The sequence below is a fragment of the Tateyamaria sp. GN1-10 genome (genome assembly GCF_055693845.1).
In genome coordinates this window covers 3,082,556-3,304,346 of record NZ_JBVFUR010000004.1, presented here as the reverse complement: position 1 = coordinate 3,304,346, position 221,791 = coordinate 3,082,556, and the positions used below count along the sequence as shown (strand labels likewise).

The following is a 221,791-nucleotide window of genomic DNA, read 5'->3' as shown; positions in this document are numbered from 1 at the left end:
GCGCTCAAGTTGCAGGGCAAGGGCGTGTCCGGTGTTGGGGATGAACGGAAACGGGTGTGCAGGGTCAATCGCCAGCGGGGACAGAACAGCAAAGACCCGGTTCAGAAACACCTCTGACAGGTATTCAGTGTCATCTTCGGTCAGGTCATCGCGCGTCAGAATTGAAATACCGCGCTCTTCCATCTCGGCCGTGAGGCCGGCCAGAACCTTGGTTTGATGCAGGATCAGCTGACGCGCGTTTTCGTTGATGAGAACCAACTGTTCAGCAGGCGTAAGACCATCGGCCGCGGGCGTCGTGCTGCCTGCGATGGCCAACTCGCGCAGGCCCGCGACACGCACGGTATAGAACTCATCAAGGTTGCCAGCGCTGATCGACACGAAACGCAGCCGCTCCAGAAGGGGGACGCGTGGGTTTTCAGCCTCTTCCAACACCCGCCAATTGAAGCCAAGCCAGCTGAGCTCACGGTTGAAGAAGCGGCCGGGGCCGGTTGTATCAAGGTCTGGCAGGGAAACCGGCTCGGGAAAATCCGAACCGAGGAAATCGGCGTTGGTCATGCGCGGGTTATGTCGACGGGGTGTAAAGGTTGGGTGACAGTATCCGCCGGATCACACCTGATTGTCCAGACACACGGCGGCGAGGTTTCGCGTAACCGGCTTTTTCTGCGCAAGGCTGGCTGCGTCCAGGTCAGCAACGATCCGGCGTGCGGCGGCAAAGCTGCGTTCCATATGCGTGACAAGATATGGGATCACGTCCGGTCGAGGTGTGAGCTGACGATCGGAAAAGAGCTTTGCCAGCACCGCACCGAGAAGGCTGTCATCCGGCGCATCAAGGGCTGCATGCCCCGCCGCGTCCACGCGGCTTTGCAGATCGGGCAGGGACAAACGCCACAGGTTGGGGGCGGTCACCCCGGTCATCAGCAGCGGATGGCCCGATGCCTGGAGTGCATTATGCAAATGAAACAGAGCAGTCTGCCGGTCGATGTCTTGTGCAATCTGATCGACATCTTCAACGGCGACAGGGCCGTCAAAGAGTGCATCAACGGTGGCATTGTCCAATGCTGCGGCTGCAACAATCTGCGCGCCACTATCCGCGGCCCACACATGGGTGAGATGCGTTTTGCCTGCCCCTTCGGGTCCCGTCAGGACAAGCTTGTTCAGCGGCCAGTTACGCCACGCATCGACCATGGACAACGCAATGGCATTGGACGGCGCAACCAGAAAATCGTCACGCCCCAGTGCGACACGCACCGGCAGGTCAAACCCAAGTTGTCGGGCCATTGGACTATTCCTCGGCCTTTGGTTCGGATGCACCGCTGACGCCGGTGTAAAGCCTGCTGTTTCGATATTGCTCAATCAGGAAGCGGACCAGCACGCCAAGGGCCGCGGCCATCGGGACAGCAACAAGCATGCCGACAAAGCCAAACAACGCTCCGAAAACGGACAGCGACAGGATCAGCCAGACGGGATGAAGGCCCACACTGTTGCCAACGAGTTTCGGGGTCAGAAAGTTACCCTCAGCGATCTGGCCGATCTGGAACACCCCGGCCACAGCCACGATCCACCACCATTCGCCCCAGAACTGGAACAGCGCCAGCCCAACGGCAAGGCAGCCACCAACGATGGCACCGACATAGGGAATGAAGGTCAGCAAGCCCGCAACGAACCCCACGACCAGACCAAACTGCAATCCGATCAGCATCAGCGCTATTGCATAATAGGCGCCAAGGATCAGACAGACGGTTCCCATCCCCCGGATAAACCCGGCAAGAGTCTTATCCACGTCACCAGCAAGGCGACGGATGACCGGCGCGTGGTCGCGCGGCAGCAATTCGTCCACGCGGGCAATCATCCGATCCCAATCCAGCAGCAGATACACCGCGACAACCGGAACGATGACAAACAGGACGATGACATTGATCAGACTGGCCGCGGACGTCAGCGCCGTTTCCAGCAATTGCCCACCTCGTTCCGAGATCGTCTGACCCAGTGAATTCAGGCTTTGCCGCACGGTCGAGGTTTCGTCCAACAGGCTCGGGAAACGTTCGGTCAGGAATGTACCAAGGTCTCGGGCCAGCTGGGGCACCGCATTGAACAGTTGGATGGCTTGTTCGATCAGTGTCGGGATCACCAGCAAGGCCAGAACCACAAAGATGATGATGGCGCTGATGGTAATGATGCCCGTCGCGATGGCGCGACTGAACCCGTGCGCTTCAAGCCAATCCGCCACCGGATCCAGAAAATACGCGATGGCCGCCCCCAGGAAGAACGGCAGCAGTTGGTCCCCAAGCGCATAAAGCAGAAAAAAGAAGATCGCCGCCGCGATCCCCCAATACTTGAATTGTTCGCGGACGGGCAGTGCCATAGTGTGTTCCGTTCCTTGAGTTGTGCTAACAGATGCGGGGTTTTGCGCGTTTCTTCAAGGGGGCGGTTGCGTGCTTTGATGCATGCGATGGAATGGCGCGACGCGTCAGGATTTTCCCAAACGGTCCAAGGGGCCGTTGCGGGTGTGCCGCCTTTGTCCTAATCAGGTCGAAATCTTGTGAGGGAGCGCGCATATGCGTTTGAGCCGTTATTTTCTGCCCGTGCTGAAGGAAAACCCCAGCGAGGCGCAGATCGTCAGCCACCGCCTGATGCTGCGCGCAGGGATGATCAAGCAATCAAGCGCAGGTATCTATTCCTGGCTGCCTCTGGGCTTCAAGGTGCTGCGCAAGCTGGAAAACATCGTGCACGAGGAACAAGTGCGCGCGGGTCACATCCCCATGCTGATGCCCACGCTGCAATCGGCGGATCTGTGGCGCGAAAGCGGACGGTATGATGACTACGGTCAGGAAATGCTGCGCATCAAGGACCGGCACGACCGCGACATGCTCTACGGTCCCACGAACGAAGAGCTGATCACAGACATCTTCCGCTCGCATATCGGCAGCTACAAAGACCTGCCGCTGACGCTCTACCACATCCAGTGGAAGTTCCGCGACGAGATCCGCCCGCGTTTCGGCGTGATGCGGGGGCGCGAGTTCTTTATGAAAGACGGCTACAACTTCGACCTGACGAAAGAGGATGCGCTGCACGCCTATAACCGTCACTTGGTCACATACCTGCGCACCTATGAACGCATGGGCCTGCAAGCCATACCCATGCGCGCAGACAGCGGCCCCATCGGCGGTGACAACACGCATGAGTTCCTTGTTCTGGCTGATACGGGCGAGAGTGAGGTCTTTTATGACAGCGCTGTCACTGACCTGACCTTTGGTGATCGAGAGATCGACTATGACAGCGTAGAACAGTGCCAATCGGTGCTGGAGGAGTTCACCTCGAAATACGCGCGCACGGACGAAACCCATGACGAAGCGCTGTTCAATGCAATCCCCGAAGACCGCCGACGCGTGGCACGGGGCATCGAGGTTGGGCAGATCTTCTACTTCGGCACAAAATATTCCGAGGCGATGAACGCGGTTGTTCAAGGCCCGGATGGCAAGCAGGTACCGGTGCACATGGGCAGCCATGGAATTGGTGTGAGCCGCTTGGTGGGCGCCATCATCGAAGCCAGCCATGATGACAACGGCATCATCTGGCCCGAAGGCGTGACGCCCTATCACTGCGGTATTGTGAACCTGAAACAGGGCGACGCCGAAGCTGACGCCGCCTGTGATGCGCTATATGCCAGCCTGACGGCACTGGGGCTCGAGCCGCTCTATGATGACCGGAATGAGCGGGCGGGCGGCAAGTTTGCCACCATGGACCTGATCGGTCTGCCGTGGCGGATCACTGTTGGGCCGCGTGGTCTCAAGAACGGCGTGGTCGAGTTGACCTCGCGGCGGACAGGCGAAAGCGAAGAGTTGCCGCCAGAAGAAGCCGTGAAGAAAGTGGCGGAGATTTACGCGGGGTTGTGATAACCTGATGCAAATGCAGGCTCTTTTCAGGTTGGTCTTATGTGCGGCGCTGCTGGCACTGCCCACGCTTGCCAGCAGCGATGACGCCACACCCGCTTCCGTTCACCGCAAACTTGAGTCCGCCTTTGCAGACTGGCTGACCGCGCAGGGTACGTCTGGCATGATGGCATCTGGCGTGGTCGGGGCGGACGGCACCTGGAACGTCGATCTGTACAACGACAATGCTGACGGGGTGATCCGTTCGGGCGACTTGGCAAGCGTATCCAAGTCCATAACTGCCATATGCGTTCTGCATCTGGTGGATGAGGGCCGTCTTGAATGGTCCGCTTCCTTGCGGGATTTCGTCAGTCCCGCGCCGGATGTGACGGTGGCAGAGTTGGTCACGCACACGTCGGGCCTGGCTCCTGATATTACCCAATTGGCCATGCTCGGGTGGCTTGGTCAGACCGCGGAGCAGAATGGCCATTTCAGCGCGCAAGTTTTGGATCTGGTGAATGCCCGGCCCACGCAGACCGGAACCCGTGGCGCATACGAATACAACAACGAGAACTACGCGCTGCTGGGGCTGGTGATCGAAGACGTCACGGGCATGTCCTATTTTGGCGCGTGTCGCGACCTGTTGGACTTGCCCGCAAGCATTCAACCCGGAGACCGGGCCGGCGTGTTCCAGCCTTGGGGCGGTCTGGCGTCGGACCCCAACGGATACCTGACATTCCTCCAGACGCATTTCGGACCGGGCAGCCGCGTTGCCAACGATCCCTTTGCCCTGCCACATGTCGCGCTGGGCGGCGGTGCCTATTACGGCATGGGCATGGTGTTCCGGCCCTTCCAGGATGGTCACAACTTCTGGCACTTTGGGGCTTTGTGCTTTCCCGGACGTCTCAACATCGGCAGCTTTGCCGTCATTTGGGAGGGTAAGGTCAGCGTGATCGCTCTTTACGACGCCTGTTTGGACGGGGACGCCATGGGGAGCTTGGACATGGCGCTCAGTGCCGCTGTCTATGGCAAGCGTCCATGATCCTGCGCGTGCTTGTACTGGCGGGCGGGGTAGTAGGCGGTACGCTCGCGTCGCAATTGCCCGAGTTTTCGCAGCAATACCGCCAACGTCTTGGCGGAGCAGTGGATGCACTGGCCCAAGTGGTGGCAGATTTCGATGCGTCTGCTCAAGCCGAGGGACTGACCCGAACGGCGGCGCTTGCACAGATGCATGGCACGGCGTTTCTGGATCGTCGGAGGGCGGACATGACACGCACATTTGGTCGCTATGACCAACTGCGCATGGACCTGATTGCGCTGAATGGCGCCGGTCCCCTCCTCCGCACGTATTACGTGGCTCGATCAAGAGATACCGAAGTGGCCGCGGCCGCCCTGTCCAGTTTCGAACCTGCGGTGCCCTTGACGGCGGCCGGGGGGATATTTGCCGCAACCGGCCTTCTCACCGGGCTCCTGACGGTTTGGGCGGCGCTCAAGCTCTTGCTGTGGCCCTTCGGACGGCGGCAACCTGCGCGCGGGACTTGACCTTGGGGGCGGACCCCGCCACATCTCGTCCCAACCCGAGCAGGAGCCGTAAATGGCCAAACCCACAGCCCCCTTTGCCCCATTCGAGTGGATGATCGCCTGGCGCTACCTGCGTGCCCGGCGCGCCGAAGGCGGGGTCAGCACCATGACCTGGATCAGCCTGATCGGCATCACGCTCGCCGTCTTTGCGCTTGTTGCGACCCTTGCGGTGCGCGCGGGCCTGCGCGCAGATTTCGTGGATGCGATGCTGGGTGGAAACGCCCATATCGAACTGCGCTATGTCGCTGTACAAGAAGACGGGCGTGCGCCGGATACAACGATCCCCAACTATAGTGACATCCTGCCAGGCATCGAGGCGCTGCAAGGTGTCGACGATGTGGCGCCGCTGGTCCGCGCGCAGGTCATGGGCAGCTTTCGGGGCAGCAATGCGCCGGCGGATGTCTATGGGATCAGCCGCGCTGACCTGCTCGAATACCCGCTTGTGGCAAATGCGGAAGGACAACAGGGCACGCTCGACCACTTTGACGAAGGGGTGGCCGTCGGGTCGCAGCTTGCCGCACAGCTGCGCATAGGCATCGGCGACCGTGTCAAACTGATCTCGCCTGACGGTGCGCGGACCGCGCTTGGCATCACGCCGCGCATTTCGGCGTATGAGGTTGTCTACATCTTTTCGACCGGGCAGCCCTTCATGGACCAGTCGCGTATGTACCTGCCGCTGGCCGAGGCACAGAGCTTTTTCAATCGGGAAGGTGTGGTGGACCAGATCGACCTGCGCCTTGCTGAGCCGGAAAACCTGACACCTGTAGTGGATGCCTTGCGTGAGGTGGCCGGTGACCGCGCCTACAGCTGGACCTGGCAGGACCGATTTGGCGGGATGCTGCGCGCGCTTGAACTGCAGAACAACGCGATCTTCATCGTGCTTGCCATCGTCGTGCTGATTGCCGCGCTCAACATCGTCTCGGGCCTGATCATGCTGGTCAAAAACAAGGGGCGCGACATCGGCATTCTGCGCACAATGGGGCTAAGCCAGGGATCAATCCTGCGTATCTTCTTTCTGTGTGGGGCATGGGTCGGCACGGTTGGCACGGTGCTGGGTATCGCGCTGGGGGCACTCTTTTCTGCCAACATCGAACATGTCTACCGCTTGGTGAACATGTTGACTGGCAATGGGGTCACAGATCTGGAAGGCCGGGGGTTCATCTTTCCCTCTGCGGTTCTATCGGCGGGTGATGTGCTGTCAGCAGCGGTGCTGAGCCTGACGCTGAGCTGGCTTGTGACCCTGTTCCCGGCGCGGCGTGCCGCCCGCATGAACCCGGTCGAGGCGTTGCGTTATGAGTGATCAAGTCCTGTCGCTGAACGGTATCACCAAGACCTACAGTGCTGGCCTTCCGGGTCAGGTCGATGTCTTGCGCGGTGTGGACCTTGATCTGAAGCGAGGCGAAGTGGTTGCCCTTGTCGCCCCCTCGGGGGCCGGGAAATCCACATTGCTGCACATCGCGGGCATGCTGGACACGCCTGATGCGGGCACCGTGACATTGAATGATCAAAATATGACCGGGCAATCGGATCGGCGCAGAACGCTCGCCCGCCGGGCAGAGGTTGGGTTCATCTACCAGTTCCACCACCTGCTGCCTGAATTCTCGGCCATTGAAAACATCACGTTGCCCCAATTGGCGGCAGGAACGTCCAGAACGGATGCAGAGGTGCGCGCGTTGTCGCTGTTGGACAAGGTTGGCATCGCGGACCGTGCCACGCACCGCCCGGCCGAGTTGTCCGGGGGCGAACAACAGCGCGTTGCGTTTTGCCGGGCGCTTGCCAATGGTCCGGCCCTGCTGCTGGCGGATGAACCCACAGGCAACCTTGATCCGGCCACATCGGATCAGGTCTTTGACGCGCTGATGACGCTGGTGCGGGACACGGGGCTGTCTGCCTTGATCGCAACGCACAATCTGGAATTGGCCTCACGTATGGACCGCACGGTTCGGCTGGACGCCGGGCACTTGGCTACGCCATGATACTCGTGTTTCTCTAAACAGCGACCAATTGCTTCTTTTCAAAACGGTTTCAGAAAGCCGGAATGAAAACCGTAGCTTGACGGCTGCGTTCGGGTTTGCTCTGTCTTGATCTCGCGGCAATGACCGTGGGGGAAAAAGAAAGATGCCGGGAGTTTCGACGGCGGAGATTGAGCGCACCGTGCAAGCGGCACTGGTGGCGCATGGCGCCGGAGCCTTTCCGGCGGCAGAGGTGGCGCGCGCTGTTGCACAAGCCGAAGCAGCCGGAAACCGGATCTGTGGCCTCTATTATTTGGAGAGCTATTGCCAGCAGCTGCGCACCGGGCGGGTCAAAGGTGACGTCGTGCCCGTGGTGGCCGCACCGCGCCCGGCCGCCATCTATGTCGACGCACTGATGGGATCTCGCCCAACCCGCTTTTGCATACGGGTTGGCCCCTGCGCTGGACGCAGCGCGCCAATTCGGCATTGCGAGCCTCGCCGTCGGCCACGCCCACACCTGCACTGCGCTGGGATATTTCACCGAACAGATCGCCCGCGCCGGATTTATCGGCTTGGGCATGACAAATGCCTCTCCCATCGTGGCACCGCCCGGGGGCAAGACGCGTATGATCGGCACCAACCCGATTGCCTTTTCTGTACCGGACGGACAGGGCGGCCTGGCCATGCAGTTCGATCAATCGACCACGACGGTCGCCCTGGGCAAGATCACCATGGCCAAGGCCACCGGTGAGGCCATACCCGAAGGATGGGCCGTTGATGCAGATGGCAATCCTACGACCGACCCGGAGGCTGCGCTGGCCGGGTCACTTGTGTCGACCGGCGGATACAAAGGTTGGGGGTTTGGGCTGATGGCTGAACTGCTGACCGCCGGTCTGACAGGCGGTGTGCTCAGCCGGGATGTGAAGCCTCTGAAAGCGCCCGAGGGACCACCGCATGATCTTGGGCAGTATTACATCCTGATCGACCCCAGCACATCGGGCGCCTTTATGGACCGCCTCGCGCAGTTCGAAGGGCTCCTCGCCGAAGACAGCGCTGGTCGTCTGCCCGGCCAGAACCGCGTTTTGGCTGATCCCGTCGACGTGGACCCGGTCGCATGGGCCCAAGCGCAAGAACTGGCTGGTCTCGCGGACTGAATCAGGCGAGCTGGGTCAACCAGACGCCCAGGGCCATAAGGGCGATGCCCCCCATGCGGGCCATGCCAAGGGACGTCGCCTGCGCGCCAAACAACCCGAAATGGTCAATCGCCGCGGCTGAGATCAATTGGCCCAGCAGCACGAAGAATACGGCGTTCCCAATGCCAAAATGTGGGGCGATGTAGGTAATGCTAAGCACGTAGAAGGCGATCAGAACACCCGCTAGAAAGAGGTGTTTTGGCGCCGTGGACAACTTGGACAGCCCCTGCGCGCCCGTCAGGACGAACACGACCGCTGCCGTCCCGAAGGCGATGACAAACAGAACCGTTGCGGCGGCCGCCGGACTGCCCAATCGCGTGCCAAGCGCAGCATTCAGCGCAGCCAAGACTGGGATGCCGATACCGGCCAGCAGCATGATCACGGCATATTGGGCCATTCCGGCACCTCCATCTTTCTGATTTGGATTACGCACAAATCCCGTTCACCTGCACGCCATCCCAAGGCAAGCGCACGTCATGTTGCCGTGATTGCGGCAGGGGGGAGACGGGCATCGCTTGTGAGATCAGGGCGTGCAGGCGCTGTGTCCGCCCGCCTTGAGGGTCCAGCGCCCGGCAGCATACGAATTCCTCGACAATGGACCCTTGCTGTTCAAATCCAAAGTCGAGGAACTTCCGCTCCGCCGACACGTCAAAGAGGTAGGGATCGTCACTGAACCGATGCTCGCGCGCGGCCTTGAGAGGGAGTATCCAGTGATCTCCCGGTTCTGCCACTGCCACACATGGGTCAACTCATGGGCCAACAGCATGGCTGCGATCAGGTTGATCTCTTGCGGATAGGCGGGGACGTAATCGTCCAGATACCAGTCCTTGTCGAACAGAACGTTCTGCCACAGGGCAACAGCCGCCGGTTTTGCGGTGATCGTGTCGCTGGTCGGGGGCGGCAGGATACGCTCACGGCAGGTGGTCCGGGGCCGGGCTTTGCGCTTGAACGTAACGGCGCGGGTCGGCGCCCCGTCAATCAGGCGCACCCGCTGATGGTTCAGCTGATCGCCATGGATGCTGTCTGCGAAAGCACGTTCGGCATCGGTCAGCGGACGGCCACAGGCGGCCAGCAGGCTCAGGATCAGAAACAGGCGCAGGATCATGCCCGCAGTAGGGGGCAGAACGGGGCCGGGATCAAGGCTTGAAACCGCGCGATACCTCGCGCCGCTGTCGCATCTCCGTGATCAGAGGTGATGGGGCAGGGGGTTTTTGTGTCAAACCTCCGCGCCCACCTCTTTCCTATCATCGCGGGGGCCTTCTCCGCGGATCGCACCGCAGGCCACCACTCACGTGTTCCCGGCCTGCCTGGAAAGGAGAGTAGTGATGGAAAAGGTTATCATTCCGACCGTGTTTGGCTTTGCTGCCATGATGAGCCTGTGGGTCATCGTCGGCGCCACGGTCTAAGACGTTCCTGCCCCCGGTGATCTGGACGTCCCGGGGGTGGATCAGCGCGGCGGAGGGCCCTTTTGGTTCCCCCTTTTAACAAGTTGGTCCTCCGCCGCCGTTACAACGCCCAGAAAGTGCCTTGCTTGGGTAAGCGCTCGTTAACCTGATCTGAGGCATATCGAGGACGAAGCGGATCGAGGTGTATCCCGCTTCGCGTATCGAGTGGTGGCGGAGGCGAAAGCCTCCGCTTTTTCCCAGCGCCCGCACAGCGGGCGCGTCGCCCGAGAGGGTCAGCGTCCATTCCACTTACAAGGGCGGACTCAAGCCGCAGGCGTCGGCCCATCCAAGCGCCTGCAAGGCAGGCGCGTAGACCGGCAGCGTATTGCGTAGCAATACGCGAGAGGGGCCGGGCCGCCCCCTGGCACGGCGATATGGTTGGTGGAGGCGCGTCGTTCAGATCGAAGATGTACGTGGCAGCCATAAAGCTCTGCTGCGGAGAGGTCGGATCACCGCACCGCGGTCCGTCGACGGGGGTACCTTTGCCTGCTAATGAAGTAGCTCTGTTGGAGTGTCGCGCTGCATCATTCAAAAAGAATGATCTGAACTACTCTAAGTGTGAGATCTGCACTGGGTATTAGAAGTAGCAGATAACCAATAGTTGCGAAAGTTAGGCAAAGAGCTAACTGGGGGCGTTTCTTCCTGGTTTCTCGAAAATAAGTCTCAGAAAGAATGGATAATAAAATACTTCTATGTCTTCGCTTGGCTAGTTCGTAATCAACTCTGGAATAATCAGGAAGATCTTCTATGCGAGTAGAGTTGTGCAGCAGATTCTGTCCGCTGTGCGACCATTGTGCCTCCCGCCAGAATAGCTCCCAGTCGTCATCATAATACTTCCCATCTTGGGTCCACGGGTCGAAACCGCTATGTCGAATTTCATTATGTAATTGCAGGAAGTGTCGAGAAGGTGCGTATGTGAAGAAGTAGTTCGTATACTCTTCTAGACTTTCTCCTAGCTTCATAGCATGTGGCCTAAGAAGGCGGTAACAAACATTAGCCATTGCCAAGAAAAGGAACGCGACAAATAGAAATCTGAGTCTCGCATCTGGATCAAGAAATACTGTAGTACGCAAGTCATTGGTCAGATTTTTGAATGTGAATTCTTCTGCAATGAAATCGTTGAAGATGAGTATGTACCCGAGAATAGGTACGAACGCAGAAGCTTTCGCCACGTGACCATTTAAATAGGTCGCATAATCATCCCATGTTAAATTGTACTTGAAGTGAGACCAGTTGGAACTGATCCTCTCAAACATCCAACTCCTCCACAAACCGCGCATTCTCCTGAATATACTGAAACCGCATCTCCGGCTTCTTGCCCATCAGGCGCTCCACGAGGTCTCCGGTCTCACCCGGTTCATCCTCGTCAATCGACACGCGGATCAGCTTGCGCGTCGCGGGGTTCATGGTGGTGTCTTTCAGGTCCTTCGCGTCCATCTCGCCCAGACCCTTGAAGCGGGACACGTCGATCTTGCCCTTGCCGCCCAGACCGCTCTCCATCAGCGTGGTCTTCTCGACCTCGTCCAGGCAATAGACCCGCTTGGCCCCTTGCGTCAGACGGAACAGAGGCGGGCAAGCCAGGTACAGGTGGCCCGCATCGATCATGGGCCGCATCTGGGTGTAGAAGAACGTCATCAGCAGCGCCGCGATATGCGCGCCATCGACATCCGCGTCGGTCATGATGATGACCTTGTCGTACCGCAGATCATCGATGTTGAACTTGGCCCCAAGGCTCACGCCAAGCGCCTGCGTCAGGTCCGAAATCTCGGCATTCGAGCCCAGCTTGGACGAGGCTGCGCCCAGCACGTTCAGGATCTTGCCGCGCAGGGGCAGCAGGGCTTGGGTCTTGCGGTCGCGTGCCATCTTGGCCGACCCGCCAGCCGAGTCGCCCTCGACAATGAATAATTCCGTGCCATCGCGTGTTGATGAAGAGCAGTCCACCAATTTGCCGGGAAGCCGAAGTTTCTTAGTGGCGGACTTGCGTTGTGTTTCTTTCTCGGCCCTCCTGCGCAGCCGTTCCTCGGCGCGCAGGACCAGAAAATCAAGGATGGCGCCGGCGGATTTCGTGTCGGCGGCCAGCCAGTTGTCAAAGTGGTCGCGAACCGAGTTTTCGACCATGCGTTGCGCCTCGACCGTGGCAAGGCGATCCTTGGTTTGTCCCACGAACTCAGGTTCGCGGATAAAGCAGGATACCAGTGCGCCAGCCCCCGTGATCAGGTCTTCGCGCGTGATGGTGCCGGCCTTCTTGTTGTTCACCAGCTCGCCATAGGCCTTGATCCCCTTCAGGATCGCGGCCCAGAACCCGGCTTCGTGTGTGCCGCCCTCGGGCGTGGGCACGGTGTTACAGTAGGATTGGATGAACCCATCGCGGCTGGGCGTCCAGTTGATCGCCCATTCGACCTTGCCCGGCACCTTGAACTTCTCAAAGGACACCGACCCGGCAAAAGGGGCGTCGGAATAGGTGGTGGCGCCGCCCAACGCTTCGGTCAAATAGTCGGACAACCCGCCGGGAAAGTGGAATGTCGCCTCTTGCGGCGTATCGCCATCGGCGATCGCCGACTTCCAGCGGATTTCCACGCCCGAGAACAGGTAGGCCTTGGACCGCGCCATCTTGAACAGGCGGGCGGGTTTCAGTTTCAGCGACCCAAAGATTTCCGGATCGGGATGAAAGGTAACGGACGTGCCGCGCCGATTGGGTGCCGCACCGATCTTTGCCAATGGCGCCTGTGGGACGCCACGGGAAAACTCCATGGCAAACAGCTCGCGATTGCGCGCCACTTCCACGCGCAAATGGTCGGACAGGGCGTTGACCACGGAGGACCCGACCCCATGCAGACCACCAGATGTTTCGTAACTGTCGCCCGAGAATTTGCCGCCCGCATTCAGCGTGCAAAAAATGATTTCCAACGCGCTTTTGGACGGGTCTTTGGGATGCGGATCGGTTGGAATGCCGCGGCCGTTGTCACGCACGGACACATGACCGTTCTCGTGCAACTCAACCTCGATCCACGTGGCGTGCCCGGCCACGGCCTCGTCCATCGAGTTGTCGATGATCTCGGCCACCATGTGGTGCAGTGCGCGGTCATCCTTGCCCCCGATATACATGCCCGGGCGCAGGCGCACGTGCTCCATATCCTCCAGCACCTGAATGGAGGAGGCATCGTAGTCAGAAGGCCCATTGGCCCCGGCAAGAAGATCGGACATGGCTGCTGCTCTTTGTTGGTTGCAGCGCACTATGCCAGAGCCGGTCAGACGGGGGAAGAGCGTATCAACTCGGCCAGTGTGCCCGTAGATGCCCCGACGTCTGCTGTTCGTCAATGACCTTGCGGTAGTGCTTCATACTGTGATCCGGGCCAAAGACTGAGCGGCGTGCGCGGGCCCTGTGGACGTGCCCCATATGGTGAAACGATCCAGGCAGATTGCACACGGCGTCATCGTCGCGGTTGATGCACAGGCACAGGTTGGAATGCTTGATGGCACCGGGGCTGCGGCGCGGGCGCGGGGCGGCGAACCCGATACCGGGCACGCCATAGGTACGCACAAGGATTTGCGTTGCAGCCGCCCCAAGCGAATGACCGATGATATATTTCGGGCGGTGGTTCTTCTTTTGCAGCCAATCAAAGATCGATTTAGCATGGGCCAGAAACCCCTGATGCCACACGGTGCCTGACGCACCCCGTTCCGTGTCATCATCCGCCAGCCGGTATCGCTTGCCGCCGATGTTCAGAACCCGCAGGTTGTACTTGAGGTAATCCATCACCGAATTCGATCCGGGGATCAGCAGGATGTCTCCCTTGAGGAAGATCGCCTGAACGTCATTTTCGTCCAGACTGTCCCGCCACGCGTTTGCCAATGAAGCATTGCTTCTGCCTTTGTAGGAGGCTTCGGCCATCTGAGCGGCCAGCTTGATATCGTAACTATGGCTCATGAAAATGTCTCCGTGCTTTGAAATGCGACAACTATGACGCGATCAAAGCCACTTGGGAAGACATCAGCCGAGCCAGTTGGAGACGATATCCGCGACAGAGTCGGGTTGTTGGTGCAACAGCCAATGGTCTGCACCGGAAACATGCGCGCGGGTCAGCGACGGTGCGAAGTCTTCCAGACCTTCCGTCGATATTGGCAACAGCGCCGTGTCGCCATCTGCCCAGACCAGCAGATGCGGACAATGTACCTTCAGCCGATCCAGGGGCAGGTCGGGCATTTCTACGGGCACGCCGGGGTCAGCCACGATCAGAGGCGAGGCGCGGTACCAGTTGATCATGCCGCGCAGCCCTGATTGCCGCCACACGGCCTTGTAGGCGTCCAACCTGTCACCGGCGAGCCAGCTCATGTCCATCTTGGCCGAGAACAGCTTGAGAAGCTTCCCGAAATCATCTGCGGCAAGCGTATCTTCGGACCCCTTGCTGCGCAGGAAGTTGATGTACTGGGATGCCTCGGATTGTGCTCCACCCGCCGCCATCTCGCGCTGAAAGGGGACCGGGTGCACACCGTTGGCAATGATCAGGTGCGACACCAAATCGGGTCGGAACATGGCCAGGCCATAGGCGACAGAGGCGCCCCAATCATGGCCCATGACAATCACGGGGCCGCGATCGGTGATAAGGTGCACCATGTCACCAACCAGTTTCGACGTCGCATATTCACCAACATCATCGGGCGCATAGCTCGCACCGTACCCGCGCTGATCGGGGGCTACACAGTAATAACGATCAGACAGACGTGTCGCGATCTCATCCCACGCGCCGCCATATTCGGGAAACCCATGCAGCATCAAAATCATCGGATGCGCCGGGTCCCCCCATGTCCTCACCGTGAACGTGTGCCCGCCAAGTTCGCGTGTGGTGACGTCCATCACTGACCCTTTGGCAGCGTTTCGAACCGCAGACCCTTGGCCGTGCGCGGCGCAAATCCCTGCCAATAGGTATGATCCTCGGTCGGGTTGCCCGCATCATCAAGGTCAACCAGCCCGTTGCGGGAATCGGGCACCAGCTCAAGATACTCGGCCTTGGCCGCATCACCCTTGAGGTGTAGATCGAAGAACACCGTGGCGAAGTGCTGGGCGATGTTATTCATTCGCGTCGTATCCCACACCGCATCGGCATAGTGCTCGAAGGGAAGGAAATCGAGACCCTCAACAGGCTCCCAGCTTTCTATGGGGGCCGGGATCGGGGCCGCGGCGTTGTGATTGGCATAGTCAAACGTAAGCAAGTGTCGATCCGCGCCCACCGCGCCGGTAAACAGCTCCCGCATGGCGTCATAGACGGAAACATCGTCATCCCCGCCTGCCATAAACATCGTGGGCACGCGCAGGCCAGCCGTCCCGCTTGTATCCCAGAACCCCGCGTTGTTGCCCCAAGGCCCAATGGCGATGATCGCTTTGACGCGGTCATCCATCAGGGCCTCGTGGCTGTCGGACATGGCCAGATGCGCCTCCAGCAGATCATTCGGCGCCCCCCAGCTGAACTCGGTCGAGGCTTGGGTGACACCCGCACCCCCAAAGATCAACGCACCATAGCCACCCATGGAATAGCCCACGACGCCTGTATGATCGGCATCAATGATGTCGCCCAACGGCCCCTGCAATTCAGCCATGTGATCCAGCACAAAGGCTTGGTCCAACGGGCGGTTGTACAGGGTCGATCCAAACGCGGCTTGGTCGGAATAGGTGCTGTCCGTGTGATCAATCGACACAGTGACATACCCCTTGGATGCAAGGTTTTCGCCCAAATGGCTCATTAGGAAACGGTTCCCGGGATACCCATGGCTGATGATCACCAAGGGAAAACGGGTGCCGCTTGCAGGTTGTGCATCTCGCGCGGCGCGACCGTTCAACGTGACCTCGGTTGCTCCGTCACGCAGGATGGCGGTGTATGTGCCGCCTTGCTCTGTCCCCTCCGCTGCCGGATACCAGACTTCCAGTGTCAGGGGGCGATCATAGGTGGGCATGGTCTTGCCCTTAACATTCACGACATCGATGCTGTCGGGAATTGTCACGTCAAGGGTTTGCACACCGATTGGGAAGGCACCGTACTGCGCCAATGCAGGTGCGTCCGGGCGAATTTGATCAATCGAGTTCGCCCAAGCGCCAGCCGTGGTCAGGGTTGCGGCCAGCGCCGGACCTATTGCGCGTGAGAGAGTCATGGGGGCATCCTTTGGATAGATTCAACCTATGGTAATGCTTTTCCTACTGTGACAGAGCCACCCTCAGGTGCAAGTGGTGATCTGTGTAACAACGCCTCCGAACCGGGCGGGCTGTCGCGCAATATGCAAATCGGGGTTGAGGCGGCGCACCGCCTTGCCTAAATCTGGGCAATGTCATTTCGTCGATCTCTTGCCGTTGCCGCGGCTTTGGTCTTGTCCGCCAATGCGGCGTCGACCCATCCGCACGTGTTCGTCGATACCAAGCTGAAGGTTGTGGTCAGTGCCGATGGCACTTTGGAAGGCGTCGAGGTGCATTGGACCTATGACGAGTTCTATTCCATGCTTTTGATGGCAGATCTGGGACTGGATCCAGATGGCGATGCCGAACTCACGGATGCCGAGCTGGCCCGATTGAATGGTTTCGACCTGCAATGGATCGAAGGGTTTGAAGGGGACAGCTACGCGACGCGCAACGGAACCTCCGTGGCGCTTGGAAAGCCGTCCGGACGGGGCGTCTCGGTCAGCGATGGGCGGATCACGTCCGCGCATTTTCGACCCGCCCGTGGTCCGGCCGAGGGGGTCATCCTCAAGGCATATGATCCGACATTCTACACGGCGTATCACTTGATCGGCCCGGTCGCCATGGATGGCCCGTGTACCGCAACAATCCAGCCCGCTGACCTTGATGCGGCGTATACGCTGGTGGAAGAGCTGTTGTACGCCACGCCAACGGCTCAGGCCGAAGAGTCTTATCCGGAAGTCGGTGAGTCCTTTGCTGACAAGGTCACGCTGTCATGCGCGGGCTAAGGATCGGGGTTCTTCTGGCCTGTGCCGCAGCGCTTCTCTGGCTCTTTGGCTTTGGCGGCATGGCAGATATCGGTCAATGGGCCGCCGCCCAGCAGCGTGAAACGCAAACGGCGCTTGCGGGTGGTCTGCGCGCCGTCCGGGCAGGGGAGCCGGGCGCATGGTTTGCCCTGATGGGCGTTTGCGCAGCCTACGGTTTCTTTCATGCGGCCGGGCCGGGACATGGCAAGCTGGTAATCGGGGGCTACGGCGCCGCCGAGCAGGTGACCGCGTGGCGCTTGTCATGGCTGGCGGTGGCATCTTCCCTGGCGCAGGCGCTGATGGCGGTGCTGCTGGTGGCGCTCGGGGCATGGGTTCTGGGATGGGGCCGCAGCGAATTGACGGACGCGGCCGAAAAAGTGCTGGCCCCCGCCAGTTACATGGCGATTGCGCTCGTCGGGCTCTGGCTGATGGTGCGCGGCATGCGCCGTGCGCGCAGCGTCGTTTTGCATTCCATTGACGAGAATGGGCATTGCAGCAGTTGCGGTCACGCACATGGACCCAGCGTCGATCAGGCGGCTTCGGTGTCTTCATGGCGGGATGCGATTGCCATCATCGGCTCTATCGCCATACGGCCCTGCACCGGGGCCGTGTTCCTGTTGATCCTCTGCTTTGGTTTCGGCATCCCGTGGGCAGGGGTCGCGGGGGCTTTGGTCATGGGGTTGGGGACGGCCAGCGTCACGGTCCTTGTGGCACTTGTCGCGGTCAGCGCACGGGAATCGGCGTTTTCGGGCTGGTCGGGTGCAGGCAGCATCCGCGCCATGGGTGTGATCGAGATCATGGCCGGCGCATTGATCGCACTCGTTGCGACAACGCTCGTTTGGCCGTTGCTCTAAGGGGGAAGGGCGGCATCCCGTCACCCGTGTGACGCTGGGGCTTTTCTTGCACAAAAAGCAGGCGTAAGGGTGGGACATGTCCACCCAAAAGATGTCATATGGCGCGCATGCGCGTGCAATCCTTGCCCTTGGCCTGCCGCTGATCGGTGGGCACCTCGGACAGATTGCAATCGGCGTGACCGATACCGTCATGTTGGGCTGGTACGGGGTCGAGGAACTCGCGGCCCAGGGCGTTGCAGGCAGCCTGTTTTTTGTTTTGTTCCTCATGGGCTCAGGCTTTGCCTGGGCCGTGATGCCCATGGTCGCATCGTTCCATGCCGAGCGGGACGAAACCAACCTGCGCCGTGCCACGCGCATGGGGCTGTGGTTGAGCTTGGGCTTTGCGGTGCTGGCCTTGCCGGTCATGGTCATGGCCGAAAGCGTGTTGCTGGCGCTGGGACAAACCGAACAGGTGGCGGCCCTCGGGGCCGAATACCTGAGCATCGCGGGCTGGGGGATCATTCCGGCCCTGCTCGTCATGACGTTCAAAAGCTATCTGGCCGCGCTCGAACGGACCCAGATTGTCCTTTGGATCACCCTGGCGGCTGCGCTGACCAACGCGTTGGCAAATTATGCGTTCATCTTCGGAAACTGGGGTGCGCCGGCATGGGGGATCGCAGGCGCGGCGGTGGCATCGCTGGTGACGCAATTCGTCATGGTGATCGGTGTTATCGGCTATGCGCTGATCGTGCTTCCCGAACACCAACTGCTCAAACGGCTCTGGCGTCCAGATTGGGAGATGTTGGGCAAAGTGTTTCGCCTTGGGCTGCCCATCGGTCTCACCAACCTCAGCGAGGTCGGGCTGTTTGCGGCCTCTGCGTTCATGATGGGGTGGCTCGGAACCATTCCGCTCGCCGCGCACAACATCGCGCTGCAATTGGCGTCCATCACCTTCATGGTGCATCTCGGGCTCAGCAATGTTGCAACGATCCGGGCAGGCAACGCCTATGGCCGGGGTGATCTGGACCACATGCTGCGCGGCGCCCGCACCGTCATCGTGATGAGCCTTGGAATGGCCGTTGCCACGATCGTCCTGTTCATCGCGCTGCCTGAACCTCTGATCTCACTGTTCATGGACCGTGATGAACCCGCGCGGAACCAGATTCTCGAAATCGGAGTGCTGCTGCTGGCACTCGCCGCACTGTTCCAGCTGGTGGACGGCGCGCAGGTGATCGCGCTGGGCCTGTTGCGCGGAGTGCAGGATACAACGGTGCCCATGGTCCTTGCCGGGGTGTCTTATTGGCTGGTTGGAATGCCCGCCTCTTACATTCTTGGGTTCGTACTGGATTGGGGTGGTCCGGGCATCTGGCTGGGCCTTGTGCTTGGGCTGGCCTGCGCCGGCGTGGCGCTCATGCTGCGGTTCTGGACGGTGTCCGTGCCGCGACTGGGACGCATTACCGGACAGAGATCTGTCTCGGCCCAATGAAAAAGGACAGGGCAGTGAACAAGCCCCGTTCCTCTCTCAATTCCACTGTGTCTAAAGAATGAAATCCGCCGCTTCGACCGCATTGACCCAGACCAATTCGATCATCTCGTCGACTGCGCCATCACCATCACTGTCGATCTGCACAAAATCGCCGTCAAACAGCACCTCGGCCCGTGTGCCCGAGAACGTGTTACCCTCAACGAATGTCAGACCCCCAAAGGCGGTCAGGTCGATCTTGTCGATGATGGAGGTAAAGCCCCTGATCTCGTCCATCGTGCCATCTGTCGTGCCGCTGTCGCCCGGGTTGAAGACAAATACATCGCGTGCCTCGATGTCTTCGTAGTCAAGGATCAGGTCAGCCCCGGCGCCTCCCGCGACGCGATCTGCTCCATCGCCGCCAGATACGGTGTCGTTGCCTGTGCCACCCGACAAAACATCGATCCCATCACCGCCGTGCATGTCATCGTTGCCGCCGGATCCGATCAACCGGTCGTTCCCGTCGTTGCCGCGGATGCTGTCATCGCCGCCCTGACCGTAAATTGTGTCGTCACCTTCTCCGCCGTGCAGCGTGTCCTGCCCGGCTTCTCCCCTCAGCAGGTCATTGCCTTCATCGCCGCTGATAGAGTCATTGCCACCATTGCCGTTGATGTCGTCGTCGCCTTCGCCTCCGCGCAAGGTGTCGAAACCGCCTGCACCCCGCAACGCGTCATTTCCATCACCGCCAGTGACACTATCGTTCCCCGCGCCAGCCAGAACAGTGTCGTTGCCGCTGCCACCATGGGCATTGTCCGCGCCGCGGCCAGCGAACAGCACATCGTTGCCTTCATCGCCCCATAGGGTGTCGTTGCCGCCATCCGCACGCAGACTGTCATTGCCTATGTCGCCAGACAGCACGTCATTGCCTATGCCGGCCCAGATCGTGTCGTCACCTTCGTTGCCATACAAGCGATCATTACCCGCACCGCCGTTGACGAAATCATCGCCTTCACCGCCGCCAAGCCTGTCTTCGCCGTTTTGACCAAGCAGGGTGTCGTTGCCACCTTCACCCCACATCTCATCAAATCCGACCTGACCATTAAGATAGTCGTCGCCGTCACCACCGGCCGAGGTGTCGTTGCCACCGCCGCCAAACACCGTGTCATCGCCAGCCCCTGCCCAAATCTGGTCGTTTCCAGCGCCCGCGGTAAAAATTTCATGTGCCGCATCTGCCAAGGCAAAGCTGTAGTCGCCGGATCGCAGGGTTTCGGCGGCGTCCGTGCCGTACACCCGGCTTTCGCCGTTGACGAAATAATTTATCCACCCCGCAACATCGGTGACGCGCTCGTTCTCATTGCCGTCTTCATTTTCGAACCGGCCATCAACGATGTCGAAACCGAGGTGGTAGATCGCGTCAGCCACTGTATCGATGAAGTCGCGCCCCCGGAACTCCAAGGCACCGCCATCACCTTGAACAAGGTGAAACCCGGTTTCCTCGTTGCCCTCGTCGTCGCCGTGTCCCTCAATGAACGCCGCATAAAGGGCAGCGTTGTTCTGAATGTATGCGGACAGGATGTACAAATCTTCAGGTGTCAAAATGCCGTCGGTATTGACGCCGGTGGCGGTCATCGCCGTTTCGAACACTTCGTTCATTTGACGCGCGGCGTCCGCGCCGCCTTGGATGTCCTCGGGATAAATGTTTGCGATCAGGCCCGGTTCTGCCTCAACAAGCTCTGCAATGGTCTCCAGACCGTTGGGTGTGATCGGCGCGATGGGTGGCTGGGGCATTTGCATGTCTCCTGGCTGATTGATCGATCCAGCCAGTGCCGCCAAGCCGTTCCATTGCCTAGCATCACCTACACCGCCGCATATCGTCGGCGGAAAGTGATCAAATTTGTCTTAAGAAATTACATAATTTCAGTGCCTATCCGCCGAGCGGATGCGACGGACCGTATCAGCCTTTCGTCCCTTTCATCAGGCGGTCTGCCTTCTTGCGCACCAGTACGGATCTCAGATCGTGCATCGCCAGCAGCAGGGCGTCAGTCACGTCTTCTAACTGATCCTCTGTCGCGCGGCTTTGCGCCCAGTGGGTGGTCAGGTTCAGGTAGTCAATCGCGCGGTGAATGTCGTCAATGTCGCGATGGGCCAGCACCTGGGCCCGGTTTTTCATCCATGCCTCGATCCGCGCCAGGTCGTCGGGCGACAGGGTGCGATCGCCATGGGGCTTGATCTCGCCATTGCGGATGTTGACCACCGCGATCTGGTCCATCTCGATCCGGCGTTGCCGGTTCTCGGTATCCACCCGAAACACCGCCGCTCCGTTCTCGCGTACACGGAAGTAATAGTCAGGAAGCTCCGCGCCCATATGCCAACCCTCGTTATCTCAGCCCCGCACAGAAGGTCTGGATGCGGGTGCAGGCCTCTTTCAGGGCCTCGTCCGACGTAGCGTAGCTGACGCGGAAGTTTGGCGATAGCCCAAAGGCGGCACCAAACACGACCGCAACGCCGGTCTCTTCCAGCAGCGCTGTGCAAAATGCCTCGTCATCGACAATCTTTGTGCCTGCGGCTGATGTCTTGCCGATGCAGCCCGCGATGGACGGATAGACATAGAACGCCCCGTCCGGGACCGGACAGGCGATGCCTTCTGCGGCGTTCAGCATCTCGACCACCAGATCACGGCGGCGCTTGAATACATCGTTGTTGGGCGCAATGAACTCTTGCGTGCCGTTCAAGGCCTCGACTGCGGCGTATTGGCTGACCGAACAGGGGTTCGACGTGGATTGCGACTGCACCTTGCGCATCGCCTTGATCAGCTCTTCGGGTCCCGCGGCATAACCGATGCGCCAGCCGGTCATGGCATAGGCTTTGCTGACCCCGTTGACGGTCAGAGTGCGGTCATAGAGGCGCGGTTCGATCTGGGCTGGGGTCGTGAACTCGAAGTCATCATAAACAAGGTGTTCGTACATGTCGTCCGTCATCACCCAGACATGGGGGTGACGCATCAGCACGTCGGTGATCTCTTTCAACTCCTCGCGGGTATAGCCCGCACCGGTCGGGTTAGAGGGCGAGTTGAAAATCAGCCACTTTGTCTTGTCGGTGATGGCGGATTCCAGCTGATCGGCGGTCAGCTTGAACCCGGTCTGAAGCGATGCCTCGGCGATGACCGGCGTGCCACCTGCCAACAGAACCATGTCCGGGTAGCTGACCCAGTAAGGGGCAGGGATCACCACCTCATCGCCCTCGTTCAGCGTCGCCATCAGCGCGTTATACAGGATCTGTTTGCCACCCGTACCGACGGTCACTTGTGCCGGGCTATAGTCCAAACCATTGTCGCGCTTGAATTTTTCGACAATCGCCTGCTTCAGCTCTGGAATGCCGTCAACCGGAGTATACTTCGTCTTGCCAAGCGCGATGGCCACCACGGCCGCATCCTTGATGTTCTGCGGCGTGTCAAAATCCGGCTCACCAGCACCAAGGCCGATGATATCCTTGCCCTGCGCTTTCAGCGCAGCCACCTGGCCTGTCAGGGCGACAGTCGGGGACGGTTTAACGCGGTCGAGTGTCGCGGAAAGGAATGTCATGTTGGCCTCGGGGCGTTAGGACGTTATCGAGACCCTCATAGGCGGCGTAACCCGCGCGATCAAGCGCCAGCGCCGAGAAGGAGAGCAATCCCATGGACGATCAGCAGGACTGGTACAGCGCCGAAGCGGCAACATTCGGTGACCGAGTGGCCGGCGCACGCGAGCAGGCCGGCATGACCCAAAAGCAGCTTGCCAAGCGTCTTGGCGTGCGGCTGGCGACACTGCGTGCTTGGGAAGACGATCTGAGTGAGCCGCGCGCCAACCGTCTGTCGATGATGGCGGGCTTGCTGAATGTTTCGATGATGTGGTTGATCAATGGCGAAGGCGAGGGGCTCGACGCGCCCGTGGTCGAAGAGCCGCTGACCGCCGATATGCGTGATCTGCTGACCGAAGTGCGCGACATGCGTTCGGACATGCTGGCGCGCGCCGAACAACTGGGTCGGCTTGAGAAAAAGCTGCGCGTCGCGATGCAGACCCCAACCGATGTCTGACGAGCCGCGTGAACATCGCTTGAAGCGGCTGCACATGCGATCGATGCGCCGCGGGATCAAGGAAATGGACCTGATCCTGTCAACCTATGCCGGGCGCCATCTGGCGGATATGACGGATGCCGAACTGGACGTGTATGACACCTTGCTGAACGAGAACGATCAGGATCTGTATCGGTGGGTGACCGGGCAAGAGGCTGCGCCAACACATCTCGCTGATCTGGTCGGTGCGGTGTCACGCACGTTTCAGCCCTAAAAATAAGGGCCCCGGCGCATTTAACTGAATATTTCCGAATCAACCGCATCTTCTGGCCAGAGCAGATGATGTCGGAGAAAAACGGATGAGCATTCAGGACCCTATCGGCCAGGTCCCAGGCATGGCCGACAAAACGGCTTCCAACGCAGGCTTCATGGTGGGTTACCTTGAGGCGCTATCGCTGGTCGAACGGCTGCACCGTTTGCTGCTTGATGTGATCAAGGACGAATTCGAACGGGTCGGTGTGCTCGAAATCAACGCGGTCCAGGCGCTGCTGCTGTTCAATATCGGCGACAACGAGGTGACGGCAGGCGAATTGAAAAGCCGCGGTTATTACCAGGGCTCGAATGTCAGCTACAACCTCAAGAAGCTGGTCGAAATGGGCTACATGCACCACCAGCGGTGCGAAATTGACCGCCGGTCTGTCCGGGTGCGCCTGACGGAAAAGGGGCGCAAGATCCGGGACGTGGTGAACGAACTGTTCCTGCGCCATGCAGATGGCCTGCAATCCAAGGGCGTGCTTGGCCCCGAAGGGATTATTGACATCACCGCGTCGCTCAAGCGCATGGAACGGTATTGGACAGACCAGATCCGCTATATCTATTGATCGTCTTGGCCCGGAATACCGGGCCCTGACGGTAGGGACGCTGCCCCAAGGATTAGCGTTTCCAGTTCCCGTTCCAGCTTGCGGGCCATGGCGGCGGGGTAATCCTCGAAACCCAGCGCGGTTTCAACGAAGCTGTCCGATCCAACAATCACATTGTTCTGGAAATAGGTGGAAAGCGCTGAGATTTCGCCTTGCTGCACATCTCCCATGCCCGGCGCGTCCACCCCGATCACCAGGGCATTGATGGTAATGCCGGTATCTTCCAACTCAGGCTTCACATCCACGGGGCGGATACCAAGGTTCGACTTGCCATCCCCCGACAAGTCCAACGTACGCTTCCAGCAGTCCGGACGTTGCGCCAGATGCGCCGCGCCCTCGCGCATGGCCAGACCAAGCGCCGTGCCGGGGCTGGCCTGTCGCCGCTCGGTCGCCCGCAACTGACCGATCACAGCATTCAGAACTGCCGTATTGTCAATCGCTGTCCAGGGCAGGATCACTTCCGGGTCTTCCGGCCCACTCCATTCATAAACCAGCAGATGCACAGGCGCGGACGGCACCTGCAACAGGGCCTGGCGCACCTTGCCGCTGTCCAGAGCAGCCGCCAACCCATCCATCTGCAAACGATACTCCAGGGCATCGACCGATCCCGACACATCCAGCCCCAACGCCAGTGCCTGACGACAGGCCGTCTCGGCCCCGGCACTTGTTGCGGCCATGCACGCGGCCCAGATAAGTGCCGCGCGGATCATCCGTCGCTGCGGTGCAGGTCAAGCGCACCGATCACGGGCGGCGTCAGCTCGCGCTCAAGTTTCCGGCGCATCGCACGCTCGTAGTCCTCAAACCCCTGCGCCACCTCCAGAAAGGCACCGGGGCCACGCAACACCTCACGCTTGTAGAACTCGATCAACATGGTCTCCGATGTAAATTCGGCTGCATTCACAACCAAACCATTCACCGTCACTTCGTCAAAGGCAAACTCGCGATAGGCAAGTTGGGGGCCAAAGCCTTCGTTGTTCTGCCCGTCTCCGGCCATATCAATGGTGCGGTACAGGCAGGACGGCGCACGCCCCAGCATTTCGGCCCCGAAACCAAGAGCATAGCCCATCGCCGTAGGGAACTCGTTGTGGGACCGCTTGCTCGCGGCGACGGTTTCGGCAGCGCTCAGCAGCGCCGAGGGACTGTCGATCAGGGTCCAGTCCAGCACAACCTCCTGATTGTACCGCCCCGACCATTCGTACACGGCCAGTGCCACGGGCGCATCAACGGCAAAGAAAGCTGCGCGCACCTCGGGGGCCGTCAGGGCAGCCACCAGGCCGCCCCGCTGCAACTGGTCCTCGGTCGCGTCGACGGATGATGACACATCAAGGGCCAACAGCAAGGCCAACCGACACGCCGCCGCGGGGGATGCGGCGACGCAGATGGCCAAAACGGCCGAAATTCTTACCAATGGCCTGTGTTTTCCATGCTGGCCCATGGCTCGGCCGGGGGTAGCGGATCGCCGGCCTGCAACAGCTCGACCGACACGTTGTCAGGCGACCGGACAAAGGCCATGTGCCCGTCACGCGGCGGACGGTTGATGGTCACACCATTGTCCATCAGGTGTTGGCACGTCTCGTAGATATTATCGACGCGGTAGGCGAGGTGTCCGAAATGACGACTGTCATCGGGCAAGCCTTCATCGCCATCCCAGTTGTAGGTCAACTCGACAGGGCATTCCGGCTGCTCGGGCGGGGCCATGAAAATCAACGAAAACCGACCGCCCTCGCTGTCATGGCGCCGCGTCTCCTCAAGGCCCAACAGTTTGTAAAATGCCATCGAGGCGTCCAGGTCTTTCACCCGGACCATTGTATGCAGATAGGTCAGTGCCATGTGGGCGGTCTCCGTCAGGGGATTGATGTCGTCCTAACCTAACACACGGCCCCAAAGGGGCCAGCACCTCTCAGAACTTTGATTGGATACCCAGAGTGATGGTGGTTTCGTCGATCTCAAACCGGTTCACATTGGACGACCTGCGGCCCGTGCGAAGGCGGATCGTGGGTGCGAAACCCGCGAAATCATAATCGGCAAAGAACAGGGATACGTCACCATACAGGCTTTCGTCTTGGCGCCCACCGTCCACAGTGCGAACAAGACGGTAGTCCTCGTAATCCGTGTAACCAAATGTCAGGCCAGTCGAAATCTGGATCGGTCCCAGTTGTTTGCCAAATGTATAGTTCGCACGCAGGCTGGCTGTCTGGTAATCGGCATTTACAAAGTCACCCGTAACGTCTTGCACGGTCAAGCCAACGCTGACCTTGTCGCCTCTTTTCAGTTTGTGGCTCACAGTCGCACCCAAAGTCACCACGTCAGTGTCGCGAATTGTTCCACGTGTGGAAAAGCGTCTTTCGGCACCGGTGCGGAGCGTCAGATTGCTTGAAGGCGACAATTTGATTCCGCGGCTGAGGTTCAACTTCAAGAAATCATATGACCGATCACCCCCGAACCAACTGGCCCCCAACGCGCCACCAAGGCGCAAGGAATTCCCCGGCGCGCCAAGCGCAAGCGCGTGATCGATCCCGGCTTCGACATAAGTCGATGCGAAATCACTGTTTTCCACATTCGGAGCAATGTCCTCGGCACTTTTCGACAGATCGACCCGTCGCGTGTACAGGCGTCCCATTACCGACGTCTGGCTTTTTTTGCTCTGCGCGATGCGGTACCGCAGCTGAACATCCAGGGTGCCGACAGTCCCGGGCAAGGCGCGCGAACTGCCATTGAATACGCCCAATGTCGGTACGTCGTTGATCACTTCAAGCACATTATCGGTGCCGTTATTCACATTGTCGGATGGGGCAACCGACAGATTGATGTTGAACCGCAGCGGATTGGCCCTGCGCACCTTGGCGTAGTCCCGCGATAGCACCTCATCCTGTTGGGGGCTCTCGGAATGCGTCGCGGCCAGCCGTAGCCAGACCTGCGATGCCGTCGGGCGTTCCTGTTGGAAGGCAATGCTTGCCGCTGTTCGGGCCGCGCCGAACTTTTGTGCGGGCGTTTCGCTATGTCTGTAGGATAGGCGAGCTGCTGAACGAGCCTCTTTGGGATCGTTCAGGAGCGAATGGGCCGCCGCCAAGACGCCATGGGCATAAGCGTCTTCAGGATCGGCGCGCACCAGCACCGTCGCGACATCCCGCGCAAGATCAAAGCGCCCGGCATAAAGCGCCTGGCGCGCCAGAATGCGGGCCTGCTCAACCGTGAATGTCTGGCTGTCGTCTGCCTTGGTGTCCGGCGCACCTGCTGACGCCCAAAGCGTCAGCAGAGCGGCCAAAAGCGCGCGCTTCATAGGCTTTATGGTTGCAGCGCGTTGACACAGATCGGGTCGGTGTTCCCTTCGACACAAAGGTCAAGAACAAAAACGCCGTGCTCGATTTCCCCGTCGAAACTGTCAGTGAAGTCTGTGACCCGCGTCCCGCCTGCTACAAATTCCCCGGACGGTCCTCCGATCACACCCGCAAAGTCTCCGATGTCTGATGAGCTATCAATCGGGAAGTCGGGGTCGGATTCATCCTGTTCAATATTACCGCTGAACGCACCGTCGCCGGTCAGGGTGCCGTCCACCAACACAATGTCGGGCAGATCGAAGTCGCCAACGGCAGTACGGGCAAGCCGGTCATAGACCTCGCCTTCAACCGACATATCATTCAGGTCAACGTTGATGAACATCAGTCCACGAACGTATGCGGTTTGGCTCGGTGTGTTCACATCCGGATCTACACCGGTCGTCGGCAGCAGGTCTGTGACCGGACCCGCAGTATTCAGTCCGGCGGCGTAGTTGCCGTAATATGTCACATCAAAGCGGCTTTCCGGTGTCGTTGGCGGTGCATATGAGCCGGTGCGCTCAAAAAATGTACCGCCGAAGAATGTATTGAACTGAGGACCTGTCATAACAACGCCGGCTTGTACGCCATTTCTGCTGGCGACAAATGCGGTGGCGTGACGCCCGACCCCGTCATTCTGGCCCGTAAAGGTCTCGTATCCGTCTACAAAGCTCGTAGAGATATGTCTGTATTCGTTCGCGATTGGAACACCGTCCTGGGACAGACCAGTGACGGTCAACGTGTTGGTGGCTGCATTGAAACTGATGGCCTCCAGATCACCCGCAATGGCCTCAGGAACGGCAAGGGGGTCCGTGGGATCCGTTGGCGTCGTGGGAGTTCCGCCATTATCTGTCTCATCCTCGGTTTCCCGAGGGCCATTGCCACATGCCGCCACCAGAGCGGTCAGTGCGCACACTGCTACTATCCGTTTCATGCCTGAAAACCTTTGCGGTCTATGTCCTGCCTCTTTTGTGGCAAGAAAGCGCCGTAACCCCCCAGAAGTCAACGGTTTCGTAATCGTACTGATTCGCACCGCCCGTGAACCGTTGCCAAAAAACGACCCCGATCTAGCGGTTCTCATCAGCCAATCCACAATATAAGGTGTAGGCCTGATAGATTCTGTGGATAAAGGACGCGCCCCATGCCGCTCAGCCCCGAACAGCTTGCCGAAATCGAAGAGCTGCGCAGCCACACGCAGCCCACGCTCCGTGCCACCGTCCCGGGGATGGAGGCGCATCTCTACAAAGCCCAGCCTGTGCTCGACCACGGCTTTGTCCGCGTCATCGACTACATGGGCGACGACAGCGCCATCTGCCAGGCCGCACGCGTCAGCTATGGCAAGGGCACCAAATCCGTCCAGAACGACGAAGGGCTGATCCGCTACCTCATGCGCCACTGGCACTCGACGCCCTTCGAGATGTGCGAGATCAAGCTGCACGTCAAACTGCCCGTCTTCGTCGCCCGCCAGTGGATCCGTCACCGCACCGCCAACGTGAACGAATACTCGGCCCGCTACTCGATCCTCGACCGCGAATTCTACATCCCCGAACCTGACGCGCTTGCCGCCCAATCGGTGGTCAACAACCAGGGCAGGGGCGAAGCGCTCACCGGTGAAGAGGCCCAACGCGTCCTCAACTACCTGCGCGACGACGCCATGCGGTCCTATGACCATTACGAAGAGATGATCTCCCAAGACGGCCAACAGGGCCTCGCGCGCGAGCTTGCCCGCATGAACCTGCCCGCCAACATCTACACCCAATGGTACTGGAAAGTGGACCTGCACAACCTTTTCCACTTCCTGCGGCTGCGCGCGGACGCCCACGCCCAATACGAAATCCGGGTCTATGCCGATGCAATCTGCGAGATGGTCAAGGATTGGGTGCCTGCGGCGTATAAGGCGTTTGAGGATTACCGGATGGGTGGGGCGACACTAAGCGCTACAGCTCTTGCGTGTATTCAGAGAATGCTGAAAGGTGAAGAGGTCACGCAGGAGAATTCAGGAATGAGTAAAGGCGAATGGAGAGAGTTTATTGGCATTCTGGAGTGAGCGAACTCCCAAAGCTTATTACAAAGTATCACAAAGCCGAAGACCAAGGATATGTGAGCGCTGGCTCAATTAAATTGGGAAATACCAACGAGTATAGACGCGCGGAAATAGATGGTAGTCTCGACGCCCGCGGGGATGCATATGAAGGCATCCGTGCTTTGACTTCAACGCCTCCAATTTTGTCCGACACTTCGGCAAATCCAAGTATTAATCTCCCAAAAGATTACAACGTCGGAGATAGAACAAGACGTTTTTTGGAAGAGTCGAAAGCTAGAGCAGAGTATTTTGGTAGCCTTCCGCCGAACTGGTATGTTGGCGACTCTGTGTCGGCACTAAGTATGAATGCTTGGGTTTTTTGCGCTTCTATTGGGACACACAATCCATCACACCACGCGAAAGTAATGTATGGAGATAAAGAAACTGGCTATTCTGGAAACCCGGATCTACAGCGCTATTGGACAATGGAGACCGAAGTATTCATTAACATTCTAGATGATGCGCTCCGCAAACATGAGAAATACAAAAGAGTCGATAAAGATGCGCCAATCATTTACGTCTCAGACGTCACGTATGACTGGAGTTTCCAGCCTGAAAGGCGTGCAATGGATATTTTGGATCCACCTAGTTCACTGAGTGATTCGGATATAGTAAAGCTCCTATGCACCAAAAGGCCCACCTTTTCAGTGGAACGTGAAATTCGTTTCATTGCACGCACGGACGAGAGGCCGTCGATTTCGTCCCGAGATGGACCTCTTCTCGTAAAGGACGAACGTTTTGCTGCCTATATAGCGAACTTTGGTATATTGACGAAGTGGTCGAATAACCCGAATTAGAAGGTTGTGCAGATTTGCCCGGCACGGAATCAAGGCCAAAGGCCGCCGTGCCAGCGCCGGACCGCCCCCGGGCTGGCGCTACATCACCACCAGCGCACCGCCCCACCAGACTCACTCACACCACAACCATAAACCGCGCCGCATCACCGTCGCAGCGCCAACCCGCGGCCCGGCGCTGACCCGGCTCCGCGCCAAAACCCAACGTCGCATGGCGGGATGAAATCCCGCCATACCGGGGCGTATCAACCAACCGTAGGGCGGGATTTCATCCCGCCGCGCCCTCATCTCAAACCCACCCAAAACCCAATAAACCTGCGCCCCGTTAACCCTGCATCCGACCGCATCCGCGCGCCTTCCACAAAAATGTGCAGTTTCGCCGCCAAAACATGCACTTTCCGGAAAACGCGTAATTTCCCCCGGAAATCCGACGCATCAAAATACGCAGTTTCTCAATGAAAGTATGCAATTTTCCCCAATTCCTCCCTGATCCCCGCCGTGCATCGCACCCCATCTCTATGGGTAAACACAAGGCACGCCGCGTTCATCGCGTGGTGAGGTTTGACGCCGCTTTTCACCAAACTTGACGAAATACTTATCCACAGAGCGTCATGAAACTGTTACTTTAGGTCCATGATCAGAGCAGCAGCACTTCTCACTCTTCTGGCCAGCCCCGCCGCGGCCACACCCACACCCATTGCCGAGATCCTTTGCGCCCCCACCAAGCAGATGCAGCAAAAGCTGGAACAACAGTTCCGCTCGGCCCGCACGGCCTCTGGCATGCGCAGCCCGGATCAGATGATGGAAGTGTGGACGGATGCGCGTGGCGATTGGGCCATGGTGGTGCGCTATGCCAGCGGCACCTCATGCATCGTCGCGATGGGAGAGCATTGGGAAGAAACGGAAAATCCGACCTAGGGCGCCGCGCGGTCCCGCAACTGCGCCACCAGCGCACCGTTCTGATCTTCCCACATTTTCCAGACCCGATACCCTTCGATCTGAGCCCACGGCCCAGTCAGATCGCCTGCGAAATGGGTCTTCACCGCGTGGTAATGCCCCATGCAGCGCGCCCATTCGGTCGGGGACGGGAACTGCGTTTCCGCCGACACTTCGCACGCGTAGTAGAGGGACAGCAGGCGCATCAACTCGGTCATCGGAATACCCGTGGGTTGTAGTGACTGTTTCCAGCCTAGCCACAAACCGGCAAATTCCGAGTAAATCATGCGTGCGGTGGTGTGATCAGCCAAAAAAACTGGACTTGTGATCAGCCAAACGGCATCGTTTGCATAGATTTCGTGGTGTGTTGAAGGAATGAGGGAAGATATGCCATTCACCAAAGTGATGACAGCCGCTGCGGCCTTTGTGCTTCTCGGGGCAGGGGCGGCCCTGGCGCAGGACCAAGCCGGCCCCAAGGTTTACGCCTTTCACAGCCAGCACAATTACTGCCCGGCAGGTCTGCAACCTGTGACAATCGATGGCACCATCTGCTGTGGCCGTCCAAACCAGGACATCAGCTACCAACAGGCACTGGCCCACGCAGCAGCCAAGAAACGGCATCGCGTCCGTCAAAGCAGCTGCCCGGTTGGCACCAAGGGCTGCACGTTCAACTGATCACCGCGTACATCAATGCAAGCGGCGCAGGATAGGCTCGTGCGCCGCTTTGTCGCCTGTGTCAGGGGGTCAGAGCAGTTTCAGCTCGCCAGCCATCTGGCGCCCATCCCTGCCTTCCAGCAGTTCGAAACTGACTTTTTGGTTGTCGGCCAGCCCGGTAAGCCCGGACCGTTCGACGGCTGAAATATGTACAAAAACGTCTTTGCCGCCCTCATCCGGAGCAATAAATCCGTAGCCTTTCGTGGTGTTGAACCACTTCACGGTGCCAGTTGGCATGTTCCCGTGCCTCCTTTACCTTGCAGTCTCCCCCAAACGCGGAACATCGTGCCAGGGGCCGTCATCGCGCCAGCAATATCCAGACGCTGCCGCCACTTAATGAGATTGCACTTATGGCGCGAAATTCAAGGTTGAGGGGTGTAATCCGCGCGGGTTGCCGCTTAATTCAACGCAAAGGGCAGAGGTGGATATGGAAATATACGGATTGAAAACATGCGACACCTGTCGCAAGGCGATCAAGGCGCTGTCAGAGGCGCGTTTTGTGGACGTGCGGGCCGATGGCGTGCCCGCAGATGTGATGGCTGCGGCTCTTGCCAAGTTTGGCGACAAGCTGGTGAATACGCGATCCACCACATGGCGCGGCCTGTCGGACGCTGAGCGTCAGGGAACGCCGCAAGACTTGCTTGGAGCACACCCCACATTGATGAAACGGCCGTTGGTCGCTGATGGCGACACTCTGCACCTTGGATGGACCAAAGATGTGCAGGCGGCGCTCGGCGTGGCCTAGGCTTCGGCAAGCGCAGGTTTCGGGGCAAGGGCGCGGTCAAAGGACAGCGGCCCGGCCCCCTTGACCACCAGCACCAGCAGCAGGAACACCCACAATGAACGCTGGTCCATGATCAGGCTGTTTGATGGCGCATCGAACCAAGCCCCCAAAACCAGCCCGTCGCCCCATTTGTCATGGCCATTCAGGTCGGTCAGCGATTGCACCACGATGAAGCCAATCATCCCAAGCGACGCGAGGCGCGTCAGCAAACCCGCGATGATCAGCAAGGGCAATACGAATTCTGCAACCGTGCCTGCCGTGACCACAGCCCAATGATACAGGCTCAGTTGGGTCACGTCGTAGCCCACATTCTCCATTACCTTGGGAAAGATCTGTGCATAGGCGCCCAGCGAAGGCTGGAAGATGCCAAAGATCCCGTCGCCCAGCTTTGTCATCCCGGAGACCCAGAAATACACAGCAAGCACTGCGGCAAACAGGAAACGGGCCAACGTCGGCAGCAACCAGTCAGCGCGTTCAAGCGGGCCAAAGATCGCAGTATGTAGACGGGAAAGGGCGGTCATTGGGTCATTCCTTTGGGGTGATCATGTCAGTAAGGGCGTTGTGCTGGATCAGAAGGGTCAGCAACGGGCCAAGGTCGAATTCGGGGTCCATTTCCGTGGCCGCATCTACGGCCTCTTCCAATGTGGTATTTGCACGGATGGCACTCAGCCATGCGAATTGCGCGTCCGAGATAGCATGGCGTTCCGGGTCGAATTCCGTGCGGGTCACCAATACAGACTGGGCAATCCCGCGCGGCTTCTGCGCGCCGTCTTCCATGTTGTACCGCCAGATATCCAGGATCGGCCAGCGGGATGACAATATCTGCACGGCAGGGGTCAGCCGAAGGCGGGTGCGCATCAAGACATCGGGGTCGACTGCCCCCAGTCGGGCCGCGTCCAGCGGTATACTGTCCGCCGCGTGATAGGATTGGCGCACCGCCAACTCCAGTCGTGCGACATCCGAAAGATAGCCGATATGTGCCAGCGGCTCGAACTTATCGAGAAACGCAGGCAACACATCTCCATAGTGCATCATCAGCGGGGACGCAGGCGGATGTGCACGCGCAAACAGACGGGCCAGCTGGTCAAAATTCTGATCGCCCAACAGCTTCACCAGAACCGGAAAACCAGTGCGCATTGCGTCGATCAGGGCGACTGTCACGTTGTTGCGATACACCGAAAAGCGGCGGGTCGTGGGGCGCCCATCTCCGTCAGTCAGGCCGTCCGGTACTGGACTGTCCGGATCAAGGATGGCCGCGCGAAAGTCGGATTGCGAGGCTGCCATGGCGCTACCCGGCGTTGATCGTGGCCAGCGCGGCCGCGGCGCGATCAGCTTCGGTGCGCAGGATGGGCCATTCTGGCACGTCATTGTCCCATTCGACCAGAACGGGGGCAGGGCCCGTGCCTGCCAGCGCATGATTCAGCAGGGCCCAAACAGGCTCTGCGGCCTCGCGCCCATGACTGTCGATCAACAGTGGCGCGCCATGATCATCCTCGTCTTCGTCATGGCCGCCAATATGGATTTCGCCGGCAGCTGACAGGGGATAGGCATCCAGATATGACTGCGGCGTGTAGCCAAGGTTGGTGGCTGAGATGAACACGTTGTTCACATCCAGCAGCAGGCCACAGCCTGTGCGGCGCACCAGTTCAGCAAGGAAATCCGTCTCGGACCACGTGCTTTCGGCAAAGGCAAGATAGCTCGACGGATTCTCAAGCAGCATCCGACGACCCAGTGTCTCTTGCACCTCGTCGATGTGATCCGCAACGCGGGTCAGGGTCGCGTCGGTATAGGGCAGGGGCAGCAGGTCATCCAGAAACTCGGCACCATGGGTGGACCACGCCAGATGCTCGGAAAAGCTGGCGGGTTCCAGCCAGCCGACAAGATGTTTCAAACGGGCAAGGTGATCCGGATCAAGGCGGCCTTCGCCACCGATCGACAGACCCACGCCATGCACAGAGATAGCAAAGTCATCACGTAGTGCGCGCAATTGAGCATGTGGGCGTCCACCGTCGCCCATGTAGTTTTCTGCGTGCACTTCGAGCCACTTGACGGGGCCGGGGGCGGTGCGCAGTTCGGTGAAATGCTGGGCTTTGTAGCCAACGCCGGGGGCGGATGGCAGGCGAGGCGGTGTCAATGTCGCATCCAGCATGTCTGAGCCTCCAGAACGTCGTTGGAAACAGATGCGCCGGACCTGTTTAGGTCCGGCGAAGGCGTGTGACGTCGCCTTATGCGGGCAGGTCGCGGTCGAGTTCTTCCAGCGAACCTTGACGCGGTGTGCCGTCGGCCAGTGCGGGCAGCTCGATCTCGGCACATGTGCCTGCGTCAACAAGTGTCCAGGCGTTGCCCTGGTAATCTACAGTCGACGTGCCGGCGCAGGTGGTTCCAGCGCCTGCGGCACAGTCATTTTCGCCAGCCAGCGAAATGCCATAGCATTTCTCTTTGCCTGCAGCGGATGCAGTGGTTGTGGAATGTGCGGTCATTGCGGCAGCAACTGCGCCAACAATCGCAACGGATTTCATCGTCTTCGACATCTTCAACGTCCCTTTCGGATATCGGTTACAGTACGGTCGTGAGCCTTACATAGGTCGGCTTGGATGGAAGTTACCACTCACGAGCCGGTGTGTCACAGAGCCGTTATCACTTGTTAGAAAAAGGGCCGAAATCCACGCAGATTTCGGCCCAATTGTTGCAATGCGGTGTGCAGATGTTGCAGGCGCAGGTGTCAGCGCATGTCCGGTGGCGTGGCATCGACGCCAAGTTGCGCCGCAACCTCTGCCAAAGGATGCACACTTGTCCGCTTTTCACCCAAGCGTCTGACGGACACGGTCTTTTCCTCGACCTCGCGGGCACCGACAGCAAGAATGACCGGCACCTTGCCGACAGAGTGTTCGCGGACCTTGTAGTTGATCTTTTCGTTGCGAATATCGGCTTCGGCCCGCACGCCCGCCGCGCGCAAGGTCTCGACAACCTCTGCCACATAGTCATCCGCCTCGGACGTGATCGACGCAACGACGACTTGGCGCGGGGCCAGCCAGAACGGCAACTTGCCCGCATGTTCTTCGATCATGATGCCCACGAACCGTTCGAAGGATCCAAGGCAGGCGCGGTGCAGCATGTAGGGGCGCTGCTTGCTGCCATCGGCGGCGATATAGGTGGCCCCCAGTCGCTCGGGCAAGTTCGGGTCGACCTGGAACGTGCCGCACTGCCAGACCCTGCCGATGGCGTCGGTCAGATAGAAGTCGAGCTTGGGGCCATAAAAGGCACCGTCGCCCGGCTCCAGCGTGAACTCGCGACCGGTCGCCTTGATCGCACCTTCAAGCGCGCCTTCAACGTGATCCCAGCTTTCATCGCTGCCCACACGCTTTTCGGGGCGCGTGGCGAATTTGATCTCGAACTTCTCAAAGCCCAGATCGGCATAAACATCGGCGAGGTAATTGATGAACTTGGCGCATTCATCTTCGATCTGATCTTCGGTGCAGAAGATGTGGCCATCGTCCTGCGTGAAACCGCGCACGCGCATGATGCCATGCAGCGCACCCGAAGGTTCATAGCGTGAACATGATCCGAATTCGGCCAGCCGCAGCGGCAGGTCGCGATAGGATTTCAGGCCCTGATTGAACACCTGCACATGGCAGGGGCAGTTCATCGGCTTGAGCGCGTTGACCGCCTTTTCCTTGGCATGTTCCTCTTCGACCTCGACGATAAACATGTGCTCTTGGTACTTGTCCCAGTGCCCCGAAGCTTCCCAGAGCTTGCGGTCAACGACCTGAGGCGTGTTGATCTCATTATAGCCGCCAGCGCGCTGTTTCCGGCGCATGTAGTCCTGTAACTCGGTATAGATCGTCCAGCCGTTTGGGTGCCAGAAAACCTGGCCGGGTGCCTCTTCCTGCATGTGGAACAGGTTCATCTCGCGACCCAGCTTGCGGTGATCGCGCTTGGCGGCCTCTTCCAGCATGTTCAGATGCGCGCGCAGCTTCTCCTTACCGGTAAAGGCCACGCCATAGATGCGCTGCAACATAGCACGGTCGGAATCCCCGCGCCAATAGGCACCAGCGATGGACATCAACTTGAACGCGTCGCCCGGCACCTGCCCGGTGTGCTGCAAGTGCGGCCCGCGACACAGGTCCTGCCAGTCGCCATGCCAGTACATGCGCAGCGGTTCATCACCCGGAATGCTCTCGATCAGCTCGACCTTGTAGGGCTCGCCCCGGTCCTCGTAATACTTGATCGCCACATCGCGATCCCACACCTCGGTGGTGACGGGATCGCGCTTGTTGATGATCTCCTTCATCTTCTTCTCGATGAGGCCTAGATCATCCGGGGTAAACGGCTCTTCCCGGTCAAAGTCGTAGTACCAGCCATTCTCGATCACTGGCCCGATGGTGACCTTGGTGTCGGGCCAGATTTCCTGCACGGCACGCGCCATGATGTGGGCCAGATCGTGGCGGACCAGCTCATTGGCCTGCACCTCATCTTGCATGGTGTGGATGGCGACCTGTGCATCTGCATCGATGGGCCACTGCAAGTCCCAGTGCTGACCATCGACGGTCGCGCTAATGGCTTTCTTGGACAGGCTCTTGGAAATGCTCTCGGCCACGGCGGCAGGGGTTACGCCCGCGTCATAGGCGCGTGCATTGCCGTCGGGAAAAGTAAGGGAAATCTTGTGCTGATCTTTGGCCATATCGGCTTCCTCGTCAGTTTGGCGCCCACGGAACGCCCGGTTGCTAGGTTATGTTATAAGGCGATGTGACAGGGTGGGCCGATGTCGTCAAGGTTCATGGCATAAGGGCCGCCACATTTTGAGGCGCCATTAGTCCGGCATACAAAGGCATGCCGAAAAAGCGACAAAAAACTGTCGATTTGCGACTGTTTGCACTGGACGCGCCCGCGCAGATCCTTAATTACAAGGGTGTTCACTATCGGAAACTTCTGATCGCGAGAGGAACGCGCAGTGCCCAAGTACAACAAGACGTTTGAGTTGTCCGTTGAAGACCTGGACCTGATCGAGGATGCGCTGCGCGCGTCCAAAAACGCTGCCATCAATGACGACCTTGCCGAAAAGGCCGCCAATGACAATGTCCGCCAGATCCACGATCTGCTGGGGCGGCTACACAATCAAAAGACATTCTACCGCCCCGCCAAAGGACCTTATGTCGGCGGCTGATCCAGCCGCAGGCTGAAACGTGGGCCTGTGCCACTGCGGCGCAGGAACCCCTCGCGTTCATAGAAGCGGCCGGCCTTGCGATTGTCGGGATGCGTGCCCACGGTCATGAAACTGCAATCTTGCTCTCGCGCTTCTGCCTGACAGGCACGCACAAGCGCCGCGCCTACACCGTTGCCCCGTGCATCTCGGCAAACAAACAGGTGGTGCATGTCCATGCCGCGCACGCCGAATTGCAGCTGCGCCATGGGCAAAAGAGCGGCATAACCCAACAACTGCGATCCGCCATCAGCCACCAGAACTGTGGCCCACGGATGCGATCCCAGCGCGTCGCGGGCCAAGCGTTCCGCGTCAATATCCGGCACATCGTCGTGGCACGTGGCCAAGCCGTTGATCATGGTCACGACCTCCGGCACGTCGTCCTCGGTCATCTTTCGTATGGTGATGGGCATCTCTGCCTCCTTCTTGTCAAACGCGCCGCGTTCGGGAAGGCAGGGGAAAAGCCGCTCGAACGCGGCTTTGGGTGGTCTAAGCAGGCACACCAAAAGCACGCAGGGAATGCGTGCCATAGTAATAGTGATGTGCAATGCGGTTGGTCATGGATGCACTGAAACCGGCAAATCCGCGCCCGTCAAGGGCGCGGACCGGCATTAAGCGGCAAAAAATGCCCAGGCCATCAAAAGACAACACACCCAACCGCCGGTAAAGATCAGCGGTCTGGCTGGGAAACGGGCGGTGCCTGTGATGTATCCCACCGCATGAGCGACGCGCAGCAGTAGGAACGCAACGCTTGTCCACGCGGTCAGGGCGGTGAAGCCGTCAACCCGATCTATCAACAGCACCAGAATGGCAAAGGGCACCGATTGCTCCAGCAGGTTCAAATGCGCCCGGTACGCACGGCGGACCCAGGGGCGGTGTACATTCGGATCCGGTGGGATGATGAAGCCATCGGGCGCATCTGCCGGGATTGACCCTTCGGGCGCTGTATTGACCCCGATGATGTACGGAATCCACAGGGACGCTGCCATCACGGCCAGCACGCCCAGGATGATAAGCTCGGTTGCCATCTCCTACGCCTCCGCCGTGTCCATGGGGCCGATATGGGCATCCTCGCCTGTCTCAAGCCAGGTTTTCAGGCCCGCCGCCCAGCGCACCCATCCATCCGCGACACCCTCGCCGGGCACGGCAGGTATACCCAGATCATAGTGCTCAATGGTCAGACGGATGAACTCCCCTTCGTTCCGCAGCAGATAGATGACGCGGCTGGCGGGAATGTCGGCGGTGGGGTCCCAATGCGGCTCGAATGTCCATTCCTGGCGGCTTTTCGGGTCGGATGACAGCAGCCGGTTGGTCAGCATGGGTGAACCATCGGGAAGGTGCATGGTGATGGCATCACCGTTGCGCGTCGCCTTGCTGCAGATAAAGTGGTAATGCGGGATCGCATCTTCATCCAGCAGCACATCCCACAAACGGTCTTGCGTGGTCTTGATGTACGTCTCCATCACAAAATCGGGTTTCGACATCTCGGGGTCTCCTTCGTCTTCAAGCTGGTGTTTGAGGTCGAGTACCGCTCGGGCCGCAGGTTTGACCCGATAGGGGTCGATCCAGCGGTCAATCGCTTCCTGCAGGGGCAGGGCGTTGAGGTAGTGGTGCTTGAAGCGCCCCACCTTTTTCGTGGTGATCAGCCCGGCCTCTTCCAGAACACCCAGATGCTTCATGACACCGAACCGGGTCATGTCGAGCAGCCCCTGCAAATCCTGCAGGGTCTGACCGTCTCGATCCCTCAGGCTGTCCAACAGCGTGCGGCGCGCGGGGTCTGACAAGGCTTTGAACAGATCATCCATATAACATCTATATGTGATCCTTTAGTCACGTGACAAGGTGGTCACGTATAAAAATCCCCCAGCGTCAGGATGGACAGATGCGGCGTGCTTGCAGATGATCCGCCAAACGAAGGGGAGGGGACATGAGCGGACCAGACTATCTCGACACGCCACAAGGGCGGCGGCTCGCCTATCATCAGAGCGAAGGAACGGGGCCATGGGTCGTGTTCCTTGGTGGTCTGAAATCCGACATGGAAGGGACCAAGGCCATCCACCTCGAAGCCTGGTGCCGTGCCCAGGGCCGGGCGTTCCTGCGGTTCGACTATTCCGGTCACGGGATCAGCTCCGGCACCTTCGAAGAGGGGTGTATTGGCGACTGGGCCGAAGACACTGCCTACGCCCTGCACACCCTGACCGACGGCAAGCTGATCGTCGTAGGCAGTTCCATGGGCGGCTGGCAATCGTTACTTTTTGCCCGCACGCACCCGGATCGGGTGGCGGGGCTGGTGACTATCGCTGCAGCCCCCGATTTCACCGAAGACGGATACTGGGCCACTTTCACCGATGCGCAAAAGGCAACGCTGGAAGCCGAGGGCCAGATCGCCATGCCCTCGGACTACATGGAACCTTACATCATCACCAAACGCCTGATCGAAGACGGGCGAAACCAACTGGTCCTACGCGACCCGCTGCCATTGCCGTTCCCCGTGCGCTGCCTCCAGGGCACCGCCGACACCGCCGTCTCCACCGAAACCGCTGTCCGCCTTCTGAACCATGCCGACAGCCCCGACATGCGGCTGAACCTGGTCAAAGGCGCCGATCACCGCTTCTCCGACGGTCCCTGCCTCGGCCTGATCGAAGACGCCATCACCGACATACTGGAGAGCGCATGAAAACCTTCGGCAAGGCGCTCGGCCGCATCCTCCTCATCCTCGTCCTGCTGATCGCGGGTCTTTGGCTCTTAGGCCCCTACGAAAAAGCTCCATTGACCCCCACGATAAGTGACATCAACCCTGACCTCGGCGCACATTTTGCAAGTGTCGAAAGCCAGTTTGACGACATCACCCCCGGCACCGAAAAGCGGATCGTCTGGGCCGGTGACGCGGGGGCCAAAACCGACTGGTCCATTCTCTATATCCACGGTTTCTCTGCCACGTCCGAAGAAATCCGCCCCGTCCCTGACCGCATCGCCGACGCGCTGGGCGCAAACCTGATCTACACCCGGCTTCAAGGCCACGGACGCAGCAGCGACGCCCTTGCCGAAGGCACGGTCCAAGGTTGGGTCAACGACCTTGCCGAAGGGCTGGCCGCCGCCCGGCAAGCTGGGACCAAGGTGCTGATCCTGTCCACCTCCACCGGCGGCACACTTGTCACCGCCACGGCCCAAGACACAGACCTGATGGAAAACGTCGCGGGCATCATCCTCGTCTCGCCCAATTACGGTCTCAACAATCCGCTCGCCAAACTGCTCAGCTGGCCCGCCGCCCGCCACTGGCTGCCCCCGCTGGCAGGCGACCGGCGCAGCTTTACACCGCGCAACGAAGAACATGGGCTATACTGGACAACCGAATATCTAAGCGTCGCCGTCATGCCGATGGCAGCCCTGATCGACGCGGTCGCCGACATGGATCACAGCACCCAAACGATCCCGGCGCTGTTCTGGTACTCGGAAGCCGACGAAGTCGTCCGCCCGGACTTGACGGCGCAAGTCGCGCAAGGGTGGGGTGCACCCACCCAGACGGTCAACCCGACCATGGGTGCGCAGGACGATCCGCAGAGCCATGTGATCGCGGGCGATATCATGTCCTCTGGCCAGAACATGGCAACGGTTCAGGGTATGCTCGACTGGATTGCCACATTGGAGAACTAAGATGGACCAACGCGTCTCGCTCATTACGCTCGGTGCCCGCGACATGGAAAAACTGGCGGCGTTCTACGAGGCGCTGGGCTGGCGGCGGGTCGACAGCCCCGATGGGGTCATCGCCTTCGACCTGATTGGGCAAACGCTCGGGCTATACCCGCTTCAGGCCCTCGCGGACGATATTGGTGTGCCGGTCGATGACCTTGGTCATGGCGCTGCAACGTTCGCACACAATGTCCCGGACAAGGCTGATGTCGCCCCACTGCTGGCGCGCGCGGAGGAGGCTGGGGCCAAGATCCTCAAATCGGCTCAGGACGTGTTCTGGGGCGGTTACCACGGCTACTTCGCAGACCCCGAAGGGCACGTCTGGGAAATCGCCCACAACCCATTCTCCCCGCTTGGACCGAATGGCGAATTCCAATGGAACGGGGCCGCCTAATGCGCCGCCCTGCCAGCATGTGGAGCCTTGAAAACCTTGGTCGCGTGCGGCTTTCGAAACACTTCTACATGCGCGATTTCCTCTATTCAGAGATCGGTAACTATCACCAAATTCAGAACCTGCCCCGCGACCCGGACCTTGCCATCGCCAACGGCAAACAGCTCAGCACCGAATTGCTTGACCCGCTGGAAGAGACCTTTGGCCGTCTCGCCATCCGCTCCGGCTACCGCTCGCCGGAACTCAATCAGTATGGCAATGAAAACAGGCTGAACTGCGCCCGCAATGACAACCCGATCGAATGCCACATCTGGGATTGGGGGAAAGGTGACAAGGCCATTGCAGGCACGTCTCTGGCGATCCCTTGGTTCACGGATCAATATGATCAGGGGCGCGACTGGCGCGATCTGGCGTGGTGGATCCATGACCATTTGCCCTATTCAGGCATGTGGTTCTTTCCCAAGCTGTGCGCCTTCAACCTCGATTGGCGCCCAAACCCACACCGCATGATCGGCAGCTACATCGCGCCCAAGGGGCTGCTCTTGCGACGCGGGAACGACCCTGCCGAGCCGCTGAAGCAAAGACAGCGCCGGTATGCCGATTTCCCACCGTTCCGCGGAATCGCCTACCCATGATGCAGTGGGTGCGCTGCCAAACCTGTCAATTGGTATACTTTACCCCCACATCTGGTTTGTGAGTTGACGCAGCCCAGCAAAATAAGGGATTTTGCTCCCCAATACACCTGGGGGAACAGGCAATGAAACGATTCTTGGGGGCGGCGGCGCTGGCATTCGCAGCGTCGGCCACAACGGTTGCGGCACAGGCATGCGGTGGGATCTACACGGTGGAACGGGGCGACAGCCTGTCCGTGATCGCCGACCAGCAATACAAAAACGCGACCAAGTGGACAGAGGTGCACCGCAACAACCTGTCCGTCATCGGCGAGAACCGCAATGCCCTACTGGTCGGGATGGAGCTGCGGCTAGGCTGTATCGATGGTTTGCCGGTCGGACTGCCCGGCGCGACGACAACCACTGCTCCCGTCATACAGACGGCGACGACAGCCCCCACACGGCGCAAACTCGAACAGTCGATCAATATCGTAACGGCAGGTGACTTTGCCCCTTTCACCGACCAAGCCCTTGAAAACGAAGGGCTCATTACGGATGTCGTCCACACGGCGATGCGCAACTCGCAATCGAATGACAACTACCGTGTGCATTGGGTCAACGACTGGTCATCGCACCTCGATCCGCTGATGACCAACGCCATGATGGACATGGCTTTTCCCTGGTACACACCCGATTGCGCAGGCTCCCCGGACAATTACCGCTGTACGAATTTCCACTTCTCGGACCCGATGTTCGAGATGCTGATCCTGCTCTTTGTGGACAAAACCCGGCCCATCCCCTTTGCGCAGGACAGCGATATCGAGGGGCGCACACTTTGCCGTCCGGCAGGGTATTTCACCCATGATCTCGACCGCGCTGACCGGCGTTGGATCACCGATGGCAAAATCACTTTGAAGCAGCCTCAGACCGTGAAGGGATGCTTTGATATGCTGGTCGCAGGTGAGGTGGACGCCGTTGCGATGAACGAATTCACGGGCCGCGCCGCGATCAAGGATCTGGGCCTAAAGGATCAGGTCGAAGTGGTGCAGGGCCGCCCGGTGTCTATCGAAGGGTTGCACGTCCTTGTCCATAAGGATCACCCCAATGCAGACGCGCTCTTGTCGACCATCAACGGTGGGCTGGATGCGATCAAGCTTTCCGGCGAATACCAGCAGGTGATCGACCGGCATATGTCAAAGATCTGGGCTGATTTCTGATGTTGCGTCGTCTCGTTCTCTCGACGGCTGCGTGCCTCGGGTTTGGCTCGGCGGCCATGGCATGCCAGCCTTCTCTGGTCGTGGCGCCGGGTGATACGCTGTTTTCGATTGCCGAAGAGCAGCTTGGCGATCTGTCACGCTGGTCGCTGATCTTCTACAACAACCCGGACATTCAGGGTGGCAGCCTGCTGGATCTGCCCGCAGGCACGGTACTGACGATCCCGTGCCCCGAAGTTGCCGCACAACACCAGGCTCCAACGCCGACCGTTCAGGCGGACCCAAAACCCCTGCAACAAGAGGCCGAGGCTGAGATCAAGCTGGTCACCGCCTCGAACTATGCCCCTTTCACCGATCTGGATTGGCCGGGGCAGGGGATGTTGACCGAACTGGTCAACGCCGCGTTCGAGGCGACGCCGAACCCGCTGACTTATTCCATCGAATGGGAAAATGACTGGTCCAAGCATCTCTTTCCCATGCTCGACAGCAAGGAGTTTGACATGGGGTTCCCGTGGTTCAAACCGGACTGCGCGGGCAATCCGGCAAACGAACGCTGCGCCAATTTCCATTTCTCCGAACCGCTTGTCGATCTGGTCATCCTGCTGTTTGCTCGAGCCGAGGACCGGTTCACGTTTGCGCAGGACGCGGATTTGCACGGGAAAACCCTGTGTCGGCCTGCCGGGTATTTTACCCATGATCTGGATCGCGCCGACCGCCGTTGGCTGAGCGATGGGTTGGTCACGCTGGCGCAACCCGCCACACCTGACGATTGCTTCAAGATGCTTGTGTCTGGTGACGTGGACGCCGTGGCCTTGAATGAATTTCTTGGCGTGCAAAAGATGTTCGAGATGGAACTGACGGACAAGGTGGCACCTTTGTCCCGGCCCGTGTCGATCGAGGGGTTGCATGTGTTGATTTCCAAGAAGCACTGGCGGGGAACAGCGCATCTGTATCGTTTCAACGCGGGGCTCGCGAAACTCAAGCAAAGCGACCGCTACAACGAGATTGTCAGCCGGCACCTTGGTCTCTTTTGGGACCAGATCAAGAGTTGACGGACCGGCAGGGCTTGCCGCCGCCCGCGTGGCAGGTCATGGTAAACAAAACGTTAATCAGCAGGCAGCAGATGGCGCGAATGGCAGGGCAGGGGCATGGCTGAGCCCCTTGTTTTTCTTCCCGGAATGATGTGCGACGCGCGGCTCTTTGGGCCGCAGATTGCTGAATTGTCCTCCGAATTTTCGGTGATGGTCTCGCCCGTAACCCGCGGGGAACGGATCGAGGAGATCGCAAGCGGCCTGCTCGACGAATTGCCCCAACGTTTCGCACTGGCGGGGCTGTCGATGGGTGGGATCGTCGCAATGGAAATCCTGCGCCGCGCTCCGGACCGCGTCACCCGACTGGCGCTGATGGACACCAACCCGCTGGCTGAAACACCTCAGGTTGCCGCCGCGCGCGAGCCGCAGATCGTGAAGGTCCGGACGGGGCGGATGCACGAGGTGATGCGGGACGAGATGAAGCCCAACTACCTCGCGCCTGGTCCCTACCGGAACGAGATCCTCGACCTCGTGATGGACATGGCATCCGCTCTTGGACCGGAAGTGTTCGTCCGCCAGTCCCGCGCTTTGCAACGTCGCCGGGACCAGCAGGGGACACTGCGCAAGTGCAAGGTTCCGACCCTCGTTCTGTGTGGTGCGCATGATGAATTGTGCCCGGTCAAACGGCATACGTTCATGGCGGAACTGATCCCGGGAGCCGAGCTGAAAGTGTTGGACGACGCGGGGCATTTGCCGACGCTGGAGATGCCAGCGGAGACGACACAAGCGTTGCGAGACTGGTTGAAACAGCCGCTGATTTTGCGTTGAGAATGGGTTTGTCCCCGCGGGGACACCCTGTTCGGTCCAGTGACGAATTCTCAATGACTTCGGGATTGTCCGGGAGAAAGAAAAGGTTGGCCCTGCGCACGGTGTGATATGTGCATGTTAACCGGTGGCGAGGCAGACTGACCCTCGAAGGGGGGCGGCATTGTGACGGCTGGAATTGAGTCTGTCGCAAAGACCCCATATTGGACTGTTAAGTTGGTACGCCCAGACGCGGGTTTTGTGCAATCCGGCTGAGTGTCTCTCCGAGCCCATCTGAATCATTGTGGATTTGCATTGCGTGTCGTCGCAGCACAAACGACTGCTGCAGGTGCGGGTGATCGCACGCTCAATGCCCGGGCGTGGAAGCGAAGCCTCTTCTACTCAAATCCGCCGAAGAGGCATCGCGTTGTGTATCAAGACCCTTGCCAAACGTCGTGGTCTGGTATCCGCGTGCGCCAAGACTTCAAGGCGCACGCGTCAAATTTGTTCGCTCACCCAACCAGAATGTCATCCGGATTGGTGTTGATACCAATAATCAGCGGGTCGTGATCGGACGACGCAAACAGGCTGTCCTCAAAGAAGTTCGCGTTGTTGAAGGCTGAGTTGTAGTTCAACAGGTCTGGTTCGTCGGCGTTGATGTGCCACTCGGCTGCGCCCGTGATCAATCCGGCCATGTCATCCGAGGCGATGGCATGATCAAGAGAACCTCGCTGACCGTCAAAGACAAAACTGTATGCTTCGTCTTGGCCGATGAACTGATCAATCAGGTCCACCAGACCGGGATCATCGGCAAGCGATTGCACCGGATCTTCCTGCGCATAGGCGTTGAGATCGCCCATGATGATGAAGTTGGACACGCCACCGCCCATGTAGTCATTTTCGATCCAGGTCTGGACCTCGGCCGCGGCGTCGGCGCGAACCTGGTTCCAGAACGCCTGACCGTCCCCCTGGTCGTAATTGGGGTCGTTGATCAGCGCATCGATATCGGCCTGCGTGATGTCCGTGCCGCCGCCGTCCAGATAGTCTTGGGCAGCTTCGACCAGATCGTCCAACCCGCTTGGGCCTTTCGATTTGAAGTGGTTTGAAACGATTGTGAACGTCTCGCCAGTTTCATTGTCTTCGAACGTGGCCGCAACCGCAGGACGGTTCCGTTGGAAATCACCAACTTGAGCATCCGACGGCACCACAGCGTTCAAGACCTCTGCCAAGGCAAAGGTTGTCGCGGCCGAGCTTTCGTCAAACGCGAGGAATTCGGAATGCACAACCGACACAGCGTTGGCGTCATAGACGATGCCGGTTGTAATCGCATCGGTCCCGATAAAGCCTGCGTCAGTTGTTGGATCGACAAAGGCGTAGTTGGCGCCTGATCCGGTGTCCGTCGCTTCCACGTTCAGCGCATCGACCAGGGTCGCGATGGCCGAGTCCGCTCCGAAACCGCCGTTCTCGATCTCTTGCAGGGCGAAAACCTCTGCCCCGGTTCCTGTGATCGCGTCGACCAGTTTGTCGGTCTGCCGTTCAAGATCGGCCTCGGTTGAGGCCCCGCGCGGGTCCAGACCATTCGGGCCAGAACCGCCTTCGCCACGCAAGGTGGAGAAGTAGTTCAGCACGTTGACCGATGCGACCTGGATGTTTCCGCCAACGTCCGGTGCTGTTTCTTCGCGCGCTCCGGAATTGGTGCTTTCGTCGATATCCAGCGTCCCTTCGACCAGCATGCGGTATTCGCCAAAGCCAAAACTCATGACGCCGGTGGTCGGCCCGTCAAGCTCTGCGCCAAGGCGCAAAGTCGGTCCATCCTCAATAAAGGTATCGCCTGCATCAAGGAAACCATTGCCATTGTCGCCAGCTGTCGTGTTGGCAATGTACTGGAACTCGTCCGGGTTCTGCTCTGACACACCGTCGTCGATCAGCAGCCGGTTGTTTGCATTCTCTTCGGCCAGGGCCGCAACGTCTGCCCCTTCGGTTTGCGCATCGAAAATCTGGGTTGGTTGGGTCTGTATGCCCGCCGAGACGGTGATTTCGCCAAAGCGGTCAAGGTTGAAGTTCTCGATCACCGTGATGTTTTCGCCTTCGACACCGCTGTCGAGTGTAAAGCGCATGCCTTCGATGGCCTCAAAGTTCTGCGCGGCACCACTCAGCAAGACGGTGGCTGCGGTTGGAAGCGCATTGCCCGATGACACGACTTGCACCCGATCCTGGGACAGTTGTGTCTGGCCAAAGAATTCGTCGACCACGCCACGTGTCACGACCAGATCGCCAACGGCCGGTTCGTTCTCTCCCCCGGTGAAAACGAAGATCCCCTCAGAGGTCAGGGCGTTGCCGTCGTCATCGGCGTCCTCTTCCTGCAGGAAGTACCCGTTCTCGGTCACGTAGGTGACGATCGCTTCAACCGTCACGACCTGATCCACCAATTCGCTTTCAGCGCCTTCACCCTGAATGTCGGAAATCAGCACCCGGTCGTCATCGTCCAACACTTCGACCGACGCCGTTGGGGTCACGATGTCACCGCCCACTGGGTTGGTGAGGGTCACGGTGAAGGTTTCATCGTCTTCGATAACGGTGTCGCCCGTCACTTCAAATGTGACCGTGGCGCAGGTTTGGCCTTCCGCAAACTCCACGGTGCCGGTCGGGAGCGCCCCGCCAAAATCCTCTGCATCGACATCGCCGCCGATGGTGAACTCAACGCTTCCTGCCTCGGACACGTCGCCGTCGCGCGTGATCTCAAAGCTGACTTCGGTCACGCCGTCGTCGCCTTCAAACACATCGCCGCTCAGCGCCTCAACGGCATAGGTGGGGGCTTCGGGTTCTCCTGTTCCGCCGGTGCCTTCGATCACAAGGTTTTGGAAGGCAAATGCCTCGGACCCGCCGTCGGTTTCGGCGGTGAATGTCAGGTTCAGGGTGGACCCGGTGCCTCCGATTGATCCGGTCAGGGTTTGCAACACGTTAGACAGAACCTCGCCCGACCCGGCAAGGGTCAGAGGGTCGCTGAGCGTTTCGACGCTTCCGCTCGCGAGGGTATAGTCGAGAGACGCGGCTTCGTCGGCCACGAAGTCGAACAAGGACATCTCGGTGCCGCCGTCGATGTTGTAGGTGAAGCTGAAGCTGTCAGAGCTTTCGAAATCGCCCATGGCGCCCGCGTCAATCGACAGCAACAGATCACTGAAGCCGGAAATGTCAAAGGCCCATGTGGCGGACACCGGGCCGGATGTGTCGCTGTTGACCGTATCTGTCGCGCCAAAGAACGGGTCGGTGTTGGTGCTGCTGTCGATGATGCCAAGGCTGTCGGCCGGGAAGCTTCCGGCACTGTCATCAACAAGGCTGAACGGTATGGATCCGCTTGTGCCCAATTGGAAGATCCCGAACCCGTCGCCAGCGCTGGAAAAGTCTGGCGCGTTGTTTGTGAAGGAAATCAGGTTCACATCCGCGCCGCCCGTCAGGGTCGATGCGACGATCTGGGGCCCGGCGGGTGTTGCCGCTTCGACCACGAGGTTCTGGATGGCAAACGCTTCTGATCCGCCATCCGTGTTGGCCGTCAGGGTGACGTTGAGAACGGACCCTGTGCCGGCCAGATCGGCGCTGAGCGTTTGCAGGGCATTGGACAACACCTCGCCCGTTCCGGCCACTGTCAGCGGGTCATCCAGTGTTTCGACGCTGCCGTTCGCCAACGTGTAGTCCTGCGAGGCATCCTCATCCGCGACGAATTCGAACAGCACAATGTCTGCGCCGCCGTCGATGTTGTAGGTGATGACAAAGCTGTCGGTGCTTTCGAAGTCGCCCATGGCGCCCGCGTCGACGCTGAGGCTGAGATCGCTTTCGCCTGCGATGTCGAAGGACCACGTGGCTGTGACATCGCCATCATTGTCGCTGTTTTGCGTATCGGTGGCCCCGAAAAACACATCGGTGTTGGTGCTGCTGTCTATGATGCCGAGGCTGTCGCCCGGGAAGCTTCCGGCGCTGTCATCAACGAGGCTGAACGGTACAGAGCCAGCACCTGCCTCAAAGAAGCCGAACCCGTCCCCGGGGCTAGAGAAGGTCGGCGCGGAGTTGACGAAATCGAGCAGGCCCAGCGATGCGCTGCCGACCATGTCGAATGCAATCGTGCTGGTTCCGCTGCCGCCCGTTTGAGGGGCGGGGATGACTTGCACTGCGACGCTGCGGGTGGTGGTTTCGGTGCCATCCGAAACTGACAGCTCAAGGTCGTAGATGTTGTCCCCGCCGGCATCGAGCGGGTTGTCCACCTCCGGCGGTGCGACAAAGCTGATGGCACCGGTCTCCGCATCGATTGTGAACAACTCGGCATCATCGCCTGATAGGGAAAAGCTCAGCGTGTCGCCGTCAGGATCGTCCGCATTTATGACGGCCTGGAACGTGCTGTTGCCTTCGATCAAGCAGATCTGGTCGACAGTCAGCAGGTTTGGCGCTTCGCCTTCACCTTCGATTGTGACGGTGACTGTCGCCGTTACTGTGCTGCCGTTGCCATCAGTGACCATGTAGGTGAATGTGTCGGTTGCGGTTTCTCCGGCACCGAGGCTGTCAAACACTGAACCCGGATCATACGTCACCTCGCCGTCAACGAGACTGACCGTGGCGCCCAAGGCGCTGGTTTCCGAAACGGCCGTGATTTCAAGCGCATCGCTGTCCGCGTCCGTATCATTGGCCAGCAAAGCGGCCGTCGTTATGGTCAGGACGCCACTTTCGCTGACGGTTGCAGTGTCATCACCCGCGATGACCGGATCGTTTTCGCCGGTGATTGTAACTGTGACGGTGGCAGTGTCTGTGCCGCCATTTCCATCATCGACGACATAGGTGAACGTGTCCGTAGCGGTTTCACCCGCGCCCAAATAGTCAAAGACTGTACCCGGTTCATAGCTGATTTCGCCGTTGTTGAGCGTGACTTGCGCACCGGTTGCACTGACGGCCGAAACGGAGGTGATCTCGATCATATCCCCGTCGAACTCGCGATCGTTGTCCAAGAGCGCATTGGCCGTGATGGTCAATGTCGTGTTTTCTGAAGTCGCAACTTCGTCGTCGCCTGCAAGAACGGCGTTGTTCTCACCGTTCAGGAAAAGGGTATAGTCGTCTGCCGCAAAATAGAGGGCCTCGACACTGTAAAGCGTGTCGCGGCCCGCATCCTCAACACTCGGGTCGATGGAGGTCACGGTGGTTGGGCCCCACCAGCTTCGTACGTTGATGGAGTAGTCGTCGATCGATCCGGCATACTGTGCCGTATCAAACCTAAAGCCACCAAAGATCCGATCGTTTCCGGCGCCGCCGTTTATGACATCATTTCCGAAACCGGCAAAAATCCGGTCGTTTCCAGCGCCCGACGTGATGGTATCGTTTCCGCCAAATGCGAAGATGTAGTCTCGTCCATCCGTGCCCGTCAGGGTATCATCGCTCCAGGATCCGAATTCAAAATTACGATAGTGGCGGCTCATATCGATTCCCCTTTAGGAAGACGCTTGGATGTTGTGTTCTCATCAAACTGTGAAAGTTTTTGAACAATAGAGTGACAGTATCGGAGGCCGATTTTTTCTCCAACTGGTTGTATTCAAGACGCCGCAGTATCGGCCAAATTCTGCGTGCCTTTTGTGCAGAACCTGAATGGCCTGGACGTGCACTGCGTCCAGCACACGTCTTATGCTCAATAATCCGGCGGTTGCGCCACGCAGGGCGGGTGCAGGAGGGACGAGAGAGCTTGTTCTCAGGCTTTGCGTGCCGCAAGCTGGAACACCGCGAGCCCGGAAAACCGGGTTCATACCATTGGCACCTGACTATGGAACGGCTGTAGATGATCACCTTTGAAGGCGCGCAGGTCTATCTGCCGGATGGTATCGCTGAAACCAGCGTAACAGTCACCGAGGGCCAGATCGCCGAGATCGGCGGCCCCGCGCAAGGCGTGGTGATTGATGCGCGCGGTCTGATCCTTGCGCCTGCCCTGATCGATGTGCATGGCGATGCGTTCGAGCGGCAGTTGATGCCGCGCCCGGGCGTGTATTTTCCGACCGACACGGCGGTGATTGATACGGACCGGCAGCTTGCTACGAACGGCATCGCAACAGCCTACCACGCAATCACCCTTGGGTGGGAACCCGGGCTGCGCGATGTGCATCGTGGACGCGATTTGATGCAGGCCATGCGCGATCTGGCCCCCCGGCTGACGGTGGAAAACCGGGTGCAGTTGCGCTGGGAAACCTTTGCGTTCGAGGCGCTGGACGTGATCGAATGGGCACTTGCAGGGCCGCTGTTACCATCGATCGCCTTCAACGATCACACATCCATGGTGATGCGCGGCTACGATGTCCCGATCCAGGAACGTGCGTTCGAGTTGTCCCCCGATTTCTCTGTTGCCGCGTTGGATGATGACCGCATGAAAAAGCGGACCGTCGCAAAGGCCCGTCGTGCAGGGTTGGGCGAGGACGACTACATCGCGCTTCTGGGCGAGGTTTGGACCCGGCGCAGCGCGGTTCCTGATATGATCGCCAAAGTGGCCGAGATGAGCCGTGCGGTGGGCGCACCGATGCTGAGCCATGATGACACGCGCGACGAAACCCGCGCCTATTTCCGGGCCATTGGTGCCGATGTGGCCGAATTCCCGATGGTTTTGGAAGCCGCAGAAGCCGCGCGCGCAGGCGGCGACCCGATCATCTTTGGCGCACCCAACGCGGCGCGGGGCGGCAGCCATATCGGTTCTCTCAGTGCGGGCGACATGGTCGAGGCGGGTCTGTGTGATGCACTGGCCTCGGATTACTTTTACCCTGCCATGCTGGCCGCCATTGCAAAGCTTGATGAAGAGCGCCGTGCGGATCGCCACGCGCTTTGGTCGTTGATCTCAACCGGTCCGGCACGAGCGATGAAGTTGAACGACCGCGGCGAGATCGCAATCGGCAAGCGTGCCGACCTTGTTCTGGTCGACTGGCCGGAAGTGTCTGTTCCGGCCGTGCAGGGGACATGGGTGGCCGGCCGCTGCGCCTATCGTGGTGTGCCTTTTGCGTCGAGCAGTCCGGCGTGACCCGTTGACCCGTAACACAGCTTAACGTCAGTGGATGTTTGGCCGCCCCCTTACTCTTCGACAGCAGAAGAGTTTGACGGGCAGTTTGGCGCCTGCTTACCACAATGTGGTTCAGTGATTGAATTGTGGTTTTAGGCTGTCATCCGACAAGGGGAGCCGCCGCGGAGGCGACAAGCAGAACCTCAAATTCATGTCTGCGATGCACCAATCATGGTCACGCATGAGGGGTTTCTAGAAAGAGTTAACCCCGGTTCGGATAAAGTCCGGCACGTTCCTTATCCGACACCACGTGGATGTTCCGGACGGGCGTTCCGTCTGCATTGAAAAACGGTGTCTGTTTCCATAAGCCCGTGATCCGCCGCGATAGCGCACGTTTGGCGAAACCGAACATGAATTTCAGACCGCCTTCATGCCCGCGTTTGCCGTTTGGTTTGCGGACAAATGCCCGGGCCACGACTGGCCCAAGTGCGCTGTCATCCTCAAGCCGGTCTGTGCGGAACGAGGCAAAGGGCATCTTGGGGGTGCGCATCGTTTTGAACAGGATGGCGCCGCAGCAGCGGGCTTGCCACTGCAGGAGCCCCTTGTCAGAGAGGGAGAAGACGGCGAGCTGGTCTTTGCCCGCGTCGAACCGCACACGGTCCGGCACGGTTTGATACAGTTGTACACCGCCCGGTGCCGGGTCGGGCTGACCGGCATAAAGTTCGGTCGCACGGCAATCGTGGCAATAGCACTCGACGCGGGTGCCGTTTGTGGGGGACACGCCCAGAAGAGTGCCCCGCAATGTCCCGCAGTCACAGGCGAAGGGAAGATCCGCGCCTGCCATTGCCTACGCAGCCTTGTTCTTGTTCGCTGCTTTTTTTGGAGGTGTCTTGGGGGAGTTCGCGTCGATGAACTCAAGCACAAGAGGGCGGATATTGTTGCGCCAGCTTTTGCCCGCGAAGATGCCGTAGTGCCCCGCGCCGGGTTCCACATGGCTCGCCTTCTTCTCGTCCGGCAGGCCGGTGCAAAGGTCGAGCGCGGCAACGCATTGGCCGGGGGCCGAGATGTCGTCATTCGCGCCTTCAACGGTTTTGACCGCGACAGTTGTGATCTTGCCGATGTCGATCTGCTTGCCGTTTACGGAAAAGATGTTCTTGGCAATCTCGCAGCGTTTGAAGATGCGGTTGACGGTGGACAGATAGAACTCGGCCGTCATGTCCATCACGGCGAGGTATTCGTCGTAGAAGCGATTGTGCTTGTCGTGGTCGCTTGTTTCGCCCCGCGCGGCGCGCCCGATTTGGTCTGTAAAGGCTTTGGAGTGTTTTTCGGCGTTCATCGACATGAACGAGGCCAGCTGCAGAAGGCCCGGATAGACGAGGCGGCCGACGCCCGGGTATTTGAAGCCCACGCGCTGGATCATCGTTTCCTCAAGCTGGCCCATGGTGACGCGGCGGCCAAAGTCGGTCACTTCGGTCGGCGTGGCATCGGGATCAATTGGACCGCCGATCAGGGTGAGGGACCGGGGCTGGGCCTTTGGGTCTTCCTCGGCCAGGTAGGCGGTGGCGGCGAGCGTCAGCGGTGCGGGCTGGCAGACGGCGATCACGTGCGTATCGGGGCCAAGTTCGCGCATGAAGTCGACAAGGTAGAGGGTGTAATCCTCGACATCGAACTTGCCAGCGCTCACGGGGATGTCACGGGCATTGTGCCAGTCGGTGATATACACCTCGCAATTGACCAGCAGCGATTTGACGGTCGAGCGCAGCAGCGTGGCGTAGTGGCCTGACATGGGTGCCACGAGCAGGATTTTCCGCGGCTGGGTCTCGCGACCGGACACGTTGAAGTGGATCAGATCGCCAAAGGGCTTTTCAACCACCTTGTCGATACTCACAAGGTGATCGCGGCCATCTTCGCATGTGAAGGTGCGAATGCCCCAGTCGGGTTTGGCGACCATTCGTTCAAAAGTGCGTTCCGTCACCTCACCCCAGGCAGACATCATTTGCAGCGCCGGGTTGGGCAGGGCGGCAAAGGCGGGGTAGGCACCAATTGCACGGGCCGTGGCGCCCAGCCACTGGTTCGTGTTCCGCATGGTTTCCATGAAGTCGTAGCTGATCATGTAGCGCATGGCGCTTTCCTTCACTTTGGGGCGGGTACGCACGATCCCGCGTCGGACGGTTTGTCGCTTTGCCCCCTGAAACATGCGACCATAAATAAGCGGCGACTGCCGCGTGCAAACATTGCTGCACGTGCGAACACTACGGGGAAGACCTTAACATGACAACCAACGACACAACCGGTGGTGCTGTCTCGGGGGAAAACCTCGATAAATTGAATAGTAATCTCCGTAAGGTTGAGGAGTTGACGCAACGACTCACCCAGGTTTTGACGCACCGCAGCACGCATAATGCTGCACTCGACGGGCCGAATCAGGAGCTGTTCACAAAGGCGGCCACCGCGTACTGGCACGAAGCCTTCCGCGATCCGGCCAAGGTGCTGGAGCACCAGTTGCAGTTCTGGTCGAAATCCGTGACCCATTTTGTCGAGGCGCAGCAGGCGCTGGCATCGGGCAAGTTGCAAGCCCCGGTCGATCCCGGCCCCAAGGATCGCCGCTTTGCCAATCCGCTGTGGGACACGCATCCCTACTTCAACTACGTCAAGCAGCAATACCTGATCAACGCAGACGCCGTTACCCAAGCGGTCGAGGGCGTGTCGGACCTTGATCCGAAGGAGAAGCAGCGCCTCGCCTATTTCTCGCGTCAGATCGTTGACATGATGGCGCCCACGAATTTTCTGGCGACCAACCCGGATGCGCTGGAAAAGGCAGTGGCCACCGAGGGTCAAAGCCTGATTGACGGGCTTGAGAACCTGATTTCTGATCTGGAGGCCAATAACGGCGAACTGATCGTGAAATTGGCCGACGACAAGGCGTTCGAGCTGGGCGGCAACATCGCCACCACGCCGGGCAAGGTCATCTATCGCAACCGGATGATGGAGCTGATCCAGTACACGCCCACCACCGAGAAGGTGCACAAGACACCGGTGGTGCTGTTCCCGCCATGGATCAACAAGTTCTACATCCTGGACCTCAAACAGCAGAATTCGCTGGTGAAGTGGATTGTCGAACAGGGGCACACGCTGTTTGTCGTGTCCTGGGTGAACCCCGACGCGACCTATGCCGGGGTCGGGATGGAAGACTACATCGAGGACGGATATCTGGCCGCGATCCGCGAGGCCAAGGCCATCACCGGCCAGAAGCAGGTCAATGCCATTGGCTATTGCATCGCTGGCACCACGCTGTCCCTAACCCTCAGCCTGCTGAAACAGCGCAAGGACAAGTCGATCAAGTCCGCCACGTTCTTTACTGCGCTGACTGATTTCGGTGATCAGGGAGAGTTCACGCCGTTCCTGACCGATGACTTCATTGACGGGATCGAAGCGGAGACAAAGGACAAGGGTATTTTGCCCTCGGTCATCATGGCGCGAACATTCACTTTCCTACGGTCCACCGACCTCGTCTATACGCCCGCGATCAAGAGCTACATGATGGGCCAAACGCCACCTGCATTTGATCTGCTGTATTGGAACGGGGACGGGGCGAACCTGCCTGCCAAGATGGCGATGCAGTATCTGCGTGGCTTGTGTCAGCGCAATGAGCTGGCAGAGGGTGGGTTCGACCTGATGGGGCATCATCTTGAGTTGGGCGACATAGACGTGCCGCTTTGTGCCATCGCATGCGAGACCGATCACATCGCACCCTGGAAAGACAGCTATCGCGGCGTGCAGCAGATGGGGTCCAAGGACAAGACGTTCATAATGACCCAATCGGGTCACATCGCGGGGATCGTGAACCCGCCCAGCAAGAACAAGTACGGGCACTACACCAATGAAGATATGAGCCTGGATCACGAGGCGTGGTTGAAGGCTGCGGATTTCCATGAAGGGTCTTGGTGGCCGCGCTGGGGCGCCTGGCTGAAAAAGCGGGGCGGGGCGATGGTGAATGCACGTAAACCGGGTGATTCTGCCCATCCCGTGCTGGAAGATGCCCCCGGGTCCTATGTGGCAGTTAAGGCAAGGTCCTGATTTCCCACGTCCTTTCCGCAACGGAAAGCTATTTTTGCTGCAGTGCAGCAAAAGACTTGATTTGCTGCACTGCAGCATGTATGTCTTGTGCAGACGCAGAAACGTGGGGATGGGCCCGCAGCGCTCACAAGGATTGAAGACAATGGCCAAGCAAGCACAAGACATGACCGCAATGTTCAAAGACATGATGGGTGCATTCCCCGTCGACACAGCGGCAATGGAAGACGCGCTCAAGACAGCAACGTCGCTGAACGAAAAACTGAGCCACGTCGCTATCGACGCGGCTGAAAAGTCCACCGAAATCTCCTCGAAGTGGACCAAAGAAACTCTGGCGAAACTGGGCGACATGTCCAAAGCCAAAGCAGAGCCTGCCGACTACGCCAAAGCGATGACCGACTTCGCGTCGTCCTACGCTGAAGTGACAGCCGAGCACATGGCCGCTTTCGCTGAGGTTGCCAAGAAAGTCCAAATGGACACGGTTGAACTGATGATGGCCGCAGGCAAAGACATCAGCGAAGACGCGCAAGCCGTAGTGAAAAAAGCGACCGGTGACATGACCGCCGCTGCCAAGAAAGCTGCTGCGAAGTAATCGCACACGATATATCGCGCCAACTTTCCTCCCTGAAAGGCGCGGTGACTATGGCGGGCCCCAAGTGGCCCGCCTTTTTCTTTTGTGGTTAGGCGAGGTGTTTGGCCAGCCAATCATAGACCCGGCGCACGCGCGGGATGCGCCGCAGGTCCGGGTGGGCCGTGAGCCAGAGCGGCATGCTGCCCACATCCATATCCTTTGATACTCGAACCACGCGTGGATCCGCGTCGCCCACGCGCCGTTGACCAAACCCAATGCCGTATCCTGCCACCACCATGTGCCAGCACAGGACCTGGTCATCGCTGCGGAAGGCAAAGAAGTCGCGGCCTACCTTAAACCCGCGCTGGGCAAAGCCGTCGATGATCAGCGGGCTGCGGTCATAGCCGATGATGCTGTGGTGCATCAGGTCGTTCAACGTTTCTGGCGCGCCATGCTTTTCGACGTAGCTGGGCGCGGCATATGCGCCAAGCGGCAGGTCCGCGATGTGTTTGGCGATCATGTCCGGTTGCGTTGGGCGGTACATGCGCAATGCGATATCCGCCTCGCGTCGCAACAGGTTTTCGGTTGTATCGGACGCAATCACTTCGATCTTGATCCCCGGATAGGTGGCGTGCAACTCGCAAAGGATCGGGGGCAGGATGAAGTTGGCGACAACATGGCTGGCCGTCAGTCGAACTGTGCCTGCAATCTCTTTTCCATGTCCATCGCGGTCCGTCCCAAAGCGGGCGGCGGCGTCGGCCATTGTGGTGGCATGCGCCAGCAGGTCTGTCCCCTCATCGGTCAGGACCATTCCGCCGCTTGAGCGATCGAAAAGGCGGGTGCCCAAGGTCGCTTCGAGCTGGGCGATGTGGCGGCTGAGCGTGGGTTGGCTGCTGTTCTGCGCCCTTGCTGCGGCGGAGAGTGAGCCATGTTCAGCGACCGCGGCGAAGGATTGGATCTGCGACCAGTCTGGTTGGGTCATCTATTCATTTATGGATGGTTTGTTTTGAATTGACGTGGATCATATTCGAATTTCGTTCCTCTAGATAGGGTTCAGTTCAGAGATCGAGAGGACGAACACATGGCATCAGTCATTATTTTGGGTGCAAAGGGTCGGTTCGGGCGCGCGGCTGCGCAGGCCTTTGCAGAGGCGGGGTGGGCTGTGACACGGGCTGGTCGCGGCCTCAGCGGCGCGGATTGTGTTGAGGTGGACGCGACGGACGCACAGGCATTGCAGGAGGTCTGCGTGGGGCAGGATGTGATCGTGAACGCGGTGAACCCACCCTATGATCAATGGTCGCGGACCATTCCCAAGCTGACCGATGCGGTGATTGCGGCGGCCCGCGCTGTTGGGGCAACCGTGATGATCCCGGGCAACATTTACAACTACGGACGTCTCTTGCCGCCTGTGCTGCGGGAGGACACGCCGTGGATCGCAAATACGCGAAAGGGCGGGATCTCGCATTCGTATGGAGCAGACCTATCGCGACAGCGGGGTCCGGACCATCGTGCTGCGCGGCGGCGATTTCATTGATACCCAGCAGTCGGGGAATTGGTTCGAAAGCTACATCGCGCCCAAGGCGTCGCAGGGCAAGCTGACCTATCCCGGCCCGCGGGACTGCGTACATGCCTGGGCGTTTTTGCCGGACATGGCGCGGGCCATGGTGGGCCTTGCGGAGAAACGGGATCAGTTCAGCCCGTTCGAGGAGTTTTCCTTTGACGGATATGCCCTGACCGGAGATGAACTGATCTCCCATGTGGAACGGATTGTTGGCAAGCCAATGCGTGTGTCGCGACTGCCGTGGATCGGGGTCTGGCTGATGGGGCTGTGGTCGCCGTTGATGCGTGAGGTGTTCGAAATGAAATACCTGTGGCGCAGACCACATGCGATTGACGGGGCCAAGCTGCGTGCAGCATTGCCGGAGTTCCAGGCGACCCCGGTTGAGAAGGCCCTTGCAGTGTATCTGACTGAAAATACAGATCCGTATGTTTAGGGGCTTTTCACCGCCTGAATTGCCGCACGTGCACACACCCTTTCTTTTTTGTGATGTCGCGCCTAAGCTGCGTTGCAGCACGCGGCACCGGGGAGATCACGCACGTGACAGACAAACCAGCACCATTGTTGATCAAGCGCTATGCCAGTCGGCGGCTCTACAACACCGAAACAAGCGACTACGTGACGCTTGAGGATATCTCGGGTTTCATCCGCGACGGGCGCGAGGTGCAGATTGTGGACCTCAAGACCGGGGACGACCTGACCCGCCAATACTTGCTGCAGATCATCGCCGAACATGAGAGCCGGGGCGAGAGCGTTCTGCCAGTGGATGTGCTGAACGATTTGGTGCGCAGCTACATGGGCGGTGGGGCGTCCGTGGTGCCGCAATTCCTTCAAGCCTCGTTCGAAATGTTGCGCGATGGGCAAAGCAAGGTGATGGAAAACATGAATGCCATGAACCCCATGGCCAAGATGCCTGGCTTCGATTTGATGCAGGCGCAGCAGGAGGCATTCATGAAGGCCATGACAGGTGGGTTGGGCACTGGCTGGGGCGCGTCCGGACCTGCACCTGAAGCCGAGGACAAGGATGGTGGCGAAGACCTTGACGCCATCAAGAAACAACTGGCCGAGTTGCAGGACAAACTGTCGAAGCTGTCCTGACACCCGAAGGCACTGATCGCCTCGAAGCGTCAGTGCCTTCTACGGCTCACTCAGGTGAGCGGTTGGGCGTTTTCAGCATGTCCCGCGCCGAAACAGTGCACTTTACGCTGGCGTCAGCCCCAAGCCGGACAGGGCGCGAATATGCGTGATGATATCCTCCACCCCCTTGCCATGGCGTAGGGCGGCAAAGACGAAAGGCCGCGTGCCCCGCATCCGCTTTGCGTCCCGTTCCATAACCTCAAGCGAGGCCCCCACATGGGGTGCAAGATCCGTCTTGTTGATGATCAACAGGTCGGATTTGGTGATCGCAGGCCCGCCTTTGCGTGGGATTTCCTCGCCCGCTGCAGTGTCGATGACATAGAGCGTGATGTCGGCCAGCTCTGGCGAGAAGGTGGCCGAGAGGTTGTCGCCGCCGCTTTCGATCAGGATCGCTTCGACGTCCGGGTGCCGGTCCCGCATCTCCGCCACGGCAGCAAGGTTGATCGATGCATCCTCGCGGATGGCCGTGTGCGGACAGCCTCCGGTCTCAACGCCGATGATCCGGTCTTGTGGCAGGATTTGGCGACGCATCAGTTCCTCGGCATCTTCCTGTGTGTAGATGTCGTTGGTGATCACACCAATGGAATGCTGGTCCTTGAGGGCGGCGGCAAGGGCGGCGGTTAGCGTTGTCTTGCCCGCGCCCACGGGACCGCCGATGCCGATGCGAAGGGGGCCGTTGAGTTGTGTCATGTGCGAAAGATCCGAGGCTGGAGGGTTTCGTGGCGCATGGCCGTGATGTCGGCGGCGAAGCTGGTGGAGGTCAATGCGTCAAGCGGTGTCACCTGCGCGTCTTTTGCGGTGGCAGCGATGGTGGGGGCAAGGGCTGCCAGCACCCGCTGGCCGTCAGTTTGGCCGAGGGGCAGGGCGCGTTGGGTGACCGAAACGAGGTTCGACACGAAGGCGTGCAGATAAAGCGGCAGGGCATCGGCCAGCGGAATGTCCATGGCGTGGGCGGCAGTGCCGACGGCAACGGGATAAGTGAGGCCCGTGATCTTGATCCCCCAGACGGTGCGGGCGGTGTCACAGAAAGCCGCGCCCTGCAGGTCGGTTTCCTTGAGCCGTTCTGCACTGGCGGCAAAAGCGCGGGCCGTTGCATCGACATGTGCCGGTGTGTCCGCGTCATAAGCTGCGGACAGCAGGATCGCATCCACACGGCCAGAGCCATGGGCGAGCAGCGCCTCCAGCCAGTCTTGCAGCGTTTCGGCGTCCGTGACCGTCTCATCCGCGATGACCTGTTCCAACCCATGCGAATAAGCAAACGCGCCCACTGGGAAGGCGGGCGACAGCCATTGCATGAGTGTCAGCGCGTGGCTCATGTGTGGCTGTGTGAATGATCGTGCCCGTGGGTGCGCCCGTGGCCATAGGCACCGCCCTCGGGGGTGAACGGTTCCACCACTTCGCGTGTGGTTGCCCCGATTTTGGCCAACATGTCGGCCATGACGTGATCGCGCTGGATCAGCAGGCGATCCGCTTCGATCTGGCAAGGGGTGTGGCGATTGCCGATGTGCCACGCGATACGGTGCAGGTTTTCGCCGGTGACTTCCAGAAGGGGCTCAGGGGCGGCCTCGATCATGATCTCGGATTTGTCCGTGGCGATGAGCGCACCGCCATGGTCGAGCGATGTGGTCTGGGGCAGGTCAACCAAGAGCTGAGCACCGGAGGCAAGTGTCAGGACTTTGCGCCGCAGAAAGCGGTCTTCGTAGGTGAGCGACACGTGGTCGCTCACCTGACCGTGAGTGTGACTGTGGTAGTGTTGGGCTGTCAGCATGGGGTGACCCCCGCGCTTACGACCAATCCCCGTTGATCATGATCTGATGCGCCGCATCGCGTCGCTTTATTCCGCGGGCTTTCAGTTCCGCATCCGTCAGGGCGTAGACCGCCTGTGTTTGCGCCAGCGCGCCATGCGGTAGGCTGATGGAACTGATGAAGGCAGCGAGCCGCTGAAAGAGGGTCATGGGACACCTGTTTTGTTTCTCCTTCTGGCATGTAGGCGATGTTTTGCTGCGCGGTCAGATGTGCGCACGCATAGCCGCATTTCTTGAGGCGCATGATTTCAGATTTCTTCAGCGTGGCGAGGGTAGCCCCCGGCCGCGGGTAGCGGAGTAGCCCCCGCCCATGGGGGCGGTCGGGGGCTGCCCGGCTTGAGGCCGGGCGTGACGGATAAGGGCTGGTTCGCCTCAAAACAAGAAATACCGCTGCGCCATCGGCAAAACCTCTGCCGGTTGACAGGTTAGCAATTCGCCATCCGCCCGCACCTCGTAAGTCTCAGGATGCACCTCGACATGCGGTGTTGCATCGTTCAGCTTGAGGTCCTTCTTACCGATGTTCCGGGTGTTCTGAACCGCAACCGTGTCCTTCGCCAAACCCAGCGAAGCGCCAATCCCTTCGGCTTGCGCGGCGGCGGACACGAACGTAACGGCGGAGCGTTCGACCGACCGGCCATAGGCCCCGAACATGGGACGGGTATAGACCGGCTGCGGCGTCGGGATGGATGCGTTCGGATCCCCCATCTGGGCGCATGCGATGGTGCCGCCCAGCAGCACCATCTCGGGCTTCACCCCGAAGAACGCGGTGTTCCACAGGCACAAGTCCGCGCGTTTGCCGACTTCGATCGACCCGATCTCGTGGCTGATCCCGTGCGCAATCGCCGGGTTGATCGTGTATTTGGCGATGTAGCGGCGCACGCGCATATTGTCATTGTCGCCGGTTTCTTCGGGCAGCGCGCCGCGCTGCTTCTTCATCTTGTCCGCCGTCTGCCACGTTCGGATCAGCACCTCGCCCACGCGGCCCATGGCTTGACTGTCGGATGCGATGATCGAGAACGCGCCCATGTCGTGCAGAATGTCTTCGGCGGCGATGGTCTCACGCCGGATGCGGCTCTCGGCAAAGGCCACATCCTCGGGGATGGATTTGTCGAGGTGGTGGCAGACCATGAGCATGTCGAGGTGTTCCTCGAGCGTGTTCACTGTGAAGGGGCGCGTTGGGTTGGTGGAGGAGGGGAGGACGTGTTCCTCCCCGCAGATTTTGATAATGTCCGGCGCGTGCCCGCCACCTGCGCCCTCGGTGTGGAAGGCGTGGATGGTGCGGCCTTTCATGGCGGCGACGGTGTTTTCGACAAAGCCGCTTTCGTTCAATGTATCGGTATGGATCATCACCTGTACGTCCATGTCGTCTGCGACTGACAGGCAGCAGTCGATGGCGCCAGGGGTGGTGCCCCAATCCTCGTGTAGTTTCATCGCACAGGCGCCTGCCTTGACCTGTTCTTCCAAGGCGGCGGGGAGGGAGGCGTTGCCTTTGCCCGCAAATGCGAGGTTCATGGGGAAGGCATCAGCGGCCTGCAACATACGGCCCAGATGCCAAGGGCCCGGTGTGACCGTGGTCGCGAGTGTCCCGTGCGCAGGCCCGGTGCCGCCCCCCAGCATGGTGGTGAGGCCGGAGTGCAAGGCGTCTTCGATCTGCTGCGGGCAAATGAAGTGGATGTGGCTGTCAAAGCCCCCGGCCGTCAGGATCTTGCCCTCGCCCGCGATGGCTTCGGTTCCCGGCCCGATAATGATGTTGACGCCCGGCTGCGTGTCGGGATTGCCCGCCTTGCCCACGGCAGCGATGCGCCCGTCCTTCAAGCCCACATCCGCCTTGTAGATGCCCGTCCAATCCACAATCAGCGCGTTGGTGATGACGGTATCGACAGCGCCGTCCGCCCGTGTGACTTGAGACTGCCCCATCCCGTCACGGATGACCTTGCCACCGCCGAACTTGACCTCTTCGCCATAGAGCATGGCGTTGTCACCGCTGCCGCCGGTGGAGGCTTGACCTGCTGCCTCGGCGGTCAGGTCACGCTCAACCTCAATGATCAGGTCCGTGTCGGCAAGCCGCACCTTGTCGCCCGTGGTGGGGCCGAACATGGCGGCGTAGTCGCGGCGGGAGATGGATGTGGGCATGTGTCAACCTTTTGCTGCGTTCAGAAATGCCCGTGCATTGCAGATCCATAAGTATCTGAAAGTCATTGGCTTTCTCGGATTTTGGTAGGGAAAGTGCCGTGCATTGCTCGCCAATACTCGCACCTGTTCAATGACATCATCGCCAATTGAAAAAAGGAAAGCACCCTATGTCGAGCATTGAATTTTGGTTGCAGGCCATCGCCTACACGATTTTCTTTACCGTCATCATCGCAAAATACCGTGGTTGGTTTTGAGGTTTGCACCCGGGCCGCGCAGCGGACCGGATCACGCCCGACCCGCCCCACAGGGCGGGCGTGATACGCCCACCCTCGAGCCGGGCGTGATCCTCTGTTCGGTGCGTGACAGATCATGCCTCAAATACCTCATCCACCGGCACCTGCATCGCTGTCACCAGCCCGTTGGTCTGCATCGCTATGCCGATAACGCTCATCAACTCTCCATGCTGCGCCAGCGTCATCCCCTTGGCATTGGCCGCCGCGGTATGGGAGTGGATGCAGTATTCACGCCCGTTCGCCACGGACACGGCGATATAGAGCATCTCCTTGACCAGCGGATCGAGTTCCCCCGGACCCATCACCTCTTTCAACCGCGCCCAAGTGGACGCCAGCAGCGCCGGATCATTCGCCAACGCCCGCCAGAAGTTATTGATGTAATCCGTGCCACGCATCGCGCGGATGTCGTCAAAGACGGCCAGCACCTCGGTGCTGGCCTCCTCGTCCGATATGAGCGGTACCGTCGCCATCAGATCATTGCAAAGATGCGGGCCGGACCGCCGGTGCCGCCGATATGGTTTGGCGCGCCAACAACAAGCGTCGCCCCGGCAGCGGGCACATTGTCCAGACCGGCCAGGTTCTCGATCCCATAGCGGCCTGATGGCAACCACGCGTAGTGGGTGGCGAAATCAGGAGACGGTCCATGGTCGAGCGATAGTGTATCCACAGCCATGGCCACGGCAGTGGTTTCCTCGAGCAGCATTTGCGTTGCCTCGATATGGAAACCGGGGAAGTGTTTGACGTCATCGGCGTCATTACCGACATAGGCTGCCGCATCGCCGGACTTCGCTGCCCAGCCGGAATGCATGGCGATGCACGCCTTGTCGGGAATGTCGCCATTGGCCGCGATCCATGCCTTCAGATCATCGGGTGTCACTTGGGCATCGGCATCCTCTGCCGCTTTGGCCGCGATATCCACGACACAGAGTGGGATGACCAGATCGCTCACCGGTATCTCGTCCACCGATGTGCCATCTGCGGAAAAGTGCAGCGGCGCGTCGATATGGGTCGCCGTGTGCTCGTTAATGGCCAGGTTCATTAGGTTGAATCCGTGTTCCGCAAAGTTGAATTGCTGCTCCATCGAGATGCCGGGTACGCCGAAGAAGGTGGGAAAGTCCGGGCTTAGCTTGTGGGACATATCGACCACACCGCCATGGCCCGCAGCCATGGCCGCGGGTGCCGCCGTCATGCCCACTGTCGCTGCCGCGCCCATCGCCGCGCTGGTCTTGAAAAAGTCCCGGCGCGAGAGCATCCGCTCTTTCACCGCGTTCATCACACATACATCACACATCGTCTTTTCCTCCCTAAGGGTTTGCCCTGCTCAAAGGTCGCCCATCACCTGCTGGTTAAACCCGTATACCTTGCGCGCACCGCCGATCGGGATCAACTGTACGTCACGGGCCTGTCCCGGCTCGAACCGCACTGCGGTGCCCGCCGCGATATCCAGGCGCATACCGCGTGCGGCCTCGCGGTCAAACTCCAGCGCGCTGTTGGCCTCGCCAAAATGGTAGTGGCTGCCGACCTGCACGGGACGGTCGCCTGTGTTCGCCACATGCAGCGTGATGGCCTGTGCACCGGTGTTCAGTTCGATATTCCCGTCTGCCGTGATGATTTCGCCGGGGATCATTTGCGCCTCCATGCCGCTAATGCCGCCCCGACGATCAGCGCGAGGCCCATGGCAACGATCCAGGGCTCCGATCCATGCGGGTGCGCGTGAGCGCCTGAGTGCGCCAAGGCCGGGGTGGCCATGGGCAGCAGGGCGGCGAGGGGGACAAGCGGAGTCTTCATGGATTTTCCTTCGGGGATTGTCAGCGGATGGGATTATGGACGGTGACCAGCTTGGTGCCATCGGGAAAGGTGGCTTCGACCTGCACGTCGTGGATCATCTCGGGCACGCCGTCCATGCACTGGTCGCGGGTGATGACCTGTGCACCGGCCTCCATCATGTCGGCGACCGAGCGCCCGTCGCGTGCACCTTCCACTACCGCATCGGTGATCAACGCGATGGCCTCCGGGTGGTTCAGCTTGACGCCGCGCGCCAACCGCTTGCGCGCGACCTCGGCGGCCATGGCGACCAGCAGTTTGTCCTTTTCGCGGGGGTGAGTTGCATGGGCTAAAGTCTCCAGCAGATGGGCAGGTGACCACCGGTGAGGTGGTCCATAATGGGCAGAAGCGTCTTGCGCAGGTGGTAGCCCGAGGGGGCGAGCGTGCGCAGAACAAGGGTGTCATCCGTCAGCAGGCTGGCCCCACCGGTGTCGGGCAAAAGGGCACGGATGGGGGCCAGATGTGCTTCGGCGTCTGGTGCGATGTAGGTCAGGCTGACCATGGCCGTGGCCCTGCCGCCGATGGCGGCTCGCGACATCTGCGCCGTCATATCGCCCGACAGCGTCCACGCATCCAGCACCAAAGGCGCACCGTCGCGGGTAATGGATACACGGTCCGCAAAATGGCCATGCACCGTGTCTTCGCCCATGGCGATGCGGCCGACGCACATCGGCTCAACGATCAAGGCACGGGCGGTTGGGGCAAGATTGCAGGACAGCCGCCGGGTCATGGCGCAGCCGTCAAAGATCAGCGTTTCCTGCGGCAACCACCAAAGCGTTGCGTCGTCTTCGGCGGTAAGGCGGGTCTCGACCCGCCCGACCTCGCCCGGTTGCGCGCGGTAGGCGCGTTCGCAGGCCTGCGTGGTCATCGTAAGATGCGTGCCGGCCCCGGCAGTGGCTGCGTAATCAAACCTGTCCCCGCCCGTCACACCACCGGAGGTGTTCAACAGCACCGCCGTCAAACCGCGGGTGGCGCGCGGAAAGACCACCTTGGCCGCGCCTTTCTGATACAGTCCGTCAATGACCGTTTGCCCTCCCACCGGCTTGGTCGATAGGCGCACTGACCCGATGGCGCGTGGTTGCGCGCAGGTTGTGGCAGCAGTCAGGGGCAGGTGGGCAGTCATTCGGTTTCGTGGTCGTTCATACCCTTCGATATGACCACTGCGAAACGTGTTCGGCCAGCCTCTGACCCCGGCCTGCGTTCTATTCCTGTGCGGATCGCCTATTTTTCAGGCAGTTTTCGCAGCAGATAGGTATCCATGATCCAGCCATGGGCCGCGCGGGCCGTGGCGCGGCGCTCCACAATGCGGTCCGAGGCATCGGCCAATCGCCCATGATCAAGGATCTGTTCCGGCATGCCCAGGTAGGCCCCCCACCAGATGTCGTATGCGTCGCCATCAAGAGTCTTGAAGGTGCAATCGCCATCCAGCATCACCACCAGCGTTTCGCATCCGTCAGGCCAGCCGTGGTCGCGCAGACGCCGCCCGGTCGAGATCGTGACAGGCGCGTTCAGGGTATTAAGCGGAATGGCATGAGCCGCTGTCAGGGCCTGTATCGATGTGATCCCGGCCACCACACGGACCTCCGGCAATGGGTCCAATCGAGCCGCGATGCGCAGGGTGCTGTCATAAAGCGACGGGTCACCCCAGACCAGCAGCGCGACCTTCCGGGCGGCGGGATATTGCGCCATAGTGGCGGTCCAAAGCGCTGCAATCTCATCATGCCAAGCGTCGACGCGGGCGATGTAGGGTAGGCTGTCATCCCGAACAGGCATGTCAAAGAGGGCGATAGGCGCGTCATCGCGCAGATCGGCAATGATCTGTGTCCGCAGATCGGCCAGATCGGATTTGCCGTCCCCCTTGTGCGGAATTAAAAACAGATCGGCCTCGGCCATCACGCGCCGGGCCTCTCCCGTCAGGTGATCGGGATTTCCGGTGCCGATGCCAATCAAGAAAAGCTGGGTCATGGTGTAAAAAGGGCCGCGCGGTGGCGGCCCCTTCCTTATTCCTATGTTGCGGGATCAAGCCGCGTCATGCAGTCGGTTGGTGAAGATGCCACTGCCTTGCGTGCCGCGCAGCGCCTTGGCGCCCGCCAGAACGGCCAGATCGGCGATGGGCTCGATCAGGATGACCAGCAGATAGGCACCACCGAAGGCCAGTACAGATTGGATGTTCTCGGCACCGACGCCTTGGCCGTAGATCGCCCAGAACGCGACCCAGGCCACAACACCACCTTGGTACACGGCGGACATCTTCAGCACTTGGGCATAGTCGAGATCCACATAGGCCGTTGCGTTCGGTACAATGCGCTTGGCCAGCGCGTGTACAGCGAACAGCGGGAACAGCAGGGTGGTCATGTTGACAAAGAACATGGGCATGTCGGACGGGGCAAAGAACGTGCCCTGCATCAGCAGGCCGAACACGAGGCCGAAGGCAGCGGCGGCAGGGCCGAGCAGCAGGAACAGGGTTGTGCCAAGGATGAAATGCACCTCAGAGACGCCAACAGCGAAATGCGGCAGCACTTCGAAGAACACGAACGTGCCCACGGTCGCCATCACGGCGCGCAAAATGAAGGACGGCACGCTGTGCTGTTTCAGGTCCTCGGCGGCCAGTTTGAAGGAATAGCCCGCGGCAGCTGCGGCAGTGCCGTAGGCCAGTGCCATTTTCGCGCCATCCACGACGCCCGGTTCGATATGCATCTCTCTGTCTCCTCGCCACCAACCCCGGCGGCATTATGGCCGGTGACCCGGCAAGTTTCATTTGTCGATGGCAGGTCTCCTGACTGCCGGGTCGCTGCGGGGCCGGACCTTCCCAACCCCATCTTGGGGCCAGTGGTTCATGCCGGGCCGCTCGCCGGTCACAGTTGCGGGGGCAGTCCGGGATTTTCACCCGGTTCCCTTTTCAGACCCCTTTCGGGGCCACCATCGTCAATCCACGTTTACAATGATTCCCCAGCGGGACAAGTCCGGATGCGGCATTTGACGACGCGGAAAGGGCGCGCTCAGCTTTCCGCAAGCGCGCCGTACAAGATCAGGGCAGGGGCATCACTAACACCCCGGCCCAGTTCCTCGGCCAGTTCCGAAACCGTTGTGCGGTGCAGCTTCTGCGCGTCGGTGGACACACCCTCGGCCAGAAGCGCGGGTGTATCAGCGGGCAGCCCAGCCTGCATCAACATCTCCGCAAAATTGGGAAAGGTGCGCTGACCCATGAACACAACCGTTGTGGCCTGCGCGTCGGCAAGGGCCGCCATGTTCAGGTCCTCGGGCAAGGCGCCGCGCACATCGTGGCCGGTGACAAATTGAACTCTACGCGCTGTCAGCCGCCGGGTCAGCGGAATGCCTGCTGCCGCCGCAGCCGCACAGGCTGACGGCACACCGGGAATGATCTCGAATGGGATGCCTGCGGCCTTCAGAGCCTCTGTTTCTTCTTCCAACCGCCCGAACGTGCCGCCATCGCCGGATTTCAGCCGGACGATGCGCTGACCCTCGGTTGCGTAGTCAACGAGCAACTGGCTGACATGGTGCTGCTTGGGCGATGGGCGTCCGGCCCGTTTGCCCACACCCACAAGGTCTGCACCGCTGCGCGCATGGCCGAGGATGGGACCCGCACTCAGGTCATCGAACAGCACAGCATCCGCGCGCTTCAGCCGATCCACGGCCTTGAGCGTCAAAAGCTCGGGGTCGCCGGGACCGGATCCCACAAAGCTGACAAACCCGGTCATGCCGTTTCCCCGGTGATCAGGTGAAAGAACGTGCCGGTGACATGGCCACGCCGCGACCCGGTCTCAGGCACCGGGTTGCCGTCCGCGTCAGATACCTGGGCCAAGGGCTCATCGGGTTCGTCAAGGATTGTTGTATAGTGAAACTCGTGCCCGCGCAGCGCTGCACCGGCGGCAAAGCCAGGCATGGGCGCGTCCAGCACCGCGCGGCGGTAGCCCAAGTGGAACTTCCGCTTTTCAAAGCTGGTTTCAAGGCCAAACAGACCTGCCATCTCGTGCCGCGTGCCGTCCTTGTCGGTCAGACCGGCACCCAGAACCATATAACCACCACACTCACCGTGAACCGGCTTGGTCTTGGCGTGCTTGCGCAATCCTGAAAGGAACGTGTGTGCTGTCGCCAGTGTGCCACCATGCAATTCGGGGTAGCCGCCGGGCAGCCAGACCAGATCGGCGTCTGGCTCGGGCGCTTCATCGGCCAGCGGAGAAAAGGGCAGGACTTCGGCCCCCGCCGCCCGCCATCCTTCCAGCAGATGCGGGTAGGTAAAGGAAAACGCGGCATCGCGAGCCAATGCTATCCGTTGCGCGGGTGGTGTCGGCAGCGGATGCGTATCAAGGGCCGGACCGGCTTGCGCCACGGCCCTGATCGCATCAAGGTCCACGTTTTCGCGCAGGAAGTCGGCGTATCCCGCGATCGCTGCTTCAAGATCGGGATGCTCAACCGCTTGAATAAGTCCAAGGTGGCGCTCGGGCAGCTTCAGATCGCCGCGCCGGGGCAGACAGCCCAAAACCTTTACTCCTGCGCGTTCCATACCCAACCGGGTCAGCCGTTCGTGCCGGGGACTGGCGACCCGGTTCAGGATCACACCGGCAAAAGGCAGGTCTGGGTTGTAGCTTTTGAACCCCAGCGCTGTGGCCGCTGCCGATTGGGCCTGTCCGCCCACGTCGATGACCAGAATAACGGGCCAGCCCATGGCGAGTGCGGTTTCGGCGCTCGACCCAAAGCCCGACTGGCCGCGCGTGGCGACACCGTCGAACAGGCCCATGGACCCTTCGGCCACGCAGATATCGGCCCCCTGTGATTGCGCCGCGACGCCGCCCAGCAGGTTGCCGTCCATCGCCCATGTATCGAAGTTGAACGAGGCACGCCCGGCGGCTGCAAGGTGAAAGGCCGGGTCTATATAGTCTGGCCCGCTCTTGTAGGGCTGCACGACCAATCCGTCATCGCGCAACGCGCGCAGCAGGCCCAGCATCACCGTCGTCTTGCCCGTGCCTGACGCGGGGGCTGAGATCATAAGGCCATTAGTCATCGCCATGACTCCAGCTGGCCCATGGACTGTCCGCGCTTTGCGGGCGGTAGCGGCGGTCGTAGTCCGTTGAATACAAACAACTTTCGTCGAACCCCTCGGCCCCGATGGCCTGTCCGACAAGGATCAGGGCCGTGCGGCTGATGCCGTCGTTCATGGCGTCTTTCAAGGTGGACAGCGTGGCATGGATGATCTGCTCGTCTGGCCAGCTTGCCCGGTAGACCACCGCCACAGGGCAATCCGCTCCATACGCCGGTGTCAGGTCTGTGATGACTTGATCCAAATTCCCGATGCTCAGATGGATCGCCAGCGTCGCGCCGGTCGCCGCGAAGTTCGCCAGCGTTTCACCTTCGGGCATGGATGTGGCGCGGCCCGGTGTGCGGGTCAGCACAACGGATTGAGCGACGCCGGGCAGGGTCAGTTCCGCGCCCAACGCTGCCGCCGCCGCAGAGAACGAGGGCACGCCGGGCGTCACTGTGAATGGAATGCCCGCTGCCTTGATCCGCCGCAATTGTTCACCCATAGCGGACCATACGGACAAGTCTCCTGAGTGCAGCCGCGCGATGTCATGACCTGCTGCATGAGCAGCTTCGATTTCGACCATGATGGCATCAAGGTCCATGGAGGCCGTGTTTACGATTTTTGCGCCCTCGGGGCAGTGATCGAGGATGGCTTCGGGCACCAGCGACCCTGCGTAAAGGCAGACAGGACAGGACCCGATCAGGTCGCGTCCCCGCAGGGTCAGGAGGTCGGGGGCACCAGGGCCTGCGCCAACGAAATGTACGGTCATGTGTCTGGTCCTTGGGCTATGGCGCAGGTGGCCATGCGATCTTGGGATATTGTGCGGGTGCTGATCAACCGCGCGCCGGGGCCTGCGGCGGCAAGAGCCGTGGCCTCGGCCACGCTCGGTGTGCCTTTTTCGGTGCTGCTGCGGACCGATTGGGTGTGCGTTGTCTGGCCTGCGGCCTGGTCTTGGGTGACTGCGACGACAGTCAGGTTCATAGATTTCGCAAATGCGGTCAGGCTGTCCGCCTTTTCTGCCAGAGTCGCCAGCGCATCGGGGGCATCCGCATGTTGTGCCAACGCATCGGCAAAGCTGTCTGTGGTCGCCTGCGTACTGAACCCGAACCCTGCAACAATCATCGCTCGAGGCTCCATTGCACAACCGGATAGGCCGATGCCCAGCCCCGTTTCGGGCCCAAAGGTGCGGCGTGGCCGAGCGCAATGCGCATCAGGTCGCCGCCGTGGATGGCCTGCGCCGCGCTCAGCAGAGCCTCGCCCTCGAGTGTCACGGCGTTGACGACTATGCGGGCTGGGTTGGCAACGGCGGCATCGAGCACGGGTTTGGACAGCCCCCCACCAATGAAGATTGCATGTGCTTCCTTCAGACCCGCGAGGGCGTCGGGTGCGGCGCCCTCAATCACTGTCAGCCGGTGATCAAGACCAAGGTCCAGTGCGTTCTGTGCAATCCGCGCGGCGCGATCGGCGCGTGGTTCTACCGTGTTGGCCGTGGTCGAGGGATGGGCCAACAACCACTCCAGCGCGATCGAACCTGAGCCACCGCCGATGTCCCAAAGATGCTCGCCGGGTTTCGGGGCCAATGTGGACAGGGTGATGGCGCGCACTGGACGCTTGGTGATTTGCCCGTCGCTTTGGAACGTGTCGTCGGCCTGGCCTGATGCGGAGGTCAGGGCAGGGCCATCGCCCGCCACTTCGACAGCAGCGCAGAGCGGGTGTTCGAATGTGCCGGTGATCGTGTCGGCGCGTTGTTGCGTAAGGCGGTCCTGTGGCCCGCCCAAATGCTCCATCACATGCAGAATACTGTCGCCAAAGCCTTGAGTGTCCAGGTAGTTGCCAAGCGCTGGCACGGCATCCCCATCGCGCAGCGTCACGATCAGGCGTACGCCCCGGGCGAGATGCGGTCGCATCCGGGCCATCGGCGCGGCATGCAGGCCGAGACACGCGGTGTTCTCCAACGGCCAGCCGAGCCGTGCAGCAGCGAGGGAAAAGCAGGAGGGGCCGGGCCGGGCGGTCCATTCGTCGGGGCCGAAGCTGCGCGCGATCACGGAGCCTGCGCCGAACCAGAACGGATCGCCCGAGGCCAGCACTGCAACCCTCTGTCCCCGCAGGGAGGCGAGGATGGCGATGCCGTCAGCAAAGGGGACGGGCCATGGGATGAGATCTGTCCCCGCGGGGACACTTGTGCTTAAGGGGTTGTTAACCACGAGATCCAGATGGCGTTGCGGCCCCATGATGACCTCAGCCGCCGCCAGAGCGGCTTGACTTGCGGCGCTGAGACCGGCAACCCCGTCCTCGCCTATGCCGATGATGGTCAACCAAGGGTCAGACATGCGCGCCAACCTCCTGATCCTTGCCGGTACGACCGAAGCCACCGCCTTTGCCAACGCTGCCGCAAAAGCGGGGCTGGCCGGTATGGTCAGCTTTGCGGGCCGTGTCGAGAGGCCCAAGCGCCAACCTTTGCCCCAGCGTATCGGCGGATTTGGCGGGGTCGACGGATTGGTTGCGCACATGCGCGACGAACAGATTACCCATCTGATTGACGCAACCCACCCCTTTGCCGCGCAGATGAGCCGAAATGCGGTGGCGGCCTGTGCCGAGGCGCGCGTGCCGCTGATTGCGCTGACCCGCAAACCGTGGGCGGCGCAGGCCGGGGATCGCTGGACCCATGTGCCCGATATTGCCGAGGCCGTCGCCGCCCTGGACCAACCCGCCGTCCGCATCATGTTGGCCGTCGGTCGGATGCATCTGGCGGAGTTCGCGCCGAACCCGCAGCATTTCTATCTTCTGCGTCTGGTCGATCCACCCAAAGACCTGCCGCCCTTTCCCGATCACCATGTGCTGGTGTCGCGCGGGCCGTTTACCGAAACTGACGACCTTGCGCTGATGCATGAGCATCGCATTGATCTGGTTGTGTCCAAGAATGCTGGTGGTTCCGGTGCCTATGCCAAGATCGCCGCCGCCCGCGCCTTGGGCCTGCCGGTGATCATGATCGACCGACCGGCCGTGCCGGACAGGCAAGAGGCGCATTCTGTGGCGCAAGTGATGGATTGGTTGCGTCATTCGGGCGTCGACCTTGGGGTGTAGACAAGTGGTGCGCCGTCGCGGGGGATGATCCGGGTGCGGGACGAGCCAATGATGACCATCGTGCGCATGTCCGCCATGTCGGGCGTGGTTTGAGACAGGGGCACAATTCTTATTTCTTCATCGGACCGCGTCACGTTGCGGGCGAAGATCACCGGACGGTCATCGCCACATGCTTCTTTTAACACGTCGAGCGTGCGCACGAACCCTTCGGGCCGGGATTTGGACCGGGGATTGTAGAAGGCCATGGCAAAGTCGCCTTCGGCTGCGAGGCGCAGGCGCTTTTCGATCAAGCTCCAGGGTTTGAGGTTGTCGGACAGGTTGATCGCGCAGAAGTCGTGGCCCAGCGGCGCGCCGCAGCGGGCGGAGGCCGCGAGCATGGCAGTGATGCCAGGGAGTACCGAGATGTCGAGATTGCGCCAGTCCGCTGGACCGTCCTCGACCGCCTCAAAAACGGCGGCGGCCATGGCGAAAACGCCGGGGTCACCTGAAGAGACGACAACGACGTTCTTGCCTTCGCTTGCCATTTCCAAAGCATGGCGAGACCGGTCAATTTCGACGCGGTTGTCGGAGGCGTGCAGGGTTAGACCGGGTCGCTCCGCGATGCGGGCCACGTAAGGGATGTAACCGACGATGTCGGTAGCTTGAGCCAGCACATCCGTGACTTCGGGCGTGATCAGGGCGTCATCCCCCGGCCCAAGGCCCGCAATGCGCACCCAGCCGGTCATGGGCGGCGGCCCTGTCCGTGCACAACGATGATCGAGAAGTAAGGGGTTACTTTCCCCTCGGCCTCGCACAGTTTTTGAACGTTTTGCTTGGGCATGGCGGCGTATTCGATCAGATAGGCGTCCTCAAATTTGCCTGCGCGGCGCAGGGCGCTGCGCACCTTGTCGATATTGCGCCCGATCTTCATCACCACCAGTGCATCGGCCTGTTCCATGCCAGATACAAGAGTGTCTTCGTCCAGCGTACCCATCAGCACCGTCAGGATGTCGTCGCCCCACGTGATCGGCGCACCGGTGGCTGTCCAAGCGCCGGACATGCCGGTGATGGCGGGCACGACCTGCACTGGCACATGTGGTTCGAGCCGCGTGTAGAGGTGCATGAAGGAGCCGTAGAAGAACGGGTCGCCCTCGCACAGCACAACCACATCCTCGCCTTGTTCGGCGAGTTGGCGCAGGTGGGCGGTACAGTCTGCGTAGAATGCGCTGAGGATTTCGTTGTAGCGTGGGTCGTTCAGCGGGATTTCGGTGGTGACCGGGTATTCCATGGGGAACTCGACGGCATGGTTGGCGAGCATGCCGTTGACAATGGTGCGTGCCTGACCCGGACGGCCTGCCTTGCGGAAGAATGCCACGTGTTGGGCGTTTCGCACCAGCCGGTCCGCGCGGACGCTGAGCAGGTCCTGCGCGCCGGGGCCAAGGCCCACGCCGTGCACGGTTCCGGGGGCGGCGGCCATTATTCTTTTCGACTCGCGATGGCGTTGACCGCGGCGACGGTGATCGCGCTGCCACCCAGTCGCCCCTGCACGATACAGCAGGGGACGGGTTGGTCGGCCCAGAGCGCGTCCTTGCTTTCGACCGCACCGACGAAGCCAACCGGGCAGCCGATGATCGCGGCGGGGCGGGGGCAGTCGGGGTCCTCGAGCATGTTCAGAAGGTGAAAGAGCGCCGTGGGGGCGTTACCGATGGCGACGACCGCGCCGTCAAGGTGGGGGCGCCAAAGCTCGAGGGCGGCGGCGGAACGGGTGTTGCTCATTTCTGCGGCCAGTTCGCGGACGCCATCATTGTGCAGTGTGCAGATCACCTTGTTGTCAGCGGGCAGGCGCGGGCGTGTGATCCCTTCGCTCACCATGCGCGCGTCACAAAGGATCGGTGCGCCGTTTTCCAATGCCGCGCGGGCGGCAGGGACGAAACCGGGCGAAAAGCGGCAGTGCTGTTCGAGGCCAACCATGCCGGCGGCGTGGATCATGCGGACGGCGACCTGTTCCTCGTCCTTGTCGAAGTGGGCGAGGTCGGCCTCGGCCCGGATCGTGGCGAAGCTTTGCAGGTAAATGGCCGCGCCATTGGTTTCATATTCGTAGGGCATATTAGCTCGCCGTGGTCAGGAGGTCGTTTGGCGTGAGGCCGCGTTGGCGGGGGGCATCCCACGGATGGCCGTTCTCTACAAGGTCGAACGCGCCGTCGCGACCTACGAGCGTGGTGGTGGCGGGGCGCGGGTGGGCGCAGCCTTTTGAGCAGCCCGAGATGTGGAGTGTTCCGCTGTGATGCGGCGCGAGTTGTTGGGCAAGGGCACGTGTGTCGACGGTCGCGGCATTGCAGGCGGGCGCGCCGGGGCAGGCGTGGATGCGCAGGAGCGGATCGGTGTGGCTGGTGACAAATCCGTGCGTATCGCAGGGCTGTGCGTCTTCCAACAAGAAGGTACGCCAGGGGGTGACGCGAAGGGCGGTCGCTTGGCTGTCCTGGATTAGTCTGGTCATGGCACGCGCATCGATGCTGCCAAAAGGCGCGCCGTAGACAAATCCGCCGGTTACCGCGCCGGGGGTGATGGAACCCGTGGCGGGCGATGGTTTAGTATCCTGCCACGTGTCTGGAAACGTTCTGGTTTTCAGATGCTTGGACATCCGGCCCGCGGCGACGCCGTCGGATGCGACGAACCATTTCGCCAGTTTGATCAGCGCTGTTGGGGCGTTCTGTTCCGAGACGCGCTTGCCTTTGTGTGCACCGTCAGCGCGCAGGATGAGATCGCCTGTGTCCGCCCGTTCAAACCGGAAATCGGCGGACGTGTCGGACAGAACGGGGCCCGTTCCCGCATCGATGGCAACGCCCATCTTGGGAGGTAAGTAGGGCAGGTCGGGCAGGGCATTGAGCAAGGCCGCGTGCAAACGCGTGGTAAGGTCGCCCGTTTGCCACATGGGCGTGACGACGATGTTGCGCCGGGATCTCGTCTTCGGCCGTGGCATCGAGCAGGTTGAGGTGTTGGAGGGCTGTCAGGACGTTGCCGTGCTGGTCTTCCGCAATGCCGCGCATCTGCAAGTTGGCGCGGCTGGTGAGGTCGATGATGCCGTTTCCATGGCTTAGCGACAGGGCGCAGAGGCCGAGGATCTGCTCGCGGGTAAGGCGTGCCAAACGAGGGCGGATACGCATGATCAGCCCGTCACCTGACATCATCGGGCGCCATGCGCCGGGGCACCAGCCTTTGACTGTCATTGTGCCGCCTCGAGCGAAGCGCGGATCGAGTTGCGGCGGGTGTGCCAGAGGCCTGCGGCGTCGAGTGCTGCGAACTGGTCCTGCATCGCCTGGTACGCGCCGGGGTTGGCGTCTTGCAGGAAGGCTGCCACCTCGGGGTCACCGAGAGTGGCGTCATGGTATGCGTCGAAGAGGTGGGGGCCGACGACCCCCGCGAGATGGGCAAAGGCGGCCATGTGGTCGAGCGTGGCGGCGATCTCGGCTCCGCCGCGGAAGCCGTGACGCATCATGCCGCGCAGCCACTGGGCCTGCGTCGCGCGGGCCTGAACGACGCGGGCGATTTCCTCGGGCAGGGTACGCGCGCGCGGGCGGTAGGGTTGCGTCGTGTCGAGGTGATAAAGGGCGGCGTTGCCTCCGGTCACCGCTTGGGCAGCAGCGAACCCGGCTTCATGCGCGGCGTAGTCCGAGGCCAGCAGGACATCTGTCTCTGGCAAGTCTTGCAGGTGGACAAAGCTGTCGGCTGCGGCGACGCGTGCGCGGATGCCATCTTCATCCTTCGTTGCCGTTGCGCCGTCAAGGGCATAGGCGCTGGCTGCGAGCCACGCTTGCCCTGCGGCAACCCGGGCGTCCTCGGTGAACGTCTCTATGTCTCCGCCCATACCAAGGCCAAAGCTGCCGGGAGCGGGGCCGTAGACGCGGGCATCCGGCATCGTGCCGGCGTAGGGGTTCCAGTCGGGAGCCTCGTCGCGTTGGCTGAGCGCGCGGACGGCTTGGGCAAAGAGGGCCGAGAGCGTGGGGAATACGTCGCGGAAGAGGCCGGAGACGCGCAGGGTGACGTCGATCCGGGGACGGTCAAGGTCGGTAATGGGCAGCACTTCTATGCCGGAGACGCGCTCGGAACCCTGGTCCCAGACCGGTTTCACGCCCAGAAGGTGCAGGGCCATCGCGAATTCCTCACCCGCCGTGCGCATCGTTGCGGAGCCCCAAAGGTCGACGATCAGGCCACGGGGCCAGTCGCCTTCTTCCTGCAAGTGGCGGCGGACCAATTCCTCGGCCAGTTTGACGCCTTGGGCATAGGCGGCGCGGGTTGGGACCGAACGGGGATCGGTGGTGTAGAGATTGCGGCCCGTGGGCAGCACGTCGCTCCGCCCACGATGGGGGAGCCGGAGGGGCCACCGGCGATGCGCTTGCCATTGAGCGCGTCGATCAAGGCGCTGCGCTCGGTGTCAGCCCCTTGACCCCAGATGTGCAGCCCTTCACCGAACTGGCTTTCCTTGATATCGCAGACGAAGCGGTCGATGCGGGTGATCGCCTCTGCCGAACAGCTGGCGCGGTCGAGGCCAAGGTCATTTTCGACCCCGATGGCCTGCGCCTCGGCCCGGATGTCGTCTTGCAGACGGTCGCGGCGCTTGGGGTCGAGGCCATCGGCGTTGGAAAATTCATCGAGCAGGGTTTCGAGCCGGATGAACCTGTCGGGTGTGGCGCTGTCCTTCATCGGGGGGGCAGGTGGCCAAGTGTGACAGCCCCGATGCGGCGTTTGGCTTGGGCGGCTTCGCCCGGGTCGTTCACGATGAAGGGGTAAATGACCGGCAGGGTGCCGGTCAGCGCCTCGGGCCAGCATTTATCCGACAACGCAACGGACTTGCCCGGCAACCATTCGAGCGTGCCGTGCGCGCCGATGTGGATCAGGGCTTGGGTTTGGCTTTGGAGCCAGAGGTAGAAAGCGACATAGGCGTGGCGGGGAACGCGGCTGAGGTCGTGGTAGTCGTCGTCCCGCGCGTTGGGTGTGCCGCGTTCTGGTTGCAGGGCGACCAGGACGTTGCCCCGGCGGGTGGCCGGGAAGTGGAAGTGGCCCTTGTCGGCGTCATTGTCGGCGCAGCCCCATGCAGCATACAGGTCGTCTCGTAGCGATTGGGGTAGAGTTGACAGCGCTGCTTTGTAGTCGGTGAGCGGCCAAGTGATCGTCTCGGTTTCGAGTGCGCTTGTGACGGGTGTCAGGTCGGTATTGTGGCCCGTGTTTTGCAAGTCGGCAAGGATCGCATCGGTCGAGGCGAGCGCATCCAGACCCACGGCATGAGCCATGTTCCAGTCCTTGCCCGGGTAAGTGCTGAGCACAAGCGCGAGGGCGCGTTCCTTCGCCGGGGTCGTGGCAAGGTCTGTCCACGCTTTCACCCGGTCCGCAACCATCTCTATGCGTTTGGTGTCGGCCTTGTGCGCATAGCGGGCGAATTGCAGGTCGTCGTCGCGCGGCTGCGGTTCTTTGAACGACGCAACACCGGCAAACAGGCGGCCATCCACCTCGGGCAGAACCACGTGCATGGCGAGGTCGGTGGGGGAAAGGCCGCGCTCTGCCTCGTCCCAGGCCTCTCGGGTGGACGTGGCGAGTGCGATCTGGAAGACCGGGACATCGCCCGCATCAAGGGGTGACGCGCCGTTTGCGCCGATGCCGGAGAAGGCGGTGGCGTTGACAATGGCGGTGGGTTTCAGATGTGCGATCTGGCGGGCCATCCAAGCTGCCGCGTCCGGGGTTTTGAGCGAAGGCGCGAAGAGGCCGAGCACGCTGAAGCCACGGGCGCGCAGGGCTTGGAACGTCGCCTTGATCGGTGACAGGTCCGCAGCGGACAGATAGGCGCGATAGAAGGTCACGATGATCAGGGGGCGGGTATCAGCGCCATGCACCAGCGGACAGGCCACGCCATCCTCGGGTGTCCATGCACCGACGGTTGGCAGCGCCTTGGAGCCTTTGACAGGACCCGCGTATAGACCGGAGGCCAACGCCATTTGTGCAAGTGCTGCTTGCGCCGCGACTGCGCCGCCAGTGTCACAGAGATGCGCGAGGCGTCGGAGAGTGGATACGGGCAGGGTCGAGATTTCATCCAGCCGCGTATCGGGCCGCCCATCGGCGGGCAGGACAGCCAGCGCGATGCCCTTGGCGCGACACAGTGCTTCGACCTGTTGCAACCCGTAGGACCAATAGGGCACACCCCCGATCAGGCGGATCAGGATGCCCTTGGCCCCTTCAAGTGTCTGTTCGACATAGGTGTCGACGGACAGAGGGTGCTTGAGGCCCACCAAATTGGCGAGCCGTACCGTGGGCAGCTTGCCGTCCGCCCGGTGCCATGCCGCCGCGAAGGCGCCAAGGTCGCTGTCCGAGAACGACAGCACCACCAGATCCGCAGGCGTCTGCCCCAGATCGGTGGGTGTCTCGGTCTCTTCGAGCCCGTGGCTTTCGCGGAAGACGACATGCATGGCTGGGGCCTTGGGGCGGTTTCGTTACTCGGCGGCTTCGGTGACTTGGACCAGGGCGGCGCGAATGGCTGCTTCGTTCACGTCGTCATGTTCGGCAATCACGACCAAACGGCCCTGCCGCGCCTCGTCCGGCCCCCACGGGCGGTCGAACTGGTGGCGGACACGGGCACCGACGGCCTGGACAAGCAGACGCATGGGCTTGCCAGCGACGGCGGCGTAGCCTTTGACGCGGAGGATGTTCTGCGTCTTGGCCATCGCTTCGATGCGGGCAACCAGTTCCGCGGGGTCGCTGACTTCGGGGATGTCGATGATGACGCTTTCAAAGTCGTCATGTTCGTGGTCGTCATGCCCATCGTGGTGAGACGGGCGCGCGTCCATGTCGTCTTCGGCGGCGGCTTCCAGCCCGAGGATCACGCGGGGGTCAACCGCGCCTTCGGCCACTTCGACAACGGGCAGGGGGCGGGGGCTTCGGCCTCGATCACCGCCTTGGCCTTGGCGATGCCTTCGGGTCCTGCAAGGTCGGGTTTGGTCAGCAGGATGATGTCGGAGCAGCTGATCTGATCCTCGAACACCTCGGACAGGGGTGTTTCGTGATCAAGGCTGTCATCAGCTTCGCGCTGGGCGTCGACGGCCGCCACATCCGGGGCGAAGCGGCCCGCAGCCACGGCTTCGGCATCGGCCAAAGCGATCACACCGTCCACGGTGATGCGGCTGCGAATATCGGGCCAGTCAAACGCCTTGAGCAGCGGTTTGGGCAAAGCGAGGCCGGAGGTTTCGATTAGGATGTGTTCGGGCTGCGGGTCGAGGGCCATCAGTGCCTCGATTGTCGGGATGAAGTCATCGGCCACGGTGCAGCAGATGCAGCCGTTGGCCAGCTCCATGATGTTCTCGGCCGGGCAGTCGGGAATGGCGCAGCTTTTGAGGATCTCGCCGTCCACGCCCACATCGCCGAACTCGTTGACGATCACGGCAAGTCGCTTGCCTTGCGGGTTTTGCATCAGGTGACGCACAAGGGTCGTCTTGCCGGAGCCGAGAAAGCCGGTGATGACGGTGACGGGGACTTTGTTCAGGTTGGGGTTTCGGTGCGGTGTAGACATATTCAGAACTCCTGCGGGGGATGCGGGCGATGCAGTTTTTGCGGAAGTGTTCGGGGCGCTCGCGCCACGGCACGATGCCATCGGAGGTGGCGGCATATTTGCCGATGCCTTCAACCACCATGTCGGCGTCGCGGTCTTCCATCAGGTTGCCGTAGACATAGGTCCAGCGCTGCGCGCCACCACGCACGGCGACCGAGCAGCCGGAGGAGCAGTTGGACAGGCATTCAACGGCCTTCAGGGTCACGCCTTCGGGCATGGTGCGATTGGCAAGCTCGGCATGTAGCGCTTCGCCAGGGCGGGTGCCGTCCTTGGGCACTTCCAACTCGCGGCGGCATTTCACGCAGACCAAGAGTTCCACGGGGGGCAAATCGGCCATGTTCTTTCCCTGTCAGGGGACAGCATGGCAGATGGCGGGCGGCGAGGGGGCCGTTGGTTCCCGACACCCGGCACACCCCGTCCGGTTTCGTCACGTCTGCTGGCAGGTCTCCCGGCTTGCGGATATCAAGGTCTCCCTTGTCGGCTACCCTGCCTTCCCGGCGCTTGGCCAGTGGCGTGGGGCAACCTCTCCGGTCACGGTCGCGGGGGCGGCTGCGTTTGCGAGATTTTTCTGCGAAAATCTTGCGCGGCATTCCCTTTTCACCCGGAGCGGACCCCGAGCACCAACTCGACCGTAGTGCGCGGGCCGCGAAACAGAGTCAAGCGGGAACGCGATGGTGCACCATGGGGCGTCGCGTTACGGTTGGCCAAATTCGAGGTTTCGGAGTTTGTCATGGCGGATCGCTTTATTGTTTGGGATTTCGACGGTGTTCTGAACGGCAACATCGTGGATGGTCGTTTTGTCTGGGCAGACGCGCTCTCTGACGATTGGGGCGTTCCGGTGGAAAGCTTGCAAGAGCATCTGTTCCGACCCGAGCATATTCGGCCATCATCCGCGGTGAGCGGGACCTGCGCGATGCCGTATCTGGGTGGATCGCCCAGTTAGAGCAAGAGATCGATGTAGATGCCTTTCTGGCGTATTGGTTTACCAAAGATGCACGTCTCGACCCGGCAGTCTTGAAACACTTGGACCATTCATCATTCCGCCACGTGATTGGCACGAACAACGAAGCGCGCCGGGCGGCGTATATCGAAACAGAGATGGGATTTGCGAAACGGGTCGAGCGGGTCTTTGCGTCTGGCCGCATGGGGTGTGCGAAGCCCGAGGACGCCTATTTCGCGCTGATCGAGGATTGGACCGGCGTATCTGCTTCGGCACATGTGCTGGTGGATGATTCAAAAAGGAACGTCGAGGCTGCAAAGGCGCGGGGCTGGCAGGCCTACCATTTCGTCGATGACACGCGCGATGGTCTTGCGCCGTTTCTGGACCGCGTGGGGTGATTGCAATAAACGCCTCTGGCAGCGCCGCGCAAATAGTGGCACCACTTGCCCGACAGATACCGGAGGACGCCATGGACGACATCACCGAACGCCACAACGCCAAGATGAAAAAGATCAAGGCGACCCGCGACAAGATGATGGAGACCAAGACCGAGGAAAAGGGCCTGATCATGGTCCACACCGGGCCGGGCAAGGGCAAATCCTCGTCTGGCTTCGGGATGATCATGCGCTGTATTTCACACTGCATGCCGTGTGCGGTGGTTCAATTCATCAAGGGCAATTGGGATACGGGGGAAAAGACGTTCCTGCGGGATCGGTTCGCGGATGAGTGCCGCTTCTTTGTTTCTGGCGAGGGGTTCACTTGGGAAACCCAGGACCGCGAGCGGGACATCGCGGCGGCTGAGAACGGCTGGAAGATTGCCAAGGAGCAGATCCTGGACCCCGAAGTCCAGTTTGTTCTGTTGGACGAGATCAATATCGCGTTGCGCTACGACTATCTGGACATCGACGAGGTTGTGGACTTCCTGATGACAGAAAAGCCCGAGATGACGCATGTGGTGCTGACAGGCCGGAACGCGAAGCCCGAACTGATAGAGGCTGCGGACCTCGTGACCGAGATGACGTTGGTGAAGCACCCATTCAAAGATCTGGGCGTGAAGGCGCAGAAGGGCGTGGAGTTTTAATGTGATCGTTGGCCATTTGGCCGCTGGCTATCTCGCTGCGCGGGCATTTGCTGCCTTGGGTGCGACCACCGTTTTTTCGGGGGTTATCGTTGGTAGCGTGATTCCGGACGTGGATATCCTGTGGTTTTTCCTCGTCGATGGTCAGCAGACACATCACCACGACTATCTGACACATAGACCATTGGTCTGGGCGGTTGTGCTTCTGATCGGTGTCACTATCCGGCGAAGCGTTGTTGTAGGCCTTGGATTGGGTGCGCTGCTACATCTTGCTCTTGATAGCATCGCTGGCAAAGTCGCATGGGCTTGGCCAGTTTTGGATGAAGCCACGCCGCTTGTCATTGTGCCTGCCACCCAAGCGCATTGGGTGTTGTCATTCCTACTGCATTGGACCTTTGCGGTCGAAATCGCACTCTGCATTGCTGCGCTGCTGCTCTTCGCAAGTGCGCGCCGAACATGAAGAGATGGCTGAAACCCTCAGCCGCTTGTCAGCAATCGCAGGCTTTGTAGATCAATTGCCCAAGCTGCTGCTGGCACAGCGATTGCCAGCCCCATCAGGATCATTGTTTTGCGCGCCCGCGCCTTGGCCGCGCGCTTGCGGCGTTCGGGTGTGTTTGTGAAATCCAACATGATCTTTCCGTTTCGTTTGTGTGGTGTCATGTAAGTGATCGTCGCATCAGCTTGCGCGACGAATCTGGCATTTCTGCGATGTCAGGATGGAGGTATCATGGCGAAAGCCCTCATGTTTCAAGGCACGGGCTCGAATGTCGGCAAGTCGATGCTGGTGTCGGGTATGTGCCGCGCGGCAAAGCGCCGAGGCCTGTCCGTCGCCCCTTTCAAGCCGCAAAACATGTCGAACAATGCCGCCGTGACGACCAACGGGGGCGAGATTGGCCGCGCCCAGGCGCTGCAGGCCATGGCTTGCGGGTTGGAACCGCATACCGACATGAACCCGGTGCTTCTGAAGCCTGAGACGGATGTGGGCAGCCAGGTCGTGGTGCAGGGCAAGCGCGTGACCACCGTACAGGCCCGCGAATACGCGGCGTTGAAGCCGCAGCTTATGGAGCATGTTCTAGACAGCTTTGGTCGGTTGAAGCAGGAACACGATCTAGTGCTCGTCGAAGGGGCAGGCAGCCCGGCCGAGGTGAACCTGCGCCGGGGCGACATCGCCAATATGGGCTTTGCCCGCGCCGCCGACTGCCCGGTGATCCTGGCCGGTGACATCGACCGTGGCGGGGTGATTGCGCAGGTTGTGGGAACGCAGTCTGTGATTGATCCGGAAGACGCCGCACTGATCCAGGGCTTTCTGATCAATCGCTTTCGTGGTGATCCGCGCCTGTTTGACGATGGTTACGCCCTGATTGAAAAACACACAGGGTGGCGTGGCTTTGGCGTGGTGCCTTGGTTTTCGGATGCCTGGAAACTGCCAGCAGAGGATGCGCTGGATATCGCGACACCGCGCCGCCCGGATGGCTTGCACATCGTGTGCCTCAAGCTGTCCCGTATCGCGAATTTCGATGATCTTGACCCGTTGGCACAGGAGCCGGGGGTGCGGTTGACCATGCTGCATGCGGGCCAACCGTTGCCTGCGGACACGGATGTGGTGATCATCCCGGGCAGCAAATCGACGCGGGGCGATCTACAATTTCTGCGGGACCAGGGCTGGGACGAGGATATCCGTGCCCACGCGCGGCGCGGTGGGGCTGTCTTAGGGATCTGTGGCGGGTTCCAGATGCTGGGTCGCGTGGTAGATGACCCCGAAGGCATTGAAGGGCCGGCCGGCGCCACGGATGGGATCGGATTGCTGGATGTCCAGACCATGATGACCGATGACAAGCGTTTGACCACCATCGAGGCGGTCCATGTGCCAACAGGGCAAGCTTTTAAAGGATACGAAATTCACATCGGACGCAGCGAAGGACCTGACCGCGCGCGTCCCTTTGCGCAGGTTGCTGGTCAGAACGAAGGTGCGATCAGTGCGGATGGACGGATTGCGGGCAGCTATCTGCACGGTATGTTTCGCGACGATGGCTTTCGGCGGGCTTGGCTTGCGAGGTTCGGACTGAACCACGGCAACGCATCCTACGCTGATACCGTGGAGGTCACGCTCGATGCATTGGCGGACCATCTCGAAACCCATCTCGACATCGACGCGCTTTTGGCTTGCGCACGATAGGGCGGGGGCACAGAGTTCGCACATGCCTCATATCGTGATCGACTATTCCGCCAATCTTGATGATCAACTGGACATGCACGGCCTTTGCCTTGCGCTAAAGGATGCAGCGGCGGCGACAGGTGTGTTTCCCGCGGCGGGCATTCGGGTGCGCGCACATGCTGCACAACACAGCGTCGTCGCAGATGGTGATCCAAATCACAGTTTCATCGACATTGTGATCCGGTTGGCTGCAGGGCGGACCGAGGACCAGAAAACGCTGGCAACGGATGCGGTCTTTGAGGCGGCAAAGGCCTTCACCGCAGATTACATGGCGCATCAGCCTTTCATGCTGTCACTTGAACTTCGAGAGATCGACCAAAACCACAGCCGCAAAACCAGCTCGATCCGCAACTACTTGCCGCCGGACATGCACTAGAAGTTTCTTCTGACTGAAAATACCACGTGGGAGCCCGCAGGGCGGGGCGGAGCCCCCTAAAATATGTCGTCGCGCAGCGCCTGCGGGATCACTTGAAGGCAAATTCAGGCAATTGATCAAAGGCGACCTTCAGCGCTTGCCCCCATCCATTCGAAACCGTCTGGAAATAGGGGTCATCCGCTTTGATCCGCTCGGCATGGGTGATAGACAGGCTGTCGCGATCATAGGTTAAGTAATCAAGTGGCAGGCCCACTGACAGGTTCGACTTGATGGTAGAGTCAAAGCTGACCATGAGCAGCTTTACCGCATCCTCAAAACGCATGGCCGGATCATGGGCACGGACGATGATGGGTTTGCCGTACTTCGCTTCGCCAATCTGGAAAAACGGCGTGTCATCCGAAGCTTCGATGAAGTTCCCTTCGGGATAGACAAGGAAGAGGCGGGGCGGCGATCCCTTGATTTGCCCACCGATGATCATGGTTGCGCCAAACGCGCCATCGGCTTCCATGCCCGTTGTTGCGTTGGATTGGATCACCTCTTTCAGCGTCCGCCCAACCTCTCTCGCGACTTGAAACATAGACGGCGCTTCAAGGATCGACGGGCTGCGATCTTCCGGGGCCTTTGAACGCTCATCCAGAAGCGAGATGACGGATTGTGTGGTCGCAAGGTTTCCGGCTGTCATGATCACGATGACGCGCTCACCTGGCACTTCCCAAGTGTGCATCTTCTTCACGGTCGAGATGTTGTCGACGCCCGCATTGGTGCGTGTGTCGGACATAAAGATCAGTCCGGCATCCAACCGCATCCCTACGCAATAGGTCATATCTTGTGTGTCCCCGCCCCGAGTCGCGGCAAATCTGCGCTATTGCTGCTGTACCTGCAAGGTCACAGACATATCTTCCCTAGCGTTACCATAACGTAAACCGGAGATCGGGGCGGCCCCGCGATAGTCGAGGCCTGTGGCAACTCGTACGTAACGCGCGTCGGGCGAGATACCGTTGGAAATGTCGAACCCCACCCAGCCCAAGCCTTCGACATGGGCTTCTGCCCAGGCATGGCTGGCGTCCTGATCAACCCGATCATCCATCATCAGGTATCCCGACACATAGCGGGCAGGAAACCCGAGCACGCGGGCCGCTGTGATGAACACATGGGCGTGGTCTTGGCATACACCATGACCTGCCTCCATCACGGCCTCTGCCGTGAGGTCAGAGGCCGTCTGATCAGTTGAGTAAGGCACCTGTTCAAGAACATGGGCGGACAGGGCGTGCAGCCGATCCAGATCGCTGCAGTTTGCGGGCGCGCTGTCTGCCAACGCCTGCACGTGCTCACCCGGTTTGGTCAGCACCGTACTGCGCCGGAACAGCCACAAGGGAACATATCCGCCTTGCGGTCCTACAATACCCGCCTTGTCTTCGACGTCGACAATGCCGGCACAAGTGATCTCAATCTCGGTCTGGCCCGACGCGAAGCTGACCAGATCAACTGCATTTGCGTGCTCGTCTTCGAACGACACCTCTACCTGCCCCCCGGTCACATCGATACGCCATTCTTCGACCAATTGACCAAGGCGGGACTTGGGACGCAGGCGGACCTGCTGCAGCCCGTATGGAACAGGCGCGTCGTAGGTGTAGTGGGTTTTGTGAAGAACGTTCAGGCGCATGGGGTCATTCAATAAATCGGTAGTCAATTTCGATCTGGCGACCCAGGGCCGCGCTGTCCCGCAGGAAATCCGAGATGAATTCGTGCAGACCATAGTCAAAGATGGCGTTCATGTCGTGCGCCTTGAATTTCGAACAAAGCGCGTCGGCGAGGGATTGGCAGGTGTGCCGGGTCGCGTATTCCTGCTCGAGGTAGCCGAGGTTGTCGCCGATCTTGCCATAGCAAAAGGCGAGGCTGCGCGGCAGACGACCGTCAAGGATCAGGAACTTTGCGATCGCTTTGGGGTCTACCTCTCCGTCGTGCAGGGTTTGGTAGGCCCGTGTCGTTGATGTGGCGCGTAGGATCGTGTCCCACTGCACGTTGTCGGATGGGCTGCCCACCAGCCGGACCGAGGGCAGCAAGATATAGTATTTCTGATCAAGGATGCGCGCCGTGTTGTCAGCCCGTTCGAAAAAGGTGCCGATCCGGGCAAAGTTGTAGATGTGGTTGCGCACCATCGTGCCGTGCAGCGCCCCGCGCACAAAAGCGCTGCGTTGACGGATCACTTGCAGCACCCGCGGCAGATCGCGGTCTTGGACTTGCTGAGCCAACAGTCGCTTCAGCACCATGTAACACTCGTTCACCGCCTCCCACACTTCGCGGGTGAGCGCCGTGCGCACAACCCGGGCATTCATGCGCGCGGCTTCGATCCCCGCCATGATCGAGCCGGGGTTGTTCGGGTCGCGCAGCAGGAAGTCGATCACCTTTGGGCCATCGGGCGCGCCGTGTATCTCGGAATATGCTGCGCTCAGGCCGGTTGAGGACAGGATTGACGTCCATTCGCTTTCTGCAGCGCTCGATCGCGTCAGCGAAATGCGCAGCCCCGCGTCGATCATACGTGCGGTGTTCTCGGCCCGTTCGAGATAGCGGAACATCCAGAAGAGCCCGCCTGCGGTCTTGCCCAGCATCGCGCTACTCCTCCAGCACCCAGGTGTCCTTGGTCCCGCCACCCTGCGACGAGTTCACGACCAGCGACCCTTCGGTCAGGGCCACACGTGTCAGCCCACCGGGCGTGATGTCGATCCGGTCAGGCGAGACAAGGACAAAGGGGCGCAAATCCACGTGGCGCGGCGCAAGGCCCGCATCAGTCAGGATCGGCACTGTGGAGAGGGCCAAAGTCGGTTGGGCGATGTAGTTACCGGGCGTGGCTTCCAGCTTGGCGCGGAAGTCCTCGATCTCTTTCTTCGATGCTGCAGGGCCGACAAGCATCCCGTAACCGCCCGAGCCGTGCACTTCTTTCACCACCAGATCGGCAAGGTTGTCGAGCACGTATTTCAGGGCCTGCGGTTCCGAACAGCGATGCGTCGGCACGTTTTGCAGGATTGCCTTTTCGCCGGTGTAGAATTCGACGATGTCCGGCATGTAGCTGTAGATCGCCTTGTCGTCCGCGATCCCCGTGCCGGGTGCGTTGGCAATCGTGATCCCACCGGCGCGATAGACGTCCATGATGCCGGGTACACCCAAAACGCTGTCCGGGTTGAAGTTCATCGGATCGAGATATTCATCATCCACCCTGCGATAAAGTACATCGATAGGTTTGTAGCCCCGTGTGGTCCGCATCGCCACACGCCCGTCCACGACGCGCAAATCATGCCCTTCAACCAGTTCGGCGCTCATTTGATCGGCAAGGAACGCGTGCTCGTAATAGGCCGAGTTGTGGATGCCCGGTGTCAGGACGGCAATGGTCGGGCGACCATTGCAGGCATCCGGTGCGCAGGCTGAAAGCGATTTGCGCAATGATCGTGGGTACTGGCCGACAGATTGCACTTTGATCTTGCTGAACAGCTCCGGGAACATGTGCAGCATCGTCTCGCGGTTTTCGAGCATGTAGCTTACACCCGAAGGGGTGCGCGCGTTGTCTTCCAAAACAAAGAACTCGTCATCCCCGGTGCGCACCAGATCGGTGCCGACGATATGGGTATAGATGTCGCCGGGGGGCGAGACGCCGATCATCTCAGGCAGGAAAGCATCGTTGCGCGCGATCATTTCGGCAGGCAGGCGGCCTGCGCGCAAGATCTCTTGTCGGTGGTAGATGTCGTGCAGAAAGGCGTTGAGCGCGCGCACGCGTTGTTCGATGCCCTTGGCCACCTTGGCCCATTCGCGGGCGGCGATGATGCGCGGCACCAGATCGAAAGGGATCAACCGTTCGGTGGCGTCTGGATCGCCGTAGACGTTGAAGGTCACGCCGATCAATCGGAACAGCGCTTCGGCTTCCTCTGACTTGGAGAGTAGGCGGGCGGTGTCTTCGTCCGCGAACCATTTGGAGTAATCGGCATAGGGGGCACGTGCGGCTGTGCCGTGGCCAAACATCTCGTCGAAATACGCGGGTCTTCCGGACATGACCTTTAGCCTGCATATTCCACGCAATGTCGCAACAAAAACGACGCAATTGGTGGGTTTCATGTGAAATCCTGTCGAATAATCAGGCGTTTGCCGTATCAAGAGTGCTGCTTGCGCCAGAATGGGCCACACTGAGCACACAGTTTCCGTGCGCGGGCGCACTGGACGTTTCGCCGGGTTTCAGGGACGATGTTACGAAGCATCCAGAACGAGGCGCCCCATGTCCGACCCCTGCATTATCTGTGTCGCTATCACGGGCTCGGTCCCCCAAAAATCGGACAACCCGGCGGTGCCGATCACAGTGCCGGAACAGGTTGAAAGCACCCATGCCGCGTTCGAGGCGGGGGCGAGCATCTGTCACGCGCATGTGCGGAATGACGATGGCTCCACAACATCCGATCCCGACAAGTTCGCGCTTTTGAAAGAGGGCGTGGAAAAGCACTGTCCCGGTATGATCGTACAGTTGTCGACCGGAGGGCGGTCTGGTGCGGGACAGGCGCGTGGCGGAATGCTGCCGCTGCGCCCGGACATGGCATCGCTGTCGGTGGGCTCGAACAACTTTCCGACGCGGGTTTACGAGAACCCGCCAGATCTTGTTGATTGGTTGGCGACCGAAATGATCACCTATGATGTAAAGCCCGAGATCGAGGCGTTTGATTTGAGCCATATTCTCAAGGCGGCGGAGATGCATGCCAAGGGTCAGATCAAGGATACGCCTTATGTCCAGTTCGTGATGGGGGTTAAGAATGCGATGCCTGCAGATCGGCATGTCTTTGATTTCTATGTGCAAACCGTTCAGCGCCTGTTTCCAGACGCGCCATGGTGCGCGGCGGGGATCGGGGCGAACCAGATCGTGCTGAATGAATGGGCCGTTGCCGCGGGTGGACATGCGCGCACCGGACTTGAGGACAATGTGCGTCTCGACAAGCAGACCCTCGCGCCCTCGAATGCGGCGTTGGTCGACCGGTTGGTTGATGTTTGCGCCAAGCATGACCGCCCCGTCGCGACCCCAGCACAGGCCCGCGACATCCTTGGATTGCGTGCAGCGTGATCAATTGCCCTAGCGTCACTTCCATGACCCGGTGGACACGGTCCGGTTGATCCGCCACCCTACCTGAAATCAGGAGGAGATCATCATGGATATGTCATTCACGCTACGCCCCGAGAACCGTGACCTCCTGGACAGGGTGGCCGCCATGATCCGGGATGAGATCATGCCGCTCGAAGAGGAATACGCCGCCGAAGTCGCCAAGGGCGACCGGTGGCAATACACCGACCGGCAGACTGACATCCTGGAAGGGTTGAAAGCCAAGGCCAAGGCCGCAGGGCTTTGGAATTTTTGGCTGACCGACAGCGACAAGGGGTTTGGGCTTTCGACCGTGGAGTACGCTCATTTCGCCGAGGAGATGGGCAAGACACCGCTCGGCGCCGAGGTGTTCAACTGCTCGGCCCCCGACACAGGCAACATGGAGGTGTTCGAGCGCTACGGAACCGACAAGATGAAGTCCGACTGGCTGGCGCCCTTGCTTGAAGGGAAAATCCGGTCCGCCTATCTGATGACGGAACCCGACGTGGCGTCGTCCGATGCCACCAACATCTCGATGTCCTGTGTGCGGGATGGTGAGGACTATGTTCTGAATGGTGAGAAGTACTGGGCTTCCGGTGCCGGAGACCCACGCTGCAAGGTTTATATCGTCATGGTGAAAACAGGCGGTGACGACCTGCCCAAGCACAAGCGCCAATCCATGATCGTTGTCCCCGCGGGGACAGAAGGGATCAAGGTGCTGCGCCCCATGATGGTTTACGGCCATGACGATGCACCGCACGGGCATATGCATATCAGGTTCACGAATGTGCGCGTGCCTGCCGAAAACATCCTTCTCGGTGAAGGGCGGGGGTTCGAGATTGCACAAGGCCGCCTTGGGCCGGGTCGCATCCACCACTGCATGCGTGCCATCGGTCAGGCCGAAGGAGCACTTGAGCTGATGTGCAAACGGTCGCTGTCCAAGGAGGCGTTCGGCAAGCCGCTGGCCCAGCTGGGTGCCAACTACGACATCATTGCCGAGTGCCGGATGGAGATCGAAATGGCCCGGCTTCTGTGCCTCAAGGCCGCGTGGATGATGGATCAGGGCGATGCACGCGCCGCTGCCCCTTGGATCAGCCAGATCAAGGTGGTCGCTCCGCGTGTCTCGCTCAAGGTTATTGACGAAGCGGTGCAGATGCACGGCGGGCAGGGGATCAGTCAGGACACACCGCTGGCCATTGCATGGACGCACCAACGCACGTTGCGTCTGGCTGATGGGCCGGATGCTGTGCACCGCCGTCAGGTGGCCCGGGCCGAGCTGAAGAAATACACGCAACAGGCGATGTGATTGCCAGAGCCATGCCGCGGCCTGCATGAACGGGCCGAATTGCGCAAAATGACTTGCCACAAGGCCGACTCTTGGCCCTATTGAAGACATGAAAGATCATGTCCCGCATACAGAGCCGTTGCGCCCACCTGAAACGGTGATGCGCCTTGCGCGCATGGGACAAATGATGCCCACAAGGCTCAGCTTTTTGCGCGTGCTAGTCCGGCGGTTGTGCACAGAACGCGCTGCTGTTCGGCGCATTCATTGGAATGTGTCGGATGAAGGCCATGGTCAGGCCGCCTATGCCGTTGATTTGGGTGGTAGCACCTATTCGTTGGTCGCAATCTCGAACGACCTGCCTACAGACCAACGCAGTGATCGGGTGATCGCAACGGCATGGGATGCCGCCTTTGTCCTCTTTGACGGGATCGCTTCATCGGATGACATCGCGCGCATTGCCATACAGGCCCCAAAGCAAGAGGCGGGACGTTTTAGCCCGCGTGACCTTGTACTCAGCCGGGCCAACAAATCTGTCCGCATGTGGGACGCAACGGTTGCAGCCCTGCGGGCAGGGGAACAACCCGACCCCCAGATGATTTGTGACATCGGCTACCTAATGCGCACGACGGCGGTTTATGGCAATGGCAAGTTCGGCATTGCAGATCGCACGTTGATTGCGGATCGCCCCGGGCTTGAGGGCCCATTTGCCGCCGAAATGCTGACCGTCTACCTGATCCGGCACTTCACGCTTGATCTGGTGCAGCATGTGGGCGGCGGAGCGCTTGATCCGAACCTTGCGCGGCACATCGGTATCGGCAATGCGACCGGGCTGGGCATGGCACCTTTCCTGGTGAACCACCCGGTCCTGCTGCACAATTGGATGCAAGCGCGTGAAACGGCTCTGGCCCGCGTGTTGGCGCGCGAGACGATGACTGATGTGCAGGCCACGCGGCTGAGAATGCTCGCGATGCGGGCGCAGCACCATCTGGTGGATTGGATTGTCCCGGCCGAGGATCACAATGGCATTCTGCGGCAGCTGGAAGAGGATTGGGCATTGTTTGCCCATCATTTTGATGCGGTGCCTGCAGAGCGATCCTTTGCCGCGCTTTGGAACGCAGCGGCAGGTGAAAGTGACACGCTACAAGAACTTCTAGCCGCGCTATTGATCGAAGTCTGCCCGGAAGATGTGGATGACCTGGCGCAAGATATGGGGGATCGGTTCGGGCCTCTGATCGTGCCTTTTGCGGATACTGAAGCACTCAAGTCTGCCATCGAAGCCAAATGGGGCTGGGCGCTTGCCCATGACTATGAGGACGCCGACCAATGCCGGCGGTTTTGGTACGTGAGCGAGGCCAAGCTGGAACCGCGACTGGGCGACCGTTTTGCCGAACCCGGAGCCGAGTTGGAAACACCTTTGGACATCGCGCGCCGTGTTGCACAGCTTTATGCCGATCTTCCAACTGCCGCGCTGCCGGTGTCGGAATTCACGGCACAACATCCTGATCACGCCCATGCCATCAATCGGGTCGCCCTTCTAAACCGCTACTCTTACGCAGAAATCCACGATAATCTGATTGCTGCGACCTGTCGCCCCATTGATATGCTGCGTTGCAAGCTCAGTTTCTTTGGTGCGACAAAGTTCGACCCAAAGTCCGACCTGTGGACCCGCATCACGCTGGCACAGGGCGCACCCCTTGGGGATGAACTACGTCCCGAGATGGATGATTGGTGGCTTCCGGCGATGGAGCAATGAACATGTCATGGACCGAAGTACAGACGCTGGGGGTCAAAGCCGCCAGCGGAGCAGGGGTGCCGCCCGCCCAGGCGCTGGCTTTTGGCGCAATGCTGGCCCGCCATATCGCTGATGAAGGTCCGCAGGGCGCTGTCGCTGCGGCTTTGTCCAAGCCCGAGAAAATCGTTGCCTTGGCACACAGGGTTGAAACGATCGTCGAAGCGGCGTCAGTGACGGCCAGACCCGTCGATGCAATGGAAGAGGATGCCGGAACCCGCGCCATGCTGGTCAGCTGGCTGGCTGCTTTGCCCTGCAAGGCTGAACTGGATATCGCGGGGCCAAAGGTGCGGATCAGTCTTTCGCTGTCCGAACCCAGTGCACGGACGCGCCCGGAACGGCTTCACCTCGATCCATCTCTTTCGAAGCAGTTGGATGTTCTGGCCGCCAAGACGTATGTGCCTGACAGTGATGCGTCGCGATCTGGCGGTGCGGGTGCCGGGCTGATGGAACTGGACTAGGCAAACGGATCGTCCGGGTAGCCGACTCCGGCAAGATACAGTCCATCCGGCGGGCAGACCGGTCCACACGCGGCGCGGTCACATGCCTCAAGTGCATCCTTGACGTCATCGGGACGCCACGCTCCGGCCCCCACACGCTCCAACGTGCCAACAAAGCTGCGCACCTGGTTGTGGAGAAAGGATCGCGCCCGCACATCGAAATGAACCTCGGGCCCATGCGCGCCGTCCACTTTGGTGACATCCAAGCGATCCAGCGTTTTCAGCGGGCTGTCTGCCTGACAAATGGACGAGCGGAAGGTGGTAAAGTCATGCCGCCCGACCAGGTGGTCCGCTCCGGCCTGCATGGCATCTGCGTCCAAACGGTTGTTGACACGCCAGACCAGTCCCCGCAGATGCGTTGCAGGCGCGCGGCGCATCAGGATGCGGAACACGTAGCGGCGTTCAACGGCAGAAAAGCGTGCGTGCCAATCATTCGCCACGAGGGCGCAGGCGACAATCGCAACCGGGTGCGGTTTCAAATGGTGGTTCAGCGCTTCGGACAGGCGAAACGGATCCCAGTCCCTTTCCATGTCGCAATGTGCGACCTGCGCCAGCCCATGGACGCCCGCATCGGTACGCCCGGCAGCGGCAATGGTGTGATCCCGGGGTTCCAGCCGAGCCAGCGCGCTTTCAATCGCGCCCTGCACAGACGGTTGATCCGCCTGTCGCTGCCACCCGGCAAAAGGACCACCATGATATTCGACTTTGAGGGCATAGCGCGGCATGAAAGCCCACCTAACTCCAAACACAGTCTCCCGCAACGGCGCGCATCTGGTCCTGCCTTCCCTGTTTCCAAAAAATCCCCGCCGGAGGCTCCCGCACTCACACCCCTGGCGACACTGAACTGGTGCGGGACCATGCAACACCTTACATAGGCTCCAAGACATGAAGGGGGCCGCACGTGGTTCTGACGACAATTGCCGATGGCGTGCTAGATGTAGCCCAGGGCATTTACGATACCGGGGCGGACCTGTTTGGTGACACGACCATCCGGCTGGGGGTGACCGGGCTAGCACGCTCAGGCAAGACGGTATTCATCACGTCGCTCGTTGCGAACCTGTTGGATCAGGGGCGGATGCCGCACTTGCTGGCCGCCAGCGAAGGACGGATCGCCGCCGCCTATCTGCAACCGCAACCCGACGACACGGTGCCGCGCTTCGATTACGAGGCGCACATGGGCGCGCTGACCGGCAATCCGCCCAGCTGGCCCGATAGTACGCGTGCTGTCAGCGAGTTGCGGGTGTCGCTGAGGGTTAAGCCAAACGGTTTGCTGGCGGGGTTGCAGGGCCCCCGGACCGTGCATCTCGATATCATCGACTACCCGGGCGAATGGTTGCTGGATCTTGGGCTTCTGGATCAAAGCTATGACGAATGGTCCGCGTCCGTGTTGTCTCGCCTTGAAAAACGCGACAGCGCCGCCGACTTTCGCGCGGTTCTTGCCCCTGTGGATGGCGGGGGCAAACTGGACGAGGTGCAGGCCAAAACACTTGCCGCCGCCTTCACAGAATACCTGCACGCGGCCCGCGCCGCAGGGTACTACGATTGCACGCCCGGTCGCTTCTTGCTGCCTGGCGATCTGGCCGGGTCTCCGGTCCTGACCTTTGCGCCGCTGCCGCCCGGGGATGCGCCCCGGCGGTCCTTGCGGCGTGAAATGGCGCGGCGCTTTGAGGCGTACAAGTCGCAGGTGGTGCGCCCATTCTTCCGTGATCACTTTGCCCGCATCGACCGCCAAGTCGTGCTGGTGGATGCGCTTGGTGCCATCCACAATGGACCAGCTGCTGTCGAAGACATGCGGGCCGCCATGTCCGAAATCCTGGCTGCCTTCCGCCCCGGCAGAAATGCGTTCCTGAGCCAACTGTTCCGGGGCAAACGGGTGGAGAAAATCCTGTTTGCCGCGACCAAGGCCGATCATTTGCATCACAGCCAACACGCCCGCCTGACGGCCATCATGGAGGCGTTAACGCGCGACGCCCGCGACCGTGCGCGCTTTGCCGGGGCAGACACGCAGGCATTGGCACTTGCTGCGCTGCGTGCCACGACGGAAGAGACCGTGCAACATGATGGCAGCCCTCTCGACGTTGTGCGGGGTACCTTGCTCGAAAACGGAAAACAGGCAGCCTTCTACCCCGGTGCGTTGCCGGATGACCCGGCGCATATCCTTTCGCCGGCAGCGAATGGGGCGCAGGATTGGCTGGATGGTGATTACAAGGTGATGCGGTTTGCCCCGGCGCCTCTGACTTTGCGCCCGGGCGATGGCCCGCCGCACATCCGGCTCGACCGCGCCGCACAGTTCCTGTTCGGGGACAGGCTGTGAGTGTGTTGCTCAGGGCGGCCCAGCCAACGGATGCAGGCGCGGTGGGTGCGATCCTGTCGGGCTTCATTGATGGGACAGATTGGATGCCGCGCATTCATACGCGGGCCGAGGACCTTTCTTTTGCTGGGCACATGATCGAACAGGGTTGGGTCACAGTGGCTGAAGGCGGTGGGCAAGTCCGCGCCTTTTCGGCGCGCAACGGGGCCGATGTGCATGCGCTTTATGTTGATGTGAGTGCACAGGGGCAGGGCATTGGTGCTGATCTACTGGCGCGGATGCAAGCCGACGCGGATTATCTGACGCTCTGGACCTTTCAGGCCAACAGGGGCGCGCAACGGTTTTACCTGCGGCACGGCTTTGCCGAGACGGAACGCACCGACGGCGCACGCAACGACGAAGGTTTGCCCGACATTCGCTACGACTGGTACAAAAGGAATACGTGATGGCCAAAGGTCCGGTACTGATCGAGATCGATGAGGAGCCTGTTCCGAAAGTGGCAGAGGCGCCACCTGTGCCCGACCCCATCCCCGTCGCCACTCCGCGGGGCGAGGCGATGCAACTGGCCGCCCGTGTCGTAGCGCGCAAACCTTCGCGGCTTGGTCGTTTGTTCTGGGGGTTGGCGGGCGCAGTGCTGACGGCGGTTCTGAGCGCCGCTGCTTGGGAGTTCGTGACCGGTTGGATTGCTCGCGCGCCAGTTGTGGGTTGGGCCTTTACCGGGCTGTTGGGGGCCTTTGTCCTAACCCTACTTATCATCTGCTTGCGGGAACTGGCGGCACTTCGGCGGCTTGCACGGCTGGACGGTTTGCGCCACGCGGCCGCGCAGGCAACCGAACAGAACGATCTTGCCGCCGCCCGCGTGGTGGTCGACCGGCTTGATGGGCTGTATCGCGCGCGGCCGGATACGGAATGGGGACGCGCGCGTCTGGCCGAGTTGCGTGGCGACCAGATGGATGCGACCGGCTTGCTCAAATTGGCCGAAGACACGCTTGTGGCCCCGTTGGACAAGGCTGCTGAGCGGGAAGTTGAAGCTGCTGCACGTCAGGTTGCCACGGTTACAGCCCTAGTTCCGTTGGCACTCGCCGACGTGATCGCGGCGCTGACCGCCAACCTGCGCATGATCCGGCGCATAGCCGAGATTTACGGCGGGCGCGGGGGGGTGTTGGGCAGCTGGCGCCTGACCCGTGCCGTGATGGCGCATCTGGTTGCAACGGGGGCCGTTGCTGTGGGCGATGATATGCTGGAACCCGTTTTAGGTGGTTCAATTTTAGGCAAATTGTCCCGCCGATTTGGCGAAGGCCTGGTAAACGGCGCTTTGACAGCCCGTGTCGGGGTGGCCGCCATGGAAGTGTGCCGGCCACTGACCTATCTCCCTGGTGACAGGCCCAAGGCACGCCGCCTCGTGAAACAGGCGCTTGGTGGTCTATTTCAGAGCCAAAGAGACAAAGGAACCGACTGACAATGGAAACTTTTGCCCCCGACCTTGCCACAATGGTGCGCACACCACTGACCGATGAGCATGTGGATGCGCTGCGCCGTGTTGGAACCGTGATGGAGGTCAAGGCGGGCGAATACTTCCAACGGGCAGGGGAGCGTATCGACACTTTCCACTATCTTTTGTCTGGAGAAACGGAGGCGGTAAATTCGTCCAGTGGCAAACGCTACGGGACTGCCACGCTTGGTCCCGGTCAGTTCTTTGGCGAACTGGCGTTTCTGAACGGCGGTCATGCCTTCATGGGCGCGCGCGCGGTGCAGGACACGCAGTTGCTCTGTGTTCCGCGCGACGAGATGCTGAAACTCATGTCGGACGTTCCCGAGATGTCGGACATCGTGATTACTGTCTTTGCCGCGCGGCGCCGCCGCATGCTGGACATGTCCGAAGGCGGGCTGACCTTGATCGGTGGCGAGGTGAACCGCGATGTGCGACGCATTGCCAGCTTCGCCTCGCGCAATCGCATTCCGTTTGTTGAGGTCGAGATTGACAGCACCGAGGGTAACGATCTTGCCAACACATGCAGTATCGATCGCGCCCATCCGGCGGTGGTTTTTGCCAAGCATCAGGTGATTGATCCGCCCACACCCCGTGGGGTCGCCGCGACACTGGGCCTTGATATGTCGCTGCGCAAGGAAGACGTCTATGACCTGGCCATCGTGGGCGGTGGGCCCGCGGGTGTTGCGGCCGGGGTCTATGCCGGGGCCGAAGGGCTGTGTGCGGTGGTGCTGGAGGACCTTGCCATTGGCGGTCAGGCAGGCACGTCGTCGCGGATCGAGAACTACATGGGCTTTCCCACCGGCATCTCGGGCGGTGACCTTGTGGGCCGGGGCGAGGTGCAGGCGATGAAGTTCGGCACACGCTTTGCCGTGCCCGTCCGTGCGACCGAACTGATGCAGTGCGAAAAGCATCTGTTCCACATCAAGTTGGACAATGACGACTGGGTGTCGGCCAAGTCGCTCGTTGTGGCGACGGGTGTGCAATACCGCCGTCTGCCGCTTGAGCGGCTTGAAGAGATGGAAGGCAATGGCGTCTACTACGCAGCAACGGATGTGGAAGCGCGTTATTGCAAGGGTTCAGAGGTTGCGGTGATCGGAGGCGGCAACTCGGCTGGACAGGCGGCCATGTTTCTGGCGCGGACCGCGAAACATGTGCACGTGCTGGTGCGTGGCGAAACCCTGTCATCCTCAATGTCGGACTACTTGTTACAACGTTTGGAAAGCCACCCGAGGATCACCATCCACCTGTGCACGGAGGTCAAGGAGTTGCATGGAGATGATCGGCTGGATGCCATCACCATCCATGACCGGCGCGGTGGTCAAAGCTGGCAATTGAACACCAAGGCGCTGTTTATCATGGTCGGGGCCGCGCCCAACACCAATTGGCTGTCTGATCTGGTCGAATTGGACGACAGAGGTTTTGTCAAAACCGGACCGGATGTGGGCGCTGTCACCGGTTATGAAACTTCGCGCCCTGGCATTTTCGCGGTCGGCGATGTGCGTGCAGGCTCTGTCAAGCGGGTGGCGAGTGCCGTGGGTGAAGGATCTGTGGTGATGTCTGCTGTTTGGGCCCATATTACGGACGACTGACGCAACAGCATTCCATGGTGATGCAAGGCCGACCTGCAAAGGTCTGGAAAACCTTGCCTTTTGTGTCGGACGACTGTGGTCTATCCTCATGCCAAAATGGGTGTGAGGGATGGATATGGAAGGGATGCTTGTCCTCGGAGGGTTGATAATCCTCGCGATTCCAATTGCGGTTATCTATCTCTTGGTCGCCGTCAGCGGCCTGCGCAGCCGGATCGTTGATCTTGAGAGTGCGCTGGCAGGTCGGTCACCCGAAGCTCCAATCCCGGCCAGAGCGGGCACGGCACAGACCGGGCCATCGCCTTGGGAGACACCCGAGAAGGGCGCTGACCAGTCCGACGCGGACACCGCCGAGACCACTGAGCCCGAACCGAAATCAGCCGAACCAGCCGCCGCGCGGGTTGTCGCAGAACGGAAGGCCCAGATGGCCTCTAAACCTGTGGAACCTGCAGGGCCGACGCCTCTGCAACTGTTCGGATCGTGGCTGATCGCCAACTGGTTTTATGCCGTATCTGCGGTTTCGCTGGCGTTGGCGGGGCTGTTTCTGGTGCAATACGGGATTGAAAACGACCTGTTCCCGCCAACCGCCCGCGTGCTTGCGGCCCTTGCGTTCGGCGGGGCGTTGATCGCCGGGGGCGAGGTGATCCGCCGACGGTTCGGGGACAGCCCGGATGTTGCCACGGCCTATATTCCATCAGTGTTCTCCGGGGCGGGGCTTGTGTCCCTGTTCGGCGGCATTGCCGCCGCGCGGTTGCTTTATGAACTGATCGGGGTCGAGGTTGCATTTGCGGGTATGGCCGCGGTTGGGCTTCTGGGTGTTGGACTGGGCTGGCTTAACGGTCCGCTTTTGGCGGCTGTCGGGGTTATAGGTGCGTTCACAGCCCCACTTCTGGTGGGCAGCACGGTGCCTGCGAGCCCCTGGCTGTACGTTTACTTTGGTGTCGTTGCCGCCGTCGGGCTTGGGATTGATACGATCCGACGCTGGGCTTGGGTGTCGGTGCTGAGTGTCGGCCTTGGCTTTGCAATGGGTTGGCTGACCGTTTTGAGCGGTGACGAGTCCATGGTGCTGGGTTTTCAGGCCTATGTCGCGATCCTCGCCGTGTTGGCGATCCTGGTCCCGGCGCGGTCGTTCCGGCCCGATCACGGCGGCACCCTTGTCTCAGCATTCCTTTTGGATCCGAAAGGTGACCGCCCAGAGTTCCCAACATTGCTTGCACTTGCAGCCGTGCTTGTCACATCCGGCTCTTTGGGTTGGAGCGCGAGCGCGGGGGCCGAACCATTCTGGATGGCTGCCGTCATCCTCGTGATCTTTGCGATCGCGATTGTCTACTGGACGTTGTCTGCACCTGCGCTGCAGGAGTTGGTGTTGCTTCCGGTTGCTGCGGTCATTGCCGTGATCGCGATTGAAGGGGTCGAACTGGGGCCAGTCATCACCGCGTTCCTGACCACCTACGACACAAATCCAGAGGCTGACTTCCCGCTCGCCGTCTCGCTCCTGTGGGGTGTTGGAATGGTGCTGAGTGCGGTTGCAGCGCAAAGAGCCATGCGCCCGGGCCTGTCCCTCGCCTGGGGGATGGGAGGTGCGTTGGTCGCGCCGGTTCTTGCGGTTGTACTGGAACTGACATGGAGGCCCGCCGAGACAATTGGGGCATATGCCTGGGCCCTTCATGCCATTGTTATGGCGGCCATGATGGTCAGCTTTGCCTTGCGCTTTGCCCGTGCTGACGCACCGGATCGCACACGGACCTCCATGTTTGTGTTGTCCGCGCTGGCTTCGATCACCTTCGCTATTGTCTTGATCCTGTCGCTGGCCGCGCTGACCGTTGCGCTGGCAGTGACTGTGCTGGTCGCTGCTTGGCTGGATCGGCAGTTCAAATTGCCACTCATGCAAGTGTTCATCGCCATTGGCGTTGCGGCGGTCGGTGCGCGCTTGGTCGGCGATCCGGGGCTGTTCTGGGCACTGGACGCCCCGCTTTGGGAAATGGTGTTGGCCTATGCCGGGTCACTGGCTGCCTTTATCGCGGCCATGGTGTTGTTGCGCGGGATGGTCCGAAAAACCGCAACCCTCATCTTGGACACGGCGGCGTGGTCGACGGCGGGGATGTTGGTGTCATTGCTACTCATCCGCTTCCTTGATGATGTGCTGCCCGGCCACAACACCGACTCCCATTGGGCGTTGGGTCTGTTTGCCGTGATCTGGTTGGGCCTGATGCTGGTGCAGCTTTTGCGCATCGAAGGGTTGGGCGGCGTGTTGGCCTTGGTTCGCGGTGGGTTGGTGCTTGTGTTTGGCGTGATCGGTTTTGGCGCATTGGCGCTTGGTTTGACCGTCTTTTCACCACTTTTGGATGGGTGGGGCGACGACGTGGCGGGACCACCCTTATTGAACACGTTGATCCCGGCCTATCTGCTTCCCGCGCTTCTTCTTGCCTTTGGCGCGTGGCGCTTGCGGCATCGGGTGTTGCGCTGGGGGCTGGGAACTGTGGCGGTCGGCGTCGCCGTGTATTGGGCCTTTGCGACCGTGCGCCACCTTTGGCAAGGCGCACAGGGTATGGATTTGGATCAGGGCTTTTTGCAGCCGGAACTTTATAGCTACACGGTTGCGATCTTGCTGACGGGCGCCGTGCTGTTCTACCAATCGCTTGCCCGCAATGCGACGGCCTTGCGTCGCGCAGGTTTGACCGTGATTGGTCTGGCGGTGGCCAAGGTGTTCCTGATCGACATTTCCGGTTTGGAGGGGCTGACCCGCGTGTTGTCCCTTGTGGTTCTCGGCCTGTCGCTGTCCGGGCTCGCGTGGCTCAATCGTTGGGCACAGGGCAAATCCGAACCTGCGGATTAGCGCAGCGGATCACCCTTTGAGAACGCAGGCAGCAACGTGCCGCAAACCAGGTGGGACAGGATGCGCGGTACTGGCGGGATCATCGACACCGGCAACAACAGCCGGTCACGCAAAACCGGCAACCACCGGCTGTCGGATTGGTATTGCGGGGTGAAGGCCCAACTCATCGCCTGGTAGACCCGGACGTGCCAGCGCCTTGCCTTGGCGTAGACGGGCAGGGCGGCCTCTGGTCCGTGCGCCCCAAGGGCTTGTGCCAGTGCATAGGCATCCAGCAACGCCATGTTGGCACCCTGGCCCAGTTGCGGGCTGGCGCGATGCGCGGAATCCCCTATATGCAACACGCCACGCCCATAAGGCACCCTGAGTGTGCCATGCGCGTACCGCGCCATGGTCAATTGATGGGGATCAGTGATCTGATCGGCAAAGGCAGCAAAAGCTGGCCAAAGCCTGGACGCCTGTTCTTTCCACGCATCCAGACCCGCGGCACGCCATGCGGCGTATCCATCGCTCGGTAAGGACCAGAAGATGGCAGCCATCGGTCCGGTCGCATCGGGTGGCGTGCCAATGGGCAGCACACCAACCATGTTGCTGGCCTTGCGATAGGTTTGGCGCAACTGATCCATCGGCAGATCGGTACCATCCGCCCATGGCACGTTTGCCCACAATGCGCCGTAGGGCAGCTGGGTCGAACGTATCGGCGTCAGGGGCGAACGTGCACCAAGCGCATCGATGATCAGGTCGAAGCCCTCTGCCTTTTCCCCGCCCTCAAGCTCCAGACATCCGCCGTCTGCACCCGTTACCTTGGCGTTCAGGTGCATCGTGGTGCCTTCGGTAACGGCTCCGTCCCACAGGGCGGAAAACAGGGCGTTGCGATGCAGGGCAAGCCCGAAATTGTCGCCCTTCTGCCGGTCATACCAGACATCCAGCACACGCCGTCCATTGTCTGCCTCATGGCCGAGCATCCGGGTCAAACGGTTGCCGTTCGCCACGACCCGGTCGAGCAATCCGCACGCTCCCAGAACCGCTTGCCCGACAGGTTGAATGACCAACCCGGATCCCACAGGCTCGGGTGCAATAAACTGGTCGAACACAGTCACCTCGGCGCCGCGCTGACGCAGCAGGATTGCTGTAGCCAGGCCACCGATGCCTGCCCCTGCAATTGCGATCTTCATGTCCCGTTCCGTTTTGACGCGCGTTTGCGTCACCCTAGGCATTTGGGGTTAACAGGAAATGAGGCATCTTGGCCCACTGGACGCTTCCCTAGACCGCGCTTATAAGGCCGCCATGATGCGGAAGATCATCATTCAGCGAATTATATCCCCGGCGCTCTGACCAATCATTGAGACGCCGGGTAAAGGTGCTTGAGACCACTCGCACCGCACCACCGACATTTGCCAGACATACGACCGACAAAGGACGCCACCCATGTGCGCCGACACCCCTGAATACAAACACACCCTGAACCTGCCCAAGACCGACTTTCCGATGCGCGCGGGTCTGCCCAAGCGCGAGCCCGGATGGTTGGAGCGGTGGGCGCGGATCGGGGTCTATGACCGTCTGCGGGAGAAGGAGGGACGGGAACCGTTCACCCTGCACGATGGCCCGCCCTATGCGAACGGGCACCTGCATATTGGCCACGCCCTGAACAAGACGATCAAGGATATGATCGTGCGGTCCCATCAGATGATGGGCCGCGACGCGCGCTACATCCCCGGCTGGGACTGCCACGGTCTGCCCATCGAATGGAAGATCGAGGAACAATACCGCAAGAAGGGCCGCGACAAGGACGAGGTGCCGATAAACGAATTCCGCGCCGAATGTCGCGATTTTGCGGCTGGATGGGTCGACATCCAGCGCGAGGAATTCAAGCGGCTGGGGATCACCGGCAACTGGGACGAACCCTATCTGACCATGGACTTCCATGCTGAACGGGTGATTGCCGAGGAGTTCATGAAGTTTCTGATGAACGGCACGCTCTATCAGGGCTCCAAACCCGTGATGTGGTCGCCTGTGGAACAGACCGCGCTGGCTGAGGCAGAGGTCGAGTACCACGACAAGGACAGCTTCACGATCTGGGTGAAGTTCAAGGTGGTCGCGGCAAAGGACCTGCCCGCGGTCACACTGGAAGACACCAAAGGGCATGTCGCGCCGTTGGGCGATCTGGAAGGTGCTCAAGTGGTGATCTGGACCACGACGCCCTGGACCATGCCGTCCAACAAGGCGGTCGTTTATGGCCCCGACATCTCTTATGGCTTGTACGAAGTCACCGGACGCCCCGAGGAATGCTGGGCCAATATCGGTGACCGCTACATCCTTGCCGACAATCTTGCAGCTGACGTGCTGGGACGCGCGCGGCTTGATGAGAGCATGTATCGTCGCCTGCGCGATGTCACGGCTGACGAGATGAGCCAAGTGCGCCTGACCCACCCATTAAAGGGCGCCGAGGATGCAAATGGCGAATGGGACGACATCCGCGACTTCCGCGCCGCCGACTTCGTCACCGATACCGAAGGCACCGGATTTGTACATTGCGCGCCGTCCCACGGGATGGATGAGTACGAACTCTATCGTGAACTGGGCATGCTCGAACAGGTCATCACCTACAACGTGAACCCCGATGGGCGGTTCCGGGACGACCTGCCGTTCTTTGGCGGCAAGGCGATCCTGAAACCCAACGGGAAAGAGGGTAACGCCAACGCCGCCGTCATCGACAAGCTGGCCGAAGTAGGTGGGCTGCTGGCGCGTGGGAAGATCAAGCACAGCTATCCGCATTCCTGGCGTTCGAAAGCGCCGGTGATCTACCGCAACACGCCGCAATGGTTTGCCGCCATCGACAAGCCTGTGGGCGACGGACAGGACACGCATGGGACCACGATCCGTGAACGCGCGCTGACCGAAATCGACAACGTTAACTGGACGCCACAATCGGGCCGCAACCGCCTGCATTCCATGATGGAGGCGCGCCCGGATTGGGTGCTGTCGCGTCAACGCGCTTGGGGTGTGCCGCTCACCTGCTTCACCAAGAAGGGAGCGCTGCCGACGGATGAAGACTTCCTGCTGCGCAATCCGCAAGTCAACCGCCGCATCACGTCGGCATTCGAAGCGGAAGGTGCCGACGCCTGGTACGACGAAGACGCCAAGCAGCGTTTCCTCGAAGGTGTCGTGAACCCCGACGACTACGAGCAGGTGACAGATATCCTTGATGTGTGGTTTGACTCAGGGTCCACCCATGCCTTTGTCCTGCGTGATCGCAAGGACGGCACCGAGGACGGTGTGGCCGATGTCTACATGGAAGGCACCGACCAGCACCGAGGCTGGTTCCATTCGTCCCTGCTGCAATCGGTTGGCACGACGGGCCACGCGCCTTACCGCAACGTGGTGACGCACGGCATGACGCTGGACGAGAAGGGCTTCAAAATGTCGAAGTCCATCGGCAACACCATCGTGCCTGACGAAGTGGTCAAGCAATACGGCGCCGACATCCTGCGGCTTTGGGTGGCGCAGACCGATTACACCGCCGACCAGCGGATCGGGCCGGAGATCCTGAAAGGGGTCGCCGACAGCTACCGCCGCCTGCGCAATACGATGCGGTTTATGCTGGGCTCGCTGTCGGACTTCACCGAGGCGGATCGCACTGATCCTGACGACATGCCGGAACTGGAACGCTGGGTGCTGCACCGTTTGGCGGAGCTGGATGCGACAGTGCGCGAAGGCTACGCGGCTTTCGACTTCCAGCGCGTGTTCTCATCCGTGTTCACCTTCGCGACCGTGGATCTGTCGGCCTACTACTTCGATATCCGCAAGGATGCCTTGTATTGCGACGGTGATACGCCGGAAAGGCGTGCGGCGCGCACGGTGCTTGATCTGCTCTATCATCGGCTGACAACATGGCTGGCCCCAATCCTCGTGTTCACGATGGAGGAGGTCTGGCTGGAGCGTTATCCGGGTGATGATAGCTCGGTCCACCTGACCGATATCCCGGAAACGCCGACTGCATGGCGCGACGATGCGCTGGCCGTGAAATGGACGGGCGTGCGCAGCGCGCGGCGTGTGGTGACGGCGGCTCTGGAAATCCAGCGCACGGACAAAGTCATCGGCGCATCGCTCGAAGCTGCCCCGGTTGTCTATGTCGAGGATGCGAATCTCGCGGCGTCTCTGACCGCGTTGCCCTTTGCAGATATCTGCATCACGTCGCAGATCAACGTGACAACGGATCCCGCGCCGTCAGACGCATTCCGTTTGCCCGAAGTGCCCGGCGTGGCGGTGGTCTTTGCCAAGGCAGACGGCGCGAAATGCGCCCGTTGCTGGAAAGTGCTGCCCGACGTGGGCACGCATGGGCACGAAGGTGTCTGTGGGCGGTGCGAGGACGCTCTGGGATAGGCGAAAAGCGCTTTGCCTTGTGCGCGATGGATCTTCGCAGATCCACGTTGGACACCGACGACCTTTTGCGGACACAGGGAAAGGCCCCTGTGTCCGTACGACCTTGCGAAAGTCCTCGCAGATTTTGGCGGCTCGTGATGCTTGAGGTCCTATCCACCTGCCGACAGGCAAAATAAAGCGCCGTCTGGGTCACGTATTAGACATCGACACTCCCCCATGCTTTCGAAGATTGATTTCGAAAGCTGGCTGGCATCCAACGCCTTGGCCGCTCGCAGCGCATTGGCCGTGTTGACCACGTTGATGCAAGGCACCCACGATGCCTGCACATCCGTCTGGGACAGTCCCGGCAGATGATGTGCAACAGATTTGCCTGACAGGCTAGAGATCACCGCGCCGCCCCTTTGCGGGTCGTGCGGTTGGCTCACTGACCAGCCAAAAACTTCCGAATAGAACTGCGTTGGGAACTCGGACGTGCCAGATAGATAGATTTCGTTGCCGAACTGTCGTGCAGGTATCGGAAACGCATGTTGAGACTGTGAGATCCCGACCACGGCACCCAACGGATCACGCACAAGCGCATTTCGTCCAACACCGGGAACGTCAAACGGGGCGCGGATAACTTCGCCGCCAAGCGGTTCCACGTACTTGCTGGCAGAATCCACATTCGGAACCTCTGCATAGGCAATCCAGCCGTCTGACATTCCTTCGGGGGTTTCGATAAAGCCTGCCCCGACTTCGTCTGCCAACATCGCCAAAACGAAGTCCACCTGACCGCCACCCCATGCAAAATCGGTGGCATGTTCGACGGCAAAGGACCACCCGGCGACACGTTCATAAAAAGTCATTGAACGTTGTCGGTCTGCCGAAAAGAGATCGTGCCAGACAATCTGACCAGACTTGTCTTGTGGCATCCGACTACCTCCTCTTGCTTATCTGCTTCGTGATCTCGCGCACCATCTTTCCGAATGCCTTGTCCTTGGCGCGGCGCTCGGACAGGGTGGCCGAATTGAATGCGTCTTCGGCCACGAGTTTGCGCCACCGTCCAAGCCGCGCGGCGTCGATCTCATTGTTTTCTATCGCTTGCAGCACAGCGCATCCGGGTTCCGTTTCGTGTTTGCAATCGTTGAATCGGCATTGCGTGGACAGATTGTTGATGTCCGAGAACACGTCCTGAATACCCGACGCGGCGTCGGTCAGTTGCAGCTCTCGCATGCCCGGGGTGTCCAGAACCAGACATCCATCTTGCGTCGCAAAAAGTTGCCGCCGTGTCGTCGTGTGCCGCCCCTTCGCATCATCTTCCCGAATGGATTGCGTTTCGATCGTTTCGGTTCCCAAAAGCGCATTGGTCAAGGTCGATTTGCCAACACCGGATGATCCCAGAAACGCGACAGTCGCCCCCGGTTTGCACCAGTCCGCCAGCTTGGATCGCGGCGCGTCGCCTCTTGCGTCCAGCGCGACAACTGCCACGTCAGGGGAAATCGAGCGCGCTGCGTCGATGTAGTGTTGATGATCGGGTGTGAGATCGGATTTTGTGAGGAGGATGACTGGCGTGATCTGTGCCTCAAAGGCAAGCGCGATGTATCGTTCAAGCCGCGCGACATTGAAATCCTGATTGCAGGACGTGACAACAAAGGCCGTATCGACATTGGCCGCGATCAACTGTTCGCGCCGATCCGTGCCGGGCGCCCGCCGCTTGATCAGGCTCTTGCGTCGCAAGACCCGACTGGACTTTGGATGATCACGGTCAAACATCAACCAGTCGCCGACGGTGATGCCTTCGGTGGGTGGTATGATGTCATCAAGGCCGTCCCCGACAACATTCAACGCATTTCGATGGACTTCGACGACCCGAACAGGGGGGCTTTGCGTCAATTCGTCAACATCTGTTTGTTGGGCGAAAAAGGGTCGCCAGCCAAGCAAGGCGAGGGGGGACTGAGGCCGTTTTTCGGCTTTCAGGTCGGACGATGGGGGAAAAAACTGTGAATAGTCACGTGTCATTGTGAAGGAGTTCCATGTCTCGATCATGCCGGGGCATGATTTTAAGCGGTAAGGGAAAAATGCGGGCAAACATCAACATCGGTCCGCCAGAGGTTGGCGAAACAAGATGGTCGCTGATTTTGCATTGGGAGGACTGCTGCCTCCCCGCCTTACCGGGACATAAACTCTCCACTTCGATGCCATAAATCTACGGGTTCGCAACGAGTTTTTCAACCGTCTGGATCGGCAATGAAGGGTGTTCGCGGCGACAGGCACATTGATTTGCACATCTGCAACTACGCTGTGATGGGATGAAGCATCTCTCGGGATCGCAGATTGGATTTTCCACATACCAACTCGCGAAGCCGACTGTTCCAAGAAGCTGTGCAACTCCATCGGACGGCCTTTTTGCAGCCCGATTCCGTCGTCAGCTTCCCATGTTTGGCTGCAGTGTTATTTTATTGGAAATACTTTCAATGTGTTACGTCTAAATCTTCGACATGCAAAAAACGCAAACCACATATGACTTTTCACCGCTTGAACGGTGTTTTTTTCGCGCCTAAATGAGCAGCACAACGCTGACAAGATCAGCACAATCTATCGAAAAAAGGACTGCTGCAATGGCTGCTTTCGACACCACCCGCCCCGCATATGGCGCTGCACCTGTTGCAGGCCAATTCTCCGGCTTGTTTTCCAAATTGGTTGCCCAAGTGGCCGCCTGGAACCATGCCCGCTTGACCCGCAACGCCCTGAACGCCCTGACTGACCGTGAGCTTGAAGACATCGGTCTGGTCCGTGGCGACATCGATGACGTGGCAAACCGCCACTAAGACGTTCCAATCCTCCCCTTTGGACGCGCTCTGACAAGAGCGAAAGCCGCGGGCCTGAGAGCAGGCACCGCGGCTTTTCTTTTGGAGGGACTGTCAGTTCAGTCTACGAAGGGTTCAAGAAAGCCTGCGGCAAACTGTGTCACCGGGTCTATCTGCATCAAATGAGAGCTGAACTGTTCCAGATGACCGCCCTGCTGCAGCTTTGCAACGCGCTCGTTGTAAGTGATGTCGCCCAAAGAGGCGAGCATCAGTCCCTTGAACACGAAGAACCCTATCACAAGCGCGAGCAGCCCTCTGATCGGAAAGCCGCGACCCAGACGGCGCTTGGGCTTGAGGACAATCAGCCCATCGCCCCGCAGTGTTGTCGTATACCCATTTCCCAAGGCCGCGTGTTTGCGGCCAAGTGTGGTCAAGCGCTCTTCAAAGTTTTGGCGAGTTTCAACCATGGCAGCCTCGTACATCGAAATGGCCCCCACCGATTTCGGCGTAGAAGGTGCGCCTCAATTGTGGCGAAATCTAGGCAAATGCGTCAAAAGCCGCTAAAAATTCTGACAAATCATGGCTTTTTATGCAGGGTGAGGGTCGTCCACTCTCCAATCTCTTCCCTGTGCGCCAGACTGTTTCCGTGATCGATATAGTGCGCAGCAACCTCGTCAGCCTGTTCGTTGAGGATTCCGGACAGAATCGCATATCCACCTGTGGCGAGGCGGGCTCTCAACTCTGGTGCCAATGCGATCAGCGGCCCTTTGAGGATATTGGCAAAGACCAGATCAAATGGGCCGGAAAGGTCCGCGTGATCAAAGCCTGCCGCTTCGGCCAGTTTGACCTTGGCTTCCATACCGTTGGCTTTCAGGTTGGCCCGCGCCACGTCGACGGCCTGTGCATCAATATCGCTGGCAATGATGTCCGCATCCCAGATCGCTGCAGCACCCATGGCGAGCACAGCGGTGCCACAGCCGATGTCGGCCGCGCGTTCTGCCCGAAATCCGCCATCTGCCAACCGATCCAGCGCTTTCAGGCAGCCCAACGTTGTGCCGTGGTGTCCGGTGCCAAAGGCCATCGCCGCTTCGATCAACAGGGCGTGCTTGCCCGGCGGCACCTGGTCGGCATCATGTGAGCCATAGACGAAGAAGCGACCAGCCTCGACTGGCGCCAACTCGCGCTTCACATGGGCCACCCAATCGGTTTCCGGCAGTTCCGAAACTGTGAACGGCTTTGCGCCAAGGGCGGTGGTGAGCAGTAAAAGGGCGGTGTCATCCGGCTGGTCCGTGAAATAGGCGCCCACTTCCCACAGTCCGCTGCCATCTTCGACCTCGAACACACCGATGCCGGTTGGTTCCGGTGCCATGTTCTCAAGGGCCGCGCCAAGCGCGTCCGCCTGTGCCTTGCCTTCAAGCGTTGTGAGGGCGGTCCATGTGGTCATGTCAGTCTCCGTCTGTTGCCGGAGCCTTAGCGCCCACCATGGCAGGCGGCAAGTGGCGCGCTACTCTGCAGGGGCGGGCAGTTTGGCACCCAGTCGGGTTTCATGGCCAGGCACCGGGTGGCGCGGAATGAGCAGGGCAAGGCACAACGATGTTGCGGCCATACCTGCAGCCAACATAAACACCGCCCCGGGCGACAATAGCCACAAAAGGCCCAATGGTACCGGCAGGCCCACGGCAGCGATATGGTTGATCGTAAAGGCCACGGCGGCCGTTGGCGCGATGTCTGCCGGGTCCGCGATCTTCTGGAAATAGGTTTTGAGCGCCAGCGCCAATCCGAAAAAGATGTGGTCCAGAACATAGAGGGCGGCAGCGATCATCAACCCCCACCCCATGAAGTAGACACCGCCGTAAGCCAGAAATACGCACACAAGGCCGGTATACTCAAACACCAGCGCCTTTTGCTCGCCAAAGCGTGCCACGATGCGCCCCAGAACCGGTGCAACCAGGATGTTGACCATCAGGTTGATAAGGTAGAGCGCTGTCAGCTCATGCACCTGGAAGCCGAATTTCTCGACCATCATGAAACCTGCAAAGACCATGAAGATCTGCCGCCGTGCGCCCGACATGAATTGTAGGGCGTAGTACAGCCAGTATCGCTTGCGCAACACGAAGGTTTTCAGTTGCGGAGTAGGGGCTTCGAACTGGGGATAGGCCAGCATGGCAAAGACTGCGATGGCCGCCGTGATCCCGCCACCAACCATGTAGACAACGTTGTAGGTCAGCCCAAGAGGCTCCCACAGGACCATGATGACGAAGTAAACGAGGAACGTGGCCGTTGATCCGGCAGCGAGCAGCCAGCCTAACATCTGCGGGGCGCGATCCTTGGGCAGCCACTGCAATTGCAGCGACTGGTTCACCGTTTCGTAGTAATGGAAGCCAATCGAACTGATGAAGGTCAGCGCCAGAATACCACCCATTTGCGGGAACTGCGCCGTCAGGGCGGTGGCAACGCCCAGCATCACGAGTGACATCAGCCCAAGTACCTGTTCGCGCATGAACATGATGACGACGATGACGCCGACGGCCAAAAAGCCCGGAATCTCCCGGATCGCATGCAACAGACCGATATCGGCCCCGTCAAAGTTGGCTGCATCCACAACAAAGTTGTTCAGCAGCGCCAGCCAGACAGAGAACCCGATGGGCATGGCAAAAGCCATTAGGAACAAAAGCGCAATGGGCCGACGCCAAGCGGGCAGACTGCTTGCGTCGTCAAGGGTAATGTGCTGGGCCATAACCTGCCATTACGCCTTTTGCACGGCCTTGGCGAGGGCACGGTATGTGCGCGGGAGCACATGTGTTTTTCATCCCCGCATCACAGGATATGTCGTAGGCATGGGGAAACGTAACTATCTGATCGAAGGTGTCTCGGGCAGCGGCAAAACGTCTGTGTGCCACGAACTGCGCAGGCGCGGATATCATGCGCTTGACGGCGACAGAGAGTTAATCCCTGACGAAACACGCTCACAACAGCCGTCGTTGGCCGAAGCCGGTCCCGAGGGCAGTGTCGAGCGCGCGGCATGGATGCATGGCCAGCATGTATGGGATGTGGACAAGGTCAGGTCTCAAGCGGCATCCAAAGGTTCTGAAATGTCATTTTTCTGCGGTGGTTCCCGGAACTACGCCGATGTCATCCATTTGTTTGATGCTGTCTTTGTGCTGGACGTGGATCAAGAAACCTTGCAACGACGGCTTGCGCTACGTGATCGCGACGCGTTCGGCGGGCGGGCGGAGGAGCAAGAGTACATCCTGACACTGCACAAAACGAAACAGGACATCCCCGCGTTTGGTACCGTCATCGATGGCACAGCGGCGCTTGATGAGGTGGTGGATCAAATCCTTGAGCATTGCTTGTAAGCAATCCGCGCGGAAAGGTCCGGTGGGTTTTTTGCGCGCGCAACAGTGATCAGAACGGACTTGGCCGCAGCAACCCCAAGGTCTGCCTCATGCGCTGCATGATGTCCCAGTCGAGCACCCTTACGATGTTGAATTCTGCGATCTGTTGGGACACAGTTGGATCAGGCCTTGCTCGGGCCTCCACCCTCCATCTGGGAAGCATTTGTCATGTAGAGCGAAGTCATTTGAACCTGTCTCGTTCGAGCGCGTGCATAAGGAGGGATTGCGGAAGCAGCTCGAAAGAGGAGGACTAAAGATGCACATTTCCGCTCCTGTCTATCATTTGAAGCGACAGGCCAAACTGTTGGCCCGCCAGACTGGTACGCCGTTGCACAAAGCGCTGGACCAGATCGCAACTTCCGAAGGCTTCCAAAGCTGGGGGCATCTGACTTCATCCTTGCCAAAAGCGCGCGCCGCCGAAATCGTCTTGCCCCAGCTCCACGCAGGCGACCTCATGCTCCTGGGTGCGCGGCCCGGACACGGCAAAACGCTTCTTGGCCTGGAATTGGCATCAATGGCAGCAACTCTGGGCCGGAAGGGGTTTTTCTTTACCCTCGATTACCACGAGCCAGCCGTTGCAGATCGGTTTGCAGATTTAGGCATTGACCAGGCATCTGCGCAGAAGACCGTTGACGTTGATACGTCGGATGAAATATCGGGCGGCTATGTCGTCAGCCGGCTTGAGCGCTGCCACACACCTGTTGTGGCCGTAATTGACTACCTTCAACTCCTTGATCAAAGGCGCACCAATCCAAACCTGCAGGACCAGATCGCTTCACTGCGGGCTTATGTGAAGGCCACCGGTGCGATTTGCGTGGTGATTTCGCAAATCGACCGATCGTTTGACCTGAGCGGCAAACCTATGCCGGACGCATCAGATGTACGTCTGCCCAACCCGCTTGATCTGTCGGCCTTCGACAAAGTCTGCTTCCTGCACAATGGTAAGATTCAGGTTGATCGGGCGGCGTAGTCAAACCGCAAGGGGCGGTGCGGGCATTCAGCGAATACCCGTGCCGTAAAATGTCGCGCTAAACCCCGCTGTTGCGAACCGTCGATCCGGGGATCAGGCGAAAGCCAATATCGGTGCAGCTCGGTACGGGTTCGTCCGTCAGGCGCCCCATCATCATCTCGGCCGCTTTCTGGCCGAGCTTCAGATGTGACACGTGGCAAGAGGTGAGGCGCCGGTTCATCACCGATGCAATCGGCAGGTCACCCCATCCGGCAATACCAATGTCATCCGGCACCGATAGCCCCTTGGCCGCGCAATACTGCAAACCGCCAAATGCCATCGCGTCGTTCTGATAAAAGATGCACTCGATATCGCGGGCCGCGGCCAGCAACTGCTCTGTCCCGTAAAAGCCCGGGTAGTAGGTGGCTGTATCATGCAGACAAAGCTGCTTTACCACTGCTCCGCCGGCACCCTCGACCGCCTTGCAGAAGCCATTCAGTCGCTCAGTTGCCGCGTTCGCGGTGTCATGCGACGTCCCCACATAGCCAATGTTCTGATAGCCAAGCGATGTCAGGTAGCGCCCCATATCAAAACCGCTGTCGAAGTGGTTGATGCCCACGCTCATGTCGAGGGGGCTGGAGTTCAAATCCCAAATCTCGACCACAGGAATACCCGCGTTCCGCAACATGTCCGTCGCGCGGGGCGAGTGGTAGCGACCGGTCAGAATGAGGCCCGCCGGTTGCCACGACAAAACTGTCCTGATCCAGTTTTCTTCCTCTTGCTGGGTGTGCTGCGTGAGCCCCAGAACGGATTGGTATCCAAAGGTACCCAACTTGCGGTCGATCCCTTCGAGGACCTGGGCAAAAACCTCGTTTCCCAAATCCGGGATCGACACGCCGATAAAGGTCGAGTTCTGATCGCCCGCAAACACGGTTGCCAAACGATTCGGTAGGTAGCCAAGGACGTCGACCTGCTCCATCACCTTGACACGCGTTTTTTCCGAATACCCACCTTCACCACGCAAAACCCGGCTGGCAGTCATCTTCGACACACCTGCGGCCTGTGCGACCTCAGATAGGCTTACTTTGTTGTTCTTACTGCTCTTTTCCACGTTTCGCGCCATCTTACGTTACGGGTAACTTAAGCCTTGACAGAGCGTGTGCTCTGACCTGATGCTAGCGGAATGTTACGGGTAACTCAACGGGGAGGTTGGGGCCCGGCACCCCGGAGGAGACGCCATGCCAGACCTGCAGACAGGTTTGTTTTTCGACAGCATCGACAAGCATTTTGGCGGCACCTATGCGCTCAAGGATGTTTCGTTGACCGTGGGTCGGGGCGAAATCGTGGCCCTTCTGGGAGAAAACGGTGCAGGCAAGTCGACTCTGATCAAAGTGCTTGGTGGCATCCATACGGCAGACGCTGGTCGCGTGTTGATTGATGGTGAGCCGTACCAGCACAAACCAGCAGGGTTTGGCGAGCGGCAGAAGGTGGCCTTCATCCACCAGGATCTTGGCCTGATCGAATGGATGACGGTGGCTGAAAACATCGGCCTCGCTCTGGGCTTCTCTCGCAAGAATGGGCTGATCCGTTGGAAAGACGTCGAACACTTTGCCGTGGAAGCGCTCCGCAAGGTGGATGCCGAATTTGATCCGACCGCGCGGGTTGAAGACCTGACACGGACCGAGAAATCGCTGGTGGCGATTGCCCGCGCGCTGGCCGTGGACAGCGAGTTTCTGGTTTTGGACGAACCCACCGCATCGCTGCCCGCGGATGAGGTGGAACGGCTGTTCGCGGCCATCCGGCCCCTGCGGGAAAAGGGCGTCGGGATGATCTATGTGTCCCACCGCTTGGACGAGATTTTCCAGATTGCAGACCGCGTGGCAGTGTTGCGCGACGGTGCGATGGTGGGCGTGCGCAGCATCGACCACACCACGCCCGAAGAGCTGGTGCAGAAAATTGTAGGCCGCAAGACCCGTGAAACAGTCAAGGCGACGGATGCTATTGGTGAAGCGGTGCTGTCCCTGCGCAACTTCGAAGTGGCGGGGATGCAAAAACTGGATTTCGATCTGCAAAAGAACGAGGTACTGGGCCTTGTGGGCCTGCGTGGTGCAGGGCACGAGGCCATCTCGCGTGCCCTCTTTGGACTTGTGCCCTTTGATGGAGAGGTGACGCTGGGTGGGGTGCAACCCGACCTGTCGAACCCGCAGAAAGCGCTGCATTCCGGCGTCGGGCTGGTCGCCAAGGACCGGACCGAAGAGTCCGTCGCCATGAGCCTTTCGATCCGGGAAAACACCTTTCTCAACCCCGATGGGATTGGCCGCAAACTGCTCAACATGCTGTCCCCGAGGGTCGAGGCCGAACAGGCCGCCATCATCGGGGCCGAGTTGGGCCTGTCACCGAATGATCCGACCCTCGCGATCGAGGCGCTGTCTGGCGGCAACCAACAGAAGGTCGTCATTGGCCGCTGGCTTGCCACCAAGCGCAAACTTCTGATCTGCGAGGATCCGACGGCGGGTGTGGATGTGGGGGCCAAATCCGAGATCTATGCACTTCTTAACCGGGCGCTTGGTGACGGGGTCGCGATCCTGATCATGTCCACCGATTTTGAAGAGATCGCCTCAATTTGCCACCGGGCCATCGTGTTTAGCCAAGGGGCGATTGTCGATGAACTCAGCGGCACACGGCTGACAACTGAAAATCTGATCCAGTCGGCTTCGGCCGGGAATATCAAGACAGAAGGGGGCGGTGCGAATGCAGTCGCTTGAATCCAGCGCACTCGAGCCGACCAAGGCCGAACTCAAAGGACTGCCCATGGGCAAGCGTCTGATGCGGTTCCTGCCGGTCTACGGTCTGGTCATTCTGACAGTGTTCCTGATTGGCCTGTTCTCGGTCCTGTTGCCCAATACGTTCCCGACGATGCTGAACCTGCGCTCCATCATCTCGGACAAAGCAATCATCGCGCTTTTGTCGCTTGGGGCGATGATCCCCATGGCAGCGGGGCGGATCGACCTGACCGTGGGCTACGGTATCGTTCTGTGGCACATCCTTGCCATCAGCCTGCAAACCATGCTGGGCCTTCCGTGGCCCATAGCCGTTGCGATTGTGCTTCTGCTGGGGGCATTGACCGGGTTCCTGAATGGGCTGCTGGTTGAGGTCGCCAAGATTGACAGTTTCATCGCGACGCTGGGCACCGGTACAGTGCTTTATGCGCTGGCGCTGTGGCACACGGGCGGTCGGCAGATGGTGGGGCTGTTGCCCGACGGGTTCTATGCCCTGAACACCACCTTCGTCTTTGGCCTGCCCATCACCGCATACTACCTGGTCGTGATCACGGTCGTGATGTGGATCGTCCTCGAATACACGCCTGTGGGTCGGTACCTTTATGCCATTGGTGCGAACCAGCGGGCAGCACAGCTGAACGGCATTCCCACGCGGAAATACGTGATTGGCGCCTTTGTCGCGTCCGGCTCCATGACCGCTCTGGCCGGTGTGCTACTGGCCGCGAAACTGCGGATCGGACAGGCGTCGGTGGGGCTCGAGTTCCTGCTGCCCGCGCTCGTTGGGGCCTTCCTGGGCTCAACCACGATCAAACCCGGACGGGTCAATGTCTGGGGCACCGTTGTGGGTGTCGTCATTCTGGCCGTGGGTATTTCAGGCATTCAACAATTCGGCGGCTCCTTCTGGGTCGAGCCGCTTTTTAACGGAGTTACCCTGCTGGTTGCCATCGGCATCGCAGGATACGCACAGCGCAAAAAAGGTGCAGACAAGCGCTGAGCACAAAATTGCAAAGGGAGGAAACTATGCAAAAACGTACATTCATGGCCGGGTTGATGGCCACGACAATGATGACTGCCGTGCCGGTACTGGCAGCAGATTGGGATGGCCCAACCACCGGACCCGCAGCGGCGGACGGCAAATCCATCGTTGTCGTTGCAGGTGATTTGAAAAACGGCGGTATCCTGGGCGTGACCACAGGTGTTGAAGAGGCAGCAGCGAAAATCGGTTGGGAAGTTCGCGTGCTGGACGGCGCCGGTTCTATTCAGGGTCGTACAGCCGCGATTGGTCAAGCGCTGGCGCTGAAGGCCGACGGCATCATCATCAACGGCTTTGACGCCGTGGAACAGCAGGCCGCCTTGGAAGGCGTGGTGGCCGCAGACGTACCTATGGTCGCGTGGCACTCGGGCCCAAAAATTGGTTGCGACGCGCCTGGTGGTATCTTTGCCAACGTGTCGACCGACGCTATGACAGTGTCCGAAGTGGCCGCCGAATGGGCCATCCAAGACGGCGGCGAGGATATCGGTGTCGTGATCTTCACCGACTCCACCTACCAGATCGCCATCGACAAGGCGGACCGGTTGAAGGAAACGGTCGAGGCTGCGGGCGGCAAGGTCCTGGAATATGTGGACACTCCTATTGCCGATACATCCACCCGCATGGGCCCGCTGACCACATCGCTGCTGCAAAAATACGGTGACAGCTGGACACACGCACTGGCCATCAATGACCTGTATTTTGACTTCATGGGACCATCGCTGGCCGCTGCGGGCCTTGCGCCTGATGCAGGCCCGCAAGCCGGTTCTGCTGGCGACGGATCAGAGGCTGCGTTCCAGCGTATCCGGTCCAACGGCTATCAAGCCATCACCGTGGCCGAGCCTCTGAACCTGCAAGGCTGGCAACTGGTGGACGAGCTGAACCGCGCCATCCAGGGCGAGGCGTGCTCGGGCTATGTCACGTCACCTGCGCTTGTGACGCCTGAAGGTTTGGCCAAGTTGGGCGACAGCAACCAGTTCGACCCCGACATCCCCTACCGGGACGCTTACGCCACGATCTGGGGCAAATAGTTCTCCCCCGCGGGGTCGGACGGCAAGGTCTGGCCCCGCACCTTAATCCGAATATTTTGGGCGCGTGCGCAGCCCGATCTATCCGAGCCACCGGAGGAAAGAGATATGGCTGATACGCCACTCGTGCAGATGCGCGGAATAACCAAACGGTTCGGCGGCGTGACCGCGCTGCAGAATGTCGACCTGAGCGCCTATGCGGGCGAAGTGCTGGCGATCGTCGGCGACAACGGCGCCGGGAAGTCGACCCTGATAAAGGTGCTGACAGGCGTCTACCAGCCGACCGAGGGCGACATCTATATCGACGGCGAAAAAGTCGAGTTCTCCAACCACGCAGACGCAGCTAGGGCAGGGATCGACGCCGTCTATCAAACGCTGGCCCTGGCCGACCACCTTGATCCCGCCGCCAACATGTTCCTGGGCAATGAACTGACCAAGAAAGTGTTCGGCATCACCGTGCTCGACAACAAGAAGATGCGGTCAGAAACCGAACGGGTCCTGATGGAGCGTCTGGGCGTGCGCCTGAAATCACTGGATGCACCGACCGACAGTCTGTCAGGCGGTCAACGCCAGGCCGTGGCCATTGCACGCGCAGTCTATCACGAGGGGCTGCGGGTTCTGGTCATGGACGAACCCACTGCCGCCTTGGGTCCGCAGGAAACCGCGCGGACCCTGAAATTGATCAAGGCACTGAAAGCCCAAGGCTTGGCGGTGATCCTGATCAGCCACTCGCTTGATGATGTGTTCGAGGTTGCGGACCGTGTTCACGTGCAGCGCCGCGGCCAATGCGTGGGCGTGGCACTCACCGCTGAAAGCTCGACCCAGGAAGTGTTGGGCATGATCGTTGGTGCCAAGGAGGACGCCGCATGAACACCGCAGTTGACACAGACTACAAGCCACCGCTGAGCGAACGGCTTGAGCCGTACATGGCGGTCATCGCGCCGATGGCAATGATTGCCGCCATCTTTCTGTTCATGGCCGTAGCGTCGCCCGATCGGTTCTATCGGATCAGCAATCTTGAGCTGATCCTACAGGACGCGGCCCTCTATATGCCGATGGCGATGGCGATGACCTTTGTCATCACCCAACGCGGCATTGACCTTTCCGTTGGGTCGGTGGCCGTGCTTTCGGCCATCATCATGGCGTTTCTGGTCAAGCAATATGGGTTTTCGATCTACGTCGGTATTCCTATTGCGCTGACCATCGGGGCCCTTCTGGGCCTGATCAACGGTCTGGTGATCACGCGCTTTAACGTGCCTGATTTGATCGGCACACTGGCAATGGACCTTGTCTACAAAGGTCTTGCGCTGCTGTTGGCCAAAGGTCTGGTTCTGGCACGTTTCCCCGACATCCTGACGGAAATGGGTCGTGGTCAGACGCCGTTCTTCATCCCCACACCGGCGGTGATCGGCATTCTGACCATGGTGGCGGGTTACTACATCCTGCAGCGCACGCATTTTGGCCGCTACACGGTCGCCATCGGCTCCAGCCCGGAATCGGCGGAACTGACAGGCATCGGCGTGAAGCGTCACAAGGTCTATGCCTATGTGTTGTGCGGAGCCTGCGCCGCGCTTGCGGGTCTGATGCTGACCGGCAAACAGAACGCCATTCAGGCGACGATGGCACCGTTCTTCAATCTGCACGTCATCGCGGCGGTGGTTGTGGGGGGCACATCCCTGTTCGGTGGCCGCGCGTCCATCATCGGATCGTTCTCAGGCGTGCTGCTGCTTGCCATGATGCTGAACGCTTTGGTGACGCTGCGCATCGAGTTTTTCTGGCAGCCGGTGGCGTCGGGCTTTGTGATCATCAGCTCGGTCGCGCTCTATGCCTGGATCCAGAAGAAGGACCGTGATGGGGCAGGCGGCTGGTTCGCCGATCTCAAAACATCGGAAGGTCAGAAATTGGTGCGCTTTTCTGCGCTACTGATCGGCGCCCTGATAGCTCTTTTAGCTATCGGAGGCGTCTTTGCCGGGGATATCGCACCAAGCGGATAAACCGGCCAATGCGGGGTGGCCAGGCCGAGGGTGCAGCCCCGACCTGGCCGATTTGGCCCCGCTCTCATTGCAAAGGGAGGAACCAAGATGAGATTTTTAGCAACCACAGCCCTCGTGGCAACAGCGATGGCCGGAATGGCACTGGCCGACGGCCATGCAACCCTGCCGCTGAAGGAACTGCCGGATATCGCAGACCGTGACCACTGGGTGCCTGACGAGGTGAACGCCGAAGGCAAGCTGGAAGCCATGCAAGCCGTCGTTGGCGGCGAAGCGGTGAAGTTCAGCGGAACGCAGGACGCACCCATTCAGATCGCGCTGATCTACCCTTCGTCCGACACTTCGGACTTCTGGGCGCGCAACTATCTGGCGATGACCAAGCGTCTCGACCAACTGGGCATTCAGTACGAAACAACCGAGTTTGCGTCACGCCAGATCGAACACTCGCTGCAAACGACCTATGCCAACCAGGTGGTGCTGGACAAAGACATCTATGACTATGTCGTCTTTGGCCCGTCGGAACTGGCCATTCAGGGCGACAACATCGCGAAGCTGGCGGCGGAAAAAGACGACCTGACAACATATGTCTGGGCGTTCCACACACCGCTGAAAGAGCTTGAGCATCAGCCAGCGGCCTGGTTCGACTTCTCGTCCGCTGCCGGTGCCCTGACCATGTGCGACTACATGATCGGGCGCTTGGGCGAAGGCGTGACCATGGCGATGAACCGCGGCATCCCCGGAATCACCGACAACCAGCGTTCAGGTGATTTCAAAGCCTGCGTCGAAGAAAAGGCGGGCTGGACCACGGTGTATGAACATTATGGCGAGTATCAGCGCGAAGGTGGTTTTGCCGGCACATCGCTGATCCTGCAGTCGTATCCGGAAGCCACGATCATCCACAACGCGAACACCGCGATGGCGATGGGCTCGGTTGAGGCGCAGGTTTCAGTTGGCAAAGAGAAGGAGATCTTCTCGACCGGTTGGGGCGGCACGGGCCTTGAGCTGGACGCCATTCGCCGTGGCGAGCTGGATGCGACACCGATGCGCATGGGTGACGACGTGGGTGCTGCTACAGCCGAAGCCATCAAGGCTGATCTTGAGGATCGCGCGGATGAGCTGCCCTTCGTCTTCCTGGGCCGGATCACCGTGGCCCATGATCAGATGAGCGCGGAAGAGATCGACGCGCTGGAACAGGAAGCGTTCCGCTTCTCCGGCGTTGGCGCGCTCAAGCGATAACAAGTCTCTGCGCCATCCCTTCTCGGGGTGGCGCGCACGTCTCACGTTGACGGCGTGTGGCCCATAGGGCGCATCTCCGCCTACCTACCTACCTACTCGCAACATACCAGGGTCAGTGCCCTCTAACGCGAGGTTTCCGCAAGCTTCGGATTGCGAGACGTCCCTGACTGCACCACATTACACACATGAAACAGGCGGACGTGCATACCCAATTCGGGGACCTGACAGTAACCGAGGATCAGGGCGCCATCATTCGCGTCTCATGGGGCGTGTCCGGCTGCGCCGACCGGTCCGAGGCGCTGGATGCCGCGGTCGCGCAACTGCAAGCCTATGATGCCGGTGAGTTGGAGACATTCGATCTGCCAATCGCCGTGCGCGGCTCGCAACTGCAGCGGGATGTCTGCGCCGAGATGTCCAAGATCCCCTTTGGCCAAACCATCACTTATGGCGACATTGCCAAGACGCTTGGAGTGCCGGCACAGGCAATCGGTCAGGCCTGCGGCGGCAATCCCATCCCCATCATCATTCCCTGCCACCGCGTCATGGGCGCAAAAGGGCTGACCGGGTTTTCCGGGGCAGGCGGGGTTGAAACCAAGGTGGCCTTTCTGCGCCACGAGGGCGGTTTCCTTATCTAGCGTTGCGGGATCAGCTGCTGCGCCATCCCGGCAAAAACCAGATACAGTGACGTGATCACCAACCCCCAATGCGCCCAGCTTTCTGGGTGGAAGTCGACCCAGGCCGCCCAACCGGCAAAGAAGGTCCACGCCAGCGCCATTGGCAAGCTTAACCAACGCCAGCGTTCGGTGCGCACCGGGTGGATGAACTTGATCGGCAGGAACATTCCGACAGCCAGCACGCTCACCAGCGCCAGCGAGACCCAGAAATTCGGCTCAAGGGCAAAGATGACCAGCACAACCATGTTCCAGCACCCCGGAAAGCCCGAGAACGAATTGTCCTTTGTTTTCATGCGGGTGTCGGCAAAATACATGGCCGAAGCAAAGGTGATCAGAATGATGGCCACCCAGCCGGTCCAGCCTGCCATCAGGCCGGATGCAAACAGCGCAAAGGCCGGGATGAAAACGTAAGTCAAATAGTCGATGATCAGATCAAGCAAAACGCCGTCAAACTCGGGCGCATTGGTTTTGACGTTGTATTTTCGGGCAAGGGGGCCGTCGATACCATCCACAAAAAAGGCCACGACAAGCCACAGGAACATTAGGTCCCATTTCGCCTCGACGGCAGCCAGCATGGCCAGCATTGCGAACACGGCGCCGGTGGCCGTCAGAAGGTGAACGCTCAACGCGCGCATTTGCAGTGTCATTTGCCTGTCATGCTGCATGATGCGCAGGGTTGCAAATGCAAAACCGCGCCGAAGGGGTCGGCGCGGTCAGGTGCAAGGCCAAAAAATAGCCCGTGTGCCGGCTACTGGCCCAGGCGCACTTCTTCGAGCGGGTAACCCAGATAGTCCTGCGCTTCCCAGCCTGCGTGACAGTCATGGCAAAAGCTCTGCTTGACCTTCATCACCTTGCCGTTGGGTTGCAGCCCGGCATAAAGCCATCCGGCGGTGTCGGGCGCTTCATCTGTACCCACCTTGGTCATGATGAACAGCGGGCCAGGGCGCGCGGCTTTCTTCTTGATCGAAACAGTGATCGACTCCTTGGCCAGGATCGACCCCACCGGCATTTCAAAGCCTTCTTCCTCGAACTTCAGATATTGTTCGGCGGCCACGTCATTGGCAAATGTGTTCAGCAGGCGGTTGCCATGCGGTCCAGCCACGGCCGGACGCGATGCCGTTGCCGCCCAACTGCGATAATTGGTGCCTATCTCGTCACCTTCCTTGGCATAGCCGGTTGCCATCTTCGCCTGAAGGCAGTCGTAAAGCACGCCGATCTGATCCTCTGTCAGGTCAAAAGCGTCCTCGACGGTAATGGCTGTACATTCTTCTGCGCTGGCTGCCCCAGCAGTGATCGCAAAAACGGCTGCGTATGTTAGCTTGCGTAGCATGTTCCGCGTCCCCTCCGTGTTGGTTTTGTATGCCACGGCATGCTGACGGAAGGACGGCCCCGCGCATAGCCTAGGCGCGATCACCTTTTATGCACATTACCGTGAGGGTGGGGCGCCTACGCCTTCGGATGGGCCTTGGCGTAGACTTCCATCAGCCGAACCGTATCGACCGCCGTGTATGCTTGCGTGGTCGAGAGCGACGCGTGGCCCAGCAGTTCCTGAATCGCGCGCAGATCGCCGCCCGCATTCAACAGATGCGTGGCAAAGCTGTGGCGCATGGCGTGAGGTGTCGCACTGGCTGGCAGACCCAATTGCATGCGGGCATTGGCCATCACCTTCTGAATGGCGCGCGGGGCCAAGGCCCCCCGCGCACAGCGCGAAAAAGTGGTCCGTCAGCGGGCAGGTCATAAGGACAGGCGGACATGTACGCCTCAACAGCGTCACGGGCCGCATCAATCACCGGCACAATCCGTTCCTTGCCGCCTTTACCCACAATGCGCAGGACTTGGGGCAGGGGCGCTTGACCTGCCATCAGGGACAAGGCCTCGGATATGCGCAATCCGCAGCCCCAAAGCAGGGTCAGAACAGCGGTATCTCGTATTCCGATCCACGGCTTGTCCGATTGCAGGGGGGTGATGTCCAACAACTCGCGCGCCGCCGACTCGTCCAGCGGGCGCGGTAGCTTTTGGTAAATTTCGGGGCTCGCGTACTCAGCACCGCAGTGGGTTCAAAGCCTTCCCGCGCAGCCAACCACTTGTAGAACGCTTTGACTGCCGACAGCTTGCGCGCCAGCGACCGCGCGCCGACTCCGCCCGCGCGTGTGCGGGCCATCCATGCACGCATGTCGCGTGTGTCAATACGCGCCAAGGCCCCAAGGCCCTGTGTCTGTCCCGAATGCTCGGTCATGAAAGCAAGGAATTCGGTGATGTCATTGCCATAGGCCGTGACGGTGTTCTCAGCCGCCCCCTTGATCGCACGTTGATGCGCCAGAAAACCTTCCAGCGCGTCGCGGGCGGCGGGGGAAATCAGGCTCATCCCAACCAGCGCCGCATGGCTCGCTCGAACACGCCGGTAAAAAAGGCCAGAAGGTCAGTGCCTTGCTGGGGGCCAAACATGTGGGGGTCCTCGGCGCCCATCACCAGAAGGCCGGGCAGGCGGCCATCGCCAAAGTCAAGTTTCAGACACGCCTCGGACCGGATCCAGGTTGCGTCATCGCCGTAGATCTCTGGGTCAGCATCCTGCACTTGGCGCAGGGTGACTTGGCGCACATTGCCGCCGCGTCCGTCGGTCAAGTAGTCGTCGATGAAACCGGGTTCCGCCACGCTCAGGACTTCGCCCAGTCGTTGGACGGCCGGATCACTGTCGTTCTGCACGGATTCGAGCACCAGTTTGACGGCATCCACCCGCAGGATTTCAGCCACTTCCCCACCCAGATCGCGCAGGAAGGGTTCGAATTCCATCGGATCCAACATCCGCAGAATGGCGCGGTGAATCTGGTTGGTCCCGGCCAGGTTTTCATAGGCGGCAGCAATGACCGAACGGTGCGTATCCTCAAGACGGTCCAATCGCGCCTCAAGCCGTTCCATCGCCAGTCCACGCAGATCGACAATGTTGCCACCCATCGCACGTTCGTTCGCGGCGATCAGGGCATGCATCAAATCCTTGTCGTCCAGAATGACGTCCGGACGCGTAATGATCGCCTCTCGCAGGGCGTCGTCAATCTTGGGCTGGCTGCTCATACCGTACCTGTTCTTTTTCTTGGCCGCTTCCATAACACAGCGGATTCGCGAAATCTGCCCTGAACTTGGAATAATTGTTCAGAAGGCAGCGTTATGTTGCCAAGTGACGCTACGACTGGGGAAGGGGCACGATTTTCTCCCCGTGAACGGGAATTTTTGTCCGTCCATATCCGCCCCATGGAACACACACGCGAAGCCACCACTCACGGATCCGGACCCGGGATTTTTCCCTTGGAACCGGATGCGCTTCGGGTGATGCTGAGACGGGCCAGAGAGATCTGAGTTAAAGGATCTTCTGACCCGTCTTGGCCCAATCCTTCATGAAGGCATCAAGGCCAGCATTTGTCAGTGGGTGGTTTGCCAACTTCTTGATCACATCCGGGGGCGACGTGATGACGTCGGCACCGATCTTGGCACAGTCCTGAATGTGGTTCACCGACCGGATCGATGCCGCAAGGATTTCCGTTTCGAACCCGTAGTTGTCGTAGATTGTGCGAATGTCTTCGATCAGCTCAAGACCGTCGATGTGGATGTCGTCCAGCCGTCCGATGAAAGGAGAGATGAAGCTGGCACCGGCCTTTGCCGCCAGCAGCGCCTGGTTGGCCGAGAAGCAGAGCGTGACATTGACCATCTTGCCTTCGCCCGACAGTACTTTGCAGGCCTTCAGCCCGTCCCATGTCAGCGGCAGCTTGACGGTGATGTTTTCAGCGATCTCGGCCAATTTGCGCCCCTCAGCGATCATCGCGTCGGCTTCCAGCGCGACCACTTCCGCGCTCACCGGCCCGTCAACCAGATCACAGATTTCCTTGGTCACTTCCAGAATGTCGCGCCCTGATTTCAGGATCAGCGAAGGGTTCGTGGTGACACCGTCGACCATTCCAAGGTCGTTGAGTTCTGCGATGGCATCAATCTCGGCAGTATCTACGAAGAATTTCATGTGCGGTCCCCTTGATGGCTTGGCGTTTGCTTGTGATGGCTTTACCTCATGGCGGGTGAAGACTGAACCCCTCATATGTTGGCGCTAACATGACGCCCTCGTTTTTTGACGAAGGCATGCTGGTGGCCGTGATGACCACGCAACCGCTGGACCGGGCGCTGGATTACAAGGCGCCCGAAGGGGGTTGCCATCTGGGCGCCTTTGTCGAGGTGCCACTTGGCCCCCGCAAAGTGCTCGGCGTGGTGTGGGGAGCCGGCAAGGGCGACTATGACTACAACAAGGTGCGGTCAGTCCTGCGGGTGCTGGACGCCGCCCCCATGCGGGACGAGATGCGCGCCTTCCTGGAAAAGGCCGCAGCGTACACGCTCACACCCATGCCCGCCATGCTGCGGCTCGCCACCCGCGCACCGGGGCTGGGCGATCCACCGTCGATGCGCAAGGTCTACCGCCGCGGTCCATCCGAACCCGATCGGATGACGGATGCTCGCCGCCGCGCGCTAGAATTCCTTAGCGAATACGGTGATTTGTCATTCACACTTAAAGAGCTCGCAGAGCTGTCGGGCGTCACATCCTCCGTCATCAAGGGGCTGGTGAAGCAAGGCGCTGTCGCCGAGGAAGACAGCCCCCGTGATCTGCCATTCCCGCCCATGGACCCCGCCCGACCGGGCAAAGAGTTGACGGAGGATCAAGCAAGGGCAGCAGGGCATATCGCCAAGGCCGTGCAATCCGGTGCTTACGGAACAACGCTCCTGCGAGGTGTCACCGGATCGGGCAAGACCGAGGTTTACCTCGAAGCTGTCGCCGCCTGCCTGAGCGCAGGACGGCAAGCGCTTGTCCTCCTGCCGGAAATCGCCCTGACTGCCGAATTCCTCAAACGGGTCGAGGAACGGTTCGGTGCGCGCCCCGCCGAATGGCACTCGGGTGCGACCATGACCGAAAGGCGGCGTATCTGGCGCATGGTGGGCCAGGGCAATGCGCAACTGGTGATCGGCGCGCGTTCAGCCCTGTTCCTGCCCTATCAGAACCTCGGCTTGATCGTCGTGGATGAGGAACACGATACCTCCTACAAGCAGGAAGACGGGGTACTCTACAACGCGCGCGACATGGCCGTGCTGCGGGCCTCGCTGCTCGGGGCGCAGGTGGTGCTGGCCTCTGCCACGCCGTCGCTCGAAAGCTGGGCGAACGCTGAAAGCGGCAAGTACACGCGGCTGGACCTCGAAGCGCGCTTTGGGCCTGCGGTCATGCCCACGATGCAAACCATCGATATGCGTGCTGAAAAACTACCCTCGAACCGCTGGGTCTCCGAAGAACTGAAACGCGCGGTCGAGGCGCGGCTGGCGGCAGGCGAACAGGCCATGTTGTTCCTGAACCGGCGCGGCTATGCCCCCATCACCCTGTGCAGGGCCTGCGGGCACCAGGTCGGATGCGATCAATGCGATGCGCGCATGGTCGAACACCGGTTTCTCAAGCGTCTGATGTGCCACCAATGTGGCGAGACGAAACCGATGCCAACCATCTGCCCCTCCTGCGAGGCCGAAGATCGGATGGCGCCCGTAGGCCCGGGTGTCGAAAGACTGGGTGAGGAAGCAGTCGAACTGTTCCCGGATGCCCGCGTGGCGGTGCTGAGTTCAGACATGTACGGCTCGGCCCGTGCGCTCAAGGCCGAGATCGAAGGGATCGCCGAAGGCGCTGCTGATGTGATCATCGGCACGCAACTGGTGGCAAAGGGGCACAATTTCCCAAACCTGACTCTGGTAGGCGTCATTGATTCAGACCTTGGCCTGCAAGGGTCAGACCTACGTGCCGCGGAACGGACATTCCAACTGATGCGGCAAGTGGCTGGCCGGGCGGGCCGTGCAGAAAAGCCGGGCACGGCACTGTTGCAGACCTATCAACCGGAACACCCGGTGATCCGCGCCATTCTGGCGGGGGACGAGGAAGGGTTCTGGCGGGCTGAGGCCGCGCAACGCGAGGCGGCAGGCGTGCCGCCTTATGGCCGGATGGCGGGGATCATCCTCAGCGGTCCGGACGTCGCACAAGTGTTCGACGCCGCCAACGCACTGGCGCGGAACACCAGCGCATTGACCCGGGTGGGCGCGCAGGTCTTGGCCCTGCGCCTGCGCCCATTGCCCGCGTTCGCGGACGGCACCGGGTGCGGCTGCTGGTCAAAGCGGGCAAGGGTGTCGCGCTGCAAGGGGCGATTGCGCAATGGGTGGGGCAGCTGCGGCTCAGGGGTGACTTGCGGCTAGCCGTCGATATCGACCCGCAAAGCTTCTACTGACGGACACGGCGCACGGCACGTGCGCCTTACCTCTTGGCGGATGTTCGCGTTTCGTGCTACTGACCGTAAAAAGCCAAAACAAATCGGGCGAGGGCAGCACATCATGCGAATCTTGGGGATCGACCCTGGCTTGCGCCATATGGGGTGGGGGATCATCGATTGCGACGGTCCGCGCTTGCGCCACGTTGCCAACGGCATCTGCCATTCGACGGGCGATGACCTGTCCTTCCGCCTGCTCAGTCTGTTTGACCAACTCAGCGCCGTGATCGCCGACCACGCCCCGCAGGCGGCAGCCGTCGAACAGACCTTTGTGAACAAGGATGGCGCAGGCACCCTGAAGCTGGGACAGGCGCGGGGCATCGCCATGCTGGCCCCGGCGCGTGCAGGGTTGTCGGTGGGCGAATACGCCCCGAACGCGGTCAAGAAAACGGTTGTGGGCGTGGGCCATGCTGACAAGCGGCAGGTGGCGCACATGGTCCGCGTGCAACTGCCCGGCGTCGATATCGTCGGACCGGATGCAGCCGATGCGCTTGCCATTGCCATCTGTCACGCCCATCACGGTGCGGGGCAGGGGCTAGCCGCTGCCGTCGCGAGGGCGCGTGCATGATCGGGAAACTCTCGGGTCGGATTGACTACAAAGCTGGTGATCACATCCTGATCGACGTGCGCGGCGTGGGCTACATCGTCTATTGCTCGGACCGGACGCTGGCGGCGCTGCCACCGGTAGGTCAGGCCTGTGCGCTGTTCACTGACCTCGTGGTGCGCGAGGACTTGATGCAGCTTTTTGGCTTCCCGACGCTTGCGGAAAAGGAATGGCACCGCCTGCTCATGTCCGTGCAAGGGGTAGGGGCCAAAGCTTCACTCGCCATCCTCGGCACGCTTGGAACAGACGGCACCAGCCGCGCCATTGCCTTGGGCGACTGGAACGCGGTGAAAGCGGCCAAGGGCATCGGTCCCAAGATCGCGCAACGGATTGTATTGGATCTCAAGGACAAGGCTCCGTCGGTCATGGCTATGGGCGGCACGGTGGCCGAAGCAACCGGCGATGCCGTTGCCGAAGCTGCCGCCGAGGTGATTGAACCCACGCCAGCTTCTGCTCCGCCGTCCTCTGCACAGGCGGATGCGCTTTCGGCTCTGGGCAATCTCGGCTACGGCCCGTCCGATGCGGCCGCCGCCGTCGCCCAAGCTGCCGGAGAGGACCTGGGCGCGGACACGCCCGCCCTGATCCGTGCGGCGTTGAAACTTCTGGCACCGAAAGGGTAGGGGTGGGCGGACGACACGTCCGCCTTACGAAGGAAGATGATGACCGACGCCTCTGATCCCACCCTGCGCGGAGCGCCGATGCCTGACGATGATGCGGGCGGTTTCGACCGTGCGCTGCGTCCACAGCTTCTTGAGGATTTCGTGGGGCAGGCCGAGGCCCGCGCCAACCTGCGTGTCTTTATCCAGTCCGCCAAGCAGCGGGGCGAGGCGATGGATCACACGCTGTTTCACGGCCCGCCCGGTCTGGGCAAGACGACGTTGGCGCAGATCATGGCGCGCGAGTTGGGCGTCAACTTTCGGATGACCTCCGGCCCGGTGCTGGCCAGAGCCGGTGATCTGGCTGCCATCCTGACCAATCTCGAAACGCGTGATGTGTTGTTTATTGACGAGATTCATCGTCTGAACCCGGCGGTCGAAGAGGTCCTCTATCCCGCGATGGAGGATTTCGAGCTAGACCTCGTGATCGGTGAAGGCCCGGCCGCCCGGACGGTTCGGATCGAGTTGCAGCCCTTTACCTTGGTGGGGGCCACCACCCGCATGGGTCTGCTGACGACGCCCTTGCGGGACAGGTTCGGCATTCCGACTCGGTTGCAGTTCTACACCGAAGACGAATTGTTCACGATTGTTGAACGCAACGCCCGCACCCTCGGTGCCCCTGCCGATGAAGGCGGCGCCCGCGAGATCGCCCGCCGGGCGCGTGGCACCCCTCGGATCGCGGGACGCTTGTTGCGACGGGTGGTGGATTTTGCCGTGGTGGATGGCGATGGCCGCGTCACGCGGGAGCTGGCGGATTCCGCTCTGACACGGTTGGGTGTGGATCATCTCGGGCTGGACGGTGCAGACCGTCGGTATCTGAAACTTATGGCGGACCACTATGGCGGCGGACCGGTCGGCGTCGAGACTTTGAGTGCGGCGCTGAGCGAGAGCCGTGATGCATTGGAAGAGGTCATCGAACCCTACCTTCTCCAGCAGGGTCTGATCCAACGGACCCCGCGGGGACGGATGCTGGCGCAGCGGGCGTGGCGGCATCTGGGGCTTGAGGCGCCGAAATCATCGGGCGACCTGTTCGACTAGGATATGCATATGAAAGCAGATGATATTGAAGCGCTGTTCAGGCGGGAAAGCGGTGATTATGCCTTTGCCCGTTGGGGTCGTCCGATTGCACCTGTGGTGTTTGGGGTGCAGGACGAAACCCTTGGCACGATCAAGGGCGCGGTTGAGGCGGTGTGCCAGTTGGCGGGTCACGAGACGGCTGAGACGGATCCCGAACTGGGGTCGAACTTCATGTGGTTCTTCTTTTCCGACTGGGCCGAGTTGCCCGAGGTTCCGGGGTTGGACAGGCTTGTACCCGATCTTGAGCCGTTGGTGACGCGGCTGCAAAAGGCCGACGCGAACCAATACCGGATCTTCCGGTTTGATAAGGCGGGTGCGATCAAAGCCTGCTTTGTGTTCCTGCGGATGGACCAGCATCTTAGCAAGGTCCCCGCGGAGACGCTGGCTCTGAGCCAGGTGGTGCAGTCGATGCTGCTGTGGTCCGATCTGGCCTTCCGTGACCGGTCGCCGTTGGCTGTTGCGGGAGAGGCGACGGTGCTGCGGCCCGACGTCGCGGTGTTGATCCGCGCGGCCTATGATCCGGTGATGCCCGTTGCGGCCGATGACGCGTCCCATGCATTGCGGTTGAGTGCGCGTGTGACAACCGCAAGCTGATTTGTCCCCGCGGGGACAGCTTGTTCGGTCCATCCACAAGATTTCAATCGGTCTGTGATCCTCGTGCCCTTTTAAGGGCTTGCGACAACGCACTGTAACACAAGCAGAAATTAACCATGCGCAACCCATGCTGGCGCCGAGGACGGGCGGCGCGATCTAGCCGCCCAAAGACCGCAGCAACTCAACCGATGGATCCCCCGTGGCGGGCAGGCCGCGGCTGGTCTGGTAGGCGCTGATCGCCGCACGGGACTTTGGCCCCAGAACACCATCTGCGCCGTCCGTGTCAAACCCTTGCGCTGTCAGGCGGCGCTGCAGATCGACGCGGTCATCCTTGGTCAATCCGTATCGGTCGGGCGGGAAACTGCCACGCAAGCGGCCGCCGCCAGCGATGCGGTCGGCCAGATGGCCCACACCAATCGCGTAGTTGTCGGAGTTGTTATACGTCTTGATGACCCGGAAATTGCGCGTGACGGCAAAGCGTGGCCCGCCGGGTTGGGGCTGGATCACGGTGCCTGCGGCGTCACCCGTTACTTCGCGTCCCCAGCTTTGGCCCGATTGCCAGCCGTTGCGTGACAAATATGCGGCGGTCGAAGCCAGGCTGTCTGAGGGATCATCTGACCAGATATCGCGCCGTCCGTCGCCGGTGAAATCCACGGCAAATGCCTGATAGGATGTCGGGATGAATTGCGTGTGTCCCATGGCCCCGGCCCAGGAGCCGGTCATGTTGGCCGGGCTCACGTCGCCTGATTGCAGGATGCGCAGCGCCTCGATCAATTGCTTTTCAAAGAAGGCCCCGCGCCGTCCGTCAAACGCAAGGGTGGAGGTGGCCGAGATCACCGGCACATCGCCGCGCCGTTCGCCATAAAAACTCTCCAACCCCCAGATCGCGGTCACGATATTGGCGGGTACGCCATAGCGCGCCTCGACCGCGTTCAGAGTGCTGCGGTGGCGGGCATAGGCAGCGCGACCCTTGGACACGCGTTCGTCCGAGGCTGCGATGGACAGGTAATCTTCGAGCGTGCGGGTAAATTCGGTCTGGTTGCGGTCGCGTCGCACAACGCCCGGCAAATAGCCGGTGCCACGGAACGCGGCGTTGAGCGTGGACTGTGAAATGCCTGCGCTCGCGGCCCTGCCGCGGAAGCTGGCGACCCATGCGTCGTAGGCGGCGTTGGGGGTGGGGCGCAGGTCTGCTGGCAGGCCCGTGCTGCTGCTGCCGATGCGTGTTGCCGTGGTGGTCGTGGCGCAGGCGGAGAGGGTCACGGCGCCAAGACCGAGAAGGGCAGTTCTGCGGGTGAGATGCATGCGTTGCCTGTTTTTTTATTGACTGCTGAGTGGAGGGTAGCCTGTGGAAGAGGTTGTGCAAAGGCCACGTGCGCTTGTCGGCGGTTTCGTGGCGTTTTTCTGGGGGTGGTGCGTGCGTTCCTGTGGCGGCTTTCGCGTTCTAGCTGCTCGTCATACCTGCGATCATTGCGCCAAGCGCAACAAGGTGGACAAGCATCAGCGCTTTGTCGTTCCACAATGCTCCGACCGCGAACCAGCCAATGACACCAACGAGAAACAGATAGAGATTCCACGGCGTCCAACCGAACCCGGTGGCGGTGTAGCCCATGATCTGAACCGCAGATGCCCCCCATTTGACGGCAAACACAAGCCGATCCCGGGACGAGCCGATGACAACGGCTTCAGACGGCACGGGTCAGCCCGCCGTCGATGCGCAGGTTTTGCCCTGTCATGTAGCTGCCGTTCTCAGAGGCAAGCCACGAGATCAAAGAGGAAACTTCAGCCGCATACCCGTAGCGACCCATGGGGATACGCGCCTTGCGATCTTCCGTTTCGGGCAAGCTGTCGATGAAGCCCGGAAGGACATTGTTCATGCGGATATTGTCTGGGGCGTACTTGTCGGAATAGAGCTTCGTAAATGCCGCCAGTCCGGCCCGGAACACTCCTGATGTGGGAAAAAGCGGATCGGGTTCGAACGCCGCAAATGTCGAGATGTTGATGATCGCGCCGCCACCTTGTGCCTGCATCACTGGCGTGACGAGCCTGGTCGGTCGGATCGCATTCATCAGATAGACTTCCATCCCGTGATGCCAGTCCTCGTCGCTGATTTCCAGGACCGGGCCTTTCGGACCGTGACCAGCAGAGTTGACCAACACATCGACGCGTCCCCAACGGTCCATAGCACCCTCGACCAACGCGGTGAGCGCATCGCTATCGAGATTGGAGCCTGTGACACCAAAACCACCAAGTTCGATACCAAGCGCTTCCCCCTTGCCGGAAGAAGAAAGGATGCCGACCATGAAGCCGTCTGCCGCGAGTTTGCGTGCGGCATCCGCGCCCATGCCGCTTCCGCCTGCCGTGACCAGCGCTACTTTTACTACAGACATCTCGTGCTCCTCTGTTTCGCCTTGCGATATCTAATTCGGCTGAAAAGGGAGATCGAATTAGATTTGATATTTCATAGCAGTAGAAATACTATTGCCACATGTCTGAACTTCCCCCGCTGAACGGTTTGCGCGCCTTTGATGCTGCCGGACGCCGGCTCAGCTTTCGTGCAGCTGCTGACGAGCTTGGCGTTACGCAAGGCGCTGTGGCTCAGCACGTCCGTCATCTTGAAGCGCATCTTGGCGCCACCTTGTTTGACAGGGTGCCAAAGGGTTTGGCTTTCACGACAATCGGTCGCGTCTATCACGCCCGCATTGCAGCCGTCTTTGCAGAACTCCGCGCCGCAACGGCTGACCTGAAGCCGGAGCCGGATAAAGTTTTGATCAGTGTCACGCCAACCTTTGCAGCCAAGTGGTTGATCCCAAATCTGCCACGCTTCACCGAAGCCCATCCGAATATCGACTTGCGGATCATGGCGACCGAGAAAGTCTCCAGTTTCCACAGTGATGGGATAGACTTGGCCATTCGCCAAGGGTCGCCACCATTTGGTGCTGCGCTGCAGGTTACCAGGCTGTTCAAACAGGAATTGGTTGCAGTTGCCGCGCCTCAGCTTGCGGGCGACGGACAGGAGCCGCTTGATCCCGATATCCTCTCAAGACAACCGAAGATACATGATACCCATGATCTTTGGCCGAGGTATCTTGCCAGTATGGGTCTTCACGATGCGGCGTCCCGAGGTCTTCGACTAAGCCAAACGTCGCTTGCGGTTGATGCTGCCATCGCTGGGCAAGGCGTGGCCTTGGTGAGCCGTTTTCTGGTGGCGCATGACCTTGAGGCGAGTCGTTTGGTCGAAGTCGGAGAGGCGTGGACCGCCGGAGGAAACGACTTTTACCTCCTCATGCAGCGCACGGCCAAACACAACGGGGCTGTGTTGGACGTCGTGAAGTGGTTTACATCGCATTCGGACGAGGGGAAATGGCAGCCATTGGGTCCTGAGAGCGGACATTCAACTGATTGATGCAAAATGTATTTTTTTCTTTCAGGGTATCATCCCAAGTCGTCGATTATCGGACAGTCTGGTCGGTGATCACGTTGGCATGACGCGACCAGATACGTGGGTCTGTCCTGCAGTGGCTGTAATTCCCGTTGCTACTCTTCGATCTCTTCAAGTTGCTTGGATGCTGCGGAAATGTTCAATCGGGGCGATGCTTGACATTCCAGTTACTGGAAGGATTGGGTTCCCACAACATGGGATCAAGACCAGGCCGCAGATAGTCCTCGATGGGGAACGCATTGGTGGTTTCGATGATCTGAGTGCGGATGTGGGCAAGCCGCCCAAAGCGAAAGATGCCACAATTCATAAACCTGTGGCGCTTTTCTCTGTCGCTGCATTGATGATGGTCGGCATGGCACTCTGGATGCTCTCAAAACTGTGATCTGATACCGTTTGACCCTCCACTGACTGGAAGGTGTAGCCATGGGAAGACGAGCAAGAAGCAAGAAAAATAATGAAGACAACCCTCTCAATCACAGCAGCCATCGCCGTCGGTTTCGTGGGATACGTGCTTTGGCCTGGCACCGACCAACCCACACCATCGCAAGAAGCCGAAGTTGCTGTCGCTGACAAGGCGTTGGCGGACATCGTTCTTCCAGACACTCTCTCTGTGAATGCGCAGATCGGCAAACGTGGCTTCGAAGCGAATTGTGCGACCTGTCATGGCACCAATGCAGTTGGTCAGGATGGAGTCGCGCCTCCATTGATTCACATCATCTATGAACCGAGCCACCACGGCGATGAGAGCTTTCAACGGGCCGTCACCATGGGTGTTAGAGGGCATCATTGGCCCTTCGGAAGCATGCCTCCGATCGAAGGTCTCAACCGTGGAGACGTTACGATGATCACGGCGTATATTCGTGAAGTACAACGGGCCAACGGCATCAACTGATGGCTCTGAAAGGAACAAGAATGAAGAAGACCCTCCTGACCAGTATCACATTGATCTGGGCAACTGCAGCGGCTGCGCATTCACCATTGGAATCTACAGTCCCCGTGAATGAGGCCGTTGTTGAAGAAGTCCCAAGTGAGATCGTCCTGGACTTCAAAGGCAACGTTCGTCTCACCCGTGTAACGCTGACCCACGCAGCGCATGAAGCTGACCTCGACCTGGATGGCTTCAACGGGTTCGTTTCGGACTACACAATCCCGATGCAATCCATGGGTGCGGGAACCTATCAGATCGAATGGCGTGGCCTTGGTGACGATGGTCACACCATGAATGGGACCTTCAGCTTTACGGTAGAGGAATAGTGCCGGGCATCTGGGGTTTGGCCACGATGGCCACGAAGTTGCTGCTGTACCTTGGGGTGCTGACATCCGCAGGGACAGTCTTTGCGGTTGTCATGTTCAAAGTTTCGGGCGTCAGGACCTTTGCCAGCATCTTTGCTGCTGTTGGTCTGGTCGCTGCGGTGCTTGGGCTTTTGCTAGGCGGAGCCGCGCTGACGGGTGATGCCAGTGGCATGACCGATCCAGAGATGTTGGGATTGCTTTGGGCGACCCCTGTAGGAACGGCCCTGGCCTATCGCTTCGTTGGTTTGGCACTCGTGATCGTCGGACTTCCGCTTGGTCGTCCCGGGCTTTGGGCATCGGCGCTGGGTGGTCTACTCGCACTTTGGTCATTCGCCATTGTTGGGCATATTCCCGACCGCGAACTGATTTGGCTGGATGCCCTGCTGCTGATCCATCTGATCGCCATGGCAATGTGGGTTGGCATCCTGACACCGTTGAGGCGGCTGGCAAATGTCGGGGCTGCACCGGAGACCGCTGACCTCGGCCAACGCTTTGGCCGTCTGGCTGTATTCTTTGTTCCCCTGCTCATTCTGATGGGGCTGGTGATGAGCTATATCCTCGTTGGATCAATCAATGCGCTTCTCGGCACGGGATATGGGCAGGCCCTGATCGTGAAGGTGTTGCTGGTGGGGGTTCTGCTCAGCCTCGCAGCCCTAAACAAGGTGCGCTTTGTTCCCAAGCTGATGGCGGGTGAAGCCCAGGCCTCTGAACATCTATCCCGCTCCATCTCTTTTGAGTGGATTGCGGTCGTTGCTATCCTGCTGACGACCGCCATTCTGACATCTGTACTGACGTTGCCATCGTGAGGATTGCCATGAACCGCCGCCAATTTCTTGCCAGTTCCGCCGCTATTGGGTTGCTGCCGCGTCAAGCCATTGCGCGATCGTCGATGTATCGCCTGCGGGCCGAAGAGGTCACAAGTCAGGTCCTGCCAGCCGGCGACGGAACAACACGCATGTTGGGCTTCAACGGCTCAATGCCGGGTCCGGAACTTCGTGTGCGACGTGGCGAACGGGTGACCATCGATGTCGAAAATGGCCTGGAGGAAGGCACCGCTGTTCATTGGCACGGCATACGGCTTGAAAACAGCATGGACGGGGTGCCGGTCCTCACCCAGAACATCATTGATCCAGGCGATACCAAAACCTACAGCTTCGTGCCGCCTGATGCTGGCACGTTCTGGTATCACTCTCACTACATCTCTCACGAACAAGTCGCCCGGGGGATGATGGGGCCGCTGATCGTTGAAGACGATGAACCAGTCGATGTGGATCATGACATCACGGCCATACTCTCCGACTGGTTGATGGAGCGGGACGGTGCTCTGATCGAGGAATATGCAGACGGCCATAGCGTCGCCCATGCGGGGCTTCTGGGCACATTTGCCCGGGCGTTCTTCTCGCCCAGCGACGTCAGGGTTGGCGATCGGATCAGACTTCGCCTCATCAATGCAGCAACGAACCGGATCTTTCCACTTGCGGTGACCGGGGCCACGGGTCGCATCGTTGCCTTGGACGGTATGGCCCTACGTGAACCACGCGCGTTCGATCAAATCATGATGGCGCCCGCGCAGCGGGTCGATCTTGTTCTCGATGTGTCAGGTTCGGTGAAGCTGGACATGATGAGCAGGCAAGGCCCCTATGAGCTTGGCACTATTGAAGCCGAAGGAATGAATGCGGCCCGTCAACCTGCACCCATCGCTGCTTTGCCTTCACATGCCATTCCTGCGGCCGCTGATCCCAGCAAGCATCTGACGTTGCGTATGATGGGCGGTGCGATGGGTGGGCGTCACGGCGGTGACAACATCTGGGCTTTCAACGATGTTTCTGATCTCCAATCTGCGCCTTTTGGGGCATTCAAACGAGGCGAGACGGCAAAGATCACATTGGTGAACGACACGTCCTTCCCGCACGGCATCCATCTACATGGTCACCATTTCTATGAGTTGGGTGAAGACGGCAGCTCAGGAGATCTCAGAGACACTACGCTGGTATTTCCCAACCAGAGCCGCGACACCCTTTGTACCTTCGACAACCCGGGCAAGTGGATGCTGCACTGTCACATGCTCAGTCACGCAGTCGGGGGCATGCGAACATGGGTGGAGGTCGTATGAGACGGCTGGCGGCAATTTTTTTGGTGTTGGGAACTCCGGGATTTGCCGATCATGAGTTGTTGGACCGCGATATCATCGCGGGTCAAACGCTCTACCAAGCGCAATGCGCCGCGTGCCATGGAGCGAACCTTGAAGGGCAGCCAAATTGGCGATCACCGAATGATGATGGCGTATTGCCGGCCCCGCCTCATGACGAGACAGGGCATACCTGGCACCACGACAATCAGCTTCTGTTTGAATACACAAAGCTTGGCGGTCGAGGTGCTCTGGCAACCCGGGGCGTCACCGATTTCAACAGCGGTATGCCCGCCTTTGAAGGTGTCATTTCTGACGACGAGATTTGGGACATTTTGGCTTACATCAGATCAACATGGCCTGAGCGGGTGCAAGAGATGCATGCCAACCGTAACCCGCCGCACTAGCTTGGCGGCTCGCTGAGTTTACAAGTACGTGACAGCTCCCTTTTGATGCAGTGGTTGGCGAGCTATGGATCATCACACCCTTCCAAAAGCGCATATCGGCCCAGGCCAACCCCGCGTCACTTCGATGACGGGCTGGTCGCGTGTACGGGATGTCAGGGGTGCGCGTTTCCCAGGCTCTGGTCATGCCGCGACTTGCACCACCATTTCCACCTCGATCTGAAGATCTGGACCTGCCAAGGCGGCCACGCCGATGCCGGTCAGGCTTGGTTGTGCGCCATCGAGGAACCGCAGGATGCCACCCATGGCGATGTCTTGGGTATCGTCCCGCAGATCGGTTAAATAGATGCGCATCTGGACGATGCCGTCGGTCGATGCCTGAAGGGCTTCGAGCGCTCCTTTCAGGTTCTCGACGACGATAGCGGTCTGTTCGGCCAAAGACGCCGGTGGGGGTGTTCCGTCAGGTCGCCAGGCCACCTGACCTGACACGAAGGCCAGCGCGCTAGGACGCACAATCGAGATTTGCGAGTACCCGACCTTCCCGGAGTCCGGCAGGGCTGGTGGGTTCATACGATCAATTGAAGCGGACATATCTGCCTCCTTTGCCGATTGTCATGGCAAAAGACTTAGACATTGCGAGTGGCGAATTATGTTCGTCTCAGTCCCGATCAAAATGCTACAATTTAACATGATCGGATCGAAGGTGAATGACATCCTCCTCTTTCTTTCGGTGGTTGAGACCGGAAGCTTCGTTGGAGCGGGCAAGATGTTTGGGCTATCGCGCTCGACTGCCGGGAAGGCCATAGCACGTCTTGAAGAAGGATATGGCGCCCGGCTTTTGAACAGGAATACACGCGCGCTGGATCTCACCGAGGAGGGAAAGCGCCTCTATGAACATGGGCAGGCCATTCGTGGGGCGATCGAGGCCGCTGACAGCAGTATCGCCAGTGACAGTGGGGTTCCGCGCGGTGTTTTGCGCATTACGGCGCCTGACGCTTTGGGACGCAGACTGTTGCTGCCGACGGTGCGCCGGTATCTGGAAACCTGGCCCGAGACACAGATCGAGATGGCGCTGTCGGATCGGGTCGACAACATCATCGAGAAGGGCTTTGATCTTGCGATCCGGATCGGTGTGAGCGCGCCCGACCAGGGGTTCATTGCGCGGACACTCATGCGGGATGAAGCGATCTTATGTGCGGCCCCGGACTATTTTGATGGGCGTGACCGTCCCTTGAACATCGAACAGCTCACGCGTCACGATCTGCTTCAGTTTGCCAGCCGCGGCGAGCGGCAGGGCTGGCATCTGCAAGAGGAAGACGGCACCTGCGTCCGCGCCCAGGGTCAGGTCCGCCTGCGACTCGACAGTGCCGAAGCCCTGCGTGCAACGGCTTTGGATGGTCTCGGTATCGCCTTGCTACCACGGCTTCTGGTTGGGTCCGACATTGCAGAGGGCCGTCTTGAGCGGGTTCTGCCTCGGCTCAGCCATGGCCAGATTCCAATCCTCGCACTCTATCCCCACAAGCGTCTGCTGGAGCCACGTGTCCGTCGTTTCATCGACATGCTTGGTGAGGATCTCAAGGCGCTTCGTTCAGGCAAAGCACGCTAACGCATCTGATAGTCCTTGCGATGCAGAATTTGGGAGTAGTTCTGGGCTCTAGGGAGCGCAGGTTACGAAAATGCCTGAACTGCGGCTTTGAGCCCATTTCATCGAATGATGCCGAAGGATCGAAGGACCAGTATGCAGAGGTTTCGAGCAAAACTGCGCGCTCGTCAGCGTGCCACTTCAAAACACAAATATGAGGCGATTAAAGCTAATTGAATAGCAGTACTTGGCCTTCTTTCACAGTAAGCGATCGTCTCGCCACCGGCCCATAGCTTCCGTCGAATGCACTCAGTTCCGGGAAAACCTCCAGCAGCTCAGCCCTTGGTTTTTCGTCCAGCACGCCAAGACCAAAAGACCCCGGGTGAAAGCTCTCTGTCCATGCGCCTTCCGAATTAACAATCTCATGTTGATCGAATAGTATGTGGTAGTAGTGGACAGCACCTGGGTCGCATACTTCAGCAGCACCTGGGTCACCAACAAGGCTTTTGGCAGGAGCCAGCACCTCTGAGCTCCCATACATCAGTTCTGCATTGGGGCCGCTCAACAGAATTCTATGCTGTGGTGAAACGAGAAGGTCATTCTCAGGATTGTTTGGGCCAAGTGCCCCGGCACGGACACGGACTGGTGCAAGATGTGGGTTCTCCAAGATATCGAAGCGCGTAAATGATTTGCAGCCTATCCATCTGACCTTTTGGTACCCGTTGTCTCGCGTGACAATCAGGTCTCCGACCTTGATGTTCTCAACAGAAACTTGCCCGCTCTGCGTAAGGATTTGAGTTCCATGCGCGAAACACACGACGTCAAAGGCAATGTCGCTTATGCCAACTTGACCCGTCCGGGACGTCCCCGGAGCCCTGAGGAAAGACACTTCCAAGCGAACGATCGGTTGATCGATTGTAACGGTAACCGAGTCTGGCGCACCGGTTGTGTTGTACCCTCCGCTTGACGCACCGGTTGCACGAACCGTGTTTGCATCATCCAGCACATGATACGCCTCCAGATCAGAAAACGTTATCGGAACGGAATTCCCGTCTTCGTCAAACGCAAGCACTTGAACAGTGTCCTGAAATTGAGTGCCGACGGCATCGACGTCAAAGATTTCGAAGCTCATGTTCTCAACGGGCGCATCGAATGAAAAAGTTGAAGTGCGTGGATCAGTCGTAAAACTACTCGCGGCTGAAATGTGGCCCCCAGCACCTCGGTTGAAAATCCAATCGCCTCGCCCAATCGGATTATCGGAATCGATATCGACAGTTACCGAATCTGTGCCATCCGTTATGACAACATCGTCTGCCGAAGGCGCCCTGATGGTCGCCCAATCCAAAACCAATGGCATTACAAACGCCCCCACGTTGAAAAAACAATGGACATGGTTAACATGATTCGTGCATCGGTTGTGGAAACAATTTGACGCATTTGTAGCTGGTTGGGAAACAATGGGGATCAACAATATGGCCGCCTACTTGATGCCACGGGAGACACGCGAAGCTCTCTCGGAGTCTCTAAAACGTGTGAAAGAGAAAACGACTGTCGTTGAGTCTTTGGCATCGGATTTGGTGTTTGCCGTGATCTTTACCAGTGAGGAAAAGACGGAGTTTGGCAATAGCGCGGATGCGCCGTTGGCTTTATCCACCCAAGACGCGGCAGTATTCGAGAGTGTCATTCCTGAGTTCTCAGGTAGAACGAGGAACTATGTGCGGGTTACCTCAAAAAGAGCGCGTCGTGCGTTTGATGCTTTTTTTGATACCAATGCGGACGGGTCAGATTCCTGATGGGCTAGGGTCATTGCAATCGATCGACAACTTATGCGTTGGTGTTATCGGACAATTCCAAACACTCACGATCATCGTTCCATGAAATCGCGGTATCGACTGGTGCTAAAAAAGCAAACCTTCTGCGAACTCAGGCAAAGGACGGCTTTGTCCGCATCTAGTATGTTCTTTTGGTATTCGGCTTTGCGAACGCAGCGAATGTCTCGTGTGACGGGCCGTATCGCAGCAATCTGACGTAATGTTCAAGGTCGTCTTAGAGCCGAAGAACGACATCGTTGGAGACAGCCGGCGGCGGGTATCCTGCTATGCAGCCAAGGTCGGCGCTGAACCCGACCTGTGAATTCGAGTTTTCCGCTGCGTGCGCACGCATCATTGCGATCGCCGCTATCCGGCGCTGCGTATTCCCAGGCAGACGCCGCAATATTTTCAATAGCAATACCGCAGGTCGACAGTGAAGTGGATACGTAACCCCGGCCGAAGCCAGTCCATGCGAAACAGGGCTGGCTTATCGGACCATTGATGAAATTTTCTTCCATCGAGTGCCTGGTTAGCAGAGTTGCGTTTTGCGTCAGCTGCCCGGTTTACCGCGCTCTGCTGGACCAATTGGGGTAAGGTCACCGCCCACATATTGACGCGCACTGAGTTGCGTCATCTGCTTTTCGGACTAGGACGTTCCTGCCTTTGCCAAATCGATAAATGCCCGCAATCGACGCGTCATATGTCGCTTGCTTTGGTAGTTGATCGAATAGCGAGGCATCGGTGCGAGATGAGACTTGAGCACCTCGATCAAGTCATGGTTCGCTATATAAGGCGCAGCAATTTCGCGGTAAACATAAGCCAACCCCAATCCTTGTGAGGCATAGTGCAAAAGTGAGCGCATATCGTTTGCGACAAGCCTTGGCTTTGGCTGAACAACGTATGATCCATCCGGTCCCTTGAAGCCCCATGGAGCCAACCGATCACCTTGTCCAAAGGCGTAACAGATGGTGTCGTGTTCCATCACATCGCTCGGATGCATCGGGGTCCCGCGTTGCTCCAAATAGCTGCGGGCGGCCAAAATTGTCATGTTCAATTCTGGTCCAACTGGAACCGCGTGCGTATCCGGGGCCATCATGGTTTGGGATCGGATCGCCGCATCAATGCCGGATGTCAGCAGGTCCACCTTTTTGTCATCGTAGATGATCTCTGTCTGAACGGTCGGATAGGCCGCTGCAAAACGGGCAATCAGATCGTCGAGGAAAAACGGCCCCGCACTATAGGGGGCCGAAATCCGCAATGTCCCACTCACCTTGTCCTTTTCTTCGTCCAAGGCGTTGATCGCCCCTTCAAGATCGGTAACGGCTGGCAGGCTGCGTTCATAGAACTGTTCGCCGATTGGCGTCAGCGCGACCGCGCGCGTGGATCGTTCGAACAACCGGACACCTAGCCGGTCTTCAAAACGCTGAATAGCCTCGCTAACGGACGCGGGGGCTTGGTTCAGATGTTCTGCGGCGGCGCGGAAACCACCACGACGAGCAACTTCGACAAATACGCGGATATCTCCGAAGCTGTTCCGACTCATTGTTTGTTTTTCCGATCACTATGTCAGGAAAGGGGCGGGTTATCCTTACGCTACCAGTCCCCTAACTTCATGGCAAGCCACAGAAACAAGGAGCTTGCCATGACAGTCATCACTGAGATTTTCGTTTTGAAGATGAAGGACAGCGCGCATGTTGATGCGGTCCGCGAGGCTGCGCGCAAGGATTTTGTGGCATTGGACGGTGTCACGTCTTGGGAAACGCTGGTGTCCGTCGACCCGAACAAACCGACGCTTTACACCGACATCTTCACGTTCCCGGATCATGAAACCGCCAAACGCGTGACCCCTCAATTCGCGGAGCGGTCCGCAACCCAAGCCTTTCTGGCCGAAATTGACGAAATCATCGTCGGCCAGTTTTTCAAAGCTCACAACCCTCAGACAACGGAGTAGACCCATGAGCGTACGTACAGAAATCGAAGCCGTCATCAACACCTGGAACGGCGGCCTGGACGGCGGCGACATCGAGCAGATGGTCAGCACTGTGCACCCCGACACCGTGACCGTGAATGAACGCCAACCCGTCACTGTCGGTGCACAAGCCATCCGTGACAAATACAACCCCCGCATCGCGGCGGCGGAAATCACATCCGGTTTCGACATCGAAACCCTGACCGAATTTGGCGACACCGTTGTCGTCGTGGGCCGCTTCTATGGCACCATGAAGATGCGCGACACCGGCGATGTGCGCAGCCCCGAAGGCCGTCTGGCTCTGGTTTACCAGCGGGATGAAAACGGTGCGTGGAAGATGATCCTCGACATGGACAACAACGGTCCCCAATGAACCGCGCTGGCCGCGCCAGACAAGGCGCGGCCGCCTCTCTCCCCAGTCGGAATTTCACAGGAGTTCGAGATGTCTGCGCTTGAGATCGTCACCAAGGAAATCGTTGATTTGCATGATTTCTTCACCCGGTGGTTCAACGGTACCGTGGACCGTGCACAGCTTGCACCCAAGTTCCTGTCGCATCTGGATGACAACGTCATCTTCATCCCGCCAGAAGGACACATCCTGACAGGTGAGATGCTCAAGGGCGGGTTCGACAGCGGCTATGGCTCGAACACCGATTTCCGCATCCAGATCCGCGATGTCACCATCCGGCAGGAAATCGGGGATCTGATCATGGCGACCTATACCGAATGGCAGGTCGGCGCCACGCAGTCGGCCCACAAGAATGCCCGCGTCACCAGCGTTTTGATGAAAATGACCAGCCCCGTCACGTGGCTGCACATTCAGGAAACCTGGTTGCCCGATGACGTGCGCGACGCCGGTTCCTTCGACTTTTAATCCAAACCAACCAGAGGCTTACCCATGTCCCAATACATTGCAAAACGTCCCCGCGACATCGCGGATTGCGTCAGCGCCTATCTCCAGGAAGGCGATCTTGACGGTATCACCACCATGTTTCACCCCGACTGCCAGATCTTCTTTCCGTCTGATCAACCACCACTCACGGGGCTGAGCGGTGCACGCAAAGCGTTTGAGGAGTTCATTGAGCTCAAGCCGGCCATCAAAAGCGATGTGTTCTGCGAGGTGATCAACGGCGATGTCGCCCTGCTGCGCGCCAATTGGAGTGTTGTTGCGCCAGATGGCTCGCTCATGGCCGAAGGGCAGTCCACAGAAGTGGCCAAAAAGCTTGAAAACGGCGGCTGGGGCTACCTGATCGATTGCCCGAACGGCCCACCCGCTTTGTCCTGATCACCACACGACCGGAGGATTGCCATGACCGTCAAACATTTCCACGAAGGTGAGCTGCGCCTGCAAAACCAGGTTGGCATGCGCGAAAAGATCGATGTGCTGACCAAGCACCTGATGTGGGATCACATGCCGGATCAACACCGCGAATTTTTTGAAGGGCTGGAATATATCTTTCTGGGCACGGTGGATCAGGCGGGCCTGCCCCACGCCACGATCTTGACTGGACCCCAAGGGTTTGCATCCTCCCCTGACCCCAAGACGTTGACCATCAGGACAGACGACCGCGCTGGATTGCCTGCCTTTGATGGGCTTGCCATCGGCCAGCCGGTCGGCGTCTTGGGGCTGGATTTGTCGAACCGGCGGCGCAACCGGATGCACGGGCGCGTGTCAGCGATAGATGATGGGCAGATCAGCATCACGGCTGTTCAGAGCTATGGCAATTGCCCGAAATACATCAGTCTGCGGGATATCTCTGTCCGTAACGTGGCCCCTGCGCCGGCCACTGTGACGCCGCAGCCTCTGTTGGAAGCCGCCGATATCGACTTGATCGGCAAGTCGGACACCTTTTTTATCGCATCCTATGTGCAGGACGGCTCTGGCGCGCCCTATGAGGGGGTCGATGTCAATCATCGTGGTGGGCAGCCGGGCTTTGTGTCGGTGGACAGTGCCACCCAGATCACGATCCCTGACTACCGCGGCAACGATCTCTACAACACCTTTGGCAACCTGCTGCTGAACCCGGATGCGGCCCTGTTGTTCATCGATTTTGAAACGGGCGACCAGCTACACATGCACGGCACGGCTGCGCTGATCGAAGATTCTGACGCAGCCGCAGCCCATCCCGGTGCCTTGCGTCTGTTGCAGGTCACAATCACGAGTGTGACCCGCCGTAAGGCCGCCACTGGGCTGAGGTGGCAATTCATCGAAACATCGCCCGTCAGTCCCGACCTGAGCCAGCACTAGGAGCCGAGCAATGCCTCTCAAAATCCTCGCTTACGGCGCGAACGGCGCCCAGATGTCCGCAGGCACCCAAGCGCTGGTCGACGCAGGCCATGCGGTCCGCGCATTCACACGCTCCCCCAAGGGGGCAGAGCGTTGGCAAGCCGCAGGGGTTGATGCGTTCACGGGCGACATGGCCGATCTGGATGCGCTGCGCCGCGCCAGCGAAGGGCAGGACGCTCTGTTTTTGCACGTACCCCTGATCACCGACCCAAATGATGACCGCAAGGCCCATGGCCTGAATGCGCTGCGGGCCGCGAAGGACGCAGGGATCACGCGGGTTGTCTGGAATACCGGCGGGCCGATCATGGACCCGTCCTCGACCACCGATCCCGGGGCTGTGCTGTGGCGCACATTGCAAGAGGATGGGTTTTCCTTCCTCGGGCTGGTGCCGATCACCTATATGGAAAACCTGCTGGGGCCCTGGACCATGGAAGGGCTGAGGCAGGGCAAGCTGGTCTATCCGACCCCGGCACTTTTCGAGATGCAATGGGGTGCTGCCGCTGACTTTGGCCGCGTCGCGGATAAAGCATTGCAAGGCGACCTGCCCAACGAGGTTTTGCGCCTTGGCGGGCCCGCCGCGTTGGACGGCGACGATCTGGCCCACATCATGGGCGAGGTGCTGGGGCGGGACCTGACCTATGACGTCATGACGCCCGCTGCGTTCGAGGCACAACTTTCGATTATGGCCGGAGCGCGTGTCGCTGGCATGATCGCGGGCATGTATGGCGGCGTGCAGGCCCACCCGGATCAGTTCCAACCCGGTTTTCTGACCGACCCCTCGGAGATCGAGGCCCGGTTCGATCTCAAACTGACATCCTTTGCCGACTGGGTGTCAGATCATCGCCTTCACTTCACCCAACAAGGATAGTTTCATGAAGCTCTATACTCACCCTCTGTCCGGTCACGCCCACCGGGCTACTGCGATGCTTTCACTGCTGAATGTCGCGCACGACGTCGTCATCATGGACCTGCAAAGCGGCGCCCATAAGCAACCCGACTACCTGAAAATCAGCCCGCTGGGTCAGGTGCCCGCGCTGGTCGATGGCGATGTCATCTTGCGCGACTCCACATCGATCCTGACCTATCTTGCCATGAAATACGACGCGGACCGCACATGGCTACCGACTGATCCGGTCACAGCTGCCCTGATCCAGGAGTGGCTGGCCACAAGCGTTAAGGAAGTGTTCGAAGGGCCCTGTGGCGCCCGGATCTCGAAATTCTTTGGTGTGCCAATCGACTATGACGGCGCCGTTCAGAAGACAAATAGCCTGATGAAAACCATGTTCGAGCCGCGCCTGGCCCAGCATGACTGGCTGGTAGGAGACGCGCCGACCATCGCGGATATGGCGAACTATGGCTACATTGCTGCTGTCGAGGAAGCGGGTGTTTCATTGGCGGATTACCCCAATGTCAAAGCATGGCTGGCACGTCTGGAAGCCTTGGAAGGTTTCCCGAAAATCCAGTCCGTTGCCGAAATCATGGGAACAGCCGCCTAAGGCTGTTCCAAAGCGGAGCAGATTCTCGTGAGCAAGATCAAGATCATCTATGGGCACGACACCCTGTGTGGTTGGTGCTTTGGCTTTACGCCAACGTTGGATGCCTTTGCTGCGGCACACCCGGATGTTGATATCGACGTTGTTCCTGGTGGGTTGGTCAAAGGGGAACGTGTGGGCAGCTATGCCGACATGGCCGATTACATCGCCCAAGCCGAGGTTGATATGACCCGGGTCACGGGACGCGCCATCGGGCAACCGTTCCGGGATATGTTGCACTGTGAGGATGCTCCGCTGAGCATTTCGGCGCCCCCAGCCATGCCATCCTTCAAATGAAAGCGTTGGCGCCCGATCGGACGCTGGAATTTGCACATGCCATTCAGGATGTGCATTTCCTAGAGGGCAGGGACCTCAATGTCGCAGAAACCTATGACCAGATTTGCGCAACACACGGGTTTCCCAGGCTGGATACCGACACAATCGTCGGCGCCACCGAAGACACATCTCTGGTCGCGGAGAGTTACGCGCTATCCGCGTCGCTTGGCATTCAATCCTATCCGACAATTCTCGTCCTAACGAATGAGGGGAAGCTATTGGGTCAAATCGACTCCGTGTACGATCTCAAGACCTTTGAGGCAGAATTCAAACAGATCGTGATGTCCAAGACGGTAGATCATATTCGTGCGCTCATGACCTAGATCGAAGTCCAGACATGTGGGCTGGAGTGACTGCGGACCATTCGGGCCCAGCCCGTTACTTCAGACAGCATGTGGCACCGCCAAGATATCTGGCAGGGCCACGTCCCGCGAACCGACTGATGTTGTGATGTCGAGGCGTAGCGCAATTTAGAAAAGCTAAGCTGATAAGGTGGTGACCAAATACTACCAAAATACAAAATAATGAAATTCGAATTATCCCGATAGTTTCTAAAAGCAATAAGAATATCTTCTTTGGCATGACAGAACCGCTCGTTCTCATCACTGCCAACCCCATTGCGTTGGGTACGGAAAACGAGCCAGCCAAAGGAGAATATTATGAAACATACACTCACAGCAGCGGGCCTCGCGCTTGCAAGCTTGATGACGTCGTCCGCTTCCGCCGACGACGTGCAGGTCGGCTACGAGACGGTGGACGGCGTCAAGATCTTCTACCGTGAAGCGGGAAACCCGGAAAACCCTGCGATTGTCCTCTTGCACGGCTTTCCAAGCTCTTCACACCAGTACCGTCATCTGTTGGACGAACTGTCTGATGACTACTACCTGATTGCGCCCGACTATCCCGGTTTCGGCGCGAGCGATTTTCCGTCACCTGACAGCTACACCTACACGTTCGACAACATTGCCGAAACAGTAGACACATTCCTGGAGCAAAAGGGTGTCGACACCTTTTCGATGTATCTTCAGGACTACGGTGCTCCGGTCGGTTTTCGCATCGCGACCGTCCATCCCGAACGGATCGAGACTCTGATCATTCAGAACGGGAACGCCTATGAAGAGGGTGTGAACCCGGAGACATGGGCGCCTGTGACCTACCTTTGGGAAAACGGGCGCGATGCGGAATACGAGCAAACGCTGATCCCGAACATTTTCAGTGTTGAAGGGTTGCGCTGGCAGTATACCCACGGCACTCGCAATCCCGATGGAATCCTGCCGGACAACTGGTTGCTGGATCACCAGGCCATGAGTCGGCCCGGAATGCATGACGTCCAGCTTGGACTGATTTACGACTACCGTAACAACGTCACCAAATATCCTGAATGGCAGGCATACATGCGCGAACACCAGCCGTCTGCGCTGATCGTCTGGGCCAAGAATGACGCGTATTTCCCGGTTGCCGGTGCCGAGGGCTATCAGCGCGACCTTGTCGATGTGGACTACAATATCCTTGATACAGGGCACTTCGCGCTCGAAGAGGATGGTGATGTCATTGCCCTGCGCATTCGGAACTTCTTGTCGAAGCGCTTGTCACAGGCAGACCGGAACTGAACTATGATCTCATAGGATTTCCAGGCGCAGGCGCTTTGGGTGCCTGCGTCTCATACGATGGAGAGCACGATGCCCGACGCACATGTAACGATCAAAGAATTGAACAGATATCCGGTCAAAGGTCTGTCGGCGGAGCGACTGCAAACCGTCACGCTAAGTGCGGGTGAAGGGTTCCCTGGTGATCGCCTGTTTGGGTTTGCTCGGTTCAATTCAGGTTTTGATCCCACAGATCCCAAACCCCTGCCCAAAGATCGCTTTGTCGTTCTGCTAAAGGTCGCGGGACTTGCGGGATTGAAGACCGCCTTCGACGATGAGAACGAAATACTGGATGTTTCCGACGGACAATCACCTAAGACGTTCGACATGAGAGATCCGGTACAGGCGGAGGCCGCTGCCCGTTTTTTGCACGATCACTTGGCTTTGCCCGACACAGAACCGCCCACATTCGTATCATCCGCCCCGCATCGATTTACGGATGTATCCGTTGTCTCTCCGCAGATGATGAACGCGATCTCTGTCTTGAACCTCAACTCTTTGCGCGACATGGAAAAACGGATCAGCACGGAGCTGCACCCGGACCGCTTCCGGGCAAATGTTGTGATTGATGGATTGCCACCCTATGCGGAACTGGACGCTGTCGACAGAACATTGGCGTTTGGAGATGTGACGTTTCGTATCCTGTCCAGAACAAAGCGCTGCGCGGCGACCGAGGTGAATCCGAAGACAGCGGAACGCGACGTGAAGGTTCCTTATCTGCTCCGCAAAGAGCTCGGCCATATGGATATGGGTGTCTATGTCGAAGTTGCTGCCGGTGGGGTGTTGAACATTGGGAAGACGGGAACCTTATTGTGAGGGTGGTTCACCACGCACGATAGTCAGTTCAGTACTGAGGTCGCCCGCAAGCGATCTTTCGCGAGTTCGATGAAAGTGCGGATCTTGGCAGGCGCCCGACGCCCTTCGACATGCACAAGGTGGATCGGGAGGGGCGCGGGTTCGAATTCTTCCAGCACGGTTTGTAATGTGCCGTCCTGCAGATCCGGGCCGACCTGGTAGGACAGGACACGACATATCCCCCAGCTACGTTTGGTCACCGATATGGCTGTGGCGACACTGCTGACTGTCAGGCGCGGACTGATCCGAACGCCATCCTGCATGTCTTGGCCAAAGCGCCATTCATTCGTCGGGCTGACAGGCGAGGCTGCAACGATCTGATGCTTTTGCAGATCTGCTGGCGTTTGAGGGATGCCGTTCGCTTCAAAATAGCCTGGTGTTCCGCAGACGACCCGCCGCACCTGGCCAACACGCACGGCTGCAAGTCCGGACGAGGGCAACTCGCCGATCCTCACGGCCAAATCAAACCCTTCTTCGACCATGTTCACAATCCTGTCGACCATGAGAACATCCGCGCTGACCCCCGGATGGGTGTCTAGAAATTCAGTAAGGATCGGTGCGACGTAGATGCGACCAAACTCGTTGGAACAAGTGATCCGGAGCTTGCCCACCGGATTCGTGGCGGCCCCTTTTGCTGCATCGTCTGCGGCCTGCATCTGGTCAAGGATATGCCGCGCATCTTCAAGATAGGCTTGTCCAACCTCTGTCAGCCGGACCCGGCGTGTCGTGCGGGTAAAGAGCCGCGCGCCGAGCCGGGCTTCCAATGAGTTAATGCCACGAGTCGCCGATGGGGCGCTGAGCCCGACACGCCGTGCACCCTCCGCAAAGCTTTCTGCCTCCGCGACAGCAATGAAGACCTCAAGACTTTGGATGCGATCCATGGGGCAAGGCTCCTACAGATATATGTCATTTTGCGAAATAATGAGTTTCACATTTAACGCATTAATTCGACAGTTGGCATGTTTTATCAAGAGTGTAAGCGCAGCTCAGCGCTATGAGCATTTGAGATAGAGAGATCATCCCATGACGCAGGAACCACCCCGCCATCCGCTTCCACCGTTCAGCAAAACGACGGCAATCGAAAAGGTTCGACTGGCCGAAGACGGTTGGAACGGACGTAATCCATCGAAGGTCGCTTTGGCCTACACACCTGACAGTAAATGGCGAAACCGGGCGGAATTTCCGCAAGGTCGCGTTGAGATCGAAGAGTTCCTGACCCGCAAGTGGAACAAGGAACTCGACTACCGCCTGATCAAAGAGCTGTGGGCTTATACCGACAACCGCATCGCTGTGCGCTACGCCTACGAATATCACGACGACAGCGGCAACTGGTTTCGTGCCTATGGCAACGAGAATTGGGAGTTTGACGAGGACGGCTACATGGCCAGTCGTCACGCCTCGATCAACGAAAAGCCTATCACCGAAGAAGAGCGAAAGTTTCGCTGGCCGCTTGGCCGTCGCCCCGATGATCACCCGGGTCTGAGCGACCTTGGCCTTTAGTCTTGAAGAAGAACTGGAAAGAAAATGACCCCCATCAAACTCTATCGCAATCCGAAATCCGGTCATTGCCATCGCGTCGAACTGATGCTGGCGCTTCTGGACCTGCCCTATGAAACCATCGATCTGGACATGGCTAACGGCGCCCACAAGGCTCCGGAATATCTCAAGATCAGCCCGTTCGGGCTGGTCCCTGCCATCGATGACGGTGGTTACACGATGGCCGACTCCAATGCGATCCTGGTCTACCTCGTGCAGACCTACGCAAAGGAGTCAAAGTGGATGCCGCAGGGTCCGAAACAAGCGGCCGAGGTGCAGCGTTGGCTTACGGTAGCTGCGGACAATATCTATTCCGGACCTTGCGCGGCCCGTCTGGTCAAGGTCTTTGGCGTAGATCTGGATCACTCCGCAGCCGTGACGAAAGCGCACGACCTGTTCAAAATGATGGAGGCCCATCTGGACGGTCGAAATTGGCTGGTGACGGAGACAATCACCATCGCGGATGTGGCAGGCTATAGCTATATCGCGCATGCCCCTGAAGGGGGCGTTGACCTGGCGCCTTATCCGAACGTGCGTGCCTGGCTGGCACGGGTTGAGGCGGAGCCGAAGTTCGTCAGCATGGCGACATCGCCCATTCCCGAACTGGCGTAACCGCCGCTGGCTGGCGTGTCCTACGCCAGCTGCCATCCTTCACGAGAAAGGTCTGTGTCATGGTTGAAATCATCTCTGAAAATCCATTTCACGCAGGTGAGATAGAGGCCCAATCGAGGGCCGGGGTAGAGGACGTCGCCCAATGGGCAGGCGGATTTATCCGTGACCACCTGCCCGAGCAACATCGTGCGTTCCATACGTCACTGCCCTTTCTGGTCATGGCAGGGGCGGATACCGAAGGTCGGACCTGGGTTACACTGGTTGACGGTGAGGATGGGTTCATCCAATCGCCCGATGCAAAGTCACTGACCCTGGCGACCGATGTGGACGACGGCGATCCGCTGGCAGCAGCGCTTGAGGCGGGAACGGATATCGGTGTGATCGGGATTGAGCTTGCGACGCGTCGCCGGAACCGGTTCAGCGGGCGTGCCCGAAAATCGGAGAGTGGTTACAAGATCGACATCAGTCAGACCTTTGGCAATTGCCCTCAGTACATCCATGAACGGGCCTGGACCCGTGTCGAGCGCGGCGCGCCCGAACTTGCGATTGCAGGCACGACACTGACCCCTTCGCAGATCGCCTTGGTTCAAAGCGCGGATACGATGTTCATTGGATCTGGTCATCAAAGTGGCGACGACGTCCCTTCGCGCGGCTATGACGCCTCGCACCGTGGCGGTGCGCCGGGTTTCGTGCGTGTCTCTGACTCGGGTCATCTGCATATCCCTGACTACGCGGGAAACAACTTCTTCAATACGATCGGCAATCTGTTGATCGATCCGCGGATCGGCCTTGTCTTCGTCGATTTCGAAACCGGGACTCTCTTGCACGTCACGGGGCGCGCGACCGTTGATTGGGAACCTCAAAATTCACATGACTTCGACGCGTGGCGCATGATCAATGTCGAGATTGATGCAGTCGTCGAGCGCCCTGGAGCCGTTGCGTTGAGGTGGACGAAGCAGGATCATCTGCTCCACCGCCTGAGGGTCAAGAAGCGTGTGGCGGAATCAAATGACATCACGTCGTTCTATTTGAGCTCTGCCGACGGCCAACGCCTGCCTCCGTTTGAGGCCGGACAGCATCTGCCTATCGAAGTTCAAATCCCCGGTCAGGTCGGCGTTTCGAAACGCAGCTATTCGCTGTCCGGTGAGCCCGGCGCGGGCGACGGGTATCGCCTGAGTATCAAGCGCGAGGACAAGGGGCTCGTATCCCGTTTCTTCCACGACCAGATCCGTGAGGGCAGTTTCATCCAGGCCTCACAACCTGCTGGTGACTTTGTCATTCCGTGCGGCAAATGTCCCTTGGTTCTTGTCAGCGCCGGTGTTGGTGTGACGCCGATGATTGCGATGCTGCACGCCGCCAAAGCGGCAAACGGGTCGCGCCCTGTCTGGTTTGTCCATGGGTCCCGGAATGGCAAAGAACATGCCCTGCGCGAGGATGTCGATGCGCTTCTCGCGGACTACCCGGCGGCGCAACAACAGGTGTTCTACAGCCGACCAGAGGATGGAGACAGCTTTGACAAGCGGGGCCGTATCACCGGTCGTTCGCTGCTGGAATTGGGAGTTGGATCTGACGCGCACTACATGCTGTGCGGTCCAGCGCGCTTCCTGTCCGAGATCAAACGCGATTTGGAGGCCGGCGGCGTGCCAGCTTCAAACATTCACTTCGAAACGTTTGGACCATCAGTCTGAGCCGAGTTTCCGAAAGGGCTGACAATATTTTCTACTGAACTACTTTGCGTTCTTTGCCAGATCGATGAACGCCCGGAGCCTCATCGGCATATTACGTTTCGTAAGGTAGTTGATCGTGTGTCTTGGGCGGGGAGGTACCATGCCTTTCAGAACCTCAACGAGCTGTCCTGTTTCAATCAAAGGCCTGGCGGGGAATGTGTAAGTGTAGGCAAGTCCGATGCCTGACTTGGCGTAATCTATGAGCGTGTTGATGTTGTTCACAACAACCCGTCGTTTCGGCGCAACCGAGTAAGTTTCTCCTTCGTTACCGAAAACCCATGGTGCCGGATTTCGTGCGCTCCCGATCGCAAAGTAAAGCCCGTCATGCTCCAGCAATTCATCAGGGACGTGCGGCGTGCCACGTGTGTTGAGATATTCAGGGGCTCCAACCACGGTCATGTCGAGGTCAGGTCCGATTGGAACGGCATGAGTGTCAAGTTCCAGCATATGCTCAAAGCGGATGACTGCATCGATCCCGGATGTGACAAGATCCACTTTCCGATCATCATATGTGAGTTCAACACTCGCATCGGGATAGAGGGCACAGTATTCGCACACCAGCTTGTCGAGGAAAAACGGCCCACTGCTCTTGGGCGCATTGAGGCGCAGGACACCTCCAACCGTTCCTTTCGCATCATCAAGTGAACGAAGGGCGCTTTCCAGATCGTTGATCGCTGGCAAACTGTCCTCAAACAGTTGCTGACCCAAGGTGGTTAGGGAGATTTTCCGAGTGGTACGATCGAACAGGCGGACACCAAGGCGATCTTCAAGGCGCTGCACCGCCTCGCTTACCGAACCGGCACCGAGGTTAAGTCGGTCAGCGGCCGCACGAAAGCCATTCGCTTGAGCGACCTCCACAAAGATCGAGATGTCGCTCATTTCGTTCCGCTTCATTGATCTAAAATCCGATCATTATGTTTCGATATGTTCCATATACCCATTCAATAGGGGCTTTTATCCTTGGGCTCAATACACAGATCCAACGAGGAGACAGACCATGAAATCCATCGCTTCACACAGTAAGACCGTCACCATGCACCAGACGCTGCCCATCGCAGGGTGGGGCATGACGGGCGCTGCACTCGCCTTTACCATGATGATCACCGCCGGGTCTGCACATGCGGGTCCGACAAGCTATGGCTATGAGAACGTGGAGGGCATCAAGATCTTCTATCGTGAGGCAGGCGATCCTTCGAAACCCAGCATCGTCATGTTGCATGGCTTCCCAAGTTCGTCTCACCAATACCGGGATCTGATCACGGACCTCAGTGACGACTATCATGTCATCGCACCTGATTATCCGGGCTTTGGTTCAAGCGACTTCCCGACGCCCGACACTTTTACCTACACCTTCGACAATCTTGCGGACGTCATGGATACGTTCATTGAGCAACGTGGCATCGAAGAATACTCAATTGTCATGCACGACTATGGCGCGCCTGTTGGGTTCCGGATTGCCTTAGAACACCCCGAGAGAGTTTCCGCTCTGCTGGTTCAAAACGGCAATGCCTACATCGAGGGCGTAAGCCAGGCTGCAACAGAACCTTTGCAGGCGCTGTGGGAAAACCGGACCGACGAGGCTGACGCAATGGTCGCGGCCAACCTGTTCACGGTCGAGGCGCTACAGTGGCAATACACCCACGGCACGCGTGACCCCGAGAGCATCCTCCCCGACAATTGGCTGATGGATTACGAGCGTGTTCAGCGCCCCGGGCAGTATAAGGTCCAGTTGGACTTGCTGACGAACTACACCTCCAACATCGAGGCCTATCCGGCATGGCAAGCGTATCTCAGGGAACACCAACCGCCAGTTCTGGTGACCTGGGGCAAAAATGATCCGTTCTTCACGCCTCCCGGTGCCGAAGGGTACGCACGTGATGTGAAAGACATCGAGATACACATGCTGGACACCGGACATTTTCCATTGGAAGAAGATGGACCTTTCATCGCCGAGACAACCATCGAATTTCTGAAAGCACGCGGCATCGAATAGCTTTTCTCGACCGTGCGCACTGCCTGGTGTTATGATCTGATGCAGCCAAATCTCGATTTGGCTGCATATCTCGTTGTGTTCGGAGCGTGCTGCGAGGTTAGAGGCAAAGCGTCTGCAATCTCTGGAGCCTCACAGATTCAAATGGCGATCTGAGCCGCTCATTCCCGCAGCATCAAAGATCCCACAAATCATCTCCACATGCCTCATTGACCCAATGACCGCGTTCGAGCGTCTCGATCTGGTCTTTGAGAAAGGCAATCTCCTTGCGCTGCGCTATGACGATTTCTTCCAAAGCTTGGACTTGCACCGCCCGCGGCGTATTTTCAGTCTTCAGGTCAGACATGTCTAGTACTCCCTTATATGAGAAACCCTCGGTTTGGGTATGTGGACAATGTATCGAAGGTCCGGCTTGCGAAGCAGGATGACCGACCCTTGGCCGCCATCCGCGCAGACCGATACGACGGTATGAGAACCCAGGGCTTCTGCCATCATCGAGGCAGCGCAAACCTGCACGGAAGAGAATCCGGGAACACGTGGATCAAGCCCGGCTTCGAGCCATGCTTCCCGTGCGATATTTGACACAGACGCGCTTGGATCACTTGGCCCCAAGCGACGAAGTCGGGTGTCGCGCGCCGCGCCATGGCCTGCAAAACGGGGATCAACAGCGCGGGGGAGTTTTGGGTTGCGAATTCTGCACCCGCTTTGACGAACGGTGTACGGACCCCCAGGGCAATGTGACGTTTCATGGCGGTCTACAATCGAGCTTGGGCCGAGTGGAATGTGTACGCGGTCAATTTGATCTGGCCGCGTACACTTTTTCCCAGGCGCAAGTGCGTGCGCGTCAGGCTGCCCGAGACGCTTTCACGTGCGGGAAGTCGACTTCGACGTCGAAAACCTCGAACATGTAGTTGGTCAGGACGTTGATCGCGACATGGGAGACAATCTCGACGAGTTGGCCATCGGAATATCCGGCCGCGCGAACGGCATCGACGTCGCGTGCGTCAACCTGACCTCGGTTTTGCGCGACCTTCAGCGCGAAACGCACAGCCACGTCGGCTTTCGCATCGTTGGATGAACCTTTCCGGTTTGCTGCAAGCTCGTCTTCATCCAATTTGACAAGGTTCTTGCCCAGATATGTGTGTGCGCTGTTGCAGTAGTCACAGCCATTGTGGTTCGCGATTGCGAGGGCGATGCGCTCACGCGTCGCTGCGTCAAGTTCACCCTTACCAAGAGCGCCGTTAAGGCCAAGGTATCCCTCCAGCGCAGCGGGACTGTTGGAAATCAGGCGAAATCCATTCGGTGCAGAGCCGAGCATTTGCTTGACACCGTTCAGCAACTCCTGGCTGCCTGCGGGAGCATCTTCGATGGTTGCGGGCGTGGGTATGCGTGACATTGGAACTTCCTTTCTTAGTGTTATTTGCGCAGATCGCGCGGTTCGAGTTCGAGATAATGAAGCTTGACAGCAAAATAATATGCGGCTCGTGAACTGCTTTATTTCGCCATGTGGCTACTATTTCCGGAGTTTTGGCTGCATTCTGACTGGCTCGCTTGCGAGAGATCGCGAATTCAGAACTTGGGGGAGGCACATCCGCTGGGAGCGTGACGGGGCAGGGGGAAGCCTGCGCCGTCAGTCTTCGCAGACTTTCGAAACGACTTGGAAGCGGCCGCCGGTCAGCCCCAACTTTTGATGTGATCCGCGACGCTGGTGAGTTTCACGTCAAAGGTGGCTTCCAGTGCCTTCGTATCGATGGCCATTGTGTCACCGCCGAGTTTCGCAATTGCTCCATAAAGATCGCCAAGGGCAAATGCAGCGCCTGGGCTCCCTAATGCGTCGCCAACACGCTGGCCAAACTCCTCCGGGGTCATGGGGGCGAATGTGACGTCGCGCGCCAGCCAGTTCCCCATCAGGCCTGCCAGCTCAGTACCGGTCAACGCATCGGGTGTGCCGATCTCGAACGATTGTCCGGCCAGATCAGGACGGGAAAGGGCCGCCACAGCCAAAGTCGCCTGGTCCTTTTGAGAGGTCCACTGCATCTTCATGTTGGGGCCGACGGGCGGATAATCCAATTTGCCTTCTGAGCGGAGGAGCGGCAGGAAGATCTCGGGCTGGAGGTTCTCCAGATACACTGCGGATTGAAGCACAATTGAAGGAATGCCGGAGTTCAATACCGCACCCATTCCTTGGGTTGTGGCATCGACAATGACCGAAGAGGGGAAGCGGTCGCCTGACGGTCCGCCGGTCACGAAGACCAGCAGGGGCAACCCAACCTTGTGCGCTGCGCCAAAAAACGCCGCGGCCCAATTTTGGCTATCGTCCGGACCGCTGGGCATTGGGAAATGCAGGAATGCCGCATCAACACCTTGAAGGGCTTCTGCAACAGCATTTTCATCAGCCAGATCTGCGGCAAGGGCGATGGCATCGGGGTGGGTGGCCTTGATCTTTTCTGCATCTCGCGCAATCGCACGGACGGTGTGGCCTTTGGCCAAAGCTTCGCGGACAACGGGGGCACCTTGAGCGCCGGTTGCACCGAAGATGGCGACGGTTTTGGTGGTTGAGGAAGTCATATCTTGCTCCTTTCGATTGTCGCTAGACGGTTTCTAGTTCTTTGGGGTTTGAGGGGACGGCCTTGGCCCGGCCGTAAAACGATTGATGGTCAACCTGTGTGAAGTCATCATCTGTTACTCTGAGGACTGTCGGGACGCCGTGTGAGCCAACCGCGCTCATCCATGCTTGCGCTTGGGCAGAAATCTTAGCGGCTTCGGCGGCGAGTTCTGGTGTACCGACACGCTCGGCCTGATCGGCTGGGACACCTTCTGCGATCAAGGCATCCACGATGGCCTGCCGATTGGACGAGGACATGCCTTCGCCAAAGTGCAGGTTTTCCAAGCGGCGCCTAAGGGCAAATTCTTTTTGCGGACCTTGGTCATGGATCAAGGCAGCTGCCTGTGCTGACAGCCCGGATTCCAGTATTTCTGTCTCTGAAAGAGCGATCTTTGATTTGAACGCTTCCGAAAACACCTGTCCGGTCAGTGCCTGGACATGAGGAATGGTTTGCAGGATCTGCGCGCCTTTTCCTTCGCTCATCTTGGGAGCAGACGCACCTTGAAAAAGATGACGGTGCAAGACTTCCACCTCAGCATCCGTCTCAATCAAGGCGTCGAAAACGGGGGATGCGCCGTAGCACCAGCCGCAGAATGTGTCGTAAATCACTATGAGTTTTTCGTCTGGCATCGGAGCCTCCTGTCTGGTTCTCACCACAGGTAACCCGCTGCTTTCGTCAACATAAGGCAAAGTGAATTGAAGCACTGTCAGTGAAAAGCTAACAGTTTGGTATGAGCCGTCGATATAACCTGAATCGCCTAAGTCACTTCGTAGCCACTGTAGATGCTGGCACAATCACCGGTGCCGCTGAGGCGCTTGGGATCAGCAAAGCTGTGGTCAGCAAACAGCTTCAGCGGCTCGAAGAGGATGTCGGAACACCACTGCTCTTGCGCAATACACGTCACCTTCAACCGACCGCGGCGGGGCGGCAGTTCTATGAGGATGCAAAATCAGCGCTGACACAGGCCAACAATGCCTTTGAACGTGTTCAAGACAGGGACAGGGTACCGAAGGGCACTTTACGCATTACGGCCCCAGTGGATTTTGGGGTCTCTTATGTTGCTCCGTTTCTGGCCAAATTCCAGGACACCTATCCCGAAGTCATGGTGGATCTGCATTTGTCAGATGGTCTTGTCGACATCATTGAAGACCGTTTTGATCTTGCCTTTCGAATTGGTTGGTTAACCGACTCTAGCAACTTGGCGCGCAAATTGCTGGACTTTGAAGTGATCGCCATCTGTTCGCCCACAACAGCCGCGCGTGCCAATATCCGCGAACCGGAGGACCTATCGGATCTTCCTTTCGTCCAGAGCAGCGTCATGTCCGGAAGAACAGAATGGGTGTTCGAGAAAGACACTCAATCCAAGGCTGTATCTCCGAACGTCATTTCCGAGATCAACATCACACTGGCAATGGTTGCCCATGTCATGAACGGGTATTGCTATACCGTGCTTCCGGACTTTTTGCTGAAAGGCGACTTGCGACAAGGGCGGTTGAAACGTCTGCTGTCGGATTGGTCTTTGATGAAAGGTGGCGTGTACACCGTGACACCGCCAAACCGCGTGCGCTCAAATGCGCTTAAGCGATTCTTGGAGTTGGCGCATCAGAACATCTCAGTATAGCGCGTTTAGATCGTTCGCATTTGGCTGACACTCATTACGTACAAGCTCTATTTAGCTGACAGCGGCCATCTCATATCTTTTTGATAACACTGGCACCGTCGTGTCAGGTTTCTGAAAAGAGGATGAGCCAATGGAACTGGCAGGTTGGGATCGCGAAACGTCACCCTTTCACTCGGGGGAGCAGGAGCTGCAGGATCGGCTGGGCATCAAGGTCAGCAATTCCTATTGGTATCAGAAACTGGACGGCCCTTGTCGGCACGGTGGGCATCTAACAAGATCACTGAATGGCGACGCATCGCGGGGGTCTTACCGGCGGAAGATGGTCGTGAAAAAACCCTAAGCGATACTCGCGGGACTGCCGCGACACGGTTGCTCAACGCGGGCCTGACGCTGGCTGAGATCGCAAACTACATGGGGTGGTACGTTCGCTATGCCGCTCAAGTTATTGAATACTATGCAACTGTCTCGCCGAGTGAGTCGATGGCCGTTTTGGCTAAGTTGCAAGCGGCAATGGGACGTAAGAGTTCTGTGAACTTGTAAACGCAACTGTAAACGCCCTGCAGCGGCACAACATAGGAGAAAGCTAAGTGCTTGAAAATAAATGGAGGCGAGTACCGGAATCGAACCGGTGTACACGGATTTGCAATCCGCTGCGTCACCACTCCGCCAACTCGCCGTCCATGGTGTGTGAGCGGCGATAGACCATTAAAACGGGCCGTGCAAGGCTGTCTGGCCACGATGCGCTGGAATTCTACGCCATTGGCCACCTGCTGCGTTGCCCACGCGCGCTGACTGTGGCACATGTAAGCAAAAGAACCTGAACGAATGAGTTTAGCTGTAATGCCCGACTTCTCGACCCGGCGCACCATGATGGTAGACACGCAAGTCCGTCCCTCTGATGTGACGAAGTTTCCGATCATTGACGCAATGCTGACTGTCCAGCGCGAGGACTTTGTTCCGGTCGCGCAGCGCGAGACCGCGTATATGGGCGAAAACCTTGATCTTGGGGAAGGGCGCGTTCTGCTTGAGCCGCGCACTTTGGCTAAGATATTGGATGCGCTGGATATTGCTCCTGACGAGCTGGTGCTGGATGTTGGATCCGCGCTTGGCTACTCGGCGGCGGTTATTGCGCATATGGCCCAAGCCGTTGTCGCGCTGGAAGACAACGAAGCCATGGCGACGGAGGCGCAAGATGCGCTGATGTCTGCGGGTATCGACAACGTCATCACGCATGTCGAGGCGTTAGAAGTCGGCGCAGCAGAACACGGTCCCTACGACGTAATTGTTGTTGAAGGGGGCGTGACCCAAGTGCCGGGTGAACTACTCTCTCAACTGAAAGACGGTGGACGCATTGCGGCCCTGTTCATGGACGGTCCGTTGGGAGAGGTTCGGATCGGATACAAGATAGACGGTGCGATGTCGTGGCGCCGGGCATTTAACGCAGGGGCTCCGGTTCTACCGGGGTTTGAAAAACAAGACGCATTTACGCTCTAGTCCGAAAAACATCGGGCAGTTGGATCACCAAGAGGCAGGTTGAGATGATAGGCAAGTTGGCGCGGAGATTTCTGAGTACAACAGCGGTGACAGGAACACTTGTTCTGGGTCTTGGTTCTGCACAGGTGACCGCCGATACGCTTGCGGACGCCATGGTTGGTGCATACACGCACAGCGGGTTGCTTGATCAGAACCGTGCCTTGCTGCGTGCGGCGGACGAGGATGTGCCGATCGCACTGTCGGCACTGCGTCCCATCATAAATTGGACCGGCAGCATCACGCAGGAATTTGGGGATGTGACCAGCCAGGCCGGCATCTCGGGAAGTGCGGAATCCACAGATGTCATTCTGGCATTGAGTGCATCATTGCAATTGTACGACGGCGGTGCCGACCGGGCGCGGGTCGAGGCGACAAAAGAGACAGTACTTGCCACCCGCGCATCCTTGTTGAATGTCGAACAGGGGCTGCTTTTGCGCGCGGCGACCGCCTTCATCAACGTGGGACGACAGCAGAATTTCGTCGCTCTGAGCCAGAACAACCTGCGCCTTTTGCAGGAAGAACTGCGTGCTGCGAATGACCGTTTCGAAGTGGGCGAAGTGGCGCGTACCGATGTGTCCTTGGCCGAGGCTGCCGTGGCACAGGCACGCAGCAACCTAGCGGATGCACAGCGCAATCTGATCCAGGCGCAGGCAGAATACACCAATGTTGTTGGGCGGCGCCCGTCACAGCTATCGCCACTGCCTGGACTGCCGCGTACCGAGACAAACGTTGCTTCAGCCCAAGCTGTGGCCGTGCGCAACCACCCGGATATGGAGACCGCGCGTCGGCAAGTGTCTGCGAGTGAGTTGCTCGTCACAGCGGCCGTCAAAGATACATTGCCGGTCGTGTCGTTAGAGGGAGCTTTGGGGGTTCAAGAAGATTTCGGCAATCCGGACAGTGGCAGAACCGGATCGATTGGGGTCGAGGTGACCGGTCCAATCTATCAGGGCGGTAGTCTTTCGGCGCTCGAGAGACAGGCAATGGCATCACGGGATGCGTCCCGCGGGAACCTTCACAATGTGCGTCATGGCGTGCAGCAGGACGTTGTAAATGCCATTTCGGATCTTGAAGCGGCGCGGGCCAGCCTGGCCGCATCCGAACGCCAAATTCGCGCGGCCCGCATCGCATTCCAAGGTGTGCGCGAAGAGGCAACCTTGGGGGCCCGGACGACGCTGGACGTTCTGGACGCCGAACAGGATCTGCTTGATGCGGAAACCAACCGCATCGCGGCGCAGGCTGATCAATACATCGCTGCATATTCGGTTCTGGAATCGATGGGGCTGTTGACAGCGCAACGTCTGCAGCTACCGGTGCAGCTGTATGATCCGACGGCCTACTACAACCTGGTCAAAGACGGTCCTGCAAAGCGATCGAGGCAGGGTAGACAACTGGACCGGGTACTTCGGGCACTTCAAGTAGACGATTAAGGTTTTCAGCATAGTATTGTGCGACTCTCACCCGCAGGGTAAGCTGAGGCCGAGGTTGAGAGTGGTACTTTGACATGTCTGATCCAATGACCAACACCGAGGTGGAGGACGTCTTGGCGTCTATTCGTCGTCTGGTGTCCGATGACAACCGGCAAGCGCCGGAGAGCGAAGCGGCAGCGTCATCCGACAGGCTGGTCCTGACGCCTGCGCTGCGCGTGACCGACGATGTCGAAGAGGAACGCGACAGTGTGGACGAGGCCGCGGCCGATGATGTCACCGATATCGCTGACCAAGAGGTTCCGGAAGCCCAACAGGATGATCTGCCTGAGGACGAAACGCCTGCGTTCGAACTGACGCATGAGGCCCCTGACGAGGGCAGTGATGATGGCGATGAAACCACTCTTGATGACGTTGAGGACAAGCACGAAGACACCTCTGCGCCCGAAGAACATCCCATAGCACTTGATGCGGTCAATCTGGATCAGGACACGCTCATGTCCATTCAGGATGCATTTGACGATGTCGATGACGAGGATGCACTTGCGACAGCAGAGGCCGAGCCGACATTGAACGATGAGGCGACGACACTCAGCGCAAAGATTGCAGCGCTCGAGACGCTGATTGCCGGACAGACTGACGAATTCGAGCCGGACATGGCTGGGGATGGAGAGAATGCGGGAACGGAGCCACCCGCTCTTGCTTGGGAAGATGCGGATGAAGAGGTGAGCAACCCGGATCCGTCTCCGCATGTTGACGTTGAACCGGATACAGAGACTGCCAATGTCGAGGGCGCGCAGATATTCTCCAGCGACGAAGATGTGCTGGATGAAGAGGCACTTCGTGACTTGGTGAGTGACATTGTGCGCGAAGAGCTGCAGGGCGCATTGGGCGAACGCATCACACGCAATGTGCGCAAACTGGTTCGGCGTGAGATTCACAGGGCACTTGCCGCGCAAGACCTGGAATAGAGTTGCCAGCGTTCAGCCTATTTCGCTGTCCTGAGCGGTCGTGAATACGCCAGCTCATTTACTTGTTGGCGCTGCTGTATTTGGTGGACGCACGCACCACAAAATCCTTGTCGCTGCCTTTGTTGGGGCAATCCTGCCGGACCTGTCGCTCTATATTATGGCAGGTGTATCCTTGTTCGTTCTGGGGATTCCGCCAACGATTGTCTTTAACGATCTCTACTTCTCGAACACGTGGCAAACCGTGTTTGCCATCGACAATTCGTTTGTCGTTTGGGGGGTATTGTTCGGTTTGGCCTGCTGGCATCGGACACCATGGGCTGTCGCTTTGACCGGTGCGGCCTTGCTGCATGTGTTCCTGGATTTCCCACTGCACCACGACGATGGTCGACCGCATTTCTGGCCATTCAGTTGGTGGGTGTTCGAAAGCCCCATCAGCTACTGGGACCGTGGCCACGGTGCCGCATGGATTGCGCCGATCGAAGCCGCGCTTGCCACATTTTCAGCCGTGATACTTTGGCGCAGGGGGCTGCCAATATGGGGCATTGCCTGCGTCGTACTCCTGTTGCTCGCCGAGCTTTGGGTTGTACGCCAGTGGCTGTTTTTCTTTTCAAACGGATAAGCAAAAGAAAACGCGCCCCGTAGGGCGCGCTCTCTTTGTAGCAGCGATGGCTGCGATCAGGCCGCTTCGGCCTGTTGTGCCGCATTGCGGCGCTCTGATTCTTCGCGGCTCAGGGCGACAGATGTGCGGACGCCTTTGCCCACGAATTCCATCAGGCCTTCCACAACCCGTTCGTTCGGGTCGATACCCGCACAGCTCAGCACTTCGCGCCCGTCGCGCGAGCGTGCCCAGCGGGCGATCTGCTCTGGCCCGTTGCCATATTTCTTGTCGTCGGCGATTGCATCGTCGAGTGCAGCCAACACAACGGCTGCGAATAGTTTGCGTGCACGGTTGCCTTGCTCATTGTTAAAGGCAGTGCCGTCAACGAAATCTTTCATTCGTCGTCCTTCCTTTATTCTTGCTCTTGTCTTTCCGGCGTGGCGCCCGTTATGGACGAACTGCTCCGATTCGGATACCCTGTTTTTGCATGGCTGCCCTGCATGAAATGCATGCCTAGCTGCTGACGCAGCACAGTATGTCGTTGTCTTGCCGGGACCCACTACGCGAGATATAGGGACCAACAACTTTTCATCAACCTTTCGTCAAGGTTTTGCCACATGCCAAAAATCAACGGAAACGAGATCCGCCCCGGAAACGTGCTTGAGCACAACGATGGTCTATGGGCCGCGGTAAAGGTGGATCATGTCAAGCCCGGCAAGGGTGGGGCCTTTGCCCAGGTCGAACTGCGCAACCTGCGCAACGGATCGAAATTGAACGAACGCTTCCGCAGCGCCGACAAGGTTGAACGGGTCCGGCTCGAGCAGAAGGACCAACAATTCCTGTACGAGAATGACGGGATGCTGGTGTTCATGGATGCCGACACCTACGAACAGATCGAACTGCCTGCCGAACTTCTTGGCGACCGGCGCCCGTTCTTGCAGGACGGCATGACCATCGTGGTCGAATTCTACGAAGAAGAAGCCCTGAACGCGACCGTACCGCAGAAAGTCACCTGCAAGATCGTCGAGACGGAGCCGGTTGTGAAAGGCCAGACCGCGGCGAACTCGTTCAAGCCCGCAATCCTCGACAATGGGGTCAAGGTGATGGTGCCGCCCTTTGTCGGGCAGGACGAAGACATCATCGTGAATACCGAAACGATGGAATACGCGGAACGCGCCTGAGGCGTCTGCATCAGCCTTTATAGACGGCTACACGGGGCGCACAGCGCCCCGTTTTCTGTTTGTGCCGTTCGTTTCCAGACGCGGTCGCTTTGACAACTCACTGCGCGGGTATCTGCCACAGCTGCTCAAGGTCGTTGATCATCCCGAAAAGCCTGCAATAGCTGCATGCAATGCATGTGCGGGGCACGCATCACCAACATGAGCCCGGCCATTTCAAAACGGTGTCCCGAAAACAGTCCATGACGCACGCAGCGCACTCCCCTCTCATGATACGGCCAAGCCTCTGGCTACATGGTGCCAGCCTGACCTGCGCAACATGGCGGAAGGTCGTTGATGGTTTGCCTCTGGCCCAGACACCGAACTTGCCCGCAGTCGAAACGGATGCGCGTGTCGAAGCATATGCCGACATGTTGCAGCCCCTCGCACCCGACGGCGCTGTACTCGTTGGGCACTCTCTCGGGGGGATGGTTGCCTTGGAACTGGCCGCGCGCACCCGGCCTGCGGCATTGATCCTGATCGAAGCTGTCCCAACGGTTGTCGATACGTTTGCGGGGCGCCTTGCAGGGCGTGTCCTTCCGGCGGTCCTAAAACGCATCCCGCCGCGCCGTCTCGCCGGTCTGACCGGGGTAGGGGAGCCAAAAACCGTCGCTCGGGAATTGCGTGCGCAAATCCCGCATTGGGGCGCTGAGGCGATTGCCGATCAGATGCGCGCCGCGGCGGCCTATGACGGGCGGGGTCGGCTCAGTAAAATCGCGACTCCAACACTTCTGATCCGCGGCGCGCGCAACCGCGCCACCCGTCGGGGTATGAACGCGCTTGCAACAGGGATCGTCGATTCAGAACTGCTTGAGCTTGATGGAGGGCACAACCTGCCACTGGAAATGCCAGAGACCGTGCGAGTGCAGATCGACGCGTTTCTGACCCGCAGGCTTGGTTGATTGCAGCAGGTACGCCAGACTTGAAAGAAGCCGCTTCAGCCGTCGCTGCGCGTAACGGTGGCTTCCCCGGCCTGCATGGTGCCTTTGGCCCGGTCAAAACGCAGATAAGCGATGGCCCGATCTCCGGCCCGTGACAACAGCGTCCCGGCAGCCTTGCCATCCGCCAAAATCTCGGTCCCCGGCGCGGCATCCCCGGTCACATCCACCTGTGCCAAACCTTTGCGCAGGGTCGTCTTGTGTTTCATGCGGGCGGTCACCTCTTGTCCGACATAGCAACCTTTGCGGAAATCCACGCCGTGCAAGGCCTCAAACCCGACCTCAAGGATGAAGGTATTGGACGTGAGCTCCACGTCTGTTTCAGGGATCAGGTGCGCAACACGCAGCGCTGTCCAATCCGTGTCGTCCTCGGCCTGTGGCGCATCACGATAGGCGCGCCAACCCAAATCGGGGTGGCGCGGGTCTGCGAGCCCGTCTTCTGGAGTATCCCCAAGCCCGCGGTGCAGGTGCAGCGCTGTATCCTCCAGCGTGACGTTCGCGCGCAGTTTGTACATGCTCAGCCGCTGACGCAGCATATCGGTATGATCTTCATGCGCATCCAGCAGCACCGTGTCCCCGTCGGCGGCCAGAAAGAAATCAGAGATGTATTTGCCCTGCGGCGTCAGCAAGGCCGCATAGACCAATCCGTCGGCCAGCCCGTCCACATCGTTGGTCACCAGCCCCTGCAGGAAGCTGTGCGTGTCAGGCCCTGACAGGCGAAAGATATGGCGGCGCGACATGGGTGTTCCTTTTCGATCTTCCTCTTGTCATATAGCAGCGCGAACTCCATCCGAAAGGGGCCGAAGTGCCTGCGCCGATCTCCGTCATCGTTCCGACACTGAATGCCGAGGCTGCACTGGGTCCAACCCTTGCCGCCTTGATGGAGGGTGTGGATGGAGGCCTTATTGCCGAGCTGGTTGTGAGTGATGGCGGTTCAACCGATGACACGCTGACACGCGCGGATGCCTGGGGGGGCAACATCGTGACGGGTCCACCTTCGCGGGGCGGACAGCTACGTCGCGGATGCGAGGCTGCCCGGGCAGAATGGTTCCTGGTGGTGCACGCCGACACCGTTCTGTCGCCCGGCTGGTCCGAGGTTGTGTCGGCCCATCTGGGCCAACGGGACGCGGCGTACTTCAAGCTGCGCTTTGATCGCGGCGGCCGCGCGGTGGCCGCGTGGGCCAACCTGCGCGCACGCCTGTTTGGGTTGCCTTACGGGGATCAGTGCCTGTTGATCCGCCGCGATCTCTACGCCCGTGTGGGCGGCTATCCCGACATTCCGCTGATGGAGGATGTGGCACTCGCCCGTGCCTTGCGCGGCCAGCTTGTCCCGCTTGACGCGACAGCCGTGACCAGTGCCGAGAAGTACCGCCGTCAGGGATGGGTGCGCCGCGGGGCACGCAATCTCTGGACGCTGACCCGATACCTGGCTGGTGCTGATCCCGAGGCGCTGGCGGCTGCTTATCGACGTTAGCCGAACAAGCGCGACCTCAGCCGCATGAACAGGCCCTTTGATGCGTTGTTCTCGTCCCGATCGCCCAGCACGTCAGACAGCGGTGCGTCGATGATTGTTTTGCCATCCTTGAATTGCAGGCGGTAGAGATCGGCGTAGATGCCGCCGCGGTCCAGCAGCTCTTGATGGGTTCCCGTGTCCATAACCTCACCGCGATCCATGACGATGATCTGATCCGCGCTGCGGATCGTCGAAAGCCGGTGAGCGATCACCAATGTCGTGCGCCCCGCGGACAACCGATCAAGCGCGTCCTGAACCACTTTTTCAGATTGCGCATCAAGCGCCGAGGTTGCTTCGTCCAGCAACAGGACGGGCGTGTCGCGCAGCAGGGCGCGCGCAATCACCACCCGTTGCCGCTGCCCGCCAGACAAAGCCGATCCGCGTGGGCCGACATGTGTTTGCAATCCGTCGGGCAGCTTTTCCACGAAGTCGGTGACATGCGCGGCATCCAGCACTTCCTTGAGGCGCTCGTCACTCACGTCGGTGCGCCCAAGCAAAATGTTTTCCCGCAGTGTTTCGTCAAACAGCAGCGCTTCTTGTGTGACCACAGAATACAGGCCGCGCAACGCTTCAAGGTTCATTTCGGTTGTCGGGGTGTCGCCAATCAAGACGGCTCCGGCTCCTGGATCAATGAGCCGTGTCAGCACGTTGAAGATTGTGGATTTCCCGGCACCCGATGCGCCCACGAGGGCGGTTGTCTGACCCGGCTTGGCTGTCAAAGAAACACCACGCAAAACCGGTGCCTCACCATAAGACAGTTCGACATTCTCAAGGCGGATTTCCGGAACACCAACCGGTGCAGGCTTGGCGTTCGGCGGGGATGTCAACGCCAGCGGCGTATCCATCAATTCCTTGACCCGTTCGATGGACGCGGCAGCCGATTGCCACAGACCTGAAATCGCCCCAAGTCGCCGCATTGGGTCAAAGGCAAACCCCATTGCCGTAAAGAATGTCATGAACTGGCCGATGGTCTTTTCGCCGGAGATGATCTCGGACCCGCCATACAAGATCACGGCCATGAACCCGACGCCTGAAATGATGTCGATCATAGCCGGGATGGCGGCCCCGCCAAATGCAGTCTTTGTCTGTGTCTTTATGAACCGACGTGTCAGCCCGCGATATTGCCGCGCCTGATAGGCTTCAAGCGCGTTCAGCTTGACTTGAACGATCCCATGGAAAACTTCGTCCAGACGGGTCGAAAGGCCGGCGCCCAGGTCGCGCGATTTGCGGGCCTGTTTGCGGACGTAGCGCTGGGCCATGCCTGCCGGAAGCACCAGAACCGGGATACCAATCAGCGCCAGCATCGCCCAGATCGGGTCGACGCTGATTGCTACGCCAAGAAGGACGATCAGTCCCAGGAAATCACGCCCCGCGCCGGTGATGATCGCACGCCACACATTGCCCACAGCCCCAACATCACCTTGTACCCTCTGGATCAGATAGCCCGGTGGATGGGATTGGTGAAATGCGCCGTCTTGCAGCATGATCCTGTCCAGAAGGTCCATACGCAGAGCGGCCGATGTTTTTAGCGCCACCTGGGTCAGGATCAGCTTTTGGATAACCGATGACGTGGCCCGCACGATAAAGATGCCGACGACAAGAGCGCCGACCCAGACCAGCATGGCTGAATCACCCTCAACAAATACCTGATCGAACATGGGCTGCATCAGGTAGCTCAGGGCACCCAACATGGATCCTTCGATCAGCATGAACATAACCGCCACACTCATCAGGCCGCTGTGTTTCTTCAGATAGCCGCGCCAGATCCAGCTCAGAAGCTCGCGGGAATCTTCGGTGGGGGTGAAGGGGGCTTTGGGCTCTGTCACGCGTGGTGTCTGTCGGCGTTACGCCGCGCTCCGGTAAGGGACGTTGGATGGAAGCTCTAGCGCGGCGCGCGCTGGGGGGCAAGCGCAGCAGACCGATTGACGCCGGGACGCTGCACGCTACGGTGCGCCGGTCAATTACATGGCGGAGAGCATTCATGACATCACCATCCAAAGGTCGTTCGGGGCGTGAATATCTGGCCATTCCCGGCCCTTCGGTGATGCCTGACGCGGTCTTGCAGGCCATGCACCGCGCCGCGCCGAACATTTACGCGGGCGAGATCGTGGATATCGCGGCCAGTCTGGTCCCAGATCTCAAAGCTGTGGCCCGAACCCAGGGGCACCTGGCCATGTATATCGGCAATGGCCACGCGGCATGGGAGGCGGCCCTGGCCAACGTGATTGCGCCCGGCGACACCGTGCTGGTGCCTGCGACGGGCCGTTTTGCGCATGGATGGGCTGAAATGGCCGAGGGGCTGGGCGCAACGGCGCAAATCCTCGATTTCGGCAAGCGCGCGCCGTGGAACATGGATCAGATTGCCGAGGCGTTGCGCGCGGACACAGCGCACAAGATCAAGGCGGTCCTGGCCGTTCATGTCGATACCTCGACCTCGGTGCGCAACGATGTTGCCGCCTTTCGGGGGGTGATGGATGAGGTCGGGCATCCCGCCCTGTTGATGGCCGACTGCATTGCGTCACTGGGGTGCGACGCATTCGAGATGGACGCCTGGGGCGCTGACGTGATGGTCGCGGGGTGTCAAAAGGGGCTCATGGTCCCGCCGGGCATGGCCTTCGTCTTCTTCAATGATAAGGCTGACGCGATGCGCCGCGCGATGCCACGTGTCAGCAAATACTGGGATTGGTCACCCCGGGCCAATCCCGAAGAATTCTACATGTATTGGAATGGCACCGCGCCCACGCATCACCTCTATGGTCTGCGCACCGCTTTGGACATGATCCATGCCGAGGGGATGGAGGCGATATGGGCGCGCCATACCAAACTGGCCCGCGCAATCTGGGCCGCATGCGAGGCGTGGGGCGAGGACGGCCTGCTTGAGCTGAACGTCGTGGATCGCACGCACCGCAGCTGTGCCGTCACGGCCCTGCGGCTGGAAAGCCCACATGCCACCGCGCTGCGTGATTGGACCGAACAAAACCTTGGGCTGACACTTGGGATCGGGCTGGGCATGGCACCTCCCGGTGACCCGGCGTGGCACGGCTTTTTCCGCTTGGGCCACATGGGGCATGTGAACGGACACATGATCATGGGCCTGCTCGGCGGGATCGAGGCCGGGTTGTCGGCTCTGGGCGTTCCACATGGGCGCGGCGCATTGGACGCTGCGGCTGGAGTGATCGCTGACGTCTGAATGCGGACGCCCCGGGCAAAGTGTACAACAGCAACAGGCCGATGGTCAGGCAAAGCATATGGATGAACACTACAAGGAACAGACGCTCGTACAGCTTTATGACACCGTGAACGCGTCGCGGCATGATTTTGATTTCTACCGCGCGCGGTTGCCTGATCCGCCAAGCCGCATTCTTGATGTTGGATGCGGCACAGGGACGTTCGCGATCGAACTGTCGGTTGCAGGCTACGCTGTCACTGGCATCGATCCGGCCGGCGCGATGATTGCTGCCGCACGGGCCAAACCGGGAGCTGAAGATGTGCGTTGGGTTGTGGGTGAGGTGTCCGATCTGGATCAAGACATGCGCTTCGATGCCGCCATCATGACCGGGCATGCGTTCCAGTGTCTGCTGCGCGACGATCAGATCATGGGCCTGTTTCAAAACATGGCGCAACGTCTGGCACCGGGTGCTTCGTTTTGGTTCGAAACCCGGAACCCGGGGGCAAAGCCCTGGCTGCGCTGGACCCCGGAACATGCCGGGCCGCCCAAGACACTTGCGGACGGGCGCATTCTGCAAGTTACCCATGATGTCCAATCGGTCGAAGGTGAGTTCGTCACCTTTTCCGAGAGCTACACATTCCAAAACGGGGACGAGGCGCTTTCCACGCAAAGCTGCCTGCGTTTCCCGTCTCTGTCTGCCATCAAGGGGTTGGCAGCGCGCTCGGGCCTGCCCGTTCATTCGGTAAGCGGGGACTGGAACGGGGAAGCATTTGACGACCGCAGCCCCGAGATCATTCTAGAACTAAAAAGGCTGGACTAGCCGACCCGGACAGCACCGCGCATGCGCTGCGCGGTCTTCAGATCTGTTTGCCTCTGCGGATGGACGCCGCCTGTCGCTGCGCGGCCCAGACTTTGCCACGCTCAATCAGATGGTTCACACCCAGACCAAGCAGCATTGCCGCAATCAGGCCCCAGATCGCCCAGATCGCAACCAGGATCCACGTAATGTTCACCCCGAACATCACGATGCAGGCGTTTTTGTAGTTGGGCGCGGTTCCGATGTTGTGATCGTCCATTGCGGCCTCCGGGTTCTCCCCGTCGACTATAATACGGCAAACCGCCCTGTCAGCCCTTTCTCGCGTCATTGAGAGCGGCCGGGAGCGCCGTGGCAAAGGCATCGAGGTTTTCAGCCGTGCCACAACTGACCCGGATGCAGCGGTTCTGGGGCGCGGCAAAGGGCATGCGAACAAAGATGCCGCGCGCGATCAGCCCGTCCAGAACGGCCTTGGCAAAAGCGCCATCCGCACCGCAATCAATGGCGACAAAGTTGGTGGCTGAGGGCAGGGCGGCCAGCCCGTTGTCGCTTGCGATCCGGGCAATGCGGTCGCGCGCCCCGCCAATCTGCTCCTGGACATGGCCCAAATAGGATTGATCTTGCAGCGCGGCCAGCGCTCCGGCCTGTGCGGCGCGGTTCATGCCAAAATGGTTGCGCACCTTGTTGAACGCATCAATCAGGGGGGCTGCCCCGATGGCATAGCCGACGCGCGCACCCGCAAGGCCATAGACCTTGGAAAAGGTGCGCATGCGGATCACACGCGGGTCGCCCGGATCGATCTCCGGCGCCGTGCCCGGTGGGGCGCATTCGATATAGGCTTCGTCCAGAACAAGAACGCAGCCATCGGGCAATCGATCCAGCGCCCGTTCCAGCGTCTTGCCATCATGCCACGTGCCCATGGGATTGTCCGGGTTGGCGAGGTAAACCAGCTTCGCGCCGGTCTCTGCTGCCTTGGCAAACAGCGCCTCGGGGTCTTCATGGTCGTCGCTATAGGGGACGGTGTGCAGCGTGCCGCCATAGCCCGCAACGTGGTAGTTGAAGGTCGGGTAGGCGCCCAGCGATGTCACGACATGGTCACCCGGCCCCACAAAAAGGCGCACGAGGTAACCCAGCAGGCCATCGATCCCTTCGCCCACCATGATATGCTGCGCATCGATCCCGTGATGTGCGGCAAGTGCTTGACGCAGATCGTGATTTTCCGGGTCGCCGTATTTCCAGAGGTCCACTGCCGCCATGGCTTCGGCAACCTTGGGCGAGGGGCCAAAGACGCTTTCATTGGCGCCCAGCCGCGCCTCGAACGCGGCACCGCGTGCGCGCTCCTGTGCTTCGGGGCCGACAAAGGGCACGGTAGAGGGCAGGCTGGCGGCGAGCGGGGTCAGGCGAAGGTCGGTCATATCGAGAGGGGTAGCGCGGCACGCCATGGCGGGCAATGCCCTTACGTTCTGCTGGTATGGGATGCCGGTTTGCGCTTCTCTCGCTGTCAAAGGAGATTGCCCATGTCAGATCGTGTATCCGTTACCTACGAAAACCACATCGCCCATGTGCGCCTGACCCGCGCGGACAAGATGAACGCGGTGGATCAGGCCATGATTGACGGGATCATCGCCGCCGGGAACGAGGTGGCGGCCAGCAACGCCCGCGTCTGCGTGATCTCGGGCGAAGGCAAAGGGTTCTGCGCAGGCATCGACATCGGCGGCTTGGGCGCCATGATCGGCAAGGACCCGGTTGATTTGATGATGCCGCGCACCCACGGGGGCGGAACCACCAACCAGTGGCAAGAGGTGTCCATGGTCTGGACCCGCGTGCCCGTGCCCGTCATTGCCGCTGTGCACGGCGTGTGTTTCGGTGCCGGGATGCAGCTGGCGCTTGGCGCCGATATTCGGATCGCGGCACCCGATGCGCGGTTCGCGGTGATGGAGATGAAATGGGGCATCGTGCCGGATATGGGCGGCATGGTGTTGATGCCACGGTTGTTGCGGTCGGATGTGATGCGCAAGCTCACCTACACGGCAGAACCGATTTCAGCTGGGCAGGCAGAGGCTTGGGGCCTGGTCACTGAACTGGCGGATGATCCGTTGGCAGCGGCGATGGCACTGGCTGAGGCGCTGACGTTGAAATCACCAGCTGCCTTGCGGGCGGCCAAGGCGTTGATCGGATATGCAGAGACGCACGCGCCTGACGACATCCTGTTGGAAGAGAGCCGCGCGCAGGCGGGACTGATGGGCACGCCCGAGCAGATGGAGGTTGTCGCGGCGCAGATGCAGAAACGGCCACCTGTGTTCAAAACCTGAAGCGCAGGCGCGCATATTCCTTGGTTGCACGCAGATGAATGGCACGAGGCAAGTACCGCCTGTCAGACATTCTGATCATTGGGCACTTGCCAACCGGCTGATCCACAGGCGCGCAACATTTGAATGAAGCACGCGCTTGGCGCGTGCGACACATGCTGTGACGCTCGACTTTCGCAAAACTGAAAGCCGGATCGCGCATTAACGCATTAAATTGAGCTATTGATGCATCTCCTGCGCGGTTTCAGGCAGGATGAAGCGGTCCTGAGGGATCTCAGCAATACAGGTGATCTCGATCAGCAGTCTGTGATCATAAAGGGACGACACTTCCAAAGTGGTTGTCACAGGAAAGGGCGCTTCAAAGAAGTTCGCCCTGATCTCGCCGCACTGCATGAACGCCTGAATATCCGTCGTGAATTGCTGAAGGGATACGATGTCGCTCATCTTTCCACCCATCGCACCAAGGATGTCGGCCACGTTGTGCAAGACTTGTGTCACCTGAGCCGACATATCACCGTCACCGACAATCTCGCCGTCACGGTCAAGTGCGACCTGTCCTTTGAGGTAAATCGTCTTTCCGCCACCCGAGATGACGGATTGTGAGAAGGCCCCGAACGGGCTCCAGACATCTGGTGGATTGAAGCTCTTTGCCATGCTGCGCCCTTTCAGCCCTGAAACAGGGGGAGGTTGAATGTCGAATGCTGCATAGCAACTCTACCGCTTTGAAACCTCCCAAGCGATGGAAAGTCTCAGGGTGTTCACTATGCTGACATTTGCAGCACGACGGGCGAGAGGGTGACCTTGCGGTGGATCACCTAAAAAACGCTCTGGACGTGGTGTGTAAGGCACCGCCCGGAAGGACCAAACGATGCGGCGATTTGCCTGCCGGTCGGCCTTGTCTTTGAATGGTGGGGCAAAGGCGCCTCTTGTGACCGACGAGCGGCGCGATCCGTGAGCCTTGTCGAGCAAGACGAAATCTTGTGCCGTGGTCAGGGGCGTTTGCAGGGCTACGAGGCCACAATCTCACCCTTTCCTTTTCATTTGTTGCGCAAGTGCGCAATATTGTTGCGCTACGGCCACAGGGTTTCCGCAGCGTCATTTCCACTGTTGAGCAGATCCCGCGTCCCATGGATACAGCGCCTCCCGACAGTTCAGGTCGGACCCTAGCGGCAAGAGGTGATCACTCTTCCGGTGCGGGCGGCGCTGCCGACCTCGTATGCCAGGGCCGGGTTGACCAAAGGGACGTGGTTTAGGTCCACGCACGATGTGTAGCTCAATCGGTAGAGCATCAGACTGCGAATCTGAGTGTCGCGGGTTCGACTCCCGTCACAACGACCATGGGTAAAGTGGAAACACTTTGGGTTCGACTCCCACAAGGGCTGTCAAAGGCTCTCACACTTTTGGATCCGGGGTTGCCCCAGCAGGGCGGACCTCGCGGCATGATGGCTTCGGGCATTGCGCCAAGGGATCCGCACCTGCTCTGACCTCGGGTCGGGCACGTGACTGATGGCGCGCGGGCGCAGGTCCAGGCCGGGTGGATTTCGATCCACCCCATGCCCCGACCGGTGTTCAGACGTCCTCTCGTCGCGGTCCCACCTTTGGTTTTGGCGCGGGGCGGCTCCGGGTCTTTCCCGCCCGTGATGGGGCTTCACAACTGTCAGCCATGATGGCTGCAACCCTCTGAAACCAAGAAGGAGTTCGCGCTTTGCGACGACGATGATCCGAAAGATATGAAGGAGACACGACATGACATTGATAGATTTTATGATGGGGCGGCGGATGCTGACCCTGACGGAAACCGAGCGGGCGCTGGTGATGCGCAAGGGCCGGTTTGACACCATCCTCGGGCCCGGACGGCACGGTATTGCACGGCGCAACACCGACATACTGCGGTTCGACATGTCGGAACCTCACTTCAAGTCGGACTATATCGACGCGCTTGTGAAAACGCGGCCCGATCTGGCCCATGCGTACCTGACTGAGGTGCGGACCGGAACCGATGAGGTGGCAATCCTGAACCGGGATGGCCGGGCGTTCGAGGTGGTGACACCTGATCAGCGGACCTTTGTCTGGACCGATGCAGGGCCGTGGACGGTGGATCGGATTGACCTGACTGAGGGTCACGAGGTGCCTGTTGCGCTGGCGCAGCGGCTCATGCGGTCGGGTTTGACCCGGGCGCTGACCTCGACCGAGGTGTCGGCCGGTCATGTGGGCATCCTGTCGATTGACGGGGTTGTCACGCGGCAGCTGCCCTCGGGCACGCACTGGTTCTGGATGCTGGGCCGGAAGCACGGGGTCAAGCTGGTCGACACACGGTGGCAGGCCCATGAGGTCAGCGGGCAGGAGATCCTGACCCGGGACCGGGTGTCGCTGCGGGTGAACCTGTCGGCCGACTACCGGGTGACCGACCCTATGCGGGCGGTGGCAGAGGCGCGGGACTTTGTCGGTGCGCTGCACCTGTCGCTGCAACTGGCGTTTCGGAAAACCCTTGGGGCCCTGACGCTGGACGAGGTGCTGGCCGACAAGGTGTCGGTCAGCGCGGATGCCGCGGCTCAGGTGCGGACCGACATGGCGGCCCTGGGCATCGAGGTGGGTGAGATCGCGCTCAAGGACGTGATTCTGCCCGGCGAGATGCGGGACATCCTGAACCAGGTGGTTGCGGCCCAGAAAGAGGCCGAGGCCAACGTGATCCGGCGGCGCGAGGAAACGAACGCAACACGGTCGCTGCTCAACACGGCCAAGGTCATGGCGGAACATCCCGTCATGCTGCGACTGAAAGAGCTGGAAGCGCTGGAAACGATTGCCGGCAAGGTCGAGCGGCTGACCGTACACAACGGGGCCGAGGGGCTGATGCGGGACATCGTCCGGCTGCAGGACTGAAGCAAAGGGCCGATCCGGGGTGATCCCGGGTCGGCCCGTTTTCTTTCGGACGCGGGCAAGCCGCGACGCGATTGGTTTTTTGAATGGGGGCTCTGCCCCCAAACCCCCGAAGTTTGTCTGGCAAGATGAAGAAGGATCAGAGTTCTTTGAGGCGGGTGGGGGCTCCTTGGAGTTTTTGAGGTGTGATTTTTTCGCCACGTCGATGACGTCAGCGATGGGCAGGCCGAAGGTGTCGCCGGAGACGGCGAGCGCGACGGTGCCTTTGGGGAGGCTTGTGTCTCCGTTTTGAGCCTGGCGAAGCGCTGACGGAGCGCCTTGTTGCGTTTTTAGGAGGTTTGGATCTGTGGCTCGAACCCTTTGAGCAGGCAAGGAATGTTAGCACTGGCGGGCACATGAATTTGCGCGGGGGCGAAGCGGATGGCTTCAATCAGTTTGATCACCCAGTTGAGTTATCTGTCGGCTTCACTGTTGACCAGATCGGTGGTGAAGGTGGACCAGTTGCTTGGGCCGTGCCTTTGCTGCCACAGGCTATCGATGATGAAGGGTGTGATCGGGTGCAAAAAGATCAGGCATTCGTCGAATGTTTGGGCGTAGGTGGCTTCGTTGATAAGGGGCTTGCCGTTGGACGGCATGCGCGCCGTTGCGCCCATCGGGATGTTGTTGCGTTTGGTGACCTGATAGTCGCCGAAGTTGTGGGTGCCCGCGATCTTGACCGTGCCGGAGCCGAATGTCGCGTTGGGGTATTCGTCGGGATCAAAGATCGAGCTGTTTCGCGACAGCAAGGGCCACGGATGCTGGGTCGGCGATGTCGGCGCGCGCGTGCGGGCCTCTACGGTGCCGGATGCGGGCAAATCGGCGTCGCAACTGGTGCTGGACACTGCGTGTGCACGCGATAGGTTCGCCCGTGACAATGCCCCTCGGCAGACAGGAGTGTCCCCATGGAAAAATTTGGCAAATCCCAGCCCGTGAAACGCCGCGAGGATGTGCGGTTCTTGACCGGAGAGGGGCGCTATGTGGATGACATTGCCCCGGCGAACGCTTTGCAGACCTTCGTGTTCCGGTCGCCGGTCGCGCATGCTGTGATTACCGAACTGGATGTGAGCGACGCGCGCGAGGCCGACGGAGTGCATGCCGTCTATGTTCTGGCGGACCTCGAAGCGGCAGGCATGAACGTTGGAATGCAGGGTGCGACGGTCAAGAATCGCAATGGCACGGATGGTGCGGCACCTGAGCGGCCCATTCTGGCGCGCGGCCATTTGCGCTTTGTGGGCGAGCCCATTGCCGTTGTCGTGGCCGAAACACTGGCGCAGGCCCGTGACGCGGCCGAGATGATCATGCTCGACTATGACGATCTGCCCGCCAAGATGGATATGGCGTCAGGTGGCGAGGTGGTGCACGCCGAAGCACCGGACAATGTGGCCTATGACTGGCATATGGGTGACGAGGCGGCGACCCAGGCGGCCTTTGACGCAGCGGCGCGCATCGTGTCGCTGGATGTGGGGGACAACCGCGTCATCGTGAACTCGATGGAGCCGCGCGGCTGCTATGCGGAGCCCGAAGGGAACCGCGTGCATGTGGCCATCAACGGGCAGGGCGTGTGGGGGCCGAAAGACCAATTGGCCAAGGCGCTGAACGTTCCTGCAGACGATATCCGCGTGACCAACCCGGACACGGGCGGCGGTTTCGGGATGAAGGGGATGATGTACCCGGAATATTTCGTCGTGGCCCATGCCGCCCGCACCCTGAAGCGTCCCGTGCGCTGGATGTCCGAGCGGACCGAGGCGATGCTGTCGGACAATGCGGGCCGCGATCTGACCTCGCTGACCGAACTGGCCTTTGACGAAAACCATCGCATCATCGGCTACCGCGTGTTCACCGAAGCGAATATGGGCGCCTACAACTCGCAATATGCGCAAGCCATTCAGACGCAGCTGTTCAGCCGCGTGCTGACCGGGGTTTATGACATGCCCGCAGCGTATCTGCGCTCTGTCGGCTACTACACCAACACCACGCAGGTGGACGCCTACCGGGGCGCAGGGCGGCCCGAAGCGATCTACATTCTTGAGCGCGCCATGGACCGGGCAGCGCGTGAATTGGGTGTGGACCCGCTTGAACTGCGCCGCATCAACTTCATCAAGCCCGCGCAGTTCCCCTATGACACGCTGGTCGGTGAAACCTATGACGTGGGCGATTTCGACAAGGTGCTGACCCGTGCCGAGGCAGAGGCGGATATCCCCGGCTTTGCCGCGCGCAAAGCTGCCGATGCGGCAGCGGGGCGCCTGCGCGGTCTGGGCCTGTGTTACTATATCGAAAGCATTCTGGGTGATCCTGCCGAAAGTGCGAAGGTCGAATTCACAGAAGAGGGCCGTGTGAACATTTATGTCGGCACCCAATCGAACGGGCAGGGGCACGAGACGGTCTATGCCCAGTTCCTTGCTGATCAGACCGGAATTCCGGTGGACATGATCGACGTGGTGCAAGGGGACAGTGACCGGATCAAGCAGGGTGGCGGCACGGGTGGGTCCCGGTCCGTGACCGTGCAGAACACCGCGACACTGGCGACGGTGGATGTGATGCGCGAGGCGTTTGTCGCGTTCCTGAGCGAGGAAGAGGGGGTGCCTGCCTCCGATATCTCCTTTGATGATGAGCAGTTCCGGATGGAGGGGTCGAACATGACGCCGACCATGCTCGAGGTGGCCGAGATGGCCCGCGAGAAGGGGCGCGAGGACCTGCTGGTGCATGAACAGCGCACCAAGCTCGAGGCGCGCAGCTTCCCCAACGGCTGTCATGTTACAGAGGTTGTTGTGGATCCCGACACGGGTGTCGTGGCCGTGGACCGTTATGCTGTCGTTGACGATTTTGGCAATCTTATCAACCCGATGCTGGCCGAAGGACAGGTACATGGCGGGGTTGTTCAAGGCATCGGACAGGCGCTGACAGAGCATGTTCAGTTCGATGAGGACGGCCAATTGCTCACGGCAACGTTCATGGATTATGCCTTGCCCCGCGCCGATGACGTTCCTTACATCGGGTTTACGTCAGAGCCGGTTCCGTCAACCGCGAATGTCATGGGCATGAAAGGATGTGGCGAGGCTGGCACGGTCGGTGCGTTGGCTGCGGTGTCCAACGCGGTGCAGGACGCGCTGTGGGAGCACGGCGTGCGGCAGGCGGATATGCCATTCACACCGATGAAGGTTTGGGACTTGATGAAAGATGCTCGGATCGCGGCTGAATAATGCCATCTCGAACTGGTTGAAGAACCGGTTCGGGGCAGGCTTGCCAAAAGTGGCCCCGCCGACGCGGGGCCAGACGATCCATGTCATCATCATCGATGGCACCATGTCGACGCTGGAACCCGGCGATGAGACCAATGCCGGGCTGACGGCCAAGCTGCTCGGAGAGATGGGCAGCGAGGTGTCGCTCTATTACGAACCGGGTCTGCAATGGTCACATTGGCGCAAGGCCGGCGACGTGATCTTCGGCCGCGGGATCAATCGGCAAATCCGGCGCGCCTATGGCTATCTTTCTTCGCGCTACCGGCCCGGGGACAAGGTGTTCCTGCTTGGATATTCGCGCGGGGCCTATGCCGTGCGGTCGTTGGCGGGGATCATTGATCGTGTGGGGTTGCTGAAGCCAGAGGCGGCAACAGAGCGCAACATTCGCGACGTCTACCGCCACTACGAGTGCAGCCCTGACGGCGATGCTGCGCGTATTTTCGCGCGAAACAATTGCCATGCGCAGGTCGAGATCGAGATGATCGGGGTGTGGGATACCGTGAAATCCCTTGGGCTGAACATGCCGTTCCTGTGGCGGCTGAGTGCGCCGCGCCATGCGTTTCACAACCATCAACTGGGCAGGTCCGTGAAACACGGGTTTCACGCGGTGGCCCGGAACGAAACCCGCGTCGCCTATGCCCCCGTGATGTGGGACACCACCCAGGATTGGGACGGGCATCTGGTCCAGATGTGGTTTCGCGGTGTGCACGGTGACATTGGCGGGCATCTCTCGGCGCGGCGCGCATCGCGCCCGCTGGCCAATATCCCGCTGGTCTGGATGCTGGAACAGGCGGACGCCTGTGGCTTACCCTTGCCCGAAGGGTGGGCCACGCGGTTCCCGCAAGATGCCGAAGCGCCATCCATGGGAACCTTTGCCGGCTTCGGCAAATGGTTTGTCACCCGAAAACCGCGCCGCGCTGGGCTGGACCCGTCAGAGCGTGTTCACCCCTCTTTGACGCAGGCCCCACCACCACGATCCTGGTCGGAATGGGTGGCCGATCTGCGTGGAACGGGGGCCGACGCTCTTTGATCCTGAGCGGATCAAATTCGCCCCGCCCACCGTCCCAGGTGGGTCAGCGCATTTTCATGATGATGCAGGTTGTGGAGCCCGTGGCATAAAGCTTGCCATCGTCGACACCGCGAATTTCGCCCGTCGCGACACCTGTGCTGCGCCCCGCGTGATCGACACGCCCAATACACGCGATTTCCATGCCCAATGGGATGCCGCGCGTCAGATTGATCTTGTATTCAAGCGTTGTGTAGACCGATCCGGCGGGCACCTTGGTCATCACGGCGCAAGCCATCGCACTGTCCAAAAGCGTGCCGTACCAACCGCCATGGACAGTTCCCATCGGGTTGGTCACGTCAAATTCCGGCGTGCCGCGGAAGGTGACCAGGCCGTCCTGTACTTCATGTAGGGCATATCCCAACGTGTGGCCGATGGGTGGTCCGGGAACGGTGCCGTCCAGAATGCCCTGCATGAAGTCGAGGCCAGACATCGACAGGAGCTCGTCCTGGCTGGGCAGGTCCGTGATGCTTTGGGCGAGGCGGGGCATGTCTGTCTCCGGCTTGTTTTGCCGGAACGGTAGTTTGATCAGACCGATTGGTCTAGTGACAAATGAGCGAGGCGGTCAGCCTCCGGGGTTTACTTGGCAATATGAAGTCGATCAGGCGACGTTGCGCATTTGCCTGGGCCGAACGAGGCCAAGGGCGCGACAGACTTTGAGCGTGAGGTCGGGACGATTGAGCGTGTAGAAATGGAGCTTGTCCACCCCTTCGGTGATGAGCGTGTCGCACAGATCGGCGCAGTGGGTCAGGGCAAAGAGTTGTGCCCGGTCTTCGCGGTCGGCCCGGTCAAACGCGGTTGCAGTCGCCACCGGAATGGGCGTGCCGCATCTTTCTGCAAAGCTGCGCGCGCGCGTCCAGTTGGCCACGGGGAAGATACCTGGCGTGATGGGCGCGGTGATGCCGGCAGCCGCGCAGGCATCACGGAAGCGCAGGAAGCTGTCGGCCTCAAAGAAGAACTGGGTGATCGCTTCGGACGCGCCTGCCTCAATCTTGGCCTTCAGCCAGTCAATGTTTTGCTGGGCCGAGGCCGCGTCCGGGTGGCTGTCCGGGTAGGCGCCCACGCGGATGGTGAACTGGCCCATATCCGACAAGGCGCGGATCAGATCGACACTGTCCGTAAAACCGTCTGGGTGCGGTGCGAAGGCGCCGCCGCCCTGTGCATCGCCGCGCAGGGCCACGATGTCCTTGACCCCGCTGGCTGCGTATTTCTCTGCAGTGCGCAAAACATCATCACGACTTTGCCCTGTGCAGGTCAGGTGGGCTGCAACCGGCAGACCGGATGTCTTGCGCAGGGTCCGGGCGGCTTCCTGTGTCAACGACTGTGTCGTGCCGCCCGCGCCATAGGTCACGGAGACAAAGCGCGGGTTCAGAGGGGTCAGCGCCTGTACCGTGTCCCACAGATGGAATGAAGCGTCTAGGGATTTGGGCGGAAACGTCTCGAACGACAGGGCGACATTGGGCGTGGGCATGCGGCAGGCTCCTTTGGGCTTGTTGCACAATGCCTTGATGCGTATCTTGAGGCAAATTCATAACTCTCAAGATAAACATGAGTTCCGTATGCATATCGAGTTTCGCCATCTGCGCACGATCAAGGCCATTCACGAAGCCGGTGGCTTGGCACGTGCCGCGGATCAGTTGCACATCACCCAGTCAGCGCTGAGCCATCAGATCAAGGGGCTGGAGGATCAGGCCGGTGTGGAGCTGTTCGTGCGCCGCTCGAAGCCGTTGAAACTGTCAGCGGCGGGCCTGCGCTTGCTGCGGTTGGCCGAACAGGTCTTGCCGCAGGTCGAGGCAGCGGCAGCGGAGTTTTCCTCCTTGCGCGATGGGTCCTCGGGTCGCTTGCATATCGCCATCGAATGTCACGCCTGTTTCGAGTGGCTGTTCCCGGTGCTCGAAATGTTTCGCAAAAGCTGGCCGGATGTGGATGTCGATATTCGCCCGGGCCTTGCCTTTGATGCACTGCCCGCGCTGATGAAGGAGGAGGTGGATCTGGTGGTGTCTTCGGACCCTGAAAATCTGCCTGGGGTGACCTTTGTCGAACTCTTTGATTACGCGCCGGTTTTTGTAGCTGCATCATCCCACCCGCTGGCACAGAAACCATATGTTGATGCGGCGGATTTTCGGGATCAGACCTTGATCACCTATCCGGTGGAACGCACCCGGCTGGACGTGTTCAGCCAATTGCTGATCCCGGCCAAGGTGGAACCTGCGGCGGTGCGGCAGGCCGAGTTGACGGCGGTGATTTTGCTGTTGGTGGCGTCAAATCGCGGTGTTTCTGTATTGCCCGATTGGGTGGTGCGAGAGGTGAAGTATTCGAGCGACTACGTTACTCGTCCGCTGACCAAGGAGGGGTTGACCCGGCGGCTGTATGCGGCGGTGCGGGATGATGATCTGGGCAAACCGTATATGGGTAAGTTGCTTGATCTGGCGCGCGTTGAAGCGCGAAAGCTTCAGGCGGCGTGAGGTCGGGGCTGGCACTGTTTGCTGCGCAAATGCGCCCACCCACCGACCCAACAATCCATGTCACACAAGTTTGACGATCTGTTTGCCGACATTTTTTCCTTCGAGCAGGCCGATGAAAGCCGCAGGCGCGTTTTCCAGCCCCTCGGCGATGTCTTCAACAACCTTGATCTCGCCATTCAGGACTTTGGGGGCGACTTCTTTCAAAAAGCTTGGCAGCCGGTCCCAATGGTTTGAGATGATGAAGCCGTTGACGGACAGGAATTTGACAAGGATAGGCCGCCAGAGTGCGGGGGCGGACAGCGGTGTGTCGGCCCCGGCGCCCAAGCCCCCGGCGTTGTACCACGAGATCATACCGCAGACCGGGATACGCCCATGTGGGTTCATCAGTGGCATGACTGCTTCCAGAACCTTGCCGCCCACGTTTTCGAAGTAGATGTCGATGCCCTTGGGGGCTGCGTCTTTGATCGCGGCGCGGAGCGAGCGGGCATCTGCGTGAGCACGGTGATCGATGCAGGCGTCGAAGCCGAACGTGTCAGTTGCGAGTGCGCATTTATCTGCGCCGCCTGCAATGCCGACGGTCCGCAGGCCAAGGGATTTGGCAAGCTGGCCGACCATGGAGCCGACGGGGCCTGTGGCGGCTGCGACCACGAGCGTTTCGCCCTGTTTGGGCCGCCCGTATTCCATCAGTCCGTGCCAGCCGGTGAAGCCCGGCATGCCAAGGACGCCGAGGGCTGCGGTGAGCGGGCCCATGTTCGGGTCCAACTTGCGCAGCATCTTGGCGTCAGCCACCGCATGGGTGGCCCAGCCGAACATGCCCAAGACCATGTCGCCGGGCGTAAAGCCGTCAGCGTTGGACGTCAGCACTTCGCCCACGCCGCCGCCTTCCATCGTGCCGCCGATCGGTACAGGCGCCGCGTAGGACTGAGCGTCGTCCATGCGCCCGCGCATGTACGGATCCAGTGACATGTAGTGGACGCGGACAAGAACCTCACCTTGCGCAGGCTCCGGGATGGGGGCAGTTTTAAGGGCGAAGTTGTCTGGTGTCGGGGCACCCGTGGGGCGGCTGGTGAGTGTGATGTGCTGCATTTGGTCGGGCATTGTGTATCCTTTCCTGTTGGCATCAGTCGATCAGTCCCGTGCCCCCTTGGCAACCGTGTATCCGCGGCGTATAGCGCGCCCTTGATCTTTCCCATCTCCGGAGCATCCCGATGCAAGGCAGCGCAAATCTCAACATCATGATGAAGGCCGCGCGCAAGGCAGGTCGCTCGCTGGTCAAGGACTTCCGAGAGGTGGAGAACCTGCAGGTGTCGATGAAGGGCGCGGGCGATTTTGTGTCCAAGGCCGACCTCGCCGCCGAAGAGATCCTGAAGGAAGAGCTGCGCACCGCACGTCCGAACTATGGCTGGTTGGCCGAAGAGGGCGGCGAGGAAGACGGCGAAGACCCCACGCGCCGCTGGATCGTGGACCCGCTGGATGGCACCACGAACTTCCTGCACGGTCTGCCGCATTGGGCCGTATCCATCGCGCTTGAACACAAGGGTCAGGTCGTGGCGGGCGTCGTCTATGACGCGGCCAAGGACGAGATGTTCTTCGCCGAAAAGGGCAACGGTGCCTTCATGAACGACAGCCGGTTGCGCGTGTCGGGGCGGCGACAGCTGATCGAGAGCGTGTTTGCCACCGGGCTGCCCTTTGGCGGGCGGTCCGATCTGCCCGAGACACTGAAGGAACTGGCACGCCTGATGCCCACTTGCGCCGGGGTCCGTCGCTTTGGCTCGGCAGCGCTGGATTTGGCCTATGTCGCGGCGGGTCGCTATGACGGCTATTGGGAACGGCGCCTGAACGCGTGGGATTTGGCCGCTGGCTTGCTGATCGTGCGTGAAGCGGGTGGGCTGGTCGAGCCCCTGACCGAAGGCGGTAGCATCCTAGAAGATGGCGAGATCATCTGTGCCAACGAACACATGTTCGCACCCCTGGCCAAGATCATTCGCGTGTAAGACTTTAAAGTCGCGCGTCGATCGGACCTCAGTCTAGCGGCTCTCCGGCTTCTTATCCGGAGCCGCATCCGACGGGTGATTCACCCCATCATGCCACGGGATCGGTTCGTGGTCCGCCGGGTTCACCCCGTCAAGCGCACCCATGTTCACCCCGATCTCGTCCGGGTTCGAGCGGCGGTTGTGGTACATGTAGATGCCGCAGACATTGCAAAAGTGGTGTTTGGCCGTTTTTGTACCCCACTGATACGTCGTCAGGTTCTCCGCGCCCCTTATGATCCTGACGCCATCCTTCGGCGCGGTGACGGCGGGCGCGGCCCGGCGGCGGCAGAAGGAACAATCGCACCGCCCGGCACTCGCCAAACCGTCGCTCAACGTGACCTCAAGCACGACGGCACCGCAATGGCATGACGCTCTCATCGCCGCACCTTGGGGATGCGAGACATCGCATAACGGGCCTCGGGATGGGGCGGGTGCCCTGCGGTGCGCTGCCAGAATGCGGGCCCCCCGCGCCTGAGCCAGACCGGAATGGTCAGAAGTATGCCCGCGACAAAGCCGCCTGCATGCGCCCAATACGCCACACCACCGCCGTTCGGATCACTGCCGACGCCACCCACAAACTGCATGCCGAACCATATGAGCAACATGATCCAGGCGGGAATGGGGAAGATGCGAAAGATGATGATCAGGATCAGCAGAATGTCGACACGCGCCTTGGGAAACAGCAACAAATACCCGCCCATCACACCGGCAATGGCCCCCGACGCACCCACCACCGGCACCACCGACCCCGGGGCAGACAGAATGTGGATCGCACTCGCCGCGATCCCGGTGGTCAGGTAGAAACCAAGGAAGGGCATATGCCCCATTTCGTCCTCCACATTGTCGCCAAAGATGTACAAAAACAGCATGTTGCCTGCCAGATGCAACCAACCGCCATGCAGGAACATGGAGGTGAGCAGCGTCGAAAACCCGTCCCCGGACAAGATGCGCGCGGGGATCGCGGCATAGTCGAAAAAGAAACGGTTCAGCGCGCGCTCATCGGCAAACAGGCTGACATAGCTCAGGAACACCACCACGTTGATCGCCATCAGGGCGTAGGTGACATAGGGCGTGCGTCCGGAAGGGTTGTGGTCACGGATTGGAAACATGCAGCCACAGTTGGGGTTGGCGTAGCAAGCGTCAAGGACTCAGGGGCCCGGCCCGTCATTTCCCAGCAGCCGCTCCATGCGCCACAGCGCAGTTTTCTAATCAAACGGGAAAATTTCGCCAAACAATTGTCTTTTTTCCGCGGTAACACGTCTGCAACACGCTCATTGCTGACTGGAAAAATGCAAGATGGCCACAGACCCAACGTCGAAGACAACGCCCGATATGTTCCTTGAACAAGAGGCGGGGCGCTATCACTACAACCGTGTCTTCACCTTCGTATCCTGGTGTTTTTTCGGCGTGGCGATGCTGACGCCGCTGGCGACGGTCCATGTTTTTGCGGATCCGTCCAGTTCTGACATGCAAAACATAAAGGCACTGATTGCGCTTTTGCTCAGCCCGATCCTGGCGTTGACGACCTACAGCCTCGCCCGGAACTTCAAAGAGATCAGGATTGATCGCGCGGGCATCAAGGTGCTGCCCTATGGCCTGCACATCGCATCCGAACATATCGATGACATCCGCTACGGCAAAAACTTCGCGGGCGTCAGAACGATTGAGATCAAAGTAAACAAGCCCTACAGGGTGTTCCAGATGGCGTTGTGGTCGCTGGGTCGCAAAGTAACACTGGGCTTCAACCCGAAACTGTTCAGCTCTGCCCATGGTGAAGCGAACTAGGGACAGGTGCCAATGATGGTTTGATCCCGCAGGGGGCGAAACATCCTGGCCGCCTTGCGTATTGGCAAGGCGGCGCCCATGCGGCAGTGTTCCGGATTGGCGTCTTTGACGAAGCGCGCTACCATTGGGATATGCAGCCTGAGCAACCCAACCCCCTGATCCGCCTGTTCCTGAACAGCACCGCTGTGGGATTTGCGCTTTCGGCCGTGTTCGTCACGGGCATCTGGTTGCTTGACATTGCGGGCATTCACACACGTGCCGCACGCAGTGACGATGCGTTCCTGATCCTCTTCATCCTCTGGTTCTTCCATGGCCTCCTGTTCGGGGCCGTGCAGATCAGCTATGTGGTCTGGCAAATCGGTCGGGACGACCAATAGACTAGGGGAACCACAATGCGCGCCATGCAAGTCACCGCCCTCGGGCAGCAGCTCGAACTGCGCCAGATCGATACGCCAACCCCCAAGGCAGGCGAGGTGCTGGTGCGCATCCACACCTGCGGTCTCAACTTCGGCGATACGCTGATCGTCAAGGGGACCTATCAGGAAAAACCGCAACTCCCCGCCACCATCGGGATGGAAATGTGCGGCACTGTCGAGGCATTGGGCGAGGGCGTCACGCACTTGACCAAGGGCCAACGCATCGCCGCCTATGCGGGCTTTGGCGGGCTGGGCGAATATGCGGCGCTGCCCGCCAACATCTGCGTGCCCATCCCCGATGACATGACCGAGGTGGATGCGGCAGCCTTCCTCGTGGCCTATGGCACCAGCCACGTCGCGCTCGACTACAAGGCGCACCTGAAACCGGGTGAACGGCTGCTCGTGCTCGGTGCGTCGGGTGGGGTCGGCCTCACCGCCGTCGAGCTGGGCAAGCTGATGGGGGCAGAGGTGATCGCCTGCGCCCGGGGCGCCGACAAACTGAAAATTGCGTCTCATGCAGGGGCCGATCACCTGCTCGACAGCGACATCTGTGATCTGAAGGCGGATGTGAAAGCTTTGGGAGGTGCGGATGTGGTCTATGACCCTGTCGGCGGCGACCTCTTTGATGCGGCGCTGCGCGCCTGCAACCCCGAGGCGCGCCTTCTGCCCCTTGGCTTCGCCTCTGGCACTGTCCCTCAAATCCCCGCCAACTACCTGCTGGTCAAGAACCTGCATGTGCTCGGCTTCTATTGGGGTGGCTACATGCGGGTGAACCCATCGGTGTTGACCGACAGTTTCAAGGTGCTCTTTGGCTGGTATGCCGAAGGCAAGCTGAAACCCCATGTCAGCCATGTACTGCCGCTGGACCGCTCGAACGAAGCGCTCGACCTGCTGCGGACACGCAAGGCGACGGGCAAGGTCGTGATCCAGGTCGACGGCTAGATCTTACCCAAAAGTTATCGGACCTGCGCAAACCTTAACGCGGCAGCAAAGTTAACAGGGTGTGACTGCACTCTGCGCGAGGAGAATGCGCAGTTTTGGCCGCAAAATGCGCGGTTTTTCGGAAACAGGCGCGAAACCCCCATTTTCGTGGGGGGTAAAATACGCGATTTTGGCCTCAAAATGCGCAGTTTTGCGGCATCAGCGCACCGCGCGGTGCCTTAACCATTGCGTCCCCGGACAGGCCGCCGGTCGCCACCCCGCGCTTTTTGTTGTTCCCGCAGAAACACAAACAGACCTGCGCCCAGGATCAGAAGAATGCCGATCCAGACCTCAAGTACCGGCAAATCCCCAAATACCGCCCAGCCCCAGAACACGGCCAGGGGCAGACCAACGTATTCGAAGGGTGCAACTGTTGCCGCATCGGTCAGGCGGTAGGCTTGGCTCAGGCAATATCCGATGATGGCCGAGTTTACGCCCAATCCGAAAAAGACCCATATATCAGCACCTTGCGGCCAGACCCAAGCCCGCAGCAGAAAGATCACCGATCCGTTTGTCGCGCCTTCGGCATACCGCCCATCACCGGCGACAGCGAAAAAGCCCAAGGATACGATGACAAAGGTCGCCTGGATATAAACCGCCATCGCGCTGGCCTTGCTGGCCACACCCAGTTTCCGCGTAAGTATCTGATTCAATGCATAAGTCAGGGCCGCCAGCACCGGCAGCAGCAACACAACCCGGCTCACCTCAAGCGTATCAGAATCCGCCCAGGGGCGTTGCATGATGACAACCCCAGCAAATCCAACGGCCACCGCCGACAGTCGCAAGACACCAACCCGTTCACCCAGAATTGGTATAGATAACAATGTGATAAACAGGGGTGCGACAAAGAACAGGGCCGTCACATCTGCCAGTGGCAGCACCGCCAGCCCCACGAAAAAAGTCATGTTGGCAATGACAATCAGAATGCCCCGCAGCGCGTGCTGCCATGGGGTGTTGGTGCGCAGAATGCCAAAGCCACCTTCGTACTGAACGATGATCAGGCTGAACAGAATGCCGATGCCAGAGCGGGCAAAGACAATCTGATGAAGTGGATACTCACCCGATAACCGCTTGATAAGCATGTCATTTATCGAGATGCAGAACATACCGATCAGCACGCATAAAATGCCCAGCCCAGCGATGTTCTGACGCGCGTTGTCCATATTTTCAGCCCTATCACAGCATGGAACCGAATGGCTTGCGAATAGCGCATAGCGCAAATGCATGCGCTGCGGTATCACGGGCCAAAGAGCAAGGGAGCCTCCTCATGCAAATGTCCGATACCCGCCAGATCGCAGCCACCCCGTCCGAGGTCTATGCAGCCCTTCTGAACCCCGAAGTGCTCAAGGCATGCGTGCCCGGCGCGACCGAGGTGACAGGGACCCCCGAAGACGGGTTCGAAGCGTCCGTGACCCAAAAGGTCGGCCCGGTTAAGGCGACTTTCAAAGGTCAAGTGACCTTGTCCGAAATGATTGAGAATCAAAGCCTTACAATCACTGGCGAAGGTAAGGGTGGTGCCGCTGGCTTTGCCAAGGGCGGCGCCGAGGTGCGCATGACAGAGGTCGATGGCGGAACAGAGCTGTCCTATGATGTTGAGGCGAAAGTGGGCGGCAAACTGGCCCAGCTTGGCAGTCGCATCATCGACGGTTTTGCCAAGAAGATGGCCGATCAGTTCTTCACCAACCTGCAGGACGCATTGGAAGGGCCGGCCGCACCTGAAGCGAAAGCCGAAGCAGAAGATACGCCAAAGAAGGGTTGGCTTGGCCGCCTGACGGGCAAAGACTAGCGGTGCACATGCGGCTGTGCGTGGGCGCGCTGGTGCCGCGTTCCCGCGCAGCATAATTCTGCGCCATCCAATAATTTTGATCCATCCGAAATGAGCCGGAGTATTCATGGCGACGATCCTGAGTATCCAGAACCTGCGCAAATCCTATGCAGGCGGTTTCGAGGCGCTCAAGGGCGTCAATCTGGACATTGAAGAAGGCGAGATTATTGCCCTGCTTGGCCCCAATGGCGCAGGCAAGACGACTTTGATTTCAACGGTTTGCGGCATCACAATGCCGACCTCGGGGACGGTGACGGTTGCGGGCTATGACATCCTCAACAACTACCGGCAGGCGCGTAGCTTGATCGGCTTGGTGCCCCAGGAAATCGCGTTGGAGCCGTTCGAAAAGGTTGTCAACACGGTGCGCTTTTCCCGTGGCCTGTTTGGGAAGGGACGCAAGGACAGCGCGGTCGAAGACATCCTGAAACGCCTGTCTTTGTGGGACAAGCGGGACAACCAGATCCGCGAACTGTCGGGTGGCATGAAACGTCGCGTACTGATCGCCAAAGCACTGGCCCATGAACCCCGTGTGCTGTTTCTCGACGAACCCACGGCGGGTGTCGATGTGGAGCTGCGCAAGGACATGTGGGAAATTGTCGAGCAATTGCGGGCGGATGGCGTCACCACGATCCTGACCACACACTACATCGAAGAGGCCGAAGCCATCGCGGATCGGGTTGGTGTCATCAGCAAGGGCGAAATCCTGTTGGTCGAAGACAAGGACACCCTGATGGCCCGTATGGGCAGGAAGCAACTGGATGTTCAGCTGACAACGCAATTGGACGCCGTGCCCGATGTCTTGGCAGCCTATGACCTGAGACTGGGCGATGATGGTTGGACGTTGATCTACAGCTACGACGTGAATGCGGAACGCACCGGTATCACCAAACTGCTGACCGACGTTCAGGCATCGGGCCTACAGCTTCGTGATGTTGTCACACGTCAATCCAGCCTTGAAGATATCTTTGTCTCACTGGTCAACCAGCCGGAGGAGATGGCATGAACTGGACTGCGATCCGTGCTATTTACGTCTTTGAAATGGCGCGCTTTTTCCGAACCATCGCGCAATCCCTCATTTCGCCTGTGCTGTCTACATCCCTCTACTTTGTGGTGTTCGGCGCCGCCATCGGCAGCCGTATAGATCAGGTGGAGGGCGTCAGCTATGGCGCGTTCATCGTGCCCGGCCTCATCATGCTGACGGTGATGACCCAAGGCATTTCCAACGCGTCCTTCGGCATCTACTTTCCCAAGTTCATCGGGACAATTTACGAGCTGCTCTCGGCCCCCATCAGCTTTCTTGAGATCGTGATGGGCTATGTCGGGGCGGCTGCCACCAAGGCGATGTTTATCGGGATCATCATCCTGATCACGTCTTTTTTCTTCGTGGATATCCAGATACTGAACCCCGCAGCCATGATCGCATTTCTGATCCTGACGTGCGTCAGCTTTGCGCTGTTTGGCTTTATCATCGGCATCTGGGCGGGCAACTTCGAGCAGTTACAACTGGTGCCGCTGCTGATCGTGACGCCACTCGTGTTCCTTGGCGGGTCGTTTTATTCCATCTCGATGTTGCCGCCGGTCTGGCAGACGATCTCAATGTTCAATCCAGTTGTCTATCTGATCTCGGGTTTCCGCTGGGCGTTCTTCGGTGTCGAGGATGTGCCGATACTGACATCCCTGGTGGCCATCGCAGTGTTCACTTCGCTTTGCCTGGGGGCGGTCTGGTGGATCTTTAAGACGGGTTGGCGCATTCGGCAATAACGTTACGACGCGCAACTCCTTTTAATTGCGGCCTTGTTCTGTGTGGGGCTGCATTCTACATGGGCTTGGATGAAACGCTGGATCCCTTTCATGAAATCCGACCCGACAGTCGCCGTTGTGCGACTGCAAGGGGTCATTGCCGGTGGGTCGCGCGGCACGCTGAACGATCAGGCGCTGGCCAGTTCCCTTGAAAAGGCGTTCAGCCGGGGAAAGCCCGCTGCTGTCGCACTCGAAATAAATTCGCCCGGCGGCAGTGCGGTACAATCCTCGCTGATCGGTGCACGCATTCGCAGGCTCGCTATTGAAAAAGATGTGCCCGTCATCGCGTTCGTCGAGGATGTGGCCGCGTCCGGTGGATATTGGCTGGCAGCAGCTGCGGATGAAATCTATGCGGATCCGTCTTCAGTGGTCGGGTCCATTGGCGTGATCTCTGCTAGTTTCGGTGCGCATGAGTTACTGACACGACAGGGTGTTGAACGCCGGGTTTATACGGCAGGCAAGTCCAAAAGCATGCTGGACCCGTTCCGTCCGGAAAAGCCCGAAGATGTTGAGCGTCTGAAGGGGCTGTTGAACGACATTCACACGAATTTCATCGAGCATGTGAAAGCCCGCCGCGTGGGCAAGCTTGATGCCGAAGCCGACTTGTTTACGGGTGAAGTCTGGTTGGCGGAAAAGGCCAAGGCGTTGGGGCTGATTGACGGGATCGGGCACCTCAAGCCCATGATGCAGGACCGGTTTGGCGACAAGGTGAAGTTCCGCCAGTATGGCGTACGACGTCCTTTCTTTGCCCGATTGGGGGCGCATCTGATGGAGGACGCCGTGTCATCCATCGAAGAACGCGCGGCCTACGCCCGGTTTGGACTGTAAGTCATGATGTCCAAGATCGTCCTTCTGTTCCTTGCCTTCATTGCGGTGTTGGCCGTCTTTGGGAAACTGCACTGGATCGGGGTAAGCGATTGGCAGCTGCCAAATGTGCTTGCGGACGGTATCGGATTGGAAAGGGCAAGTGCAGTTGTGGACGGGGTGGAACCTGATGGCGGTTGCAATGCCGTGGCTTCTCAGCGGGCTTGGCCTCGTTATCCTGCTGCTGGCGGGGGACTCGCTCGTCAAGGGGGCCGTGAACTTGTCGTTGCGCCTTGGCGTGCCTGCACTGATCGTAAGCCTGACAATTGTTGCATTTGGGACGTCTGCTCCTGAGCTTCTGATCGCCATTCAAGCTGTTTTGGAAGGCGCCCCGGGCATCGCCATCGGTAATGTCGTGGGCTCCAACACGGCCAATATCCTTCTGGTTTTGGGCATTCCGGCTCTGCTGGCGACAATGCACACCTCCGAATGCGAAACGAAAAAGACCTACAACTTCATGATTGCGGCGTCGATTTTGTTCATCGCATTGGCGTTCCGCGGCAAATTTGACTGGATCGCAGCGATCGTTTTGCTGTCCGCGCTTGCATTCGTGCTGTGGGATGCCGCGCGCGAAGCCAGCGGTCACCGTGCTGCCTGTGCCGATGCCACGGTAGATGAAGAAGAAATTGAAGGGGTGGATCCAGATCTACCTGGCTGGCGTATTGCGATTTTTCTGATCCTTGGCCTGATTGGCCTGCCGTTGGGCGCGGATTTGCTGGTCGACAATGCAACGATCATTGCCAAAATGTACGGGGTCAGTGACACGGTGATCGGTCTCACGCTTGTGGCTGTGGGCACGTCCCTGCCTGAGCTGGCCACAACCGTTATGGCCGCACTGCGCAGGCAGGCGGATGTCGCTTTGGGCAATGTAATCGGATCGAACATGTTCAACCTGCTCGCCATTATTGGCGTGGCCAGCTTTGTCGGTACGATCCCCGTGGACTCCGCGTTCCTAAGGTTCGACCTCTGGGTCATGCTGGGGGCATCGATCCTGCTGGTGCCGTTTGTCTACATGCGCCGTGATATCACCCGGGTGTGGGGCGTGATCTTGACCGTCCTCTATCTGACCTATCTGGCTATCGTACTAAGCTGATTTCAAAGAGGGAGGGCGCGATGACGCGCGCACTAGTAACAGGGGCAGGGCACCGCCTGGGCCAGGCTATGGCAGTCTATCTGGCGGGGCGTGGATATGACGTTGCTGTACACTACGCCAGCTCAGACAAGGGCGCGCGCGAGACAGTCGCACAGATCGAAGCCAAGGGGCAGCGTGGCGTTGCCTTGCAAGCCAACCTGCTGGACGAGGCTGACACACAAACGCTGTTCGGACGCGCCGTGGATGCGCTGGGTGGTCCGATCACCTGCCTGGTGAACAATGCCTCCATCTTCGAATACGACACCATAGAGAGCGCCACCCGGGACAGCTGGGACCGGCACATGGAAAGCAATCTGCGCGCGCCGTTCGTACTGACACAGGCCATGGCGGCCCAGGGGCTGATGCCCACGCAAGACGATATGAATGAGCCGGTCGCGGCCGGGCTGATCCTCAACATGGTGGATCAACGTGTGCGCAAGCTGACGCCCGAATTCATGACCTACACCATCGCCAAGATGGGGCTCTGGGCGCTGACCCAGACCAGCGCACGGGCGTTGGCACCGCGTATTCGTGTGAACGCGATTGGACCGGGGCCGACACTACAAGGCGGGCGTCAAAGCGCCGAGCATTTTGCCAAGCAACGGGCGGCAACTGTGCTGTCGCGTGGATCAAACCCTGCGGACATTGTTGGCGCTTTGGGATACTTCCTCGATTCACCGGGCATCACGGGGCAGCTTTTGTGTGTCGACGGGGGACAGCACCTGGCGTGGGAAACGCCTGATGTGATCGGGGTCGAGTAGGTTACGCTAGGTGAGTTTTGCACTGGATTCATTTTGGTTACAAAACTGTTACCAAAAGCCCTGTGATTTCAGTGACTTGTTGCTTATGTAATAAAAATATACGTGAAAACAATGCGTTACATATGTGCCTAAAAATTAGGCATTTCAGCGAAACGCCCAAAAAACAAAGAAAAAACCTGAACGCCCAGAAGTTACCCGCACACTTATCCACATGATCCGTGGATGCAAGTATGCTTGATCGGCCAGTCAAATAAGTGCAGCCAAAACAGGAAAGACAGCACGAATCGCATGGAGAAAAACGAGCCCTCCTCACACGCCCAAATTGCACACCCCGCGCCCGTCGGGCACGAGGTGATCCAGGGCTATCTCAAGACGTTGGATTCATCCCCCGGCGTCTACAGGATGCTCGACCGTGAGAGCCGGGTGCTCTACGTGGGCAAGGCGCGCAACCTGCGAGCGCGGGTGTCGAACTACGCAAGGCCCTCAGGTCATAGCGGTCGGATTGCCCGCATGATCTCGATGACCGCGTCGATGATGTTCCTGACCACGCGGACGGAAACCGAAGCGTTGTTGCTGGAACAGAATCTGATCAAGCAGCTCAAGCCGAAATTCAACGTGCTGCTGCGGGACGACAAGAGTTTTCCGAACATCCTTGTGACGGGCGATCACGCCTATGCGCAGATTAAAAAGCATCGCGGGGCAAAAAAGCAGAAGGGGGCGTATTACGGACCTTTCGCCAGCGCAGGTGCGGTGAACCGCACGCTGAACCAGCTGCAAAAGGTGTTCCTGCTGCGCAATTGCACCGACTCTATGTTCGAGAGCCGCACGCGCCCCTGCTTGCTGTACCAGATCAAGCGGTGTTCGGGACCATGCGTGGGCCTGATCTCGGAAGCCGACTACGCTCAATCGGTCAAGGATGCCGAACGCTTCCTGTCCGGTAAAAGCACTGACATTCAGGCAAAACTCGCAGATCAGATGCAGCAGGCATCGGAAGAGATGGAGTTTGAACGCGCTGCTGCCATGCGCGACCGTATCCGTGCGATGACACAGGTGCAATCGGCACAGGGTATCAACCCGCGCGGTGTGACTGAGGCGGATATCGTTGCCCTTCACATGGATAGCGGACAGGCGTGTGTGCAGGTGTTTTTCATCCGGGCGAACCAGAACTGGGGCAACCGCGATTTCTATCCGCGCGTGGGGGCCGACGTGGACGCGGCGGAAGTGCTCGAAGCGTTCCTAGGCCAGTTCTACGACACGAAGGAACCGCCCCGGCAATTGATCCTGTCAAACGAGATCGAAAACCCCGATCTGATGGCCGAGGCGTTGACGCAGAAGCTGGGCCGTAAGGTTGAGTTGCTGGTGCCGCAGCGCGGGGAAAAGGCAGAACTCGTCGACAGCGCACTGCGCAATGCTTGCGAAAGCCTGGCCCGCAAGATGGCCGAGAGCGCGACGCAGGCCAAACTGCTGCGCGGGCTTGCAGAGGCATTTGAGTTGTCTCAACCGCCCGAGCGGATCGAAGTCTACGACAACTCTCACATCCAGGGCACCAATGCCGTCGGTGCAATGATTGTCGCTGGCCCGGACGGGTTCATGAAAAATAGCTACCGCAAGTTCAACATTCGGGGGGATGATCTGACGCCGGGCGACGATTTCGGGATGATGAAAGAGGTGCTGCACCGCCGTTTCAAACGGCTGCTGTCCGAAGACCCCGACCGGACCAAGGGCATGTGGCCGGACCTGCTGTTGATTGATGGTGGGGCAGGGCAGGTGAGTGCCGTTGCCCAGATCATGGCCGAACATGGTGTTGAGGATATCCCGATGGTCGGCGTGGCCAAAGGTGTGGACCGCGATGCCGGCAAAGAGGAGTTCCACCGTGTCGGCCAACGCCCGTTTGCGCTGCGCCACAATGATCCGGTGCTTTATTTTGTGCAGCGTATGCGAGACGAGGCGCACCGCTTTGCCATCGGGACGCACCGTGCCAAGCGGGCCAAATCAAATATGAAGAACCCGTTGGATGATATTCCCGGCGTGGGTGCGTCGCGTAAGCGCGCGCTGCTGGCGCATTTCGGGTCGGCCAAGGCGGTCAGCCGTGCCAACCTTGCCGACCTCAAAGCAGTGGACGGCGTGTCAGAAGGGTTGGCTCAAAAGGTCTACGATTTTTTCCATGATCAGTAAGGCTTGGCAGTGCGGCTTGATACATGAACCATCGGCTCTTCCCGCTCCTGCAAGTTCACGCTAGACCTGCCGCATGACTTGGAACATCCCGAACACTCTCACAACTCTTCGATTGATCGCCGCCCCGCTTGTGGCGGTCATGTTCCTCTACTTCACACGACCTTACGCCGACATCCTTGCCGTGATCCTGTTCGTGGGCGCCGCTATCACTGATTGGTTCGACGGCTACCTTGCCCGCGCATGGGGGCAGCAGACGAAACTGGGCACAATGCTGGACCCCATTGCGGACAAGGCGATGGTGGTGATTGCCTTGATGGTCATCATCGGTTTTTCCAGTTGGTCACCCTGGCTTGTCTTGCCCGCGACAATGATTCTTTTCCGCGAGGTTTTCGTGTCGGGTCTGCGTGAGTATCTGGGCGATACGGCTGGAACGCTGAGTGTCACGAAACTGGCGAAATGGAAGACGACGCTTCAGATGATCGCCATTGCGGTGCTGTTCTCGCAGGGGGTGTTCGAGCACTATTTTGGCATGTCGATCTGGGGCATGGACCAAGCTATGGTCAGCGCCATCTTGAATGGCGACGAACCGGATCACATGGGGCTGTCTTGGAAACTGGCCGGCGCTGATTGGTCGGGCCGTATAGGCCTTTGGTTGCTGTGGATCGCCGCCGCACTTACCTTTATCACCGGCTGGGATTACTTCCGTAAGGCCATGCCGCATTTGAAAGGGTGACAAGGATGGACGTGCTCTATTTCGCCTGGGTCCGCGAACGGATTGGCATTCCCCGTGAGGCGGTCGAAACTAAGGCTACAACTGTCATGGACCTTGTGGACGAACTGCGTGGGCGCGAAGAGCGCTATGCCGCTGCTTTTGCCGACATCACGGCCCTGCGCGTGGCAGTGGACCAGCAGTTGACGGAGTTTGATGCGCCTCTGGACGGTGTGCGCGAAGTTGCCTTTTTTCCTCCGATGACGGGCGGCTAGCGTTATGCGCGTCGTGGTACAGGATACTCCTTTCGATTTCGGGGCCGAGGCGGCGGGTTTTGCCGAAGGTCGCGCTGTATCTGGCGCTGTAGTCACGTTCACGGGCATTGTTCGGGATGTGGATGGCGGGTTGCAGACGATGGAGATCGAACACTATCCCGGAATGACCGAGGCCGCCCTGACCGAGATTGCGGACCAGGCCGTGATCCGATGGTCACTTGAGGATGCGTTGGTGATTCACCGCCACGGGCGGTTGGATGTGGGCGAGATGATCATGATGGTCGCCACCGCCGCGCGGCACCGCAAGGATGCGTTCGAGGCCGCCGAATTTCTGATGGATTACCTCAAGTCCCGTGCACCGTTCTGGAAGCGGGAGATCACCAAAGATGGTGCAGAATGGGTCGCGGCGCGGGATGAAGACGAAGACGCACTTACGCGCTGGTAATGGCGAATCAAGATCCGTCTGACGACAGTAGGCGAATGAGAAGCCCTCAAGATTGCTTAGGAGCGGCGGATTGAAATCCACCTTACCAACCATCCTGTAAGGCGGATCTTGATCCGCGCCGCGCGTCAGCTCGCTTGCTGTCGATCAATCCAGGCGCGCAGCTCTTCCGTCTCGTGGCGCGCATCGCGCAAGCCGTCCATGGCGGCACGCAATTCGGCCTCGGTCTGGCTTAGTTGATTGGTCAGCTCAGCCTCGCGTTGCTGCAGGTATGTGATGGCCTGATCGCGCGTCTCTTCGGCTTCGTGCAGTTCCTGGCTCATGCGGTCCAGTTCTGCAACATCCCCGGCTGCGACACGGGTAAAGCGATGGATCAGCCAGTTGGCGAACCAGCCAAGGCAAAACGCAATGAAAAGAATGATAGCTGTCGCGATGACAAACTCAGTTCTGCTCATCGTCCTGTCCTTCGGCGCTGTCCTCTGTGCCCGCCTCTGTATCGCCTGTTCCGGCCAGGGTTTCCAGCGTTGTTTCACCTTCCGGCGCGGAAGGGGCTGGGCGGATCAACTTGAATTCGATGCGCCGGTTGGCCTCGCGCCCTTCCTCGGTGTCATTTTCGGCGATAGGATCGGCCTCGCCATATCCTTTGGCCGAATAGGTGGACGTGAGCACACGTCGCGCGCGCAATTCGTTCAACACCGATTGCGCCCGCGCCTGGCTGAGGTTCAGGTTCATCTCTTCACGGCCCTGACTGTCTGTATGCCCTTGAATTTCCAACCGCAGATCACCGCATTGGCGCAGCACTTCGGCAATATCATCCATGGTGCCAAGGGCACTGGCATCGATGGTTGCGCTGCCTGGCTCGAACCTGATTTTCGAAGATGATAGGATCGTCGCAATTTCTGCCTCGCATTCGTCTGGCGTCGGAAGTGCGGCAATGGGGTCGAGTTTTTCCTGATAGATGACACGGATGTCAAACTCTTCTGCTTCGCCGAGTTTCGAGGCGAGCAGCGAGGCGATGTTGGTACTGGCCTTTGGATTGCCCGTGTTACCGGACACTGTCAGTGTGTCAGGCGTGACAGTCACAGCGCCGTTCGAAAGCTGTGACAAAGCCTCAAGCCCAGTGAGCACGCGAACGGGCCAGTTCGACGGCAGGTCGTCGACGATACGCGTCGCGGTATAGACGCTGTCAGTGCCGAAAGCAGCTTGCGCATAGCTGTTCACGAGCGAGCGGAGGTTTTCATCCGAAATCCGACCACGCAGTTGAACGAGGCCTTCAGGGCTGAGCGTGGCGACGAACTCGGGTGGGCCCTGGTTGGGGTCCACTGTCTCGGGCAGCTTGGCGTACAGTGCAAACACCTCGGGGAGCTCATTCTCCAATTCGCCGACCACGCGGTCGAAATCGGCTTGCGGCGTGCCCTCGGCGGCAATCAAGGTGATGTCCGCATCGGAAAACGTCACTGAGCCTGCGCCCAGTTTGGACAAGGCCCCGATGGATTGCATGACGGCGGTGCTCCATTTCGGGCTGGGCACACCCATGCCAACGGTGCAGGTCGCAGAACCGGTCAGTCCGGCTTCGAGGGCCGCTGTCACAATCCGTGTCCGTGCGGCTTCTGTGTCGGCGGAACAGGCATCAAAGCGTGTTCCGTTCTCGTCCTTGACCAGTCGTAGCGTGAACGGCGTGATGACGGGGCGCGGGGCCGCGATGTCCAACGCCACGCGCAATCCGGGTGGGGCGGCGCGGTTCAATTGTGTTTCAAGCTGCGCCTTTTCCTCGGCGCTGTCGGTGATGGCCTTGATCGATACGCGGCCCGCTATGACCGACACTTTGGCACGGGGCAATCGCTCCATCGCCGCAAGTGAAAAGCCAAGGGAATCTTCCCAGCCTGCTGGGGCCGGATAGTCTGCTACCTCGATCAGGTCGGTCACCGGCAGGTCGCCTGCAATGGCCGTGATGCGGTCGATGACGGCGGTTCGATCTGTTGTTGCCGGGATTAGACCGATGATGGACAGCCCCGCGTCGTTGCGCAGGATTTCAGCCGAAAAGCGGGGCGGTGCAATGGCCGCCGCAGCCTCGACCTCCATCTCGTCGATGACACGAGCGGCGTCAACAACGCTACCTGCCGTGGACAGAGCGGCAAAGCGCACGGCTTCCGTGGGTGCGATGCCTGCCAGCGTGACCTGTAAACCGTCTGCTTGAACCTCGGCCCAGGTCAGGCTCGCTTCATCCAGCGCATCCCGGACGCCGATTTCCGAGGTTTCCTCGATCAGTTTTACCGACAGATTGGCCGTCACTAACGCCAGCACAGCCGCCACGGCAAACGTGGTGACAACGATCAGAAGGGACGACAAACGCATTACATGCAACCCTTTCTAAGGTCAGTAGCGCGACCCGGTTTACGCGGCTTGGAGCAGGGGTTCAATCATACCAGCAGGGCTGCGCAGAAAAAGAGCAGCGGAATCGCGCCCGTGTCCCGATTGGCCCGGAACAGTTGCAGGCATTTGGCGGGGTTCTCGATGTCCAGCCCGCGCAGTTGCCATGCCATATGCCAGCCCATGGCCCATGGTCCCCCCAGCGCCAGCACCATTGCCAGCACATTGGCCGCGTCGAGTGCGGCAAAGATCACCGCGATCCCCATCAGGCCCACTGTCGCCATCAGAAACCTGAGTAGCCATTGGGCCGTGCCGTTACCAAACAGGCGCGCTGTTGATTTGACACCGATCAGGGCGTCCTCCTCGGTATCCTGATGGGCATAGATCGTGTCATAGAACAGCGTCCATGCGATTCCTGAGAGGTAAAGCACAACGGCCGGTGCTTCCAGCTGCCCGGTATGCGCGGTCCATGCCAGCAGTGCGCCCCAGTTGAAGGCCAGCCCAAGAAAGACCTGCGGCCACCATGTGAACCGTTTGGCGAACGGATAGACGGCGACCGGCAGCAGGGCGAGGATGCCCAGCAAGATGGCAGCGCTGTTGAAGGTCAGCAGGATGGCAAAGGCGATGAGCGATTGCAGGCACATCCAGATGACGGCACCACGCACGGTGACCTGACCCGAAGGGATGGGGCGCGACCGTGTGCGCTCGACCTGTCCGTCAAAGCCACGGTCGGTGATATCGTTCCACGTGCAGCCTGCTCCACGCATCAACCAGGCCCCCAACGCACAGCCAATTGCGACCCATGCGTCTTCCCAGCGTGGGCTTTGATCGTGGATCATTGCAAGCGTCAGCCCCCACAGGCAAGGCAGCAACAGCAGCCATGTGCCAATGGGCCGATCCGCGCGGCTCAGGCGCAGGTAGGGGCGGCTCCAGGCGGGGGCCAGCGTGTCCACCCAGTTGCCCGACACTGCGTCGGCGACTTGTCCGTCTGGTGATGGCTGCGTGTTGGTCATATGTAGGGGCTCATGAGTGATGCGAAGATCCGCCTTTATGTAGAACACCCGTTGGGGCAGGGGCAATCCGTCGTCCTGTCGCGGGAACAGGCCCATTACCTTTTTGGCGTCATGCGCCTTACCGGTGGGGCAGCGGTCTCGCTGTTCAACGGGCAGGATGGTGAGTGGCGGGCCGAAGTGGTCGAGGCTGGCAAGCGCGGCGGTACACTTCTGTGCGAGGCTCAGACCCGACCACTGCAAATGCCCCCGGACTTGTGGCTGATGTTCGCCCCAATCAAAAAAGCACGGACAGACTTCATCGTCGAAAAGGCGGCCGAGATGGGTGCACGGCGCATCGTACCGGTCCAGACCGATTTCACGAATGCGGGGCGCGTGCAGCGTGATCGCTTGCAGGCCCATGCGGTTGAGGCAGCAGAGCAATGCGGCGGAACCTATGTGCCCGAGGTGACTGACATGGCCCGGCTCGACCGGGTGCTGGCCGATCTTGGCGACAGGCAGGTGATGTTCTGCGATGAGGCCTTGGCAGGGGCGGGGGACAGTTCCGGGTTGCCGGACATCTCGGGGCCATGGGCGATCCTGATCGGTCCGGAGGGCGGATTTTCAGACAAGGAACGGACGCGCCTGCATGCACTGGACAACGCACATGCGGTGCAGCTCGGGCCGCGCATCCTGCGTGCTGATACGGCGGCCGTGGCTGCGCTGACGGTGTGGCAACAACGGTTTGGGGATTGGCGGTGACTGGGTCGGTGACCACCCGTTACTGCCGCGCCGGGCCCGAAGATGCCGATGCCATTGAACGTTTCTTGTCCCGGTATTCAGAGACATCCATGTTTCTGCGTTCCAATCTTGCAGAGTGCGGTATCGGCAATAGGGAAGGGGCGCATGCAACGGATTACATTCTGTGGCGCGAAGACGACGATATTCGCGCGGTGTTTGGTCTGACCAGATCCGGTTACCTTCTTGTGCAGATGCCAGATCGCGTGCCTGATCTTGCAACCTTGATCCCTTTCTGGGCTGGTCGCCACGTTTTGGGCATGAGCGGTGCCTCGGATCAGGTTGGCAATGTGTTGCCAGCGCTGGGACTTTTGCCTGACCAAGATGATCTTGTGGAGGATGAGCCCTTGCTTGTCCTTGATTTGCACGATCTGGCAACTGGAGACGACACGCTGCGTGCTGTGTGTTCGGGGGATGGCGACATTCTGTCGAACTGGTTCTGCAGCTATGGCAAGGAAACGGGTCTGCCGTTTTCCAAGGTCGATATTGAACGGCGCGTGCAGAGTGCTCTGGTTGATGGATTGGTGCAGATACTCGAAAGCGAAGGGCAACCCGTTGCGATGACATCAGTGAACGCCGCTGTTGAAAACACGATCCAGGTCGGTGGCGTGTTCGTGCCTCGGTCAGTTCGGAACAGGGGCTATGGTCGCCGGGTTGTGGCGGCACAATTGGCGCAGGCGCGGGACAATGGTGTGCGTTGCGCCATCCTGTTTGCGGCAAACAAGGCGGCCGAGGCAGCCTATGCTGCCATTGGGTTTCGCCGCATTGGCACATACCGCGTGGTCATGTTCAACACACCAAGGACGATTGTGGGGTAATGGATGTTCTTTCGACCTGAGGCAAAGGCCACACTTTGGCGTTGGCGTGAAGTTCTGGCGGGTATCGCGCTGGCGATCCTGGCGTTGTGGTGGCTGGCGCAAGCGCGCGGTGTTCTGGGATACATCGCGCCGGTGATGCTGGTCGGGGCCGGCGCGCTGATCATGGTCGGTCTGCAACGCGGGCGTTTTCGCGGGGCGGGTGGAGGGCTCGGCACCGTTCAAGTGGATGAGGGCGAGGTCACCTATTTTGGGCCGCTTAGTGGTGGATCGGTATCCATGCGTGAAGTGCAACGCTTGACTTTGGACGGCGCGCAGTCGCCAGCGCATTGGCGCCTTGATCAAACTCATCAGCCGCCACTTATGATTCCTGTGGATGCTGATGGGGCAGATGAGTTGTTTGATGCATTCGCCGCGCTGCCTGGGCTCAAAACCGAACGGATGCTGGCCCAATTGCGTTCCAGACCAGACGCGTCGGTTCTGATCTGGGAACGCAGCGCGCCGACACTTGCGCACATGGAGCCACGCGGGCGGGCGTGAGACCGTGACGCGCGATGACCAGTTGCGCGTGGATGCGCACGGCCCCGTGATTTCACGCACGTCCCCAGCGCATTGACACCTCGGGCAATTCGCCCCATCCCTTGCAGCTTCAGACAAACGCAAAGCGGAGCGCCCCATGTCCATCCCTCAGTCCGGCGGCGGGCCAATCGAACATCACGATCAGCTGGTCCAATACATGGTTGATGGATGCAAGCCGAAGGCGGACTGGCGTATTGGGACCGAGCACGAAAAATTCGGCTACTGCCGCGACACACTGAAACCGCTCCCTTACGAAGGGGCACGGTCGATCGAGGCGGTTCTGAGCGCACTGCGCGACCGCCACCATTGGGGTGAGTTGCGCGAGAGCGGCAAGTTGATTGGCTTGGAAAAGGATGGCGCTAACATTTCTCTCGAACCCGGTGGGGCGCTTGAGTTGTCCGGCGCGCCGCTTGAGACGATCCACGAGACCTGTGACGAGGTGAATCAGCACCTGCGTGAGGTGATGGACATCGCCAACGAGATTGGCGTGGGGTTCATCGGTCTTGGTGCAGCACCAATCTGGAGCCACGAGGAAATGCCGCTGATGCCCAAAGGGCGTTACAAGCTAATGGACGCCTACATGGGCAAGGTCGGCACGATGGGTCGGACGATGATGCGTCGGACGTGTACAGTGCAGGTGAACCTTGATTTCGGGTCCGAGGCGGACATGGTACAAAAGATGCGTGTGGCCGTGGCTTTGCAGCCGGTGGCCGTAGCGCTTTTTGCCAATTCGCCCTTCTTTGAAAACAAGCTGAACGGCCACAAGTCCTGGCGCAGCCGTGTCTGGCGCGATCTTGACCCGGCACGCACCGGCATGGTGCCCTTCGTGTTCGAAGAAGGCTTCGGGTTTGAACGCTGGGTCGAATATGCACTCGATGTGCCCATGTACTTCGTATATCGAGACGGCAAATACATCGATGCGCTAGGTCAATCCTTCCGAGACTTTCTGAACGGCAAGCTGCCAGCACTGCCGGGCGAGACGCCCTTACTCAGCGATTGGGCAGACCACCTGACGACCGCCTTTCCCGAGGCGCGGGTCAAAAAGTTCATTGAAATGCGCGGGGCTGATGGGGGGCCGTGGCGTCGCTTGTGTGCCTTGCCGGCGTTCTGGGTCGGGCTGACATATGACCAGACTGCGTTGGATGCGGCCTGGGACCTGGTCAAGGGGCTCGACGCTGAAACACGGAGCGGTTTGCATGTGGCGGCTTCGGTCGATGGGCTGCAGGCTGAGGTGAACGGCGTGAAAATGCACGACCTTGCGCGCGAAGCGGTTGCAATCTCACATGCGGGTCTGAAGGCGCGGGCGCGTCCTGGGGCCGGAGGATTGGTTCCGGACGAGACCCACTTTCTTAACGCTCTGCAGGAAAGTGTTGAGACCGGCAAGGTTCCGGCAGACGATTTGCTGGATCGCTACCATGGTGATTGGAACGGTGACATTAGCCGGGTGTTTTCGGAATACTCTTACTGACAACAGTAACTGTCGCAGCAAGCGCATCTCGATACGGAAACATGCATTCCGATTTTGTGCGACGGCAACCTACGCGGCGGGACGGCTCAGGATAACGCGATTGCGCCCCTTCGCTTTCGCCCCGTAGAGCGCTTTGTCTGCGCGATCGAGCAGTGCCTCGGGCTTTTGCGCGACGGTCGAGTGAGTCCCGTTCACCGGATCAATCACAGTCATCCCAATCGAGATCGTGGCATCGACTGGGGCCGTCCTGTCGGGCACCTCGAAGGGGGTATTTTGGATGATCTGGCAGAGCCGTTTGGCGGCCCTTCGGGCGTTTCCAAGACCAACGCCGGGAAGCACGATCAGAAATTCCTCACCTCCGATCCGCGCCACGAGATCAACGGCGCGCAGGTTCTCTTTCAACCTGCGCGCCGTTTCGACCAGAACGGCATCCCCCGCAGCGTGGCCGAGCGTGTCATTGATCCGCTTGAAATGATCCATGTCCGCAATCATCACCGCATAGGGTTTGCCCGTGCGCGTCGCACGCTCTGCAATGCGTGACAGGTGCGGCATTGCATAGCGGCGATTGTGTAAACCGGTGAGCGGGTCGATCACTGCCGCTTCGATGCCCGAACGCACGGTGTCGCGTAGTGAATCGGTCACCATCTTCCTGCTTAGCAATGCTTCGAGGCGCAGCGCCAATTCTTCGGACGACCGGGTGCAGCGCATCAAGTCATTGGCGCCCATGTCCAGCATTTGCGCACCAAGCGTCACATACTCACTGTCCAACACCGCAAGAATTGCGCAGTGACGTGTGTTGGCTTGACTGCGGATCGTTGCCAGCAACTGCAACATCTGCGGGCCTTCATCCGGTCCGATCACCAGCACAAATGCGTCGGGTGTGCATCCTGGCTCCGCTTCCGACACCGCTGCGGCGGGTTTGGCAAATACGGTTCGTGCATTGATACGGTCAGATAGTGCTGTGATCCAGGGGGCAGCAGCGGCTCTGTCCTCGGCAACGATGCGTAAAGTCTGCGCCGGCGAAAACGTCGCTATCTCTTCCCCAAATCCCAGCGCGCGCGACGTGCCCTCGCGCAGGGTCCATTCGCTTGCAGTTGCATAGGCGCGAATGATCGACCGGGTTCTGGCCAGAAGCAGTGCGTCATTGATTGGTTTCTGAAGTACATCGTCGATGCCTCCCGCAAGCAAACGCAAGCGTTCGGATTCGCTGTCCGCGCAACTCAATGCGATGATCGGCATCTTTCCGGCCAATCCCATCTTGCAGATCCGAGAAAGCAGCCGCAGCGGATCTCCATCAGGAAGAGTTCCCGCGCACAGGATCAGGTCGGGTGTATCCTGCGCCAGAACTTGCATGGCATCTGCAATCGAACCGGCTTGGAGCATGTTGTAGTGACTGGCCGCCAGCTTGACACGCAACACAATGCGGTTTGTCGCAATTGGGTCGATAACGAGGACCTTACCGTGCATGAGACGCTTCCAATTCATTGCAAAAGCCGTGCATTAGGTTTTTGATTGTTTAGGTTAACAAAGCGTTTCCATAAGACTGCAAAGGCCAAACTTGATGTCCCATTCGCAAGAATCCGCCGAAGTTGTCGGTTTGCAGGCCGTTGCCTGGATGGCTGGAAACGAAGAGTTGCTGCCCGTCTTTCTTGGCGCCACCGGTGCCAGCGAGACGGACATGCGGGCTGGAGTGGGTGATCCAGCCTTTTTAGGGGCCTTGCTGGATTTCATAATGATGGATGACGCTTGGGTAGCTGCATTCTGCGATGCTCACGGTTTGCCTTACGACACACCCACGCGAGCACGTATGGATCTGCCTGGTGGCGGAGAAGTTCATTGGACGTGACTGTATCTGGATCTCCTGTTCGTGGGATCATCTTCGATAAGGATGGAACGCTTTTTGATTTTTCCACCACGTGGGAAGCTTGGGCCGCAGCGTTCTTGCGTCGCGCGGCATGTGGAGACGAAGCGCGTGCGCAAAGGGCGGGCGCGGCGATTGGTTTTGATCTTTTACGCGCTCAGTTCTTACCCAAAAGCATTGTGATTGCAGGCACGCCCGACGAAATTGCGGCTGAACTGGATATGCATTTTCCGGATATGTCATTTGATGAACTGGTGGCGCTTCTTAACGAAGAAGCGGCGCGTGCACCTCAGGCCGAGGCTGTTCCCCTCAAGCCGCTTTTGACCACGTTGCGCGCGCGCGATCTGGCGCTGGGCATTGCCACCAATGATGCCGAAGCGCCCGCCCGCGCGCATTTGCAGTCCGCAGGTGTGGATGGCTTTTTTGACTTCATCGCAGGCAGCGACAGTGGTTTTGGTGGCAAGCCTGCGCCAGGACAGTTGCTGGCGTTCTGCGCAGAGACCGGGCTTGCCGCGAAAACAGTCGTTATGGTGGGGGACAGCACCCATGATCTGCATGCCGGCAGAGCGGCCGGGATGCGGACCGTTGGCGTTCTGACAGGCATGGCGCCGCTCGAAGCGTTGGTCCCGCATGCAGACATCGTTTTGCCTGACATCGGTGCGCTGCCGGACTTGCTTGACCAATTGGCGACGGTCTGACGAACACAAATTCGCCACTTCGACTGAGAAAAACGACACAGCCGGTCGCAAACGGAGATGTATCAAACAGCTGGCTGCGGTGTCGTGTTCTGCACAAGCAGGTCGAAGGGACGATACGATGCCAGACACGGCGACACGACGCAGAACGCGTGGCGGCGGCAGGGCCGGGGCGGCGGCCCGCAGGGGTGCGGCTGTCATTGAACAGATGCCATGGAATCCGCCCGTCATTACCGATCCGCCGGTGGAGCCTTTGCGTCCCGAAGGCGTTGAGGCAATCCACGACGGGGCCATGCGGATCCTTGAAGAGATCGGCATTCAGTTTCTCAACGAGGAGGCACTTGGCATTCTGCGCGACGCTGGGTGCCGTGTTGACGGCGATATTGTCCGCATGGACCGTGACTTTGTGATGGAAATGGTGCGCAAGGCACCATCCGAATTCACCATTACACCACGCAACCCCGACCGGGCGATCACCGTGGGTGGCAAGCATTTGCTTTTTGGTAACGTGTCCTCACCGCCCAACTACTGGGACATGGAAATTGGCACAAAGGTGCCCGGTACGCGCGAGATGTGCGCCAACCTTCTGAAACTCACCCAGTATTTCAACTGCATCCATTTCGCGGGTGGGTACCCTGTTGAACCGGTCGATATTCACGCCAGCGTGCGGCACCTGGACGTGCTTTATGACAAGCTCACACTGACTGACAAAGCCATGCACGCATACTCGCTTGGCAAAGAGCGTGTGGAAGACGTGATGGAGATGGTCCGCATTGCTAGCGGGTTGAGCCACGAAGAATTTGACGCGGCTCCGCGGATGTATACCAACATCAATTCGACCTCTCCGCTCAAGCATGATCACCCTATGATCGATGGCTGCCTCCGCATGGTGCGTCGTGGTCAAGCGGTTGTGGTGACACCGTTTACGTTAGCGGGGGCGATGGCTCCGGTCACTATGGCAGGCGCCGTGGCGCAGTCCATTGCAGAGGCACTGTGTGCGATTGCGCTCTTTCAATATGTGGCTCCCGGTGCGCCCTGTGCGATTGGCACGTTCACATCGAATGTCGATATGAAGTCTGGCGCGCCCGCATTCGGAACGCCTGAATACATGCGTGCAACCCAGATGACGGGCCAACTGGCGCGGTTCTACGGCTTGCCGATGCGATCGTCGGGCGTGTGCGCAGCCAACGTGCCGGATGGGCAGGCCATGTGGGAAACCTCGAACAGCTTGTGGGCTGCGGTGCAGTCCGGAACGAACATGGTCTATCACGCGGCTGGATGGCTTGAAGGTGGGCTGATCGCGAGTCCGGAGAAATTCGTCATGGACTGCGAAGTTATTCAGCAGATTCAACGCTATATGGAGCCGTCGATTGTAGGAACAGGCACGGATGACATAGCGCTGGACGCCATCAAATCGGTAGGAAACGAAGGGCATTTCTTTGGCATCCAGCATACGCAGGATCGCTATAGCACCGCCTTTTATCAACCTTTCCTGAGCAACTGGAAGAACTATGAAGGGTGGGAGGCAGCCGGTGCCGTATGGACACCTGAGCGGGCGCACCGGCTGTTCAAGGAGATTGTCGCAAGTTTCGAGGCGCCGGCGATGGAGGTGTGCATTCGTGAAGAACTTGCCGATTTCGTGGCGCGTCGCAAAGCCGAAGGTGGAGCCCCGACAGATTTTTGAGCCTTTTGGGTCCAAAAACTAGGTCAAATTGCATCTGTTAGAGGATTGTTTAGAGCTGATTGCGCATGGTGCTCCCGTGGAAATGGGAACGTCGTGCAATGCATGGACTGATCAATCGGGCAATTCAGTGTTTCGTAACAGACAGTTATGGAGCGGATAAGTGGGTCGAAGCGACCCGATTTGCGGATCTCGACTTTGTCGAGTTCGAGTCGATGTTGATCTATGATGACGACATTACACCGCGTATTCTGGATGCCATCAGTCAAATTCTGAATCGGCCGCGCAGCGACGTGATGGAAGATATGGGTACATATCTGGTGTCCCATCCCAATGTCGAAGCGCTACGACGACTGCTCCGTTTTGGCGGCGTGACATTTGTTGAGTTTCTGCATTCGCTCGATGATTTGCCGGATCGTGCCCGTCTTGCTGTCTCTGATCTAGATCTGCCGCGGATCGAGTTGCACGATCACTCTCCGACGCATTTCAGCCTGATCTGCGAAAGCCCCATTCATGGGTACGGACATGTGATGATGGGTATTCTGCGGACAATGGCGGATGATTATGGTGCTCTTGCACTTCTCGAACACACTGGGCGTGGCAATGGCATCGAGACGATTTCGGTAAGCTTGGTTGAAACCGAGTTCGCAGAGGGGCGTGTTTTTGATTTGGGGGCGCGGGCATCATGATGGATCAGGCTGCACTGATGCAGGCGATGGATGTGCTTTGCCCAATGCATCTTGTGCTAGGGCCAACTGGGCATGTGGTGCATGCCGGTCCCACGCTCCAGAAGTTGCGTCCCAACAGTCCAATGATCGGTCGGCGGTTCCTCGAAATCTTCGACCTGAGGCGGCCACGTGCAATCACCTCTATCGATGGTCTGCGCGCCACGGCGGGTACCAAGCTTCACTTGCAGTTTCGCGACGCCCCCAAGACCGAGGTCAAAGGTCTGTTGGTTGCCGGGCTGAAAGAGGGGCAAAGCATTGTGAACCTGTCATTTGGCATCTCAGTGGTTGATGCCGTGTCGGATTATGCTCTTAACAGTTCTGACTTTGCCGCCACCGACCTTACAATTGAGATGCTGTATCTGGTTGAAGCCAAGTCAGCTGCAATGGAGGCGTCACGCAAACTCAATTTGCGTCTGCAAGGCGCAATGATTGCTGCAGAAGAACAGGCGTTCACTGATACATTGACCGGGCTCAAGAACCGTCGCGCAATGGATCACGTGCTTGCTCGTCATATGGATTGGGGTACGCGCTTTGGCTTGATGCAGATAGATCTGGATTGGTTTAAAGCCGTGAACGACACGCTTGGGCACGCAGCCGGTGATCACGTGTTGCAAACGGTCGCGCGGGTCATGGTCGAAGAAACGCGGGAGAGTGACACCGTCGCGCGTGTTGGCGGTGACGAATTTGTCGTCATTCTGCCCCACGCAAAAGATGGCGATGCGATGGAGGGGATTGGCCGTCAGAATCATTCAGCGACTGTCACAGCCAATTCCGTTTCAGGGCGAGTTATGTCGCATCTCGGCAAGTATTGGGTCAGCCATATTTGATCCGGAATCCGAACAGTCTGTGGCAGAAGTCATGGATGATGCCGATGTCGCGCTCTATGCGTCCAAACATGGTGGCCGCGGACAACAGACTCATTACATACCAGCCTTGCGACAGAATGCTCAGAACCTGGTGCCCCCGGTGGGGCGGGACGCCGCAAGCAACGCTTGATCCAGCTTGTCTGTTGCTTCGGCCAGTTCCGAGGGATTTACGTGGGCGATGTTTACTAGATAAGGAGGTGAGGTAGAACGATGCGTGACGCTTCGCCCGCCGAACCCAGTGCAGGGTGCCGACGTCATCTCCAAGTGTCCAAGATGACCAACATCCAACGCGGCGCGTTAGGCCTAGGGGATAAACACCCCTCAAAACCAAGACAAAGCATTGAAAACTGGCAGCCCGTAGGGGAATCGAACCCCTCTTTCCAGGTTGAAAACCTGGCGTCCTAACCGATAGACGAACGGGCCAGCGCTGGTGTGAGCGCTCAGATAGGCAATTCAACGATGTTGCGCAAGCGGAAAAAACGTCCGACTAGCGATATTTCTGACGAATGCTTGTCGCCTTTGATGTCACGCCCGAGCGGCATCTTCGAGCCGCAGTTGAACGGACTGTCGACCGCGGAAAGAATTGACCTCAATCCGACCCGCCAGGTGGAATGGTGCGCCGCCATGATCCATCAGCGTTTGGCCCAATGGACCGTCGAAAGCACCAAACGCGATGGCATCCAGACGTGCCCCGCCGGGTTCTCCAAAAGTGAGCTTCAGATGTGCTTCTCCCACGCGCCGGGCTTGCAGAATTCGCATCGCCGCAAATGCATAGCGCGGCGCAGGGGCGCCCGCTCCGAACGGACCCGCTGCGTCAATCTGGTTCAGCAACTCGACGGTGGCCGCACCGGGCATCAACACGCCATCAAGGCGCAGGTCCGCGGGGCCGAGAGCATCCGCACCTTGCTTGGCCAATAGATCCGACAGACGCTCCATGGCTGGCTCGATCTTATCCGCTTCGACCGTAAGGCCCGCGGCCATCTTGTGCCCGCCGCCTTTGATCAACAAACCTTCGGCTGCCAGCCTCTGAATGGGCGCACCTAGGTCAATGCCCGACACAGATCGGCCCGATCCCTTACCGATCCCATTCTCGACCCCGATGACGATCGACGGGCGGTTGGTTGCCTCCTTCACACGCGATGCCACGATACCGACCACGCCGGGGTGCCACCCGGGACCCGCAGCCCAAGCCAAGGCGCCATCCGCGCCGCGTGTTTCGCATTGCGCGATGGCTTCGGCGCGGACATGTGCTTCGATCTCGCGCCGCTCAGCGTTGAGCGTATTGAGGCGCTCGGCCAGCGCTGCCGCCTCGTGTGGATCGGTTGTTGCCAAGAGGCGCGCACCTAAATCCGCCTGTCCGATGCGCCCACCTGCGTTGATGCGTGGCCCGAGCAAATAACCGAGGTGATACGGTGTAGGCGCGGTATCAAGGCCAGCGATATCGGCCAAGGCAACCAGTCCAACGCGTTCACGCCGAGCCATCACTTTGAGCCCCTGTCTTACAAAGGCGCGATTGACACCGACCAAGGGCGCAACATCAGCCACGGTCGCCAAACCCACGAGATCGAGCATGGCCATGAGGTCCGGCCCTTGCTTTCCCCCTTCTCGCAACTGGCGACCCGCTTCGACCAGGGCCAGAAACACAACAGCTGCTGCGCAAAGATGGGCTAATGCCCCATCTTCGTCCTGCCGGTTCGGGTTTACCACTGCATAGGCGTCGGGCAGCGTTTCGGCGCCGAGATGGTGATCCAAAACGATCACATCTGCCCCTTCCGCCGCGGCGATCGGGCCATGCGACAAGGTTCCGCAATCGACGCAGATGATCAGGTCATGCGCAGCGGCGAGCCGCGCCATCGCCTCGTCATTTGGGCCGTATCCTTCGTCAATGCGGTCGGGCACATAGAGCGTTGCGGCTGTCCCCATCGCTCTGAGCCACGTGATCAACAATGCGGCAGAACTGCCGCCGTCCACATCGTAATCTGCAAAGACTGCTATTTTTTGACGTTTCTGCACGGCGTCCAGAAGCCGGGTGGCGGCAGGTTCCATGTCGCGCAAGGAACGCGGATCAGGCATCAGATCCCGCAGGGTGGGGGACAGGTAGGGCTCTGCCCTTTCGGCGGATACGCCCATGCGGGCGAGGATCTGACAGACAGGGCGGGGCAATTGCGTATGCTGCGCCAGGGCTTCGGCAGCACGTTCGGTCGAGACGTCCGGGCCGATCCAGGTCCGTCCGGTCAGTGACTGTTCAATCCCCAAGAATGCCACAGAGCGCCTCCCCTTCGCGCAAGATTGCGCCAGTTTAGGCGCGGGCGCACCTGTGGCAACAATGTCGTAAGGCGGACGTGTCGTCCGCCCCGCACGTCAAACCGTATGCGTTGGCGTCCGGTAGTTGATGCGGCGGACCGATCCGGTCTTGGATCGCATCAGCAGTGTCTCGCATGTCAGCCAACCGGGCTCGCGCTGCACTGCGTGCAAGAGCGATCCGCTGGTGACGCCGGTTGCGGCAAAGATAACGTCCTGTGTCACCATTTCGTCCCGGGTGTAGATCCGGTTCAGATCAGTAATCCCGGCCTTGGCCGCACGGCCTTTTTCGTCGTCATTTCGGAAAAGCAGGCGGCCATAAATCTGTCCACCCATGCATTTCAGAGCCGCAGCAGCCAGGACGCCTTCGGGCGCGCCACCTTCGCCCATGTACATATCGATGCCTGTGGTCGGGTCAGCGCAATGCATCACACCTGCAACGTCCCCATCCGTGATCAGGCGGATCGACGCGCCGGTGCCTCGTACTGCTGCGATCACGGCCTCGTGGCGCGGACGCTCCAGGATGCACACGGTGATGTCCGATGCCGAGCATCCCTTGGCCTTGGCAAGAGCTTCGACACGTTCAGATGGGCTCATATCCAGCGTGACAGTGTCCGGGGCAAAACCCGGGCCGATGGCCAGCTTGTCCATATAGACGTCTGGCGCGTGTAGCATGCTGCCGCGTGGGCCCATCGCAATGACGGTCAGCGCATTGGGCATGTCCTTGGCCGTAAGGGTCGTGCCTTCGAGCGGATCAAGGGCGATATCGACGCCGGGACCGGTGCCCGTCCCAACCTCTTCGCCGATGAACAGCATTGGCGCCTCGTCCCGTTCGCCTTCACCGATGACCACCACGCCCGCGATGTCGAGCATGTTCAATTGCTCTCGCATCGCATTCACCGCGGCTTGGTCTGCGGCTTTTTCGTCCCCGTGGCCAACAAGCCGGGCCGAAGCAAGCGCGGCGGCCTCCGACACGCGGGCAAGGCCCAGTGAAAGCATGCGATCCTGGAATTGTGCGGTGGCTGTCATCTTAGTTGATCCTTTGGGGAGGTATGAAGTTTCAGACGGACTCGATGCGTAAGACAACGGGGTCCGAGGCAAGGACGCCGGTGCCCTGCATCGCGTTGATCGCCTCGTTGACGGCTGCGCGTGTGCAGGTGTGGGTTACAATCAGAACAGGGGCGGTTGTGTCGCTGTGGCCGTATTGCCGCATGCGGTCGATGCTGACGCCGGCCTCTCCCAAAACGGTCGCGATTTTTGCGAGCGCACCGGGTTTGTCGACCAACGCCATGCGCAGGTAGTAAGGCGCAGGCAGGACGGATGCTGCGCGCGGCACAGTTTCCAGCGTTCCGGCGGGTTGACCAAAGACGGGCAGAGTGAAGCCACGGGCGATGTCGCAGACATCGCCCATCACTGCGGACGCTGTGGGACCTTCGCCTGCGCCGGGGCCGCGCAGAACGACTTGTTCTACAGCATGCCCCTCGATGGCGACCATGTTGGTGCCGCCCTGCAACTGGCCGAAGGGCGACGTGTCGGGCACGAGGCACGGCATCATGCGCTGTTCCAATCCGCGCCCGGTTTTTTGGGCGACACCCAGCAGCTTGATCTTGAAGCCCATGTCGGCGGCATGTCGGATGTCGTCAATGCTAATGCGTTCAATGCCCTCAAGCTCGATTCCGTCAAAATCCACGCGGGTGCCGAAAGCAATCGACGAAAGGATCGCCAGCTTGTGCGCCGCGTCGATGCCACCGACGTCAAGTTGCGGATCCGCTTCGAGATATCCAAGCCCGTCAGCCTCGGCAAAGACCTCTTCATAGGTCAGGCCGGCACTTTCCATGCGGGTCAGGATGTAGTTGCACGAGCCGTTCATAACCCCAACGACGCGCGTGATCTCATTGCCGGCAAGTCCTTCCGTCAGGGACTTGATCACGGGGATGCCACCTGCAACGGCAGCCTCATAGCGCAGGCTGATACCTTTTGCTTCAGCGGCTTCGGCGAGGGCCTGACCGTGGATGGCGAGCATGGCTTTGTTGGCTGTTACCACATCCTTGCCCGCCGCAATGGCCGCTTCAACGGATGCTTTGGCCGGGCCGTCCGTGCCCCCCATCAATTCGACGTAGATATCCACGTCGTCGCGGGTGGCGAGTGCAACGGGGTCGTCTTCCCATGCATAGCCATTCAATGGCACGCCGCGGTCCTTGTCGCGGGACCTGGCGGAGACAGCGCTGATCTCGATCTTGCGACCTGTGCGCGCTTCCAGCAGCGCGCCGTGCTGGCGAATAATCTTGACCACGCCGATCCCGACGGTGCCCAACCCTGCAATGCCAAGCCGAAGCGGTGCGTTCATGTTGGAGTCCTTTGAGCGATAGGTCATCGCGGGCGATGTAACGGGTTCGTGGGCCGGGTGCAATTGCCCTTGCTTGTAGGGCTTAACCCAAGCGTGCGCGCATCCTGGCTCGCGTGGCGGGGTCGACTATACTGCGTTGTTGCAGTGCGCGTGCACGGGCCCTGAGTGCAGCAACACGTGCCTCAAGGGTTTTCGTGGTCTCAACCGGATCGCTCACAACCGGTGCTGCACCAGCCAGAAGCGGCTCCAGCGGCACAAGAGCAGGGAACTCCGACGCTTCGACTTCGGGGGAGACTGTATTGTCCAACTCGGGAAACTGCGTGCAGGCAGTCAGGGTCAGACAAAGAAGGGCTGTCGTTGCGCGCATAGGCGAGACGCTCCGCAAATCTGGTGTTGCCTATGTGATGCACCAAGCCCTTGCATCGTGCAAGCGCGGCTTGGTTTTGAACATGCGTTCAGATAATTCTTGCCCATGGCTCGCACCACTGGCTCACATTCCGACATCACCGGTCCGCGCGTTCGCGAAGCGGCACTGCGATTGTTCGCGCGGCACGGCTATGCTGCTGTTTCCATGCGCCAAATCGCGGGAGAGGTCGGGGTGCAGGCAGGGGCGCTCTATAATTACACACCAGACAAGCAGAGCCTTTTGTTTGCCTTAATGCGTGATCACATGGTTGAGTTGCTTGATGCGGTGCCGGTCATGGATACGGATGCGCCGGTGGATCAGCTTGAAGCCTTCGTGCGGTTTCACATTGAGTTTCACCACGCACGACCGGACGCCGTATTCATTGCGTATATGGAATTGCGCAATCTGGAGGCGCAGAACTTTGCCGAGATCGAAGGGCTGAGGGGGCGCTACGAGGCTGTTCTGGAACGGATTTTGCAGGATGGTGCGGATGCAGGGGTGTTCGAAGTGGCGGACCCGAAGATCGCGACCCTCGCCGTGATTGCGATGTTGACCGGAGTGACGACGTGGTTCCGGGACGAGGGGCGTTTGAGCCTTGCGGACGTGCAGGACCAGTACTGGGACATGGTGCGCAAAGCCGTGATGGCGTGACGGCGGGTCGGACGCTTTTTGCCGTTGGCAAAGTCGCCCCGCCCACCGTCCCGTTTCATCCTAGTGCGCGGGCTGGATGAACGTGCCGTTGCGCAGGTCGTGCATGGCCTGCTGCAATTCTTCCTGCGTGTTCATTACGATCGGCCCATGCCATGCGACCGGTTCGTTGATCGGTGCACCGGAAATCAGCAGGAAGCGGATGCCGTTCGGGCCTGCCTGTACGGTCACTTCGTCCCCGGTTCCAAAGCGGATCAGAGTGCGGTCGCCGGACAGGTCGCGGATGTTAACCTCTTGTCCTGAAATCTCTTTTTCCAGAAGGACGCCCGCAGGGGTTGATGCATCTGCAAAGGCGCCTGCACCTTCGAACACGTAGGCAAACGCACGCCGATAGGTGTCGATCCGGAACGTTCTTTTAACGCCGGCCGGGACCGAGATATCGAGGTATTGCGGATCGGCGGCGATGCCGTCGACCGGGCCTTTCTTGCCCCAGAATTCCCCTGTGATCACACGCACGCGGGTGCCGTCATCGTCAATGATTTCCGGGATGTCGGACCCGGCAATGTCCTGGTAGCGCGGGGCCGTCATTTTCTGGTCCGAGGGCAGGTTGCCCCAGAGCTGGAAGCCGTGCATTTGACCGCGTGCGTTGCCGTGCGGCATCTCTTGGTGGAGGATGCCAGACCCGGCGGTCATCCATTGTACGGATCCCGCACCCAGCGTGCCGGAATTGCCGAGGGAGTCGCTGTGTTCGACCGTGCCTTCCAGCACGTAAGTGATTGTTTCTATTCCTCTATGTGGGTGCCACGGGAACCCTTTTTCGAAATGCGCGGGGATGTCGTTTCGGAAGTCGTCAAACAGCAGAAACGGGTCCAGTTCTGATGGGTCCTGGAAGCCGAATGCGCGGTGCAGGTGCACGCCTGCGCCTTCGAGTGTGGGCTGGGCCTGACGGGTTTCGAGTGTCGGTCTCAGGGACATGGTTGTCTCCTTTCATCTGTGCGTTGAGGCAAAGATAGGCCCGGACGTGCAGCGCGCAATCCGCGGCCACGAACCGGTGCTGTGCGCAGGTGCAGCGCAAGATGTTGGGGTAAGGTGACGGGACCACCACAACCGTTTGGTTCTCTCATTCCCGAGGACCTGTATATACAGGTGGGCGCCAGGTAACCGGACCACGGCCCGGACAGAGCCAGCTCCCTCGGAATTGCTTAAGGCCACCGGAATGCAACCTGTCACGAGAAGGGTAGAACCCGCCACCGTGCTACATAGGGGGGTGTGGCGTCCGGGACAAGGTGGATGCGGCCGGCGTCTTGGCTGATCGACCCTTCGGGGAGGATTTTTGGAAACAGGGAAGGTGGATCTGCACGTTTGGAACGTGCGCTGCGTTAATCGTGGGTTCGGGCGCCGTTTCGCGGCGGATTTGGGGCCGCGCATTGGGCAAACTGCGATGTTTGGAGGGCAAACTGCGTATTTCGGTCGGGTCAAAACGGAGCTGTTTTACGCCGGTTTTGGCAAAGTGCACATTTTGAGCCCGAAA

At 59.6% G+C, this 221,791-nt stretch carries 230 protein-coding genes, 3 tRNA genes, 1 other RNA gene, 8 pseudogenes and 2 riboswitches (1 of these 244 only partly in view); of the genes and pseudogenes, 129 read left to right on the top strand and 113 right to left on the bottom strand.

What is annotated here, in order from left to right; genetic code table 11:
- The 3 genes in view from ACZ1HN_RS18475 to ACZ1HN_RS18465 are tightly spaced (at most 51 nt apart) and all read right to left on the bottom strand, a layout consistent with a single transcriptional unit that may run on beyond the window.
- Positions 1-555, bottom strand: the beginning of a protein-coding gene (locus ACZ1HN_RS18475; RefSeq protein WP_299207222.1) for an RNA degradosome polyphosphate kinase. 1,614 nt of this gene lie to the left of the window's left edge; the window shows 555 of its 2,169 coding nt (coding positions 1-555); it begins with the start codon at positions 553-555; its stop codon lies beyond the left edge, outside the window.
- 51 nt (positions 556-606) lie between these two features.
- The gene (locus ACZ1HN_RS18470; protein WP_472728545.1) at positions 607-1,278 is read right to left on the bottom strand and encodes a P-loop NTPase family protein; all 672 of its coding nucleotides are present in this window, start codon (positions 1,276-1,278) and stop codon (positions 607-609) included.
- Positions 1,279-1,282: 4 nt separating this feature from the next.
- Positions 1,283-2,362: an AI-2E family transporter gene (locus tag ACZ1HN_RS18465; RefSeq protein ID WP_472728544.1), complete on the bottom strand. Its 1,080-nt coding sequence runs from the start codon at positions 2,360-2,362 to the stop codon at positions 1,283-1,285.
- 193 nt (positions 2,363-2,555) lie between these two features.
- Between ACZ1HN_RS18465 and proS the strand changes: the two genes are divergently transcribed.
- The 6 genes and pseudogenes from proS to ACZ1HN_RS18435 all read left to right on the top strand — a co-directional run bounded on the left by proS (position 2,556) and on the right by ACZ1HN_RS18435 (position 8,556).
- Positions 2,556-3,893, top strand: coding sequence for a proline--tRNA ligase (gene proS, locus ACZ1HN_RS18460; protein WP_472728543.1), 1,338 nt, complete (start codon positions 2,556-2,558; stop codon positions 3,891-3,893).
- A 13-nt stretch (positions 3,894-3,906) separates the two neighbouring features.
- The gene (locus ACZ1HN_RS18455; protein ID WP_472728542.1) at positions 3,907-4,911 is read left to right on the top strand and encodes a serine hydrolase domain-containing protein; all 1,005 of its coding nucleotides are present in this window, start codon (positions 3,907-3,909) and stop codon (positions 4,909-4,911) included.
- A complete protein-coding gene (locus ACZ1HN_RS18450) occupies positions 4,908-5,411 on the top strand; it encodes a DUF2937 family protein (protein ID WP_472728541.1) in 504 nt (167 codons plus the stop codon). The genes ACZ1HN_RS18455 and ACZ1HN_RS18450 overlap by 4 nt, the downstream gene beginning before the upstream one ends.
- A gap of 52 nt (positions 5,412-5,463) precedes the next feature.
- Positions 5,464-6,750 (top strand): ABC transporter permease, encoded by a 1,287-nt coding sequence (locus tag ACZ1HN_RS18445; RefSeq protein WP_472728540.1) that lies wholly within the window; start codon positions 5,464-5,466, stop codon positions 6,748-6,750.
- Positions 6,743-7,426, top strand: coding sequence for an ABC transporter ATP-binding protein (locus ACZ1HN_RS18440; RefSeq protein WP_472728539.1), 684 nt, complete (start codon positions 6,743-6,745; stop codon positions 7,424-7,426). The genes ACZ1HN_RS18445 and ACZ1HN_RS18440 overlap by 8 nt, the downstream gene beginning before the upstream one ends.
- 142 nt (positions 7,427-7,568) lie before the next feature.
- Positions 7,569-8,556, top strand: a pseudogene (locus tag ACZ1HN_RS18435) (Ldh family oxidoreductase).
- 1 nt (position 8,557) lies between these two features.
- On the opposite strand, the gene ACZ1HN_RS18430 reads toward ACZ1HN_RS18435, so the two are convergent.
- The 7 genes and pseudogenes from ACZ1HN_RS18430 to ACZ1HN_RS18400 all read right to left on the bottom strand — a co-directional run bounded on the left by ACZ1HN_RS18430 (position 8,558) and on the right by ACZ1HN_RS18400 (position 16,184).
- Entirely contained in the window at positions 8,558-8,992 is a 435-nt protein-coding gene (locus ACZ1HN_RS18430) for a DMT family transporter (RefSeq protein WP_299598634.1), read from the bottom strand.
- Between the two features lie 28 nt (positions 8,993-9,020).
- A pseudogene (locus tag ACZ1HN_RS18425) lies at positions 9,021-9,700 on the bottom strand (hypothetical protein).
- Positions 9,701-10,564: 864 nt separating this feature from the next.
- Positions 10,565-11,296 (bottom strand): hypothetical protein, encoded by a 732-nt coding sequence (locus ACZ1HN_RS18420; protein ID WP_472728538.1) that lies wholly within the window; start codon positions 11,294-11,296, stop codon positions 10,565-10,567.
- Positions 11,289-13,244, bottom strand: a complete 1,956-nt coding sequence (locus ACZ1HN_RS18415) for a DNA gyrase/topoisomerase IV subunit B (protein WP_472728537.1) — start codon at positions 13,242-13,244, stop codon at positions 11,289-11,291. The genes ACZ1HN_RS18420 and ACZ1HN_RS18415 overlap by 8 nt, the downstream gene beginning before the upstream one ends.
- A 64-nt stretch (positions 13,245-13,308) precedes the next feature.
- Positions 13,309-13,968, bottom strand: coding sequence for an alpha/beta hydrolase family protein (locus ACZ1HN_RS18410; RefSeq protein WP_472728536.1), 660 nt, complete (start codon positions 13,966-13,968; stop codon positions 13,309-13,311).
- 63 nt (positions 13,969-14,031) lie between these two features.
- A complete protein-coding gene (locus ACZ1HN_RS18405; RefSeq protein ID WP_472728535.1) occupies positions 14,032-14,895 on the bottom strand; it encodes an alpha/beta fold hydrolase in 864 nt (287 codons plus the stop codon).
- Positions 14,895-16,184: an alpha/beta hydrolase family protein gene (locus ACZ1HN_RS18400; RefSeq protein WP_472728534.1), complete on the bottom strand. Its 1,290-nt coding sequence runs from the start codon at positions 16,182-16,184 to the stop codon at positions 14,895-14,897. The genes ACZ1HN_RS18405 and ACZ1HN_RS18400 overlap by 1 nt, the downstream gene beginning before the upstream one ends.
- A gap of 171 nt (positions 16,185-16,355) precedes the next feature.
- On the opposite strand from ACZ1HN_RS18400, the gene ACZ1HN_RS18395 reads away from it, so the two are divergent.
- From ACZ1HN_RS18395 to ACZ1HN_RS18385, 3 genes are all read left to right on the top strand, one after another.
- A complete protein-coding gene (locus ACZ1HN_RS18395) occupies positions 16,356-16,991 on the top strand; it encodes a DUF1007 family protein (protein WP_472728533.1) in 636 nt (211 codons plus the stop codon).
- Positions 16,979-17,863, top strand: coding sequence for a nickel/cobalt transporter (locus tag ACZ1HN_RS18390; RefSeq protein WP_472728532.1), 885 nt, complete (start codon positions 16,979-16,981; stop codon positions 17,861-17,863). The genes ACZ1HN_RS18395 and ACZ1HN_RS18390 overlap by 13 nt, the downstream gene beginning before the upstream one ends.
- Positions 17,864-17,939: 76 nt before the next feature.
- Positions 17,940-19,328 (top strand): MATE family efflux transporter, encoded by a 1,389-nt coding sequence (locus ACZ1HN_RS18385; RefSeq protein ID WP_299207259.1) that lies wholly within the window; start codon positions 17,940-17,942, stop codon positions 19,326-19,328.
- Between the two features lie 51 nt (positions 19,329-19,379).
- Here the strand turns inward: ACZ1HN_RS18385 and ACZ1HN_RS18380 are convergent, their stop codons facing one another.
- From ACZ1HN_RS18380 to ACZ1HN_RS18370, 3 genes are all read right to left on the bottom strand, one after another.
- Positions 19,380-21,092, bottom strand: coding sequence for a calcium-binding protein (locus tag ACZ1HN_RS18380; RefSeq protein ID WP_472728531.1), 1,713 nt, complete (start codon positions 21,090-21,092; stop codon positions 19,380-19,382).
- 166 nt (positions 21,093-21,258) lie between these two features.
- Positions 21,259-21,669: a hypothetical protein gene (locus ACZ1HN_RS18375; protein WP_299207263.1), complete on the bottom strand. Its 411-nt coding sequence runs from the start codon at positions 21,667-21,669 to the stop codon at positions 21,259-21,261.
- Between the two features lie 13 nt (positions 21,670-21,682).
- Entirely contained in the window at positions 21,683-22,885 is a 1,203-nt protein-coding gene (locus tag ACZ1HN_RS18370) for a pyridoxal phosphate-dependent aminotransferase (protein WP_472728530.1), read from the bottom strand.
- Between the two features lie 92 nt (positions 22,886-22,977).
- Here ACZ1HN_RS18370 and ACZ1HN_RS18365 point away from each other — a divergent pair, with 92 nt between their 5' ends.
- From ACZ1HN_RS18365 to ACZ1HN_RS18355, 3 genes are all read left to right on the top strand, one after another.
- Positions 22,978-23,376, top strand: coding sequence for a helix-turn-helix domain-containing protein (locus tag ACZ1HN_RS18365; protein WP_299598603.1), 399 nt, complete (start codon positions 22,978-22,980; stop codon positions 23,374-23,376).
- Positions 23,369-23,629: a succinate dehydrogenase assembly factor 2 gene (locus tag ACZ1HN_RS18360; protein ID WP_472728529.1), complete on the top strand. Its 261-nt coding sequence runs from the start codon at positions 23,369-23,371 to the stop codon at positions 23,627-23,629. Before ACZ1HN_RS18365 ends, ACZ1HN_RS18360 begins: the two co-directional genes overlap by 8 nt.
- Positions 23,630-23,714: 85 nt before the next feature.
- Complete coding sequence (locus tag ACZ1HN_RS18355) at positions 23,715-24,236, top strand: MarR family winged helix-turn-helix transcriptional regulator (protein ID WP_472728528.1); 522 nt, start codon at positions 23,715-23,717, stop codon at positions 24,234-24,236.
- Here the strand turns inward: ACZ1HN_RS18355 and ACZ1HN_RS18350 are convergent.
- The 5 genes from ACZ1HN_RS18350 to ACZ1HN_RS18330 all read right to left on the bottom strand — a co-directional run bounded on the left by ACZ1HN_RS18350 (position 24,230) and on the right by ACZ1HN_RS18330 (position 28,523).
- Positions 24,230-24,985 (bottom strand): DUF1194 domain-containing protein, encoded by a 756-nt coding sequence (locus tag ACZ1HN_RS18350; RefSeq protein WP_472728527.1) that lies wholly within the window; start codon positions 24,983-24,985, stop codon positions 24,230-24,232. The two genes, ACZ1HN_RS18355 and ACZ1HN_RS18350, sit on opposite strands and share 7 nt — an antisense overlap.
- Positions 24,982-25,683, bottom strand: a complete 702-nt coding sequence (locus ACZ1HN_RS18345; protein ID WP_472729351.1) for a DUF1194 domain-containing protein — start codon at positions 25,681-25,683, stop codon at positions 24,982-24,984. The genes ACZ1HN_RS18350 and ACZ1HN_RS18345 overlap by 4 nt, the downstream gene beginning before the upstream one ends.
- Complete coding sequence (locus ACZ1HN_RS18340) at positions 25,677-26,105, bottom strand: VOC family protein (protein ID WP_299207279.1); 429 nt, start codon at positions 26,103-26,105, stop codon at positions 25,677-25,679. Before ACZ1HN_RS18340 ends, ACZ1HN_RS18345 begins: the two co-directional genes overlap by 7 nt.
- Positions 26,106-26,175: 70 nt before the next feature.
- Positions 26,176-27,555 (bottom strand): tetratricopeptide repeat protein, encoded by a 1,380-nt coding sequence (locus ACZ1HN_RS18335; RefSeq protein ID WP_472728526.1) that lies wholly within the window; start codon positions 27,553-27,555, stop codon positions 26,176-26,178.
- A gap of 5 nt (positions 27,556-27,560) precedes the next feature.
- Positions 27,561-28,523, bottom strand: a complete 963-nt coding sequence (locus ACZ1HN_RS18330) for a hypothetical protein (protein ID WP_472728525.1) — start codon at positions 28,521-28,523, stop codon at positions 27,561-27,563.
- Positions 28,524-28,730: 207 nt separating this feature from the next.
- Between ACZ1HN_RS18330 and thyX the strand changes: the two genes are divergently transcribed.
- The 3 genes from thyX (at position 28,731) to ACZ1HN_RS18315 (ending at position 31,384) form a co-directional block, all read left to right on the top strand.
- Positions 28,731-29,636 carry an FAD-dependent thymidylate synthase gene (gene thyX, locus ACZ1HN_RS18325; RefSeq protein ID WP_472728524.1) on the top strand — a complete coding sequence of 302 codons (906 nt, stop codon included), beginning with the start codon at positions 28,731-28,733 and terminating at the stop codon, positions 29,634-29,636.
- Positions 29,606-30,469, top strand: coding sequence for a hypothetical protein (locus ACZ1HN_RS18320; RefSeq protein WP_472728523.1), 864 nt, complete (start codon positions 29,606-29,608; stop codon positions 30,467-30,469). The genes thyX and ACZ1HN_RS18320 overlap by 31 nt, the downstream gene beginning before the upstream one ends.
- A gap of 630 nt (positions 30,470-31,099) precedes the next feature.
- Positions 31,100-31,384: a hypothetical protein gene (locus ACZ1HN_RS18315; protein WP_472728522.1), complete on the top strand. Its 285-nt coding sequence runs from the start codon at positions 31,100-31,102 to the stop codon at positions 31,382-31,384.
- Here the strand turns inward: ACZ1HN_RS18315 and ACZ1HN_RS18310 are convergent.
- Complete coding sequence (locus ACZ1HN_RS18310; RefSeq protein ID WP_472728521.1) at positions 31,381-31,713, bottom strand: hypothetical protein; 333 nt, start codon at positions 31,711-31,713, stop codon at positions 31,381-31,383. The two genes, ACZ1HN_RS18315 and ACZ1HN_RS18310, sit on opposite strands and share 4 nt — an antisense overlap.
- Positions 31,714-31,789: 76 nt before the next feature.
- Between ACZ1HN_RS18310 and ACZ1HN_RS18305 the strand changes: the two genes are divergently transcribed.
- Complete coding sequence (locus tag ACZ1HN_RS18305) at positions 31,790-32,077, top strand: hypothetical protein (protein WP_299207303.1); 288 nt, start codon at positions 31,790-31,792, stop codon at positions 32,075-32,077.
- Positions 32,078-32,146: 69 nt separating this feature from the next.
- On the opposite strand, the gene ACZ1HN_RS18300 is transcribed toward ACZ1HN_RS18305, so the two are convergent.
- Entirely contained in the window at positions 32,147-32,353 is a 207-nt protein-coding gene (locus ACZ1HN_RS18300) for a cold-shock protein (RefSeq protein WP_039682550.1), read from the bottom strand.
- Positions 32,354-32,543: 190 nt separating this feature from the next.
- Here ACZ1HN_RS18300 and ACZ1HN_RS18295 point away from each other — a divergent pair, with 190 nt between their 5' ends.
- The gene (locus tag ACZ1HN_RS18295) at positions 32,544-32,861 is read left to right on the top strand and encodes an arsenate reductase family protein (protein WP_299742909.1); all 318 of its coding nucleotides are present in this window, start codon (positions 32,544-32,546) and stop codon (positions 32,859-32,861) included.
- Here the strand turns inward: ACZ1HN_RS18295 and ACZ1HN_RS18290 are convergent.
- The 5 genes from ACZ1HN_RS18290 to thrS all read right to left on the bottom strand — a co-directional run bounded on the left by ACZ1HN_RS18290 (position 32,858) and on the right by thrS (position 37,581).
- Positions 32,858-33,421 carry a DoxX family protein gene (locus tag ACZ1HN_RS18290; RefSeq protein ID WP_299598562.1) on the bottom strand — a complete coding sequence of 188 codons (564 nt, stop codon included), beginning with the start codon at positions 33,419-33,421 and terminating at the stop codon, positions 32,858-32,860. The two genes, ACZ1HN_RS18295 and ACZ1HN_RS18290, sit on opposite strands and share 4 nt — an antisense overlap.
- A 4-nt stretch (positions 33,422-33,425) precedes the next feature.
- Complete coding sequence (locus ACZ1HN_RS18285) at positions 33,426-34,184, bottom strand: HvfC/BufC N-terminal domain-containing protein (RefSeq protein ID WP_472728520.1); 759 nt, start codon at positions 34,182-34,184, stop codon at positions 33,426-33,428.
- Positions 34,185-34,188: 4 nt separating this feature from the next.
- On the bottom strand, positions 34,189-35,049 hold the full coding sequence (gene bufB / locus ACZ1HN_RS18280; protein WP_472728519.1) for an MNIO family bufferin maturase: 861 nt from the start codon (positions 35,047-35,049) through the stop codon (positions 34,189-34,191).
- A gap of 76 nt (positions 35,050-35,125) precedes the next feature.
- Positions 35,126-35,431: a BufA1 family periplasmic bufferin-type metallophore gene (locus tag ACZ1HN_RS18275; protein ID WP_472728518.1), complete on the bottom strand. Its 306-nt coding sequence runs from the start codon at positions 35,429-35,431 to the stop codon at positions 35,126-35,128.
- 191 nt (positions 35,432-35,622) lie between these two features.
- Complete coding sequence (thrS, locus tag ACZ1HN_RS18270) at positions 35,623-37,581, bottom strand: threonine--tRNA ligase (protein WP_472728517.1); 1,959 nt, start codon at positions 37,579-37,581, stop codon at positions 35,623-35,625.
- Between the two features lie 270 nt (positions 37,582-37,851).
- On the opposite strand from thrS, the gene ACZ1HN_RS18265 reads away from it, so the two are divergent.
- On the top strand, positions 37,852-38,064 hold the full coding sequence (locus ACZ1HN_RS18265; RefSeq protein WP_189368976.1) for a hypothetical protein: 213 nt from the start codon (positions 37,852-37,854) through the stop codon (positions 38,062-38,064).
- On the opposite strand, the gene ACZ1HN_RS18260 is transcribed toward ACZ1HN_RS18265, so the two are convergent.
- The 3 genes from ACZ1HN_RS18260 to ACZ1HN_RS18250 form a co-directional block, all read right to left on the bottom strand.
- Positions 38,049-38,630: a GNAT family N-acetyltransferase gene (locus ACZ1HN_RS18260; protein WP_472728516.1), complete on the bottom strand. Its 582-nt coding sequence runs from the start codon at positions 38,628-38,630 to the stop codon at positions 38,049-38,051. The genes ACZ1HN_RS18265 and ACZ1HN_RS18260 overlap by 16 nt on opposite strands.
- Before the next feature lie 81 nt (positions 38,631-38,711).
- Positions 38,712-39,128, bottom strand: a complete 417-nt coding sequence (locus ACZ1HN_RS18255) for an MAPEG family protein (protein WP_472728515.1) — start codon at positions 39,126-39,128, stop codon at positions 38,712-38,714.
- Positions 39,129-39,131: 3 nt separating this feature from the next.
- Positions 39,132-39,905, bottom strand: coding sequence for an ArsR/SmtB family transcription factor (locus tag ACZ1HN_RS18250; RefSeq protein ID WP_472728514.1), 774 nt, complete (start codon positions 39,903-39,905; stop codon positions 39,132-39,134).
- Between the two features lie 122 nt (positions 39,906-40,027).
- On the opposite strand from ACZ1HN_RS18250, the gene ACZ1HN_RS18245 reads away from it, so the two are divergent.
- The 7 genes from ACZ1HN_RS18245 to ACZ1HN_RS18215 all read left to right on the top strand — a co-directional run bounded on the left by ACZ1HN_RS18245 (position 40,028) and on the right by ACZ1HN_RS18215 (position 45,865).
- Positions 40,028-40,777 (top strand): alpha/beta fold hydrolase, encoded by a 750-nt coding sequence (locus ACZ1HN_RS18245; RefSeq protein WP_472728513.1) that lies wholly within the window; start codon positions 40,028-40,030, stop codon positions 40,775-40,777.
- Positions 40,774-41,754: an alpha/beta hydrolase gene (locus ACZ1HN_RS18240; protein WP_472728512.1), complete on the top strand. Its 981-nt coding sequence runs from the start codon at positions 40,774-40,776 to the stop codon at positions 41,752-41,754. The genes ACZ1HN_RS18245 and ACZ1HN_RS18240 overlap by 4 nt, the downstream gene beginning before the upstream one ends.
- 1 nt (position 41,755) lies before the next feature.
- Positions 41,756-42,184: a VOC family protein gene (locus ACZ1HN_RS18235; protein WP_472728511.1), complete on the top strand. Its 429-nt coding sequence runs from the start codon at positions 41,756-41,758 to the stop codon at positions 42,182-42,184.
- Between the two features lie 17 nt (positions 42,185-42,201).
- Entirely contained in the window at positions 42,202-42,816 is a 615-nt protein-coding gene (locus tag ACZ1HN_RS18230; RefSeq protein ID WP_472729350.1) for a hypothetical protein, read from the top strand.
- A 122-nt stretch (positions 42,817-42,938) separates the two neighbouring features.
- Complete coding sequence (locus tag ACZ1HN_RS18225; protein ID WP_472728510.1) at positions 42,939-44,009, top strand: peptidoglycan-binding protein LysM; 1,071 nt, start codon at positions 42,939-42,941, stop codon at positions 44,007-44,009.
- On the top strand, positions 44,009-45,058 hold the full coding sequence (locus tag ACZ1HN_RS18220; RefSeq protein ID WP_472728509.1) for an ABC transporter substrate-binding protein: 1,050 nt from the start codon (positions 44,009-44,011) through the stop codon (positions 45,056-45,058). The genes ACZ1HN_RS18225 and ACZ1HN_RS18220 overlap by 1 nt, the downstream gene beginning before the upstream one ends.
- A 96-nt stretch (positions 45,059-45,154) precedes the next feature.
- Positions 45,155-45,865, top strand: coding sequence for an alpha/beta fold hydrolase (locus ACZ1HN_RS18215; protein ID WP_299207350.1), 711 nt, complete (start codon positions 45,155-45,157; stop codon positions 45,863-45,865).
- A gap of 488 nt (positions 45,866-46,353) precedes the next feature.
- Here the strand turns inward: ACZ1HN_RS18215 and ACZ1HN_RS18210 are convergent, their stop codons facing one another.
- Entirely contained in the window at positions 46,354-51,297 is a 4,944-nt protein-coding gene (locus tag ACZ1HN_RS18210) for an ExeM/NucH family extracellular endonuclease (protein ID WP_472728508.1), read from the bottom strand.
- Positions 51,298-51,650: 353 nt separating this feature from the next.
- On the opposite strand from ACZ1HN_RS18210, the gene ACZ1HN_RS18205 reads away from it, so the two are divergent.
- Complete coding sequence (locus tag ACZ1HN_RS18205; RefSeq protein WP_472728507.1) at positions 51,651-52,871, top strand: alpha-D-ribose 1-methylphosphonate 5-triphosphate diphosphatase; 1,221 nt, start codon at positions 51,651-51,653, stop codon at positions 52,869-52,871.
- 241 nt (positions 52,872-53,112) lie between these two features.
- Here the strand turns inward: ACZ1HN_RS18205 and ACZ1HN_RS18200 are convergent, their stop codons facing one another.
- A complete protein-coding gene (locus ACZ1HN_RS18200; protein WP_472728506.1) occupies positions 53,113-53,694 on the bottom strand; it encodes a DUF6151 family protein in 582 nt (193 codons plus the stop codon).
- A 3-nt stretch (positions 53,695-53,697) separates the two neighbouring features.
- Positions 53,698-54,972, bottom strand: a complete 1,275-nt coding sequence (gene phaZ, locus ACZ1HN_RS18195) for a polyhydroxyalkanoate depolymerase (protein WP_299207365.1) — start codon at positions 54,970-54,972, stop codon at positions 53,698-53,700.
- A gap of 149 nt (positions 54,973-55,121) precedes the next feature.
- On the opposite strand from phaZ, the gene ACZ1HN_RS18190 reads away from it, so the two are divergent.
- Entirely contained in the window at positions 55,122-56,927 is a 1,806-nt protein-coding gene (locus ACZ1HN_RS18190) for a PHA/PHB synthase family protein (RefSeq protein WP_472728505.1), read from the top strand.
- Positions 56,928-57,069: 142 nt separating this feature from the next.
- Positions 57,070-57,516 (top strand): phasin family protein, encoded by a 447-nt coding sequence (locus ACZ1HN_RS18185; protein ID WP_472728504.1) that lies wholly within the window; start codon positions 57,070-57,072, stop codon positions 57,514-57,516.
- 88 nt (positions 57,517-57,604) lie between these two features.
- Here ACZ1HN_RS18185 and ACZ1HN_RS18180 read toward each other — a convergent pair whose 3' ends face one another.
- Positions 57,605-58,477 (bottom strand): LysR family transcriptional regulator, encoded by an 873-nt coding sequence (locus ACZ1HN_RS18180; protein WP_472728503.1) that lies wholly within the window; start codon positions 58,475-58,477, stop codon positions 57,605-57,607.
- 99 nt (positions 58,478-58,576) lie between these two features.
- Here ACZ1HN_RS18180 and ACZ1HN_RS18175 point away from each other — a divergent pair, with 99 nt between their 5' ends.
- From ACZ1HN_RS18175 to phaR, 3 genes are read left to right on the top strand one after another with little or no spacing between them, the layout of a single operon-like run.
- On the top strand, positions 58,577-59,029 hold the full coding sequence (locus ACZ1HN_RS18175; RefSeq protein ID WP_472728502.1) for an NAD-dependent epimerase/dehydratase family protein: 453 nt from the start codon (positions 58,577-58,579) through the stop codon (positions 59,027-59,029).
- A complete protein-coding gene (locus ACZ1HN_RS18170) occupies positions 58,965-59,489 on the top strand; it encodes a Rossmann-fold NAD(P)-binding domain-containing protein (RefSeq protein ID WP_472728501.1) in 525 nt (174 codons plus the stop codon). Before ACZ1HN_RS18175 ends, ACZ1HN_RS18170 begins: the two co-directional genes overlap by 65 nt.
- A gap of 53 nt (positions 59,490-59,542) precedes the next feature.
- On the top strand, positions 59,543-60,151 hold the full coding sequence (gene phaR / locus ACZ1HN_RS18165) for a polyhydroxyalkanoate synthesis repressor PhaR (protein ID WP_472728500.1): 609 nt from the start codon (positions 59,543-59,545) through the stop codon (positions 60,149-60,151).
- Between the two features lie 102 nt (positions 60,152-60,253).
- On the opposite strand, the gene ureG is transcribed toward phaR, so the two are convergent.
- The 18 genes from ureG to cbiE all read right to left on the bottom strand — a co-directional run bounded on the left by ureG (position 60,254) and on the right by cbiE (position 73,616).
- Positions 60,254-60,880, bottom strand: a complete 627-nt coding sequence (ureG, locus tag ACZ1HN_RS18160; RefSeq protein WP_472728499.1) for an urease accessory protein UreG — start codon at positions 60,878-60,880, stop codon at positions 60,254-60,256.
- Complete coding sequence (locus ACZ1HN_RS18155; protein WP_472728498.1) at positions 60,877-61,506, bottom strand: urease accessory protein UreF; 630 nt, start codon at positions 61,504-61,506, stop codon at positions 60,877-60,879. The genes ureG and ACZ1HN_RS18155 overlap by 4 nt, the downstream gene beginning before the upstream one ends.
- Positions 61,503-61,958: an urease accessory protein UreE gene (gene ureE / locus ACZ1HN_RS18150; RefSeq protein ID WP_472728497.1), complete on the bottom strand. Its 456-nt coding sequence runs from the start codon at positions 61,956-61,958 to the stop codon at positions 61,503-61,505. Before ureE ends, ACZ1HN_RS18155 begins: the two co-directional genes overlap by 4 nt.
- A gap of 16 nt (positions 61,959-61,974) precedes the next feature.
- The gene (locus ACZ1HN_RS18145; protein ID WP_472728496.1) at positions 61,975-62,145 is read right to left on the bottom strand and encodes a hypothetical protein; all 171 of its coding nucleotides are present in this window, start codon (positions 62,143-62,145) and stop codon (positions 61,975-61,977) included.
- Between the two features lie 222 nt (positions 62,146-62,367).
- Entirely contained in the window at positions 62,368-64,128 is a 1,761-nt protein-coding gene (gene ureC, locus ACZ1HN_RS18140; protein ID WP_472728495.1) for an urease subunit alpha, read from the bottom strand.
- Positions 64,129-64,495: 367 nt separating this feature from the next.
- Entirely contained in the window at positions 64,496-64,891 is a 396-nt protein-coding gene (locus tag ACZ1HN_RS18135) for a carboxymuconolactone decarboxylase family protein (RefSeq protein ID WP_472728494.1), read from the bottom strand.
- Positions 64,891-65,712 (bottom strand): cyclase family protein, encoded by an 822-nt coding sequence (locus ACZ1HN_RS18130; RefSeq protein WP_472728493.1) that lies wholly within the window; start codon positions 65,710-65,712, stop codon positions 64,891-64,893. The genes ACZ1HN_RS18135 and ACZ1HN_RS18130 overlap by 1 nt, the downstream gene beginning before the upstream one ends.
- 30 nt (positions 65,713-65,742) lie before the next feature.
- Entirely contained in the window at positions 65,743-66,048 is a 306-nt protein-coding gene (locus tag ACZ1HN_RS18125) for an urease subunit beta (RefSeq protein WP_299598470.1), read from the bottom strand.
- Positions 66,045-66,209: an LPXTG cell wall anchor domain-containing protein gene (locus tag ACZ1HN_RS18120; RefSeq protein WP_299550155.1), complete on the bottom strand. Its 165-nt coding sequence runs from the start codon at positions 66,207-66,209 to the stop codon at positions 66,045-66,047. Before ACZ1HN_RS18120 ends, ACZ1HN_RS18125 begins: the two co-directional genes overlap by 4 nt.
- Before the next feature lie 20 nt (positions 66,210-66,229).
- Positions 66,230-66,547: an urease subunit gamma gene (locus ACZ1HN_RS18115; protein ID WP_472729349.1), complete on the bottom strand. Its 318-nt coding sequence runs from the start codon at positions 66,545-66,547 to the stop codon at positions 66,230-66,232.
- Positions 66,535-67,368: an urease accessory protein UreD gene (locus tag ACZ1HN_RS18110; RefSeq protein WP_472728492.1), complete on the bottom strand. Its 834-nt coding sequence runs from the start codon at positions 67,366-67,368 to the stop codon at positions 66,535-66,537. The genes ACZ1HN_RS18115 and ACZ1HN_RS18110 overlap by 13 nt, the downstream gene beginning before the upstream one ends.
- Before the next feature lie 98 nt (positions 67,369-67,466).
- Positions 67,467-68,210 carry a precorrin-6A synthase (deacetylating) gene (gene cobF, locus ACZ1HN_RS18105; RefSeq protein ID WP_472728491.1) on the bottom strand — a complete coding sequence of 248 codons (744 nt, stop codon included), beginning with the start codon at positions 68,208-68,210 and terminating at the stop codon, positions 67,467-67,469.
- A 54-nt stretch (positions 68,211-68,264) separates the two neighbouring features.
- Positions 68,265-68,942: an energy-coupling factor ABC transporter permease gene (locus ACZ1HN_RS18100; RefSeq protein ID WP_299598458.1), complete on the bottom strand. Its 678-nt coding sequence runs from the start codon at positions 68,940-68,942 to the stop codon at positions 68,265-68,267.
- Positions 68,943-68,994: 52 nt separating this feature from the next.
- Positions 68,995-69,184, bottom strand: a riboswitch (cobalamin riboswitch).
- A gap of 60 nt (positions 69,185-69,244) precedes the next feature.
- The gene (gene cobA, locus ACZ1HN_RS18095) at positions 69,245-69,964 is read right to left on the bottom strand and encodes a uroporphyrinogen-III C-methyltransferase (protein ID WP_299598455.1); all 720 of its coding nucleotides are present in this window, start codon (positions 69,962-69,964) and stop codon (positions 69,245-69,247) included.
- Complete coding sequence (locus ACZ1HN_RS18090; protein ID WP_472728490.1) at positions 69,961-71,268, bottom strand: cobyrinate a,c-diamide synthase; 1,308 nt, start codon at positions 71,266-71,268, stop codon at positions 69,961-69,963. The genes cobA and ACZ1HN_RS18090 overlap by 4 nt, the downstream gene beginning before the upstream one ends.
- Positions 71,261-72,055, bottom strand: a complete 795-nt coding sequence (gene cobM / locus ACZ1HN_RS18085) for a precorrin-4 C(11)-methyltransferase (RefSeq protein WP_472728489.1) — start codon at positions 72,053-72,055, stop codon at positions 71,261-71,263. Before cobM ends, ACZ1HN_RS18090 begins: the two co-directional genes overlap by 8 nt.
- A complete protein-coding gene (locus ACZ1HN_RS18080; protein WP_472728488.1) occupies positions 72,052-72,408 on the bottom strand; it encodes a cobalamin biosynthesis protein in 357 nt (118 codons plus the stop codon). Before ACZ1HN_RS18080 ends, cobM begins: the two co-directional genes overlap by 4 nt.
- Positions 72,405-73,616 carry a precorrin-6y C5,15-methyltransferase (decarboxylating) subunit CbiE gene (gene cbiE, locus ACZ1HN_RS18075; protein WP_472728487.1) on the bottom strand — a complete coding sequence of 404 codons (1,212 nt, stop codon included), beginning with the start codon at positions 73,614-73,616 and terminating at the stop codon, positions 72,405-72,407. The genes ACZ1HN_RS18080 and cbiE overlap by 4 nt, the downstream gene beginning before the upstream one ends.
- Here cbiE and ACZ1HN_RS18070 point away from each other — a divergent pair.
- A complete protein-coding gene (locus ACZ1HN_RS18070; protein WP_472728486.1) occupies positions 73,615-74,370 on the top strand; it encodes a cobalt-precorrin-6A reductase in 756 nt (251 codons plus the stop codon). The two genes, cbiE and ACZ1HN_RS18070, sit on opposite strands and share 2 nt — an antisense overlap.
- On the opposite strand, the gene cobJ is transcribed toward ACZ1HN_RS18070, so the two are convergent.
- From cobJ to ACZ1HN_RS18050, 4 genes are read right to left on the bottom strand one after another with little or no spacing between them, the layout of a single operon-like run.
- Positions 74,343-75,095, bottom strand: coding sequence for a precorrin-3B C(17)-methyltransferase (gene cobJ, locus ACZ1HN_RS18065; protein ID WP_472728485.1), 753 nt, complete (start codon positions 75,093-75,095; stop codon positions 74,343-74,345). The genes ACZ1HN_RS18070 and cobJ overlap by 28 nt on opposite strands.
- On the bottom strand, positions 75,092-75,826 hold the full coding sequence (gene cobI / locus ACZ1HN_RS18060) for a precorrin-2 C(20)-methyltransferase (RefSeq protein ID WP_299742794.1): 735 nt from the start codon (positions 75,824-75,826) through the stop codon (positions 75,092-75,094). Before cobI ends, cobJ begins: the two co-directional genes overlap by 4 nt.
- Positions 75,826-76,455 carry a precorrin-8X methylmutase gene (locus tag ACZ1HN_RS18055; RefSeq protein ID WP_472728484.1) on the bottom strand — a complete coding sequence of 210 codons (630 nt, stop codon included), beginning with the start codon at positions 76,453-76,455 and terminating at the stop codon, positions 75,826-75,828. Before ACZ1HN_RS18055 ends, cobI begins: the two co-directional genes overlap by 1 nt.
- A gap of 1 nt (position 76,456) precedes the next feature.
- Entirely contained in the window at positions 76,457-77,281 is an 825-nt protein-coding gene (locus ACZ1HN_RS18050; RefSeq protein ID WP_472729388.1) for a cobalamin biosynthesis protein CobG, read from the bottom strand.
- Between the two features lie 4 nt (positions 77,282-77,285).
- On the opposite strand from ACZ1HN_RS18050, the gene ACZ1HN_RS18045 reads away from it, so the two are divergent.
- The gene (locus ACZ1HN_RS18045) at positions 77,286-77,447 is read left to right on the top strand and encodes a hypothetical protein (RefSeq protein ID WP_472729387.1); all 162 of its coding nucleotides are present in this window, start codon (positions 77,286-77,288) and stop codon (positions 77,445-77,447) included.
- On the opposite strand, the pseudogene ACZ1HN_RS18040 reads toward ACZ1HN_RS18045, so the two are convergent.
- From ACZ1HN_RS18040 to ACZ1HN_RS18025, 4 pseudogenes are all read right to left on the bottom strand, one after another.
- Positions 77,406-77,513 (bottom strand): annotated as a pseudogene (locus tag ACZ1HN_RS18040) (cobalamin biosynthesis protein CobG); the annotation flags it as partial. The gene ACZ1HN_RS18045 and the pseudogene ACZ1HN_RS18040 sit on opposite strands and share 42 nt — an antisense overlap.
- A 59-nt stretch (positions 77,514-77,572) precedes the next feature.
- A pseudogene (gene cobN / locus ACZ1HN_RS18035) lies at positions 77,573-80,804 on the bottom strand (cobaltochelatase subunit CobN).
- 24 nt (positions 80,805-80,828) lie between these two features.
- Positions 80,829-81,901, bottom strand: a pseudogene (gene cobW / locus ACZ1HN_RS18030) (cobalamin biosynthesis protein CobW).
- 76 nt (positions 81,902-81,977) lie between these two features.
- A pseudogene (locus ACZ1HN_RS18025) lies at positions 81,978-82,277 on the bottom strand (DUF1636 family protein); the annotation flags it as partial.
- 84 nt (positions 82,278-82,361) lie between these two features.
- A riboswitch (cobalamin riboswitch) is annotated at positions 82,362-82,580 on the bottom strand.
- A 90-nt stretch (positions 82,581-82,670) separates the two neighbouring features.
- On the opposite strand from ACZ1HN_RS18025, the gene ACZ1HN_RS18020 reads away from it, so the two are divergent.
- The 4 genes from ACZ1HN_RS18020 (at position 82,671) to ACZ1HN_RS18005 (ending at position 84,418) form a co-directional block, all read left to right on the top strand.
- The gene (locus ACZ1HN_RS18020; protein ID WP_472729386.1) at positions 82,671-82,883 is read left to right on the top strand and encodes a hypothetical protein; all 213 of its coding nucleotides are present in this window, start codon (positions 82,671-82,673) and stop codon (positions 82,881-82,883) included.
- On the top strand, positions 82,826-83,278 hold the full coding sequence (locus ACZ1HN_RS18015; protein ID WP_472729348.1) for an HAD family hydrolase: 453 nt from the start codon (positions 82,826-82,828) through the stop codon (positions 83,276-83,278). The genes ACZ1HN_RS18020 and ACZ1HN_RS18015 overlap by 58 nt, the downstream gene beginning before the upstream one ends.
- 71 nt (positions 83,279-83,349) lie before the next feature.
- The gene (gene cobO / locus ACZ1HN_RS18010) at positions 83,350-83,961 is read left to right on the top strand and encodes a cob(I)yrinic acid a,c-diamide adenosyltransferase (protein ID WP_472729347.1); all 612 of its coding nucleotides are present in this window, start codon (positions 83,350-83,352) and stop codon (positions 83,959-83,961) included.
- Position 83,962: 1 nt separating this feature from the next.
- The gene (locus tag ACZ1HN_RS18005; protein WP_472728483.1) at positions 83,963-84,418 is read left to right on the top strand and encodes a metal-dependent hydrolase; all 456 of its coding nucleotides are present in this window, start codon (positions 83,963-83,965) and stop codon (positions 84,416-84,418) included.
- A 17-nt stretch (positions 84,419-84,435) separates the two neighbouring features.
- On the opposite strand, the gene ACZ1HN_RS18000 is transcribed toward ACZ1HN_RS18005, so the two are convergent.
- On the bottom strand, positions 84,436-84,588 hold the full coding sequence (locus ACZ1HN_RS18000) for a hypothetical protein (protein WP_472728482.1): 153 nt from the start codon (positions 84,586-84,588) through the stop codon (positions 84,436-84,438).
- 97 nt (positions 84,589-84,685) lie between these two features.
- Here ACZ1HN_RS18000 and ACZ1HN_RS17995 point away from each other — a divergent pair, with 97 nt between their 5' ends.
- Both ACZ1HN_RS17995 and ACZ1HN_RS17990 read left to right on the top strand, forming a co-directional pair.
- Positions 84,686-86,134: a cobyric acid synthase gene (locus ACZ1HN_RS17995; protein WP_472728481.1), complete on the top strand. Its 1,449-nt coding sequence runs from the start codon at positions 84,686-84,688 to the stop codon at positions 86,132-86,134.
- A gap of 22 nt (positions 86,135-86,156) precedes the next feature.
- Complete coding sequence (locus tag ACZ1HN_RS17990; protein ID WP_299742771.1) at positions 86,157-86,549, top strand: 5-carboxymethyl-2-hydroxymuconate isomerase; 393 nt, start codon at positions 86,157-86,159, stop codon at positions 86,547-86,549.
- An 88-nt stretch (positions 86,550-86,637) separates the two neighbouring features.
- On the opposite strand, the gene ACZ1HN_RS17985 is transcribed toward ACZ1HN_RS17990, so the two are convergent.
- From ACZ1HN_RS17985 to ACZ1HN_RS17970, 4 genes are read right to left on the bottom strand one after another with little or no spacing between them, the layout of a single operon-like run.
- Positions 86,638-87,372, bottom strand: coding sequence for a proteasome-type protease (locus ACZ1HN_RS17985; RefSeq protein ID WP_299769196.1), 735 nt, complete (start codon positions 87,370-87,372; stop codon positions 86,638-86,640).
- Positions 87,373-87,411: 39 nt separating this feature from the next.
- The gene (locus tag ACZ1HN_RS17980; RefSeq protein WP_472728480.1) at positions 87,412-88,212 is read right to left on the bottom strand and encodes a transglutaminase family protein; all 801 of its coding nucleotides are present in this window, start codon (positions 88,210-88,212) and stop codon (positions 87,412-87,414) included.
- A gap of 4 nt (positions 88,213-88,216) precedes the next feature.
- Positions 88,217-89,158, bottom strand: a complete 942-nt coding sequence (locus ACZ1HN_RS17975) for an alpha-E domain-containing protein (RefSeq protein WP_472728479.1) — start codon at positions 89,156-89,158, stop codon at positions 88,217-88,219.
- A 4-nt stretch (positions 89,159-89,162) separates the two neighbouring features.
- Positions 89,163-90,590, bottom strand: coding sequence for a circularly permuted type 2 ATP-grasp protein (locus ACZ1HN_RS17970; RefSeq protein WP_472728478.1), 1,428 nt, complete (start codon positions 90,588-90,590; stop codon positions 89,163-89,165).
- 220 nt (positions 90,591-90,810) lie between these two features.
- On the opposite strand from ACZ1HN_RS17970, the gene ACZ1HN_RS17965 reads away from it, so the two are divergent.
- The 4 genes from ACZ1HN_RS17965 to ACZ1HN_RS17950 all read left to right on the top strand — a co-directional run bounded on the left by ACZ1HN_RS17965 (position 90,811) and on the right by ACZ1HN_RS17950 (position 95,191).
- Entirely contained in the window at positions 90,811-91,641 is an 831-nt protein-coding gene (locus ACZ1HN_RS17965) for a 3-oxoadipate:acetyl-CoA acetyltransferase (RefSeq protein ID WP_472728477.1), read from the top strand.
- Between the two features lie 85 nt (positions 91,642-91,726).
- On the top strand, positions 91,727-92,962 hold the full coding sequence (locus tag ACZ1HN_RS17960) for an acyl-CoA dehydrogenase family protein (RefSeq protein ID WP_472728476.1): 1,236 nt from the start codon (positions 91,727-91,729) through the stop codon (positions 92,960-92,962).
- 88 nt (positions 92,963-93,050) lie between these two features.
- Positions 93,051-94,694 (top strand): hypothetical protein, encoded by a 1,644-nt coding sequence (locus ACZ1HN_RS17955; protein ID WP_472728475.1) that lies wholly within the window; start codon positions 93,051-93,053, stop codon positions 94,692-94,694.
- Positions 94,695-94,696: 2 nt separating this feature from the next.
- Entirely contained in the window at positions 94,697-95,191 is a 495-nt protein-coding gene (locus ACZ1HN_RS17950; protein ID WP_299207500.1) for a hypothetical protein, read from the top strand.
- On the opposite strand, the gene truA is transcribed toward ACZ1HN_RS17950, so the two are convergent.
- Positions 95,188-95,955, bottom strand: coding sequence for a tRNA pseudouridine(38-40) synthase TruA (gene truA, locus ACZ1HN_RS17945; RefSeq protein ID WP_472728474.1), 768 nt, complete (start codon positions 95,953-95,955; stop codon positions 95,188-95,190). The two genes, ACZ1HN_RS17950 and truA, sit on opposite strands and share 4 nt — an antisense overlap.
- Positions 95,956-96,131: 176 nt before the next feature.
- Here truA and ACZ1HN_RS17940 point away from each other — a divergent pair, with 176 nt between their 5' ends.
- The 5 genes from ACZ1HN_RS17940 to ACZ1HN_RS17920 all read left to right on the top strand — a co-directional run bounded on the left by ACZ1HN_RS17940 (position 96,132) and on the right by ACZ1HN_RS17920 (position 103,455).
- On the top strand, positions 96,132-97,544 hold the full coding sequence (locus ACZ1HN_RS17940; protein WP_472728473.1) for a YcjX family GTP-binding protein: 1,413 nt from the start codon (positions 96,132-96,134) through the stop codon (positions 97,542-97,544).
- Complete coding sequence (locus ACZ1HN_RS17935; protein ID WP_472728472.1) at positions 97,541-97,987, top strand: GNAT family N-acetyltransferase; 447 nt, start codon at positions 97,541-97,543, stop codon at positions 97,985-97,987. The genes ACZ1HN_RS17940 and ACZ1HN_RS17935 overlap by 4 nt, the downstream gene beginning before the upstream one ends.
- On the top strand, positions 97,987-99,000 hold the full coding sequence (locus tag ACZ1HN_RS17930) for a YcjF family protein (protein WP_472728471.1): 1,014 nt from the start codon (positions 97,987-97,989) through the stop codon (positions 98,998-99,000). Before ACZ1HN_RS17935 ends, ACZ1HN_RS17930 begins: the two co-directional genes overlap by 1 nt.
- A 2-nt stretch (positions 99,001-99,002) precedes the next feature.
- Positions 99,003-100,622 carry an FAD-dependent oxidoreductase gene (locus ACZ1HN_RS17925; RefSeq protein ID WP_472728470.1) on the top strand — a complete coding sequence of 540 codons (1,620 nt, stop codon included), beginning with the start codon at positions 99,003-99,005 and terminating at the stop codon, positions 100,620-100,622.
- A 124-nt stretch (positions 100,623-100,746) separates the two neighbouring features.
- Positions 100,747-103,455, top strand: coding sequence for a DUF2339 domain-containing protein (locus ACZ1HN_RS17920; RefSeq protein WP_472728469.1), 2,709 nt, complete (start codon positions 100,747-100,749; stop codon positions 103,453-103,455).
- On the opposite strand, the gene ACZ1HN_RS17915 is transcribed toward ACZ1HN_RS17920, so the two are convergent.
- The gene (locus tag ACZ1HN_RS17915; protein ID WP_472728468.1) at positions 103,452-104,627 is read right to left on the bottom strand and encodes an FAD-dependent oxidoreductase; all 1,176 of its coding nucleotides are present in this window, start codon (positions 104,625-104,627) and stop codon (positions 103,452-103,454) included. The genes ACZ1HN_RS17920 and ACZ1HN_RS17915 overlap by 4 nt on opposite strands.
- A gap of 253 nt (positions 104,628-104,880) precedes the next feature.
- On the opposite strand from ACZ1HN_RS17915, the gene ileS reads away from it, so the two are divergent.
- A complete protein-coding gene (gene ileS / locus ACZ1HN_RS17910; RefSeq protein WP_472728467.1) occupies positions 104,881-107,835 on the top strand; it encodes an isoleucine--tRNA ligase in 2,955 nt (984 codons plus the stop codon).
- Between the two features lie 149 nt (positions 107,836-107,984).
- Here the strand turns inward: ileS and ACZ1HN_RS17905 are convergent, their stop codons facing one another.
- Positions 107,985-108,746: a VOC family protein gene (locus ACZ1HN_RS17905; RefSeq protein WP_472728466.1), complete on the bottom strand. Its 762-nt coding sequence runs from the start codon at positions 108,744-108,746 to the stop codon at positions 107,985-107,987.
- Positions 108,747-108,750: 4 nt separating this feature from the next.
- Positions 108,751-109,833: a ribosome small subunit-dependent GTPase A gene (gene rsgA, locus ACZ1HN_RS17900; protein WP_472728465.1), complete on the bottom strand. Its 1,083-nt coding sequence runs from the start codon at positions 109,831-109,833 to the stop codon at positions 108,751-108,753.
- A 599-nt stretch (positions 109,834-110,432) separates the two neighbouring features.
- On the opposite strand from rsgA, the gene ACZ1HN_RS17895 reads away from it, so the two are divergent.
- Positions 110,433-110,642, top strand: coding sequence for a DUF1127 domain-containing protein (locus ACZ1HN_RS17895; protein WP_189368907.1), 210 nt, complete (start codon positions 110,433-110,435; stop codon positions 110,640-110,642).
- A 98-nt stretch (positions 110,643-110,740) separates the two neighbouring features.
- Here the strand turns inward: ACZ1HN_RS17895 and ACZ1HN_RS17890 are convergent, their stop codons facing one another.
- The 3 genes from ACZ1HN_RS17890 to ACZ1HN_RS17880 all read right to left on the bottom strand — a co-directional run bounded on the left by ACZ1HN_RS17890 (position 110,741) and on the right by ACZ1HN_RS17880 (position 113,358).
- On the bottom strand, positions 110,741-111,055 hold the full coding sequence (locus ACZ1HN_RS17890; RefSeq protein ID WP_472728464.1) for a hypothetical protein: 315 nt from the start codon (positions 111,053-111,055) through the stop codon (positions 110,741-110,743).
- A 143-nt stretch (positions 111,056-111,198) separates the two neighbouring features.
- Positions 111,199-112,110, bottom strand: a complete 912-nt coding sequence (locus ACZ1HN_RS17885) for a 50S ribosomal protein L11 methyltransferase (RefSeq protein ID WP_472729346.1) — start codon at positions 112,108-112,110, stop codon at positions 111,199-111,201.
- A gap of 15 nt (positions 112,111-112,125) precedes the next feature.
- The gene (locus ACZ1HN_RS17880) at positions 112,126-113,358 is read right to left on the bottom strand and encodes an MFS transporter (protein WP_472728463.1); all 1,233 of its coding nucleotides are present in this window, start codon (positions 113,356-113,358) and stop codon (positions 112,126-112,128) included.
- A gap of 100 nt (positions 113,359-113,458) precedes the next feature.
- Between ACZ1HN_RS17880 and ACZ1HN_RS17875 the strand changes: the two genes are divergently transcribed.
- Both ACZ1HN_RS17875 and ACZ1HN_RS17870 read left to right on the top strand, forming a co-directional pair.
- Positions 113,459-113,980 carry an AAA family ATPase gene (locus ACZ1HN_RS17875; protein ID WP_472728462.1) on the top strand — a complete coding sequence of 174 codons (522 nt, stop codon included), beginning with the start codon at positions 113,459-113,461 and terminating at the stop codon, positions 113,978-113,980.
- Between the two features lie 295 nt (positions 113,981-114,275).
- Entirely contained in the window at positions 114,276-114,989 is a 714-nt protein-coding gene (locus tag ACZ1HN_RS17870) for a DNA helicase (protein WP_472728461.1), read from the top strand.
- A 58-nt stretch (positions 114,990-115,047) separates the two neighbouring features.
- On the opposite strand, the gene ACZ1HN_RS17865 is transcribed toward ACZ1HN_RS17870, so the two are convergent.
- Positions 115,048-116,079, bottom strand: a complete 1,032-nt coding sequence (locus ACZ1HN_RS17865) for a LacI family DNA-binding transcriptional regulator (protein WP_299207551.1) — start codon at positions 116,077-116,079, stop codon at positions 115,048-115,050.
- Positions 116,080-116,206: 127 nt separating this feature from the next.
- On the opposite strand from ACZ1HN_RS17865, the gene ACZ1HN_RS17860 reads away from it, so the two are divergent.
- The 7 genes from ACZ1HN_RS17860 to ACZ1HN_RS17830 all read left to right on the top strand — a co-directional run bounded on the left by ACZ1HN_RS17860 (position 116,207) and on the right by ACZ1HN_RS17830 (position 123,668).
- Positions 116,207-117,733 carry a sugar ABC transporter ATP-binding protein gene (locus tag ACZ1HN_RS17860; protein ID WP_472728460.1) on the top strand — a complete coding sequence of 509 codons (1,527 nt, stop codon included), beginning with the start codon at positions 116,207-116,209 and terminating at the stop codon, positions 117,731-117,733.
- On the top strand, positions 117,720-118,742 hold the full coding sequence (locus ACZ1HN_RS17855; protein ID WP_299598347.1) for an ABC transporter permease: 1,023 nt from the start codon (positions 117,720-117,722) through the stop codon (positions 118,740-118,742). The genes ACZ1HN_RS17860 and ACZ1HN_RS17855 overlap by 14 nt, the downstream gene beginning before the upstream one ends.
- A 26-nt stretch (positions 118,743-118,768) precedes the next feature.
- Positions 118,769-119,809: a substrate-binding domain-containing protein gene (locus tag ACZ1HN_RS17850; protein WP_299742713.1), complete on the top strand. Its 1,041-nt coding sequence runs from the start codon at positions 118,769-118,771 to the stop codon at positions 119,807-119,809.
- 105 nt (positions 119,810-119,914) lie between these two features.
- A complete protein-coding gene (locus tag ACZ1HN_RS17845) occupies positions 119,915-120,676 on the top strand; it encodes an ATP-binding cassette domain-containing protein (RefSeq protein WP_299742711.1) in 762 nt (253 codons plus the stop codon).
- A complete protein-coding gene (locus ACZ1HN_RS17840; RefSeq protein ID WP_299207566.1) occupies positions 120,673-121,800 on the top strand; it encodes an ABC transporter permease in 1,128 nt (375 codons plus the stop codon). Before ACZ1HN_RS17845 ends, ACZ1HN_RS17840 begins: the two co-directional genes overlap by 4 nt.
- A gap of 87 nt (positions 121,801-121,887) precedes the next feature.
- A complete protein-coding gene (locus ACZ1HN_RS17835) occupies positions 121,888-123,033 on the top strand; it encodes a substrate-binding domain-containing protein (RefSeq protein ID WP_472728459.1) in 1,146 nt (381 codons plus the stop codon).
- A 185-nt stretch (positions 123,034-123,218) separates the two neighbouring features.
- Complete coding sequence (locus tag ACZ1HN_RS17830) at positions 123,219-123,668, top strand: methylated-DNA--[protein]-cysteine S-methyltransferase (RefSeq protein WP_472728458.1); 450 nt, start codon at positions 123,219-123,221, stop codon at positions 123,666-123,668.
- Here the strand turns inward: ACZ1HN_RS17830 and ACZ1HN_RS17825 are convergent.
- The 5 genes and pseudogenes from ACZ1HN_RS17825 to fsa all read right to left on the bottom strand — a co-directional run bounded on the left by ACZ1HN_RS17825 (position 123,665) and on the right by fsa (position 127,713).
- Positions 123,665-124,354: a CDP-alcohol phosphatidyltransferase family protein gene (locus tag ACZ1HN_RS17825; RefSeq protein ID WP_299207575.1), complete on the bottom strand. Its 690-nt coding sequence runs from the start codon at positions 124,352-124,354 to the stop codon at positions 123,665-123,667. The two genes, ACZ1HN_RS17830 and ACZ1HN_RS17825, sit on opposite strands and share 4 nt — an antisense overlap.
- Before the next feature lie 101 nt (positions 124,355-124,455).
- Positions 124,456-125,037, bottom strand: a complete 582-nt coding sequence (locus tag ACZ1HN_RS17820) for a cytochrome P460 family protein (RefSeq protein ID WP_472728457.1) — start codon at positions 125,035-125,037, stop codon at positions 124,456-124,458.
- Positions 125,038-125,153: 116 nt separating this feature from the next.
- Positions 125,154-126,072 (bottom strand): annotated as a pseudogene (locus tag ACZ1HN_RS17815) (tyrosine recombinase XerC).
- Positions 126,069-126,776 carry a DUF484 family protein gene (locus ACZ1HN_RS17810; RefSeq protein WP_472728456.1) on the bottom strand — a complete coding sequence of 236 codons (708 nt, stop codon included), beginning with the start codon at positions 126,774-126,776 and terminating at the stop codon, positions 126,069-126,071. Before ACZ1HN_RS17810 ends, ACZ1HN_RS17815 begins: the two are co-directional and overlap by 4 nt.
- A gap of 283 nt (positions 126,777-127,059) precedes the next feature.
- Positions 127,060-127,713, bottom strand: coding sequence for a fructose-6-phosphate aldolase (gene fsa, locus ACZ1HN_RS17805; RefSeq protein WP_299207586.1), 654 nt, complete (start codon positions 127,711-127,713; stop codon positions 127,060-127,062).
- Between the two features lie 89 nt (positions 127,714-127,802).
- Here fsa and ACZ1HN_RS17800 point away from each other — a divergent pair.
- From ACZ1HN_RS17800 to ACZ1HN_RS17780, 5 genes and pseudogenes are all read left to right on the top strand, one after another.
- Positions 127,803-129,994 (top strand): annotated as a pseudogene (locus ACZ1HN_RS17800) (primosomal protein N').
- A gap of 103 nt (positions 129,995-130,097) precedes the next feature.
- Entirely contained in the window at positions 130,098-130,601 is a 504-nt protein-coding gene (gene ruvC, locus ACZ1HN_RS17795; RefSeq protein ID WP_472728455.1) for a crossover junction endodeoxyribonuclease RuvC, read from the top strand.
- A complete protein-coding gene (ruvA, locus tag ACZ1HN_RS17790) occupies positions 130,598-131,257 on the top strand; it encodes a Holliday junction branch migration protein RuvA (protein ID WP_472728454.1) in 660 nt (219 codons plus the stop codon). The genes ruvC and ruvA overlap by 4 nt, the downstream gene beginning before the upstream one ends.
- A gap of 39 nt (positions 131,258-131,296) precedes the next feature.
- Positions 131,297-132,331, top strand: coding sequence for a Holliday junction branch migration DNA helicase RuvB (ruvB, locus tag ACZ1HN_RS17785; protein WP_472729345.1), 1,035 nt, complete (start codon positions 131,297-131,299; stop codon positions 132,329-132,331).
- A gap of 9 nt (positions 132,332-132,340) precedes the next feature.
- A complete protein-coding gene (locus tag ACZ1HN_RS17780) occupies positions 132,341-132,964 on the top strand; it encodes a hypothetical protein (RefSeq protein ID WP_472728453.1) in 624 nt (207 codons plus the stop codon).
- 156 nt (positions 132,965-133,120) lie between these two features.
- Here ACZ1HN_RS17780 and ACZ1HN_RS17775 read toward each other — a convergent pair whose 3' ends face one another.
- The 3 genes from ACZ1HN_RS17775 to ACZ1HN_RS17765 all read right to left on the bottom strand — a co-directional run bounded on the left by ACZ1HN_RS17775 (position 133,121) and on the right by ACZ1HN_RS17765 (position 135,351).
- Positions 133,121-134,266, bottom strand: coding sequence for a lytic murein transglycosylase (locus ACZ1HN_RS17775; RefSeq protein ID WP_472728452.1), 1,146 nt, complete (start codon positions 134,264-134,266; stop codon positions 133,121-133,123).
- Between the two features lie 139 nt (positions 134,267-134,405).
- Positions 134,406-134,657, bottom strand: a complete 252-nt coding sequence (locus ACZ1HN_RS17770; RefSeq protein ID WP_472728451.1) for a DUF6552 family protein — start codon at positions 134,655-134,657, stop codon at positions 134,406-134,408.
- Positions 134,647-135,351: an SDR family oxidoreductase gene (locus tag ACZ1HN_RS17765; protein WP_472728450.1), complete on the bottom strand. Its 705-nt coding sequence runs from the start codon at positions 135,349-135,351 to the stop codon at positions 134,647-134,649. The genes ACZ1HN_RS17770 and ACZ1HN_RS17765 overlap by 11 nt, the downstream gene beginning before the upstream one ends.
- A gap of 98 nt (positions 135,352-135,449) precedes the next feature.
- On the opposite strand from ACZ1HN_RS17765, the gene ACZ1HN_RS17760 reads away from it, so the two are divergent.
- From ACZ1HN_RS17760 to ACZ1HN_RS17730, 7 genes are all read left to right on the top strand, one after another.
- Entirely contained in the window at positions 135,450-136,367 is a 918-nt protein-coding gene (locus ACZ1HN_RS17760; RefSeq protein ID WP_472728449.1) for a LysR substrate-binding domain-containing protein, read from the top strand.
- Positions 136,368-136,554: 187 nt separating this feature from the next.
- Positions 136,555-136,785 carry a hypothetical protein gene (locus ACZ1HN_RS17755; protein WP_472728448.1) on the top strand — a complete coding sequence of 77 codons (231 nt, stop codon included), beginning with the start codon at positions 136,555-136,557 and terminating at the stop codon, positions 136,783-136,785.
- A 72-nt stretch (positions 136,786-136,857) separates the two neighbouring features.
- Positions 136,858-137,295 carry a c-type cytochrome gene (locus tag ACZ1HN_RS17750; RefSeq protein ID WP_472728447.1) on the top strand — a complete coding sequence of 146 codons (438 nt, stop codon included), beginning with the start codon at positions 136,858-136,860 and terminating at the stop codon, positions 137,293-137,295.
- A gap of 20 nt (positions 137,296-137,315) precedes the next feature.
- On the top strand, positions 137,316-137,657 hold the full coding sequence (locus tag ACZ1HN_RS17745) for a copper resistance CopC family protein (RefSeq protein WP_299207620.1): 342 nt from the start codon (positions 137,316-137,318) through the stop codon (positions 137,655-137,657).
- 26 nt (positions 137,658-137,683) lie between these two features.
- Positions 137,684-138,502, top strand: a complete 819-nt coding sequence (locus tag ACZ1HN_RS17740) for a copper resistance D family protein (protein WP_472728446.1) — start codon at positions 137,684-137,686, stop codon at positions 138,500-138,502.
- Positions 138,503-138,510: 8 nt separating this feature from the next.
- Positions 138,511-139,809 (top strand): multicopper oxidase family protein, encoded by a 1,299-nt coding sequence (locus ACZ1HN_RS17735; protein ID WP_472728445.1) that lies wholly within the window; start codon positions 138,511-138,513, stop codon positions 139,807-139,809.
- The gene (locus ACZ1HN_RS17730; protein ID WP_472728444.1) at positions 139,806-140,231 is read left to right on the top strand and encodes a c-type cytochrome; all 426 of its coding nucleotides are present in this window, start codon (positions 139,806-139,808) and stop codon (positions 140,229-140,231) included. The genes ACZ1HN_RS17735 and ACZ1HN_RS17730 overlap by 4 nt, the downstream gene beginning before the upstream one ends.
- A gap of 180 nt (positions 140,232-140,411) precedes the next feature.
- Here ACZ1HN_RS17730 and ACZ1HN_RS17725 read toward each other — a convergent pair whose 3' ends face one another.
- Positions 140,412-140,819 carry a RidA family protein gene (locus ACZ1HN_RS17725; RefSeq protein WP_472728443.1) on the bottom strand — a complete coding sequence of 136 codons (408 nt, stop codon included), beginning with the start codon at positions 140,817-140,819 and terminating at the stop codon, positions 140,412-140,414.
- 97 nt (positions 140,820-140,916) lie between these two features.
- Here ACZ1HN_RS17725 and ACZ1HN_RS17720 point away from each other — a divergent pair, with 97 nt between their 5' ends.
- Positions 140,917-141,834, top strand: a complete 918-nt coding sequence (locus ACZ1HN_RS17720; RefSeq protein WP_472728442.1) for a LysR family transcriptional regulator — start codon at positions 140,917-140,919, stop codon at positions 141,832-141,834.
- 205 nt (positions 141,835-142,039) lie between these two features.
- Here the strand turns inward: ACZ1HN_RS17720 and ACZ1HN_RS17715 are convergent, their stop codons facing one another.
- On the bottom strand, positions 142,040-143,167 hold the full coding sequence (locus ACZ1HN_RS17715; RefSeq protein WP_472728441.1) for a Hint domain-containing protein: 1,128 nt from the start codon (positions 143,165-143,167) through the stop codon (positions 142,040-142,042).
- 49 nt (positions 143,168-143,216) lie between these two features.
- Here ACZ1HN_RS17715 and ACZ1HN_RS17710 point away from each other — a divergent pair, with 49 nt between their 5' ends.
- The gene (locus ACZ1HN_RS17710) at positions 143,217-143,603 is read left to right on the top strand and encodes a hypothetical protein (protein WP_472728440.1); all 387 of its coding nucleotides are present in this window, start codon (positions 143,217-143,219) and stop codon (positions 143,601-143,603) included.
- Between the two features lie 664 nt (positions 143,604-144,267).
- On the opposite strand, the gene ACZ1HN_RS17705 is transcribed toward ACZ1HN_RS17710, so the two are convergent.
- Entirely contained in the window at positions 144,268-145,164 is an 897-nt protein-coding gene (locus tag ACZ1HN_RS17705) for a LysR family transcriptional regulator (protein WP_472728439.1), read from the bottom strand.
- Between the two features lie 99 nt (positions 145,165-145,263).
- Between ACZ1HN_RS17705 and ACZ1HN_RS17700 the strand changes: the two genes are divergently transcribed.
- The 11 genes from ACZ1HN_RS17700 (at position 145,264) to ACZ1HN_RS17650 (ending at position 152,207) form a co-directional block, all read left to right on the top strand.
- Positions 145,264-145,572, top strand: coding sequence for a hypothetical protein (locus ACZ1HN_RS17700; protein ID WP_472728438.1), 309 nt, complete (start codon positions 145,264-145,266; stop codon positions 145,570-145,572).
- A 4-nt stretch (positions 145,573-145,576) separates the two neighbouring features.
- On the top strand, positions 145,577-145,963 hold the full coding sequence (locus ACZ1HN_RS17695) for a YybH family protein (protein WP_299699086.1): 387 nt from the start codon (positions 145,577-145,579) through the stop codon (positions 145,961-145,963).
- A gap of 69 nt (positions 145,964-146,032) precedes the next feature.
- Positions 146,033-146,464: a hypothetical protein gene (locus tag ACZ1HN_RS17690; protein ID WP_472728437.1), complete on the top strand. Its 432-nt coding sequence runs from the start codon at positions 146,033-146,035 to the stop codon at positions 146,462-146,464.
- 24 nt (positions 146,465-146,488) lie between these two features.
- Positions 146,489-146,875, top strand: a complete 387-nt coding sequence (locus tag ACZ1HN_RS17685; protein ID WP_472728436.1) for a YybH family protein — start codon at positions 146,489-146,491, stop codon at positions 146,873-146,875.
- Between the two features lie 24 nt (positions 146,876-146,899).
- Positions 146,900-147,838, top strand: a complete 939-nt coding sequence (locus ACZ1HN_RS17680) for a pyridoxamine 5'-phosphate oxidase family protein (RefSeq protein ID WP_472728435.1) — start codon at positions 146,900-146,902, stop codon at positions 147,836-147,838.
- Positions 147,839-147,848: 10 nt separating this feature from the next.
- Complete coding sequence (locus tag ACZ1HN_RS17675; RefSeq protein WP_472728434.1) at positions 147,849-148,745, top strand: NmrA family NAD(P)-binding protein; 897 nt, start codon at positions 147,849-147,851, stop codon at positions 148,743-148,745.
- A 4-nt stretch (positions 148,746-148,749) separates the two neighbouring features.
- Positions 148,750-149,373 carry a glutathione S-transferase family protein gene (locus ACZ1HN_RS17670; RefSeq protein WP_472728433.1) on the top strand — a complete coding sequence of 208 codons (624 nt, stop codon included), beginning with the start codon at positions 148,750-148,752 and terminating at the stop codon, positions 149,371-149,373.
- Between the two features lie 27 nt (positions 149,374-149,400).
- On the top strand, positions 149,401-149,706 hold the full coding sequence (locus ACZ1HN_RS17665; RefSeq protein WP_472728432.1) for a hypothetical protein: 306 nt from the start codon (positions 149,401-149,403) through the stop codon (positions 149,704-149,706).
- Complete coding sequence (locus ACZ1HN_RS17660; RefSeq protein ID WP_472728431.1) at positions 149,703-150,068, top strand: hypothetical protein; 366 nt, start codon at positions 149,703-149,705, stop codon at positions 150,066-150,068. Before ACZ1HN_RS17665 ends, ACZ1HN_RS17660 begins: the two co-directional genes overlap by 4 nt.
- Before the next feature lie 336 nt (positions 150,069-150,404).
- Positions 150,405-151,355, top strand: a complete 951-nt coding sequence (locus tag ACZ1HN_RS17655) for an alpha/beta fold hydrolase (RefSeq protein WP_472728430.1) — start codon at positions 150,405-150,407, stop codon at positions 151,353-151,355.
- A gap of 69 nt (positions 151,356-151,424) precedes the next feature.
- The gene (locus tag ACZ1HN_RS17650) at positions 151,425-152,207 is read left to right on the top strand and encodes an MOSC domain-containing protein (protein ID WP_472728429.1); all 783 of its coding nucleotides are present in this window, start codon (positions 151,425-151,427) and stop codon (positions 152,205-152,207) included.
- A gap of 23 nt (positions 152,208-152,230) precedes the next feature.
- Here the strand turns inward: ACZ1HN_RS17650 and ACZ1HN_RS17645 are convergent, their stop codons facing one another.
- On the bottom strand, positions 152,231-153,127 hold the full coding sequence (locus ACZ1HN_RS17645) for a LysR family transcriptional regulator (protein WP_472728428.1): 897 nt from the start codon (positions 153,125-153,127) through the stop codon (positions 152,231-152,233).
- Between the two features lie 142 nt (positions 153,128-153,269).
- On the opposite strand from ACZ1HN_RS17645, the gene ACZ1HN_RS17640 reads away from it, so the two are divergent.
- From ACZ1HN_RS17640 to ACZ1HN_RS17630, 3 genes are read left to right on the top strand one after another with little or no spacing between them, the layout of a single operon-like run.
- Positions 153,270-153,746 carry a nuclear transport factor 2 family protein gene (locus ACZ1HN_RS17640; RefSeq protein WP_299211731.1) on the top strand — a complete coding sequence of 159 codons (477 nt, stop codon included), beginning with the start codon at positions 153,270-153,272 and terminating at the stop codon, positions 153,744-153,746.
- A 24-nt stretch (positions 153,747-153,770) separates the two neighbouring features.
- Positions 153,771-154,394 carry a glutathione S-transferase family protein gene (locus tag ACZ1HN_RS17635; RefSeq protein WP_472728427.1) on the top strand — a complete coding sequence of 208 codons (624 nt, stop codon included), beginning with the start codon at positions 153,771-153,773 and terminating at the stop codon, positions 154,392-154,394.
- Positions 154,395-154,453: 59 nt separating this feature from the next.
- Complete coding sequence (locus tag ACZ1HN_RS17630) at positions 154,454-156,082, top strand: FAD-binding oxidoreductase (RefSeq protein ID WP_472728426.1); 1,629 nt, start codon at positions 154,454-154,456, stop codon at positions 156,080-156,082.
- A 39-nt stretch (positions 156,083-156,121) separates the two neighbouring features.
- Here ACZ1HN_RS17630 and ACZ1HN_RS17625 read toward each other — a convergent pair whose 3' ends face one another.
- The gene (locus ACZ1HN_RS17625; protein ID WP_472728425.1) at positions 156,122-157,000 is read right to left on the bottom strand and encodes a LysR family transcriptional regulator; all 879 of its coding nucleotides are present in this window, start codon (positions 156,998-157,000) and stop codon (positions 156,122-156,124) included.
- A 118-nt stretch (positions 157,001-157,118) separates the two neighbouring features.
- Here ACZ1HN_RS17625 and ACZ1HN_RS17620 point away from each other — a divergent pair, with 118 nt between their 5' ends.
- Entirely contained in the window at positions 157,119-158,114 is a 996-nt protein-coding gene (locus tag ACZ1HN_RS17620) for an alpha/beta fold hydrolase (protein WP_472728424.1), read from the top strand.
- A 172-nt stretch (positions 158,115-158,286) separates the two neighbouring features.
- Here the strand turns inward: ACZ1HN_RS17620 and ACZ1HN_RS17615 are convergent, their stop codons facing one another.
- The 4 genes from ACZ1HN_RS17615 to ACZ1HN_RS17600 form a co-directional block, all read right to left on the bottom strand.
- On the bottom strand, positions 158,287-158,457 hold the full coding sequence (locus ACZ1HN_RS17615; RefSeq protein WP_472728423.1) for a hypothetical protein: 171 nt from the start codon (positions 158,455-158,457) through the stop codon (positions 158,287-158,289).
- 498 nt (positions 158,458-158,955) lie between these two features.
- Positions 158,956-159,507, bottom strand: a complete 552-nt coding sequence (locus ACZ1HN_RS17610) for a carboxymuconolactone decarboxylase family protein (protein WP_299598207.1) — start codon at positions 159,505-159,507, stop codon at positions 158,956-158,958.
- A gap of 278 nt (positions 159,508-159,785) precedes the next feature.
- Positions 159,786-160,679 (bottom strand): SDR family oxidoreductase, encoded by an 894-nt coding sequence (locus ACZ1HN_RS17605; protein WP_472728422.1) that lies wholly within the window; start codon positions 160,677-160,679, stop codon positions 159,786-159,788.
- A gap of 22 nt (positions 160,680-160,701) precedes the next feature.
- Entirely contained in the window at positions 160,702-161,511 is an 810-nt protein-coding gene (locus ACZ1HN_RS17600; protein ID WP_472728421.1) for a DsbA family protein, read from the bottom strand.
- Here ACZ1HN_RS17600 and ACZ1HN_RS17595 point away from each other — a divergent pair.
- Positions 161,448-162,338 (top strand): LysR family transcriptional regulator, encoded by an 891-nt coding sequence (locus tag ACZ1HN_RS17595; RefSeq protein ID WP_472728420.1) that lies wholly within the window; start codon positions 161,448-161,450, stop codon positions 162,336-162,338. The two genes, ACZ1HN_RS17600 and ACZ1HN_RS17595, sit on opposite strands and share 64 nt — an antisense overlap.
- Positions 162,339-162,940: 602 nt before the next feature.
- Here the strand turns inward: ACZ1HN_RS17595 and ACZ1HN_RS17590 are convergent.
- Positions 162,941-163,014, bottom strand: a tRNA-Cys gene (locus ACZ1HN_RS17590).
- A 164-nt stretch (positions 163,015-163,178) separates the two neighbouring features.
- On the opposite strand from ACZ1HN_RS17590, the gene ACZ1HN_RS17585 reads away from it, so the two are divergent.
- The 4 genes from ACZ1HN_RS17585 (at position 163,179) to ACZ1HN_RS17570 (ending at position 166,885) form a co-directional block, all read left to right on the top strand.
- A complete protein-coding gene (locus tag ACZ1HN_RS17585; protein WP_299210574.1) occupies positions 163,179-163,832 on the top strand; it encodes a protein-L-isoaspartate O-methyltransferase family protein in 654 nt (217 codons plus the stop codon).
- A gap of 86 nt (positions 163,833-163,918) precedes the next feature.
- Positions 163,919-165,298, top strand: coding sequence for a TolC family outer membrane protein (locus tag ACZ1HN_RS17580; RefSeq protein ID WP_472728419.1), 1,380 nt, complete (start codon positions 163,919-163,921; stop codon positions 165,296-165,298).
- Positions 165,299-165,384: 86 nt separating this feature from the next.
- A complete protein-coding gene (locus ACZ1HN_RS17575; protein ID WP_472728418.1) occupies positions 165,385-166,266 on the top strand; it encodes a hypothetical protein in 882 nt (293 codons plus the stop codon).
- Between the two features lie 40 nt (positions 166,267-166,306).
- A complete protein-coding gene (locus tag ACZ1HN_RS17570) occupies positions 166,307-166,885 on the top strand; it encodes a cobalamin biosynthesis protein CobQ (RefSeq protein ID WP_472728417.1) in 579 nt (192 codons plus the stop codon).
- 56 nt (positions 166,886-166,941) lie between these two features.
- Here ACZ1HN_RS17570 and ACZ1HN_RS17565 read toward each other — a convergent pair whose 3' ends face one another.
- On the bottom strand, positions 166,942-167,262 hold the full coding sequence (locus tag ACZ1HN_RS17565) for a DUF6280 family protein (RefSeq protein WP_039684470.1): 321 nt from the start codon (positions 167,260-167,262) through the stop codon (positions 166,942-166,944).
- 219 nt (positions 167,263-167,481) lie between these two features.
- On the opposite strand from ACZ1HN_RS17565, the gene efp reads away from it, so the two are divergent.
- Together efp and ACZ1HN_RS17555 are read left to right on the top strand one after the other, a co-directional pair.
- On the top strand, positions 167,482-168,045 hold the full coding sequence (gene efp / locus ACZ1HN_RS17560; protein WP_189369669.1) for an elongation factor P: 564 nt from the start codon (positions 167,482-167,484) through the stop codon (positions 168,043-168,045).
- A gap of 266 nt (positions 168,046-168,311) precedes the next feature.
- Positions 168,312-168,983 carry an alpha/beta fold hydrolase gene (locus tag ACZ1HN_RS17555; RefSeq protein ID WP_472728416.1) on the top strand — a complete coding sequence of 224 codons (672 nt, stop codon included), beginning with the start codon at positions 168,312-168,314 and terminating at the stop codon, positions 168,981-168,983.
- A 35-nt stretch (positions 168,984-169,018) separates the two neighbouring features.
- Here ACZ1HN_RS17555 and ygfZ read toward each other — a convergent pair whose 3' ends face one another.
- On the bottom strand, positions 169,019-169,759 hold the full coding sequence (gene ygfZ, locus ACZ1HN_RS17550) for a CAF17-like 4Fe-4S cluster assembly/insertion protein YgfZ (RefSeq protein ID WP_299210538.1): 741 nt from the start codon (positions 169,757-169,759) through the stop codon (positions 169,019-169,021).
- Positions 169,760-169,824: 65 nt separating this feature from the next.
- Here ygfZ and ACZ1HN_RS17545 point away from each other — a divergent pair, with 65 nt between their 5' ends.
- Positions 169,825-170,493 (top strand): TIGR04283 family arsenosugar biosynthesis glycosyltransferase, encoded by a 669-nt coding sequence (locus ACZ1HN_RS17545; protein WP_472728415.1) that lies wholly within the window; start codon positions 169,825-169,827, stop codon positions 170,491-170,493.
- On the opposite strand, the gene ACZ1HN_RS17540 is transcribed toward ACZ1HN_RS17545, so the two are convergent.
- Positions 170,490-172,358: an ABC transporter ATP-binding protein gene (locus ACZ1HN_RS17540; RefSeq protein ID WP_472728414.1), complete on the bottom strand. Its 1,869-nt coding sequence runs from the start codon at positions 172,356-172,358 to the stop codon at positions 170,490-170,492. The two genes, ACZ1HN_RS17545 and ACZ1HN_RS17540, sit on opposite strands and share 4 nt — an antisense overlap.
- A gap of 155 nt (positions 172,359-172,513) precedes the next feature.
- Between ACZ1HN_RS17540 and ACZ1HN_RS17535 the strand changes: the two genes are divergently transcribed.
- On the top strand, positions 172,514-173,722 hold the full coding sequence (locus tag ACZ1HN_RS17535; RefSeq protein WP_472728413.1) for a pyridoxal-phosphate-dependent aminotransferase family protein: 1,209 nt from the start codon (positions 172,514-172,516) through the stop codon (positions 173,720-173,722).
- A 58-nt stretch (positions 173,723-173,780) separates the two neighbouring features.
- Positions 173,781-174,521 carry a class I SAM-dependent methyltransferase gene (locus tag ACZ1HN_RS17530; RefSeq protein ID WP_472728412.1) on the top strand — a complete coding sequence of 247 codons (741 nt, stop codon included), beginning with the start codon at positions 173,781-173,783 and terminating at the stop codon, positions 174,519-174,521.
- Positions 174,522-174,558: 37 nt separating this feature from the next.
- Here ACZ1HN_RS17530 and ACZ1HN_RS17525 read toward each other — a convergent pair whose 3' ends face one another.
- Complete coding sequence (locus ACZ1HN_RS17525) at positions 174,559-174,777, bottom strand: hypothetical protein (RefSeq protein ID WP_299210528.1); 219 nt, start codon at positions 174,775-174,777, stop codon at positions 174,559-174,561.
- Between the two features lie 49 nt (positions 174,778-174,826).
- On the bottom strand, positions 174,827-175,930 hold the full coding sequence (locus ACZ1HN_RS17520) for a pyridoxal phosphate-dependent aminotransferase (protein ID WP_472728411.1): 1,104 nt from the start codon (positions 175,928-175,930) through the stop codon (positions 174,827-174,829).
- A 102-nt stretch (positions 175,931-176,032) separates the two neighbouring features.
- Here ACZ1HN_RS17520 and ACZ1HN_RS17515 point away from each other — a divergent pair, with 102 nt between their 5' ends.
- Positions 176,033-176,827, top strand: a complete 795-nt coding sequence (locus ACZ1HN_RS17515) for a crotonase/enoyl-CoA hydratase family protein (protein ID WP_472728410.1) — start codon at positions 176,033-176,035, stop codon at positions 176,825-176,827.
- 216 nt (positions 176,828-177,043) lie between these two features.
- Here the strand turns inward: ACZ1HN_RS17515 and ACZ1HN_RS17510 are convergent, their stop codons facing one another.
- Positions 177,044-177,478 (bottom strand): RidA family protein, encoded by a 435-nt coding sequence (locus ACZ1HN_RS17510; protein ID WP_472728409.1) that lies wholly within the window; start codon positions 177,476-177,478, stop codon positions 177,044-177,046.
- Positions 177,479-178,086: 608 nt separating this feature from the next.
- Here ACZ1HN_RS17510 and ACZ1HN_RS17505 point away from each other — a divergent pair.
- Both ACZ1HN_RS17505 and ACZ1HN_RS17500 read left to right on the top strand, forming a co-directional pair.
- Positions 178,087-178,162, top strand: a tRNA-Arg gene (locus ACZ1HN_RS17505).
- Between the two features lie 408 nt (positions 178,163-178,570).
- Positions 178,571-179,704, top strand: a complete 1,134-nt coding sequence (locus ACZ1HN_RS17500; RefSeq protein WP_472728408.1) for a slipin family protein — start codon at positions 178,571-178,573, stop codon at positions 179,702-179,704.
- Between the two features lie 449 nt (positions 179,705-180,153).
- On the opposite strand, the gene ACZ1HN_RS17495 is transcribed toward ACZ1HN_RS17500, so the two are convergent.
- On the bottom strand, positions 180,154-180,582 hold the full coding sequence (locus tag ACZ1HN_RS17495; protein WP_299742493.1) for a class I tRNA ligase family protein: 429 nt from the start codon (positions 180,580-180,582) through the stop codon (positions 180,154-180,156).
- Positions 180,583-180,642: 60 nt separating this feature from the next.
- Here ACZ1HN_RS17495 and ACZ1HN_RS17490 point away from each other — a divergent pair, with 60 nt between their 5' ends.
- Positions 180,643-182,940: a xanthine dehydrogenase family protein molybdopterin-binding subunit gene (locus ACZ1HN_RS17490; protein WP_472728407.1), complete on the top strand. Its 2,298-nt coding sequence runs from the start codon at positions 180,643-180,645 to the stop codon at positions 182,938-182,940.
- Positions 182,918-184,009 (top strand): DUF2235 domain-containing protein, encoded by a 1,092-nt coding sequence (locus ACZ1HN_RS17485; RefSeq protein ID WP_472728406.1) that lies wholly within the window; start codon positions 182,918-182,920, stop codon positions 184,007-184,009. The genes ACZ1HN_RS17490 and ACZ1HN_RS17485 overlap by 23 nt, the downstream gene beginning before the upstream one ends.
- A gap of 43 nt (positions 184,010-184,052) precedes the next feature.
- Here ACZ1HN_RS17485 and ACZ1HN_RS17480 read toward each other — a convergent pair whose 3' ends face one another.
- Positions 184,053-184,535, bottom strand: a complete 483-nt coding sequence (locus ACZ1HN_RS17480) for a PaaI family thioesterase (protein WP_299553277.1) — start codon at positions 184,533-184,535, stop codon at positions 184,053-184,055.
- A gap of 111 nt (positions 184,536-184,646) precedes the next feature.
- Positions 184,647-185,516, bottom strand: coding sequence for a methylenetetrahydrofolate reductase (locus ACZ1HN_RS17475; RefSeq protein ID WP_299769020.1), 870 nt, complete (start codon positions 185,514-185,516; stop codon positions 184,647-184,649).
- Positions 185,517-185,604: 88 nt separating this feature from the next.
- On the opposite strand from ACZ1HN_RS17475, the gene ACZ1HN_RS17470 reads away from it, so the two are divergent.
- Complete coding sequence (locus tag ACZ1HN_RS17470; RefSeq protein ID WP_299210506.1) at positions 185,605-186,510, top strand: LysR family transcriptional regulator; 906 nt, start codon at positions 185,605-185,607, stop codon at positions 186,508-186,510.
- Between the two features lie 60 nt (positions 186,511-186,570).
- Here ACZ1HN_RS17470 and ACZ1HN_RS17465 read toward each other — a convergent pair whose 3' ends face one another.
- Complete coding sequence (locus ACZ1HN_RS17465) at positions 186,571-187,608, bottom strand: NADP-dependent oxidoreductase (protein WP_472728405.1); 1,038 nt, start codon at positions 187,606-187,608, stop codon at positions 186,571-186,573.
- Positions 187,609-187,718: 110 nt separating this feature from the next.
- Between ACZ1HN_RS17465 and ACZ1HN_RS17460 the strand changes: the two genes are divergently transcribed.
- Entirely contained in the window at positions 187,719-188,504 is a 786-nt protein-coding gene (locus ACZ1HN_RS17460; RefSeq protein WP_299598125.1) for an inositol monophosphatase family protein, read from the top strand.
- A 33-nt stretch (positions 188,505-188,537) separates the two neighbouring features.
- Here ACZ1HN_RS17460 and ACZ1HN_RS17455 read toward each other — a convergent pair whose 3' ends face one another.
- Positions 188,538-188,921: a GFA family protein gene (locus tag ACZ1HN_RS17455; RefSeq protein WP_299210500.1), complete on the bottom strand. Its 384-nt coding sequence runs from the start codon at positions 188,919-188,921 to the stop codon at positions 188,538-188,540.
- Positions 188,918-189,652, bottom strand: a complete 735-nt coding sequence (locus ACZ1HN_RS17450; protein ID WP_472728404.1) for a rhomboid family intramembrane serine protease — start codon at positions 189,650-189,652, stop codon at positions 188,918-188,920. The genes ACZ1HN_RS17455 and ACZ1HN_RS17450 overlap by 4 nt, the downstream gene beginning before the upstream one ends.
- A 187-nt stretch (positions 189,653-189,839) precedes the next feature.
- Between ACZ1HN_RS17450 and ACZ1HN_RS17445 the strand changes: the two genes are divergently transcribed.
- The 3 genes from ACZ1HN_RS17445 to ACZ1HN_RS17435 all read left to right on the top strand — a co-directional run bounded on the left by ACZ1HN_RS17445 (position 189,840) and on the right by ACZ1HN_RS17435 (position 191,686).
- Entirely contained in the window at positions 189,840-190,328 is a 489-nt protein-coding gene (locus tag ACZ1HN_RS17445) for a hypothetical protein (RefSeq protein WP_472728403.1), read from the top strand.
- Between the two features lie 86 nt (positions 190,329-190,414).
- On the top strand, positions 190,415-190,705 hold the full coding sequence (locus ACZ1HN_RS17440; protein WP_299210494.1) for a hypothetical protein: 291 nt from the start codon (positions 190,415-190,417) through the stop codon (positions 190,703-190,705).
- Between the two features lie 15 nt (positions 190,706-190,720).
- Positions 190,721-191,686: an NADPH:quinone oxidoreductase family protein gene (locus ACZ1HN_RS17435; protein ID WP_472728402.1), complete on the top strand. Its 966-nt coding sequence runs from the start codon at positions 190,721-190,723 to the stop codon at positions 191,684-191,686.
- Between the two features lie 218 nt (positions 191,687-191,904).
- Here the strand turns inward: ACZ1HN_RS17435 and ACZ1HN_RS17430 are convergent, their stop codons facing one another.
- Positions 191,905-192,888 carry a DMT family transporter gene (locus ACZ1HN_RS17430; protein ID WP_472728401.1) on the bottom strand — a complete coding sequence of 328 codons (984 nt, stop codon included), beginning with the start codon at positions 192,886-192,888 and terminating at the stop codon, positions 191,905-191,907.
- A gap of 104 nt (positions 192,889-192,992) precedes the next feature.
- Here ACZ1HN_RS17430 and ACZ1HN_RS17425 point away from each other — a divergent pair, with 104 nt between their 5' ends.
- The 10 genes from ACZ1HN_RS17425 to ACZ1HN_RS17380 all read left to right on the top strand — a co-directional run bounded on the left by ACZ1HN_RS17425 (position 192,993) and on the right by ACZ1HN_RS17380 (position 201,711).
- Positions 192,993-193,511, top strand: a complete 519-nt coding sequence (locus ACZ1HN_RS17425; protein ID WP_472728400.1) for a CoxG family protein — start codon at positions 192,993-192,995, stop codon at positions 193,509-193,511.
- A 106-nt stretch (positions 193,512-193,617) separates the two neighbouring features.
- On the top strand, positions 193,618-194,553 hold the full coding sequence (locus ACZ1HN_RS17420; protein ID WP_472728399.1) for an ABC transporter ATP-binding protein: 936 nt from the start codon (positions 193,618-193,620) through the stop codon (positions 194,551-194,553).
- Positions 194,550-195,311 carry an ABC transporter permease gene (locus ACZ1HN_RS17415; protein ID WP_299210484.1) on the top strand — a complete coding sequence of 254 codons (762 nt, stop codon included), beginning with the start codon at positions 194,550-194,552 and terminating at the stop codon, positions 195,309-195,311. Before ACZ1HN_RS17420 ends, ACZ1HN_RS17415 begins: the two co-directional genes overlap by 4 nt.
- Before the next feature lie 69 nt (positions 195,312-195,380).
- The gene (locus ACZ1HN_RS17410; protein ID WP_299598094.1) at positions 195,381-196,178 is read left to right on the top strand and encodes a S49 family peptidase; all 798 of its coding nucleotides are present in this window, start codon (positions 195,381-195,383) and stop codon (positions 196,176-196,178) included.
- Between the two features lie 178 nt (positions 196,179-196,356).
- On the top strand, positions 196,357-197,307 hold the full coding sequence (locus ACZ1HN_RS17405) for a calcium/sodium antiporter (RefSeq protein ID WP_299210572.1): 951 nt from the start codon (positions 196,357-196,359) through the stop codon (positions 197,305-197,307).
- On the top strand, positions 197,307-198,107 hold the full coding sequence (locus tag ACZ1HN_RS17400) for an SDR family oxidoreductase (RefSeq protein ID WP_472729344.1): 801 nt from the start codon (positions 197,307-197,309) through the stop codon (positions 198,105-198,107). The genes ACZ1HN_RS17405 and ACZ1HN_RS17400 overlap by 1 nt, the downstream gene beginning before the upstream one ends.
- A 288-nt stretch (positions 198,108-198,395) precedes the next feature.
- Positions 198,396-200,282 carry an excinuclease ABC subunit UvrC gene (gene uvrC, locus ACZ1HN_RS17395; RefSeq protein ID WP_472728398.1) on the top strand — a complete coding sequence of 629 codons (1,887 nt, stop codon included), beginning with the start codon at positions 198,396-198,398 and terminating at the stop codon, positions 200,280-200,282.
- 73 nt (positions 200,283-200,355) lie between these two features.
- Positions 200,356-201,015, top strand: a complete 660-nt coding sequence (pgsA, locus tag ACZ1HN_RS17390) for a CDP-diacylglycerol--glycerol-3-phosphate 3-phosphatidyltransferase (protein ID WP_299210478.1) — start codon at positions 200,356-200,358, stop codon at positions 201,013-201,015.
- Between the two features lie 5 nt (positions 201,016-201,020).
- Positions 201,021-201,266, top strand: a complete 246-nt coding sequence (moaD, locus tag ACZ1HN_RS17385; RefSeq protein WP_299210476.1) for a molybdopterin converting factor subunit 1 — start codon at positions 201,021-201,023, stop codon at positions 201,264-201,266.
- 4 nt (positions 201,267-201,270) lie between these two features.
- On the top strand, positions 201,271-201,711 hold the full coding sequence (locus tag ACZ1HN_RS17380; RefSeq protein WP_472728397.1) for a molybdenum cofactor biosynthesis protein MoaE: 441 nt from the start codon (positions 201,271-201,273) through the stop codon (positions 201,709-201,711).
- Positions 201,712-201,836: 125 nt separating this feature from the next.
- Here ACZ1HN_RS17380 and ACZ1HN_RS17375 read toward each other — a convergent pair whose 3' ends face one another.
- From ACZ1HN_RS17375 to ubiA, 3 genes are all read right to left on the bottom strand, one after another.
- Positions 201,837-202,163, bottom strand: coding sequence for a hypothetical protein (locus tag ACZ1HN_RS17375; RefSeq protein WP_299210472.1), 327 nt, complete (start codon positions 202,161-202,163; stop codon positions 201,837-201,839).
- Positions 202,150-204,063 (bottom strand): OmpA family protein, encoded by a 1,914-nt coding sequence (locus ACZ1HN_RS17370; protein WP_472728396.1) that lies wholly within the window; start codon positions 204,061-204,063, stop codon positions 202,150-202,152. Before ACZ1HN_RS17370 ends, ACZ1HN_RS17375 begins: the two co-directional genes overlap by 14 nt.
- Positions 204,064-204,128: 65 nt before the next feature.
- Positions 204,129-205,091 carry a 4-hydroxybenzoate octaprenyltransferase gene (gene ubiA, locus ACZ1HN_RS17365; RefSeq protein ID WP_472728395.1) on the bottom strand — a complete coding sequence of 321 codons (963 nt, stop codon included), beginning with the start codon at positions 205,089-205,091 and terminating at the stop codon, positions 204,129-204,131.
- Between the two features lie 12 nt (positions 205,092-205,103).
- Between ubiA and ACZ1HN_RS17360 the strand changes: the two genes are divergently transcribed.
- The 4 genes from ACZ1HN_RS17360 (at position 205,104) to ACZ1HN_RS17345 (ending at position 208,727) form a co-directional block, all read left to right on the top strand.
- Entirely contained in the window at positions 205,104-205,829 is a 726-nt protein-coding gene (locus ACZ1HN_RS17360) for a 16S rRNA (uracil(1498)-N(3))-methyltransferase (protein ID WP_472728394.1), read from the top strand.
- 89 nt (positions 205,830-205,918) lie between these two features.
- Complete coding sequence (locus tag ACZ1HN_RS17355; RefSeq protein WP_472728393.1) at positions 205,919-206,683, top strand: GNAT family N-acetyltransferase; 765 nt, start codon at positions 205,919-205,921, stop codon at positions 206,681-206,683.
- Positions 206,684-206,686: 3 nt separating this feature from the next.
- Positions 206,687-207,220: a hypothetical protein gene (locus ACZ1HN_RS17350; protein ID WP_472728392.1), complete on the top strand. Its 534-nt coding sequence runs from the start codon at positions 206,687-206,689 to the stop codon at positions 207,218-207,220.
- A gap of 136 nt (positions 207,221-207,356) precedes the next feature.
- Positions 207,357-208,727, top strand: coding sequence for a glutamate--cysteine ligase (locus ACZ1HN_RS17345; RefSeq protein WP_472728391.1), 1,371 nt, complete (start codon positions 207,357-207,359; stop codon positions 208,725-208,727).
- Between the two features lie 69 nt (positions 208,728-208,796).
- Here the strand turns inward: ACZ1HN_RS17345 and ACZ1HN_RS17340 are convergent, their stop codons facing one another.
- The gene (locus ACZ1HN_RS17340) at positions 208,797-210,194 is read right to left on the bottom strand and encodes a diguanylate cyclase (RefSeq protein WP_472728390.1); all 1,398 of its coding nucleotides are present in this window, start codon (positions 210,192-210,194) and stop codon (positions 208,797-208,799) included.
- A gap of 94 nt (positions 210,195-210,288) precedes the next feature.
- Between ACZ1HN_RS17340 and ACZ1HN_RS17335 the strand changes: the two genes are divergently transcribed.
- The 6 genes from ACZ1HN_RS17335 (at position 210,289) to ACZ1HN_RS17310 (ending at position 214,688) form a co-directional block, all read left to right on the top strand.
- Positions 210,289-210,573 carry a DUF3572 domain-containing protein gene (locus tag ACZ1HN_RS17335; protein WP_299210456.1) on the top strand — a complete coding sequence of 95 codons (285 nt, stop codon included), beginning with the start codon at positions 210,289-210,291 and terminating at the stop codon, positions 210,571-210,573.
- Positions 210,564-211,286 (top strand): HAD family hydrolase, encoded by a 723-nt coding sequence (locus ACZ1HN_RS17330; RefSeq protein WP_472728389.1) that lies wholly within the window; start codon positions 210,564-210,566, stop codon positions 211,284-211,286. The genes ACZ1HN_RS17335 and ACZ1HN_RS17330 overlap by 10 nt, the downstream gene beginning before the upstream one ends.
- A 118-nt stretch (positions 211,287-211,404) precedes the next feature.
- Positions 211,405-212,967 (top strand): trimethylamine methyltransferase family protein, encoded by a 1,563-nt coding sequence (locus ACZ1HN_RS17325; protein ID WP_472728388.1) that lies wholly within the window; start codon positions 211,405-211,407, stop codon positions 212,965-212,967.
- 98 nt (positions 212,968-213,065) lie between these two features.
- Positions 213,066-213,653, top strand: coding sequence for a heme NO-binding domain-containing protein (locus ACZ1HN_RS17320; RefSeq protein ID WP_472728387.1), 588 nt, complete (start codon positions 213,066-213,068; stop codon positions 213,651-213,653).
- On the top strand, positions 213,650-214,519 hold the full coding sequence (locus ACZ1HN_RS17315; RefSeq protein WP_472728386.1) for a GGDEF domain-containing protein: 870 nt from the start codon (positions 213,650-213,652) through the stop codon (positions 214,517-214,519). Before ACZ1HN_RS17320 ends, ACZ1HN_RS17315 begins: the two co-directional genes overlap by 4 nt.
- 31 nt (positions 214,520-214,550) lie before the next feature.
- Entirely contained in the window at positions 214,551-214,688 is a 138-nt protein-coding gene (locus ACZ1HN_RS17310) for a hypothetical protein (RefSeq protein WP_472729385.1), read from the top strand.
- A 218-nt stretch (positions 214,689-214,906) separates the two neighbouring features.
- On the opposite strand, the gene ACZ1HN_RS17305 is transcribed toward ACZ1HN_RS17310, so the two are convergent.
- The 5 genes from ACZ1HN_RS17305 to ACZ1HN_RS17285 all read right to left on the bottom strand — a co-directional run bounded on the left by ACZ1HN_RS17305 (position 214,907) and on the right by ACZ1HN_RS17285 (position 219,573).
- Positions 214,907-214,981, bottom strand: a tRNA-Glu gene (locus ACZ1HN_RS17305).
- 102 nt (positions 214,982-215,083) lie between these two features.
- The gene (gene recJ / locus ACZ1HN_RS17300; RefSeq protein ID WP_472728385.1) at positions 215,084-216,823 is read right to left on the bottom strand and encodes a single-stranded-DNA-specific exonuclease RecJ; all 1,740 of its coding nucleotides are present in this window, start codon (positions 216,821-216,823) and stop codon (positions 215,084-215,086) included.
- Between the two features lie 96 nt (positions 216,824-216,919).
- Positions 216,920-217,888 carry a class II fructose-bisphosphatase gene (glpX, locus tag ACZ1HN_RS17295; RefSeq protein ID WP_299742407.1) on the bottom strand — a complete coding sequence of 323 codons (969 nt, stop codon included), beginning with the start codon at positions 217,886-217,888 and terminating at the stop codon, positions 216,920-216,922.
- 31 nt (positions 217,889-217,919) lie between these two features.
- Entirely contained in the window at positions 217,920-219,206 is a 1,287-nt protein-coding gene (locus ACZ1HN_RS17290; RefSeq protein ID WP_472728384.1) for a homoserine dehydrogenase, read from the bottom strand.
- A gap of 82 nt (positions 219,207-219,288) precedes the next feature.
- The gene (locus ACZ1HN_RS17285) at positions 219,289-219,573 is read right to left on the bottom strand and encodes a hypothetical protein (RefSeq protein WP_299201052.1); all 285 of its coding nucleotides are present in this window, start codon (positions 219,571-219,573) and stop codon (positions 219,289-219,291) included.
- A 105-nt stretch (positions 219,574-219,678) separates the two neighbouring features.
- Between ACZ1HN_RS17285 and ACZ1HN_RS17280 the strand changes: the two genes are divergently transcribed.
- Positions 219,679-220,263 (top strand): TetR/AcrR family transcriptional regulator, encoded by a 585-nt coding sequence (locus ACZ1HN_RS17280; protein ID WP_472728383.1) that lies wholly within the window; start codon positions 219,679-219,681, stop codon positions 220,261-220,263.
- A 60-nt stretch (positions 220,264-220,323) separates the two neighbouring features.
- Here ACZ1HN_RS17280 and ACZ1HN_RS17275 read toward each other — a convergent pair whose 3' ends face one another.
- The gene (locus tag ACZ1HN_RS17275; RefSeq protein WP_472728382.1) at positions 220,324-221,235 is read right to left on the bottom strand and encodes a pirin family protein; all 912 of its coding nucleotides are present in this window, start codon (positions 221,233-221,235) and stop codon (positions 220,324-220,326) included.
- A gap of 116 nt (positions 221,236-221,351) precedes the next feature.
- Positions 221,352-221,507: non-coding RNA, 6S RNA (ssrS, locus tag ACZ1HN_RS17270), on the bottom strand.
- Between the last annotated feature and the right edge of the window lie 284 nt (positions 221,508-221,791).

Bases quoted from the DNA above. Each gene is read 5' to 3' on its own strand.
- ACZ1HN_RS17640 (WP_299211731.1), top strand. From the start codon at position 153,270: ATGACGCAGGAACCACCCCGCCATCCGCTTCCACCGTTCAGCAAAACG.
- ACZ1HN_RS17335 (WP_299210456.1), top strand. From the start codon at position 210,289: ATGTCCCATTCGCAAGAATCCGCCGAAGTTGTCGGTTTGCAGGCCGTT.
- ACZ1HN_RS17480 (WP_299553277.1), bottom strand. From the start codon at position 184,535: ATGCCCCGCCTCGCCCAAAGCATCACGGACCTGCCCAGCCAGGACGAG.
- ACZ1HN_RS18080 (WP_472728488.1), bottom strand. From the start codon at position 72,408: ATGATTGTTGCAGGGTTCGGGTTCAGTACGCAGGCGACCACAGACAGC.
- ACZ1HN_RS18300 (WP_039682550.1), bottom strand. From the start codon at position 32,353: ATGCCAACTGGCACCGTGAAGTGGTTCAACACCACGAAAGGCTACGGA.
- ACZ1HN_RS17290 (WP_472728384.1), bottom strand. From the start codon at position 219,206: ATGAACGCACCGCTTCGGCTTGGCATTGCAGGGTTGGGCACCGTCGGG.
- ACZ1HN_RS17695 (WP_299699086.1), top strand. From the start codon at position 145,577: ATGAGCGTACGTACAGAAATCGAAGCCGTCATCAACACCTGGAACGGC.
- ACZ1HN_RS18175 (WP_472728502.1), top strand. From the start codon at position 58,577: ATGGCATCAGTCATTATTTTGGGTGCAAAGGGTCGGTTCGGGCGCGCG.
- ureE (WP_472728497.1), bottom strand. From the start codon at position 61,958: ATGCTGACAGCCCAACACTACCACAGTCACACTCACGGTCAGGTGAGC.
- ruvC (WP_472728455.1), top strand. From the start codon at position 130,098: ATGCGAATCTTGGGGATCGACCCTGGCTTGCGCCATATGGGGTGGGGG.
- ACZ1HN_RS17310 (WP_472729385.1), top strand. From the start codon at position 214,551: ATGGATGATGCCGATGTCGCGCTCTATGCGTCCAAACATGGTGGCCGC.
- ACZ1HN_RS18220 (WP_472728509.1), top strand. From the start codon at position 44,009: ATGTTGCGTCGTCTCGTTCTCTCGACGGCTGCGTGCCTCGGGTTTGGC.
- ACZ1HN_RS17920 (WP_472728469.1), top strand. From the start codon at position 100,747: ATGCTTGTCCTCGGAGGGTTGATAATCCTCGCGATTCCAATTGCGGTT.
- ACZ1HN_RS17435 (WP_472728402.1), top strand. From the start codon at position 190,721: ATGCGCGCCATGCAAGTCACCGCCCTCGGGCAGCAGCTCGAACTGCGC.
- ACZ1HN_RS17905 (WP_472728466.1), bottom strand. From the start codon at position 108,746: ATGCCACAAGACAAGTCTGGTCAGATTGTCTGGCACGATCTCTTTTCG.
- ACZ1HN_RS18315 (WP_472728522.1), top strand. From the start codon at position 31,100: ATGATCAGAGCAGCAGCACTTCTCACTCTTCTGGCCAGCCCCGCCGCG.
- ACZ1HN_RS17670 (WP_472728433.1), top strand. From the start codon at position 148,750: ATGAAGCTCTATACTCACCCTCTGTCCGGTCACGCCCACCGGGCTACT.
- ACZ1HN_RS18455 (WP_472728542.1), top strand. From the start codon at position 3,907: ATGCAGGCTCTTTTCAGGTTGGTCTTATGTGCGGCGCTGCTGGCACTG.
- ACZ1HN_RS18020 (WP_472729386.1), top strand. From the start codon at position 82,671: ATGGCGGATCGCTTTATTGTTTGGGATTTCGACGGTGTTCTGAACGGC.
- ACZ1HN_RS18275 (WP_472728518.1), bottom strand. From the start codon at position 35,431: ATGTCGAAGACGATGAAATCCGTTGCGATTGTTGGCGCAGTTGCTGCC.
- proS (WP_472728543.1), top strand. From the start codon at position 2,556: ATGCGTTTGAGCCGTTATTTTCTGCCCGTGCTGAAGGAAAACCCCAGC.
- thyX (WP_472728524.1), top strand. From the start codon at position 28,731: ATGCCGCTCAGCCCCGAACAGCTTGCCGAAATCGAAGAGCTGCGCAGC.
- ACZ1HN_RS17315 (WP_472728386.1), top strand. From the start codon at position 213,650: ATGATGGATCAGGCTGCACTGATGCAGGCGATGGATGTGCTTTGCCCA.
- ACZ1HN_RS17555 (WP_472728416.1), top strand. From the start codon at position 168,312: ATGATACGGCCAAGCCTCTGGCTACATGGTGCCAGCCTGACCTGCGCA.
- ACZ1HN_RS17830 (WP_472728458.1), top strand. From the start codon at position 123,219: ATGAAACAGGCGGACGTGCATACCCAATTCGGGGACCTGACAGTAACC.
- phaR (WP_472728500.1), top strand. From the start codon at position 59,543: ATGTCGCGCCTAAGCTGCGTTGCAGCACGCGGCACCGGGGAGATCACG.
- ACZ1HN_RS18405 (WP_472728535.1), bottom strand. From the start codon at position 14,895: ATGGACGTCACCACACGCGAACTTGGCGGGCACACGTTCACGGTGAGG.
- ACZ1HN_RS18110 (WP_472728492.1), bottom strand. From the start codon at position 67,368: ATGACTGCCCACCTGCCCCTGACTGCTGCCACAACCTGCGCGCAACCA.
- ACZ1HN_RS18430 (WP_299598634.1), bottom strand. From the start codon at position 8,992: ATGGCCCAATATGCCGTGATCATGCTGCTGGCCGGTATCGGCATCCCA.
- ACZ1HN_RS17610 (WP_299598207.1), bottom strand. From the start codon at position 159,507: ATGTCACGCATACCCACGCCCGCAACCATCGAAGATGCTCCCGCAGGC.
- ACZ1HN_RS17530 (WP_472728412.1), top strand. From the start codon at position 173,781: ATGGATGAACACTACAAGGAACAGACGCTCGTACAGCTTTATGACACC.
- ACZ1HN_RS17405 (WP_299210572.1), top strand. From the start codon at position 196,357: ATGCCGTGGCTTCTCAGCGGGCTTGGCCTCGTTATCCTGCTGCTGGCG.
- ACZ1HN_RS17515 (WP_472728410.1), top strand. From the start codon at position 176,033: ATGTCAGATCGTGTATCCGTTACCTACGAAAACCACATCGCCCATGTG.
- ACZ1HN_RS18145 (WP_472728496.1), bottom strand. From the start codon at position 62,145: ATGACCCTCTTTCAGCGGCTCGCTGCCTTCATCAGTTCCATCAGCCTA.
- ACZ1HN_RS17605 (WP_472728422.1), bottom strand. From the start codon at position 160,679: ATGACTTCCTCAACCACCAAAACCGTCGCCATCTTCGGTGCAACCGGC.
- ACZ1HN_RS17595 (WP_472728420.1), top strand. From the start codon at position 161,448: ATGAGCCGTCGATATAACCTGAATCGCCTAAGTCACTTCGTAGCCACT.
- ACZ1HN_RS17410 (WP_299598094.1), top strand. From the start codon at position 195,381: ATGAAACGCTGGATCCCTTTCATGAAATCCGACCCGACAGTCGCCGTT.
- ACZ1HN_RS17720 (WP_472728442.1), top strand. From the start codon at position 140,917: ATGATCGGATCGAAGGTGAATGACATCCTCCTCTTTCTTTCGGTGGTT.
- cobM (WP_472728489.1), bottom strand. From the start codon at position 72,055: ATGACCGTACATTTCGTTGGCGCAGGCCCTGGTGCCCCCGACCTCCTG.
- ACZ1HN_RS18470 (WP_472728545.1), bottom strand. From the start codon at position 1,278: ATGGCCCGACAACTTGGGTTTGACCTGCCGGTGCGTGTCGCACTGGGG.
- ACZ1HN_RS17420 (WP_472728399.1), top strand. From the start codon at position 193,618: ATGGCGACGATCCTGAGTATCCAGAACCTGCGCAAATCCTATGCAGGC.
- ACZ1HN_RS17655 (WP_472728430.1), top strand. From the start codon at position 150,405: ATGAAACATACACTCACAGCAGCGGGCCTCGCGCTTGCAAGCTTGATG.
- ACZ1HN_RS18385 (WP_299207259.1), top strand. From the start codon at position 17,940: ATGTCCACCCAAAAGATGTCATATGGCGCGCATGCGCGTGCAATCCTT.
- ACZ1HN_RS17895 (WP_189368907.1), top strand. From the start codon at position 110,433: ATGGCTGCTTTCGACACCACCCGCCCCGCATATGGCGCTGCACCTGTT.
- ACZ1HN_RS17680 (WP_472728435.1), top strand. From the start codon at position 146,900: ATGACCGTCAAACATTTCCACGAAGGTGAGCTGCGCCTGCAAAACCAG.
- ACZ1HN_RS17750 (WP_472728447.1), top strand. From the start codon at position 136,858: ATGAAGACAACCCTCTCAATCACAGCAGCCATCGCCGTCGGTTTCGTG.
- ACZ1HN_RS17470 (WP_299210506.1), top strand. From the start codon at position 185,605: ATGCATATCGAGTTTCGCCATCTGCGCACGATCAAGGCCATTCACGAA.
- ACZ1HN_RS17950 (WP_299207500.1), top strand. From the start codon at position 94,697: ATGTCATGGACCGAAGTACAGACGCTGGGGGTCAAAGCCGCCAGCGGA.
- ACZ1HN_RS17965 (WP_472728477.1), top strand. From the start codon at position 90,811: ATGTCCGACCCCTGCATTATCTGTGTCGCTATCACGGGCTCGGTCCCC.
- ACZ1HN_RS17755 (WP_472728448.1), top strand. From the start codon at position 136,555: ATGCTTGACATTCCAGTTACTGGAAGGATTGGGTTCCCACAACATGGG.
- ACZ1HN_RS17870 (WP_472728461.1), top strand. From the start codon at position 114,276: ATGCACATTTCCGCTCCTGTCTATCATTTGAAGCGACAGGCCAAACTG.
- ACZ1HN_RS17430 (WP_472728401.1), bottom strand. From the start codon at position 192,888: ATGGACAACGCGCGTCAGAACATCGCTGGGCTGGGCATTTTATGCGTG.
- ACZ1HN_RS18390 (WP_472728532.1), top strand. From the start codon at position 16,979: ATGCGCGGGCTAAGGATCGGGGTTCTTCTGGCCTGTGCCGCAGCGCTT.
- ACZ1HN_RS18240 (WP_472728512.1), top strand. From the start codon at position 40,774: ATGAAAACCTTCGGCAAGGCGCTCGGCCGCATCCTCCTCATCCTCGTC.
- thrS (WP_472728517.1), bottom strand. From the start codon at position 37,581: ATGGCCAAAGATCAGCACAAGATTTCCCTTACTTTTCCCGACGGCAAT.
- ACZ1HN_RS17575 (WP_472728418.1), top strand. From the start codon at position 165,385: ATGACCAACACCGAGGTGGAGGACGTCTTGGCGTCTATTCGTCGTCTG.
- phaZ (WP_299207365.1), bottom strand. From the start codon at position 54,972: ATGCGCTACATGATCAGCTACGACTTCATGGAAACCATGCGGAACACG.
- ACZ1HN_RS17285 (WP_299201052.1), bottom strand. From the start codon at position 219,573: ATGCGCGCAACGACAGCCCTTCTTTGTCTGACCCTGACTGCCTGCACG.
- ruvA (WP_472728454.1), top strand. From the start codon at position 130,598: ATGATCGGGAAACTCTCGGGTCGGATTGACTACAAAGCTGGTGATCAC.
- ACZ1HN_RS18355 (WP_472728528.1), top strand. From the start codon at position 23,715: ATGAGCATTCAGGACCCTATCGGCCAGGTCCCAGGCATGGCCGACAAA.
- ACZ1HN_RS17760 (WP_472728449.1), top strand. From the start codon at position 135,450: ATGTCTGAACTTCCCCCGCTGAACGGTTTGCGCGCCTTTGATGCTGCC.
- ACZ1HN_RS17780 (WP_472728453.1), top strand. From the start codon at position 132,341: ATGAAAGCAGATGATATTGAAGCGCTGTTCAGGCGGGAAAGCGGTGAT.
- ACZ1HN_RS17735 (WP_472728445.1), top strand. From the start codon at position 138,511: ATGAACCGCCGCCAATTTCTTGCCAGTTCCGCCGCTATTGGGTTGCTG.
- ACZ1HN_RS17995 (WP_472728481.1), top strand. From the start codon at position 84,686: ATGGCGAAAGCCCTCATGTTTCAAGGCACGGGCTCGAATGTCGGCAAG.
- ACZ1HN_RS17475 (WP_299769020.1), bottom strand. From the start codon at position 185,516: ATGCCCACGCCCAATGTCGCCCTGTCGTTCGAGACGTTTCCGCCCAAA.
- fsa (WP_299207586.1), bottom strand. From the start codon at position 127,713: ATGAAATTCTTCGTAGATACTGCCGAGATTGATGCCATCGCAGAACTC.
- ACZ1HN_RS18100 (WP_299598458.1), bottom strand. From the start codon at position 68,942: ATGCATATCGAACCGGGCGTCGTGGATGGCGCGAAAATGGCACTGGCC.
- ACZ1HN_RS17630 (WP_472728426.1), top strand. From the start codon at position 154,454: ATGGTTGAAATCATCTCTGAAAATCCATTTCACGCAGGTGAGATAGAG.
- ACZ1HN_RS17425 (WP_472728400.1), top strand. From the start codon at position 192,993: ATGCAAATGTCCGATACCCGCCAGATCGCAGCCACCCCGTCCGAGGTC.
- ACZ1HN_RS18260 (WP_472728516.1), bottom strand. From the start codon at position 38,630: ATGGCACGCATTCCCTGCGTGCTTTTGGTGTGCCTGCTTAGACCACCC.
- cbiE (WP_472728487.1), bottom strand. From the start codon at position 73,616: ATGTCTGACCCTTGGTTGACCATCATCGGCATAGGCGAGGACGGGGTT.
- ACZ1HN_RS17615 (WP_472728423.1), bottom strand. From the start codon at position 158,457: ATGTCTGACCTGAAGACTGAAAATACGCCGCGGGCGGTGCAAGTCCAA.
- ACZ1HN_RS17345 (WP_472728391.1), top strand. From the start codon at position 207,357: ATGTCCATCCCTCAGTCCGGCGGCGGGCCAATCGAACATCACGATCAG.
- ACZ1HN_RS18185 (WP_472728504.1), top strand. From the start codon at position 57,070: ATGGCCAAGCAAGCACAAGACATGACCGCAATGTTCAAAGACATGATG.
- ACZ1HN_RS17645 (WP_472728428.1), bottom strand. From the start codon at position 153,127: ATGGATCGCATCCAAAGTCTTGAGGTCTTCATTGCTGTCGCGGAGGCA.
- ACZ1HN_RS18135 (WP_472728494.1), bottom strand. From the start codon at position 64,891: ATGGCGACGGTACCGCTCATATCGGACGAGGAGGCCAGCACCGAGGTG.
- ACZ1HN_RS17275 (WP_472728382.1), bottom strand. From the start codon at position 221,235: ATGTCCCTGAGACCGACACTCGAAACCCGTCAGGCCCAGCCCACACTC.
- ACZ1HN_RS18200 (WP_472728506.1), bottom strand. From the start codon at position 53,694: ATGGCAGGCGCGGATCTTCCCTTCGCCTGTGACTGCGGGACATTGCGG.
- ACZ1HN_RS18250 (WP_472728514.1), bottom strand. From the start codon at position 39,905: ATGGATGATCTGTTCAAAGCCTTGTCAGACCCCGCGCGCCGCACGCTG.
- ACZ1HN_RS18180 (WP_472728503.1), bottom strand. From the start codon at position 58,477: ATGACCCAACCAGACTGGTCGCAGATCCAATCCTTCGCCGCGGTCGCT.
- ACZ1HN_RS17740 (WP_472728446.1), top strand. From the start codon at position 137,684: ATGGCCACGAAGTTGCTGCTGTACCTTGGGGTGCTGACATCCGCAGGG.
- ACZ1HN_RS18320 (WP_472728523.1), top strand. From the start codon at position 29,606: ATGGAGAGAGTTTATTGGCATTCTGGAGTGAGCGAACTCCCAAAGCTT.
- ACZ1HN_RS17715 (WP_472728441.1), bottom strand. From the start codon at position 143,167: ATGCCATTGGTTTTGGATTGGGCGACCATCAGGGCGCCTTCGGCAGAC.
- cobO (WP_472729347.1), top strand. From the start codon at position 83,350: ATGGACGACATCACCGAACGCCACAACGCCAAGATGAAAAAGATCAAG.
- ACZ1HN_RS17465 (WP_472728405.1), bottom strand. From the start codon at position 187,608: ATGCCCGACCAAATGCAGCACATCACACTCACCAGCCGCCCCACGGGT.
- ACZ1HN_RS18285 (WP_472728520.1), bottom strand. From the start codon at position 34,184: ATGGCAGCCTCGCAATCCGACTTTCGCGCGGCCATCCTTGATCCGGAC.
- ACZ1HN_RS17840 (WP_299207566.1), top strand. From the start codon at position 120,673: ATGAACACCGCAGTTGACACAGACTACAAGCCACCGCTGAGCGAACGG.
- ACZ1HN_RS17535 (WP_472728413.1), top strand. From the start codon at position 172,514: ATGACATCACCATCCAAAGGTCGTTCGGGGCGTGAATATCTGGCCATT.
- ACZ1HN_RS17745 (WP_299207620.1), top strand. From the start codon at position 137,316: ATGAAGAAGACCCTCCTGACCAGTATCACATTGATCTGGGCAACTGCA.
- ACZ1HN_RS17360 (WP_472728394.1), top strand. From the start codon at position 205,104: ATGAGTGATGCGAAGATCCGCCTTTATGTAGAACACCCGTTGGGGCAG.
- ACZ1HN_RS17520 (WP_472728411.1), bottom strand. From the start codon at position 175,930: ATGACCGACCTTCGCCTGACCCCGCTCGCCGCCAGCCTGCCCTCTACC.
- ACZ1HN_RS17915 (WP_472728468.1), bottom strand. From the start codon at position 104,627: ATGAAGATCGCAATTGCAGGGGCAGGCATCGGTGGCCTGGCTACAGCA.
- ACZ1HN_RS17585 (WP_299210574.1), top strand. From the start codon at position 163,179: ATGCCCGACTTCTCGACCCGGCGCACCATGATGGTAGACACGCAAGTC.
- ACZ1HN_RS17415 (WP_299210484.1), top strand. From the start codon at position 194,550: ATGAACTGGACTGCGATCCGTGCTATTTACGTCTTTGAAATGGCGCGC.
- cobF (WP_472728491.1), bottom strand. From the start codon at position 68,210: ATGACCCAGCTTTTCTTGATTGGCATCGGCACCGGAAATCCCGATCAC.
- ACZ1HN_RS18070 (WP_472728486.1), top strand. From the start codon at position 73,615: ATGCGCGCCAACCTCCTGATCCTTGCCGGTACGACCGAAGCCACCGCC.
- ACZ1HN_RS18190 (WP_472728505.1), top strand. From the start codon at position 55,122: ATGACAACCAACGACACAACCGGTGGTGCTGTCTCGGGGGAAAACCTC.
- ileS (WP_472728467.1), top strand. From the start codon at position 104,881: ATGTGCGCCGACACCCCTGAATACAAACACACCCTGAACCTGCCCAAG.
- ACZ1HN_RS18290 (WP_299598562.1), bottom strand. From the start codon at position 33,421: ATGACCGCCCTTTCCCGTCTACATACTGCGATCTTTGGCCCGCTTGAA.
- pgsA (WP_299210478.1), top strand. From the start codon at position 200,356: ATGACTTGGAACATCCCGAACACTCTCACAACTCTTCGATTGATCGCC.
- ACZ1HN_RS17375 (WP_299210472.1), bottom strand. From the start codon at position 202,163: ATGAGCAGAACTGAGTTTGTCATCGCGACAGCTATCATTCTTTTCATT.
- ACZ1HN_RS18305 (WP_299207303.1), top strand. From the start codon at position 31,790: ATGCCATTCACCAAAGTGATGACAGCCGCTGCGGCCTTTGTGCTTCTC.
- ruvB (WP_472729345.1), top strand. From the start codon at position 131,297: ATGACCGACGCCTCTGATCCCACCCTGCGCGGAGCGCCGATGCCTGAC.
- ACZ1HN_RS17380 (WP_472728397.1), top strand. From the start codon at position 201,271: ATGCGCGTCGTGGTACAGGATACTCCTTTCGATTTCGGGGCCGAGGCG.
- ACZ1HN_RS18375 (WP_299207263.1), bottom strand. From the start codon at position 21,669: ATGGGCGCGGAGCTTCCTGACTATTACTTCCGTGTACGCGAGAACGGA.
- ACZ1HN_RS17500 (WP_472728408.1), top strand. From the start codon at position 178,571: ATGACATTGATAGATTTTATGATGGGGCGGCGGATGCTGACCCTGACG.
- efp (WP_189369669.1), top strand. From the start codon at position 167,482: ATGCCAAAAATCAACGGAAACGAGATCCGCCCCGGAAACGTGCTTGAG.
- truA (WP_472728474.1), bottom strand. From the start codon at position 95,955: ATGCCGCGCTATGCCCTCAAAGTCGAATATCATGGTGGTCCTTTTGCC.
- ACZ1HN_RS18210 (WP_472728508.1), bottom strand. From the start codon at position 51,297: ATGAGCCGCCACTATCGTAATTTTGAATTCGGATCCTGGAGCGATGAT.
- ACZ1HN_RS17355 (WP_472728393.1), top strand. From the start codon at position 205,919: ATGTTTCTGCGTTCCAATCTTGCAGAGTGCGGTATCGGCAATAGGGAA.
- ACZ1HN_RS17825 (WP_299207575.1), bottom strand. From the start codon at position 124,354: ATGACACTGCAAATGCGCGCGTTGAGCGTTCACCTTCTGACGGCCACC.
- ACZ1HN_RS17845 (WP_299742711.1), top strand. From the start codon at position 119,915: ATGGCTGATACGCCACTCGTGCAGATGCGCGGAATAACCAAACGGTTC.
- ACZ1HN_RS18205 (WP_472728507.1), top strand. From the start codon at position 51,651: ATGATCACCTTTGAAGGCGCGCAGGTCTATCTGCCGGATGGTATCGCT.
- ACZ1HN_RS17930 (WP_472728471.1), top strand. From the start codon at position 97,987: ATGGCCAAAGGTCCGGTACTGATCGAGATCGATGAGGAGCCTGTTCCG.
- ACZ1HN_RS17955 (WP_472728475.1), top strand. From the start codon at position 93,051: ATGAAAGATCATGTCCCGCATACAGAGCCGTTGCGCCCACCTGAAACG.
- ACZ1HN_RS17460 (WP_299598125.1), top strand. From the start codon at position 187,719: ATGCAAGGCAGCGCAAATCTCAACATCATGATGAAGGCCGCGCGCAAG.
- ACZ1HN_RS17450 (WP_472728404.1), bottom strand. From the start codon at position 189,652: ATGTTTCCAATCCGTGACCACAACCCTTCCGGACGCACGCCCTATGTC.
- ACZ1HN_RS18245 (WP_472728513.1), top strand. From the start codon at position 40,028: ATGAGCGGACCAGACTATCTCGACACGCCACAAGGGCGGCGGCTCGCC.
- bufB (WP_472728519.1), bottom strand. From the start codon at position 35,049: ATGCTGGATGCGACATTGACACCGCCTCGCCTGCCATCCGCCCCCGGC.
- cobJ (WP_472728485.1), bottom strand. From the start codon at position 75,095: ATGACCGGCTGGGTGCGCATTGCGGGCCTTGGGCCGGGGGATGACGCC.
- ACZ1HN_RS17510 (WP_472728409.1), bottom strand. From the start codon at position 177,478: ATGGCAAAGAGCTTCAATCCACCAGATGTCTGGAGCCCGTTCGGGGCC.
- ygfZ (WP_299210538.1), bottom strand. From the start codon at position 169,759: ATGTCGCGCCGCCATATCTTTCGCCTGTCAGGGCCTGACACGCACAGC.
- ACZ1HN_RS17960 (WP_472728476.1), top strand. From the start codon at position 91,727: ATGGATATGTCATTCACGCTACGCCCCGAGAACCGTGACCTCCTGGAC.
- ureC (WP_472728495.1), bottom strand. From the start codon at position 64,128: ATGCCCACATCCATCTCCCGCCGCGACTACGCCGCCATGTTCGGCCCC.
- ACZ1HN_RS17700 (WP_472728438.1), top strand. From the start codon at position 145,264: ATGACAGTCATCACTGAGATTTTCGTTTTGAAGATGAAGGACAGCGCG.
- ACZ1HN_RS17690 (WP_472728437.1), top strand. From the start codon at position 146,033: ATGTCTGCGCTTGAGATCGTCACCAAGGAAATCGTTGATTTGCATGAT.
- cobI (WP_299742794.1), bottom strand. From the start codon at position 75,826: ATGGCCGCCGCCCCCGGAACCGTGCACGGCGTGGGCCTTGGCCCCGGC.
- ACZ1HN_RS17625 (WP_472728425.1), bottom strand. From the start codon at position 157,000: ATGAGCGACATCTCGATCTTTGTGGAGGTCGCTCAAGCGAATGGCTTT.
- ACZ1HN_RS17725 (WP_472728443.1), bottom strand. From the start codon at position 140,819: ATGTCCGCTTCAATTGATCGTATGAACCCACCAGCCCTGCCGGACTCC.
- ACZ1HN_RS18055 (WP_472728484.1), bottom strand. From the start codon at position 76,455: ATGCCCTACGAATATGAAACCAATGGCGCGGCCATTTACCTGCAAAGC.
- ACZ1HN_RS17980 (WP_472728480.1), bottom strand. From the start codon at position 88,212: ATGCGCCTGAACGTTCTTCACAAAACCCACTACACCTACGACGCGCCT.
- ACZ1HN_RS18050 (WP_472729388.1), bottom strand. From the start codon at position 77,281: ATGTGGCAAACGGGCGACCTTACCACGCGTTTGCACGCGGCCTTGCTC.
- ACZ1HN_RS18340 (WP_299207279.1), bottom strand. From the start codon at position 26,105: ATGGCACTGACCTATCTGCATACAATGGTCCGGGTGAAAGACCTGGAC.
- ACZ1HN_RS17985 (WP_299769196.1), bottom strand. From the start codon at position 87,372: ATGACCTATTGCGTAGGGATGCGGTTGGATGCCGGACTGATCTTTATG.
- ACZ1HN_RS17705 (WP_472728439.1), bottom strand. From the start codon at position 145,164: ATGAGTCGGAACAGCTTCGGAGATATCCGCGTATTTGTCGAAGTTGCT.
- ACZ1HN_RS17990 (WP_299742771.1), top strand. From the start codon at position 86,157: ATGCCTCATATCGTGATCGACTATTCCGCCAATCTTGATGATCAACTG.
- ACZ1HN_RS17685 (WP_472728436.1), top strand. From the start codon at position 146,489: ATGTCCCAATACATTGCAAAACGTCCCCGCGACATCGCGGATTGCGTC.
- ACZ1HN_RS17445 (WP_472728403.1), top strand. From the start codon at position 189,840: ATGGCCACAGACCCAACGTCGAAGACAACGCCCGATATGTTCCTTGAA.
- ACZ1HN_RS18360 (WP_472728529.1), top strand. From the start codon at position 23,369: ATGTCTGACGAGCCGCGTGAACATCGCTTGAAGCGGCTGCACATGCGA.
- ACZ1HN_RS17765 (WP_472728450.1), bottom strand. From the start codon at position 135,351: ATGTCTGTAGTAAAAGTAGCGCTGGTCACGGCAGGCGGAAGCGGCATG.
- ACZ1HN_RS18420 (WP_472728538.1), bottom strand. From the start codon at position 11,296: ATGTTTGAGAGGATCAGTTCCAACTGGTCTCACTTCAAGTACAATTTA.
- ACZ1HN_RS18445 (WP_472728540.1), top strand. From the start codon at position 5,464: ATGGCCAAACCCACAGCCCCCTTTGCCCCATTCGAGTGGATGATCGCC.
- ACZ1HN_RS17730 (WP_472728444.1), top strand. From the start codon at position 139,806: ATGAGACGGCTGGCGGCAATTTTTTTGGTGTTGGGAACTCCGGGATTT.
- ACZ1HN_RS17660 (WP_472728431.1), top strand. From the start codon at position 149,703: ATGAAAGCGTTGGCGCCCGATCGGACGCTGGAATTTGCACATGCCATT.
- ACZ1HN_RS17325 (WP_472728388.1), top strand. From the start codon at position 211,405: ATGCCAGACACGGCGACACGACGCAGAACGCGTGGCGGCGGCAGGGCC.
- ACZ1HN_RS18215 (WP_299207350.1), top strand. From the start codon at position 45,155: ATGGCTGAGCCCCTTGTTTTTCTTCCCGGAATGATGTGCGACGCGCGG.
- ACZ1HN_RS18400 (WP_472728534.1), bottom strand. From the start codon at position 16,184: ATGACTCTCTCACGCGCAATAGGTCCGGCGCTGGCCGCAACCCTGACC.
- ACZ1HN_RS17485 (WP_472728406.1), top strand. From the start codon at position 182,918: ATGCTCGGATCGCGGCTGAATAATGCCATCTCGAACTGGTTGAAGAAC.
- ACZ1HN_RS17370 (WP_472728396.1), bottom strand. From the start codon at position 204,063: ATGCGTTTGTCGTCCCTTCTGATCGTTGTCACCACGTTTGCCGTGGCG.
- ACZ1HN_RS18380 (WP_472728531.1), bottom strand. From the start codon at position 21,092: ATGCCCCAGCCACCCATCGCGCCGATCACACCCAACGGTCTGGAGACC.
- ACZ1HN_RS17855 (WP_299598347.1), top strand. From the start codon at position 117,720: ATGCAGTCGCTTGAATCCAGCGCACTCGAGCCGACCAAGGCCGAACTC.
- ACZ1HN_RS17525 (WP_299210528.1), bottom strand. From the start codon at position 174,777: ATGGACGATCACAACATCGGAACCGCGCCCAACTACAAAAACGCCTGC.
- ACZ1HN_RS18440 (WP_472728539.1), top strand. From the start codon at position 6,743: ATGAGTGATCAAGTCCTGTCGCTGAACGGTATCACCAAGACCTACAGT.
- ubiA (WP_472728395.1), bottom strand. From the start codon at position 205,091: ATGACCAACACGCAGCCATCACCAGACGGACAAGTCGCCGACGCAGTG.
- ACZ1HN_RS18090 (WP_472728490.1), bottom strand. From the start codon at position 71,268: ATGACTAATGGCCTTATGATCTCAGCCCCCGCGTCAGGCACGGGCAAG.
- ACZ1HN_RS17850 (WP_299742713.1), top strand. From the start codon at position 118,769: ATGCAAAAACGTACATTCATGGCCGGGTTGATGGCCACGACAATGATG.
- ACZ1HN_RS17875 (WP_472728462.1), top strand. From the start codon at position 113,459: ATGGGGAAACGTAACTATCTGATCGAAGGTGTCTCGGGCAGCGGCAAA.
- ACZ1HN_RS18450 (WP_472728541.1), top strand. From the start codon at position 4,908: ATGATCCTGCGCGTGCTTGTACTGGCGGGCGGGGTAGTAGGCGGTACG.
- ACZ1HN_RS17650 (WP_472728429.1), top strand. From the start codon at position 151,425: ATGCCCGACGCACATGTAACGATCAAAGAATTGAACAGATATCCGGTC.
- ACZ1HN_RS18225 (WP_472728510.1), top strand. From the start codon at position 42,939: ATGAAACGATTCTTGGGGGCGGCGGCGCTGGCATTCGCAGCGTCGGCC.
- ureG (WP_472728499.1), bottom strand. From the start codon at position 60,880: ATGACACAACTCAACGGCCCCCTTCGCATCGGCATCGGCGGTCCCGTG.
- ACZ1HN_RS18330 (WP_472728525.1), bottom strand. From the start codon at position 28,523: ATGAAACGGATAGTAGCAGTGTGCGCACTGACCGCTCTGGTGGCGGCA.
- ACZ1HN_RS18370 (WP_472728530.1), bottom strand. From the start codon at position 22,885: ATGACATTCCTTTCCGCGACACTCGACCGCGTTAAACCGTCCCCGACT.
- ACZ1HN_RS18255 (WP_472728515.1), bottom strand. From the start codon at position 39,128: ATGGCAACCGAGCTTATCATCCTGGGCGTGCTGGCCGTGATGGCAGCG.
- ACZ1HN_RS17775 (WP_472728452.1), bottom strand. From the start codon at position 134,266: ATGCATCTCACCCGCAGAACTGCCCTTCTCGGTCTTGGCGCCGTGACC.
- ACZ1HN_RS18465 (WP_472728544.1), bottom strand. From the start codon at position 2,362: ATGGCACTGCCCGTCCGCGAACAATTCAAGTATTGGGGGATCGCGGCG.
- cobA (WP_299598455.1), bottom strand. From the start codon at position 69,964: ATGACCGGGTTTGTCAGCTTTGTGGGATCCGGTCCCGGCGACCCCGAG.
- ACZ1HN_RS17350 (WP_472728392.1), top strand. From the start codon at position 206,687: ATGTTCTTTCGACCTGAGGCAAAGGCCACACTTTGGCGTTGGCGTGAA.
- ACZ1HN_RS17835 (WP_472728459.1), top strand. From the start codon at position 121,888: ATGAGATTTTTAGCAACCACAGCCCTCGTGGCAACAGCGATGGCCGGA.
- ACZ1HN_RS17810 (WP_472728456.1), bottom strand. From the start codon at position 126,776: ATGAGCAGCCAGCCCAAGATTGACGACGCCCTGCGAGAGGCGATCATT.
- ACZ1HN_RS17860 (WP_472728460.1), top strand. From the start codon at position 116,207: ATGCCAGACCTGCAGACAGGTTTGTTTTTCGACAGCATCGACAAGCAT.
- ACZ1HN_RS18295 (WP_299742909.1), top strand. From the start codon at position 32,544: ATGGAAATATACGGATTGAAAACATGCGACACCTGTCGCAAGGCGATC.
- ACZ1HN_RS18170 (WP_472728501.1), top strand. From the start codon at position 58,965: ATGGAGCAGACCTATCGCGACAGCGGGGTCCGGACCATCGTGCTGCGC.
- ACZ1HN_RS18230 (WP_472729350.1), top strand. From the start codon at position 42,202: ATGTGGAGCCTTGAAAACCTTGGTCGCGTGCGGCTTTCGAAACACTTC.
- ACZ1HN_RS17675 (WP_472728434.1), top strand. From the start codon at position 147,849: ATGCCTCTCAAAATCCTCGCTTACGGCGCGAACGGCGCCCAGATGTCC.
- ACZ1HN_RS17320 (WP_472728387.1), top strand. From the start codon at position 213,066: ATGCATGGACTGATCAATCGGGCAATTCAGTGTTTCGTAACAGACAGT.
- ACZ1HN_RS18365 (WP_299598603.1), top strand. From the start codon at position 22,978: ATGGACGATCAGCAGGACTGGTACAGCGCCGAAGCGGCAACATTCGGT.
- glpX (WP_299742407.1), bottom strand. From the start codon at position 217,888: ATGACAGCCACCGCACAATTCCAGGATCGCATGCTTTCACTGGGCCTT.
- ACZ1HN_RS17490 (WP_472728407.1), top strand. From the start codon at position 180,643: ATGGAAAAATTTGGCAAATCCCAGCCCGTGAAACGCCGCGAGGATGTG.
- ACZ1HN_RS18120 (WP_299550155.1), bottom strand. From the start codon at position 66,209: ATGAAGACTCCGCTTGTCCCCCTCGCCGCCCTGCTGCCCATGGCCACC.
- ACZ1HN_RS17880 (WP_472728463.1), bottom strand. From the start codon at position 113,358: ATGGCCCAGCACATTACCCTTGACGACGCAAGCAGTCTGCCCGCTTGG.
- ACZ1HN_RS17635 (WP_472728427.1), top strand. From the start codon at position 153,771: ATGACCCCCATCAAACTCTATCGCAATCCGAAATCCGGTCATTGCCAT.
- rsgA (WP_472728465.1), bottom strand. From the start codon at position 109,833: ATGACACGTGACTATTCACAGTTTTTTCCCCCATCGTCCGACCTGAAA.
- ACZ1HN_RS18000 (WP_472728482.1), bottom strand. From the start codon at position 84,588: ATGTTGGATTTCACAAACACACCCGAACGCCGCAAGCGCGCGGCCAAG.
- ACZ1HN_RS18235 (WP_472728511.1), top strand. From the start codon at position 41,756: ATGGACCAACGCGTCTCGCTCATTACGCTCGGTGCCCGCGACATGGAA.
- ACZ1HN_RS17280 (WP_472728383.1), top strand. From the start codon at position 219,679: ATGGCTCGCACCACTGGCTCACATTCCGACATCACCGGTCCGCGCGTT.
- ACZ1HN_RS18350 (WP_472728527.1), bottom strand. From the start codon at position 24,985: ATGATCCGCGCGGCACTTATCTGGGCCGCGTGCATGGCCGCAACAAGT.
- ACZ1HN_RS18415 (WP_472728537.1), bottom strand. From the start codon at position 13,244: ATGTCCGATCTTCTTGCCGGGGCCAATGGGCCTTCTGACTACGATGCC.
- ACZ1HN_RS18130 (WP_472728493.1), bottom strand. From the start codon at position 65,712: ATGTGTGATGTATGTGTGATGAACGCGGTGAAAGAGCGGATGCTCTCG.
- ACZ1HN_RS17925 (WP_472728470.1), top strand. From the start codon at position 99,003: ATGGAAACTTTTGCCCCCGACCTTGCCACAATGGTGCGCACACCACTG.
- ACZ1HN_RS17340 (WP_472728390.1), bottom strand. From the start codon at position 210,194: ATGCACGGTAAGGTCCTCGTTATCGACCCAATTGCGACAAACCGCATT.
- ACZ1HN_RS17975 (WP_472728479.1), bottom strand. From the start codon at position 89,158: ATGCTGGGCAAGACCGCAGGCGGGCTCTTCTGGATGTTCCGCTATCTC.
- ACZ1HN_RS17970 (WP_472728478.1), bottom strand. From the start codon at position 90,590: ATGTCCGGAAGACCCGCGTATTTCGACGAGATGTTTGGCCACGGCACA.
- ACZ1HN_RS17820 (WP_472728457.1), bottom strand. From the start codon at position 125,037: ATGCTACGCAAGCTAACATACGCAGCCGTTTTTGCGATCACTGCTGGG.
- ACZ1HN_RS17620 (WP_472728424.1), top strand. From the start codon at position 157,119: ATGAAATCCATCGCTTCACACAGTAAGACCGTCACCATGCACCAGACG.
- ACZ1HN_RS18410 (WP_472728536.1), bottom strand. From the start codon at position 13,968: ATGAGCCATAGTTACGATATCAAGCTGGCCGCTCAGATGGCCGAAGCC.
- ACZ1HN_RS17565 (WP_039684470.1), bottom strand. From the start codon at position 167,262: ATGAAAGATTTCGTTGACGGCACTGCCTTTAACAATGAGCAAGGCAAC.
- ACZ1HN_RS17455 (WP_299210500.1), bottom strand. From the start codon at position 188,921: ATGAGAGCGTCATGCCATTGCGGTGCCGTCGTGCTTGAGGTCACGTTG.
- ACZ1HN_RS18335 (WP_472728526.1), bottom strand. From the start codon at position 27,555: ATGAAGCGCGCGCTTTTGGCCGCTCTGCTGACGCTTTGGGCGTCAGCA.
- uvrC (WP_472728398.1), top strand. From the start codon at position 198,396: ATGGAGAAAAACGAGCCCTCCTCACACGCCCAAATTGCACACCCCGCG.
- moaD (WP_299210476.1), top strand. From the start codon at position 201,021: ATGGACGTGCTCTATTTCGCCTGGGTCCGCGAACGGATTGGCATTCCC.
- ACZ1HN_RS18395 (WP_472728533.1), top strand. From the start codon at position 16,356: ATGTCATTTCGTCGATCTCTTGCCGTTGCCGCGGCTTTGGTCTTGTCC.
- ACZ1HN_RS18155 (WP_472728498.1), bottom strand. From the start codon at position 61,506: ATGAGCCACGCGCTGACACTCATGCAATGGCTGTCGCCCGCCTTCCCA.
- ACZ1HN_RS18125 (WP_299598470.1), bottom strand. From the start codon at position 66,048: ATGATCCCCGGCGAAATCATCACGGCAGACGGGAATATCGAACTGAAC.